The sequence below is a fragment of the Kitasatospora sp. NPDC052868 genome (genome assembly GCF_044547105.1).
In the GTDB taxonomy this organism is placed as follows: Bacteria; Actinomycetota; Actinomycetes; order Streptomycetales; family Streptomycetaceae; genus Kitasatospora.
Genome location: NZ_JBITZW010000001.1, coordinates 638,851 through 829,815, shown reverse-complemented (window position 1 = coordinate 829,815; position 190,965 = coordinate 638,851). Strand labels below are relative to the sequence as shown.

The following is a 190,965-nucleotide window of genomic DNA, read 5'->3' as shown; positions in this document are numbered from 1 at the left end:
GGGGGGGGGGGGGGGGGGGGGGGGGGGGGGGGGGGGGGGGGGGGGGGGGGGGGGGGGGGGGGGGGGGGGGGGGGGGGGGGGGGGGGGGGGGGCGGGGGGGGGGGGGGGGGGGGGGGGGGGGGGGGGGGGGGGGGGGGGGGGGGGGGGGGGGGGGGGGGGGGGGGCGCCCCCCCCCCCCCCCCCCCCCCCCCGCCGCGCGCGTTCTCACACCGGCCTCAGCGGGTGCGTCTCAGGCGGTACGTCCCAAGCGGTACGCCTCAGGGCGTGCGCGCCGCGAGGCCGTCGAGGAGTAGCCGCAGGGCGAGCTCGAAGCCCCGCTCGTCCAGGCCGGACGCCCCCGCACCGGGTGCGCCGCCGCGTTCGGCGGAGGCCTCCAGCGCCCCGGCCAGGGCCGGGTAGCGGGGGCGGTAGTCGGCCGAGCCGCGGGTGAACCCGGCGGTGAAGGTCTCCAGCGCCGAGCCGAGCACCAGGTAGTCGAGCGCGGCGGCCGCCTCGGCGGCGTCGGCAGGCCCGAGACCGGCCCGGCCGAGGGCCCCGAGCAGGGTGTCGTAGCCCAGCAGTTGACGCTCCGCCTCGACCCGGCGGCGGGCGAGCAGCGCGATGGTGTTCGGGTGGCGCAGGAAGACCGCGCGGTACCCGCGGGCGTAGGCGGCGACGCCGTCCCTCCAGTCGGCGTCTCCGGTCCGGGTGAGCGGTTCGAGGTCGATCTCGGCGTTGACGAGTTCGGCGAGCGCGTCGATCAGCTCGTCCTTGCCGCTCGTATGGTTGTAGAGCGAGGCCGCCTTGACGCCCAGCCGGTCGGCGAGGGTGCGCATGGTGAGGCCGTCCGGGCCCTGTTCGTCGACCACGTCGAGGGCGGCCCTGGCGATGATCTCCCTGCTCAGCAGCGCCCTGCTCGGTCGTCCCACGGTGCTCCGCCCCTCGCCGCCCACTGTCAGGCCCTTTCCGGACAGGACCTTAAGCCCCTGCGTCGCCCCACGTTATTACAGCCTGGTGTCGGCTCTTCCCCTGCCCGGGGGGCACGGGCTACGGTCCCGAACTAACAAAGTTAGTTTTCCGTGGCGGGCCTCCCCCCGCACGGCGGGAAGGCGGACCGCAGCATGACCGAGAACCCCCCGAGATCCGGGACCAGCACGGGCCCCGGCCCCACGACCACCCCGAACGGGACCGCACCCGGGCCTGCGGGCGGGGCTCCGGGCGCGGTCGGCGACGCCGACCGGCTCGCCGCCCTCGGCTACCGCCAGGAGCTGCGCCGCAGTCTGGGCGTCCTCGGCAACATCTCGATGGGATTCGCCGTCGTCTCCCCCGTCGTCGGCCTGTACGCCGTCAGCCAGGTCGGCCTGAGCGTGGCCGGCGGCGCCTGGGTGTGGGCGCTGCCGGTGTGCCTGCTCGGCCAGATGCTGGTGGTGGCGGTCTACTCCGAACTCGCCTCCCAGTGGCCGCTGGCCGGCGGCGCGTACCAGTGGAGCAGGCGGCTGGCGGGCCCGACCTTCGCCTGGCTCACCGGGTGGATGTGGCAGTTCGCCGTGATGTTCGCCAACACCACCGTCGCCTACCTGGCCTCGCCCTGGTTCTTCGCCCTGTTCGGGCTGACCCCGACACCCGCCCGGCTGGTGCTGGTCTCGGTGCTGTTCATGCTGTTCTGCACCCTGGTCAACGCCTACGGCATCAACCTGCTGCGCTGGTTCGTCTCGCTCGGCATCGCCGCCGAGCTGATCGCCTCGGTGCTGGTCGGCTTCGCCCTGCTGCTGTTCTTCCGGGTGCACGGCTTCGGCCTGCTGACCGACCTCCTGGACGCCCCCGCCACCGCCGGGGTCTCCACCGGGGCCGCCTTCCTGGCCGTGGTCGCCGTCGGCGGCTGGGCGTTCATCGGCTTCGACGCCTGTGTCTCCACCGCGGAGGAGACCAGGGACGCCGGCCGCCAGGTGCCGCGCGCGATGTGGTGGGCGCTGCTGAGCGTCGGCGTGGTCGTCATCCTGAACGCCGTCTCGGTCGCGCTCGCCCACCCCGACCCGGCCGCGGTGGTCGCCGGCCAGGACCTCGACCCGGTCACCACCGCCGTCACCACCGCCTTCGGCGACTGGTCGGCCAAGCCCTTCGTGGTGGTCGTGCTGATCTCCTTCACCGCCTGTCTGATGGCCTCCCAGGGCGGCGCCGCACGCGGCCTCTACTCGCTGGCCCGCGACGGCGTCTTCCCGTTCTCCGCCCAGGTCCGCCGGGTCAACCGGCACAAGGCGCCGATCGGCGGACTGGTCGCGGCCACCGTGGTCAGCGCGGCCGCGCTGCCGCTCGGGCTGGAGGCCACCGCGATGGGCAGCCTGATCACCTTCGGCACGGCCGCCACCTTCCTGCCGTTCTTCCTGCTCAGCGTCGCCGCCCTGGCCGCCCGGCTGCGCGGCACCTGGCGACCGTCCGGCGAGGTCTCCTACGGCCGGGCCGGGACGGTGGTCAACGCCCTCGCGGTGCTCTGGACGGGGCTGGAGGTGGTCAACATCTGCTGGCCGCGGGCCATCCTCGCCCCGCCCGGCGCGCCCTGGTACCAGGTGTGGGCGGCCCTGCTCGGTGTCGGCCTGGTCGGCCTGGCCGGCCTCGGCTACCTGCTGGTCCGGCGGCCGCAGCGGCTGATGCGGGACGGCGCCTTCAGCGAGCGGCCCGGCGACGAGCTCGCCCCGGCGGTGCACTGACCCGCCCGGATCCGGGCCCGGGCAGGTCGGAAGGCCTGATCCGGGCCCCGGGCGCGTCGGCCGGCCGGATCACACGCCGGCTCCGGGCCCCGCGGGTCGGACGGCCCGCATCAGCCGATCGGCGGATGCCCGCTCAAGCGCGATGGGCGATGCGGGGCCGGGGCCCGGCCCGTGATCATCGGGCCATGCCCATCATCGAAGTCACCGGACTGCGCAAGTCCTACGGGGGCCGGCCCGTGGTCGACGGGGTGTCCTTCGCCGTCGAGGAAGGCGAGATCTTCGGCGTGCTCGGCCCGAACGGCGCAGGCAAGACGACCACGGTCGAGTGCGTCGCGGGGCTGCGGACCCCCGACTCCGGGCGGGTACGGGTGGCCGGCCTCGACCCGCTCACCGAGCGTCAGGACGTCACCCGGATCCTCGGCGTGCAGCTCCAGCAGAGCGCGCTGCAGGAGAACCTGACCGTCCGCGAGGCGCTGCAGCTCTACAGCGCCTTCTACCCGGCCCCGGCCGACTGGCGGCCGCTGGCCGAACGGCTCGGCCTGGCCGACCGGCTCGGCGCCCGCTTCGGCGCGCTCTCCGGCGGCCGGCGCCAGCGCCTGTCCATCGCGCTCGCCCTCATCGGCGCCCCCCGGGTCGTGGTGCTCGACGAGCTGACCACGGGCCTCGACCCGCGCGCCCGGCGCGACACCTGGAAGCTGATCGAGGACGTGCGGGAGTCCGGCGTGACCGTCCTGCTGGTCACCCACTTCATGGAGGAGGCCCAGCACCTCTGCGACCGGATCGCCGTCCTCGACGCGGGCGGGGTCGTCGCGCTCGACACACCCGCCGGGCTGATCCGCCGCACCGACGGCGCCACGGTCGTCACCTTCACCCCCTCCCGCCCGGTCGACGGCCTCGACCTGGCCGCGCTCCCCGCCGCGGTGTCCGTGCGGCACGCCGAGGACGGCCGGGTGAGCGTGTGCGGCACGGACGAGACGGTCGCGGCGCTGATCGCCCTGCTCGCCGGGCACGGGATCACGGCGCACCGGCTCCGGATCGCGAACCCCACGCTGGACGACGCCTTCCTCCGGCTCACCGAACGGGGGGTCTGAGATGTCCGCGTCCACCGCCGTGCTGCGGGCCGAGGCCCGCCTCATCGGCCGCCACCGTGCGGGGGTGTTCTGGGTCGTGGCCTTCCCGACCCTGCTGCTGACCGTCCTCGGCCTGCTGCCGGCCTTCCGCACGCCCGACCCGGCGCTCGGCGGGCTGCGCATGGTGGACGCCTACGTCCCCGTGCTGGTGCTGCTCGCCGTGATCATGTCCGGCACCCAGGTCATGCCGGGGTTCCTGGTCGGCTACCGGGAGCAGGGGATCCTGCGCCGGATGTCCACCACGCCGGTACGGCCGCTCACCCTGCTGACGGCACAGATCGTCCTCCACACCGTCGTCGCGCTCGGCTCCGCCGTCCTGGTGGTCGCCGTCGGCCGGCTCGTCCACGGCGTGGCGCTCCCGCGGCACCTGCCCGGCTACACCGTGGCCCTCGCGCTGGCCGCCCTGGTGGCGCTCGCGCTGGGGACGGTCCTCGCCGCGTTCGCCCCGAACACCAGGCTCGCCACCACGGCCGCCACGGTCGCCTTCTTCCCGCTGGCCGTCTCCGCGGGGCTGTGGGGACCGGTCCAGGTGCTGCCGGAGACCGCCCGGCGCGTCCTCGGGTTCACCCCGTTCGGGGCAGGCGCCCGGGCGCTCGACCAGGCGATGCGCGGCGACTGGCCCGACTGGTCCCTGCTGGGGGTGACGGTGCTGTGGACGCTCCTCCTGGTCGCCACCGCCGCCCGTTGGTTCCGCTGGGAGTGACCGACTCGGAGAATGGCCCCATGACGCACGACGCGGTGGCCGTGGACGTCCGCTGGGAGCAGTTCTACCGGTGGTCCCCGTACCTCCTGCTGGGCATCGCCTCCGCGGGGGCGGCGGCCAACGCCGACCTCGGAGGGCCCGGCGGGCCGTACGGGGCGGTGGCGCTGGTGGGCGCCGCGCTAGCGCTGCACCTGTGGTGGCACCGGACGGCCCCCGGGGCGGCGGGTCCAGGGGCAGCAGGTGCAGGGGCGGCGGGTCAGGCGTACTACGCCATCCGGTACGTGCTCTCCTTCGCGCTCTGCTGGCTGACCCCGGCCTTCCTCGTCTACGCGGTGATCGGGTACTACGACGCCGTCCGCTGGCTGCCCGCCCGCCTGGCCCGCGTCGGCCTGCTCGCCACGGCCGTGCCGATGTCCGCCGTCAGCGTCGGCGGCCCCCCGCTGAACGGCCCCGCCCAGTGGGCCGGTTTCGCGGCGGTCTACGCGGTCAGCGGTTCGATCGCCCTGCTGCTCCACCACTTCTCGGTCAGGGAGGGCGAGAGCGCCCGGGCCAAGACCGACACCATCGCGGAACTGCAGTACGCCAACGCCCGGTTGGCGGAGGCGCTGCGGGAGAACGCGGGCCTGCACGCCCAACTCGTCGTCCAGGCCAGGGAGGCGGGCGTCCACGACGAGCGCCGCCGGCTCGCCGCCGAGATCCACGACACCATCGCCCAGGGGCTGGCCGGCATCGTCACCCAACTCCAGGCGGCGGCCGACAGTTCGACGCCCGCCACCGCCCGGGACCACGTCGGACGGGCGGCCGCGCTGGCCCGGCAGAGCCTCGGCGAGGCGCGCCGCTCGGTCCAGGACCTCGGCCCGGCCCCGCTGCAGCACGAGGCGCTGCCCGAGGCGCTGCGGACCATCGTGGCGGCCTGGTCCGAATCGACCGGCGTACGGGCCGACTTCACCGTCACCGGCCCCGTGGAGCCGCTGCACCACGAGATCGAGGCCGCCCTGCTCCGCATCGCCCAGGAGGCACTGGCCAACGCCGGCCGGCACGCGCACGCCACCAGGGTCGGCGTCACCCTGTCCTACTTCGACGAGGAGGTGAACCTGGACGTCCGCGACGACGGCCGCGGCTTCGACCCGCTGCACCCGCCCGCGCGCGGTGCGCACGGCGGTTTCGGGCTCGACGGCATGCGCGCCCGGGCCGAGCGCGTGGCGGGCGCCGTCGAGGTCGAGTCGGAGCCGGGCACCGGCACCGCCGTCTCGGCCCGCGTACCGCTGGTGCGCCATGACCGTACTGTTGGTGCGCCATGACCGAACCGCCCATCACCCTGCTGATCGTCGACGACCACCCCGTCGTGCGGCACGGACTGCTCGGCATCTTCGCCGCCTCCGGTGCCGGCTTCGAGGTCCTCGGCGAGGCCGCCGACGGCGTCACGGCGGTCGCCCTGGCCGAACGGCTGGACCCGGACGTGGTCCTGATGGACCTCCGGATGCCCGGCGGCGGCGGAGTCGAGGCGATCAGGGAGCTGGCGCGCCGCTGCCCGCGCTGCCGGGTGCTGGTGCTCACCACCTACGACACCGACCACGACACCATCCCCGCGATCGAGGCCGGGGCCACCGGCTACCTGCTCAAGGACGTCCCCCGCGACGAGCTGTTCACCGCCGTGCGCGCCGCCGCCGAAGGCCGCACGGTGCTGTCCCCCGCCATCGCCGCCCGCCTGGTGTCCCGCGTACGGTCGCCCCGCAGCGCCGCCCTGAGCGCCCGCGAGGGCGAGATCCTGCGCCTGGTCGCCAAGGGCACCTCCAACCGCGAGATGGCCGCCGTCCTGTTCATCAGCGAGGCCACGGTGAAGAGCCACCTCACGCACATCTACGGCAAGCTCGGCGTCAAGGACCGCGCCGCGGCGGTGGCCACCGCCTACGACCGCGGCATCCTCGGCTGACGTCCGGGGTGATCCGCCATACCGTCATACCGTCAGCCCGGCCGCCTCACCGGTCGTCCGGGTCGCTCCACCCCGTGAGGCGGGCGGCGAGCGCCCGGACCTCCTCGCGCAGGGCGTCCGGCCGGCGGATGGCGAACGGCCAGCCGAGGCCGGCCAGCATCATCGCCATGCCGTCGAGGCGCTGCGCCCGGGCCCGCAGCAGGACCAATCCGTCGTCCGTCCCGGTGAGCGTCCCGGCGGTGGGCGGGATGCGCTGCCGGGCCTCGGCGAGGGTGGTCGTCAGCACCACCTCCACCTCGTGCGTCCACGGCACCGCGGCCAGCGACTCCACCACCCGCTGGACCGGGTCGAAGTCCTCCGGCGGCTCGAATGCGGTCGCGCGGGGCTCGGCGGCCTCGATCCGGTCCAGCCGGAAGGTGCGCAGCTCGCCGCTGCGGTGGTCCAGCCCGGTGGTGTACCAGCGGCCGGAGTGGAAGACCAGCCCGTACGGGTCGAACTCGCGCTCGCTGGGCTCGCCCGTACGGTCCCGGTAGGCGAGCCGGACCCGGCGCCGGCGGCGGGCCGCCTCGGCGAGGGCGAACAGCGCGGCCGCGGCCGGACTGGGCCCGGCCGCGGGCGCGGCGGTCAGTCCTAGGGTCTGCTCGACCGCCGCGACGCGCTCGCGCAGCTGCGGGGGCAGCACCCGCTGGATCTTGGCGAGCGCCGACTCCGCGGCCTGCTCCCCCACCGACAGCCCCGAGCTGCGCCCGGCCAGCAGCCCGAGGACCACCGAGGCGGCCTCGTCCCCGGTGAGCATCAGCGGCGGCAGCCGGTACCCGGGGAGCAGGCGGTAGCCGCCGTAGCGGCCGCGGTCGGCCTGCACCGGGATGCCGAGGTCCACCAGGCGGGCGGTGTAGCGGCGGACGGTGCGCTCGTCCACCGACAGCCGCTCGGCGAGTTCGGCGCCGGTGAGTCCCGGCCGGGCCTGGAGCAGTTCGAGCAGGGCGAGGACCCGGCTGACCGGGTGGTCCACGGCGCCTCCTTCCACCTGCTTTTGCCACGCCGGTTATCCGGGCGGGATCTGTCCGGATTCGATCCTAGAGTCGTTCGTGACGGTTCCGCCTACCAAGGAGCGCCCCCCATGAGCACGTTCGTACTCGTCCCCGGTTACTGGCTCGGCGCCTGGGCGTGGGACGCGGTGGCCGAGCCGCTGCGCGCCGCCGGACACACCGTGCACCCGGTCACCCTCACCGGTGTCGCCGAGCGCTCCGGCGAGGGCGGGCCCGCGGTCGACCTGGACACCCACATCGCCGACCTCACCGACCTGCTGACCCGCGAGGACCTCTGGGACGTCGTGCTGGTCGGCCACAGCGGCGGCGGCGCCCCCGTCACCGGCGCCGCCGACCGGATGCCCGAGCGGATCCGCCGGGTCGTCTACCTCGACAGCGGCCCGCTGACCGACGGCGCCGCGCTGCGCGACCTGTGGGAGCCGGAGTACCGCGCCCGCGCCGAGGCCTCCGTGGTCGACGGCTGGCGCTACCCGATGCCGTCCTGGGCGGAGCTGGCCGCGTCCGGGGCGCCCCTCGACGGCCTGGACGAGGCCACCCTCGCCCGGATCCGCGAGCACGCCACCGACCAGCCCGCCGGCGGGTTCGCCCAACCGCTGCGGCTGACCGGCCGGGGGGACGGGCTGGCGAAGGCCCTGATCTCCTGCTCCTTCCCGTTGGAGCAGGTCCGGGGCATGATCGCGAGCGGCCACCCGTACTTCGCGCCGCTCGCCGGGCCGGAGTGGGAGCTGCGCGAACTCCGGACCGGCCACTGGCCGATGTTCTCCCGCCCGGAGGACACCGCCGCGCTGCTGGCGGAGCTCGCCGCGCAGTGACGGCCCCGCAGTGACGGCCCCGCAGTGACGGCCGGGGGGCGGCGGCCGTAGGGCGGCCCGGGCATCACGCCGGGCCGCCCTGTCGGGCGCCTTGCCGTCCACGTGCGTGTTCGACCGCGTGTTCGGCTGCGCCCGGTAGCCCGGACGGCGCAGGATGGGCACGGCGCCGCGGATCCGGCGCCGCGCGACACCACGAACGAGAGCGAGGCGTGCCCGCCATGAGCCAGACCCCGACCGGCGCAACGACCACCGAGAGGGCCGCGGGCGCAGCGGAGTTCCGACGCGTCACCACCGCCCTGGTGACCGGCAGCGCCACCACCGTGCCCTTCCACGTGGAGATCAAGGCGGGCACCCACCAGCTGACCGCCGACGAGCCGGAGCGCCGGGGCGGAGCGGACAGCGGCCCGGAGCCGTTCGCCCTGCTGCTCTCCTCGCTCGGCTCGTGCACCGCCATCACCCTGCGGATGTACGCGGCGCGCAAGGAGTGGCCGTTGGAGGCCGTCCGGGTCAGGCTCGGATACGAGACGAACGGGAGCACCGGCCGGATCTCCCGCCGGGTCGCCCTCACCGGCGCGCTCGACGCGGACCAGCGCGCCCGGCTGCTCGACATCTGCGAGCGCACACCCGTCACCCTCGCCCTGCGGGCCGGGGTCGCGATCGAGACCACGGAGGACCACGCGTGACGACCACACCGGAGGAGTACGACGTCATTGTGGTGGGTGCGGGCCCGACCGGCGAGAACGTCGCCGACCGGACCGCCGCCGCCGGGCTGCGCACGGTGATCGTCGAGGCCGAACTGGTCGGCGGCGAGTGTTCGTACTGGGCCTGCATGCCGAGCAAGGCGCTGCTGCGCCCGGTGGCCGCGCTGGCCGACGCCCGGGCGGTGGCCGGTTCGCGGGAGGCGGTCGGCGGCGGGCTGGACGCCGCGGCCGTGCTGGCCCGGCGCGACTCCTTCGCCTCGCACTGGCAGGACGACGGCCAGGTGAAGTGGCTGCGCGACACCGGGATCGACCTGGTCCGCGGGCACGGCCGGCTGGCCGGCGAGCGGACGGTCACGGTCGAGGCGGAGGACGGCAGCGAGCGGGTGCTCACCGCCCGGCACGCCGTCGCCGTCTGCACCGGCAGCCGGCCGGTGCTGCCGGAGGGCGTCCCCGGTCTGGCCGAGGCCCGGCCGTGGACCAACCGCGAGGCGACCGGGGCCCCCGCGGTGCCCGGCCGGCTCGCGGTGGTCGGCGGCGGCGTGGTCGGCGTGGAGATGGCGACCGCCTGGCGGGCGCTCGGCGCGGAGGTCGTCGTGCTGGTGCGCGGCGACGCTCTGCTGCCCCGGATGGAGCCCTTCGCGGGCGAGCTGGTCGCGGACGGGCTGCGCGCGGCCGGGGTGGAGCTGCGGTTCGGGGCCTCGGTGGCCTCGCTGGAGCGGGTGGACGGCGCCGGGGTGGTGCTGGTCCTGGAGGACGGCGAGCGGCTGACCGCCGACGAGGTGCTGTACGCGACCGGGCGGGCGCCGCGCACCGCCGACGTCGGGCTGGAGCAGGTCGGTCTGAAGCCCGGCGGCTGGCTGGACGTCGACGACAGCTGCACGGTGCTCGGGGTCGACGGCGACTGGCTGTACGCGGCCGGGGACGTCAACCACCGTGCGCTGCTCACCCACCAGGGCAAGTACCAGGCCCGGATCGCGGGCGCGGCGATCGTCGCCCGGGCCGAGGGGCGGACGCTGGACACCGCGCGGTGGGGCGCGCACGCCGCCTCGGCCGACAGCGCCGGCGCCCCGCAGGTCGTCTTCACCGAACCGGAGGTCGCGGCGGTCGGGCTGACCCTGGCCGCCGCCGAGCGGGCGGGCGTGCGGGTCAGGACGGTGGACCACGACCTCGGCGCGGTCGCCGGGGCCTCGCTCTACGGCGACGACTACCGGGGCCGGGCCCGGGTGGTCTTCGACCTGGACCGCCAGCTGCTGATCGGCGCGACCTTCGTCGGGCCGGGCGTCGCGGAGCTGCTGCACTCGGCGACCATCGCGGTGGTCGGCGAGGTGCCGATCGACCGGCTCTGGCACGCGGTGCCGGCGTACCCGACGATCAGCGAGGTGTGGCTCCGCCTGCTGGAGGGGTGCCGGGGCTGACGCCTGCCGGGCGCCGGGTGCCGGGCCTCCTGGGTCGGCCGCCCCGCCGGGCCGGGTGACCGGCGCGGCGGGGCGACCGGCGCGGCGGGGGGTTGGCACGGGGCCGTTGGAGGGAGACTGGCCGACGGAGGGGTTGTCCCGGCGGGGGCCGTTTTACCGACCAGGTGGTGTGTGGCATGACCGAGGTGCTGTTGGCCGTCGGAACCGAGAAGGGGCTCTTTCTCGGCCGTAGCCGCGACCGGCTGAACTGGGAGTTCAGCGGGCCGCACTTCCCGATGAACGCGATCTACTCCGTCTCCATCGACCGCCGGGCCGGCCGGGTCCGGTTGCTGGTCGGCGCCGACAGCAGCCACTGGGGGCCCGCGGTCTGGCGCTCCGACGATCTCGGCGCGAGCTGGTACGAGCCGCCGAAACCCGCCATCCGCTTCCCCGAGCACACCGGCGCCTCGCTCACCCGGGTCTGGCAGCTCCAGCCGGCCGGGGACGAGGCGCCCGGTGTGGTCTACGCGGGCACCGAACCCGCGGCGCTGTTCCGCTCGGAGGACGGCGGCGAGAGCTTCGCGCTGGTCGAGTCGCTCTGGGAGCACCCTCAGCGGACCGAGTGGGGTGCCGGCTACGGCGGCCAGGGGCTGCACACCATCCTCACCGACGCGCGCGACGCCGAGCGGCTGGTGGTCGCGATCTCCAGTGGCGGCGTCTACCGGAGCAAGGACGGCGGCGGCACCTGGGAGCCGTCCAACACCGGGCTGCGGGCGGAGTTCCTGCCGGAGGAGAGCCAGTACCCGGAGTTCGGCCAGTGCGTGCACAAGATCGCCCCGGACGCCGTCAACCCGGACCGCCTCTACCTGCAGAACCACGGTGGCGTCTACCGCAGCGACGATGCGGGCCTGAGCTGGCAGTTCGTCACCGACGGGCTGCCCGCCGACTTCGGCTTCGCCGTCGCCGCCCACCCGCGCCGGGCCGACACCGCCTACCTCTTCCCGCTCGGCGGCTCCGGGGACCGCATGCCGCCGGACCACCGCTGCCGCATCTACCGCACCGAGAACGCGGGCGCCAGTTGGCACCCGCTCGCCAAGGGCCTGCCCGGCGAGGACCACTACGGCGTCGTCCTGCGCGACGCCCTGCGCACCGACGACGCCGACCCGGCCGGCATCTACTTCGGCAACCGGACGGGCGACGTCTACGCCAGCCCCGACGAGGGCGAGAGCTGGTCGCTGCTGATCTCCCACCTGCCGGACGTCCTGTGCGTGCGGGCGGCCGTGGTGGGGTGAGGCACCCCCCGGAGCGGGCGCGGGCGTTGGTGCCGGCGGCCGCTCCGGGGGTGTCATTGCGGGGGTGTCATTGCGGGGGTGTCACTGTGGGGCCTCACTGCGGGTGCCGCTGTGGTGCCGCTGTGGGCTGACGGCCGGGCAGGTGGCGGGGCAGGTGGCCGGGGGAAAACGGCTCGCCAGGGGCGCGCGTCGGCTGGCAGGGTGCGCTGCATGTCAGCCCAGCCAGCCCTGTACCAGGTCCGTGCCGACCACGACGCCCGGTCGATCGTGGTCTACCAGGCGTACCCGCCCGCCGTGGCCGATCCGGCGGTCCGGGCGCAGCGGTTCGTCCCGCCGTTCTCCTTCAACCGGATGACCTGGATCAAGCCCTCGTTCCGCTGGCTGATGCACCGCAGCAACTGGGCCCGGAAGGCCGGACAGGAGCGCGTCCTCGCCGTCCGGATCACCCGGGAGGGGTGGGAGGAGGCGCTCTCCCAGGCCGTGCTGACCAGCTCCGATCCGGCGTCGGTCGCGCGGGCCGCCGTGCACGTCCAGTGGGATCCCGAGCGCTCGCTGCGGGGGGCCGCGCTCAACCACTACAGCATCCAGGTCGGCGTCGGCCGGGGGCTGATCCGGACCTTCGCCGAGGAGTGGGTCGTCGGGATCACCGATGTCACTCCGCAGGTGCGGCGGGTGGCCGAGCTGGTCCAGGGCGGGCAGGCCGCGAAGGCGCAGCGCCTGCTTCCGCCGGAGCGGGTCTACCCGTTGCCGGAGCCGACCGGCCGACGGCTCCTCCCCGGCGCGGGGTAGGTTTCCGAACCCGGGGCGGGGGCGTTGCCGGGGCTGCCGGGGGCTTCCGCCTGCCAGGACGTCCCGAGCCCCCGACGGCGGCGGCGGGCTCGGTTGTGACGCACGTCACGGGAACTCGCTCCCGGGTGCCGGACAGCCCATTGGAGTGATCACAGATATGCGAACCCGGGTACGGGCCGGGGACCCGAGCGTCTTCGCGGAGCTGTTCGAGCGCTACGCCCGAACCGTCTACAACCACGCCTTCCGCCTCACCGCGGACTGGGCGGCCGCCGAGGACGTCATGTCGGCGACGTTCATGGAGGCCTGGCGGCTGCGCGACAAGGTGGCCGCCGAAGGAGGGTCGCTACGGCCCTGGCTCCTGGGCGTCGCGACGAACCTCGCCCGCAACCAGTGCCGCGGCAACCGGCGCTACCGCGCCGCGGCCGCCGCACTCGCCGCGACGGGCCCTTCGGCGGTGGAGACACCCGACCACGCCGAGGACGTGGCCGGCCAGGTCGACGACCGGCGCCGGATCGCCGTCACGATCGCCGCCATGGGCTCGTTGCGCCGGCCCGAGCGCGAAGTCCTGGTCCTGTGTCTGTGGGAGGGGCTGGAGTACGCCGAGGCCGCCGAGGCCCTGGGCATTCCCCTCGGGACCGTCCGCTCCCGTCTGTCCCGCGCCCGTACCAGGCTGCGCAAGCTCGCCCATGCGGAACTGACCGCGGAGAAACGGGAACCCGCCCGCCGTACCCGACAGACAAACGGCGACCGCGCGACAGCGGTCCGGCCCGTACCGGAAGGACACCGATGAACGCCAGCCCCTCCCAGCCGCACCCGGCTGAGTGGCCGGAGGCCGATGGGCTCCTGCCGACCGTGGAGCGGGATCTGCCGACGGGCCGCCACGAGTTCCACAAGGAGCGCCTGATGGCCCGGATCCACGAAGACCTCGACAACGCCGCCGCCGACCCCGTTCGGACCAGTGCCCCCAAGCCGCGCAACCCGTTCCTGCGCCGCGCGGTCCTCCTGCCCGTCGCGGCCTGCGCCCTGACCGGCGCCGTCCTGGCCGGAGTCGGCCTGAGCGACGGCGGCGACCCGGAGCAGGCCACCGCCCTCGGCACCGGCCCCGCCCTGACCACCACCGTCGGCGCCTCCGACGCGCGCGGAGTCGTCCAGCTGCTCGACCGGATCTCCCTGGCCGCCCAGGAGACCCCCGCCCCGAAGGCGGGTGCGGGCCAGTTCATCTACATCGAGTCGAAGGTCGCCGGCACCTATGTGCGGACGGTCGGCGACAAGAGCTCGCTGGTCAGCGACGGACTGGACACCCGCCGGAGCTGGAAGTCGCCGGACGGCCACCGGGGTTGGCTGATCGATCAGCGGCACAAGGACGGCACCTCCCTGGACACCACGGTCGACCCGTACCTCAACGCGCCGTCCTACGACTACCTGGCCGCCCTCCCCACCGACCCTGACGCCCTGCTGAAGAAGATCTACACGGAGACGGCGGGCCACGGCCCCGGCCCGGACGCCGAGGCGTTCACCACCATCGGCGACCTGCTCGTCGAGAGCCACCCCTCCTCCCAGCTCTCGGCCGCGCTCTACAAGGCCGCCTCCAAGATCCCCGGCGTGGTCCAGGTGGAGGACGCGGTCGACGCCGCCGGCCGGCACGGGGTCGCGGTGGCCCGGTTCGAGGCGAAGACCGGCCAGCGCACCGAGTGGATCTTCGACAAGTCCTCGCTCTCCTTCCTCGGGGAGCGCACCGTCCAGGTCGAGGGCAGTTCCGGAGACCACGACCTGATCAAGCCCGGCACGGTCGTCTTCACCCAGGCCATCACGGCGCGCGCGATCGTGGACGGCATGAAGCAGACGCCTTCCCAGTCCGCCTGACGCCGGGCCCGTCCGGCCGGGCCTGCAGCGACCTGGGCCGGGCGGCGGCCCGGAGCTGCGGCCCGGACGTGGCTGCTCAGGGGTGGGCGAGCTCCAGGACGGCGATGCCGGCCAGGACGGCCGCACTGGCGGTCATCCGCAGCCGGCCGAGCCGCTCACGGAAGACCACCGTGGCGATCAGCGCGGCTATCACGATGCTGGTCTCGCGCAGCGCAGCGACCGTCGCCAGGCTGCCCCGGGACTGCGCCCAGACCACCAGTCCGTAGGCCGTCAGCGACAGCACCCCGCCGACGATGCCCACCCCCGCCACCGGCCGCAGCCCGGTGGCGAGTCCGCGGCCCCGCCGGACCCAGGCGATCAGCGCCAGCACCGGCCCCTGGAGCAGGAACAGCCAGGCGACGTAGCCGCCGACGGTACCCGCGTGCCGGACTCCACTGCCGTCCAGGACGGTGTACCCGGCGATCATCACGCCGGTGCCGGCGGCCGCTCCGAGCGCGGGCAGCTGCGCCCGCCCGGGTATGCCCTTGGCGAGGGCGAGACCGATCAGGCCGCAGGAGATCACCGCGACGCCGAGCAGTTCCCCGGCGGCGAGGGACTGGCCGAGCACCGCCACCGAGAGCAGGGCCACCAGCAGCGGCGCGGAGCCGCGCGCGATCGGGTACATCTGCCCGAAGTCCCCCAGCTGGTAGGCCCGCAGGAGGAGTATCTGGGACGTCACCTGCATCACCACCGAGGCGATCAGGTAGGGCCAGGCGGCGGCCGCCGGCAACGGGTTCAGCGCGACCAGGACGACCGCGCAGGCGGTGTAGGTGAGGTTGATCAGGGCGAAACCGACCAGCTTGTCCTGGATCCGGTGCGCCAGACCGTTCCAGACGGCGTGCAGGACCGCGGCGACGAGGACGACCGCGGGCACCGCCACCGTGCCGCCCGGCGACGGGACTGCGAGTGCGGACATGGCGAAGCTCCCCCCAACGGGTCTGGAATCGAATTCCAAGTTACCCTAGATCCATGGAAGAGCGTTCCGAATTTTCGGTACTGGAGTCCCAGCTGGCCGCCCACATCCGCGCCCGGGTCGGCGACCTGCGCGGTAGCGAGGCCCGGGTGGCCCAGGTCGTCCTGGACAAGGGCGTCGACCTGGTGCGCCTGAGCGTCAGCGACGTCGCCGCCCTGGCCGGCACCGCCCCCTCCTCCGTGGTGCGGGCCTGTCAGCGGCTGGGCTTCCGGGGCTACCAGGAGCTCAAGATCGCGGCGGCCAGGCAGGCCCCGCACCCGGCCCCCTCGGCGGCCGAGGAGCAGGATCCGGCGGCCCGGGCACTCGCCGACACCGTCCGCGCCGCCCGGGAGGCCCTCGACGGCATCGCCACCACGCTCACCGCCGACGACCTGCGGGCGGCGGCCGCCGTGCTGCACGGCGCGAGCCACGTGGTGGTGGTCGGCGCGGGCCTCTCCGGCGCGGTGGCCCTGGACGTCGCCTACCGGCTGCGGGCCCTCGGCATCCTCGTCGACTCCCCCGCCGACCCGATCACCGCCCAGCTCGCCGCGGCCCAACTCCCCGCCACGGCCGCCTGCGTGGCCGTCAGCCACACCGGCGCCACCTCGACCACCGTCGACGCCGCCCGCCGGGCGCGAGCCGCGGGCGCCGCCGTCATCGCCCTCACCGGCTACGCCCGCTCCCCGCTGAGCGAGGCCGCCACCCACACCCTCGTCGCGGGCGGCCAGGACTTGGTGTTCGGCCTGGAGACCACCGCCAGCCGCCTGGCCCACCTCACCGTGGTCGACGCCCTCACCCTGACCCTGCAGTCGCTGCGCGGCCCGGCGGGCGAGCAGGCCCTCAACCTCTCGGCGGACGTGACGGCGGATCACACCTACTGAGGGCCGGGCCCTGGACCACGGTCGCACCGGCTTGAGCCCTGCCGGGGCGACGGTGCAGGCTGGGCGCATGACATGGACGGCACCGAGGGTCGAGCGCACCACCCGGCTGGGCGACTTGGGCGAGCTGCCCGAACGCCGGATGCTGGAGGGCTGGCTGACCTGGCACCGGCAGACGCTGCTGGCCAAGGCCGCCGGGCTGGAGCCGGGCCAACCGGCCCGGGCGACGGTGGAGCCGTCGGACCTCACCCTGCTCGGACTGGTCCGCCACATGGCGGAGGTGGAGCGGTGGTGGTTCCGCCGGAGCTTCGCGGGCGAGGCCGTCGGCGAGGTCTTCACCGGGCCGTCGGACGGCAACGAGGGGCTCGACGGCGTCCACCCGGCCGATGCGGAGCGGGACTTCGGCCTGTTCCGGGCCGAGGTCGAGGCGTGCGACGCGGCGGTGGCGGGGCGCGGGCTCGACGAGACGTTCACGTCCCCGCGCGGGGTGCCGCTCAGCCTGCGCTGGGTCTACCTGATGATGATCCAGGAGTACGCCCGCCACAACGGCCACGCCGACCTCCTGAGGGAGCGGACCGACGGGGTGACGGGCGACTGAGGCCGCAGGCGGCCGGGTGCCCCGGTCAGGCCTGGTTCCGGCTCGCCTCGCGGCGCTGACGCTTGCCGAGCGGGGCCTGGGAGAGGTCCTCGGCCTGGGAGCGCAGGTTCTTGTAGCCGTAGCCGCGCCCGGTCAGCCAGGCCTCGGCCGCGGCCTCGGCGCGCTCGGTCGCGAGGAGGATGTCCTCCTCCGCCTCGCCCTCGTCCAGGAAGCGGAAGGTGAAGGCGGACCGGGCGGCGATCTCGTAGCTGAGGTGCCCCTCGGGGGTGAAGGCCGCGTGGAGCACGTCGTGGTCCGCGGCGCGGGCCTGCAGCTCGGCCCGCTGGTCGGCGTCGAGCCCGTCGAAGACGCCGCGGACGGTGATCCGGAAGGTGCGAGTGCTCATCCCCGGACCATAGACGGCGGGGGCGGCCCGGTTCCACCGGGTTTCGTGCCGGACCCGGGTGGTCGGCGCGGTCAGCCGCCGCGGACGAGTTCGGCGGCGAGCAGGTCCATCAACAGGGCGTCGTGCCACGTGCCGTCGAGACCGCGTTCGTACTGGCGCATCGTGCCCACCGGCCGGAACCCGACCTTCTCGTAGCAGCGGATCGCCGCCGCGTTGTCGGCGGCCGGGTCGATGATCAGCCGGTGGTAGTGGTGCCGGTCGATCAGGTGGCGGGCCAGCACCCGGACGGCGTCGGTGCCCACACCGCGGCCGTGGCAGGCCGGATCGAGGTAGATGTCCAGGCCCGCGTGGCGGTACTCGTCGTCGTTCTCGGCGTACCACTGGATGGCGCCGACCACCCGGCCGCCCAGCTCGATCGCGAAGATCTCGGTGTCCGGGTCGTCGAGGTCGGAGGCGACCTCGTCGGCCAGATCGTCGCCGCCGCGCCAGCGGGCATAGACCTCGGGCGTGCCGCGGATCGCCGACAGGGCCGGGGTGTCGTCGGCGGTCGCCGGGCGCAGTGTCACCAGAGTGCCGTGCAGTGTCGTCCCCACATAGGCATGTTTGCACGGAAAAGGGTGTTCGGCGAGCCGTTTCCTCATTGCGCTCACCTCCTCCCACCAGCGATGATTCGCCCCCGTGACCGTGACATACGCGCTGGCCGCCCTGGTGGCCCTTCTCGTCATCCTCATCGTGAAGAAGTCCCGCCGCTCCAAGGGCGCGGAATGGGCCAGGACCAGCTTCGATCCGGCCGCCTACGGCCTGGTCCCGCGCGAGCGGCTCACCGCGGCCCGGGGCGGGCCACCGATATCCGTCGAGCGCCGCAGGGAATCCCAGGCCATCGCCGACGCCGCCTGGGGCGGTAACTGGCGGCCGGCCGCCGCACACGTGGAGGCGGCCGGGCAGGACTGGGACGAGCGGTGGTCGCGGCTGGAGCTGCTGGCGAGCATCGCGCAGGAGAACGACGGCTGGCTGGCATCCTGGCGGACGGCCGACCCCGACAGCTGCGACGCGGCCGTCCTGGAGGCCAAGCACATGGTGCACAACGCCTGGGAGATCCGGGGGTACGGGTACGCGCCCGACGTCCCGGCCGCGAACATGGCGAGGTTCCGGGAGCTGCTGCCCGCCGGGATCGAGGCGGCCCAGCGGGCGGCGCTGCTGGCACCGCAGGACCCGGCCCCCTGGGTGGTCATGGTGACGGCGGCACGCGGTGCGCAGTACAAGCCCGCACAGTTCAGGCCGCTCTGGGCCGAGCTGACCGCACGCGCCCCGCACCACTTCGAGGGGCACTGGCAGGCCATGCAGTACTGGTGCGCCAAGTGGTTCGGCTCCGACAAGAAGATGCTCTCCTTCGCCAAGCGCGCCATGGACCGCGCGCCCGCCGGCAGTGCGCTGCCGGGCATCTACCTGTTCGCGCTCAGCGAGCTGGAGAAGCGGAACACCCTCGGCACCGTCCTGGACGGGGAGTTGGGGAGGCAGCGGCTGAGGAAGGTCTCGGCGGCCCTGGCGGGCCTCCCGGCGGACGACGAGCGGCTGCCGACGATGCGGCACCTGCTCGCGCACTACTGCGGCCGGGCCGGGCTGTACACGAAGGCGCTGGAGCAGTTCCGCCTGATCGGCCGCTGGTGCGGCGCGGCGCCGTGGACGGACCACCCCGACCCGGTGGCGGCGTTCGACCTCGCCCGCGGCATGGCGGTGAAGCTGTCGAACGCCCGGCCACTGCCCCCGGAGATGCGGCCCGCCAAGGCCGACGCCCATCACTACAAGGTGTAGTCACTTCATTCCGGGGCGTGCCTGACGGGGCGTCATCGGGGCGTAGCCTCCTGGCTACCGAGGGGGTCGGGGGGCCCTTGACGTACCGTAGCCGGGGCGCGCAGCCTGGAGTTGCCAGGGATTCCCTGCCGGGATCCGGCGCGTACGTACACATCGACGCGACCGGAGAATTCCACATCGAGGCGATTACCGTGGGCAGCTATACGCGACCCGTCATCTTCGTCACCGGCGACCCGACGATCGACTGGGCTGTCGAGATTCCCGAGACCGGATTACCGGAGATCGGCCAAAGGCTCAAGGTCCCGACCATACCGTGCTGGCACTACGGGGGAGCGATCCTGCTCCACAGGATCGTGAAGCGGTCCGTCGACCGCCTGGACTCAAGCGAAATGCGAGAACCCCCCAAGGTCGCCCGGTCACCGTTCAAGGGCATGAACGAGGTAGGCGACGCCGATAAACTCCACCACACCTACAACACCGTCCGAGAGGTCTCCCGGACGGCGGACGCCCATGGAGTCCTTTGGCGGAGATTTCGAATAAACCAGTTCTTCGGGGTGACCCACGCCGAGGAACTCGGTGGATACAGCAACAAACCTGCCAAGCCGAAGGCGAGGCAACGCCTGGCCGTCGTGGTCGTCGACGACGCGGGCCTGGGTTTCGGCAACAGTGCGGCCGCAGAGGAGATCCTCACGCTCGGAGACGCCGATCCTCCCTGGATTCTCTACAAGCTCGGCTGTGCCACCATCGGCAGCGCAGCGAAGAACTCCCTCTGGGGCCGGATCGGCCGTGAGCTCAAGCGACCGGGAAGCGAACTGGCGTCCAGGCTGATCGTCGTGGTCAAAGCCACCGGCCTGCGCGAGGCGGGAGCGGGGGTGAGCACCGACCTGTCCTGGGAGAGATCGGCACAGGACGTCCTGGCCGAGATCCGACGAAATCCGGCGCTGAAGACCCTCAAGAGGTGCAAGCGGCTCATCGTGTCCTTCGGACCGGTGGGCGCCCTGCTGATCGACGACTTCCCGCCCGACGCGAAGAGCCTCTACTTCGACACCCTGTTGATGGAGGGGCCGTGGCAGTGGAAGCGCAAGGGCAAGGGCCACATGTTCGGTTACGGGGCCACACTGGTCGCCGATCTCGCCGCGGAGCTGTCGATCTGTCCGCCACCGGCCCGGCTCCCGAAGCCAGGCCCAACGGCGAGGTCGAGGTCGCTGCACCGTCACCTCGAAAGAGGAATCAGGTCGGCTCTGGAGGACATGGCCGCCATCGACGACGGCTTCGCGACGAACGGCGGTTCGGAGCTCGTCTTCCCCCTGATCTCGGACGCCCCTCCGCCCGGCACCGGGAAGGCCCCCAGTCCGCCTGTGATCGGGGTGGCCCGGCGGATACCCGATCCGGTCCTCACCTACCCGCCGCCGTCCACCCCGTGGTCGATCCTCGACAGAAGGCTCCGGAAGGGTGACCCGTACGATCTCGCCGGACGTATCGTCCGTGACGGGCCGGAGGCCCTGGACAATGCCCCGATCGCGAGGTTCGGGGGGCTGATCACCGCAGATCGCAGCGAGATAGAAGGCCTCAGATCCCTGCGCAAGCTCATCACCGAGTACTGGGACGACGACACGAAGACCAGGCCCAGGTCGGTCGCGGTTTTCGGTGCTCCCGGCGACGGCAAGAGCTTCGCCGTCAGCGAGGTCGTCAGATCACTGCAGAGTGAACGGGACGGGAGCGCGACGCCGCTGGATCCGCTGGAATTCAACCTCTCCCAGTTCACCAAGCCGGACGATCTGATCGACGCACTCCACCAAGTCCGCGACCGGTTCCTCCACGGCGAGATCCCACTCGTTTTCTGGGACGAGTTCGACACCTCATTCCAGGGTGAACGGCTGTCCTGGCTCCGGTACTTCCTCGCCCCGATGAACGACGGGCGCTTCCAGCAGGGGCAGATACTGCACCCCGTCGGTCGCGCCATCTTCGTGTTCGCCGGAGGGACCTTCCACAGCTTCGACGACTTCAGGTCGGCGGCCCGTCTGCCCGGCTACCGCGAGTCCAAGGCGACCGACTTCATCAGCCGGCTGTCCGGGTACCTCGACATCGCCGGACTGAACGCGAGGGACGGCAAGCTCATCGACGAGCCCAGTCGCATCATCCATCGCGCACTGCTGGTCCGCGCGCACCTGGAGCGCCTCATGAAGGCCGGGCTGATCGCCGACGTGAAACGGGACGTCGACTACGGGGTCGTCCGCGCGTTTCTGGAGATCCCGCGGTACCGCTACGGCGCGCGGTCCATGCGCGCCATCATCGACATGAGCGACCTGCACCGGGGGGAGGTGTTCTCGCGCTCCTCCCTTCCGCCTCCCTCCCAGCTGCGGCTGCACGTCAACGCGAAGAAGTTCGCCTGGATCGCCGGACACCCCGGGAAGTGGCCGGACAACCCCTAACCGGCTCCCGGGGCACCCTCAGGCGTGCGCCGGCGCGGCACACGCGGGGCGGGCGGCGGGCTCCAGTTGGAGGGTGGTGTGGGCGATGCCGAAGTGGTCGGCGGCGCAGGCGCGCAGGCGGGTGAGGAGGTCGGCGGGGGCCTCGGCGGCGACCACGTGGGCGGTGAGGACGGGCATGCCGGAGGTGATCGTCCAGGCGTGCAGGTCGTGGACCTCCTCGACGCCGTCCTCGGCCAGCAGGTGTGTCCGCAGGGCGGCCAGGTCGACGTCCTTGGGGGTGGCCTCCAGGAGGACGTGGAGGGCGTCGCGGAGCAGGAGGTAGGCCCGCGGGAGGATCATCACGCCGATCAGGAGGGAGGCGATCGGGTCGGCGTACTGCCAGCCGGTGAGCTGGATGACGACGGCGGCGGCGATCGCCGCGACCGAGCCGAGGGCGTCGCCCAGGACTTCGAGGTAGGCACCGCGCAGGTTGAGGCTGTGGTCCTTGCCGCCGCGCAGCAGGGCCACGCCGACCAGGTTGGCGGCCAGGCCGACGAGCGCGACCACCAGCATCAGGCCGCCCTGGACCTCCACCGGCTGGCCGAGGCGCCGGACGGCGCCGTAGGCGACCCAGGCGAAGACGCCGATCAGCAGGAGGGAGTTGGCCAGCGCGGCCAGGATCTCCAGGCGGTAGTGGCCGAAGGTCCGCTGGAGGGTCGGCGAACGCTGGGCGATCTGGACGGCGATCAGGGCCAGCGTGACGCCGGAGAGATCGGTGAGCATGTGCCCGGAGTCGGCGAGCAGGGCGAGGCTGCCGGAGAGCAGGCCGCCGACCACCTGGAAGACCAGGACGGTGGCGGTGACGGAGATGGTCAGCAGCATCCGGCGGCGGTAGGCACCGCTGACGGTGGCCGGCGCGGTGGCGGGGGCGTGGTTGGCACCCATGTCAGTGCTCCTCCCGGGCGGGGTCGAGCGGCAGGACGGCTTCGAGCAGGTCCCGCAGGGCGTGCGCCAGCCGTTCGTCGGCCAGGTGGTAGCGGGTGCGGCGGCCTTCGGGGACGGTCCGCACCAGGCCGCAGTCCCGCAGGCAGGCGAGGTGGTTGGAGACGTTCGCCCTGGTCAGGCCCAGCTCCTCGGCGAGGTCGGCCGGGTAGTGGGGGTCGGCGAGCAGGGCGAGCAGGATGCGGCGCCGGCTGGTGTCGGCAAGGGCCTTGCCGACCCGTTCCATGGCCGCCTCCTGCGCCTCGGAGGGGAGGTGCGGGATGCGGGTGGGGCTGGTCGGTTCCATGCCTCAATAGTACAGTCACCACTGAATTCAGCAAGTACTGAACCGTTGGCAACCCGCAGCTGCAAGGGCGGCGCGCGACTTGCCCCGGCAGCTGCGAATGGCCACCAGAACCGCCCTGACCTGGGCTTTCATTGCCCCTAGGGTGGGAAGCGGCACGATCGGGACCCCCTTCATTCCATGATCGAAAGAACGAGGAACCACCATGAGCCTGAGCATCCGCAACCAGATTCCCGGCACGGTCACCGCCATCGCGACCGGTGAGGTCATGGCCACCGTGAAGGTGCGCCTCGCCTCCGGACGGCAGCTCACCGCCGCCGTCACCCTGGACGCCGTCAAGGACCTCGGCCTCGCCGAGGGCAGCGAGGTGCGGGCCCTGGTCAAGTCCACCGAGGTCTCGTTGGCCACCGGCCCGGTCACCGGCCTGTCGATCCGCAACCAGATCCCGGGCACGGTGTCGGAGATCGCCACCGGCGGGGCGATGGCCGGGGTGAAGGTCACCGTCGAGGGCGGCGAGCTCACCGCCGCGATCACCGCGGACGCCGTGGCCGACCTGGGCCTGAAGGCCGGCTCGCCGGTCGTCGCCCTGATCAAGTCGACCGAGGTCTCGCTCGCGACCGTCTGAGGACCCGCCCGGAGACCGACCCGGACGGCCGCCCGGGCGCCGGAGCGGCCGCCCCGGCTCAGGCCGCCGGTTCGCCGAGCGGGCCGCGCCGGTGCGGCCCGGGAGAGGCGCTACCCGGCGGAGACGTTCAGCACTCGCAGATGCGGCGATGAAAGCGGCAACGGTACGGACGACTGGTTCCGGGCACTATCCGCAGGGGCCTTCACTGGATGATCAAACAAGGAAGATTGCCACGCTCCGGCTTGCATTTACGATGCCAGTGCGCACCTGAAGCTCGCACCTGCGAGTCATGGTCCCGCGCGGAGGCACAAGGAGCGAGAGATGATCGTCGGAGACCTGCTGCACCTGGACGACCTGGACATCCGGCTGGCCTGGGGCACGCCGGACCTCCTCGCCCGACAGGTCGCCGGCGTCAGCTCCACCGACCTCCAGGACCCGGCCCGCTACCTCCAGCCCGGCGAGGTCGTCCTCACCGGGCTGGTCTGGTGGCAGCCCGCCGACGCCTCCGGGGCGCTGCGCTTCGCCACCGCGCTGCGCAGCGCGGGCGTCGCGGCGCTGCTGGCGGGCGAGGGCACCCACGGCAGCGTGCCGGAGAGCCTGGTGGAGGCCTGCCGCACCCACGGCATTCCGCTGCTCGCGGTGCCCGCCGGGACGAGCTTCCGGGCCGTCACCGACTGCGTGTACCTGCGGCTCTGGGGCGATCTGCGGGCCGGCGCGCAGGACGCGGCGGCGATCCCGGACACCGTGCGGCGCGAACTCGCCGAGCTGACCCACACGGGCGCCGGGGCCGGGGAGGTGCTGACGCACGCGGTGGGGCGGCTCGGGGTGCCGGACTGCTCGGTCCTGACGGCCGGCGGGCGGCTGGTGGCCGCCACCGCGGCGCCCACCCCGCCGGCCGAACGCGGGGACGGCGGGCTGGCGGTCGGACCCCAGGACGGCTCGCCGTTCGACGGTTGGCGGCTGCGGCCGCACGTCCGGGACGCCGAGGCCGAGCCGCTGTGGCAGGGGCTGGCCGAGCTGCTCGCCCCGCTCGCCACCCGGGCGCACGCGGAGGCGGCGGTGCACCGGCTGGCGGCCGGGCGGCTGCTCGACGTGCTCGGCGGGGACGGCTCGGGCGACCTCCCCGAGGCACTGGCCGCCTGCGGCCTGCCGGGGCCCGCGCCGCTGGTCGCGGTGACCGCGCGGATCGACGGCGGGCGGGCCGGCGAAGTCCCGGCCGGGTGGGCCGCGCAGGCGCTCGCCGAGGCGCTGGAGCCGCTGGGCGAGCCGTACGCCGCCGGGGCCGACCGGACCGGGCGGGCGGCCGCGCTGGTGGCCGCCCCCGCCGAGCGGGTCGCCGAGCGGCTGCGCCGGGCCCGGCCCGCGCTGCAGGCCCGGCTGACCGGGCGGCGCGCCCTGCGGGTCGGGGTCGGCCCGGCGGCGCCGCCCGCCACCGCACCGCTGCGGGCCGCGCTGGTGCAGGCCCGGTACGTGCTGGAGGGCGCGGCGGGCCCGGTCGGCAGCGCCGCCGAGCTGGACTCGCTGGCCGGGCTGCTGCGCGGCATCCCGCCGGAGGTCACGGCGGCGTTCCACGCCCGGCTGCTGGCGCCGCTGGCCGCGCACGACCGGGAGAACGGCGTCTCGCTGCTCGGCACCCTGGCGGTCTTCCTGGACCACGACGGGTCGTGGGCGCGGACGGCCGAGTCGCTGCACATCCACGTGAACACGGTGCACTACCGGATCCGGCGGATCGAGGAGCTCACCGGCCGCAACCTGGCCCGGCTCCAGGACCGCCTCGACCTCCGGGCGGCGCTGCTCTGCGCACCGGAGCGGCAGCCCGCGCCGGTGGCGGCCCCGGCGCGCTGAGCGGGCTCGGGCGGCGCGGCCCAGCCGACCGCCGCCGCTCCGGTGGCCCGGTCGAAAACTTCTCGGAAGAATTCCGGACGGCCTGTCGATCCGGCCGCCTCCCGTTCGTCGCAGGGGTGGGAGACGGGGACGGACCCCGCCGCTCGTACCGAACCGAACCGCACCGCACCGCACCGAGGAGTCACCATGCCGCGCTTTATGACGCTGATCCGCATCAACGAGCAGGACGCCCCCGCCATGACGCCCGACGCCGACCTCGAGAAGCGGATGGGCGCACTGTTCGAGGAGATCACCAAGGCCGGGGTGATGCTGGAGACCGCCGGCCTCAAGCCGACCACCGAGGCCACCCGGATCACCTGGTCGGACGGGTCGCTGAGCTACACCGACGGGCCGTTCACCGAGACCAAGGAGGTCGTCGGCGGCTACGCGATCCTCCAGTGCAAGGACCGGGCCGAGGCCCTGGAGTGGACCAGGCGCTTCCTCCAGGTCCACCCGAAGGAGTGGACCGTCGGCGCCGAGGTCCGGCAGATCGACGAGGCCTGAGCATCTGGTGAACCACCGCGCCGCGGTTGCCGCGTCCCCGTCCGGCTGCTCTGATGGGGGGCCGTGACGGAGACGGACGCGGCGGCCGCGGTGGAGACGGTGTTCAGGATCGAGTCCGCGCGGATCATCGCCGGTGTCACCCGCATCGTGCGGGACGTGGGCATCGCCGAGGAGATCGCGCAGGACGCCCTGGTCGCCGCGCTGGAGCAGTGGCCGCGGTCGGGTGTCCCGGACCGCCCGGGCGCCTGGCTGACGGCCACCGCCAAGCACCGCGCGATCGACCTGGTCCGCCGCCGGGAGACGTACGCCCGCAAGCTCGCCGAGGTCGGGCGGACGCTGGAGGACACGCCGCCGCCCGAGCCGGCCGAGGCCGACGACATCGACGACGGCCTGCTGCGGCTGATCTTCACCGCCTGCCATCCGGTGCTCTCGGAGCAGGCCAGGATCGCGCTGACGCTGCGGCTGCTGGGCGGGCTGACCACCCCGGAGATCGCCCGCGCGTTCCTGGCCGCCGAGTCGACCGTCGCCCAGCGGATCGTCCGCGCCAAGCGGAGCCTCGCCGCGGCGCGGGTCCCCTTCGAGGTGCCGTACGGCGCCGACCGGGCGGCCCGGCTCTCCTCCGTCCTGGAGGTCGTCTACCTGATCTTCAACGAGGGGTACTCGGCCACGGCCGGCGACGACCTGCTGCGGCCGGCGCTCTGCGAGGACGCCCTGCGGCTGTCCCGGGTGCTGGCCGGGCTGATGCCCGAGGAGCCGGAGGTGCACGGCCTGGCCGCGCTGCTGGAGTTCCAGGCCTCCCGCACGGCGGCCCGGACCGGCCCGGACGGCCGACCGGTGCTGCTCGCCGACCAGAACCGCGCCCGCTGGGACGGGCTGCTGCTCCGCCGCGGCTTCGAGTCCCTGGCGCGGGTGGGCGGCGGTCCGTACGGCCCGTACGCGGTGCAGGCCGCCATCGCCGCCTGCCACGCCCGGGCCGGCCGCTACCAGGACACCGACTGGCCGACCATCGCCGCGCTCTACGGGCGGCTGGTGGCGCTCACCCCGTCCCCCGTGGTGGAGCTGAACCGGGCGGTGGCCGTCTCGATGGCCGAGGGCCCGGCGGCCGGGCTGGAGCTGTTGGACGCACTGACGGACGTCCTCGCCGGGTACCACCTGCTGCCGAGCGTGCGGGGGGACCTGCTGGAGCGGCTGGGGCGGGGCGAGGAGGCCCGGGCCCAGTTCGAGCGGGCCGCGGCGCTGACCCGCAACGCCCGGGAGCGGGAGCTGCTGCTGGAGCGGGCGGCGCGGTGCTCCGCCGTCACGCCCCGTCGTCGAGCCGCAGACGGGCGCTGACCTCGCCGAGGCCCTCGGCGAGGACGGCGAGCTGCTCGCGGCTGAGCACGTCGATCAGCAGCTCGCGGACCAGCGCGACGTGGCCGGGGGCCGCCTGGCGCAGGGCCTCGCGGCCCTGCTCGGTGAGTTCGGCGAAGACCCCGCGCACGTCGCTCGGGCAGGAGCGGCGGCCGACCAGGCCCATCCGCTCCAACTGGGTGACCTGGTAGGTCAGACCGCTCTTGGAGGTGACCAGCTTCTCCGCCAGCTCGGTCATCCGCAGCGAGCCGGCCGGGGCGGCCGAGAGGTGCACCAGGACCTCGTACTGGGTGTGCGAGAGGCCCGAGTCCTCCTTGAGCTGGCGCTCCAGGCGGCGGTTGAGCAGGTTGCTCGCGGTGACGAAACCCCGCCAGGCGGCCATTTCGTCCTGGTCCAGCCAGCGGGGGTCGTTCAGGGAGGGCATGGGGGAATCGTACTCCTGTTGTTCAAATTCGAACCAAGGTGTACCTTCGAGGTGTCGAGGTTCAAAATTGAACTATCTGCGACCCGCCCGGGTCCACCGGGAAGCATTCGGGAAACCGGAACCTCGCGGAGCCCCGAGGAAGCCGAGGAGAGACGCCATGAGCACCGCAGCCCCCGAGCGTATGCCCGCCCTCTACCTCTCGCACGGCGCACCGCCGCTCGCCGACGACCCGGTCTGGCCCGGCGAGCTGGCCGCCTGGTCGGCCGGCCTGCCCCGACCGAAGGCCGTCCTGATGGTCTCCGCGCACTGGGAGGAGGCGCCGCTCGCACTCGGCGCCGTCACCACCGTGCCGCTGGTCTACGACTTCTGGGGCTTCCCCGAGCACTACTACCGGGTGCAGTACGCCGCTCCCGGGGCGCCGGAGCTCGCCGAGCGCGTGCGCAAGCTGCTGCGCGCCCCCGGCACCCCCGTCCAGGACATCCCGGACCGGGGCCTGGACCACGGCGCGTACGTACCGCTGGTCGAGATGTTCCCGGAGGCGGACATCCCCGTCCTCCAGGTGTCCATGCCCACCCTGGACCCGCAGCGGCTGCTGGAGATCGGCCGCCGGCTCGCCCCGCTGCGCGACGAGGGCGTGCTGATCGTCGGCAGCGGCTTCTTCACCCACAACCTGCGGGCGCTCAGCTCGGACGGCCGGGTGACGTCCGTGATGGCCGAGTTCGACGACTGGGGGCGGCGCGCCCTGGAGGCGCAGGACCTCGACGCGCTGCTCGACTTCGAGCAGAAGGCCCCGGCCGGGCGGCTCGCCCACCCGCGCACCGAGCACTTCGCCCCGCTGTTCGTCACCCTGGGCGCCGGGGAGGCCGACCTCGGCAGCCAGCGCAGCGTCATCGACGGGTTCTGGATGGGGCTGGCGAAGCGCTCGATCCAGCTGGGCTGAGGCTCCGCGGAGCCGCGCCGTTGCACACGGCGCGACCCCGCCCCCGTTCGTAACGGTGCGAGCGACCGGCGGGTGTCAGCCGCCGGTCACGGCCCGCTCGGCGGCGCTGCGCTCGACGCAGAACTCGTTGCCCGCAGGGTCGGCAAGGGTCGCCCAACCGCGGCCGTCCGGCGTGCGGTGGTCCTCGACCAGGGTCGCGCCCAGCGCCAGCAGGCGCTCCACCTCCTCGTCGCGGGTGCGGTCCTGGGGCTGGAGGTCCAGGTGGATGCGGTTCTTCACCGACTTGCCCTCGGGCACGACGATGAACAGCAGCCCGACCCCGGCTGACTCCACCAGGACCTCCGGGTCACCCGGCTCGTCGCCCTCGCCCAGCTTGCCGTCCAGGGCCTTCACCCAGAACCCGGCGAGCTGGTAGGCGTCGGCGCAATCGATCGTCACATGTCGCACAAGAGAAGCCATGGGGCTACTCTGACCTGCCTTTCCTCCCCGGTCCAGCCGTTATCCGGCGGGTGCCGCGGCACGGCTGTGCAGATGGCCGTCCAGCGGGAACGGCGGCCGGGCCGGAAGCACCGCCTCGAAGCGGTAGCCGGTCTTCTCCGCCACCCGGCAGGAGGCCTGGTTGTCCACCTGGTGCAGCAGGTCGAGCCGGACGAGGCCCTCGGCGGCGAAGACCTCGAACGCCCAGCGGGTGAGCGCCTCCAGGGCGCGCGGCGCCACGCCCCGGCCGCGGGCGGGGGCCGCCGTCCAGTACCCCACCTCGGCGCGGGTGCGGTCGGCGGCGCCGCGCTTGAGCACCACGTTGGCGACCAGCGCGCCGCCCTCCTCCTCCAGCACCGCGAAGCCGTAGCGGTCGCCGTCCGCCCAGCCCCGGCGCTGGACGTCCAGCCAGCGGGCGGCCGCGTCCGCGTCCGTCACCGGGTCCCGGGTGAAGTGCCGCAGCACCGGATCGCGGTAGACCTCGACCAGGGCCGGGGCGTCCTCGTCGCGGAACGGCCGCAGGACCAGGCCGGCGGCCGTCGGCGCGGGCAGGCCCCCGACCAGCGGGGCGGGGCGGGTGAGCGGGAGCGTCACTTCGCCAGCCCCTCCCAGCCCCAGCGCGGCGTCGGGCCCGGGTCGCCGAGGTCCGCGCCGACCGGGGTGGCCGAGACGTCCTTGGCGATCCTGGTGCCCCAGTCGAAGTACTCCAGCACCCGGCGGCGCAGCAGTTCGTCCTCCGGCAGCTCCTTGCCGACCGCGACGGCCATCAGCTCCATCCAGCGGTCGCGCTGCTCCTCGGTGATCGACAGGCCGAGGTGCGTGCGGAGCAGCGCCTGGTGGCCGCCGAGCTCGTCGGTGAAGCGGGCCGGGCCGCCGAAGATCTCGGCCAGCCAGACGGCGACGTGCTCGATGTGGGTGGTGGTGAAGTCGGCGAAGACGGGCGCCAGCAGAGGGTCCGCCAGCACTCCGTCGTAGAAGGTGTTGCTCAGCCGGCGCAGTGCCTCGATGCCGCCGACGGCCTCGTACAGACTCCCGGTGTGTTCGTCCCGTTCGTCGCTCATGCGTGTCTCCCCGTGGGATCGGTGCGCCCGGTGCGTGACGGCCGGGCGGGTGGGCCCGGCGCCGTGCGCGGGTGTGTGCGCGGGTGTGTGCGCGGGTGTGTGCGCGACCTTCCTAACAGTCGGCGGGCCCGGATGCCTCCCGCTCCCCCGCCCTGTTCGCCGCCGGCTCAGCAAGCGGACGTACGACTTCCCGTTGCCGGGGCCTTGACCTTGACACTGGCGGCAGTGTTGCACTCTTTGAAACATGAACTTCTCAGCACAGCGCTCCACCACCCCGAGAGTCGTCCTGGTCACCGGTGCCGGGACCGGGATCGGGCGGGCCACCGCCCACGCCTTCGCCGAACAGGGGCCCGAGGTGCAGGTGGTGGTGGTGGGCCGGCGGGCCGAGCCGCTGGCGGACACCGCCCGGAGCCACCCCGGGCGGATCCACCCGCTGGTCGCGGACATCACCGACGACGAGGCCCCGGAGGCGGTGGTCCGCGAGGTGATGGAGCGGCACGGGCGGCTGGACGTCCTGGTCAACAACGCCGGGATCGTCCTCAGCGGCGGGCTCGGCAGCCTCACGGCGGACGGCATCGAGGCCCAGCTGGCGACCAACCTGATCGCCGCCGTGCTGCTCAGCCAGGCCGCGCTGCCGCTGCTGGAGGAGAGTCGCGGCGTGATCGTCAACGTCAGCACCTCGGTGGGCCAGCGGGGTTGGCCCGGCAACTCGGTGTACGCGGCGAGCAAGGCCGCGCTGGAGTCGCTCTCCCGCAGCTGGGCGGTGGAGCTGGCGCCGCGCGGGGTGCGGGTGGTGGCGGTGGCACCCGGGGCGATCGAGACCCCGATCGGCCGGCACTCCGGGCTGAGCAGGGAGCAGCAGGACGCCGTCCGGCAGTGGCAGATCGCGCACACACCGCTCGGGCGGATCGGCCGGCCCGCGGAGGTCGCCTGGGCCATCACGCAACTCGCCTCCCCGCAGGCCTCGTTCGTCACCGGAGTAGTCTTGCCCGTGGACGGAGGCGCCGTCGTGGGGTGACGGGCCGCGCAAGGATGGGGCGAGGACAGGTGCGGATCGGAGAGCTGGCCCGGGCGACGGGCACCACGGCACGGGCGCTGCGCCACTACGAGCAGGCCCGGCTGATCAGCTCGGCCCGCGCGGCCAACGGCTACCGGGTGTACGACGCCTCGCAGGCGGTGCGGGTCCGCAACATCCGCTCCCTGCTGGACTCCGGGTTCACCCTGGAGGACATCCAGTTGCTGATGCCCTGCCTGGACGGCGACGTGCTGGCCAAGCCGCCGAGCACCGAGCTGCTGCGGGTCGCCCGGGAGCGGCTGGCCGTCCTGGAGCGCCGGATCGCCGCCCAGACCGCGGCCCGGGACCGGCTGGCCGCCGCCCTGGCGCGGGTCGGCGACGGCACCTGAGGGCGCCGTCCCCCGCCGGACCGTCCGGCGGCCGCCCGTACGGCGGCTGCCCGTACGGGTGACACCCCCGATCGGGGGTGTGCAGCGGGCGGCGTGCGGAGGACAGTGGGCGCATGCAGATTCCACTCTCCGTGATGGACTTCCTCGACCGGGCCGAGCTGGTCTACGGCGACCGGGTCGGCATCGTCGACGAGCCGGACCAACCGGCCCGGTCCTGGGGCGAGCTGAGCTACCGTCGGATCGCCGAACTGGCCCGGGCACAGGCCGCCGGACTCGACCGGCTGGGCGTCGGACCAGGCGAACGGGTCGCGATCGTCTCGCACAACTCGGCCCGGCTGATGACCTCGATGTACGGCGTGAGCGGGCACGGCCGGGTGCTGGTACCGGTCAACTTCCGCCTGAAGGCGGAGGAGGTCGCGTACATCGTCGAGCAGAGCGGCGCCTCCGTGCTGCTGCTCGACCCCGAGGTGGCCGACGCGTTGTCGGGGGTCACGGCCAAGCACACCTTCGTGATCGGCGCCGAGAGCGACGCCCTGCTGTACGACTTCGACCATGCACCGCGGCGGTACGAGATCGCCGAGAACGACACCGCCACCCTCAACTACACCAGTGGAACCACCGCCCGCCCCAAGGGCGTTCAGCTCACCCACCGGAACATCTGGCTGAACTCCGTACTGATGGGCCTGCACTTCGGGGCCGGCGACCGGGACGTCTACCTGCACACCCTGCCGATGTTCCACGCGAACGGCTGGGGCCTGCCGTTCGCGCTCACCGGACTGGGCGCCCGGCACATCGTGCTGCGCAAGGTGGACGGCGCCGAGATCCTGCGCCGGGTCGACGAGCACGGGGTGACCTTCCTGTGCGGGGCGCCCGCGGTGGTCTCGATGGTGCTGGACGCCGCCGCCGACTGGGACGGGCCGATCCCCGGCCGGGACCGGGTGCGGATGATCGTGGCCGGCGCGCCGCCGCCGACCTCGGTGGTGCAGCGCATCGAGTCCGAACTCGGCTGGGAGTTCCTGCAGATCTACGGCCTGACCGAGACCTCGCCGGTGGTGACGGTCAACCGCACCCGCGCGGAGTGGGACGAACTGCCCTCCGCCGAGCGGGCGGAGAGGCTGGTCCAGGCGGGCGCGCCGGCCCTCGGCAACCAGCTGCGGGTGGACGGCCAGGGCGAGGTGCTGGTGCGCTCCAACGTCGTGATGGACGGCTACTGGCGCCAGCCGCAGGAGACTTCGGAGGCGATCCGGGACGGCTGGTTCCACACCGGCGACGGCGGGACGCTCACCGACGGCTATCTGACCATCTCGGACCGGAAGAAGGACGTCATCATCAGCGGCGGGGAGAACGTCTCCTCGATCGAGGTGGAGGACTGCCTCTACGACCACCCGGCGGTGGCCGAGGTCGCGGTGATCGGCGTGCCGGACGAGAAGTGGGGCGAGACGGTCAAGGCGCTGGTGGTGCTCAAGCCCGGGCAGGACGCCGGGGAGGCGGAGCTGATCGCGCACTGCAAGCAGCGGCTGGCGGGCTACAAGTCGCCCACCTCGGTGGAGTTCCGGGACACCCTGCCGCGCACCACGACCGGCAAGCTGCAGAAGTTCCGGCTGCGCGAGCCCTACTGGGCCGAGCGGGGGCGCCAGGTCAACTGAGGCGCGCGCGGCGGCTCTGCGGGCCGGCCGTCCTGCCGGGTCAGCCGATCAGGCCCGACTCCCGGGCGAGGAGGGCGAGTTCGGTCCGGTTGCGGGCGCCGAGCTTGTGCATGGCGCTCTTCAGGTAGCCGGTCACGGTGTTGCAGGTGAGACCCAGCTGGGCGGCGATCTCCGGGTTGGTCCGGCCGGTCGCCGCCCAGCGCAGCACCTCGTGCTCGCGCCGGGTCAGCGCGGCCCGCGGCGGCGCGGCCGCCGCCGGGCCGGTCCAGGCCGCGGCGCCGGCAAGCGCCCGGGTGGCGGCCGCGGCGAGCCTGCTGACGGCGGCGATCCGGACGTCCCCGAACGGGACGACGGCGCGCAGCGAGGCGTACACCACGCCGTGCACCGCGCCGCCGTGCAGCAGCGGCACGGTGAGCATCGCGTAGAGGTCCTCGGCGGTGACCGCCGCATCGTAGTGGTGCGAGATGGTGGTGGCGGCACGGTAGTCGGGCACCCAGCTGGGGGCGCGCTCGGCCAGCGCCCGGCCGCCGAGGCCGGTGCCGGCGGGCACGGCGAGGTCGTGCAGCAGATCGGCCCGGGTGCCGGACCAGTGGCGCAGCACCATGCCCTCGGGGCCGCCGGTGCCGACGGCCGCCCGGCCGGGGGCGGGCACGCCGACCAGGCCGACGTCGGCGCCGCAGTCGGCGACCACGCGGCGGGCGAGGTCGCCGAGCACCGCGTCCCGGACCAGCTCGGCGGCCCGGGCGGCGAGATCGTCGGCGGGGCCCGCGACCGGGCTCGCGAGGGCGCCGGGATAGGAGGGGTAGGCGGGGTAGGCGGTACGGGAGGCGCGCGTGGCAACGCCGTCGGCCGCCCGGAAGGGGGTGTCCGCAGCCCTGGTCATCGCGCGATTCTCACACGCGGTGCGGCCGGTGGCGAGGGTCGTGACGTGCGTGTTCGATGGAGTCCCCGATGGAGCCGCCCGGCGGCCCGTAGGGTGCGGCCTTGGGTTACCGATGGGTCAGCACTGACCGATGAGAATGGGGATGCCGATGACGAGCCCGAACCCGAAGGCTCCGAACGTCCTGGACGGCCTGTTGGCCGACCTGCGGGCCGAGAGCGAGGTGCTGGACGGCCTGGTGGCCGGGCTGGCGCCGGAGCAGTGGGCCCTGCCGACACCGGCCGAGGGCTGGACGATCGCCCACCAGATCGCCCACCTGGCGTGGACGGACGACTGGGCCGCCCTGTCGGCGCGTGACGCGGAGGCCTTCGGCGAGGCGATCGGCGGGCTCTTCGGGGAGCTGCTCGCGGCGGGCGCGGACCCGGTGGAGGAGGGTGCGGCCCGTGGTGCGGCCGATGAGCCCCGGGCGCTGCTGGCGCGTTGGCGGGCCGGGCGGGAGCAGGTGCTTGCGGTGCTGGACGCGGCTCCGGCCGACATCCGGCTGCCGTGGTTCGGGCCCCCGATGAAGCCGGCCTCGATGGCCACCGCCCGGCTGATGGAGACCTGGGCGCACGGGCAGGACGTCGCGGACGCGCTCGGCGCGGTGCGCGAGCCGTCGGCGCGGCTGCGGCACATCGCGCACCTGGGGGTGCGGACGATGGGCTTCGCCTTCACGCTGCACGGGCTGCCGGCGCCCGAGGCCCCGGTCCGGGTGGAGCTGACCGGGCCGGGCGGGGAGTCCTGGGCCTGGGGCCCCGAGGACGCGGTGGACCGGGTGACCGGGCCCGCCCTGGACTTCTGCCTGCTGGTGACCCAGCGCCGGCACCCGGACGACCTGGGGCTGACCGCCTCCGGCGAGCTGGCGACGGCCTGGCTGCCGATCGCGCAGGCCTTCGCCGGCGCACCCGGAAAGGGGCGCGATGCGGATGGCCGGACAAACTGAATCATCGTCAAATCCCATGAGGGAGAAGCTAAACCACTCCTTCTGGCGATAGGCGGAGTTCGTTCGCGAATGATGGAATTCCCCCATGATTCGCCTTACCACCATGCGCACTGTTCTGGCCGGTGCCGCCGCCCTCCTCGCGGTCGGCGGCCTGGCCTCCGCCCCGGTCCAGGCCTTCGCCCTGCCGACCGACCTGCCCGGCTCGTCCCGGGCGGTGGAGGTCCGGGCCGGCACCGCGGCCGCCCACCGGGTGGTCACCTTCGTCCAGGAGTACAGCCGGGCGGTGCTCGGCCAGAGCGGCGAGAGCCCCCGCGCGGTCCGCGAGCGCTTCCTCTCCCCGCACCTGAACTTCCGCCTCGACGCCTGGGCCGCCGAGCACGACGCCGATCCGGTGTTCCGCTCCCAGAACGTGCCGACCGAGTGGTCCGTCCAGCAGGTGGCCGAGGAGTACGGCTTCGCCTCGGTGCGCTTTACCGAGTACTGGGGAGGCGGCGACAACCAGGAGGTCTGGTTCACCGTCCGCCTCGGGGATCTCCGGATCGTCGAGCTGAACGACCAACCCGCCTTCTGACCCCTCCCGCCACCCCTTCTTCCCCCCCCTCGACCCGGCGCGGCGCAGGCAACCCCCACGACTGCGCCGCGCCGTACCAAACCAACGGATACCCCCGGCCGCCGACACAGGCCCGGCGGTCACAGACCTGGCGGTCACAGGCCGATCCGCAGCGGGCTGAGGCGGGTGGCGACCAGGTTGGTGGCGCCCCGGTCGCGTTCGATGTGGCCGTGGACCAGCAGGCCGGCCCGGTCCAGGGCGGTACGGCGCTGGGACTCCCAGACCGGGCGGCTGCAGATCACGTTGATCAGACCGGTCTCGTCCTCCAGGCTGAGGAACAGCACCCCGCCCGCCGTCGGCGGCCGCTGCCGGTGGGTCACCAGGCCGCCGACCACGACGGCCGTGCCCGGCGCGACGTCCGGCAGTTCGGCGGCCGGGAGCGCGCCGCCGCGTTCCAGGTGCGCGCGCAGATGCTGGACGGGGTGGCTGGTGGCGGAGGCACCGGTGGCCCAGAGGTCGGCGATGGTCTCCTCCACCGGGGTCATCCCCGGCAACGGGGGCGCCTCGGTGCCGGGCGTGGTGCCGGGGAGCAGCGCCGCCGAGACCCCGGCGAAGGCGCCCGCCGACCAGAGCGCCTGCCGCCGGTTCAGTCCGAAGCAGCCGAACGCGCCCGCCGTGGCGAGGGCCTCCAGGGCCGGTGCGGGCAGGCCCGTCCGGCGGGCGAAGTCCTCCAGGTCCGTGTACGGGCGCCCGGCCGCGATCGCCTCGGCCTGCGGGGCGCCGATGCCCCGGACGGTGTCCAGGCCCAGCCGGATCGCGGGCTGCGGCCGCCCGGCGGTGAGCGGCGGGCTGGGGGTCGGCCCCTGGTACGGCTCCAGGGTCGGCCGGGCCGCGCTGGCGTTGACGTCCACCCCGCGGACCCGGACGCCGTGCCGCCGGGCGTCCGAGATCAGGCTGAGCGGCGCGTAGAAGCCCATCGGCTGGTTGGCCAGCAGCGCGCAGGTGAAGGCCGCCGGGTAGTGGTACTTGAGCCAGGCGCTCGCGTACACCAGGTAGGCGAAGCTGATCGCGTGGCTCTCCGGGAAGCCGTAGTTGGAGAAGGCCTCGATCTTGGTGTAGACGTCCTCGGCGACCTCCGGCGGGATGCCGCGCGCGGTCATGCCCTCCAGCAGTCGGTCGCGCAGCCGGGCGACGCGTTCGTGGGAGCGCTTGGAGCCCATCGCCTGGCGGAGCCGGTCGGCCTCGGAGGGGGTGAACCCGGCGCAGTCGATGGCCAGTTGCATCATCTGCTCCTGGAACAGCGGTACTCCCAGGGTCTTTCCGAGCGCGTTCTCCATCAACGGGTGCGGGCAGCCCGCCGGTTCGACCCCGGCGCGGCGCCGCAGGTACGGGTGGACGGAGCCGCCCTGGATCGGGCCCGGGCGGATCAGCGCGACCTCCACCACCAGGTCGTAGAAGTGGTCCGGCTTCAGGCGCGGCAGGGTGGCCATCTGGGCGCGCGACTCGACCTGGAAGACGCCGACGGTGTCGGCCCGCCGGAGCATCGTGTAGACGCCCGGGTCGCCGTCCGGGATGGTCGCCAGGTCGTAGCGCTGCCCGTGGTGCTCGGCGATCAGGTCGCAGGCGTCGTGCAGCGCGGAGAGCATGCCGAGGCCGAGCAGGTCGATCTTGACCAGCCCGGCGCCGGCCGTGGAGTCCTTGTCCCACTGCAGCACCGAGCGGCCCGGCATCCGGGCCCACTCGGTCGGGCAGATCTCGCCGATCGGCTCCCTGGTGAGCACCATGCCGCCCGAGTGGATGCCCAGATGGCGCGGCAGGCCGTGGAGTTGGGAGGCGAGTGCGAGCACGTCGGAGGGGATGACGGCGTCGGCGCCGGGCGGGGAGCGGAAGTCGCTCTGCCGGCTGAACGCGTCGACCTGCCCCTGCGGGTAGCCGAGCACCCGGGCGGCGTCGCGCAGCGCCAGCCGGGGCCGGTAGGTGATCACATTGGCGACCTGGGCGGCGTGCTCGCGCCCGTAGCGGCGGTAGACGTACTGGATGACCTCCTCGCGGCGGCGGTTCTCGATGTCCAGGTCGATGTCGGGCGGCCCGTCGCGGGCGGTGCTCAGAAAGCGTTCGAAGAGCAGCTTGTAGTGGACCGGGTCGACGGCGGTGATCCCGAGGGCGTAGCAGACCGCCGAGTTGGCCGCCGAACCGCGGCCCTGGCACCAGATGGACTCCCGGCGGCAGAAGTCCACGATGTCGTGGACGATCAGGAAGTACCCGGCCAGGTCGAGCTGCTCGATGACGTCCAGTTCCTTGGCGAGCTGCCGGCGGGCCGGTCCGTTGCCGGGGCCGAAGCGGGCCGGGCCGCCCTCGGCGACCAGTGCGCGCAGATGGCTGATCTCGGTGTGCCCGGGCGGGACGGGGAAGCCGGGGAGCTCCGGGTCGAGCCTGGCGAAGTCGAAGGCGCAGGCGCGGGCGAGGTCGACGGTGGCCTGCCGCACCCCGGGGAAGCGGGCCAGCCGGGCGGCCATCTCGCGGCCCGACCGCAGGTGGGCGGTGCCGGCCGCCCTCGTCCAGCCCGCCGCGTCCTGCAGGGTGCGGCGCTCGTGCAGCGCGGCGAGGCTCTGCGCCAGCCGCCCCTGGGCCGGCCCGGCGTGGTGGGCGTTGGTGGAGGCGACCACGGGCAGGCCGAGCCCGGCGGCGAGGGCGGCCAGGGCGTCGTTGCGCAGGTCGTCGCCGGGCTGCCACTGGTCGATCAGCTCGACGTAGACGTTGTCGCGGCCGAACGCCTCGGTGAGGGTCCGCAGTTGGTAGGCGGCGGCGCTCCCGGCCAGGGCGCCGGACAGCGCTGCGGGCACCCGGCCGAGGCGGCAGCCGGTGAGTACCGCCCAGTGGCCCCCGTGCGCGTCGGCGAGCGCCGCGAAGTCGTACGCCGGCCGCCCCTTGGCCCCGCCCGCGAGTTGGGCCGCGCTGATCGCCGCGGAGAGCCGGCGGTAGCCGGCCGGGTCGCGGGCCAGGACCAGCAGGTGTTCGCCGTTCTGACGCAACGTCAGCTCCGCCCCGAACACCGTGGCGATGCCCGCCTCGCGGGCCGCCTCGGCGAAGCGGACCGCGCCGTAGAGGCCGTCGCGGTCGGTGAGGGCGAGCGCCTCGATCCCGAGTCGGGCGGCCTCCGCGACCAGCGCCTCCGGGTCGCTGGCGCCGTCCAGGAAGCTGAAGGCGGAGTGGACGTGGAGTTCGGCCCAGGGGAGGGAGGACCCACCCGGGGGTTCGCCGGGGCCTTCGGCGGGCCCGGTGGCGCCGGACCGGTCACGGCCGCGGCCCCGGAGCGGGACGACCTCGCCATCCGCCGGGCCCGGCCGGCCGCCGGCGAGGCGTCGGTGCAGTTCGCTCCAGGGGAGCGTGGGGTGGCTGGTGAATCCCATCGGGGGCTGTTACTCCGGTCCTGCCGTGTCGGTCTGTCGCCCCCCCTCTTTCGCTTCGTTTGCCTCCCCTTCGATTCGTGGCACCTCGTGCCGGTCAGTCGTAGCCGGCCTCCACGAACCAGGCGCCGCCCTCCACCGTGAGCAGCAGTGCCCGGCCGCCCTCCACCGCGACCTGGAAGCGCGCCCGGCGGCGGGCGAGCGACTGGTCCCACCAGTACTCGACCGCCGGCCAGGGCCCCGTCCAGCCGTCCACCAGCAGCTCCCGCCCCCGCACCGCGACCCGGGCCGGCCGGGCCGACACCCCGGCCCGGCCGTCCACCGTCACCGGATGCCCGTCCGCGTCCAGCACCACGGCCGGCAGCGGGGTGCGGTGCACCACGGCGGGCCAGACGTCCCGCAGCCGCCCCGGCCAGGGCGCGTCGGCGGGGGCCGCCGGCTCGTGCGCCTCGCCCCACGGCACCCGGACCGCCTGCTCGTCCGGCCCCCGCCCGCCGGCCGGCTCGATCCGGCGCAGCCCGGCGTGCCCGAGCACCGCCTGGACGCGGGCCACCGCCCGCTCCACCCGGTCGTCCGCGACGGCCTGTCCCCAGAGCGCCAGCTGCCGCCCCTGGTCGGGGGCCAGCCCGTCGGGGGCGAGGCGCAGGACGGTGAAGCCCGCGTCGACCCCGGCGCCGGACGCGGCGAACGTGCCCGCGCCCTGCCAGGCCTGGAGCTGCCAGCGGACCCGTTCGGCCAACGCCCCCGCCGACAGACCCTCGTGCCGCCAGAGCCGCGAGGCCGTCCGCCCGTCGGCGCACGCCACCTCGACGGCGACCCGCCGACAGGTCAGCCCCGCCCCGGCGAGGCGCTGGTGCAGCCGCTCGGCCAGGGCCCTGGCGACGAACACCAGTGGCTCGGCCAGTGGCTCGGGCGGGTCGAAGCGCTGTTCGACGGAGAGGTCCGGCTCCTCCGCCCGCGGTACCAGCGGGCGCGACCGCAGCCCCCGGGCCGTCCGGTGGGCGGCGGTGCCGGCCGGGCCGAAGCGGTCCGCGACCGCCTCGGCGGGCAGGGCGGCGAACGCCCCGACGGTGGGCAGGCCCAGCCGGTCCAGCAGTTCGGCCAGCCCCTCGTCGCCGAGCGCCGCCACCGGGTAGGGGGCGAGGAACTCCGGCGTCCGCCCGGCCGGCACCAGTACCCCCGCCCGCGCGGCCAGCACGGCGGCGAACAGGCCGTCGGCCACGCCGACCAGGGCCTCCGGTGCTTCGGCCGCCACCGGCTCGGGGGCTGCCCCTGCCCCTGCCCCTGCCCCTGCTCCTGCTTCGAACGCGTCCGCCGGGCCGTCCTCCGGGCCGTGCCCTTGCGGCAGGTCCACCCCGGGGTGGGCACGCCCGGCCGGGGCGGCCTCGGCATCGGCCGGGTGCACCGGCACCACCGGGTCCGCCAGCGCGTCCGCCACCGCCGTCCGGACCTTCGCCGCCAGCGCCTCCTCGCCACCGAAGTACCGGCTCGGGCCCTTCACCGGGATCGCGCACAGGCCCGGGCGCAGCACCTCCACCCGGGGCGTGAAGGCCTCCACCGCCGCGACCACCGGTTCGAACCGCCTGGTCTCCGCCTCCGGGTCGCGCTCCCGCAGCTCCAGCGCGGGGCAGAGCCGCTGGGCGAGCTTGAGCCGCTGGCCCTGCCGCACCCCGGCCGCCCGGGCCGCCCGCGAGCAGGCCAGCACCCGCCCGCCGGCGGTCACCGCCACCGGGCGGTCGCCGCCGAGGCCCTCGACCGCCGCGACCGGCCAGTCCGGGCACCAGACCACCAGCACGCGTGGACTGTCCGCCATCTCACACCACCGCCAGACGTTCGAGGCCCGCTCCGGCCCCCGACACCGCGTCCTCCCCCGTCGCCCCCACCGTCCGCACCGGATCCGCCACCGGGTCGGCCACCGCCCGCACCTCGCCGTGCTCGTCCGGCAGCCAGAGCCGCGCCGTCCGACCGCGCACCGCCGCGCCGCGCCCCTCGGCCACCACCTCCACCTGCCGTCCGGTGAGCTGCCCGTGCCCGTCGCCCAGCCCGAACCACCGCCCGGACCGCACCCCCAGCCGCAGTCCGGCCCCCGGCCACGGCCCCGCCACCAGCAGCACGCAGCCGCTGCGCCGCAGCACGGCCGCCAGCCGGGCGGCCAGCCCGGGCGCCACCGGCCCGTCCGGACGCAGCATGATCAGCTCGACCGCCCCGGCCAGCACCGAGACCACCTCGGCCCAGTGCGGCCCGGGCTCGTCCGCCACCAGCAGCCGCCGCAGGTCCAGCCCGTACCCGGCCGCCGCGGCCAGCCCGAGGTCCGGCAGCCCGACCGCCGCGGCCCAGCCGCCCCCGCTCGCCGCGTCCTCCCCCACCGCCCCGGCCGCCAGCGCCAGCAGCAGCCCGGCGTCCCCGCCCCCGACGGACACCGCCGTGCCCCGCCGCAGCCCCCCGTCCGGCAGCAGCGCCCCCAGCGCGGCCGGCACCGGCAGCACCCCGCCCACCCGGCCGCCGACACCCGGGGCAGCCGCCGACACCACCGGCCGGAGCGTCGGTCGCTCGGCGGTGGAATCGAAAACAGATTCGAAAACGGGCACACCCCCAGGATCGAACATCTGTTCGTAAAGATTCAAGTCCGAATACCCCACCCGGACGATCACGCTGAGTGCGGTCGATCGCGACGGCTGCCACTCGGGCGAGGGATCCCCCACTGCGCAGGCGGCCTGTCCGGCTCAGGCGCCTCGCCAGGTTGGCGTTGATCATCGAGGGCTGTTTGCAGCCAGGGCTTGTGGGCCGAGAAGGCCCGCGCCGGGGAGTCGGGCCGCCCGAGTCGGGTGGCGCGTAGGATCACCTGCCCATGGACGCGAGCGCATTGGGCGGGATGGTCGCCGTTCCGCCGGGGGTGGTCACGCTGTCGGACCGGCGGACGCAGCGGAGTTGGCCGGTGGAGGTCGCGGCCTTCCGGCTCGCGGCGCTCCCGGTCACCCAGGGGCTGTACGCGGAGGTCACCGGGCGGTGGCCGGGTGCCGGGCGGGGAGAGCGGTTGCCGGTCGAGGGGGTCTCCTGGTGGGACGCCGTCCGGTTCTGCAACGCCCTGTCCCGGCGGGACGGGTTCACGCCCGCCTACCGCCTCGGCCCCGACGGCGGGGACGAGGTCGTCGCCTGGGACGCGGCGGCCGACGGGTACCGGCTGCCGACCGAGGCCGAGTGGGAGCACGCCTGCCGCGCCGGTACGGCCGGGCCCCACTACGGACCGCTCGACGAGATCGCCTGGTACCGCGGCAACTCGGAGGAGCGGATCCACGAGGTGGGCGGCAAGCGGCCCAACCCGTGGGGCCTCCACGACATGCTCGGCAACGTCTGGAACTGGTGCTGGGACGTCTACGACGCCGAGGTCTACGGCGACTACCGGGTGCTGCGCGGCGGCGGCTGGTTCGACGAGCACTGGAGCTGCCGGGCCTCCGCGCGCCGCCGCAGCCACCCGAGCCTGCGGATCGACGACGTGGGCTTCCGGGTCGCCCGGTCCACCCCGCGCTGACCCGGAAGCGGAGGCCGGGGCGAAGCGAACCGGTCAGCGCGGCGCGGGCGGACCGGACGCGGCCGAACCGGGCGGGGTGGTCGGGATCCGGTGGGTGAAGAACATCGCGAGGAGCGCCGCGAAGGCGAGGACGGCCAGTGCGGCGCGCAGTCCGTCGACCCGCGCCTCGGTGTTCGCGTCGATCGCGGCCGAGGCCGTCGCCGGGTCGACGCCCGCCTGGTCGAGGGCCTCCGTCAGCTGGGCGTCCGACAGGAAGGGCGCGCCGCTTTCGAGTTGCACGGTGGCCTGGCTCTTGACCGCGGCCGGGACCGCCGGGTCCTGCTCGACGGTGGTCAGGAACGAGGAGGTCAGGGTCGCGATCAGGATCGACCCGGCGAGCGCCGTGCCGATCGAGGAGCCGAGGTTGGTGACGGCGTTCTGGATGCCGCCGACCTCGGCGCTCTGCTCGTCCGGTACCGCGGACACGGTGACCGCGCCCAGCTGGGACGCCAGCGCGCCCATGCCGAGCCCGATCAGCAGCAGGGGGACGGTGACGACCTCCGCGCCCGCGTCCGCGTCGAGCGCCGCCAGCAGGACCACCGCCCCGGCGAACAGCAGCAGGATCCCGATCCGCACCACCCGCCGCGGCGAGATGCCGGGCAGCAGACGGGGGATCAGCACCGCGGCGGCGAGCAGGGTCAGCGAGAGCGGCAGCAGCCGGGCGCCGGTCTTCAGCGCGGACAGGCCCAGCGCGACCGACAGGTAGAGCGGGACGACGAAGAACACGCCCATCTGGACGAGGTACTGGAAGAAGAACATCACCAGGCCCCCGGTGAGCTGCCGGTTCCGCAGCAGGGCCGGGTCCACCAGCGGCTCCCGGTCCCGCTCCACCAGGCGGGCCTCCCAGCGGAGGAAGAGGTGGATCAGGAGCAGGCCGGCGAGCACCAGCCACACCACCAGGGAGATCCCCAGCCAGGAGGGCGCGTCGGGCTTCGGCAGGAACCAGCCCCACTCGCCCGAGCGCAGGATGCCGTAGACGAACACCCCGAGGCCGAGGGCGGAGAGCACCGCCCCGAGGAGGTCGATGCGGGGGTGCCCCTCGGTGGGCGCGTCGGTGAGGCGGCGGGTCAGGAACAGGATGCCGAGCACGATCACGACCTCGCCGGCGAAGACCCAGCGCCAGGAGAAGTAGGTCGTCGCGATGCCGCCGATGAGCGGTCCGACGGCGATCGCCACGGCCCCCGCGGCGGCGACCAGCCCGTAAGCGGCGGGCCGGCGTTCGGCGGCGAAGTTGCCGGCGACCAGCGCCACGATCGCGGGCAGGATGAGCGCCGCCCCGAGCCCTTCGAGCAGCGACCAGCCGACCAGCAGCACGGGCAGGTTCGGGGCGAGGGCCGTCGTCAGGGAGCCGCAGCCGTAGACGGCGCAGCCGATCATGAACGCCCGCTTGCGGCCGATGAGCGCGCCGACCTTGCCACCGGGGATCATGAACATCGCCATCACCAGCGTGTACGCCGTGATCGCGCCCTGGATCCCGGTCACGGTCGTGCCCACGTCGTCGGCCACGGTCGCGATCGAGACGTTCATGACGGAGCTGTCGAGCGCCATCAGGAACTGACCGGCCGCGAGAGTGGGCAGGACGAAGCCCGCCGTTGCCGACCCCTTGGAAGTACCTGTCCCGGCTGCCATGGGCGCATCGTGCCAGCCTCCCCCGCGAACGGGCCTCCGACCCGCCCCGGGTGTCAGCCGGTTGGCGCCCCGCGGGCGGGGCCGCGACCGGGCCGCGGGCAGGGCCCCGGGACCGGCGCGCGTCACCGCCGTCCGCGGCGCCCGTTAGGGTCGGGGCCGCAGGAATCACCGACACAGGGGGGCGGCACCCATGGACACCACCACCATGGACACCAACGACGCGGAGGCGGCCGGTCAGCGGCCGTACCGGTTCGATCCACAGGAGCTGCCCGCGGGGCTGTCCCACGGCCCCAGCCGGAGCTTCCTCGTCCGGGACGGGCTGCCCGGGCGGGGCGCCTTCCTGGACTTCGGCGACCTGGCGGCGGACGGGCCTGCCCTCTACGAGCCCGGCGGCGAGGGCGCGGGGCCGCTGTACCTCCTCGGTGAGACCGACTACTTCCCCCACATCGCCTTCAGCGGCAGCAGCGTGGTGCTCGACGGCGCGACCGGGGAGGTGCACCTCGCCGAGCGGGTCGACGGCGGGCTGCGGCGCGACCTGCTCGCCACCGACCTGCCCGCCCTCGCCGCCCTGATCCACGAGACCGAGGCGGTGGCGCCGGCCGCCCGGCAGCCCGACGCGTACGACGGCCTGCGCGGCCCGGCGGTGGTCGCCCAGGTGATCGCGGCCGCCGGGCGGCGGATGCGCGCCATCGACCCGCGGCTGTACGACGGCGCCGCCCCGCCCGCGCACTGGGACACCGCGCTGCGCGTGCGCGCCCTGTGCTGGGGCGCCGGGCCCGGCGGACCGGGCGGGCTCCGGTACGAGCTGGACCCCGGGCTGGTGGCGGAGATCGCCGCGCTCACCGACGAGGGGGCCGTCCGCCGCTACGTGGAGGCCGAGCTGCCCGCCGGGCTCACCCACACCCCGACCCGGCGGCTGCTCACCGAGGTCGGGCTGCCGCTCGGCGGCTGGATGTTCGCCGTCCACGAGGGCCCGCTGCTGACCATGGCGGAGGAGTACCCCGAGTACTTCGGCGAGGCGGACGGGCCGCAGGACGAGGCCGAGGAGCGGGACTACCAGCGCGACTACTTCGCGCTCGCCTCCTGGCCGACCGACCTGGAGGTCGCCCTCGACGGCGCCACCGGCCGTCTGGAGCTCCCGGACTGGTACGACGACGGCGAGCCCGCCGCCTACCTCAACCGCGACCTCTCCGCGCTGCTCTACGCCCTGTGGACGTACGAGCGGCTGCGCGAGGAGTGGGACCGCTGGGAGGACGGCGGCCCGTGGGCGGTGTTCGACCCGCGGGCCCTGCTGCACAGCGCGGTGGACGCGGCGGTGGCGGCCGTCGACCCGGAGGCCTTCGCCACCCCCGGCCACTCCTGGCAGCTCCTCGCCGACGACGCGCACGCCGGCGGCCTCCTGTCCTAGGGTCCGCCCGCGGTCAGCGCCCGGGCGGGCCGGCCAGGCGGGCGGCGCGCAGGGTGAGGTGGTGGCGCTCGGGGAGGCTGGCCGTGCGGCGGGCGGCGGCACGGTAGTCGGCGGCCGCCGCCTCGCGGTCGCCGGCCAGTTCGTGCAGGTAGGCGCGGACCGCGGCCAGCCGGTAGTGGCCGGCCAGGGCCGGCGGGGCGTCCGCGAGGAGGGCGAGGCCGGCCGGCGGCCCGTCGACCATGGCCGTCGCGACCGCCCGGTTGAGGATGATCAGCGGATTGTCGGAGATCCGCTCCAGCACCCCGTAGAGGGCGAGGATCTGCGGCCAGTCCGTCTCCGCCGCCGTCCGGGCCTCGTCGTGTACGGCGGCGACGGCCGCCTGGACCTGGTAGGGGCCGACCGGGCCGCGCGGCAGGACGGCGGTGATCAGGGCGGTGCCCTCGGCGATCGCGGCGGCGTCCCAGCGGGTGCGGTCCTGTTCGGCGAGCGGGACGAGTTCGCCGTCCGGACGGGTACGGGCCGGGCCGCGCGCCTCGGTGAGCAGCATCAGCGCCAGCAGGCCGGCCACCTCGGCGTCGTCCGGGAGCAGCGCGTGCACGGCCCGGGCGAGGCGGATCGCCTCCCGGGCGAGCTCGACGCGCCGCAGCTCGGGGCCGGCGCTGCTGGCGTAGCCCTCGTTGAAGACCAGGTAGAGCACGTGCAGCACCGCGTCCAGCCGGGCGGGCCACTCGGCGGCGTCGGGCATCCGGAACGGCACGCCGGAGGCCTTGATCCGCTGCTTGGCCCGGGTGATCCGCTGGCCCATGGTCGCCTCGGGGACGAGGAAGGCGCGGGCGATCTCCCCGGTGGTGAGGCCGCCGACCGAGCGCAGCGTGAGCGCGATCGCCGAGGCGGGCGGGAGGGCGGGGTGGCAGCAGAGGAAGAGCAGGGTCAGGGTGTCGTCCTGGGCGCCCTCGTCCGCGGCGTCGGCGGGCGGCGCCGTCTGCCGGTCGGCCGGCGTCTGCCCGGCCACCAGGTCCTCCCGGCGCCGGCGGGCCTGCTCGCTGCGGACCAGTTCGGTCATCCGGCGGCTCGCGACCTGGATCAGCCAGCCGCGCGGGTTGTTCGGCAGGCCCTCCCGCGGCCACTGGACGGCCGCGTCCAGCAGGACCTCCTGGACGGCGTCCTCGGCTGTGGCGAAGTCGCCGAAGCGGCGGGTGAGCACGCCGACGACCTGCGGCGCGAGGGTGCGCAGCAGGTCGTCGGCGACCGGGTCGGGTGTGCTCACAGCTCGGTGGGCGGCACCGACATGACCTGGCGCACCTCGATCGGCATGTTCAGCGGCGCCCCGCCGGGGCCGGGCGCGGCCGAGACGGCGGCGGCGATCTCCACGGCGCGGGCGTCGGTCTCGCAGTCCACGATCCACCAGCCGGCCACCCACTCCTTGATCTCCGGGAACGGCCCCTCGGTGACCACCGGCGCGCCGCCGGCGTGCGAGCGGACGATCCTGGCGGTCTCCGGCATCGCCAGGCCCTGGGCGTCGACCAGTTCCCCGGCCTCGGCGAGCCTGCGGTTGGTGTCCTTCATGAACCCGATGTGCGCCTGGATCTCCTCGGGCTTCCACTCGTCGATCCTGGGGAAGTCGGCCGTCGCCTCGCTGAACTGCATCAGCAGCATGTACTTCATGGTCCTGCTCCGTCTCTCCTTGCGGCGCCCCTGTGCGGGCCGCTCTCACGGGTAGGTAGAAGCACGCCCCGCGATTTCGACACCCCTGGCGGGGATCTCGAAAAAAAAGTTAGCGGGCGCCGACCGGGCGGGGGTGCAGCGACGCCCGCGGACCGCTCCGGGCCGCGTTGACCCGTACCTGACCGGACCCTATGGTCGGAGGGTGCAGCGATACGACTGGCTGAAGAAGATTCAGCGGATGGACCCGGAGACCGAGTTCACCGAGATCTACCGGATCAGCAGCTGGTACGAGTTCCCCTGGGACACCGTCCAGTCGCTCGGCTTCGCGCTCTACCGCACCTACGCCGTCCCCGGCATCGGGCGGCTGCTCGCGGAGACCGGAGAGTTCACCGACCGTGCGCAGAAGCGGTACGACGACACCACGCTGATCCTGGAGGCCGTGGTCGAGCACGGCTTCGGCTCGGCGCAGGGCCGCGAGGCGATCCGGCGGATGAACCAGATGCACCGCCGGTACGACATCTCCAACGACGAGTACCTGTACGTGCTCGCCACCTTCGTGGTGGTCCCCAAGCGCTGGCTCGACGACTACGGCTGGCGCCGGTACTCGCGGCACGAGATCCGTGCCACCACCAACTACTACCGCGAGCTCGGCCGCCACATGGGCCTGAGCGGCATCCCGGAGACCTTCGAGGAGTTCGAGCGGCTGCTCGACGACTACGAGCGCGAGCACTTCGGCTTCGACCCGGGCGGCCGGGAGGTCTCCGACGCGACGCTCGGGCTGATGGCCTCCTGGTTCCCGGTGCCGCTGCGCCCCTCGATGCGGCTCTCCTCGGTCTGCCTGCTCGACGACCCGCTGCGCGAGGCCTTCGGCTACCCGGCCCCGCCGGCCCTGCTCCAGCGCGCCGTCCGCACCGGCATGTGGCTGCGCGGGCGCGTCGTCCGGCTGCTGCCGCCCCGGCGGCGGCCCAGCCTGGCCCGCGACAACCGCCAGGTCCGGGGCTACCGGGGCGGCTACCGGATCGGCGAGCTGGGCACCTTCGCGGACGCCCCGGCGGCCGGCGGCTGCCCGTTCCCGCACGCGAAGGCCCCGGCGGACGAGGTCCGAGCGGACGAGGCCTGAACGGCCCTGCTCAGGCCCGGTCCTGGCGCGGTACGGCGGCCGCTCCGGAGCCCGCTCCGGCGCCCGGTCCGGCCGGCGGGCCGGTGACCGTCCAGACGGTGTCCGGCTCCTGCGCCGCGGCCACCAGCCCGGACAGCAGCCGCAGCCCCGCCTCGGACGCCGAACCGGGCGCGGCCGTGTAGACGGCCACCCGCTGCTCCTCGTCCTTGGGCAGCGACAGGTACTCGGTGGTCAGCTCCAGCGGGCCCACCACCGGGTGCTGGTAGCCCCGGGTGTCGCTGCCCGGGCAGAAGACCGCGTGCGAGGCCCACAGCCGGGCGAACTCCTCGCTCGCCAGGGACAGTTCGCCGACCAGGGCGGCCAGCTCCGGCGCGTCCGGGTGCCGCCCGGCGATCAGCCGCAGGTCGGCGACGACGCCCCGCACCTGGCGCGGCCAGTCCGCGAACAGCTCGCGCACGTGCGGGTCGAGGAAGAGCATCCGGGCCAGGTTGGGGCGGTCGGCGGGCCGCTGCGGGGCAGTGAGGTCGAGGTGGCCGGCCAGCAGGGCGTGCGCCATCGGGTTCCAGGCGAGGATGTCCAGGAAGCGGCCGAACACCAGCGCCGGGACGTCCCGGAGCGACTCGACCATCATCTGCACCGTCGGCCGCGCCCGCTCCGGCCGCGCCGCCCGCCTGCGCGGCCGCTCCACCGGGCGGGCGAGCGCGTAGAGATGGGCCCGCTCGTCGATGTCCAGGCGCAGCACCCGGGCGACGGCGTCCAGTACGGCGTCCGAGGCGTTGGGGCTCTGCCCCTGTTCGAGGCGGGTGTAGTAGCCGGCGCTCACGCCGGCCAGCTGCGCCAACTCCTCCCGGCGCAGCCCGGGGACACGCCGCTGGCCGCCGTACGTGGGCAGTCCGACATCCTCCGGCAGCAGCCGGGCGCGCCGGGCACGCAGGAATTCTCCGAGATCCTGGCGCGCAGTGGTGGGTACCTGTGGACTCATGGGCCCCAGTCTCACTTCTCCGGCGCGGCCGTGCCTGCACCTGTCGGGTATACCCACGGCGGCGGGCACCGCGCCCGGACCGGCAGGCCGCGGAACAGCGCACCCCGGGGTGCTACGCCTCGGTGAGGTGGCGCAGCAGCGGGCCGGGGTCGGCGGTGCCGCAGGCCGCGCGGACGGCGGCGTCGTGGGCGGCGGCGAGGGCGTCGAGGCGGGTGAGCCTGGTCCGGCCGCGGCGGGAGAGGTGGGCGGTGACCCGACGGCGGTCCTGCTCGTCCTGGCGGCGGTAGGCCCAGCCGGCCTCGGTGAGGGCGTCGACCACCCGGCTGAGGCTGGCCTGCGGGATGGCCAGGGCCTGGGCCAGCTCCCCCATCGCACAGCCGCCCTCGTGGGCGGCGAGGGCCCGCATGACGCGCCACTGGTCGAGGGTGCAGCCCTCGGCCTCCAGCTGGGCGGCCAGGCCCCGGGCCAGCCGGCGCTGGGCGACGGTGAGGAGTTCGATCAGGAGCGGCTGGTCGACGACGGCGGGGGCGGTGCCGGGTGGTGTCATCGCCGTTCCTCTTTCGCCGTTGCGGTGCCTGCCGCTTGCCGGATCCGCCGGCCTGACGATACTCGCAGGCAATGAGCGCCGACGTGAAGCTGCTGGAACCGCTCGACGCGCTGCACCTCCCCCGGGAGGGGCCGGCGCTTCGGGTCGCCCTGGTCGTACCGCAGTCCGGGCCGTTGGGGCTGACCGGGCCCTCGGCGCTGGACGGGGCTCTGCTGGCCGCGCACGAGGTGAACGCGGGCGGCGGGGTGCGCGGGCTGCCGCTGGAGCTGGTGCTGGTGGACGGCGGCGGGCCGCCGGGGGCGGTGGCCGGGGAGGTGGCGCTGCTGCTGGACGCCGGGGCGGTGGACGCGGTGGCCGGCTGCCACTCCAGTGACGTGCACCGGGCCGTGGAGGCGGTGGCCTCGGGGCGCGCCGCGTACGTGTTCACGCCGCCGCACGAGGGCGGGACCCGCCGGCCCGGGGTGGTCTGCACGGGGGCGGACCCGGTCCGGCAGCTGGACGGGGTGATCGAGCGGCTCACCGCCCGCCACCGGCTGCGCCGTTGGGCGCTGATCGGCAACGACTACATCTGGCCTCGCGCGGTGCACCGGGCCGCCGGGGCGGCGGTGGCGCGGGCCGGGGCGGGGGTGGTGCTGGAGCGGCACCTGCCGTTCGGCACGGCGGAGCGGGCGCTGGAGCCGCTGCTGGACGCGCTCCGGGCGGCGCGTGCGGACGCCCTGCTGCTGAGCCTGATCGGCGCGGACCTGGTGCGGTTCAACCGGGCGCTGCGCCGGAGCGGCCTGCACCGGCGGCTGGTGCGGCTGTCCGGCGCGCTGGAGGAGAACAGCCTGGTCGCGTACGGCGGGGACGACACCGGCACGCTGTACGCGGTGATGCCGTCGTTCGTCTCGCTCGCCGAGGAGCGGCGGCTGCGGCTGGCCGAGCGGCACCGGGCGGTGTTCGGACCGTACGCGCCGGTGCTGGACGCGTACGCGGTGGGGTTGTACGACGGGCTGCACCTGCTGGCGGCGCTCGGGTCGCGCGGCGAGCTGGTGGCGACCGGCGGTCTGGCGCGGGCGGCGGCGCGGCTGCTGCACGGGGAGGGCGCGGCCGTCCGGCGGGCCTGGGCGCGGGCGCCGCTGGGGCCGGCCCGGGAGCGGGTACACCTGGCGCGGGCGGAGGGGCTCGGGTTCACCGTGCTGTCCTGAGGCCACAAGTCGCGGACCCCCCGAGAACTCTTCCATTTGGAAATAACTGGCCCTACTGTCTCCCCCACCACCCGGGTCGTCACGTCACGGAGGAGAGCCCCCATGTCCGAAGCACCCGCGCCCCAGAGCATCGAGGGCTACGGCTACAGACAGGAGCTGCGCCGCTCCCTGCGCTTCACCGATCTGCTGGTCTACGGACTGGTGTTCATGGTGCCGATCGCGCCGTTCGGCATCTTCGGCAGCGTCTTCCAGGGCTCCGGCGGCATGGTCGCCCTGGCGTACGGGCTCGGGATGGTGGCGATGATGTTCACCGCCCTGTCGTACGCGCAGATGTCGCGGGCCTTCCCGATGGCCGGTTCGGTGTACACCTACGCGGGGCGCGGCATCGCGGCGCCCGTCGGGTTCCTGTCCGGCTGGATGATCCTGCTGGACTACGTGCTGGTACCCGGCCTGCTGTACCTGATCGCCGGGGTGGCGATGAACTCGCTGGTGCCCGCGGTGCCGGTCTGGCTCTGGCTGGTCGGCTTCGTGCTGCTGAACACCGCCGTCAACCACTTCGGCATCGAGATGACGTCGAAGGTCAACAAGGCCATGCTGATCGGCGAGTTGGTCGTGCTGGTGGTGTTCATCGGCTTCGGGCTGGCGGCGCTGGCGGCCGGCGAGGGCCGGGGCTTCGATTTCACTCCGGTCTACAACCCGCAGACCTTCTCGTGGAGTCTGGTGTTCGGCGCGGTGTCGGTGGCGGTGCTGAGCTTCCTCGGCTTCGACGGGATCTCCACCCTCTCCGAGGAGAACCGCGACTCCGCCCGGGCGATCGGCCGCTCGATGGTCGCCGCGCTGCTGCTGGCCGGTTCGCTGTTCATCGCGCAGACCTGGATCGCCTCCCTCCTGGTACCGGATCCGCAGGCGCTGATCGCCCGGGGCGATCCGGACGGCACCGCCTTCTACGACGCGGCCCGGGCCGCCGCCGGCGGCTGGCTCGCCACGGTGACGGCCGCCGCCACCGCCGTGGCCTGGGGGTTCGCCAACTCGCTGGTCGCCCAGGCGGCCACCTCGCGGCTGCTGTACGCGATGGCGCGCGACCGGCAGTTGCCCGCGTTCCTCGCCAAGGTCCACCCGCGCCACCGCGTCCCGGTGAACGCCACCCTGCTGACCGCCGGGGTCTCCCTGGTCCTCGGGCTCTACACGGCCTCGCGCGAGGACGGCATCACGCTGCTCTCCAGCCTGGTCAACTTCGGCGCGCTGACCACCTTCCTCGTCCTGCACGTGTCGGTGGTGGTGCACTACCTGGTCCGGTGCCGCAGCCGGGACTGGTGGCGCCACCTGGTCGCACCGGCCGCCGGGTTCGCGATCCTGGCCTATGTGGTCGTCAACGCGGACATCGCCGCCCAGCGGCTCGGCTTCGCCTGGCTGGCGGTCGGCGCCCTGATACTGACCGGGCTGGTGCTCACCGGCCGCCGGCCGCGTCTGGCGGTGGCCGAGGACACCGCCGGCAGCGCGCCCTCCCCCGACCCGACCGACTCCCCCGCCGTCAAGGAGACCCCGTGAACCCGCCCGACGCCGTCTCGCTCTCCCCCGCCCCGGACGAGTACGCCTACACCTTCGGCGGACGCGCCCCGCTGGTGACCGTACGGCCCGGCACGGTGGTCGAGTTGACCACCGAGGACTGCTTCGGCGGGCGGGTCCGCGGCATCGGCGACCTGCCGAGCGCGGTCTGCCAGTTCCCCTACCTCAACCCGGTGACCGGCCCGATCGCGGTGGCCGGCGCCGAACCGGGCGACACCCTCGCCGTGCACTTCGTGGAGATCACTCCGGCCCGGGACTGGGGGGTCTCCAGCACCTTCCCGCACTTCGGCGCGCTCACCGCGACCCACACCACGGCGATGCTGCACGCGCCGCTGGAGGAGCGGGTCTGGGTGTACGAGCTGGACCGGGCGGCCGGGGTCTGCCGGTTCCGGGCCCGGAACGGCGACTTCACCGCCGACCTGCCGCTGGACCCGATGCACGGCACGGTCGGCGTCGCCCCGGCCGGCGGCGAGACCCTGATGTCGATCACCCCCGGCGCGCACGGCGGCAACCTCGACACCCCCGAGATGCGGGCCGGCACCACCGCCTACTTCGGCGTCAACGTGCCCGGCGGGCTGCTGGCCATCGGCGACGGGCACGCCCGCCAGGGCGAGGGCGAGGTGTGCGGGACGGCCGTGGAGACGGCGATGCGCACCACGGTGGTGGTCGACCTGGTCAAGGGCGGCGGACCGGCCTGGCCGCGGCTGGAGAGCGACCGGTACCTGATCTCCACCGGCTCGGCCCGGCCGCTGGAGGACGCCTTCCGGATCAGCCAGCACGACCTGGTCCGCTGGACCGGGGAGCTGGTCGGACTGGACGAGCTGGACGCCTACCAGCTGGTCAGCCAGGCCGGGTTGGCACCGGCGGCGAACGTCTGCGACACCAACTACACGATGGTCGCCAAGCTGCCCAAGGCCCTGCTCGGCGGCGCCCGCGCGTACGACGGCCTGCACGACCGGCTCCGGGAGACGGCGGCCGCCTACCTGCGCCACCGCTGAGCGCGCCGGGCCGACCCCTGGGCCGCCCCCTGGGCCGCCTCCGGACCACCCCCGGCCGACCCGGCGCACGGGTCGGCCGGGGGCGGCCGGGGGCTTTCCGGCAGGTTCACGACAAGAGGGTGACCCGGGGTCTCCCCGCCGCTCCGACCGTCATCTAGGCTGGTGACGTGCTCATACTCGTTCGCCGCCGCCACGTGGACCTGCTCCGCGTCACGAGCATGTCCTGTCGACGCTCCAGCTGAACCTCGCGCCTCCCACCCTCAAACGCGGCCACAGCAGGCCGCGTCCCCCCTCCCGGCTCCCGGAGCACCCGCCGCACCAGGCGCGGCCCCGGAGCCCCCGGTCGATCACCGGGACGGGCCGGGACGAGACCCAGCGGATGTCACCCATGACGCAGCAGCACCCCACCACCCCCTCCACCGAGACCGCGACCGCGACCACGGCCGAGACCTCGACCGAGACCACGGCCCGGACGGCGCCCTCCGGACTCGACAACCTCCCGGTGATCGACCTCTCGCTCGCCGACGGCAGCCCGGAGGACCGCACCCGGCTGCACGACGAGCTCCGCGCCGCGGCCACCGACGTCGGGTTCTTCCAACTCGTCGGCCACGGCGTCACCCCGGCGGAGACGGCCGCCCTGACCGCCGCCATGCGGGCCTTCTTCGCCCTCCCGGAGGCCGACCGCCTCGCCGTCGCCAACCTCAACTCCCCGCACTACCGCGGATACACCCGCACCGGCGACGAGCGCACCGGAGGCAGCCGGGACTGGCGCGACCAGCTCGACATCGGCGCCGAGCTGCCCCCGCACGTCCCCTCCCCGAGCGAGCCCGCCTACTGGTGGCTGGAGGGTCCCAACCAGTGGCCCGAGGGGCTCCCGGAGCTGCGGACCGCCGCCCTCGGCTGGATCGACCGGCTCGGCGCCGTCGCCCGCCGGCTGCTGCACGAGCTGCTCACCGCGATCGGCGCCCGCCCCGACTTCTACGACGACGTCTTCGCCGGCCACCCGCACCTGCGGCTCAAGCTGGTCCGCTACCCCGGCACCGCCCCGGACGGCGGCGGCCAGGGCGTGGGCGCGCACAAGGACTACGGCTTCATCACCCTGCTGCTCCAGGACACCGTCGGCGGGCTGCAGGTGGAGCGCGCGGACGGCTCCTTCCTGGAGGTCCCGCCGCTGGAGGGCGCCTTCGTGGTCAACCTCGGCGAGCTGCTGGAGGTCGCCACCGACGGCTACCTGAAGGCCACCAGCCACCGGGTGGTCAGCCCGGCCGGCGCCCGCGAGCGGTTCTCCGTCCCGTTCTTCTACAACCCGCGCCTCGACGCCCACATCGCCCCGCTCGACTTCCCGCTCGCCCACCACGCCCCCGGCGCGACCGAGGATCCGGCCAACCCGCTCTTCGCGGAGTTCGGACTCAACGAGTGGAAGGGCTACACCAGGGCGCACCCCGAGGTCACCCGCCGCCACCACCCCGAGCTGGCCGACGCCGCCCCGCGCTGACCGCGCCCTGCCGGCCCCGCTCTTCGCGGGGTTCGGACCCAACGGGTGGAGGGGCTACACCAGGGCGCACCCGGAGCCGGCCGCCGCCGCCCCGCGACGGTGGACCGGCCGGGCGCGCAGTGTCACACTCTTGCTGTTACAGCAGTGGTGGTACACGGAGGCGGAGGCGGGGCGGATGGGGGCCGAGGCGGCGGAGGTGCGGCTGACGGTGGACGAGCTGGCGGCGCGGGCGGGGGTGACCGTGCGCACGGTGCGGTTCTACGGGACGAAGGGCCTGCTGCCGCCGCCGGAGCTGGGACCGCGCCGGGTGGGCCTCTACGGCCCCGACCACCTGGACCGCCTCGGGCTGATCGAGGAGCTCCAGCGCCAGGGCCTCACCCTGGCCGCGATCGAGCGCTACCTGGCCCGGCTCCCGCAGGACAGCACGCCGCTGGACCTGGCGATCCACCGGGCGCTGGTCGCGTCGTGGACGCCGGAGGCGGCCGAGGAGCTGAGCCGCGCGCAGCTGGAGCGCCGCGCCGGGCAGGGGCTGTCCGAGCAGCAGCTGGAGCGGCTGGCCGCGATGGGGGCGCTGGAGCGGACGGCGGACCCGCAGGTGTTCCGGGTCGATCCGGGGCTGCTGCCGCTGGGCGTGCGGATCCTGGACGTGCCGATCCCGCTGGAGACCCTGCTGGCGGCCCGCGCGGTGGTGCTGGAGCACAGCCGGGCGACGGCGCACGAGCTGCAGCGGCTGTTCCGCGAGACGGTGTGGGGGCCCTACCGGGAGAGCGGGCCGGAGCCGGCGGAGCTGGAGCGGATGAAGGGGCTGACGGACCACATCCAGCCGATGGTGGCGCAGGCGCTGGTCACGGCGTTCCAGCGCTCGCTGCGCGAGGAGCTGGGCGGGTCGGCGCCCTCCGCGGAGGACACCGACCCGCCCGGCCGGGCACCCGTCAGTCGGTGAAGGTCCGGCCCTCGGCGGCGATCCGCTCCAGCAGGGCCGGAGGCGCGAACCGCTCGCCGTAGGCGGCGGCGAGCTCGCGGGCCCGGGCCGCGAAGCCGGCCGGGCCGCCCTCGTACCCGTTGATGTACTGGAACACCCCGCCCGTCCAGGCCGGGAAGCCGATGCCGAGGATGGAGCCCACGTTGGCGTCGGCGACGGAGGTCAGCACGCCCTCCTCCAGGCAGCGCACCGAGTCCAGCGCCTCGCTGAAGAGCATCCGCTCCTTGAGGTCCTCGAAGGGCACGGCGGAGTCGGCCGAGGTGAAGTGCTCGCGCAGACCGGGCCAGAGCCTTCCCCGCCGGCCGTCCTCGCCGTACTCGTAGAAGCCCGCGCCGCCGCTGCGCCCCGGGCGGCCGAACTCGTCGACCATCCGGTCCACCACCGCGTCCGCCGGGTGGGCCGTCCAGCTGCCGCCGGCCGCCTCGGTGGCCCGCCGGTACTCGTCGCGGATCCGGCGCGGCAGGGTGAGGGTCAGCTCGTCGAGCAGCGAGAGCACCTTGGCCGGGTAGCCGGCCTGGGCGGCGGCCTGCTCGACGGAGGCCGGGTCGACGCCCTCGCCGACCATCGCCACGCCCTCGTTGATGAACTGGCCGATCACCCGGGAGGTGAAGAAGCCGCGCGAGTCGTTCACCACGATCGGCGTCCGGTTGATCTGGCGGACCAGGTCGAACGCCCGGGCCAGCGCCTCGTCGCCCGTCCCGGGGCCGCGGATGATCTCCACCAGCCGCATCTTGTCGACCGGCGAGAAGAAGTGCAGGCCGATGAAGTCGGCGGTGCGGACGACCCCCTCGGCGAGCAGGCCGATCGGCAGCGTGGAGGTGTTGGAGCAGAGCAGCGCGTCCGGTGCGACGACGCCCTCGATCTCCTGGAACACCTTGTGCTTGAGCTCGGGGTTCTCGAAGACCGCCTCGATCACGGCGTCGCAGCCGGCCAGGTCGGCGGCCTCGGCGGTCGGGGTGATCCGGGCGAGCAGCTCCTCGCGCTGCGCCTCGGTGGACCGGCCACGGGCCACCGCCTTCTCCAACAGGCCTGCGGAGTAGGCCTTTCCGCGCTCGGCCGCCTCGATGGTGACGTCCTTGAGCACGACCTCGATGCCGGCCGCGGCGCAGGTGTAGGCGATGCCCGCGCCCATCATGCCGGCGCCGAGCACCGCGACCCTGCGCACCTCGCGCCGGTCGATCCCCTTCGGGCGCCCGGCACCGGAGTTGACGGCCTGGAGGTCGAAGAAGAGCGCCTGGATCATGTTCTTGCTGGTCTGCCCGCAGGCCAGCTCGGTGAAGTAGCGGGCCTCGATCACCATCGCGGTGTCCACGTCCACCTGGGCGCTCTCCACCGCCACCGCCAGCACGTTGCGCGGCGCCGGGTAGGGCGCGCCGGCCAGCTGCTTGCGCAGGTTGGACGGGAAGGCCGGCAGGTTGGCGGCGAGGGCCGGGGTGGCGGGGGTGCCGCCGGGGATCCGGTAGCCCTTGACGTCCCAGGGCTGGACGGCGGTCGGGTTGGCCGCGATGAAGGCGTGCGCCTGGGCGGTCAACTCCTCAGGGGTGGCGACGAGTTCGTGGACGAGTCCGTGTTGGAGCGCCTGCGCGGGCCGGTACTGGCGGCCCTCCAGCAGGAACTTCAGCAGCGCGTCGGTGATGCCGAACAGCCGGACGGTGCGGACGACTCCGCCGCCGCCGGGCAGCAGGCCGAGGGTGACCTCGGGCAGGCCGATCCGGCTGGCCGGGGTGTCCAGGGCGATCCGGTGGTGGCAGGCGAGGGCGATCTCCAGGCCGCCGCCGAGCGCGCTCCCGTTGACCGCGGCGACCACCGGCTTGCCGAGGGTCTCCAGCCGGCGCAGGGTGCGCTTGATCCGCAGGGACTTCTCGAAGACGGCGGCGGCGTCCTCGGGGCGGGCGGCGGAGAGCATCCGCAGGTCGCCGCCGGCGAAGAAGGTCTTCTTGCCGGAGGTGATGACGACGCCGCGCAGCCCGTCGCCGAGGCCGGCCAGGCGCTCGACGGCGGCCTCGAAGTCGGCCGTGAAGGCGTCGTTCATGGTGTTGACGGACTGGGTGGGGTCGTCGAGGACGAGGGTGACCACGCCGTCCTGGTCCTGCTCCCAGCGGATGGTGGTGTCGGACATGGGTTTTCGTCTCCAGGGAAGGCCGGGAAGAGAAGGGGGTGCCGCGCGACGCGCCGCTGGAAGGTGGCGGCGGGCGGCGGGAGGCTCAGACGCGGACGGGAGGCTCAGACGCGCTCGACGATGGTGGCGATGCCCATCCCGCCGCCGACGCAGAGGGTGATCAGGCCGTAGCGCAGCTCCCGCCGCTCCAGCTCGTCGATCACGGTGCCGAGGAGCATCGCGCCGGTGGCGCCGAGCGGGTGACCGAGGGCGATCGCGCCGCCGTTGACGTTCACCTGGTCGGGCCGGAAGCCGAGTTCGCGGATGAAGCGGAGCGCGACGGCGGCGAACGCCTCGTTGATCTCGACCAGGTCGATGTCGGCGGCGGTCAGCCCGGCCTTGGCCAGCGCCTTGCGGGTGGCGGGGGCCGGTCCGGTGAGCATGATGGTGGGCTCGGAGCCGGAGACGGCGGCGGAGACGATCCGGGCCCGCGGGCGCAGGCCGTAACGCTCGCCGATCTCGCGGTTGCCGATCGCGACCAGGGCCGCGCCGTCCACGATGCCGGAGGAGTTGCCCGCGTGGTGGACGTGGTCGATGGCCTCCACCCAGTGGTACTTCTGCAGGGCGACGGCGTCGAAGCCGCCGGCCTCGCCCATGCCGGCGAAGGAGGGCTTGAGGCCGGCCAGGCTCTCCACCGTGGTGCCCGGGCGGATGAACTCGTCGCGCTCCAGCACGACCAGGCCGTTGCGGTCGCGGACCGGGACGACCGAGCCGTCGAAGAGGCCGTCCGCCTGGGCCTTGGCGGCGCGGGCCTGGGACTCGGCGGCGAAGGCGTCGACGTCCGTACGGGAGAGGCCCTCGATGGTGGCGATCAGGTCGGCGCCGACACCCTGTGGGACGAAGTGGTTCTCGTAGTTGGTCATCGGGTCCATCGCCCAGGAGCCGCCGTCGGAGCCCATCTTCACCCGGGACATCGACTCCACGCCGCCGGCCAGGACGAGGTCCTCCCAGCCCGAACGGACCTTGGCGGCAGCCAGGTTGACGGCCTCCAGGCCGGAGGCGCAGAAGCGGTTCTCCTGGACGCCGGCCACCGTGTCGGGCAGGCCGGCCGCGATGGCGGCGATCCGGGCGATGTCGGAGCCCTGGTCGCCGATCGGGCTGACCACGCCGAGCACGATGTCGTCCACCGCCGCCGGGTCCAACCCGGGGAAGCGGCGGCGCAGTTCGTGGATCAGGCCGACGACGAGGTCGATCGGCTTGGTGCCGTGCAGCGAGCCGGTGGCCTTGCCCCGGCCGCGCGGGGTGCGGATCGCGTCGTAGACGTACGCTTCGGTGGTCACGGTGGAGAGCCTTTCGGGGGGTCTGACCCGGGCGGGGGAGGGTGGCCGGGCGAGGGGGCCGGGGCGGGGCGAGGGGCGGGGGCACCTAGCCGAGCAGGGAGCGGCCGACGATCTCCTTCATGATCTCGGTCGTCCCGCCGTAGATGGTCTGGATGCGGCCGTCGGTGAACGCGCGGGCGACCGGGTACTCGGACATGTAGCCGTAGCCGCCGTGGAGTTGGAGGCAGCGGTCGGCGGTGCGCTTCTGCAGTTCGGTGGCCCACCACTTGGCCATCGAGGCGTCCGCCGGGGTGAGCGCCCAGCGGTTGTGCTCGGTGATGCAGCGGTCGACGAAGGCCCGGGTGACGGCGCACTCGGTGGCGAGTTCGGCGATCTCGAAGCGGACGTGCTGGAGCTTGGCCAGCGGGCGGCCGAAGGCCTCGCGCTGCTTGACGTACTCGGTGGTGATCTCGACCAGGTACTCGGCGCCGGCGATGGCGGCGGCCGCGATGGTCAGCCGCTCCTGGGCGAGGTTCTGCATCAGGTACACGAAGCCCTGGTTCTCCTCGCCGAGCAGGTTCTCCTTGGGCACCCGGACGTCCTCGAAGAACAACTCGGCGGTGTCCTGGGCCTTCTGGCCGATCTTGTCGAGGTTGCGGCCGCGCTCGAAGCCGGGCATGCCGCGCTCGACCACCAGCAGGCTGAGGCCGCGCGAGCCGCCCTCGGGGGTGGTCCGGGCCACCACGACCACCAGGTCGGCGAGGATGCCGTTGGAGATGAAGGTCTTGGCGCCGTTGAGGAGGTAGTGGTCGCCCTGGTCGACGGCGTGGGTGCGGATACCCTGGAGGTCGGAGCCGGTGCCGGGCTCGGTCATCGCGATCGCGGTGATCAGCTCGCCGGTGCAGAAGCCGGGCAGCCAGCGGTGCTTCTGCTCCTCGGTGGCGAGCGAGGTGAGGTACGGGCCGATGATGTCGTTGTGCAGGCCGATCGCCAGGCCCGAGGCGCCGGCCCGGGCGAACTCCTCGGCCAGCACGGCGCTGTAGCGGAAGTCGGCGCTGCCGCCGCCGCCGTGCTCCTCGGGGGCGGCGAGCCCGAGCAGTCCCTGCCGCCCGGCGGCGAGCCAGGCGGAGCGGTCCACGATGCCCTCCCGCTCCCAGCGGTCGTAGTGCGGCAGCACCTCCTTGGCGAGGAACGACCGGACGGTCCGGCGGAAGTCCTCGTGCTCCTCGGTGTAGATGTCGCGTTGCACGGCAAGCTCCTTATCGGGCCTCGGAGTCCAGGGCGGGCACGCCCCAGTCGCGGGCGACCTCGGCGGTGTGCTCCCCCGGGCGGGCCGGCGGGCGGCGCAGCGCGCCGGGGGTGGCGGAGAAGCGCGGGGCGGGGGCCGGCTGGGTGATGCCGTCCGCCTCGACGTAGGTGCCGCGGGACGCCAGGTGCTCGTGGGCGGCGGCCTGACCCATCGTCAGGACCGGTTCCACGCAGGCGTCGGAGCCGGCGAAGACGGCCTCCCACTCGGCGCGGGTGCGGGTGGCGAAGCGTTCGGCGATCCGGGCCCGCAGTTCGGGCCAGCGGGCGGTGTCGTACTGGGCGGGCGCGTCCGGGCCGAGCTCCAGCAGGCGGGCGAACTCGGCGTAGAACTGCGGCTCCAGCGCCCCGACGGCGAGGTGGCCGCCGTCCGCCGCGCGGTACACCCCGTAACAGGGGGCTCCGCCGTCGAGCAGGTTGACGCCCCGGCGGTCCTGCCAGTGGCCGGCCGCGAGCAGGCCCCAGAGCATCGAGGTGAGGTGGGCGGCGCCGTCCACGATCGCGGCGTCGACCACCTGGCCGGCGCCGGTGGTGCGGGCGTGGTGGAGGGCGGCGAGCAGTCCGACCACCAGGTAGAGCGAGCCGCCGGCGTAGTCGCCGAGCAGGTTGGCCGGGATCGCGGGCGGGGCGTCGGGGGCGCCGATCATGCCGAGCACCCCGGCCACGGCCGCGTACCCGATGTCGTGGCCGGCCCGGTCGGCGAGCGGGCCGTGCTGGCCCCAGCCGGTCATCCGGCCGTAGACCAGCGCGGGGTTGCGGGCCAGGCAGGCCTCCGGGCCGACGCCGAGGCGCTCGGCCACCCCGGGCCGGTAGCCCTCGATCAGCAGCTGGGCGCGCTCGACGAGGTCCAGCACCCGGCCCGACCCCTCGGGGGACTTGAGGTCGATCAGCACCGAGCGCTTGTTGCGGTTGGTGAGGTCGTACGCGGGCTCGACGCCCAGCGGGGACGGGCTGGGCCGGTCGACCCGGACCACGTCGGCGCCGAGGTCGGCGAGCAGCATGGCGGCGAAGGGCCCGGGGCCGATTCCCGCGAGTTCGACCACCCGCACCCCGGCCAGCGGGCCGGGGCTGGTTGCGCCAGGCACGGGCCACCGCCCCCTTCGGAGGTTTGACAGTAAAGCTGTAACACTCGCGATGATAGGGAAGCGACCCGCCGGTAACAAGACCCTCGGACCAAGCGCGCCGGGGTGCCGTCCCCGCCCCCGGGATCTTGACGAACCCCTGATGCGCTCCGCGCAACCACTGCCACGGACGGTGCGTCGGTATACCAACGCACGGGCTGCTCCGGCCGTCCTGCCGTCGGAGGGGTCCGGCCTCGTGCCGGAGACAGAGAGAAGAGGACACTCATGGGCAATCCAGGGTTCACCACCGGGCCGGTCGCACCGGCCTCGCCGCCGGGCGCCCCGCGCAGTCCGGCGCCGGACACCGTCATCCCGATCAGCGCCCCGGGCACCTCGCCGTTCACGGCCGGACCGACCCCGAACCCGTCCCCCGGCCCGCCCCCCGTCGCACCCACCACCCGGCTCGACCACCCCTACGAGCTCGGCGCCTCGGCCGGGATCGCCCGGCAGATCGCCACCGACCTCGACAACGCCAACGGCAAGGGCGGCAACAACCTCGCCGAGCACGCGAGCACCGCCTCGACGAGGATCCGCGGCTTCGCCTTCGGCGGCGCCCTCACCGGCTCCACCGAGCACTGGCTGCAGCAGTGCAGGACGCTGCACGACAGGCTGACCGGCACCGCCGACAACCTCGACAGCACCCAGCGCAGCTACCAGGCCAACGAGCACGCCACCGCCGGCCAGTTCGGCCACTGAGGCCACCGAGGCCACCCAGAGCACGCAGAACACACAGAGAGGAGCTCAGAGGCATGGTGTCCTTCAAGGAACTGCGCGAGGCCGACTTCTCCGGCGTCACCGAGACGGCCGAGGCCTGGACCAACATGGCCAAGGCACTTGAGTCGCTCGACACCCGGGTCGGTACCGAGCTCACCAACACCCCGCAGCGGGCCGGCTGGCAGGGCGCGGCCGCCGACGACGCGGGCCGCACCCTCAAGACCATCGACACCGACTTCACCCAGGCCGCCGGAGTCGCCAAGTCCCTCGCGGCGATCATCCGCGACGCGGCGGCGGACTTCACGGCGGCCCGCAAGGACGTCGACAACGCGGTCCACGACGCGGAGGCACAGAAGCTCAACGTCTCCGCCGACGGCTCCGTCAACTGGCCGCCGATGCCGGGCACCCGCAACGAGCCTGACGGCGCGGAGCTCTCCAAGCAGTACAACCTGGACATGAAGGCCAAGGCCGAGGCCGTCTCCGACCGCCTGACCAAGGCCGTCGAGAAGGCCACCGCGGCCGACCAGCGCGCCTCGTCCGCGCTGCAGGTCGACGTCGGCACCAGCACCACGTCCTTCAACGCCCGCCCGTACGGCGGCGGCGACACCGCCGACGCCAACCGCGCCAAGGACCTGATGTCCAAGGGCGGCAGCCTCTCCGACGCCGAACTCAGGCAGCTGCAGGCCCTGATGGCCGGCAACGCGGAGTCGAAGGAGTTCTCCACCACCCTGCTGAACGGCCTCAACGCGGGCGGCAGGAGCGGCCCCGAGGCGCTGCTGGAGTACACCAGGATCTACGGCGACCTCGGGCGTGGCGACCACAACGCGAAGGGCTACCAGGACGTCTACGGCAGCCTCTCGCAGGTCCTCGCCACCGCCACCAGGGACCACGGCATGGGCCAGGTCTGGGAGGACGATCTGGTCAAGGCCGCCCGCAAGCCCGGCGGTTCGGCGGCCGGGTTCAACGACAACTACCCGGCGCTGACCGAACTGATGGGAGCCCGGGGGAACTTCGACAAGGGCTTCCTGGAGAAGGTCGGCAACGACCTGGTCGACTTCGAACGCCACAGCAGGCTCAAGGGCGAGGAGCTCTGGGGTCCCGGCTACACCGCGATCACCGGCAAGCAGGGCGACCCGATGGGCGGCCTGCTGCGGGCCATGAGTCGCAACCCGGAGGCGGCCAAGGGGTTCCTCGACCCCGAGAACGGCAAGAACCTCGACTACCTGCTCAAGGACCGGAAGTGGCCCAACCAGGGCTACGAGCAGAACCAGCTCGACTCCCTCGCCCGGGGGAGCTCCCGCGGCGCGTTCGGCGACGCGCTGCAGGCCGCCACCACCGGCCGCGACCCCCACGGAAACCAGCCGCCGGCCCGCCCGCACGACGCGGCGATGTCACGGATCATGAACGAGACCATAGCGACCCTCGGCGGCGACAAGGCCGGTGCCGAGAACAACCTCCCCGCCGCCCTGCGGGTGCCGCTGGCGGGCATGATCGCCGACTACGCTCCGGACGTGCACGACATCCTCGGCAGGGAGATCAGCGGCCGCACCCAGCCCGACGGGTTGACGTTCAGCCGGGAGCAGCTGCTCCGCACCATCCGCGGTGTCACCGAGGATCCCGAGGCGTTCTCCACCATCCACCTGGCGGAGACGGCGGAAATCGCGCGCCGCATGGACACCTTCGGCCCCGAGGCCTTCACTCCCGATCAGACCGGCCGGCCCCAGGCCAAGTTCGCCAGCTTCATGGACGAGTCGGGGCAGGCCCTGGGCGCTCTGGACGGGGTCCGAGCCGACGCCGTCATGGACCACCGCGACGACCAGAAGTTCAAGAACAACTGGCAATCCAAGATCGACTACCACCTCATCGGCACTCCCGCCAACATGCTGCGGGTCCCCGGGCTGAGCCTGCTCCCCGTCGGTGACATCGCCCAGCGGATGGTCGACGTCGGCACCGCGGACTGGGCGAACAAGGCCAACGCCGAGCTCGACACCAAGGCCCAAGGCGACCTGAGCAAGGGCTTCAGCGCCGGACAGCTGCAGCTGAAGTCCATGCTCGAAGTCAAGGCCTACGCCGACACGCCCATGTCCCAGCAGGACTTCAACGCCTCCGGCAGCGTTGCCCAGCAACTCATGGAGGGCGCCTCGCAGAACTACTCGACCTCGATCAACCGGACCTACCTAGAGGCACTCGGAAGGGGCTGACGACCATGCCATCGACACCTCCCGACCACCCTCTCGGGCAGACCGACGGGCCGCTGAAACGAGCCGACGAGGCCCTCGCCCGACGGGGCTTCACCACCGGGCGGCTGCGCCTGCGGGCGGCGGCCGTACTCGTGGCGATCACGGCCGGCGTCTCGGGGGCGCTGCTGTACGGCCTGACGAACGTACTGGGGCCGGACACGGTCTGCGGCGGTGCGGTGAGCGCCGACGCCCTGCACGACGCCCTCGGACCGGGGCGGATCAGCGAGGAGGACAACGGCGGGTCGACACCGTTCCAGGGCAACGCGTCGTCCTGCACCGCGACGGTGGGTTCCGGGTTCCTCGGTCAGAGCCACCGGTCGGTTCAGGTGGGGCTCCGCTCCGACCTGGACACCGCCGTCTCCGAGGCCGACCCCGCCGCGCGCCTGTTCGGCGCCGCGGCCAACGGCGGCTCGTCCGGTGGCAGCACCGGCGCCCGGGCGTGGGCGATCCTGCCGGAGGCCTGCGGCGGCGGACTGCACACCCGGGTCTCCATGACCAGGGACGACTCCGTCGGCGACGCCGGCCTCGCACGGCTCGCGGTGGCGGCGGCCAACGGGATCGCGGCGCAGCGCGACTGCGCTCAGTCCAGGCTGCCCCCGCCCAAGGTCCTGTCGGCCGCCGGGACGAGGCAGGACCTGGCGGCGGGCGAGGTCTGCGGCCTGCCCGGTCTGACGGTCCCCGGCGGTCCGTCCGCTGCCCGGGGATACAAGCAGCAGGCCAGCACGGCGTTCGACCCGCTCTGGGCCTGTGAGGTCGGGCTCGGTGAGAACAGCACCGCCGCCGTTCTCACCATCGGAACCGAGCCCCGGCTCCGGGCGCCGAACCTCGACAAGGACACCCCGGTCGCGTTCGGCAGGGCCCACTGGACGATGGGCCATTCGTTTCCGAACAACGACGAGGTGGTCGTGACCTGCCAGGGCAGGCCCGCGTACTTCAAGCTCAGGCTGCTCGGCGACCGGACGCTCTTCCCCGACACCGCCGAGCTGTGGAAGCAGTTCCTCACCGCCGGCGGCAAGGCGGTCGGCTGCGAGCCGATCCTCCCCTGAGCCGTACCGGCACCACCCGGTGGGCCCCGCCAGGGCGGGCCCGCCGGGTGGAGGACCGGACCGCCGGATCCCCCCACAGGGGGAGGCGGATCGTGTGGTGGGGGGACGTGGCCGCGGCCCGCCCGCGGGAGCGTGGGGGCATGACCTCAACGACCTCCGTCGGCAGGGTGCGAGGTGCGGCGGCCGGAGTGGCCGTCGCCGCGACCCTTCCGTATCTGTCGCTCAAACTGCTCTGGCTGACCGGCCACTCCGTCGGGGCCGGTGACTCGGACCAGCTGGACGACCTCTGGCTGGTGAACCTGCTGAGCTTCGGCATGGACGCGATCGCGGTGCTGCTGGCCCTCGCCTTCGTCCGGCCGTGGGGGCGGCGGGCGCCGGCCGGGCTGCTGGCGTTCCCGATGTGGGTGGCGACCGGGCTGCTCGGCACCATCCTGGTGGCGCTGCCGCTGTTCCTGCTCAGCCCGCTGGTGCTCGGGCCCGAGGACACCTCCGGCGCCGAGGACGGCGCGGGCGGCGGGCCGGCCGGCTGGGTGTTCCCGGTGGTGTACGGCGGGTTCGCCGTCCAGGGCGTCGCGCTGATCACCGCCTTCCTGCTGTACGCGCGGCAGCGCTGGGCGGGCCTGCTGCGCGACCGGATCGGCGGGCTGCCCGACTCCCCCACGCTCACCGTCCAGCGTGCCTTCGCCTGTGTGGCCGCACTGCTCGGTCTCGGGGTCGCCGTGGCCCGGGTGTACTGGGCGGCGGGCGGGACGGCCGGGCTGCCGGCCGAGTGGGCGGACGAGCGCGGCCGGGGCGTGGCGGTCATGGACTGCGTGACGGCGATGATGGCGGTGGCCGCCGCGGCGGCGCTGCCGCTCCTGGTCTTCCGGGCCCGGCCACGATGGCGCCTGCGGGTACCGCTGGCCGTGGCGTGGACGGCGGGCGGCTCCCTGTTCGCCTGGGGTTCCTGGCAGTTGGTGGCCTACGGGACGTTCACGACGGTGACCGACCTGCGCCGGGCGGTGCCCGGACTGCTCACCCTGGTGGAGTCCGTCCAGGTGGTGACCGGGCTGCTGGTGCTGGCGGTGGGTGCGGTCGCCCTGGTCGAGCGGGCGGCGGCAGGCTCCGTGGGGGCCGGGGCCGCTGACGTAGAGTCGACCGGGTGAGCACGGGGGCGGGCACGGGCATGGTGGGCGGGGCACGGCGGGCGGGCAGCGCCCTGCTCGGGCGGCGGGCGCGGCTGCGCTGGGTGCACCTGGTGCTCGGCGGCGCGCTGCTGATGCCGTACTGGATGCTCTCCGTCGTCCTGCTCGGGGCGCTCGACCCGAGCCACGGGCAGCCCGTCCAGATCCTGCTCTACTTCGCCTCGCTCGCGCTGTCGCTGCCGATGGCCGCCGTCACCGCGCTGGTGCCGACGGTCCGGTCGCTGGAGGGGGCGGCCGCCCGGGCGCTCTGCGCGCCGGAGCGGTCCGAGGAGGTGTCCACCGGCCCGGCCAGGTCCTGGGCGGCCCGGCGCCGGACCGCCGCCTTCTACGTCCTGCACGTGCTGTTCGGCGGGGTGGTCAGCGGGATGACCCTGGCCGGGACGCCGTTCGCGGTGGTGCTGCTGATCGCTCCGCTGGGCGGGCCCGCGGTGAACGACGCGGTGGCGTTCTGGCAGGACCGCGGCCTCCCCGGCCGGCTGCCGGCCCCGCTGCTCGGCCTCGCCCTGCTGCTGCTGATCGTCGGCACCAGCGCCGCCCTCGGCGCGCTGCTGGCCCGCTGGGCGCCGGTCCTGCTCGGCCCGACCCCGGAGGAGCGGCTGGCCGCCGCCGAGCGCCGGGCCACCGTGCTCGCCGAGCGCAACCGGCTCGCCCGCGAACTGCACGACTCGGTCGGCCACGCGCTCAGCGCGGTCGGCATCCAGGCCTCGGCCGCCGCCCGGGTGCTGCGGACCGACCCGGACTTCGCGGCCGAGGCGCTGGAGGCGATCGGCGAGACCGCGCGGGCGGCCGTCGCCGACCTGGACACCGTGCTCGGCCTGCTGCGCGAGGAGGACCGGGCGGATCCACCGGACCGCGGGCCGACCCTGGCCGGGCTGGGCGACCTGCTGCGCCAGCTCGGCCGCACCGGGGTGGTGGTCGACGCCGACCTCGCCCCCGGGCTGAACCGGCTGCCGGCCGGCGTCTCCCGCGAGGCGTACCGGATCGTGCAGGAGGGCCTGACCAACGTGCTGCGGCACGCCGGGTCCGCACCGGCCCGGCTGCGGGTGGGGCTGGCGGCGGGCCGGCTGCAGATCGAACTGACCAGTCCGATGGGCCCGACCCGCCCCAGCCGGCCGGGCGGCGGCCGGGGGCTGCGCGGGATCGGCGAGCGGGCGGCGGTGCTGCGCGGCGGCTGCGAGGCCGGGCCGACGGAGGACGGGACGACATGGCGGCTGGCCGTCTGGCTGCCGGTGGGAGGAGCACAGTGAACGGTGGGAGGAGCACGGTGGCCGGCACGAACGAGACGATCCGGGTGGTGATCGCGGACGACGAGCGCCTGGTGCGGACGGGCCTGCGGGTGGTGATCGACGCCGAGCCGGACCTCACCGTGGTCGGCGAGGCCGCCGACGGCGCCGAGGTCGTCCCGCTGGTGCGCGAGCTGCGGCCGGACGTGGTGCTGATGGACGTCCGGATGCCCGGCATCGACGGCATCCGGGCCACCGAGCAGCTGGTCGCCGGGATGGCCGAGCCCCCGCGGATCCTGGTGGTCACCACCTTCGAGCACGACGACCACGTGTACGACGCGCTGCGGGCGGGCGCCTGCGGGTTCCTGCTGAAGCGGGCCCGGGCGGAGGAGATGGTGCAGGCGGTGCGGCTGGTCGCGCGCGGGGACTCGCTGCTCTTCCCGGCCGCCGTGCGCGAGCTCGCGCTGCGCCGGGAGCCGGCCCGGCGGGCCGAGGCAGGCCGGGGCGGGCGCGGCCCGATCGACCGGCTCACCGACCGGGAGGGCCAGGTGCTGCGGCTGATGGCGGCCGGGCTGAACAACGGCGAGATCGCGGGGCGCCTGGTGGTCAGCCAGGAGACGGTCAAGACGCACGTCGGCAGCGTGCTCGGCAAGCTCGGGGCCCGGGACCGCACCCAGGCGGTGATCACCGCGTACGAGTCGGGGTTCGTGCTGCCCGGGTGACGGGGGGCGGCACGGGCAGCTGCAGTGACGTTTCTTCCGCCTTTTGGCTACCAGCGAGTAGAGTTCGGCGGTCAAGCCGTCCGATACCTCCCGTATCGCCTGAAACGAACTGGTGGCCGCATGTCAGTCCGGACCCGCCCTGCGCTCTGGTGGCGCCTGGGCATCGTGCTCTCGGCAGGCCTCGGCCTGACCCTGCAGACCGCGCCGCTGGTGTACTTCACGATCCAGAGCAATGTGATCGTGCTCGGCTACTTCCTCGGCGCGGTGTACTGGATGGTCAAGCGCGACACCGTCGACGCGCCCGCTCCCCGGCTGCGCGGGGCCGCCACGCTGTACATCCTGATCACCGGCCTGGTCTCGCACGTCCTGCTGGAGCACGGCGCCAACCCGCTGCCCGGGCTGTTCGACGGGCCGGACAAGCTGGCCCACTGGTCCTCCTTCTTCCTGCACTACGTCACGCCGGTGATGGTGATCATCGACTGGCTGACGCTGAAGCCGCGCAACGCCTCCGCCTGGCGGGACATCCCGCTCTGGCTGGCCTTCCCGCTCGGCTACGCGGCGATCGTGCTGGCCCGCAACGCGCTGTTCTCCAACTACCCGATGCCCTACCCCTACTTCTTCTTCGACCCGACCACCAAGGGCTACGGCTATGTGTGGGGTCAGATCGCGCTGCTCACGGTGGAGTTCGTGGTGCTCGCGGCGACCGTGGTCGGGCTGGACCGGCTCGGCACGCTCGTAAGGGCCCGACTGCGGCCGGCCGAGGCCTGAGCCGGATCGAGCCCGACCACCGCGCGCCCCCGGGGAAATCCGCCCCCGGGAAGGAGAGGCACTACATCGGGTCCACCGCCCGCAGCTCGCCGTCCAGCTCCAGCCAGCGGGTGAGACCGAGCCCCCGCAGGAACGGCAGGTCGTGGCTGGCGACGATCAGCGCGCCCTGGTAGGCGGCGAGCGCCTGGGTCAGCTGGCGGACGCTGGCCAGGTCCAGGTTGTTGGTCGGCTCGTCGAGCAGCAGCAGCTGCGGCGGCGGGTCGGCCAGCAGCAGGGCGGCCAGCGTGGCCCGGAAGCGCTCCCCGCCGGAGAGCGTGGCGGCGGGCTGGTCGGCCCGGCCGCCGCGGAACAGGAACCGGGCGAGCCGGGCCCGGACGGCGTTGTCCCCCGCCCCCGGGGCGAAGAGCTTGACGTTCCCGACGACGGTCAGGCCGTCGTCCAGCAGGTCGAGCCGCTGCGGCAGGTGGCGCAGCGGCACCGGGGCGGTCACCTCCCCGGCCAGCGGGGCGAGTTCGCCCGCGATGGCGCGCAGCAGGGTGGACTTGCCCGCGCCGTTGCGGCCGACCAGGGCGACCCGCTCGGGGCCGCGCAGGTCGAGGTCGGCGGTGATGCCGTAGGGCAGCCGGACCTTGTCGAGGGTGAGCACGGTGCGGCCGGCCGGGACGTTCGTCCGGGGCAGGTCGATCCGGATCTCGGCGTCGTCCCGGACGGCCTCCTCGGCGGCGGTGAGGCGCTGCCTGGCGTCCTCCAGCCGCTCGTTGTGCATGCCCTGGAGGCGGCCGGCCGTCTCCTGGCCCTGGCGCTTCAGCTTGCCGGCGAAGATGTGCGGGTCGTTGCGGGTGACCGAGCGCTGCCTGCCGTAGCTGGCGCTGCGCTCCAGCTTCGTCCGGGCGTCGACCAAGTCCCGCTTCTGGCGCCGGACATCGGCCTCGGCGGTGCGCAGCAGCCGCTCGGCGGTCTCCTGCTGGGCGGCGAGGGTGTGCTCGTACGCGGCGAAGTTGCCGCCGTACCAGGTGACGGCGCCGGCCCTGAGGTCGGCGATCTGGTCGACGTGCTGGAGCAGTTCGCGGTCGTGGCTGACGATCAGCATCACCCCGCTCCAGCCGGCCACCGTCTCGTAGAGCCGCTCACGGGCGGCCCGGTCGAGGTTGTTGGTGGGCTCGTCGAGCAGCAGGACGTCGGGGCGGCGCAGCAGCAGCGCGGCCAGGCGCAGCAGGACGGCCTCCCCGCCGGAGAGTTCACCGGTGGTGCGGTCGAGGCCGAGCCGCTGCAGCCCGAGCCGGTCGAGGGTGGCGCGGGCGCGCTCCTCGACGTCCCAGTCGTCACCGAGCGCGTCGTAGTGGCGCTGGTCGGTGTCGCCGGACTCGATGGCGTGCAGGGCCTCGCGGGCGGTCCGGATGCCGAGCGCCTCGTCGACCCGCAGTCCGGTGTCGAGGGTGAGGCCCTGCGGCAGGTAGCCGATCTCGCCGGCGACCCGGACGGTGCCGCCGGTGGGGGCGAGCTCACCCGCGACGAGCCGCAGCAGGGTGGACTTGCCCGCGCCGTTCAGCCCGATCAGGCCGGTGCGGCCGGGGCCGACGGCGAGGTTGAAGCCGTCCAGGACGGGCTTGCCGTCGGGCCACTCGAAGGAGAGGTCGGAGCAGAGGACGGAGATGGTGGGTTGTGCCATGGATGGCCTCCCGGTGGTTGCCGAATCTGGTCGAGGGAGCAACACGGGAGACACCGCGGGTACGGCGCAGGTGCGGCGGAGACGTGGGAGCACCCGCGACCGGAGGAACACCGGGCCGGCTCACCACTGAGGTCGCACACTCGCGCGGCGCACGCACATGCCGGTACGGCTGTGGCGCGGCGGGGCGGTGTCTCGGGACCTCAGTAGAGCAACGGCCTTCTCCTGTTCTGGCGGGTGGCACTGATCACGCTACGAAAGGCCCCGCGGCCCTGCAACCGGTTTTCGGGCGGGGGCCCGGAACCGGTGGTCCGTGGGCGGAGGATCGTGCCCGGTGCCTACACCGTGCCGATCCGGTGCCGATCCGGTGACAGGAGCGTCCCGGACCGGGCCGTACGTGAAGAGCCCCTGGTCCGCATGGCAGACTCCTCACCTGCCACGCCTGCGGCTCGTAGCGCAGGGGCACCGTTCACAGGGGGAATTGATCCGATGTCACCGATATCCCGTACGAAGCGTGCTGCGCTGGGCGCGTCCGCCGTCACCCTGACGATGGTCCTCGCGACCGCCTGCGGCCCGGACAACAGCGACCCGGCCGGCGCGCAGACGGCGGCACCGACCGCGGCCGGGACCACGACGGCGCCCCCCGGCAAGACCGGCGCCGCGCCGATCAAGCTGCCGACGGTCGAGGAACTGAAGAGCTGGAAGTTCGAGGACTGGGACAAGTGGGCCCAGCAGAACGTCATCACCCCGGCGGTCAAGGGCTACTGGACCCTCCAGAAGCTGCTGGACGCAAAGCCGAAGCCGATGCCGAGCCCCCAGCCCGACCCGACGCAGCCGCCCGCGCAGCCGACCGCGCAGCCCACGGCCCAGCCGACCGCGCCGGCCCCGGTCACCCCGCCCCCCGGCGGCGGCGACCCGATGCCGCAGGTGATCGAGGCCAAGCCGGCCGCGCACCCGTTCGCGAAGAACCTGCACGTCAACGGGAAGATCTTCTTCAAGGACGGCAACGAGGACTACGTGTGCTCCGGCACCGTCGTCTCCGACCCGCTCAACCCCGGCAAGAGCAACCTGGTGTGGACCGCCAGCCACTGCCTGCACGGCGGCAAGGGCGGCAAGTACTACACCAACATCAGCTTCGCCCCGGCGTACAACAGCAACGGTGCGCTGAGCGGCGGCAAGAAGGGCGACGAGGCCGCCGCCGAGCCGTACGGCGAGTGGGGCGCGGTCGGCGGCATGGTCTCCCCACAGTGGGCGGGCGAGGCCGACCCGGAGCACGGCGGCCCGTGGAGCCAGTACGACTTCGGCATCATCAAGGTCGCCAACCCGTCCGGCGGGAAGTCGCTGGAGGAGACCGTCGGCGGCTCCGTCCCGATCTGGTTCAACGCCCCGCGCGAGCAGCTGACCGCGGTGAACAGCTACGGCTACCCGGCCGGCAAGCCCTTCGACGGCACCGAGCTGGACCACTGCGACAGCGGCAAGGCGCCGGTCCGCAAGCCCGGCGGCGACCCGAGCCGCCCGGCGATGCTGGTGATCGGCTGCAACATGACCGGCGGCAGCAGCGGCGGCGGCTGGTTCGCCACCAAGGACGGCAAGCAGGTCCTGGTCAGCGACACCTCCGTCGGCAACGCCGCCAACACCTACGAGGCGGGCCCCTACCTGGAGGACGTGGCCGCGCACATGCTGGACTACTTCGCCAAGAAGTCCAAGTGACCTCGGGCACATCCTGACCCCGCAGGGGCCGCGGCGACCGGTGCCGCGGCCCCTGCGCCGTCCCGTGCCACCCCGGGCAGCCCGCCGAATCTCCTAGAATCGGGGGCATCATGAGCGCCACACTCGTAGTCAAGGACCTCAGCGCCGGACACGGCGACCGCACCCTCTTCTCCGGCCTGGACCTGGTCGTCGCCCCCGGCGACGTGATCGGGCTGGTCGGCGTGAACGGCGCCGGCAAGTCGACGCTGCTGCGGCTGCTGGCCGGACTGGACACCCCCGAGGGCGGCTCGCTGCGGCTCAGCCCGGCGAGCGCCAACATCGGCCACCTGCCGCAGGAGCCGGAGCGGAACGAGGGCGAGTCCGTCCGCGCGTTCCTGGCCCGCCGCACCGGCGTCGCGGCCGCGCAGGCCGCACTGGACGAGGCCACCGAGGGCCTGGTCGACGGCCGCCCCGGCGCCGACGACGCGTACGCGGAGAGCCTGGACCGCTGGCTGGAGCTCGGCGGCGCCGACCTGGAGGAGCGGGCCGAGGAGGTCGCCGACTCGCTCGGCCTGAAGGTCTCGCTCGACCTGCCGATGACCGCGCTCTCCGGCGGCCAGGCCGCCCGCGCAGGCCTGGCCTCGCTGCTGCTCTCCCGCTACGACGTCTTCCTGCTCGACGAGCCGACCAACGACCTCGACCTGGACGGCCTGGAGCGTCTGGAGTCCTTCGTCAAGGGCCTGCGCGCGGGCACCGTGCTGATCAGCCACGACCGCGAGTTCCTGGCCCGGACGGTGACCAGGGTGGTGGAGCTGGACCTCGCCCAGCAGCAGGTCAACGTGTACGGGGGCGGCTACGAGGCGTACCTGGAGGAGCGCGCGGTGGCCCGCCGGCACGCCCGCGAGGACTACGAGGAGTACGCCGACACCAAGGCCGGCCTGGAGGCCCGGGCCCGGATGCAGCGCGGCTGGATGGAGCACGGGGTGCGCAACGCGCGCCGCAAGTCCAGCGACAACGACAAGATCGGCCGCGCGATGCGCACCGAGTCCACCGAGAAGCAGGCCTCCAAGGCCCGGCAGACCCAGCGGATGATCGAGCGCCTGGACGTGGTCGAGGAGCCGCGCAAGGAGTGGGAGCTCCGGATGGAGATCGCCGCCGCGCCGCGCTCCGGCTCGGTGGTGGCCACCCTGCGCGGGGCGACCGTGCGGCGCGGTGACTTCGCCTTCGGCCCGGTGGACCTGCAGATCGACTGGGCCGACCGGGTCGCGATCACCGGTGCCAACGGCGCGGGCAAGTCCACGCTGCTCGCCGCGCTGCTCGGCCGGCTCGAACTCGACGGCGGCAGCGCCGTGCTGGGCTCGGGCGTGGTGGTCGGCGAGGTGGACCAGGCGCGCGGCCTGTTCCTCGGCGGGGAGCCGCTCTCGGACGCCTTCGCGGCCGCCGTGCCGGAGCTCTCGCCGGAGGAGGTGCGCACCCTGCTCGCCAAGTTCGGGCTGAAGGCGGCGCACGTGCTGCGCCCGGCCGGCACCCTCTCCCCCGGCGAGCGCACCCGGGCGGCGCTGGCGCTGCTCCAGGCGCGCGGGGTCAACCTGCTGGTGCTGGACGAGCCCACCAACCACCTGGACCTGCCCGCCATCGAGCAGTTGGAGTCGGCGCTGGCCTCGTACACCGGCACGCTGCTGCTGGTCACGCACGACCGGCGGATGCTGGACACCGTGTCGGTGAACCGGCGGATCGAGGTCGGGGGCGGGCGCGTCCGCGAGAGCTGAGCCGCCCGGCCGAGGCCTTGTCCGGGACCGGCGGTCGGGGAGTGGTCTGGACCGGCCTCTTCCCCGGCCGCCCGTCATGTGCTGTGCTGTCGGCCATGGTTGACAGTGCAGTGGCAGGGACGCCCCACCCGACCGTCCCGCTGAGCCCGATGACGGTGCCCGCCCACGAGGCCGAGGCGCGCAGCAGGTCCTTCCACGACGTGATGGCCCGGCGCCGGACCGTCCGCGACTACGCGACCCACCCGATCCCGGACGGCGTGGTCGAGTGGGCGATCCGCACCGCGAACACCGCGCCCAGCGGCGCGCACGTCCAGCCCTGGCGGTTCGTGGTGATCACCGACCCGGAGCGCAAGCGGCGGCTGCGGGAGGCCGCCGAGGCCGAGGAGCGCGAGTTCTACGCGCACCGGGCCTCCGAGGAGTGGCTGACCGCGCTGGCCCCGATCGGCACCGACTGGCGCAAGCCGTTCCTGGAGGACGCGCCCGCCGTGATCGTCGTCTTCGAGGTGCACAAGGGCCCGCACTCGCCGCGCCCGTACTACACCAAGGAGTCGGTGGGCATCGCGGTCGGACTGCTGCTCGCCTCGCTGCACCAGGCCGGGCTGGCCACGCTGACCCACACCCCGAGCCCGATGAAGTTCCTCAACGAGGTGTGCGAGCGCCCCGCCGAGGAGCGGGCCGCGTACGTGATCCCGGTCGGGTACCCGGCGCAGGGGGCGCGCGTGCCCGATCTTCGGCGCAAGGAGCTCGACGACGTCCTGGTGCGCCTCTGACGCGCCCGCGGCGGCGTCCGGTAATCGGTGGTGACCCGCCCTGGCGGCCGACATAATCGCTGGCATGAGTCACGTCATGCCGCTCTCCGGCGCAGAGGCCGGACAGTCCGGGCAGGCCCCCGGGCCCGGCGCCACCGAACCGCGCGGGGCCGCCGCCCGACCGCGCGCGGCCGCCGCCGAACCGCGCGAGGTCAGCGCCGGCCGGCCGCCCGAGCTGCTGGCGCTGGCCGGCGGGGTGTCGCTGCACCGCCGGGCCGGCCGGCACGCGGCCGCGCTCAACGCGGCCGTGCTGGCCGACCTCGACCATCTGCGGCCGTGGATGGAGTGGGCGGCCGAGGCGCCGAGCCCGGAGGTCACCGCCGAGCTGGTCGAGGCCGGCGCCGACGCGTGGGAGGCGGGCACCGACTTCATGTACCTGGCCGGCCTGGACGCCGTCCCGGGCAGCGTGGTCGGCGCGTTCGGGCTGCACGGCCGGATCGGCCCCGGCGCGCTGGAGCTCGGCTACTGGGTGGGCTTCGCGCACACCGGGCGGGGCATCGCCACCGCCGCCGCCCGGGCGCTCACCGCCGCGGCGCTCGAACTGCCCGGCGTCGAGCGGGTGGAGATCCACTGCGACGAGGCGAACGGCGCCAGCGCCGCCGTCCCCCGCAAGCTCGGCTACCGGCTCGACCGGGTGGTGGACGCGGCGGTCCGGGCGCCGGGCGAGACCGGCCGGAAGATGATCTGGGTCATGGAGCGCTGAGCCGGGCGCCGCGGAGGTGGGCCGCCACCCCCTCGGCGCCCGGTGGCTCAGTACCGCCCGCCGGTCGGCGCGGGCAGCGCGTCCAGCTCGGCGAGGTCGGCCGCGCCGAGGACCACCCCGGCCGCACCAGCGTTGTCCGCCAGGTAGCGCGGCGTCTTGGTGCCCGGAATCGGGAAGACGTACCGGCCCTGGGCCAGCACCCAGGCCAGCGCCACCTGCGCGGGCGTCGCGCCGACCCGGGCGGCGACCTCCTTCACCTTCTCCACCAGCGCCAGGTTGGCCGTCAGCGCCTCCTGCTGGAAGCGCGGCAGCGAGCGGCGGAAGTCGTCGGCGGGCAGCTCGTCCGCGGAGGAGATGCTGCCGGTGAGGAAGCCCCGCCCGAGCGGCGAGAACGGCAGGAAGGCGATGCCCTCCGCCTCGGTGTAGGGCAGCACCTCGGCCAGGGCGTCCCTGGTCCACAGCGACAGCTCCGACTGCACGGAGGCCACCGGGTGCACCGCCTGCGCCCGCCTGATCTCCTCGACGCCCACCTCGGAGAGGCCGATCCGGCGCGCCTTGCCCGCCGCGACCACCTCGGCGAGCGCGCCCCAGGTCTCCTCGATCGGCACCTCCGGGTCCACCCGGTGCAGCTGGTACAGGTCGACGTGGTCGGTGCCGAGGCGGCGCAGGCTCTCGTCGATCGAGCGCCGCACGTGCTCCGGCCGGCCGTTGTTCCCGACCCGCCGGCCGTCGGTGCCCGGCACCAGACCCACCTTGGTGGCGAGCACCGCGCGCTCCCGGTACGGGCCGGCCAGGGCCGCGCCGACCACCTCCTCGTTGCTGTACGGACCGTAGATGTCGGCGGTGTCGATCAGCGTGACGCCGAGGTCCAGCGCCTCCCTGATCACCTTCACCGAGGTCTCGTCGTCGCGGTTGTGCAGGTCGTAGGCCCAGGTCATCCCCATGCAGCCGAGGCCGACCACACCGGTCTCCGGACCCTGGCTGCCAAGCGTGCTGGTACGCATCTTCCGGTGCTCCTTCGTAGCGCGGATCAACAGGCATCAGCCTCCACCTTGGAGTGCACTCAAGGTCAAGCGCCGTCCTCCCGGAGCTCCCCGCCGGCCGCCCAGCGCCGCCAGCCGGCCCGCAGCACCAGCGCGGCGAGCCGCCCGTAGCCGCCCTCCCCGGGGTGCGCGCCGTCACCCGCCAGGGCCTCGGACACCCAGTCCCGGTCCGCGGCGAGCTCCCCGGTCACCCGGACGAAGGGCACCCCGCGCTCGGCGCAGAGCGCCGCGAGCGCGTCGGCGAGCCCCAGCAGCCGGCCCAGGTGCTCCTCGCCCCAGCAGACCACCGGCGGCGGCCCCACCACCAGCACCCCGAGGCCGCGCTCCCGCGCCCCGTCCAGCAGCGCGGCGAGGTTCTCCACGCACCGGTCCGGCGCCACCCGCGACCGGCCGTCCTCCAGCGAGGTGTCGTTGCTGCCGAACGAGACGACGAGCCGGTTGTCCGCATCGGGGAGGGTCCGCGCGTCGATCTCCCCCCAGCAGCGGCGCAGCACGTCCGCGGAGGTGTTCCGCCGGATGCCCAGGTTGAAGGCGGTGATGTCCCCGCCGACGGCCTGGAGGACCCGGCCGACCCAGCCGCGAAACTCCGGATCCCCGATGCCCTGGACGAAGGAGTCGCCGATGAAGCAGATGCGCAGGTCTCTGGTCATCGCGACACCGTAGGGCCATGTCGGGGCGGCGCGGGAACCTTAACCACTGTGTAAGACGGGCTGCGCCGCGCCTTTTGATGTCCCGTTAATGCTTGACGTGCACAGCTGGTCTAGTCCAGTTTGATGCTCAGCACCGCGCACCTCCCTTGCACCGGACATCACGCCCCCAGCCCCGCCGCCGCGCACCCCCACTCCCGCAGGCGGCGGGGCACCGTCCCGAGAGGCACCCCCATGCCACGCGCGCACCACCCCGCCACCACGCACCGCCGCCCCGCCGTCCGCACCAAGCTGCTCACCCTTGCCGCCGCCACCGCCCTGGCGGCCGGCGGGCTCGCCACCCTCGCCGGGAACGCCGGCGCGGCCGACGGCAACCTGCTCGCCAACCCCGGCCTGGAGAGCGGCTCGCTCGGCCCCTGGAGCTGTTCCGCCGGCACCGGCAGCGTGGTCAACGCCGGTGCGCACAGCGGCTCGTACGCGCTCAAGGGAGCCGTGAGCAGCGGCGACACCGCGCAGTGCGGCCAGAGCGTCGCCGTGCAGCCCAACACCAAGTACACCCTGAGCGCCTGGGTGCAGGGCCCGTACGTCTACCTCGGTGCGACCGGCAGCGGGGTCACCGACCCGGCCGTCTGGACGCCAGGCGGCACCGGCTGGCAGCAGCTGTCCACCACCTTCACCACCGGCCCGGCCACCACCAGCGTCACCGTGTACCTGCACGGCTGGTACGGGCAGGGCGGCTACCTCGCCGACGACGTCGCGCTCACCGGCCCGGGAGGCAACCCCAGTACCCCGCCGCCCACTTCGACCACGCCCACCGCCTCCCCCACCGCCACGCCGACCACCACGCCGACCACCACGCCGCCCGGCGTCGCCGTCCCGGTCGCCCCCTACATCGACATGGGCGCCTGGCCGACCCCGTCGATGCCCGCGATGGCCGCGGCCGGCAACCTGAAGTCCTTCACCATGGGCTTCGTGACCGGCGTCGGCTGCAAGGCCAGCTGGTTCAACGCCTATGACCCGCGCACCGGTTGGGCCAAGGACCAGGTGGACGCGCTGCGCGCGGCCGGCGGCGACGTGAAGGTGTCCTTCGGCGGCGCCAGCGGTACCGAACTCGCCGCCGCCTGCAGCACGGTGGACTCGCTCTTCGCCGAGTACGACGCCGTGGTCAAGGCCTACAACCTGCGCTTCGTCGACTTCGACATCGAGGGCGCCGCGATCGCCGACACCGCCGCCAACGACCGCCGGTCCGCCGCGCTCGCCAAGCTGCAGAAGGCCAACCCCGGGCTGAAGGTCTCCTTCACCCTGCCGGTGCTGCCCGAGGGCCTGACCTCCGAGGGCGTCGCCATCGTCCGCTCGGCCCGGGACGCCGGCGTGGACGTCAACCTGGTGAACATCATGGCGATGGACTACTACCGGATCGGCTCCGACTACGGCGACGCCGCCGTCCAGGCGGCCCAGGCGCTGTACGGGCAGCTCAAGGCGCTCTACCCGGCGAAGACCGACGCCCAGCTCTGGGCCATGGTCGGCGTCACCCCGATGATCGGGGAGAACGACGACCACCAGATCTACAACCAGGCGGACGCCCAGCAGTTGGTCGCCTTCGCCAAGCAGCACCACCTCGGCGAGCTGGCCTTCTGGGACGCCACCCGGGACGCCAACGCCTGCACCGGCGCGCTGTTCAAGTGCACCAACATCGCGCAGCAGCCGTACGAGTTCGCGAAGATCTTCGCCCAGTACGGCGGCTGACCGCCCCCGTTCCGTCGGCACCCGCCGTTCCGCGGGTGCCGACGGGCCGGCTGACCGGCGGACCGGAGGCCCGGCGGGGCTCAGCCCGAGCCGACCGGGTCGGCCGGGCGGTCGCGGCGCACCCGCGGGCGACGCAGCATCAGCAGGACGGCCCCCGGCAGCAGCACGGCGTCGACGCACAGCAGCAGCAGGTTCCAGACGCCGTCCATCGTGTGCTCGTGCGCCGACAGGCCGTCGTCCACCGGGGCGGCGGCGGGCCGGCCGACCGCCCCGGGCCCGACCGCGAAGGCGGTCGTGCCCGAGACGTCGCTGTCGCCGAACGTGAGCCGGTAGGTGACCAGGTACTCGCCGGGGGTCCTGATCCGGACCGGCGACACCACGCGGCGGCCGTCCACCCGCGCGGCGCCGTCGGTGACCGGCGACCCGTCCGGTCCGTTGACCTGGAGGTAGACCGACTGGGGGGCGAAGTCGTCCCCCGAGAAGGTCAGCGCCACCTCCTTGGGGGCATCGGCGACCGCACCGCCGTCGGCCGGGGTGGCGCCCGACAGCCGGACCGGCTCCCGGGCGCTGATCCAGGCCAGCGCGACGAGCAGCAGCACGGCGACGCCGACGCCGACGGCAACGGTGCGACGGAAGGACCGCAGCGATCCGGTGGCACTCACGCGGTGGCCGCGACCTCGTGCCGGTGGACGACGTGACGGCAGCTGCACGTCATCTCGGACAGCTCCTGGCGGCTCGGGCGCAGGTGGTAGTACATGCCGATCACCATCGGGATGAAGACGATGGTGTTGTAGAAGAGGTGCAGTTCGACTCGGGCGAAGACCAGCTGCAGCACCGAGGTGGGGGCGGCCTTCCCGAACAGGAAGTGGTGGGTCTGCGCCTGCAGCAACAGCAGCAGGTGCTCGATGTGGTGCCAGAACTGGATCACCAGCGCCACCGTCCACCAGGTGCGGCCGCGCCCCACGAAGCCCGGGCGCAGCAGGAACAGCCCGATGATCATGACGAGGGCGTAGCCGTAGTGCATCCACTCCGAGGTCACCAGCCAGGGGTACTGGTAGCCGAGAAGTCCCTTGGACTTCGGCACCGTCCAGCCGAGGCCCCATATCTGGTAGGCCTGGGTGAGGTGTTCGGCCCAGTGGCCGAGCACGATCACCATGAAGATGTTCAGTGCGGCGCGGTGCGAACCGTGGTTGAGCCGGTTCAGCGGACCGTGGGGGACGGTTCTCGACGACGCGCTCTGGGTGGTCATGATCTGGTTCTCCTACAACGGGAGGAGGGCAGGGGAGCAGGTGCGACACGCGGGGCGGCAGCGTGCAGCGACATCACCCGCGCGCGCCCAGCCTGATGCGTGGGGACCAGGATGGGCTTCTCCCAGACTGCTGTGATGACTTCCGCTGAAAACGGCTGGATCCCTCCCCCTGTTCGGCGGGCACGTTTCCGGTGAACTCCACGGCCCCGCCCGCTTGGTGACGAGTGCGGGGCCGATCGGTCACGGGCCGGACGCGGTTCGGGGAGCCGCGGTTCCGCCGCGCGGCGGCCGGGTACCGGGGGTGTGAACCGGCCCCCGTGGGAGGCGGGTTCGGGCTTATGGGGGGACCATGAGACTGTTCTGCCGCCTGTGCGGCACCCGTACGGACGGCGCCGAGCGGCTCGGGGTCCACTGTCCGGGCCCGCACTGCGGGACGGACCTGCGGGCGGGGCTGAACGCCGCCGTCCAGGCCTGGTGCGAGCCGGCCCGGCTGCTCGGTGAGGCCGGGTTCCCGGTGGTGGTGCGGCTGACCGTCCGCAACGCCGGGCAGGTGTCCACCGGCTACCTGCTGGAGCCGGTGGCGGAGGTCGAGGGGCGGCTGGAGTTCGACCGTGCGGAGCTGGCGGCGCCGCTGGCGCCCGACCACGTGCGGACGGTGGAGCTGCGCTACACCCCGCCCTTCGACCGGCTCGGCGCCGGGCTGGACATCGCCTCGCTGTTCGGGGTGCCGGGCGCCGACCTGGCCGGGCAGGTGCAGGGCGCCCGGAGCGACCGGTTCGGGGTGGCGCTGCGGGTGTCGGCGGTGTCCGCGGGACAGGGGGCGGCGTGCGCGGCGTTCGCTGTGGACGTCCCGGGCCGGATCGAACCCGACTGGGACGACCGTGATCAGGACGACCGCTCCCCGGACGACCAGGAGCGGCACGACCAGGGCCGGGACCAGGACCGCCGGGAGGACCGCCCCGGCCGCCGGCCCTCCCGCAACGGCCAGGGCGCCGCGCGCCGGCCCGGCGCCCCCGCCCCCGGCCACCACCCCGTCCAGGGCCCGCAGTACCGGCTGCCCCCGCGGCGCCGCGGCTGCGGCCCGGCGGCGGTGGTCGCCGGGGTGCTCGCCGTGCTGGTCGCCGTCGTCCTGGTGTTCGCGCTCGGCCGGGGGCTCGGCGGCACGGCCGCGCAGGGCTCGCCGACCACCCCGGCACCCACCGCCTCACCGGCGCCGTCCCCGTCCCCGTCGCAGTCGGGGTCCCCGTCCGCGACCGTCCCCCCGCGCTCCCCCTCTCCACCGCGCCCCTCGCCCTCGCGGTCCGCCTCGCCCTCGCGCTCGGCGTCCCCCTCCGCGAAGCAGGTGGCGGTGCCCGATCTGGTCGGCCTGGACCAGGTCGCCGCCGAACAGCGGCTCCTGGACCTCGGTTTCGCCGTCGACGGCGCCTACGTCGACAGTGGCGGCGTCCCGGAGCTGCGGATCATCGGCACCGACCCGAAGGCGGGCACCAGGGTCGCCCCCGGCAGCAAGGTGTTCCTGCGGATCTCGGACGGCCGGGCCACGGTCCCGGCGGTCGCCGGCCTCAGCCGGGCCGCCGCCGAGCAGGCCCTGAAGGCCGCCCACCTCACCAACGTCACGGTCTACAGCGAGGGCGTCGTCGGCACCCCCGAGGGCCAGGCCCTGCGCACCGACCCCGCCCAGGGCAGATCCGTACCACTCGGCACACCGGTCACCCTCTGGTACGCCGTCAAGCCCGCCAAACCCCGCTGAACCGAACCGTGGTGACGTGCTACCCGCCGGGCCCTGGCGGTCTGGGTGGGGCCCCGGGGTCCGGGGCCCCACCCGCGCGCTACGGGGTCAGCGGTGGGAGGTGAACTGGACCACCTGCTGGTAGGTCGGGCGGTTCTGCCAGGTGGTCTTGGGGTCGGTCACCCCGCCCAGCGGCCGCTGGATGACGGTGTCCGCGCACCACTGGTCACCGGCGGTGCAGTCCGCGTCGCCGGGGTACACCTGGGCCGGGGTCTGCGCGGCCGCCCGCTTCAGGGTGTCCAGCAGCACCGACCGGCAGGCCGCGAGGTCTCCCCCGCCGCAGAACGGCCTGGCCAGCGGGCTCGCCACCGGCTGGCCGAGGACGGACCGCAGGTCCTTGTCCAGGTAGCTCCACCAGCCGTACTGGAAGGCGGAACCCTTGTGCGGGATCGACTCGTTGGCGCTGGTCGACCCGCCGCCGGGGCCGGCCTGCCCGCCCGACGGGGACTCGTTGATCTGGAGCGCACCGGTCAGCGCGGCGAACAGCGTGTCCCCGAGGCCGGGCCGCATCACGCCCTCGGCCGCCAGCGGCCACCAGGCGTCCATGGTCCGGATCGCGACCGCGTCCGCGTAGGCGTGGCTGCCGGCCGAGGTCTCCCGGCGCTGGGCGCCGTGCGCCAGCCAGGTCTCCAGCTGCTGCACGGCCGTGGCGGTGGCCGGGTCGGTCACCGGGGCGCTGCGGATCACCTTCAGCAGCTCGGGCAGCACGTCCTCGGCCCGCAGGTCGGCCAGGGCGGCACTCTCCATCGCCTGGGTGAGGGTGACCCGGCTCGCCTTGCCGCCGTTCGCCAGCAGCGCCCTGACCCGGTCGTCCAACAGGTTGGCCCGGTGCACCGAGCCGTTGCCGAACCCGGCCGCGGTGTAGGCGTCGGCCTGCTTGTTGTTCCAGGAGACGTAGTAGTCCTGGTTGACCGACTGCGGGTGCCGGGCCGGCGGGGTGTACCGGGCGGTGTTCGCCGCCGGGTTGAAGTCGGCCCACTCGTAGGCCGGTTCGGCCCGCAACGGCAGCCCCGGGTCGACCCCGGCCGGGCGGACGGGGTTGCTGCCCGAGTTGTAGTACGCGGTGTCCCTGGAGTCCGCGTAGAACCAGTTGAACGTGTAGTTGATGTCCTGGGCGGCTCGCTGGAAGCTCGCCGCGTCGTGCACCGCGCCGGGGTCGTTGAGCTCCTGGAAACCGATGATGGAGTCGGCCTCGTGCCGGTAGGTGGAGCGCAGCGAGGCGAAGGCCACCGGGGCGCCGCCGACCGTTCCGCGCGCGGTGACCAGCCCGTAGTTGGACCGGTACATCACCAGGCTGTAGGAGCCGGCCGCGGTGGAGTCGGCCGTGGTCGGGGCCCAGGCGTTCTTCCGCTCCAGCCGGTCGAACGGCAGGCACTGCCCGTGCCACAGGTAGGAGTTGGCGGCGGTGGTGACCGGCGAGCCGTCGGTGGTGCAGAGCGGCACGGCGTAGGTGTCGGTGATGTCCTGGCCCGCGGAGGTGGCGCTCCAGGCGTAGTCCTGGCCGCGGCCGAGCTGCACGTAGAAGCTGAGGCCGGCGAACGCGGCGCCGCGGGCGCTGATGCCCGGGCCCTGGATCTCCTCCAGCATCAGCAGCTGCGGGGCGAAGTACCCGGTCTGCGGGCCGAAGACGGCGACGGGGTGGCCGTCGTCGGTGTGGCTCCCGGAGACCACCAGCGCGTTGGACATGCCGTGCCGGTCGCTGAGCAGCGCCCCGGGCAGGACGCCGGGAGCGGGCGTGCTGAGCTGGTTGGCGGAGCCGGTGGCGTCGTAGACCATCCGCTCGGGCACCACCGAGCCCTGGTCCGGGATCGCGGCGCCCTGCGGGCTGTCCGGCACCTGGGCGTAGGGGAAGGCCTGCCCGTCGTGCAGGGTCTGCACGGCCTCCGCGTCCTCGGCCTCGCGCAGCGACTTCCAGACGGCGTCGCCGGCCTCCTTGCCGTAGCGGGCCTCGGCGGCCGTCTTGACCTGGGCGGAGGAGAGTTCACCGCCGCCGCCGGAGCCGAACAGCGCGCCGACCACGGAGGCGAGGGCCACCAGGTCGGTGAGCTTGAAGGGTTCGATCGACCCCTCGTTGGTGATCGGGTTTATGTGTCCGGTCAGGTCGTACTCGCCGGGGAAGTAGCGGCCGTCGTAGGACTCCTTGACGTACTGGTTGATCCCCTCCAGGTAGGCCTTGGCGTCGTCGAGCGCCTGCCGGGCCCGGTCGCCCTGGGTGGCGATGGCGTCGATCTGCTGCTGGAGCTCCGCCTCGGTGTAGGGCGCGGCCTGCCAGAAGCTCTGCTCCAGCTGCCGGTTGGCCGCGGCGCCGCCCGCGAACCCGGACAGCTGGCCGCGCCCGACGTGCCGGAAGAGGTCCATCAGCCAGAGCCGGTCCTGGGCGGCGGCGTACCCCGCGCCGAACTCGGTGCCGTACCGGGTGGTGCCGGTGATGTGCGGGACTCCGGTGGCCTTGTCGCGGACGATGGCGACGTCGGAGCGCGGCCGGACGGTGCTCGCCACCTGGTCGGCGGGGACGCCGAAGGAGGCGTCGTTGAAGAAGCTGCGCAGTTGGGCCTCGGTGAGGCCCGGGTAGTTGGCCGCGAGGGCCGCGTACGGGCCGAGTTGGTCGTCGGTGTGGGCGGGGCGGGTGCCGAAGACCTTGTTCACCAGGATGTCGGCGAGGGTGGCGTTGCCGTTCTCGCCGGGAGGCAGGATGTCGAGGCAGCGGCCGCCGCAGTAGTCGGCGGCGGCCACCTGGCTGGGGGCCGGTGCGGCGGCGGGGGCCGGGGCGGCGGCGAGAGTGGCGGTGATGAGAAGGGCCGCCGAGAGTCCGGCGACCGGGAGCCTGAGCGCGTGGGGGCGTCGTTGCATGCCAGCTCCTCCGTGGAGGCTACGGGAAGTCGACCGTAGGACTGTTACTGGCCGGTTGACTAGGGGCGTGCATGTCATTTCCCGAGCGGAGTGCGGTATTTGACGGACCGCTGGGTCGCTTCCGAGCGGATGCCTGGTCCGCGCACCGGCCTGCGCCGGGCGCGGACCGCGCCGGCGCAGTCGGCACGCCCGGACCGGGCGGCGCGCTCACACCTGGGCGAGGCTTCGCAGCGCCAGGCCCACCCCCACCACCAGTACCACCGCGGCCGTGACCAGGCTGCCGTAGGGGGCGTACCGCCGCAGCGCGGGGAGGCGGCCCGCCGTACGGGCGGCGAGGCGGGTGCTGGTGCCGGAGAGCAGCAGGCCGGCGGCGGTCAGGGCGAGGGCCATGCCGAGGCCGTAGCCGAGGACCAGCAGGACGCCGAAGGCCGTCCGTCCCAGGGCCAACGCGCCGAGCAGGATCACCAGTGCGGACGGGCTGGGGACGAGGCCGCCGGCCAGGCCGACGCCGAGCAGCGGGAGCCTGCCGCCATGCCGGTGGTGGTGACCACCGTGACCGTGACCACCGTGATCGTGGCCGTGGCCGTGGCCGTGATCGTGGCCGTGACCGTGGCCGTGATCGTGACCGTGGCCGCGGCTGTGCCCGGTGAGCGTACGGGCCGCCGTGACGACCAGGCCGACGCCGATCGCCGCGATCAACGCACCGCCCGCCGCGCCGAGCCAGCCGAGCAGCCGCTCGCCGGCCAGGGTCATCGAGGCCGTCAGCGCCAACCCGGTGACCAGCACACCCGCCGTGTGGGTCACCGTCACGGTGGCCCCGACCGCGAGGGCGGCGCGCACCCCGCCCCTGCGCCGGGCCAGGCAGGCCGCGACGGCGAGCTTGGCGTGGCCGGGCAGGGCCGCATGGCCCGCGCCGAGCAGCAGGGCGAGGGCCAGGGCCAACAGGCCGACCGGGACGGTCAGGTCGGCCGTCGTCGCAAGCGAGGCCAACCGCCGTTCCAGCGCGGGGAAGAGGACCGGCTCCCCGGCCGGCGCCCCCGCCGACTCCCCCGGCACTGCCGCCGTCCGCCCGATGGGCTCCGGCACGGGGGCGGCCGCCTCCCCCGAGGGCTCGGTGCGCAGCGCCGCCGACACGACGGCCGGCGGGGCTCCGGTCAACTCTGCGGGGTAGTCGCGCAGTTCGTTGCTGACGCTGGCCGCCGGGACGTCCGAGGCGGCGAGCCGGACACGGTCGCCGCTCGCGCTGACCTCCTTCCAGCCCAGCCGTTCGCGGTCCGCCCCGGAGTCGAAGGCGACGGCGGCCGCGCGGCCGAGGTCGGCGCGGGCCCGCAGCGTGCAGCCGAGCCGTGCGGTGGGCAGGCCGGCGGCGCCCGGCCGGTACTCCAACCCGGATCCGGCGACGTCCCAGTCCACCGTCCGCCCGTCGACCGACCCCCGGGCCGCGCGGGCGAGTTCGGCGCAGCGGGCAGCAGCGCGGGCGGCGGCCTCGGCCGGGCCGATCCGGCCGTCGTGGTCGGTGTCGGTGGCGGCCTGCTCCTGCGCGGTGGGGATCTCGGCGGTGTCGACGACGACGGTGTCCTCGATCCGGTCGGGCAGCAGCCGCAGGCCGTCGTAGCGGTTGACGGTGAAGTTGCCCAGCGGGTGGGCCCGGGCGGCCGGCGCGGTGGCGGCGAGGGCGGCCAGCAGGGCGGCCGCGCAGGCGGCGGCCATGAGCGGTCGGCGGGTCATTCGCTTCCTTCGTCGAGCAGTGCGGCTGCCCGGGGCGCGTGGTACGGGGAGAACCGGGGGTTGCGGGTGAGGGCCTGGCGCAGGTGGCCGGCCGCCTCGGGGAGGCCGAGGGCGTGCTCGACGGCGCCGAGGTGGTAGTCGAAGGCGGTGCTGTGCCAGCCGGTCCGGGCGGCTTCGCGCAGGTGGCCGATGGCCTCCTCGTCGCGGCCGGCCCGGTGCAGGGCCCAGCCGAGGGCGTCGGCGACCAGCACGCTGTGTCGGGCGGCCCGTTCGCCGCGCAGCAGGGCGACGGCGGCCGCGGGGTCGCCGTGGTCGGCGAGGTAGAGACCAAGCTGCGGGTCGACCGGCCCGCCGGAGGCCGCGAGCAGCCGGGCCTCCGCCGCGAGGGCGGTCAGCGGCTGCTGCGCCGGCTGCCCGTCGGCGAGCAGCAACTCTGCGTACTCCAGCAGGAACTGGGGGGTCGGCGCGCGCTCGGTCAGCGAGCGGTAGCGCTGTGCCGCCTGTGCCGTCCGCCCCTGGGCGGCGAGCACCCGGGCGAGGCCGGCCTCGGCGCTCTGGTCGCCGGGGGCCGCGGCGAGGGCCCGGCGGTAGTGTTGCTCGGCGTCGTCGGTCCGGCCGGACTCCCAGGCGAGGTCGCCCAGCCGGTGCGCGCAGAAGGCCCGGTCGGCGGGGGTACTCGCGCTCTCCAGGGCGCGTTCGAGGGCGAGTCGGGCCTCCTCGGCGCGGCCGTGCGTCTCCAGGTCGTAGGCGGCCCTGGTGTAGCCGGCCACGGTGGGGGCGAGGTCGAGCAGGCGCTGGGCGGCGGCGGTGGCGGCGGGGTAGTCGCCGAGCTGGATCTCGGCGTCGGCGAGGACCGCGTAGCCGGCCGGCCGGTCCGGCGCCATCGCCGTCGCCTGTCGGCCGTAGTCCCCCGCCGCGCCGAACTCGTGTCGGGCGTTGGCGAGTTGCCCGAGGCCGGCGACCGCGTCGTAGTTGCGCTCGGGGCGGAGGCCGAGCGAGCGGTGCAGCGCCTGCTCGGCGGCGGCGAGGTCGGCCGCGTCCAGGGTGAGGCGGGAGCGGTCGAGCCTGGCCAGCGCCAACCGCGCCCAGGCGGAAGGGTCCTGGGGTTGCCGTTCGACGGCGGTGCGGGCCTCCTCCACCCGGTCGGCGGCACCGCTCACCGGGGGCGCCGCGCGGACCGGGCCGCCCGGTGCGGCCGCCCGCGGTCCGAGCGCGAGCAGCCCGCCCGCGCAGGCGAGCACCAGGCCGCCGGCCGCCAGGGCCCGCCCCACCCGGGCCCGCCGCGCCCAACGCGCCCTGCCCGCCGGTGTCTCCACCCTCGTCCCCACTCCTGCCCCACCCGTCTCGTCGGCTTCGGTCCCTACCGCCCGGCCCCTCGGCGCGGCCGCGCGTCCCCCGTCACGGCCCGGCGTGCGGGAGGTTGAGGTAGGGGAAGGCGTCCGCGGCCGGCTTGGGCTGCCAGTCGAAGGCGGGCGGCGGCAGCAGTCCGGCGGCGGAGCGCCCGCTCCAGGGCTCGCCCTCCAGCATGCGCAGCAGCGGCGGGTCGATGATGTCGTTGGGCCGCCGACCGTTGGGGTAGCCCTGGAGGTCTCCGCCGAGGACGCCGTCCGGGTGGGGCGAGGCGCTCACCGGGGTGGTGAGGTTGAGCCGCAGCTCGTCGGCCCAGACGACGGCGCGCGGGTCGGCGTCGGCGTTCATGGACGGGGCGGTGAGGTCGAGGCCGAAGCGCGCACCGTTGTCGCGTCCGATGCCGCCGAGGAACAGTGCCCGGATGTCCTCGCGCGGTCCGGACGGGGCGGCGAAGCCCTGGGCGTCCTGGATCCGGTGCGGGGGCGCCGGGTCGAGCGCGGCGTCGAGGAACGCCTGGTCGAGGTGGTCGTCGGCGGCGGCACGGGAGTTGAAGCGGTCCTCGGGGCCGCCGGGGGCGGAGTTGGCGGCGGAGGAGCCCCACAGGGCGAAGCAGATGTGCGGGTTGCCGAGCCGGGCGACCTGCCGGTACGTCGCCTGCTGGGTGCGCAGGTCGCGGGAGAGGTCGGCGCCCTCGCGCGAGACGGTGGACCAGACGCCGATCACCGGGTTGCGCTGCGGGTCGCCGTTGAGGGCGAGTTCACGCTTGGGCACCTGGAGGATCAGGCTGCTGACGTTGACCGCGGAGAGCGGGTTGGTGCCGGGCAGCGCGCCCGGGACGGGGCCGGCGGTGCCGAGCACGAAGAGCCCGAACACCCGGATGTCGGCGATGAACGACTCGGCGCTCTGGGTGGCGACGGTGCGCCCGCCGCCGGGCAGGGCGCGGGTGGCCTCCGTGCGCAGGGCGCCGTAGTCGGGCATCAGCGTGAGGCCGGTGTGGGTGGGCACGGCGACGCCGTCGGCGATGAGCGTCTCGGCAGCCCGGCCGGGGCGGATCCGCTCCAGGGTGTAGCGCTGGCGGAACAGCAGGCCCGGGTCGCGCAGCGAGCGGACCGGGGTGGCGGCGATCGGGCCGGCGCCGAAGGGGCGGCGGTCCTCGTTGCGGAAGGTCCAGCGGTAGGTGAGGTCCGGCACGCCGTTTCCGGTGGCGTCGACGTGGATCTCGTACCGGGCGCGGGTGGCGAAGGGGTAGTTGAGCGGTGCGGCGCCGGGCAGTTGGGCGGACTGGACGTCGACGATCAGGGTGACGGTGTCGGGGGCGTCCGGGCTGGTGAAGGCGTAGACGTCGGTGAGGTTGGCCGGCTGGTCCAGCGCGACGGACGGGGCGTCGAAGTGGCCGCCGGCCCGGCCGGTGCCGAGCAGCGGGCCGCCGAGCGCGGCGGCGGTCAGCAGGGTGGTCGCGGCGGTCAGGAAGCCGCGTCGCGAGGGCAGGGGGTTCCGCACAGGGCTCTCCAAGAGTCCGGGGGAAGGGGCAGGGGGCGGATCGATGAGCCGCGGGCCAACCTAGGGGGCCAAGCGATCTTGGTTCGCCCCCGCAGGGCCCTCCTCACCCGGATGTGTCCCGCTTTTCCCCCGCGCGGGGGAACTTGGCGAAAGCGGGCACATCCGTGCACTTACGATCCCTGTTGATCACAGCTCCCCCATCACCGGACCCGACCGTCCAGAAAGCTGACGATAAATCAGATCGCCTGCACGCCAAGGAGATTTGACCCCACGAGAGACACGTGCGGTCCACAGCCCGCCGCTTCACCGGCCCGTTCCTGCGGGCTCCACCGCCTCCCGGCCCGATCCGCCCCCCGCTTCCAGGCCCCTTGGGCCCTGGAATCCCACCCCCCGCTCCGAGGAGTCCACCATGCACCGCACCCTTCGCCGGCTCGCCGTCCTGGCCGCCGCCGGCACCCTGCTCGCCCCGGCCGCTTTCGCCACCAGCGCCTCCGCCTCCCCCGGGCGCACGGAGTCGGCCGCCACCACCCGCGCGGGCGGCGTCTACATCTCGCCCTGGGGCAGCGCCCACCTCGCCCTGAGCGAGGAGACCAGCAAGTGGATCGCCGAGGAGAACGTCACCGTCACCGCGATCGAGCCCTTCCGGATGGACGAGGACGGCAAGGGCGTCGAGATGCCGATCGGCTCGACCGCCGGCGACCACCTGGACGCGCAGGGCCGGATCTTCTACCCCGGCGGCCTCAAGCTCGCCCACCCGGGCTCCGGCCACACCTTCACCCTCATCCCGACGTACATCCGCGTGATGCCGACCCCGCTCTGGTCCTCGGGCCTCCAGGTGGACGGCACGGAGGTCTCGCCGGAGTTCCCGGTGGGCGACACCAGCTACGGCGAGGTCATCGCCAGCGGGCGGCCGACCTTCACCGGCTTCAAGCTGGACAAGCTGCCGTTCCACGTCACCCAGGACGCCTCCGACCTGATCTCCCAGTACACGAACCGCCCCGGCCCGAAGGCCGGCAGCGTCCTCGGCACCCTGACCCCGCGCTTCGACTACGTTCCCGCCGGCTGAGCCGCCGCCGGGCCCGCCCGCAGGATCCGGCGGGCGGGCCCGGACCCCAACTCCCGCCCGCCGCATGACGGATCAGCGAACAGACCACACGACATATCGCCTGACAATCAGGTATCTCCCTCGATCGAGCGAACTATCTGATCTGCCCGGATTTCCGCCCCCCGATGGGGGAACATCAGCACGTCCGCGCCCGAACGACCATCTGCTTCGGGCGGTACCGACTCCGGCCATTGGATAGCCCGTGACTACCTCCGCCCCCGTGTGGGACTGTCCCTTCAACCACACCGACGGCCTGGAGTTCGACCCCCTCCTGAAGCGACTGCTCACCGAGGACCCGATCGCCAGGATCCGGCTGCCGCACGGCGAGGGCGAGGCCTGGCTGGCCACCCGCTACGAGGACGTCCGTGTGGTCACCACCGACCGCCGCTTCAGCCGCGCCGCCGGCATCGGGCGCGACCTCCCCCGGATGACCCCGGCCCCGATCGCCCAGGTCGAGGCGATCAACCTGATGGACCCGCCCGCCCACAACCGGCTGCGCCGCCTGGTCGCCCAGGGCTTCACCAACCGCCAGGTCGAGCGGATGCGGCCGAAGACCCAGTCCATCGTCGACGGCTACCTCGACGAGATGACCGAGCACGGCTCCCCCGCCGACCTGGTCCGCCACCTCTCCAGCCGGCTCCCGATGACCACCATCTGCGAGCTGCTCGAAATCCCCGAGCCGGACCGCGCCGAACTCCGCGGCCACGCCGTCGCGATGATGTCCATGGGCCCGGGCAGCGGCGCGGGCCAGGTGGACGCCAAGGCCGCGCTGCGCGCCTACTTCTCGGAGCTGACGGCCGCCCGCCGCCGCGACCCGGGCGAGGACCTGATCAGCGCGCTCGCCACCGCCCGGGACGGCGCGGAGCTGCTGGACGACCAGGAGCTCGCCGTGATGGCCATGGTCCTGCTGGTCACCGGCCACGACACCAGCACCTACCAGCTCAGCAACATCACCTACACCCTACTGACCCACCCCGAGCAGCTGGCCAAGCTCCGCGCCGAGCCCGAGCAGCTGCCGCGCGCCCTGGAGGAGCTGCTCCGCTTCATCCCGTTCCGCCAGGGCGTCGGCATCGCCCGGGTCGCCACCGAGGACGTCGAGCTCGGCGGGGTCCTGATCCGGGCCGGCGAGGCCGTGCACGTCTCCTACCTGGCCGCCAACCGCGACGGGCGGATGTTCGAACGGCCCGACGAGCTGGACCTCGACCGCGGCACCGCCAACCACATGACCTTCGGCTACGGCACCCACCACTGCCCCGGCGCCCACCTCGCCCGGATGGAGCTCCAGGTCGCCATCGGCACCCTGCTGCGGCGCTTCCCCGGGCTGCGGCTCGCCGTCCCCGCCGAGGAGCTGGACTGGCAGACCGGCTCGATCTGGCGCTACCCCCGCACCCTGCCGGTCGCCTGGTGACAGCAGCGCAGCACCCGCCCGTCACCAGTCCGCCGCACCCGTAGGCCACGAGGGGTAGACCCGCACCCATGGCAACACTCTGCCGACCCGCCATCGCCGTACCCGAGCACGTCATCACCCTGGACGAGACCCTCGACCTGGCCCGCGGCCTGCATGCCGGCCACCCGCAACTCGCCCTGGCACTACGGCTTATCGAGAACACCGGGGTGCAGACCAGGCACCTGGTCCAGCCCATCGAGGAGACCTTGCGGCACCCGGGCTTCACCACCCGCAACGCCGTCTACGAGCGGGAGGCCAAGCAGCGCGTCCCCGAGGTGGTCGAACGCGCCCTCGGCTACGCCGAGTTGTCCACCCGGGACATCGACCTGATCGTTTACGTGTCCTGCACCGGCTTCATGATGCCCTCGCTGACCGCCTGGCTGATCAACACCATGGGCTTCCGCTCCGACACCCGCCAGGTGCCGATCGCCCAACTCGGCTGCGCCGCAGGGGGCGCGGCCGTCAACCGGGCCCACGACTTCTGCCGCGCCTACCCCGGCTCCAACGTCCTCATCGTGGCCTGCGAGTTCTGCTCGCTCTGCTACCAGCCGACCGACCTCGGCGTCGGCTCGCTGCTCTCCAACGGCCTGTTCGGGGACGCCGTCGCCGCCGCCGTCGTCCGCGGCCGGGGCGGCAGCGGCGTACACGTCGAGCGCAACGGCTCGCACCTCGTCCCCGGCACCGAGGACTGGATCTCGTACGGGGTCAAGGACACCGGGTTCCACTTCCAGCTCGACAAGCGCGTCCCCGGCACGATGGAGATGCTCGCCCCCGCCCTGCGCGAACTCGCCACCGCCCACAGCTGGGACATCTCGAGCCTGGGCTTCTACATCGTGCACGCCGGCGGCCCGCGCATCCTGGACGACCTCTGCCACTACCTCGACCTGGAGCCCGCGGCCTTCCGGTTCAGCCGCGCGACCCTCACCGAGCGCGGCAACATCGCCAGCGCCGTGGTGTTCGACGCGCTGGCCCGACTGTTCGAGGAGGGCGCCGTCACCGAGGGGGCGCAGGGGCTGATCGCCGGCTTCGGACCAGGCATCACCGCCGAGATCTCGCTGGGCACTTGGGCCGGTGCACCACTGGAGGCGGCCATCCCCCGGCGCCCGCGGGCGATCGAGACGGCCGAACTCACCCTGGCTCATCCGGCCGTCCCCCTGCTGCGCCCCACCGGCACTACGATCACCGAATGACCGATACCACGGACCGAACGGACACCACCGACAGAGCCGCCGAACTGGCCGCCCGCTTCCCCGCGTTGCACGCACCGCAGTACTGGGCGTGGGGCCGCTTCGACGCGCAGTTCTCCACCGCGCTGCCGCCGGACGAGCTGGTCACCAACATCCACCTGGTGGGCTTCACCGACGGACTGGTGGTGCTCTGCCGGGACGCCCGCGACCACTGGTTCCTGCCGGGCGGCACCCGGGAGAGCGGCGAGAGCGTCGACTCCTGCCTGGCCCGCGAGCTCCGCGAGGAGGCCGGCGCGCGACTGCTCGGCACGCCGGCCTGGCTCGGTGCACACCGGTGCGTGACGGACAACCCCGAGCCGTACCGGCCGTGGCAGCCGCACCCGGAGAAGGCCTGGCTCTGGGGCTGGGCCGATGTGGCGGTGGACTCCGCGCCGACCAACCCGGAGGACGGCGAGCAGGTCGTCGAGGTACGGGCGGTGGAGCCGGCCGAGGCGCAGCGGCTGCTGGTGGGCGGGCACGAGGCCTGGTGGGGCGAGCTGGTCGGGCTGGCGGTGGAGCTGCGCCGACGGGCCACCGGCTGAGCCGCTCCGACGCCGCTCCGACGCCACTGCGACGCCGGGCCCGCCCGCCGCCGCCCGCCCCTGCCGAAGCCCCGAAGCCCCCCGGTGTCGAGGGCGCGTCCACCGCGCTCTTCCCGGCAGGCCGCTCCGCACGCCTCTCGGCGGTGAAGATCACCAGAATGGCCGAGCACTGCACAGCAGTGTCCCATATGCGGTGATATGACTCGTCTGAAGCGCGTCAGCACCGACGGGAGCGTCATGGACAACTACCCGCTGCTCAACATTTTCTGGACGATGCTGGAGCTGTTCCTCTGGATCCTCTGGTTCTTCCTGCTTTTCAAGATCATCACGGACATCTTCCGCAGCCAGGACCTCAGCGGCTGGGGCCGGGCCGGCTGGCTGATCCTGGTGATCCTGGTGCCGCTGATCGGCGTCCTCGTCTACGTCATCGTGCGCGGCCAGTCGATGAGCGAGCGGGACGTCCAGCAGGCGCGGAAGAGCGAGGCCGCGTTCAAGGCCTACGTCCGGGAGGCGGCCACCGACGCACCGCCGGGCGGCGCCGGGGCGGCCGGACGCAGCCATGCGGACCAGCTGGCGAAGCTGGCCGAGCTGAAGGCGAGCGGCGCCATCACCGAGGCGGAGTACCAGCGGGCCAAGGAGAAGGTCCTGGCCTGAGGCGGCGACCGCGAAGCGGCGGGCCGGTGGACACGAAGTCCACCGGCCCGCCGTGCGTCCGCCGCCGTGCGTCTACCGCCAGGCGTCCACCGTCTGCCGCCCGGCTCAGCGCCGCCCGGAGCGGCGGTTGTCCGAGCCGCCCTGGCCGCCGCCCGAGAGCCCGGCCCGGCGCAACGCGTCCGCCATGGCGCTGTTGGCCGGCGCGGCCTGACCGCCCGAGCCGGCACCCGCACCGGACCCGCCCGAACCCCGCCGGTCCTGGCGCGGCGGACGGGCCTGCCGGGCGCCCTTGTCGCCGCCCCGGTCGCGGCCGCCGCCGCGCTCGCCGCCGCCCCGCTCGCCACCGCCCGGGCGGCCGACCTCGTCGTCCAGCCGCAGGGTCAGCCCGATCCGCTTGCGCGGCACGTCCACCGCGGTCACCCGGACGGTCACGATGTCGCCCGGCTTGACCACCTCGCGCGGGTCCTTGACGAAGTTCTTCGACAGCGCCGAGACGTGCACCAGGCCGTCCTGGTGGACGCCCACGTCCACGAAGGCCCCGAAGGCCGCGACGTTGGTGACCACGCCCTCCAGCACCATGCCGACCTCCAGGTCGCCGATCTTGTCGACGCCCTCCTTGAAGGTGGCGGTGCGGAACGCCGGGCGCGGGTCCCGGCCCGGCTTGTCCAGCTCGCCGAGGATGTCGGTGACGGTCGGGATGCCGAAGGTGTCGTCGGCGAAGTCCCCGGGCCGCAGCGCCCGCAGCGCACCGCTGTTGCCGATCAGCCCGCGCAGCTCGCCGCCGGTGGCGGCGAGGATCCGGCGCACCACCGGGTAGGCCTCGGGGTGCACGCTGGAGGCGTCCAGCGGGTCGTCGCCGTCCGGGATCCGCAGGAAGCCCGCGCACTGCTCGAAGGCCTTCGGGCCGAGCCGCGCGACGTCCTTGAGCGCCTTGCGGGTGCGGAACGGGCCGTTGGCGTCCCGGTGCGAAACGATGTTGTCGGCCAGCGTCCCGGTGATGCCGGAGACCCGGGTGAGCAGCGGCGCCGAGGCGGTGTTGACGTCCACGCCGACGGCGTTCACACAGTCCTCGACCACGGCGTCCAGCGAGCGGGAGAGCTTCAGCTCGCTGAGGTCGTGCTGGTACTGGCCGACGCCGATCGACTTGGGGTCGATCTTGACCAGTTCGGCCAGCGGGTCCTGCAGGCGGCGGGCGATGGAGACCGCGCCGCGGATCGAGACGTCCAGCTCCGGCAGCTCCTGCGAGGCGAACGCGGAGGCGGAGTACACCGAGGCGCCCGCCTCGCTGACCATCGCCTTGGTCAGCTTCAGCTCGGGGTGGCGCTTGATGAGGTCCTCGGCCAGCTTGTCGGTCTCCCGCGAGGCGGTGCCGTTGCCGATCGCGACCAGGTCCACCCCGTGCCGGGCCGCGAGCACGGCCAGGGTGTTGACCGAGGCGTCCCACTTGTTGGCGGGCTGGTGCGGGTAGATGGTCTCGTGGGCGACCACCTTGCCGGTGGCGTCCACCACGGCGACCTTCACGCCGGTGCGGAAGCCCGGGTCCAGGCCCATCGTGGCGCGGGTGCCGGCCGGGGCGGCGAGCAGCAGGTCGCGCAGGTTGGCCGCGAAGACCCGGACCGCCTCGTCCTCGGCCTCCTGGCGCAGCCGGGACCGCAGGTCGATGCCGAGCCGGACCAGGATCCGGGTGCGCCACGCCCAGCGGACGGTGTCACCGAGCCACCGGTCGGCCGGGCGGCCGTGGTCGGCGATGCCGAAGCGGGCGGCGATCCGCTGCTCGTAGTCGTTCGCGCCCGGGAGGTCGCCGCCGTCCTCGCCGTCGTACGGCGACAGGTCGAGGTCCAGCACCTCCTCCTTCTCGCCGCGCAGCAGCGCGAGGATCCGGTGCGAGGGGAGCCTGGTGTACGGCTCGGCGAAGTCGAAGTAGTCGGCGAACTTGGCGCCGTCCTGCTCCTTGCCGGAGCGGACCGTCGCGACGATCCGGCCGCGGCCCCACATCCGCTCGCGCAGCGAGCCGACCAGGTCGGCGTCCTCGCCGAAGCGCTCGACCAGGATCGAGCGGGCGCCCTCCAGTGCGGCGGCCTGGTCGGCGACGGACTCGTTCAGGTAGCCGGCGGCGAGGGTGGCCGGGTCCTGCGCCGGGTCGGCGAGCAGGGTGTCGGCGAGCGGCTCCAGGCCGGCCTCGCGGGCGATCTGCGCCTTGGTGCGCCGCTTGGGCTTGTACGGGAGGTAGATGTCCTCCAGCCGGGCCTTGGAGTCGGCGGCCAGCACCTGGGCGCGCAGCGCGTCGTCCAGCTTGCCCTGGGCCTCGATCGACTCCAGGACGGCGGTGCGGCGCTCCTCCAGCTCGCGCAGGTAGCGCAGCCGCTCCTCCAGGGTGCGCAGCTGGGTGTCGTCGAGCGAGCCGGTGACCTCCTTGCGGTAGCGGGCCACGAACGGCACGGTGGCGCCGCCGTCGAGCAGGTCGACGGCCGCCTTCACCTGCCCCTCGCGGACGCCCAGCTCCTCGGCGATCTTCCGTCCGATCGCCTGCTGGGCCTGCTGTTCGACTGGCGTGCTCACGAAGCCGGTCACCTTCTCCAGAGTTGCGTTCCCCGTACCCCCGCATTCTGGCACTGCCCGGCGACACCGCCGGGACGCCCCCGCGCAACCCGGGCGTGGCGCGCCGGGCATGCGGGCGGGGTGCGGGGGCTCGCTCCGGCGAGACTCCAGCGCCGCACTGTTCCGGCATCCGGTGGTCGTTCCTAGACTGCCGGGCATGGACGCCACGCAGTTGGAGCGGCTCGCCGCCGCCAAGTACCTGCTCGTCACCACCTACCGCAAGGACGGCACCGGCGTGCCCACCCCGGTCTGGGTGGTGCGCGACGGGGACGCGCTGGGCTTCACCACCGTCGCCGACTCCTGGAAGGTCAAGCGGATCCGCAACCGCCGGGACGTCCTGGTCGGCCCCTGCGACATCCGCGGCAACCTGCACGGCGAACAGGTCCCGGCCACCGCCGAACTCCTCGGCCCCGAGCGGACCGCCGCCTACCTGCCGCCGCTGCGCCGCAAGTACGGGCTGGTCGGCTCGATCACCCTGCTGGGCAACCGGCTGCGGCGCGGGGCGGCGGGCACGATCGGGGTACGGGTCACGCTGGGTTAGCCGGGGCCTCGGCCGGGCTCGCCGGGGCGGCCCTGTCCCCCGCCGGGGTGCCCTTGTCCCCCGCGACGGAGCGCCAGCGGATCCGGGTGGCGCAGACGGAGACCAGGGCCGCCGAGGCGGCCACCGCCGCCATGCCCCAGACCAGGCCGCTGCCGTCGGCGATGAAGCCGATCATCGCCGGACCGGCCAGCAGGCCCACCGTGCCGGTGGCGGCGACCAGCGCCAGGGCGTCCGAACCCTGGTGCGCCGCGGCCACGTAGATGCACGGGGTGGCGGCGGCCATCCCCAGCCCCACGCAGGCGAACCCGATCAGCGTCGGCACCACGCCGCCGACCAGCAGGGCGAGTGCCAGCCCGGCCCCGGCCACCGCGCCGCCGACCCGGACGATCCGGCCGTCGCCCCAGCGGCTGCGCCAGCCGTCGGCGAAGACCCGGGCCAGCACCATCATGACCGAGACGACGGCGATGCCCAGCGGGGCCAGACCCGACGAGGCGTGCACGACGTCCTGCAGGTAGAGCGTGGACCAGTCGTTCATGGCGCCCTCGGTCACGGTGCCGAAGACCATCGCGCCGCCCATCCACACCGTCACCCGGGAGGGCATGGTCAGCCTGCGGCGGCCCTTGGGCTCCTCCTGCCCGGCCTCGCCCGCCTCCTCGGTCTTTTGACCGTCCGTCAGGAGTCCGGGCCGGGCGAAGCCGATCAGTAGCAGCAGAAGGCCCGCGGCCACCCCGAAGTGCACCCCCAGCGCCGGGGTGAGGGTGTTGACGCCGGAGGCCAGCAGTGCGGCCAGCAGCGCCCCGCCGCTGAACGTCGCATGGAACCTGGACATCGCGGTCCGCTCGTACCGGACCTCCAACGCGGCCCCCTGCGCGTTCATCGCGACGTTCAGGCACCCGACGGCGACGCCGTCGAAGCACACCACCGCCAGCGCGACCGGGTAGTTCGGCGCCAGCGCCAGCGCGGGCAGCACCAGGCCCAGACAGAGCGCCGAGACGAACGACAGGCCCCGCGAGCCGAGCCGCCTCATCAGCGTCGCCACCAGCGGGAAGGAGGCGGCCGCGCCCGCGCCGCAGACCATCAGCAGCAGGCCCAGCTCCGCCTCGCTCAGGTCGAGCCGGGCCTTCAGTGCGGGAAGCCGCGAGACCCACGTCCCGTACTGGAACCCGAGGAAGCAGAACAGCGCCGCGATCGCCACCTGGGCTCTGCGGAAGTCGTCGCGAACGCGGAACATGTGCATCAGCCCAATTCGTCTGTCGGTGCCGCCGGTTGCAGCGGGTCGCCGGTGTGGTTCGACTTCTCGTCCGGGGCCGCCACGGCCATCGACATGTAGACCGCCCGGCTGCCGTAGCTCGCCGGGATCCCCACGCCGGGGTGGGCGCGGTACCCCAGCGGGGCCCAGAGCACCTCGGTGCCCCGGACGGCCACCAGGGAGATCCGCTCGAACCGCTGCTCCCGCGCCGTCTCCAGGAGGTGGTCCAGCAGCCGGACGCCCAGCCCCCTGCCGCGCAACTCCTCGGCGATCACCAGGTCGTGCGCGTGCAGGTTGCCCGCGGCCGGGCCGCCACCGGTGGCGGCGCGGGCCGGACCGGGCCCCTCGGGCAGGCTGAGGTCCGGGATCCGCATCGGCGGGTAGGGCAGGGCCAGCAGATAGCCGCCGACCCTCCCCCGGTGCTCCGCCACGAAGCAGGTGCCGGGCGAGGAGCGGCCCCGGGACTCCAGCGCCTCCCGGCCCTCGGACAGGCCGTCCGCCGCGTAGGCGCCGGCCTCCAGCGCCACGACGGCGTCCCAGTCGCCCTCGGCCAGCGGCCGGATCCGAATGTCGTCGTCCATCTACGCGGACCCCTCCGTGGTGGCGCCCCCGCCGCGGACGCAGCTGTAGGGCAGCGGGTCGAAGCCGTTGAACCCCCGGGTCATGTAGCCCACGGCGTAGGCCCCGCAGGAGAGGATCCAGACCGGATCCCCCGAGGCCGCCGCGGCGGGCACCCGGACGAGTGCGCCGTCGTGCGCGTAGGCGTCGTCGCTGTCGCAGGTCGGGCCCGCGACCACGGCCGGCAGGTGCTCCCCGCCGGGGTGCCCGGGGAACTCCAGCCGGTACTGCAACTCGTCCATCTCGTACAGGCCGTTGAACTTCCCGCAGCTCAGGTACAGCCAGTGCTCCCGCCCGCCGTCGAGCTGGCGGCGGGAGGAGAGCCGCGCCACGTGGGCCCGGATGGCGCCGTGGTCGGCCACCAGGTGGCGCCCCGGCTCCAGGAGGAAGTCCAGCGGTGAGGCCGACACGTCCCGCAGCCGCTGTACGCCCTCCCGGATCACCGCGAACATCTTGTCCAGCGGCGGCTCCAGCGGCCGGCCCCGCTTGTCGAGGACGCCGAGGGCGGGCAGGCCGCCGCCGAGGTTGACGTGGTCCAGCCGGATCCCCCGCCGCTCCAGCGCCACCAGGGCCTCGGCCAGCGAGTCCACCGCGCTCTGCCAGGCGTCGGCGGTCATCTGCTGCGAACCGACGTGGACGGAGAGGCCCGACGGGGTCAGGCCCGCATCCCGCGCCGCCTCCAGCACCCGGACGGCGTCCTCGGTCGAGCAGCCGAACTTGCGGCTGAGGCCCCAGAGCGCGCCCTCCCCGCTGGTGGCCAGTCGGCAGAACACCCGGGCGCCCGGGGCGTGCACGGCGATCGCCGCCACGTCCTCCAGGCTGTCGGTCGCGAAGTCCCTGACGCCGAGCCGGTACGCGTCGGCGATGTTGCGGTCGGACTTGATGGTGTTGCCGTAGTGGATCCGCTCGACGGGTACGCCGGTGCGCAGCGCCTGCGCGATCTCGTGCGGACTGGCCGCGTCGAAGCCTGCGCCCTGCCGCGCCAGGGCGGCGAGCACCTCGTCCACCGGGCACGCCTTCATCGCGAACCGCACCGACACACCGGGGAGTTCGCGCAGCAGCGCGGCGTACTGGCCCTCGATCCCGTCCAGGTCGAAGATGATCCGGTCGTCGGCGGCGGCCGCCAGGGCGGCGCGGACGGCTGTGTTCTCAGGCATCGGCGAGGCTCCGGATCCGGCTGTCGGGACTGGTCGGGGCCTCGTGCCGGGCGGCCTGGACCAGCGGGCCCCAGGCGTCGGTCAGCAGCGCGAAGTCCTCCATGTCGGCCTGGGCCTCGTCCAGCAGGCTCGCCCGCAGGGGCACCAGGTGGTCGGCGAACTCGGCGTATCTGCCGCCCAGTCGCCGGTAGCAGCGGTCGAGGACCGCCAGCCGTCGGTGGTTCTCCGCCCGGTCCGTCCCGATGCTGCGCCGGATCGGGTCGAGGACGGCGTCCACCCGCACCCGGTGCTGCGGGTCGAGCAGCGCCGCGCCGGCCTCCTCCATCGCCGCGTAGACGGGGTGGAGGTAGAGCATCGACAGCAGGAACTTGGTGAACCGCAGCTGGTACGCGGTGAATCCGGCCGCCGTCCGGCGCTCGGGGGTGTAGCGGTTCACGATGTGCCGGTTGTGCACGACCCCGGGCAGGGTCGCGTCGCGGACCAGGTGCAGCAGGAAGTAGTCGCTGCCGATGGTGGCGACCGCCGGCGGCAGCGGGACGCGCTCGTACACCGCGGAGTCGAAGCCCACGTTGCACATGTCCACCCGCCAGATGTCGGGTGCGCCGAGGACCGACCCGTCGGCGGTGAACGGCTCGGTGCCGCCTCCGGTGAACGAGTCGTCCACCAGCTCCCGCCGCTGCTCGACCGAGGCCCCGGTCGCGGCCCACAGGCCGACCACCTCGTAGTAGGCCTGCGGGTCCAGCTCCCTGATCTCGCCGATGTCCACGGAGAGTTCGCCGATGAAGGAGGCGCCGACCAGTGAGACCGGCTTCCCGGCGTGCTCCGGCTCCAGCTCGCTCCTGGTGACGCCGGCCACCGCGTCGCCCGCCCGCCGGCCCAGCGACAGCAGCTCGTGGTGGACCGGGAACACCGGGGCGCCGTCCAGCACCTGGTAGTCGCTGTCGGAGTCCCGCCGGTGCACCGACTCGCACCCCAGCGCCGCGGCGATCAGGAACGCCCGGTTGGTGCAGGCGCCGTAGGACACCGCGTCCGGGAGCATCAGCTCCAGCACCGCCTCCGGCTCCGCCACCCCCGAGCGGTCGACCACCCGCCGCAGGAAGTCCCGCTGCCGGTCCTCGCCGAGGTGGTGCACGACCACGTGCTCCACCGGCTCCAGCGCGCGCACCGCCCGGGCGTGCTCCGCGAACTCCGGATCCGCCGAGGAGTCCAGCACCAGCAGGTGCACCTCGACCTCGAAGTGCCCGGCCGCGTAGGCCGCCTCCGCTCCGACGGCCGCGATCGCGGCGGCGCAGGCCCGGTTGGTCGGAAGGGTCAGACAGATTCTGCGCATGCCCGCTCCCCGCCCGCCGGTCCGCGGCCCTCGCCCCGCCATGAGGTCAGCCCGAGCAGCCTGGCGCCCAGGTCGTCCAGCTCCGCGGCGGGGTACCGCAGCGCCTCGGGCCTGGTCGCGTCGCCGAGCAGCGTCCCGTTCCAGGTCGGCGTGGCGAGGCTGCGCCACGACTCGATCCGGGACTCGCGCATCTCCCGGTGCTCCTCCAGCGCGGGCATCATCGACAGGTACTGGACCGAACGGACGCCGTTCTGCGAGCTGTTGGCGGCCACCCCGTGCGCCAGCAGGCCGTTCCAGATCAACAGGTCGCCGGCCGCCAGCTCGGGCCGGACCACCGGGTACTCCTCGCGGTCGACGTCGGGCCTGATCGGGTCCCGGTCGGCCGGCTGGGCGAGCCGCCACGGCTCGAACCGCCGGAACAGCTCGGGGTTGCACTGGAAGCCGCCGGTGTCCGGCTGCGTGTCGTTCAGCGCGATGATGCCCTGGACCCGCTGCGGCAGCACGGCGAGCGTGGTGTCGACGTCCCAGTGCAGCTCGATGTCGAACCCCCGGTCGGTGGCCTCGATCAGCGCGCGGTCGCGGTTGCCGACGTTCGGCGGGTTCAGGTTGAGCCGGTCCAGCGTCACCCACAGCTCCTCGCAGTCCCAGACGTCGACGAAGGCGTCGTAGACCCGCTGCGCCTGGCGGCTGTCCCAGATGAGCTGGTGCTGGTACGCCTCGACGAAGCCGTAGATGTGCAGGTGCTGGTCCAGCTCCGTCCGGTACGGCCGCTCCTCGTACCAGGTCTCCGGGCGGTCCGGGTCGAGCCCCTGGAAGTCCCAGGCGAAGTCCAGCAGCCGCCGCGCCGCCTCCGCGGGAATCGCCTGCTTGACGACGACATAGCCGTACGTCTGCCAGAAGGCGAAGTCCTCCTCGGACAGCACGCGAAGCTTCTGCGACTTCCGGATGTCACGCAGGGGCGTCTGAGCGAGATATGACTCACCGTCAGCGGAGAAATACGGAATGTCGGAGGCGGCTCGGTACAGATAGCGGTCGGGTGTCGGCATGCAATCACTCCCGGGCTTTCATGTGTGATGACGGAACAAATTCACTCGGCCTCCGCAAAGTGTCGACCCGGTGCGCGGCCGCCGACCGTCGACAGATTGCCCGCCATCGATGGAACGACCGCCGCCCAAGCCGTGGCGAACTGTCATCCGAGAGTGGATCCGGGCAGGACCGATCCGCCGTACGGGAGTTGACCCGTACCGCGGATGAGGCCGGAACTCAGGAAACGCCGCAGGTCACGGCAGGAGGAGAGGTCAGTGGACACATGCCGGACAGGGCCGGCGAAGGGCGCGTCGTCGCGCCGGCCGACCGCCCCGCGCAGGCGGTGGTCCTCCCCCAGGGCGGGACTGGAATTCCTACCTCCTACGCGCTCGGCACCCGATACGGGACGTGGACATCCGCAGTGGACTCACGCCGTCGGCAGGCCAGTTGGTCCATCCGGCAAAGGGGCTCTGCAAGGCCCCCGCCGCACCGATCCGTTGTCCCACTAAAATGGACTAGACCAACTTCCGGTGTCAACCCCCGTATTGGTATCGGCTCGGATGGCGAACGGCCGATCCCCGCGGAGAAGCCGATAGGCCTTTTTGCCTAGACGTTCGAGCGACCTTCCGCGGTTCACCGATTTCCCGACGAACCACGGCCGACGCGACATCAGCCCCGCTGGATAAGCGTCCGCTCGGGGCGGCCGCCCTCCGCGATCCCGATCAGGTGCGTCTGGTCGTCCACCACCACCCGGTCCCCAACCCGGCCACCCCGCCGAGCGAGCCCCACAGGACCCGCCGCTCCCACCGCTTCAGCTGTCGCTACACACGCTTGTTCGACATCCGGACACCCTAGTAACGGGAATCCTGCCGAGTCCCACGAGGTCGCGCTGTACGCTGCCGCCCATGTGCGCCGCCGAGAGATTGCACACCGACGAACCGGACATCGACGCAGCCCTCGTCCGGCGGCTGCTCGCCGCCCAGTTCCCGCAGTGGACCGGGCTGTCGGTCCAGCCGGTCGCCTCCGCCGGGACGGACAACGCGATGTTCCGGCTCGGGTCCGAACTGGCCGTGCGGCTGCCCCGGGTCGGGTGGGCCGCCGAGGGGGTCGGGCGCGAGCGCCACTGGCTGCCCCTGCTCGCGCCGCGGCTGCCGGTCCCCATCCCCGTCCCCCTCGCCCTGGGACGGCCGTCCACGGCCTACCCGTGGGAGTGGTCGGTGGTCAGGTGGCTGGACGGCGGCAACCCCGCCGTCGGCGCCGTCCCCGCGCCCGTCCGACTCGCCCAGGACCTGGCCCGGTTCATCACCGCGCTGCGCGCGGTCGACCCCGCCGACGGCCCGCCGGCCGCCCGCGGCGTCCCACTCGGCGACCGGGACAGCGCCACCCGGGCCGCACTCACCCGGCTGCCCGGCGTGATCGACACCGCCGCCGCCACCGCCGTCTGGGACGAGGCGCTGCGCCTGCCCGTGCACCCCGGTCCGGCCGCCTGGGTGCACGGCGACCTCTCCCCCGGCAACCTCCTGGTCGACGGCGAACGGCTGGCCGCCGTCATCGACTTCGGCCTGCTGGGCGTCGGCGACCCGACCGTCGACCTGATCGTCGCCTGGAACCTGCTCCCCGCGTCCGCCCGCCCCGCCTTCCGCACCGCGGTCGGCGCCGACGACGCCGAGTGGCTCCGCGGCCGCGCCTGGGCGTTGTCGATCGCACTGATCCAGCTCCCCTACTACCGCCACAGCAACCCGTCGCTCGCCGCCAACGCACGCCACGTGATCCGCGAGGTCCTCGCCGACCGCAACACCCGCCCCCGCCCCGGCCCCCCGACCCCGAGACCCAGGGCCTAGCGGGGCGGTGGATCCACCCGCACCCAGAAGCGGTTGGTGACGAGCTCGCCCTCGGTGCGTTCGTGACCGCAGGAGGAGGCGAGCTCGCGGACCAGCCGGAGCCCGGGGGATCTGCCGACGGCGGGTGCGGGCCGACCGCGGTCGGGAAGTCCGGTGTCGAGCACCTCGATCCGCAGCCCGGAGGGCGCGGAGTGCTCGAACAGCACGTCGATGAGCAGGTGTTCGGGCGTTCGGGGGGGGGGCAGAACCGCGGTGGCGACCAGCTCGGTGACGATCAACTCGCCTGCCTCGGCGTAGCGTTCACCGTCCTTGGGGTCGGAGAGGACCCCGAGGGCCCCGTCCTCGCCTTCCCCGCCGCCGCGTGGCAGTCCTTCATCGACGCCGTCCGCGCCGACGGCTTCCCCACCCCCGGCCACTGAGCTCCCTCAGGCCGGTCGCTGCCCCGCGGCGACCGGCCTGACGGTGTCACAGGTTCCCGCGCGCCTCGTCCACCGAGCGCAGGACGGCCTTGGCGTCGGCCGCCCCCGCGAGGGCGGCCGCCTCCTCCAGCAGGCCGCGGGCGTCCTCCCGTCGGTCCTCCGCCGCGGCGATGTAGGCCAGCCCCACGAGGTTGGCCGCCACCCCCGCCGGGAAGTCCAGCTCCCGCCGAAGCCGCGCCGATTCCTCCAGCCGCTCGCGGGCCGCGCCCAGCCGACCGGCCATGTGCGCGGCGATGCCCAGGTGGCGCAGGACGTACGACACCGTCAGCCGGTCACCGGCCTGCGCCGCCAACGCGTGGGCACGCTCCAGGACGGGCACCGCGGTGTCGTTGTCGCCCCCGACTACCTGGTGGTAGATGCCGGTCCAGAGCAGGGCCTCGCCCTCGCCCCGCCCGTCGCCCAGCTCCCGGTACAACCGGGCGGCCCGCTCGAAGAGCTCCAACTCCCGTGCGTCGCCGACCCGCTGCTCCAGGAATCGGGCGTGGATCAGCCGCCCCCGCGCCAGCGCGAGGTCCGCCTCGACGGCGTCCAACTGCCCCTCGGCCGCCTCCAGTACACCGTCCTCGCCGCCGAAGACCGCCCGCTCGCAGAGCAGCCCGGCCTGCTCGATCCGCTCGTCCATGCCCACACCCCCGCTTTGCCGATCAGCGCACTCAGTAGGGTGCGATCATGACACGACACATCGCGTTCGAGGGCCTGCACAACTTCCGTGATCTGGGCGGCTATCGGGGCGTCGACGGACGGACCGTGCAGTGGGGGCTGCTCTACCGCTCCGACTCGCTCGCCAAGTTGGCCGGCTCGGACGGCGAACGCCTCCGGGCACTCGGCGTCCGGACGGTGATCGATCTGCGCTACCCGTGGGAGATCGCCGCCAAGGGCCGGATCCCGGAGCTCGGGCTGGAGTACCACAACCTCTCCATCGAGCACCGCCCTTACGACCAGGCCGAGATCGACCCCGACGTGGACCCGTGGCGCTACCTCGCCGACCGCTTCGCCGAGGTGGCCGAGGACGGGGTCGAGGAGATCCGCCGGGTACTCGACCTGATCGCCGGCGCCGAGGAGCCGCTGGTCTTCCACTGCGCCTCCGGCAAGGACCGCACCGGGCTGATCGCCGCGCTCGTGCTCTCCCTCCTCGGCGTCCACGAGGACGAGATCGCCGCCGACTTCGCCCTCACCGAGCTCGCCACGCCCCGCCTCATCGCCGACTGGCACGCCGCCAACCCCGGCCGCACGCTGCGCTGGCCCGGCTTCGGCCGCGCCCCGGAGGCGGTCATCCGGCTCACCCTCGCCGACCTCGCCGCCGCCCACGGGTCCGTCCGCGGCTACGCCGCCGACCGGCTCGGCGTGGACGACGCCCTGGTGGACGCGCTGCGCGAACGGCTGCTCACCCCGGCGGTCTGAGCTCCCCCGGACTCGGCCGGACCGGACCCGGCCCGCCGGGCCATCGTGAACCGGCCATCCGCCCGTCCGGTCATATGCCACCAGCACTGGCCGCCGCCCCTCGCCGCCCGCCCGGCGAGGGGCGGCGGCCTTCCCCGGAACGGACGGAAACCCCCACCACCACCGCCAAAACAGGACAGCATCAACCCACTCCGAACCATTCAGAAAATCGACCGGACAATACCTGTCACTATCGGTCGGACAGCCCCGGATTCAACAATCCTGGGGCATCCTCCCGCCGATTGTCCTAAAAGGGCACCCCCGCTACGTTCGTATACGCTAACGTGTATTTCCGGTGGCGATGACCGGCCGGATCGCCCGCTCGTTTCTTTTTGCCTGCATGACACTCCCCGGGGTGTCACCGAAAAGATCGGACGGATATGCACGCAAAGAACCTCAGGGCCGCCCGCGGCATTCTGGTGGCGGCCGCCCTCCTCGCGTTCGCCGGGGTGACGCCGGCCCTGGCCGAGGGCTCGTGGAGCTCCCACATCAGCAACTGGGCGCCCGGGTCGGAGTCCCGGCGCTGGCAGGACGCCGACCGCGACGACGTGGCGACGGCGGTCTCCTTCCAGGGCTGCACCACCGGGAACAACGACTTCAAGAACGCCGATGTGGCGCTCTACAAGGACGTCTTCGGCCCGGACAAGTCCTACGGCTCCCGGCTGAACCGGTGCGACACCTCCACCTGGGGCGACCAGAGCCCCGGTGCGTACTACTTCACGCTGGAGGGCGTGCGCTCCGGCGGCACGCTCTGGGTCGACACGGTGAGCGCCCGGTACTGACCGGCCGCCCCGGCGACCTGACCGACCCCGCCGCCCCGACCGGCGTTCCGGCGGGCGCCTCCGCCCGCCGGAACGCCGCACCGCGCCCTCCCGCGCCTCCCGCACATTCCCGCACCCTCCTGCACATACCCACGCCATTCCCGCGCCCCCGATCTCCCCCCGCACCGCACCAGCCGAGCGAAATGCGCCGATCCCGACATGACCCTTGAATTCCACCGCATCGACTTCCGGTACACCCGGAACGCAAATCTTTTCACCGCCTTCGAATTGCGGATCGACAGCCCGGCCACCGTCCTGCTCGGCCCCAACGGCGCCGGGAAGTCCACCCTGATGGCCCTGGCCGCCTCCCAGCTCGCGCCTCGCCGGGGCGCGGTCTCCTGGCGGGGCCGCGGCTGTGCCGGGCGGGGTGACCGGACCGCCTACCGACGCGCGGTCGCCTGGCTGCCGCAGCAGGTCACCCCGGTCCCCGGGCTCAGCGTCCGCGAGCAGGTCGCGTACTGCGGCTGGCTGAAGGGCATGTCCCGCACAGCTGCCTGGCAGGCCTCCGCCACCGCGCTGGCCCGGGTCCGGCTCACCGAACTCGCCGACCGCAGAAGCCATCAGCTCTCCGGCGGCCAGCTGCGCCGGATGGGCATCGCGGGCTGTCTGACCCACCACAGCGAACTGATCCTGATGGACGAGCCGACCGCCGGGCTCGACCCGGCGCAGCGCGGCGTGTTCCGCACCCTGATCGAGGAGCTGGCCGGGGAGGTCAGCCTGATCGTCTCCACCCACCAGACCGAGGACCTCGCCGAGATCTACCGGCAGGTGGTGGTGCTCGACCGCGGCGCGGTCCGGTTCCAGGGCGGCGCCGCGGAGTTCCACGCCCTCGGTACCGCCGGTGCCCCCGGTACCGCCGGTGCCCCCGGTACCGCCGAGGCCGCGTACGCGCGCCTGGTCGAGCGGGAGGTCTGACCGATGCCGCTGCGCACCCTGCTGCGAACCTCTGCCGCGACCCGCGCGCTGCCGTTCCTGCTCGGCTTCGTCCTGGTCGCGCTCGCGGACGACCTCACCGCCTGGGTCACCCCGTCGTACGGGCTCTCGGCCGCCGGGCAGGCCACCTTCGCGCTGCCCTTCGTCTGCGCGGCCTGCGCCGCGGCGGGCGCCTGGGAGGGGGCCCGGCTGCACCGGGGGCGGGTCTTCGACGGCTCGCCGGTCCGCTCCCCGCTGACCGTCACCGCCCCCGTCCTCCTGCCGGTGGCGGTGATGGGCGGACTCGGCATGGCGGCCGCGCTCGGCACCGCCGCGCTGGCCGCCGGCAGCGCGGCCGGGGCACCGCAACCGGGTGTCCTCGCCGTCTGGGCCGGGTTGCTGCTCGCCAACACACTCGTCGGGTCGGTGGTCGGGCGGGTGCTGGTGCCGGTGGTCGCCGTGCCGCTGGCGCTGGTCGCCGGCTTCGTCCTGAACGCCTACCCGGCCTCGTTCGACGCGTTCTGGCTGCGGCACCTGGTCGGCGGCGGGCTCTCCGACTGCTGCGGGGTGGACCAGGTGCTGGACGTCCGCGCGGTGTGGAGCGCGCTGGCGTTCAGCGGCACGGTCTGCGCGGCGGCCGTGCTGCTGATCCGCTACCGGGGCGCGGCGGCGGCCACGGCCCTCGCGCTGGCGGTGACGGCGGGCGGGATCGGGCTGGCCGGTTCGCTGGCGCAGGGCCTCGGCCCGGCGCCCGTCCTCGCCCGGCCCGCCGGGGAGCTGGTCTGCGACGACGGCCGCCCGCGGATCTGCCTCTGGCCCGAGCTCGGCGACACCCGCGCCGGCCTGGTCCGCGAGGAGGCCCGGCGAGTCGTCGGCCGACTGGCCGAGCACGGCGTCCCGGTGCCCGCCGCGCTCACCATGGCGGCCGAACCAGGCCCGGGAGAAGCCAAGTTGGGCGTCCCGACCACCGCCCGACCGCAGGATGTGGCACCGGGCGTCGTCAGCGGACTGCTCCCCGCCGCACCCGAGTGCGCCCGCCGTGGCGAGCCCTACCCGGCGGGCGCGGCGACCGGACCGGTGACGGCCTGGCTCACGGCGCAGGCGGCTCCGGCCGGGTCGGCGGGCGAACCGGCGGCCCCGCCCGCCGCCGGGCGGTTCGGGGAGCAGGACCTGGCCCTCGCCGCACAGGTCCTGCGGCTCCCCCGGGAGGCCCAACTCGACTGGTACCGGCGGACCACGGAGGCGCTGCGGCACTGCGCCACGGCTCCCGCCGACCCGCAGGGCGCGGGCGGTGCCACGTGATCTGGTGGTGCAAGGCCCGCGCCGTCCCGGCCGTCGCCGCCGCGCTGGCCGGGACGTTCGCCCTCGGCCTGCTGGTCGGCGACGGCGAACTGCCGGTACCGGCGCTGCGCGGCCAGGCCGGGCACTTCCTGGTCGCGCACGTGGTCACCCTGCTCCCGGCGGTGGTCCTGCTGCACGGGCTCGGCCGCGGCGACCTGCGCACGGAGCTGGTCGCCGGGCGCTTCCTGCGCGGCCTGGACGTGGCGCTCGCGCTGGCCGTCGCGGCGGCGGGCGCGGTACTGGGCGCCCTCGCCTTCGCGGCCGGGCAGGGCGAGCTGTCCCTCGTCCTCGGCCGCAACACCGCCGGCTACCTGGGCCTTGCCCTGCTGCTGCACCCGCTGCTCGGCCACCGCCCGGCGGCCGCCGCGATCGCCGTCACGCCCCTGCTCTGCTCGGCCGCCGGCTGGCACCCCGACGGCCGCCCCCAACCCTGGGCCTGGCCCCTCCACCCGGCGGACTCCCGCTACGCCCTGGCCGCCGTAGCCCTCACCACCCTCGCCGGCACCGCCTGCGCCCTCCTCCGCCGCCACCCGGCCACAGAGCTGCGCATCCTGGCCTGACCCCCGGCAGACCAACACCCACCCCGCACGACAAGTCGGCCCCACCGACTTCCCAGGCAGCCCCCACGCGCAGCCCGGCTGCTGCCGATCTGCCCGGCTTGCCATCTCGGCGGTTGTGCAGCCCCCGCCTTGGGCTCAGCGTCGGGGCTTGCCCGAGCGCCCGCCCTGGGGCCTGCCCTGCTGGCCGCGCGGCTTGCGGCGCTGCCCCTGACCCTGGCCCTGACCCGGGCCCTTCGCCGGGCGGTCGCCCGGGGTGGCCGCGGTGGCCGTCTGGGGCCAGTGGCCCGGGCGGGTGAGGGTGGCCGGGAGGCGGGTCGAGGCGTCGCCGCGGGCGGCGTTGAGCTGGGCCTGGGTGAGGAAGAGCGCCTCGGTGAGGTCGGCCCCGGCCAGGTTGGCGTCCCGCAGGTCGGCGCCGATCAGGTCGGCCAGCCGGAGGTCCGCCCCACCGAGGTCGGCCGCGACCAGCAGCGCGCCGCGCAGGTTGGCGCCCCGCAGGTCCGCGCCGCGCAGCCGGGCGCCGAACAGGTCGCCGCCCCGGTGCTCCCGGCGGCGCGGAACGACCGCGCGGACCAGCTCGCTGACCCGCAGCAGCAGCTCGGCCACCCGCTGCCGGTGGGCCGGCACGTCCAGGGCGAGGATCTCGGCCGGGCCGCCCCGGGCGAGCCGCTCGGTCTCGTCCAGCGCCCGGCGCAGCTCGGCGTGGACCGGGCGGGCGGGGGCGAAGGTCAGGGCCTCGGTGAGGTACCAGAGCAGCTCGTGCAGCTGCCGCACCACCGGGAACACCTCGAACATCTGCGACGCGCTCTCGGGCGCCTCGCGCCAGCTCCGGCCGCCGAAGGTCACCTGGGAGACCCGCTGCCCGGCCCCGAAGCAGTCGTACACCGTGCAGCCCTGGAAGCCGCTGTCCCGCAGCCGCGCATGGATGCCGCAGCCGAAGTCGGCCTGCAGGTTGCGGCAGGGCGTCCCGGCGGCCTTGTCGATCGCGAAGTCGGCGCCGGCCGCGAACGGCAGCGCGGCGCAGCACAGCCCGAAGCAGCTGCCGCAGTCGGCCCGCAGGGCGGCCCCGTCACCCGGGGTGCTCCCGGTGTCGTCCTGCTGCGTCTGGGTCTCGGCCACGATGTGCGGTCCTCCAAGGGTGGGCGCCGCTCGGCGACGCGTCGAACCGGCCAAGTCTACGTCGACCGCGCTCCGGCCCCGCCCTCCCGAGCCACGGCCCGAGTACGCCCACGAACAGGATGTATGCAATCGATCCCCGCGTGAAGCGGTCCATGCATGCCGGCGGCAACGGCCCGTGGCACAGTCCCGGAACGAACTACTCCGCCACGACTGACCAGGAACCATACCGAACCACAAGCCCCTTGCGACACAAGCGATCTGACGTTGACTCATTTTCCGTGCACGGAGCACTCCCGGCCGGGATAGGTTCCTTCAGGAGCCGGAGGCCGTGCGGGGCCTGCCTGCTTCTTCCACGAATCACTCGACCCAGCAGGAGTCTTCTCGTGAAGAACCTCACCAAGCGGATCGCCGCAGTCGGGGCGGCCACCATCGTCGCCGCCGGCCTGACCTTCGCGGTCAGCCCGTCCGCCTCCGCCGCGGACCAGAGCAAGGCGCTGGTCCTCAGCACCCCGGACTGGTACCCGAACGACTACGTGAGCATGTCGTCGAACTGGGTGCACCTGAAGTTCCAGTCCGACGGCAACCTGGTCCTCTACCGCAACTGGGACGGCGCGGTCCTGTGGGCCAGTGGCACCTCGGGCTGGGGGCTCACCCGCCTGAGCTGGTCCGCGACCGGCTACATCAAGCTGTACAAGGGCAACGCCCTCGCCTGCACCATCGGGGACGTCGCCGCACCGGGCGGCCGGGTCGCGGTCCAGGACGACGGCAACCTCGTCATCTACAAGTCCAACGGTGCCGCCGTCTGGGACACCGGCACGTGGAACAACCAGGTGTCCGTCTTCAACAACTGGTGCGTCTGACGGCCCGGGTGAACGGCCGACCCGGGTGAACCGGTGAGCGGGCCGCCGGGCGTGCACCCTCGCGCCCGGCGGCCCGCTCCGCTGTCGACGGGGGAGCTCAGCCCTCGTACGGGAGGAGCTCCGCGCGCTTCGGGGCCCGGCCGTCGCCGGAGGAGCGGCCGGTGAGGCGGCGGCCGATCCAGGGGCCGAGGTGGGTGCGCAGCCAGCGGGCGTCGGCGGCCAGCCGGGCACCGCGGCCGGCCGGGGCCGCGGCGGGCAGTGGGGCGCGCCAGTCGAAGGACGCGGGGTGGCCGAGGGCCTCCAGGACGGCCTCGGCGACCCTGCGGTGGCCCTCGGGCGACAGGTGCAGGCGGTCCTCGGCCCAGAGCCGCCGGTCGTCGAAGCAGGGCGCGGAGAACAGGTCCACCACGGCGATGCCCGGGTCGTCGCGGCCCAGCTCGTGGACGAAGGCCTTCATCCGCAGGATGGCCGGGAGCAGCCGGGCGCTGCCCGCCATCCGGCGGGTCGGGTCGGTGCTGGTGAACAGCACGACGGTGGCGCCGGTGGCGCGCAGCGCGGTGGCGGACCGGCCGAGCAGGTCCTCGACCAGCTCGATGTCGCAGCGCGGGCGCAGCACGTCGTTGAGGCCGCCGGCCAGGGTGACCAGCGCGGGGCGCATCGCGGTGGCGACGGGCAGCTGCTCGTCGTGGATCTGTCCGATGAGCTTGCCCCGGACGGCGAGGTTCGCGTACCGGAAGGTCCCGGCCGGCTGCTCGGCCGCGAGCCGGGCGGCGACCCGGTCGGCCCAGCCCCGGAAGTGCCCGTCGGGGAGCAGGTCGTCGCACATGCCCTCGGTGAAGGAGTCCCCGACGGCGACGTAACTGGCGTACACGGCGGGCCCGGTGGGTGCGGCGGGCCCGGTGCGCGAGGTGTGAGCGGTGTTCTCCATGGCCCGACGATCGTACGCGCCCCGACCTCCGGCCTCCGGCGGGGGCCCACCGGAAACAGCGGCCGGGCCCGGCAGGCCCGCGGCCGGATCAACGGCACCACTCATCGAACGCCGATCCGCCGTTTAGCGCGACCCGGCACCGTGGACGACACGTCTCGCCGGGCCGGTGGCCGCCCGCGGCGGCCGACCGCGGGGGTGCCGGTCGCCGCAGACCCGACGGTCGGCCACCGACCCGGCGTCACGCACCCGGCCACCCCGCGCCGCGCACCCACCGGCCCGACACCGCAAACCCGCGCGTCCGGCGGACCGCCGCAACCAGGCCCTAGCCGGGAACGGCCGCCGCGTCCCGGGTAGCCGACTCGGTGAACCAGTGCTCCCGGACGGCGTCCGTCGGCCGCTGCTCGCCGAGCGCGTCGAGCCCCCACGCACCCAGCGCGCCGATGACCGCGCGGAGCGCCAGCCCCCGCTCGGTGAGCTCGTACACGGTGGCGTTGGCGGGCCGCTCCAGCCGGCGGCGGACCACCAGGCCCTCGCCCTCCAGCTGCTTGAGGCGCGTGGCGAGGATGTCGGTGGAGACGCCCGGCAGGTCGGCGTGCAGGTCCGTGTAGCGGCGGGGGCCGGCCAGGAGTTCACGGACGATCAGGAGACTCCAGCGCTCCCCCACCGCGTCCAGGGCGCGGGCGACGGCGCAGTACTGGTCGTAGCTTCGGCGTGACATGTGGATCAGCATAGCCAAAAGGTTGGACTTTCCAAGTGCTTACTTGGTAGAACAAAGCAACCAGGATGGCGCGGCCCGCGCGTACGGCAATGGCGGGTGACGGTTGATGGTCGGGAGGCCGCAGTGGAGTTTCGGCAGTCCAGCAAGCTGACGGGCGTGTGCTACGAGATCCGCGGCCCGGTGGTCGACCGGGCGAACGCACTGGAGGAGGCCGGGCACAGCGTGCTGCGGCTGAACACCGGCAACCCGGCGACCTTCGGCTTCGAGGCGCCGGAGGAGATCATCCAGGACATCATCCGCAACCTGCCGAACGCGCACGGCTACAGCGACTCGCGGGGCATCCTGCCGGCCCGCCGCGCCGTCGTGCAGTACTACCAGCAGCGCGGCGTCAGCGGGGTCGGCGTCAACGACGTCTACCTGGGCAACGGCGTCTCCGAGCTGATCCAGATGTCCGTCACCGCCCTGGTGGACGACGGCGACGAGGTGCTCGTCCCGATGCCGGACTACCCGCTCTGGACGGCCGTGGTCCGGCTGGCCGGCGGCAAGGCCGTGCACTACGCCTGCGACGAGGAGGCGGAGTGGTACCCCGACCTCGACGACATCGCCGCCAAGATCACCGCCCGCACCAAGGCCATCGTGGTGATCAACCCCAACAACCCGACCGGCGCGGTCTACCCCAAGGAGCTGCTGGAGGGCATCCTCGACCTGGCCCGCCGGCACCAGCTGATGGTCCTGGCCGACGAGATCTACGACAAGATCCTCTACGACGGCACCGAGCACCACTGCCTGGCCGCGCTCGCCGACGACGTGCTCACCCTCACCTTCAACGGCCTGTCCAAGTCCTACCGGGTGGCCGGCTTCCGCAGCGGCTGGCTGGTCGTCTCCGGGCCCAAGCAGCACGCCGCCGACTACCTGGAGGGCCTGACCATGCTCTCCGGCATGCGGCTGTGCCCCAACGTCCCCGCGCAGTACGCCGTCCAGGCCGCGCTCGGCGGACACCAGTCGATCAACGACCTCGTCCTGCCCAGCGGGCGGCTCGCCGAACAGCGGGACGTCGCCTACAAGGCGCTCAACGAGATCCCCGGCGTCAGCTGCGTCAAGCCCAAGGGCGCCCTGTACGCCTTCGCCAAGCTCGACCCCGCGGTGCACAGGATCGTCGACGACGAGCAGTTCGTGCTGGACCTGCTGCTCCGCGAGAAGATCCACGTCGTCCAGGGCACCGGCTTCAACTGGCCGCGCCCGGACCACTTCCGCTTCGTCACCCTCCCCCGGGCCGACGACCTGGAGACGGCGATCAACCGGATCGGGCGCTTCCTCGCCACCTACCGACAGGTCTGACGCCCGACGGGCCCCGGGGAGCACCCCGGGGCCCGGACACCTGCGGTCCCCCCGGACCGCAGGGGACAGGGCCTACTTGACGCCGGCCGCCGCACAGGCGTCCGCGTACTGCGGCGTGCAGATCTCCGCCGCCTTGTACAGGCCGCCGCCGACCACCGTGACCTGGACCTTCGCCTTGGTCACCACGATCGGGGTGAGCAGCAGCGAGGGGATCCGCAGCCCGCCGCTGTCGACCGCCGCGCCGGCCGCCGCGCTGATGTCCATCCCCTTGAGCAGCTGGACGGCGATGCTCCCCGCGGCGTCCGCCTCGGGCTTGTACGGCTTGTAGATGGTGAAGGCCTGCTCGCCCGTGAGCACCCGGCGCACCGCGTCCATCGAGGCGTCCTGCCCGCCGACCGGGACGTTCTTGATCCCGGCCGCCTTCAGCGCCTCGATGACGGAGGAGGCCATGCCGTCGTTGGCCGCGTACACGGCCTGGAAGCCGTCCTTGCCGAGGTTGTGGATGGCCTCGTTCATCTTCACCATGGCCACCTCCGGCTTCCACTCGCCGGACTGCTCGTAGGCGATCGCCTTGACCCGCCCGTCGAGCGCCCGGTGCGCGCCGGCCTTGAACATCGCCGCGTTGGGGTCGGACTCGGCGCCGTTGATCATCACGACCTGTGCGGCGGCGGCCTTCGGGCCGAGCGCCTCCAGCAGGGCCTGGCCCTGGATCTCACCGGTGCGCTGGTTGTCGAAGGAGATGTACGCGGCGACGTTGCCCTCGGCCAGCCGGTCGTAGGCGATGACCTTCGCCCCCTTGGCGGTGGCGGCCTCGACCCAGGACGAGGTGATCTTGGCGTTCACCGGGTCGAGCATGATCACCTTGACGCCCTTGGCCAGCAGGTCGTCGAACTGCCGCTTCTGGGTGCCCTCGTTGCCGTCCGCGTTGGCGTAGTCGACGACGCACGTGGTGCAGAGCGAGGCCACCGTGGACTCGATCAGCGGCTTGTCGAAGGCCTCGTACCGGGTGGAGGAGGTCTTCTCGGGCAGCAGCAGACCGATCGTCGTGCTCCCCACGCCGCTCGGCCGGGCCCCTCCGTCGCTCTGGCCGCAGGCTGCGAGGGCGAGTGCCAGCGCCACGGCGGCCGTGCCCGCTGCCGCACGACGGGTCGTTCTGTTCATGGTGGGTGGTGCCTCCTGACTGCGCCGCATCGTCACGGCAGAGGACGGAGTCAATCCGCGCCCGGCGATTCCGTCAATAACTGAAGGCGAAACTCACCACCGGCTGCTCGATTCGTTATGAAGTGAAAAATCTTCGCGCGTAACCCCACGACAGCCGTGACGCACCTCCGCAACAGCGTCAACTCTTCAACGGGAAACGGGTTTACGCGCCGAACGCCCCACCCCGGACACCCCTCCGACCCCCGCCGCACGGCCCAATCCGGTCCAATCCGGCCTGATCCTGCGCGATACGGAGCGATAGGGTGCGATACGGTCAGACCCGGTCAGACCCGGGCCCCGGGGTGCGTCGTAGGCTGATCCGCCATGACCGCTCTGCGCTCCGCCGCCCTGTTCGCCCTCGCCGCACTCGCCGAGATCGGCGGCTGCTGGCTGATCTGGCAGAGCGTGCGCGAGTCGCGGCCCTGGTGGCTGGCCGGGGTGGGTGTCCTCGTGCTCGGCGGCTACGGCTTCGTCGCCGCCCTCCAGCCGGACAGCCACTTCGGCCGGGTGCTGGCCGCGTACGGCGGCGTGTTCGTGGCCGGCTCACTGCTCTGGGGCATGGCGGTGGACGGCTTCCGGCCCACCCGGTACGACGTGCTCGGCGCGCTGATCTGCCTGGCCGGCGTGGCCGTGATCATGGCCGGACCGCGCCGCTAGGGCATGTCCGGCCGACCGGTCCGCGATCTCGCTACGGTCCGTCAGGGTGGGCAGGCTGACCGGGGACGTAAGGTGGCGGCGACCGCGCCGCCGCACGCGAAGGACCGAACCACGATGGCGAAATCCCCCGAAGTGGGCGCCCCCGCGCCCGAGTTCACCCTGCCCGGCCTGCTGCTGGACGAGCAGGCCGGCACCGCCGAACGCCGCGAGTACCGGCTCGCCGAGGCCAAGGGCAGCCCGCTCGTCCTGGTCTTCTACCCCGGTGACGACACCCCCGTCTGCACCAAGCAGCTCTGCTCGTACAGCTCCGACCTGGACCGCTTCCGCGGCCTCGGCGCCACCGTCTGGGGCATCAGCCCGCAGGGGCTGGACAGCCACGAGCAGTTCGCCCGCAAGCACCGGCTGAACTTCCCGCTGCTCGCCGACCCGACCCGGACCGTCGTCCGCTCCTACGGGATCGCCGTCCCCGGGCTCGGGCTGCGCCGCTCGGTGTTCGTCCTGGACGGCGACGGCACGGTCCGCTGGAAGCACGTCGCCCTCGCCGGGCTGACGTTCCAGCACAGCGACACCCTCGCGGAGCAGCTGGCCGCGCTCTGAACCGCCGACGGGCGGGCCGCCCGGGTCTCCCCGGCCGGCCCGCCCGTACGGGTCCGCGGCTGCTGCCGGCTGCTACCAGCCCCAGCCGCCGCCCTCGCCGTCGTCGTCGGTGGCGCTGTCCCAGCCCTCGCCGACCTTGCGCAGGATGGTGTAGTTGTCGACCTGCGTGCCGTTCTCGGCCAGCGCGGTCACCTTCATGGACGACTTCCGGCCCAGGTGGGCCGGGGTGACGTCGACCTTGATGAAGGAGTAGCCGGTGTAGCGCACCCGGGACCACTCGACCTTCTCGGTCACCTTCACCCCGCCCTTGGCGAAGTGGTACGTGTCCACCGAGTCCACGCGGTTCTCGTGGCCCTCGTAGGTGTCCGGGGCGTCGAAGCTGTACAGGCTGCGGCCGGCCGCGCCCGCCGTCACGTACACCACGCCGTCGGTGGCCGGCTCGATGGTGGCGCCGCTCGGCACCGCCTTGGAGACCTTGTTGCCGAGGATCGCGTCGGTGCGCTCGTAGACGTGGTTGTGACCGTTGATCACCAGGTCCACCCGGAACTTCTCGAACAGCGGCACCCAGGCCTCGCGGACCCCGCCCTCGGAGGCGTGCTGGTGGGTGGTGGAGAAGGCGCAGTGGTGGAAGAAGACCACGATGAAGTCGATGGTCTCGTCGTCGCGCAGGTCCTTCAGGGTCCGCTGCAGCCACTTGGTCTGCTTGCCCGCCGAGATGCCGAGGTTCGCCGGGATCTCGTAGGAGACGTCGTTGGCGTCCAGCGAGATGACGCCGACGTTCTTGTAGCGGAAGGTGTAGACGCCGGGGACGGTCCGCGGGTCCGGGCCGTTGTCCGGCAGGAAGAAGCGGTTGTTCTCGCCGCCGTACCCGTTGTGCGAGTACCAGGCCTCCATGTCGTGGTTGCCGTAGGAGACCATCCACGGCACCTTCGAGGCCACCGTCTCGGTCTGCGCCAGGAAGGCGTCCCAGGTGGTGGCGTTGTACGAGGTCCGGTCCGAGTCCTGGCCGGAGCCCGCCGGGTCGGCGTAGCAGATGTCGCCGGCGTGCAGGTGGAAGGCCGGGTTCTGGGCCAGGATGATGTGGTCGTTGCCGGCCGCGTGCGCGCTGACGCCCTGGTCGCCGAAGGCGGTGAAGGTGAACGGCTCGTACACCTTGCCCCAGCGGTGGTCGCGCGAAGGCGCGGTGCGGAAGGTGCTCAGGGTCGAGATCGCCTGCTGCGAGGCCGGGTCGAAGCCCTGGTGGCCGACACCGTAGTAGTACGTGGTGTCGGGCTGCAGGTCCTCCAGCGCGACGTGCAGGTAGTACTGGTCGACCGGCTGGCCGGTCGGGGTCAGCGCGGGGGTGTGCAGCGTCCGCACCTCGGCCTGGACCTTGTGGCTGAGGTCCCACGGGCTCCGGCCGTAGCGCAGGAACGGCTTCCTCACCGGGGCCGGGACCTGCCAGGAGACCCGGAACTGGGTGTCCGGCTCGGGGCCGAAGGCGAGGTGGCGGCCGATCGGGGCGACCAGCGCGCCGTCGATGCCGTCGGTCGTACCGCCCGTCAGCAGCTGCGGGCCGGCCGGGGCGGCGGACGCGGTGCCGCTGCCCAGCGCACCGCCCACCGCCAGCGCGCCGACGGTGACGGCGCCCGCGCGCAGCATCCGGCGGCGGGAGTGACGGGCACGCAGGTACTCGTGCTGCTCGGCCATGCTCATGCGGTCGGCCAGCTGCGCGGGCACGCCCATGTTGGGGATATCCATGGGCGGGACTCTTCCAGCGGCGCGTTGACCGCATGCGGACACGCGGTGAACGAGCCCCGGCGTGCCGGTCAGTCGAACGCCAATGTTCGACCATGCTTCGGCAAAGCCGCCGTCCCCGGGCGGACCTGGCCGGATCGTCCGGCCCGGCCCGGATGCTGATCCGCCGTCGCAGTCCGCACGCGCTGGGGGCTGACGGCCCCTACGGCTGCTCGTCCCAGGTGCTGGGCGCGCGGTTGCCGGTGCCGTCGCAGGTGCGGCAGACCTCGTCGCGGTAGGCGTGCTTGGCGCCGCCCGCGTCGACCCGGTAGCGGACGTAGACGCCGGTGCCGTCGCAGAGGAAGCAGTTGCCGCCCCCGCCGCCGACCTCGGTGGTACCGGTGCCCTGGCAGGTACGGCAGCTGAGGCCGGCGGTGCGGCCGGTGCCCGCGCAGATGCGGCAGACCGTGGTCACGTCGTTTCCTCCCAAGCCGGGGCGCCCCTGGAAATGGTAGTGCCCGGCGGGGCCGCCGGGACGGGCGTCTGCGGCGGCCGCTCGCGGACCCGGGGGGATCCGTGGGACGGCCTCAGTTCGGCAGGCCCTCACGGATCCGGCGGGAGACCGCGATCTGCTGGAGGTCCAGCATGCCCGGCGGGTCGGCGAGGCCGGGACCGCCGGCGTGCACCCACTCGGCTATCTCCTCGATCATGTCGTCCGCCAGCACCCAGCCCAGCCAGACCGGGCGCCCGCCGGCCTCGCGGCCCTCGCCGGACGGGCCGACCACCACGACGTTGGAGTGGGCGCAGGCGTCCAGGCACTTGACCGCCCGCACCCGGCCCGCCGTGCCGACGGCCTCGCGCAGCCGCTCGTACTGCCCGGCGTGGTCCACGCCCGGGTGCTTCTCCTCGGAGCCGCAGCAGCAGGCGCGGCAGACGGTGACGGTCACCGGGGACGCGGCCGGCTTGCGCTCGCGGTCTCGACGGCTCATCGGTTCGGTTCTCCTCGTGCTCCGGGGCCGCTGCCAGGGCCTTTCCCGCGGCGGCCGCGGGCCGTTGCGGCCGACGGTCCACGGCGGGGCCCTCGTGCCCGGCGGCACCGGGCGGCAACGGCAGCGTACCTGTCAGCCCCGGGCCGTCGGCACGGTGCCGGGCGTCCCGGCGGTCACCCGGTCCGGCACGGGCGGCCGGCGAGGCCGCCCCGCAGCCCCACAGCGCCGCCCGACCGCAGAAGGCCGCTGCCCGCCCGCACCGCTCGCACGAGCAAGCGGCACAGACGGGCAGACGGGCAGACGGGCGGACGGGCAGCGGCCTCCGGCAGGCCGGACGGTCAGGGGATGCGCCACTCCTGGTACTTGTTGCCCGGCGTGCAGGTACCCATGGTGACCTGGTTGCCCGCGCCGTTGTCGGTCAGGCAGTTCTTCGACGCGTAGTCCTGGAGGTAGTAGGCACCCGCAGTGCTCGCCCGGGCCACCGTCCACTTCGTCATGAAGCTGAACCCGGGCGACAGCATCACCTTGTTGCTCGACCAGGAGACGTCCTGGACGAGTGCCGGGTTCGTCAGGCTGCACGGGAAGATCTGGTACCAGCCACCCGGGTCCGGATCCGAGCGCACCCAGCCGTAGGCGGTCGTACCGCCCATGACGATCCCGGCTCCCGCGGTGGGGGAGTCGGTCGCCAGGCCGAGCTTCAGACCGTCTGCCACGTTGACGATGGCACCCCACCTGGTGCCACCGCACCCCGCGGGCACGGCCGGTGGCGGCGGGCTCGATGCGGGCGCCGACGGGACGGGCTGGTTCGGAACGGGCGGGTTCGCGGGCGCCGGCGGGGCGGGCGGGTTCGGGGCGGGCTGGTTGGGCACGGGCACCTGCGGAGCCGGCTGGTTGGGCGCGGGGGCCGCGACACCGCCACTGCCACCACCGCTTGCTGTCCCGCCTCCCGCGCTGCCGCCCCCGCCGGCCGCGCCTCCCCCGCCCGTCTTCGGCGGGGTGCCGCCCGAACCACCGCCCGAACCGCCCGCCGCGCCACCGGCGGAGGCGCCCGTGGAGCCGGCGCCGCCCGCGGCTGCACCGCCCCCGGGCTGCGGTACCGCGGCCGGCGGCTGGCCCGCCGCGGGCGGGGTCTCGGTCGGGGCCGCGCTCGCCGGCGGTTCGGTGCTCGCCGGCGGCGTGGTCGGGGGCTGCTCACCCGGCGACGCGCTGCCCGTCGACGGGCCGCTGGTCACGGATGCCGACACCGTGGCGACGGGCTGCCCGCCGGGGGGCTGCGCCTGCGAGCTGAACGGCCCCCGCTCGACCAGCAGCACGGTGGCGGCGCTCGTGGTGACGATCACCGGGACGACGATGGGCACCAGGAACCGCTGCCACGTCCGGCGCCGGGCGGGCTCGGGGTTGGTCCGCGGCTCCACCCTGGCGACCTCGACGCCCGCGGCCCCCGCCCCTGCCGCCGCCGCGGAAAGAGCCGGGGGCACGGCACGCACGACCGCGGCGACCGGTGCCGACCGGTCGCCGACCGCGGCCCGTGCCGCGGCCGCCATGGCGGCCGCGTCGGCGAACCGGTCGCCGGGCTGCTTCGCCAGCGCCCGCGCCACGAACTCCCGCACCTCCTGCGGGAACTCCTCCGGGAGCTCCGGCGCGGGCTGCTGGACGTGCTTCAGCGCGACCTCGACCACGCTCTCGCCGGTGAACGGCGGCGTTCCGGTGAGCAGTTCGTAGCAGACCACGCCGAGCGAGTAGAGGTCCGAGACGGGTGTGACGCCCCCGCCCCCGGCCTGCTCGGGCGCCATGTACAGCGCGGTGCCGATCACCACGTTGGTCGCCGTCAGCGTGGTGCTCACGAGCGCCCGCGCGATGCCGAAGTCCGTCACCGTCACCCGGCCGTCCGCGCCCAGCATCAGGTTGGACGGCTTGACGTCGCGGTGCACGATCTCCTGCTGGTGCGCGGCGTGCAGGGCGTCGAGCGCCGTCGCGAGCATGCCCAGGGCCCGCTCCGGCGACATCGGACCGCTCTCCGCGAGGACCTTGTCCAGCGGCCGCCCCTCGACGAGCTCCATCACGATGTACGCGATCCGCTCGCCCTCGGTGCCGCCGTCCTCGGCACCGCCGCACTCCCCGTAGTCGTGGACGTCCACGATGCCCGGGTGGCTGATCGCCGCGAGCAGCTGGGCCTCGCGCCGGAACCGCCGGGCGAACGTCCCCTCCTCCAGCAGCCCCGCGTGCAGGACCTTCACCGCGACCTGCCGCCCCAGCACCCGGTCGTCGGCACGCCAGACCGCGCCCATGCCCCCGCCGCCGATCCACTCGGTCAGCGTGTAGCGGCCTCCGAGTACGGCCCCCCGACCAGTCATGCCCCGCCCTCTCGCGATTCCCAGCACCAACAGATTGTCACTACCATGTCACGCCCCACCGTCAGCCCTCCCCACCGGTCGGCCCGCCACCCCGCCGCCGGCGGTCGCACCGGTCGACCCGGGCGGCCCCGCCCGCAGCGAGCGCCAGATCCCCTCCGACAGGATCCGGGCGATCTCACCCCGGTCCCCCTCCCAGCCGCCGGACAGCCGGCGGCGGGCCACCTCCGCGAGCGGTCCCATCATCAGGACCTCGACCAGCAGATCGGGCAGGGGCAGGATCTCGCCCCGCTCCATCCTGGCCCGCATCCAGGCGCCGATCACCGCCAGCCCGGCCGCCCGGGCGGCCTTGATCTGCTCCGCCCGGGCGGCCAGGTAGCCGGAGTAGGCGGACGAGTGCAGGAAGAGGGCGGCGTCCCGCTGCTCCTCGGTGAACCGCAGGTAGGCGTGGACCAGCGCCCGCACCCCGGCGCGCGCGGTGCGGCCGCTCTCCAGCGCGGCGGTCATCTCGTCGAACTGCCGCTCCAGGCATCGGATGTAGAGCGCGGCGGCCAGGCCGTCGAAGCTCCCGAAGTGGTGGTAGAGGCTGCCCGGGCTGACCCTGCTCGCCGCGGTGACGGCACTGACGGTGAACCCCTGCTGGCCCGCCTCCGCGTACACGCGCAGCGCACTGCCGAGGAGCAACTCGACTGTGGCCTCACCCCGTTGCTGCTTGGGGGGAATCTCCGCGCCTCCGCTCGACCGTCCGCCACGGCCTCGGCCGCCAACTCGGCCAGCATAGAACAGAACTGAAGAAGTTCTCTAGAACAATGCTCTACTTCTGACGCCGGATCCGGCCGCGGCCGCGGGCCCGGCCCCCTCCTGGACCAGGTCCGCACCTACCGACCCGCCCGCCCCTCCTGCGCCGTCGCCTCGGCCGCTCCCACACCCCCTCCTACGCCGTCGCCTCGGCCGCCGCCCGCCCCGCCGTGCGGCCGGAGAAGAGGCAGCCGCCGAGGAAGGTCCCCTCCAGCGAGCGGTAGCCGTGCACGCCCCCGCCGCCGAATCCGGCCGCCTCGCCCGCCGCGTAGACGCCCTCCAGCACCTCCCCGTCGGGGCGCAGCACCCGGGCGGCGAGGTCCGTCTCCAGGCCGCCGAGCGACTTGCGGGTCAGGATGTTCAACCGGACGGCGATCAGCGGCGCGGCCGCCGGGTCCAGGATGCGGTGCGGCGCGGCGGTGCGGATCAGCTTGTCGCCGAGGTAGCGGCGGGCGCCGTGGACGGCGGTGACCTGGAGGTCCTTGGCGAACGGGTTGGCGAGCTGCCGGTCGCGGGCCTCGACCACGCGGCGCAGCTCGTCCGGGTCGATCAGCGCCTCGCGGGTCTTCGCGTTCATGCCGCGCGCCAGGTCGGACAGGTTGCCCGCCACCACGAAGTCGGCGCCGTGCCGCTTGAACGCCTCGACCGGCCCGGGTGCGCCGGGCAGCGCCCGGCCGAGCACCCCGCGCAGCGAGCGCCCGGTGAGGTCGGGGTTCTGCTCGGAGCCGGAGAGTGCGAACTCCTTCTCGATGATCTTCTGGGTGAGCACGAACCAGGTGTGGTCGTACCCGGTGGACATGATGTGGTCGAGCGTGCCGAGGGTGTCGAATCCGGGGAAGAGCGGGACGGGCAGCCGGCGGCCGCGCGCGTCCAGCCAGAGCGAGGACGGGCCGGGCAGGATCCGGATGCCGTGCCGGGCCCAGATCGGGTCCCAGTTCTCGATGCCCTCGGTGTAGTGCCACATCCGGTCGCCGTTGATCAGGTTGCCGCCGGCCGCGCCGGCGATCCCCAGCATCAGCCCGTCGACGTGCGCGGGGACGCCGGACAGCAGCCGGGCGGGCGGGGTGCCGAGCCGGGCGGGCCAGGCCTTGCGGACGAGCTCGTGGTTGCCGCCGATGCCGCCGGAGGTGACGATCACCGCCTGTGCCCGCAGTTCGAAGGAGCCGGCGACCTCGCGCGAGCTGGCCTCGCCGCGCGCCGCGCCGCTGGGCACCAGCACCTCGCCGCTGACGGTGTCGGTCACCCCGGCCTGCGCGGTCAGCCCGGTGACCCGGTGGCGCGGCCGGTAGTCGACGAGCCCGCGTCCGACGGCCGCGCGGACCCGGCGGACGAAGGGTTCGAGCAGCCCGGGCCCGGTGCCCCAGGTGATGTGGAAGCGGGGGACGGAGTTGCCGGGCCCGTCGGCGAGCAGCCCGCCGCGCTCGGCCCAGCCGACGACCGGGAAGAACCGCACACCCTGGGCCCGCAGCCAGGCCCGCTTCTCACCGGCCGCGAAGTCGACGTACGCCTCGGCCCACTGGCGCGGCCAGGCGTCCTGGGGGCGGTCGAAGCCCGCCGTGCCCAGCCAGTCCTGCCAGGCCAGCTCGTGCGAGTCGCGGATCCGCATCCGGCGCTGCTCGGGCGAGTCGACCAGGAAGAGCCCGCCGAAGGACCAGTGCGCCTGGCCGCCCAGCGAGGCCGCGGGCTCCTGGTCGAGCAGGATCACCTTCCGTCCGGCGTCGGCGAGTTCGGCGGTCGCGGCGAGTCCCGCGAGTCCGGCTCCGATGACGATGACGTCGGCGTCCAGGGCCATGCGGGTCCTCCACGGTGCTCCGGCAGTGTCGCGTGCGCCCGATACTGCGGCCTGCGCCGGGGCCCGTCAACCGGTGGGTAACAAGCTGCGGCGGGAATTCCGCTCCGAGGCGTTTCGGAAATACCTTCGATACGCGGTGGAGCGTAATTCGAAATAGATCTGACGGAATTTCGGCGAATTCGGCGGAGTCCATGGACGTGAACGAAACCTGCAAGTAACTTACCTGGGAGTAGCAGTAGCTGTGGCCCGGCTCGCACGACCCCCACCCACCGTCGTTTCTCTCCCCCAGGAGGAACCGTGCTCCGCCCTGCCCGGAAACTCCGTACCACCCGGAAGCCCCGTTCCGCCGGGAGGTCCGCCCTGCTCGGCGCCGTCGCGCTGGGCGCCTCGCTCGCCCTGACCTCCACCAGCGCCCAGGCGGCCACTCCCGCCCCGCGGCACTACGTGGCGCTCGGCGACTCCTACGCCGCCGGCGCCGGCGTGCCCGGCCAGTCGGCCGGACTCTGCCTGCGCTCCGACCGCAACTACGGCCACCTGGTGGCCGCCGCCCTCAAGGCCGGCGCCTACACCGACGTCACCTGCGCCGCCGCCAAGGTGAAGGCGATGACGCAGCCCCAGTACGACGCCTTCATCCGGGTCAACGACCCGCAGTTGGACGCCGTCACCCCCGACACCGACCTGGTGACCCTCGGGATCGGCGGCAACGACCTCGGCGCCACCGACCTCGGGCTCGGCGAGCTGGTCGGCGTCTGTATCGCCGGCGCGGTGGTCAACCCGCTCGGCACACCCTGCAAGGACGTCTTCCACCACGGCTACTGGGACTGGTCCAGCTGGTCCTGGCAGTACGGCAACGACGACCTCGCCGACCGGATCGCCGCCGCCCGGCCGCAGATCGCCGACACGCTGAAGCGCATCCACGCCAAGGCTCCGAACGCCCGGGTGCTGCTGGTGGGCTACCCGTCCGTGCTGCCCGCCAGGGGCTCGGACTGCTTCCTGCGCCAGCCGGTCACCGCGGGCGACGTGGAGTACATGCACGGCGTGCTCGACCAGCTGAACGCGATGCTGAAGTCCACCGCCGCCGCGGGCGGCGCCACCTACGTGGACACCGCCACCCCGACCGCCGGCCACGACGTCTGCTCGAACGACCGCTGGATCGAGGGCGCGCTGCCCGGCTCCCCGGCCGTCCCGTTCCACCCGAACGCCACCGGCGAGAAGGTGATGGCGGACGCGGTGCTCGCCGCCCTGCGGTAGCCGGGAGCCGCGCCGGCCGAACAGCCGACACCGCGGACGCCCGAAGGGGCGGTGACCGGGATCCGGTCACCGCCCCTTCGGCCTGCCTGGCACTACGGCTTGATGCGGACCACCTGCGGGTCGTGGTCACTCGCCTGCTTGGCGAACTCGCTGTTGATGTGCACCACGTCGTACTTGGCGTACCCGACCTCGGGGCTGACCAGGATGTGGTCCAGCACCTGCGAGTTGCCCTGGTAGACGTACGAGTACTGCTCCTTCTCCGGCAGCTCGTTCACCAGGTCGCGCAGCACGCCGTCCTTGGTGAGCGCGGTCAGCGCGGGCGAGAACTGGTAGTCGTTGAAGTCGCCGAGCGAGACGACCTTCGCCTCCTTGTCGGCGGCCAGCAGCTTGGCCACGAAGGCCTGCTCGGCCTGGGCCTGCTTGGTCCGCTGCACCTCGGAGCTGCGGGTCGGGTCCTGGAACCGGCTGTCGATGCCCTGGTCGCCACCCTTGCTGTTGAAGTGGTTGGCGATCACGAAGACCTTCTTGCCCCGGAAGGAGAACTGGCCCACCAGCGGCTTGCGGCTGTTGGCCCAGGCCTCGTTGGTCGGGTCGATCCGGCCGGGCGAGGCGGTCAGCGCGGCGGCCGCGCCGGTGCCGGCCACGTCCACCGCGGAGGTGGCGGCGCCGCCCGGGATGTCGGTGAAGGACACCCGCTGCGGGTTGAACAGGAACACCTGGCGGATGTTGCCGCCGGGCTCGCCGCCGTCCGTGCCGTTCTGCGGGTCGATCGAGCGCCAGTCGTACGCCGGACCGCCGGCCGCCTTGATCGCGGCGATGAACTTGGTGACGGTCACCGTGGCGTCCACCGTGCCGTCGTTGACGGCGCCGTTGTTGTCCTGGATCTCCTCCAGGGTGACGACGTCGGGCGAGCGCAGGTTGGTGACCACGGCCTGGGCCAGCTCGGCGAACTTGGAGTCCGGGTTGCCGGGCGCCAGGTTCTCCACGTTGTAGGTGGCGATGGTGAGCTCGCGGTCGGCCGGCTGCGCGGTGACCTCGCGCTGGAGGTGGTTGTCCTGCAGCGCGCCGAGCGGGCCGGCCACCAGGGTGTAGCCGCCGAAGGAGTTGTAGTCCAGCGGGCCGGAGGTGGTGCCGGTCAGCACGTCGCCGACGTTGGCCACCGGGAACGGCTGCTGCGCGACGGGGGCCTGCTGCTGCACCATCAGCCGGCCGACGTTCGGCTCGGCGTAGGACTCGTACAGCACGCCGCCGCGCTGGCTCTTCTGGTCCTGCCGGTCGGCCGCGACCCAGAGCTCGTTGTACTTGTCGGTCGCCTGGATCACCCGGACGTCCCGGACCTCGACGAGCATGCCCTCCAGGGACTCGTAGAAGTCCAGGGTGTACTTCTCCGGGTTCAGCGCCAGGCCCTCGATGGTGCCGCCGGCCGGGGCCTGCGGGGTGTAGGTGCCGGGGATGTTGCGGGTGTCGACCACGACCGCGGCCGGCAGCGGGTTGCCGGAGGAGAGCACGGTGACGGCCGGGTTGGTGAGCTGGGTGAGCGACTGCGAGCCGCCGTTGTAGTTCGGGTAGTACTCCGTCACCTTGCCGGTGACCAGCACCGAGTCGCCGACCTTGACGGTCGGGGTGGCGCTGCCGGTGTAGACGAAGACGCCCTCGCTGGTGGCCGGGTCGGCGTCCGGGTTCGGGTCCTGGATCCAGAAACCCTTGGAGCCGTAGCCGCGCACGCCGGTGACGATGCCGGGCACGCCCGCGATGGTCTTGCCGGTCCGGGCCGAGAGGCGGGTGGCGCCCTGGATGTCGTGGATCCGGACGCTGCCCGGCTCGGTCGGGCCGGTCGGGGTGGAGCCCTCGGCGACCTCGCCCTTGCTGTTGGTCGGGCTCGGGGCGCCGGCCACCAGGTCGGCGGCGTTGTCGTCGCTGTCGGCCAGGGTCGCGCGACGGGCCACCGAGGCGGTGTTGGAGGCGCCGGGGACGGCGGCGGAGCCCTCGTGGACCACGGCGGTGCCGAAGCCCACCAGGTCGCGCACCCGGGCGTCGGCCGCGCAGTCCGCGGCGGTCTTGCAGGTCAGCGGGTCGGTGCCCTGGACCAGCGCGACGGTGCCGGCCGTGCCGGACAGCGCCAGCGACCCGGCGGCGTCCGCGGTCGGCAGGTCGACGGTGCCGCCCGCGCCGGCGCCCTCGGCCACCAGGAAGCGCCCGCCCGGGGCGATCGAACCGGTCAGCGGGGTGACACCCCACTGGGAGTTCGGGCCGGGGGCGGCGGATATGTACTGGACGCTCCAGCCGGTCAGGCCGAACGCCGCGCCGCCCTTGTTGGCCAGCTCGATGAAGTCGTTCTTCAGCGTGGCACCGGAGTTTCCGCCACCGCCGTACACCTCGGCGATCACCGCGTCGGCCGAGGGCGCGGCCACGGCGGCCGGCAGCGGGACGAGCACCAGCGAGGCGGCCAGACCGGCCGGGAGGAGGGTCGCGCGCAGCAGCGCGCGGCGCGAGCGGGGAGCAGAGGGCGTGGTCACCGGGGCGGGACTCCTTGGTCTGCCGTGGCACGCGGCGGCACGGCAACGGGGGTGGCACGATCGCCCGGCAGCGTGGGGCCGCCGGACCGTGAGGGTGGGTCAGGCAGGCGCACACCGCGCACTACCCGCGTAGAAGGCAGGCGCGGGAGTCGGGAAACGCCCCCCGCAGCGGACAAGATACGCGCGTAGAAAATGACGCGACAAGCCCCCGGCGGTTAACAATTGGTACCGCCGGGCAGGTGGGGGCCCGAAGCTGTGACGCGCGCTACAACCAGCCGCGCTGAGCCGCCTTCAGGCCCGCCTCGAAACGGCTCGCCGCCGCCAGACGCTCCATCAGCACGGCCATCTGCCGCCGGACCGTCCGCACCGAGACGCCCAGCCGTTTGGCCGCCGCGTCGTCGGTCAGCCCGGTGGAGAGCAGCCGCAGCAGCTCCCGCTCGCCCGCGCTCAGACCCGTCCCGGTGTCCTCGGTCCGGTCGGCGCCGAGCGGCGCGGCCGTCTCCCAGGTCTGCTCGAACAGCGCGACCAGCGAGGCGACGATGCCCGGCTCCTCGGTGCACAGGGCGCCGAGCCGGGTGTTCTCCGGGTCGATCGGGACGACGGCGGTGCGCCGGTCGAAGACCAGCATCCGGGGCGGCAGCACCGGCGCGGTGCGCACCTTGCCGCCCAGGCCGGTCATCCACCGGGCGTAGCCGAGGCTCTCCGGGTCGTTGCGGATGCTGTCCTGGTAGATCGTCCGCAGGGCGACCCCGCGCAGCAGGGCGTCCTCGTCGAGCGGGCGGGAGGCCGCCAGACTGGCGGCGGACTGCGCGCCGCCGGGCATCACCGCCAGGCACTCGCCGGTCAGCCGGGCGGTGAGCACCTCCAGCTTGGACTGGATCGCGTCCAGGCCCACCAGTCGCTCGCCGCCGTCCACCGGGGTGCTGGAGCGCAGCGCCGCGTACTCCGCGACGGCACACGCCACGGCGGCCTTGGAGACCACCAACTCCTGCTGGCGGCGGGCGAGTTCCTCCTCCTGGCGGCGCAGCAGCAGCTCCAGGCCGCGCTCCGGGCTGACCGGCCACAGGGCGCCGGGGCGCTCGCGCGAGGCGCGCAGCAGGGTGAGGTCGGCCAACCGGTCCAGAGCCTCGCGGACGGCGCTCTCGGGCAGCCGCAGCCGCGCACACAGCTCGATGACCCCGCCCTCGGGGTCGGTCAGCATCTCCCGGTAGACGGCCTCGGCGGTGGTGTCCAGGCCCAGCAACTCCAGCACTTCAACAACCCCCGATCATCATGGAATTGATTTCAGCCAGTCCGCCCCCGTCCGGCGATCTTGTCAGCGGCGCCGAGGCGGCGGCAAGGTGCGATCCGGTCACGCGCTCGACTCGCGCGGGCGCCGGGCCGGTGCCGGCGCCGTTGCAGCAAGCTGCCTGTCCGGATGCTGCCCTGGACCGCGCCTGCCCGGCCCGGCCCGGCGCCGGGAGAATGCACCGTGCCCGGGCCGTCCGCAGCGGCTCGACCAGCCCGACCTCACCACCCCGATCGCACCACCTTGACCGCACCGCCCTGACCGCACCGCCCTGACCGCACCGCCCCGGCTCGATCGCCCTGACTCGACCGCCCGAACAGAACAGGACCCGCCGTGCCCAAGACCGTCCGGCTGCTCGCCGCCGCCGCTGTCGCGCTCACCCTCGCCGCGACCGCCGGGCCCGCCTTCGCCGCACAGCCGACCTCCGCCGGCTCCGCCGCCGTCAGCACGGTCGCCACCGCCGGCGGGGACGCCTCGGCGGACGGCAGCGGCATCGGCTGGGACATCTCGCCCGCCGGCACCCCTGGCATCGGCTGGGACTGACCACCCGGTGTTCCCCGTTCAGCTGACCCTCCTGGACGTCTCCGAGCGGCCGCCGGGCGAGGCGAACGCCGCCGCCGTCCAGGACGCCCTGCGGGGGTGCGCGAGCCCGGGCGACGGCCTGGAGCACGTGCGCGCCCGCGCGATGCCCGAGGGGGTGGGCCTGGTGCTGTACGTCCGGGCCCCCGACCGGGCCGCGGCGGAACGGCGGGCGCACGCCCTGCTCGACCGGGCGCTGGCGGCCGGCCCGGCCGGGCGCTTCGCACCGGCCCTGCCGCTGCCGCCCCGCCGTCCCGGTCCGGACGGCGCACTCGGCACCGCACGGGCTTTCTGCTGATCGGTCCGATTTTCCACCGATCCCCATCAACCGCTGATTTGGCCGATTCATGTCGGCCGCCGCCGTACGGGCCGATTCAAACCGGCCGATCCAGACCGGCCGCTTCCGGACCGGCCGGTTCAGATCGACCGGTTCAGATCGGCTGCTCCACCCGCCCCCGATCGACACCGCCCCGGCTGGTCCGCCCAGGACCGCGGAGCCGTCGAGGGGCTCTCCCGCGCGCTGCGGGCTCCCGACCCCCCGGACCGGGGGCCCGCAGCGAAACGGCCGGCCGGCCCGAGGACTCCCCCGGACCGGCCGGCCGCTGCCGTGCCGGCGCTACACCCCGACCTACTCGCCCTTGTCGGCCGCGGTCGCCGTGGCCAGGCCCGCCGACCACTTCTCCTCGACCCTGCCGAGCTTCCAGTACGCGATCGCCGCCGCCCAGGTGAGCACGAACAGGCCGACGATGGCGTAGCCGACGAGGTTGAGGTCCAGCTCGCCGACCCAGGCGACCGGCCCGCTGGTGATGTCCAGCTTCTCCCCGAGCAGCCCGACCAGTTCGATCGAGCCGATGACCAGCGCCACCAGGACGGACAGGCCGGTCACCGTCAGGTTGTAGTAGATCTTGCGGACGGGCTTGGAGAACGCCCACTCGTAGGCGAAGTTCATGAACGAGCCGTCGATGGTGTCCAGCAGGCTCATCCCGGCCGCGAACAGGATCGGCAGCACCAGCAGCGCGTACCAGGGCAGCTGGAAGGCCGCCGCGCCGCCGGCCAGGACGAGCAGGGACACCTCGGTGGCGGTGTCGAAGCCCAGGCCGAACAGCAGGCCGACCGGGTACATGTGCCAGGGCTTGGTGACGGCCCGGGTGACCCGGCCCAGGATCCGGTTCATGAAGCCGCGCTTGTCCAGCTGCGCCTCCAGCTCGGCCTCGTCGAACTCGCCCTCGCGCATCTTGCGGAACACCTTGAGGATGCCGTTGAAGGCGCCCAGGTTGATCACGCCGATGAGCAGCAGGAACGTCCCGGAGACGGAGACGCCGATCAGGCCGGTGGCCTCGTGCAGGGAGGAGTCGTCGGACTCGACCTGCCCGGCGAGGGACTGGATGCCGAAGGCCAGCAGCGCGCAGAGGCCGAAGACGATCGAGGAGTGGCCCAGCGAGAACCAGAAGCCGACCGACAGCGGCCGCTTGCCCTGGCCCATCAGCTTGCGGGTGGTGTTGTCGATGGCCGCGATGTGGTCCGCGTCGAAGGCGTGCCGCATGCCCAGGGTGTAGGCGGTGAGGCCCATGCCGGCGCCGAACGCCTGACCGCCGACGTCGTAGTGCTCGGGCGCGATAACCGCGAGCAGGGTGAACCAGCCGATCACGTGCAGCGCGAGGATGAAGCCGCCCATGCCTGCCAGGCGGATCCACTCGTCGCGGGTGAGCCGGTCGCGCCATCTGACGGCGGTGGCACCTGCGGCGGGGCTGGACATCGTGTCGTCCTTTCGGGGAGCGGGCTGAGCTGGGCCATCTTTCCCCCGGCAGTGAAGTAGTTGCAAGTCATGCGCAATTACGGATTGGCAGCGGTCGGATACCCGGGGCGCACGAAGGGGCGCGTTCCCCGGCGCCCGGAAGTCGTCATGCACCGTACAAATCCCCGTAACCTCCGGAGCCTTTCGATCCCGCCTCTACGCGCGGATACTCACGTTCTACGCGCGAATAATCGGGCGCCGATACCTCAACTCCCCACGGAGGAACGGCATATGATCCGCATTCGAACGGCCGCCGCCCTGGCCGCCTCGGCCCTCCTCGCGGCCGGGCTCACCGGTCTCGCCCCCACCGCCTCCGCCGCCGTCTCCGCCACCCCGGCAGCCGTCTCCGCCACCCCGCACCGGGTGCTGTTCGACAACAGCAAGGCCGAGACCGCCGGCAACGCCGACTGGATCATCGGCACCGCCCAGCCCGACCCGCTGGTCCAGAACGCCAACCCCAGCACCGAGAAGAGCTGGACCGGCGCCCTCTCCGCCTGGGGCGTCGCCCTCCAGCGGACCGGCCAGTACAGCCTCAAGACGCTCCCGGCCGGCTCCGCCATCAGCTACGGCACCGGCGCCGCGCTCGACCTCGCCAACTTCGACACCTTCGTCGTCCCCGAGCCGAACACCAGGTTCAGCGCCACCGAGAAGACCGCCCTCATGCGCTTCGTGCAGAACGGCGGAGGGCTCTTCCTGATCTCCGACCACACCCAGAGCGACCGCAACAACGACGGCTGGGACTCCCCGGCGATCATCAACGACCTGCTGACCTCCAACGGGGTCGACAACACCGACCCCTTCGGGTTCTCCGTCGACCTGAAGAACATCACCACCGACAACCCGCGCGCGGTCAACGACGCCGCCGACCCCGTCCTGCACGGCGCCTTCGGCACCGTCACCGGCTCGATCCTGCGCAACGGCACGACGTTCACCCTCAAGCCCGCCGACAACCCCTCCGTCAAGGGCCTGCTCTACCGCACGGGCTCCAGCGGCACCACCGGCGCCTTCTTCGTCACCAGCACCTTCGGCTCGGGCCGGGTCGCGATCTGGGGCGACAGCTCCCCGGCCGACGACGGCACCGGGCAGTCGGGCAACAACCTGTTCAACGGCTGGAACGACCCGGCCGGCACCAACGCCGCCCTGGCGCTGAACGCCACGGCCTGGCTCAGCAAGGCGTGAGCCCCGCCGCCCGGGCCGGCGCGACCCCTGCTACGGGCCCGGCCGCGGGCCTTGCTGCGGGCCGTGCTGCGGGCCCGGCCGCGGCTCGCCAGGAAAAGGTCGGCCGCCTCCCCTAGGGTCGAAATGCCGACGCCCGCGGTGCGGGGGCGCTCATGCCGCCCCCGCACCGCGGGCCCGCCGACCCGCCGACCGGGACCGCTGGGAGCCGCCATGTCGCACCCGACCCCGTCGTACCCGTACCGCACCACCCGCGAGGACCTGCGCATCCCACTGTCCGACGGCACCCTGCTGTTCGCCCGGATCTGGCGCCCGGTGACCGACGAACCCGTCTCCGCGGTGCTGGAGTACTCGGCCGGCCGGCTCACCGACTGGACGGCCGCCGACGACGCCCGCCGCCACCCCTGGTACGCGGGCCACGGACACGCCGGCGTCCGGGTCGACCTGCGCGGCCACGGCAACTCCGACGGCCTGCCCGGGGACGTCCTCGCCGACGGGGCCGAGGTGATCGCCTGGCTCGCCGCCCGCCCCTGGTGCACCGGCCGCATCGGCCTGCTCGGCCACGGCCCCGGCGCCACCACCGCCCTGGCCCTGGCCGCCCGCGCCCCCGACACCGTCCGGGCCGTCGTCGCCTCCCATCCCGAGGGCGGCCACCACCACGGCGGCGCCCTCCTCGCCGACGGCCTGCACACCCGCGCCGCCGCCCGGCTCGCCGACGGCGCCCGCCCACCGGACCCGAGGTACACCGGCGACGACTGGCGGCGGATGTGGCTGGAGCGCCTCCACGCCCTCGAACCGCCCGCCCACTCCTGGCTCGCCGAACCCCCCGGCCCCGCGCCCGCGCCCGTCCCCGCGCCCGTCCTCGCGGTCAGCAGCTGGACCGACCCCTCGTGCACCGCCGTACTGCGGCTGGTCGAGGACTCCCCCGCCCCGACCCGCGTCCTGATCGGGGCCTGGCCGCCCGGACTGCCCGACGACGTCCTCCCGGAGACCCTCCGCTGGTGGGACCAGTGGCTGAGCGACATCGACACCGGCATCCTCGGCGAGCCCGCCCTGCGCAGCCGGCTCGGCCGCCGCTGGACCGGCGACGACCCCTGGCCCTCCCCCGCCGTCCGCACCGTCCACTACGGCCTCGACGGCCCGCTGCGCACCGCGGGCACCGCCTCCGACAACCGGTTCGTCCACGTCCGCTCGCCGCAGCACACCGGCCTCAACGCCGGAGCCCACCGACCGCTCGGCCGCGCCGCCGACCTGCCGCCCGACCAGCGGGAGGAGGACGGGCGCTCGGTCTGCTTCGACTCCGTGCCGCTGCCGGAGCCGCTCGAACTGCTCGGCGCCCCCTCACTGCGGCTCCGGCTGCGCCCCGCCGCCGCCGGCGGCCACCTCACCGCCCGCCTCTGCGACGTCGCGCCGGACGGCACCTCCACCCTGATCACCCGGGGCGTCCTCGCCACCGCCCCGGCCCCCGCCCCCAGTACCGAGAGCAGCACGGAGAGGACCGTCGAGGCCACCCTCGACCTCGCCGCCGCCGGCCACGCCCTCCCGCCGGGCCACCGACTGCGCCTGGCGCTCTCCTCCGCCTACTGGCCGTGGATCTGGCCCGGCCCCGACACCGGCGGCTTCAACCTCGACCCCTCCCACAGCACCCTCGCCCTCCCCGTCCGTCACCCGGCCACCGACGCGGGCAGCGCCCCCGTCACCTTCAGGCCCCCGCAGCTGCCCGAGCCCCCGCCCGTCCACCTCACCGAGCCGCTCACCGCCCGCCCCGAGCGCCTCACCATCCACGACATCGCCCGCCACGAGTGGCGCACCGAACTCACCCCCGCCGCCGACGGCACCCGCACCCACCCCGACGGCCTGGTCCGCGACGAGCACACCGTCACCGCCTACCGCATCCTCGCCGACGACCCGCTCAGCGCCGAGGCCCGCACCGACCACACCCTCCGGATGGAACGCCCCGACATCGGCTGGGACATCACCCTCCAGACCCGCACCGAACTCCGCTGCGACGCCACCCACTTCATCGCCCGCACGCACCTCACGGCCCTGGAGGCGGGCACCACCGTCTTCACCCGCACCTGGCAGCAGCGCTTCCCCCGCCGACCCGGCACGGCCGCCCGGACCGGGTGAGCCCGGCACGTTCAGCCGACGGCGGCCGGCAGCGCGGCGAGCGCCTCCCGGAGGTTGTACTCGGCGATCGCCGCCATCGCCTCGCGGTGCGGGAAGTCGCCGTCGAGGAGGCGCAGCGGCCCGGCGACGAGCGAGAGCCGCATCGCCAGGGCGTAGAGGGCCAGCCGTCGCTCGTCCAGGCCCGCCGAGGGGAGGCGGTGGTAGTGGTCGCCGAAGCGGATCCGCAGGAAGGCGTGCTCCCATTCGACGTCGAAGTACATCAACCCCTCGATGTCGATCAGCACCGGCTCCCCGGCCTGGTCCACCAGTACGTGGTCGGGCCCGAGTTCGCCGTGCACCAGCCCGTACCGGGCGCGCGGGCCGACCGCCCCGGCCCGGAGGTGGAGCTGTTCCTCCAGCCGGTCGCGGACGGTCGCCACTCTTGCGTCGCGGGCGGCGGCCTCGGCGAGGTCGGTCAGCGCGCGGTCCAGGACGAGCCGCTCGCACGAACCGCCGCGGGACACGCCCCCGCGGTCGACATGGGCGAGCTTGCCGAAGCCCGGACCGGTCTGCCCCCGCAGCACGTCGAGCACCTCGGCGAGCCGCGCCAGGGTGGCCTCGGCGGCGGGCGGATCGCGTTCGAGCAGCGCCTCCAGGTGCTCCCCGGGGACGTCCTCGACCACCGCGACGTCCGCCGGGTAGTGGCTCCCGCTGCGGTCCACCAGGTGGACCCGCGGGGTACGGACCCCGACGGCGGCCAGCCTCCGGTGGGCTGCCTCGAACAGCTCGACCCCGCAGGCGTGTGCCAGCGGGTCGGCGAGGCTCCCGGCACCGTCGGCCGACGCGCCGGGCCAGTAGTTCTCGGCGTCGTCCCAGAGGTACGCGATCGCGCTGGAGCCGTCGTCGAAGGCGAGCCGGTACACGCCCTTCTTGCTGCCACCCCGAAGCCTCGACACCCCGGCAAGCCCCCGCCCGGCACCGAACGCCGCCCTCGCGACCCCCGTCAACTGCTCGCGCCCAACCGCCTCGCGCACTGCCGCCCCTTCCCCCGTACCCGACTCAAACCGTCGATCCTAGGTGCTGTCCGGTCGGTCGGGCGGCGCTCAGCCTCCGACCGGGGCGGTGCCCGGCGGGACCATCCTCGCCGTGGCATCCAGGTTCCGCAGCGGGCGGCCGGCCTCGTACGACACCTCGACGCCACCCGCCAACGCCGAGACGGCCGCGGCGAGTTCCTTCGACCCGACGCCCTCCCCCGACGTCGCCACCTTGATCCCCGAGGCGTCCGGCAGCAGCCCTGCGGTGTACACCGGCAGCGGCAGCGCCCCGGCGGTCGCCGCCGCCATGATCCGGTCGATCGCCGGGTCGGCCACCGCCCGTGCGTAACGCGCCTGCCGGATGGCGGTGCGGCCGGTCTCGATCCCGGGGTGCGCCCTGACCGCCGCGTCCACCAGCTCCCGGGCCCGCGCGTCGTCCGTCGCGTACAGCAGGACCCGGCCCCCGTCGGTGTCCAGCGCCAACGTGCCGAAGGTGTCCCGGAAGTCGGTCCGGCCCTGCTCCCCGAGCGCCGACTCCAGATCCTGCAGAGCCGTCGGACCGGGCGCCGCACCGCTGCCGCAGCCGCCGCAGAGCAGTGCCACCCCCAGGAGGACGGCCGCCGACAGGCCGGGCAGCGCCCGGGTTCGCGCCATGGAGGGATCCGATCTGGTCATGCGCCGACCGGATTCCGCGGCGCCTCGGGCATTGCCGTCGAACTCACCGCATACGGGCGGGAGTTCGACGGCCGACAGCAGCCTCACGGCTCGGCCGTGCCGCCCACCCTAGAGTGTCCGGACCCGGAGGGGGTGAAAAGGCTCTCCGGAGGTCAGCCGGCCGGGTGCGGGGTGTAGCGGGCGAGCAGGAGGTCCACGCCGGAGGTGACCAGGTCGGTCAGCCGGTCCTCGGCGAGGTCGGTGCCGGGGGCGAAGGTGCTCATCAGCTGCGGGAGGCCGAGGGTGACGGCCACCAGCTGCTGGACGGCGAGCTCGGGGTCGGGGGTGGCGAGCCTGCCGAGGCCGTTCAGTTCGGCGAAGGCCTCGGTCAGCGGGCCGTTGATCATGTCGTAGCTGACCCGGTACCAGAGCTGGCCCAGCTGCGGGAAGCGCTCGGTCTCGCCGATGACCAGCCGGCGCAGCGACATGATGTCGGGGCGCAGCAGGATGCGGGCCCAGGCGGCGGTGAGGTCGATCAGCGCCTCCCGCAGGTCGGGGGCCTGGACGAGGGTGGCGGTACAGGATTCGAGGCCGGCGTACGTCCTGGGCAGGATGCCCCCGATGACGGCCAGGAACAGCCGCTCCTTGCTGCCGAAGTGCTTGTAGATGGTCGCCTTGGAGACGCCGGAGCCGCTGGTGATGGCGTCCATGGACGCGGCGGAGTAGCCCTCGGCCAGGAACTCGGCGAGCGCCGAGTCGATGATCGCCTGGCGCTTGCGCTGGGCGGCGTCGGTGGGGTCCGGGATGATCGGGATGCCGTACTCGTCTGTTGCGTCCGCTGCGCCGACTCCCATGACGGTGTCCTCTTGGTTCGGTCCGAGGGTGGGGGGATTTCTCAGTATATGAACTGAACGGTTCGGTACGCAAAACCGCCAAACCTGGACGTACCAGCGGAGAAGAGCGCCCTCACAGCGGCAGTCGACCCATCAGCCCGAGGCTGAAGTCCCGCTGGGCCTGGTGCAGTTCGGCGACGGTGTTCATCACGAAGGGACCACTGCGGGCAACCGGCTCGCCGATCGGCTCGCCGGCCAGCACCAGGACCTCGGCCGGTCCGGCCGGGGCCTCGACGGTGAACCGCTCGCCGTCCTGGGCGAGCACCGCGAGGTGGCCGTCCGGGATCCTGCCGTCGGGGGTGGCGGCCTCGCCGGACAGGGCGTAGAGCATCGCGTTGTGCCCGGCGGGGGCGGTGAACTCGGCGCGCGCGCCGGCGGCGAGGCGGGCGTGCACGACGAGGATCGGCGTGTGGGTCGCGAACGGGCCGGTGACGCCGTGGGTGGAGCCGGCGATGACGGTGAGCTCGGCGCCGTCGCCGGCGGCCGCCACGGGAAGGTCGCCGGGCTCGGCGTTCTGGCTGCGCGGCGCGGTGCCCTTGAGCCGGGCCGGCAGGTTGACCCAGATCTGCAGCATGTGCTGGAGGCCGCCCTCGGCGAGGAACTCCTCGGTGGGCAGGGCCTCGTGGACGATGCCGGAGCCGGCGGTGAGCCACTGCACGCCGCCGCCCCGGACGACGGCGCGGTGGCCCCGGGAGTCGGCGTTCGCGATGTCCCCGGCGATGACGTACTGGATGGTCTCGAAGCCGCGGTGCGGGTGCGGCGGGGCCCCCTTGGCCTCGCCCGGGGCGAGCTCCACCGGCCCGACCTGGTCGAGCATCAGGAAGGGGTCCAGGAAGGGGAGTTCCTCGGTCGGGAAGGGCCGGCGGACCGGGAAGCCCGCGCCCTCGTAGGTGTGGAAGGGGCGGACGACCCGGACGGTGGACCGCGTGGCGGCGGTGGTGGTGGTCATGGGTCGAATGAACTACACCGATCAGTTCACTGTCAAGACTGAACCGTTTGGTTGACACATTGAACTGAGCGGTTTAGTTTTTTCGGTGTCGAAGCCCGCCCGGCCCGCCGGACGGGCGGCACCAGGCTTTCGTACGACCCGCACAGCCCGCACCCGTACACCGCGCTCCCGCTCAGCCCTTACCAAGGAGTCCCACCATGGCCACCGCCACCATCCTCGCCATCTCCGGCTCGCTGCGCGCCGACTCGCACAACACCCAGCTGCTGCGCGCCGCCCGGAAGTTCAACCCCGGCGGCCAGGAGATCGAGATCTACGAGGGCCTGCGCGACATCCCGCCGTACGACCAGGACCTCGACACCCCCGAGAAGCGGCCGGCCGTCGTCAACGACCTGCGCCGCCGCGTCCTGGCCGCCGACGGACTGCTGATCGCCACCCCGGAGTTCAACTACTCCATCCCCGGCGTCCTCAAGAACGCCCTCGACTGGCTGAGCACCGACTGGACCAAGACCGAGGGCCTGCCGCTGCACCGCAAGCCGACCGCGATCCTCGGCGCCGCCCCGACCAACTTCGGCACCGTCCGCGCCCAACTGGCGCTGCGCCAGGTCTTCGTGTGGACCGAGAGCGACATCGTGGTCAAGCCCGAGGTCATCGTCTTCCGCTCGCACGAGCGCTTCGACGCGGAGGGCAACCTCACCGACGAGACCACCATCGGGCTGCTCCAGGACCTGCTGAAGGCGCTGCAGGCCAAGATCGACGCCAACGCCGGTCGCTGACCGCCCGTCACCGGCCCTGCGGGACCGGCCGCCCCCCGTGGTGGCGGCCGGTCCCGCCGTCCGTCCGCTACTGCGCCTGCAGCTGCTGCACCAGGCCGAGCCGGTCGATGACGGCGTGCCGCTCGCTGATCCGGTCGCCGACGAAGCGGAACAGCGCGAACGCCTCCATGCTCACCCGCCGCCCGGTGGCCGGGATGCCCATCAGCGGGCCCGAGTGCGTGGCCGTCATCCTCCAGCGGACGACGACGTCCTCGCCCTCCCCCAGCAGGTCGAGGATCTCGAACGACGGGTCGGCGTGGGTGGCGTGCACCTCGCGGATGGCGTCCTTGAAGCCCTGCGGGCCGCGGACGTTCTGGTGCCGGCCCTCGCTGGTGAGGAAGTCGGCGGTGAACAGCTCGTCGGCGATGTCGAGGTCGCCCTTCTCGAGCGCCTGGTAGAGACGGCGGACCGCATCCTTGCGGAACTCGACGGTGGTCATCTGGTTTCCCTCCCGAGACTGATTACTGAGTCATCCGTCAGTAAGTTAACCTCTTCCTGAGCGATTACTCAAGAAGAATCCGAGCGGACCCGGGGGAGCCTTCGGGACGGCGCGGGAACGGAGGCAGGACGTGACCCAGGCGCGACGCGGTCGACCCTCGACCGGGGTACGGGAGGCGGTGCTCAAGGCCACCGAGGAGGTCCTCGGGGAGGCCGGACTGGCCCTGTCCACCAAGGAGGTGGCGCGCCGGGCGGGCGTCGCGGAGTCGAGCATCTTCTACCACTTCGGGGACCGGCTCGGGCTGCTCCAGGCCGTCGTCGGCCTGCACCTGCCGGTGTTCTCCGACGCCGCGGCCCTGCTGGGCCGGGAGCCCGCCGACGGCGAACCCGCCGCCGACCTGGCCGCCATGCTCACCGGCCTGGAGCGCTTCTACTTCGGGATCATGCCGATCCTCGGCGCCGTCCAGTCCGACCACCAGCTGCGCGGGCTCCTCGCCGAGCGCGGCGGCGAGATCGGACCCCACCTCGCCTTCGGGCCGGTCGGCGACGCCCTGCGCGCCCGACAGGCCGCCGGCAGGCTCCCCGCCGACCTCGACCCCGCCGCAGGCGCCCTGCTGCTCGTCGGCGCCGCATACCAGCGGGCGCTGCACCGCTACCTCCTGGGCGACGGCGAGGCCGCCGCCCGCGTCCTGCCCCCGGTGGAGGCGGTCGCCCGCACCCTGCTCCCGGCCTTTCGGTAGCACCGCCCGTCCGGCTGAGCCCTGCCGCCTGCAAGGCACCCCCGAACGCACCGGCGCCCCGGTCGAACCGACCGGGGCGCCGCCTCACACCGACCGCACCGGTCTACGGCGCGGGGAAGCTGTTCTCGTCGACGTCGCTGGTCTTGGCATTCCCGCCGACCGCCGGCTGAAGGGTGATGGACCAGGAGACGTAGGTGCGACCGGTCTCGTACGCCATCGTGTCGTCGAACTTGCTGAAGTCGCAGTTCTGGGTGAAGGCCTTGATCGTCGGGTCCCAGTCGACGCCCCCGGAGAAGTAGACCTCGTAGGTGCCGTCCTCGATGCCCTCGATCGAGGCCTTCTTGCCCTTGCCGACGTACACCGAGTGGACCGACTTGCCGTCCTTGGCCAGCGAGACGACGGCGTCGGCGCTGCCGCCGTTGTCCACGTTGAGCTTGCCCTCACCCCTGAGCCGGCCCTCGCGGACCATCGTGCCGTTCTCCAGCGAGCGGCTCTGCAGGGGACCGGCCTGCGGGGCGGCGAAGGTCGTGGCGTACCCCGCGGCGGTCATCTGGGCGAGCGCGGCGGGGATCGCCTTCAGGCCCTCGGACTGGCCGACCTCGGCCAGCGCGGCGCTGGTGGCGCAGACGCCCTTCTTCTTGATGTCGCTACGGACCTTGGACAGGTCGGTGGAGAGCTGGTTGAGGGCCACCACCAGCTGGCGCCGGGCGGTGCCGACGGCCGCCGGCTCGTGGGCGGCGGTCAGGCCGGAGCCGGCCGAGTTCGCCGCGGTGACGACCTCCTGGAGGGCGGTGGAGAAGGCGTCCAGGCTCGCGGAGGCGCTGAGCTTGCCGAGGGCGGTGTTGACCGGGTCGATGTAGCCGGTCAGGGTCGGTCCGTACGGCGGCACGGTCGGCGTCGGGCTCGGCGTGGGAGTCGGGCTCGGGCTCGGCGAGGAGGTGGTGGCGGACGGCCGGTCGGGCAGCGCGTCCGCACCGCCGGATCCGCCCGACCCGCTGGAGCAGGCCGCCAGCAGTAGCGCGCCGCCGGCCGCCAGGCCCGCCTTGGTGAAGGACTTCATTACCGCCCCCGGTGATCTCTCATGTACACAGCGTGCAGTTCCCCGCCGACATGATCCCGAGCGGAACGGACGCGGTCAACAGGGCGCACAAGAGGCGTATTGGAGCGCTCAAGGGGGCGCAAGGAGCGCGAAGCCGCGTCAACTACGATCGGCTGGTGCTCAGCCTCACGGGACTTCCCCTCCAGATCATCGCCTCCGTCGTCGCGATCGCCGTGTTCGCCGCCACGATGTGGCTCTGGCCGAGATTCGGCGGGCGGAGCTGGCAGTCCTGGCTCGGCCGGATCGGCGCGTTCCTGGCCACCCAGCTCGCGGTCCTGGTGGCGATGGGCCTGATCGCCAACGGCTACTTCGGCTTCTACAGCTCCTGGAGCGACCTGCTCGGCACCAACGGCAAGCCGGGCACGGTGGTCGACCACCAGCCCAGCGCCGCCGGCGCCCTCTCCGTGACCGGCGAGAAGAACATGTACTCGGCGCAGGGCTCGGCCCGGGAGCGCTCCGGGCTGATCCAGGAGATCGCCGTCAAAGGGGCCACGAGCGGACTGAGCAGCGACGCGTACGTCTACCTGCCCCCGCAGTACTTCCAGCCGGAGTACGCGCAGAAGCGGTTCCCGATGGCGCTGGTACTGGCCGGCTACCCGGGCTCGGCGGAGAAGCTCATCTCCCTGATGCAGTACCCGGCCTCCGCGCTCACCGCGATCGAGCAGCAGAAGCTGCCGCCGACCGTCCTGGTCCTGATGCGCCCGACGCTCTCCGGCAACCGCGACACCGAGTGCATGGACATCCCCGGCGGCCCGCAGGTGGAGACCTTCTTCACCAGCGACCTGCCCAAGGCCCTCGCCACCACCTACCGGCTCGGCTCCGACCCGGCCTCCCGGGCCGTGATCGGCAACTCCACCGGCGGCTACTGCGCGCTGAAGTTCGCGCTGCGCAAGCCGGACGCGTACCGCTCGGCGATCTCGCTCTCCGGCTACTACACCGCCCCGATCGACGAGACCACCGGCGACCTGTTCGGCGGCAACGGCCGGCTGAAGCAGGAGAACGACCTGGTGTGGCGGCTGAAGAACACCCCGGCCCCGCCCGTCGCGCTGCTGCTCGCCACCAGCTACGACGAGAACAACTACGAGGGCACCCAGGCCATGGTGGGCGCGTTCAAGTCGCCGACCAGGCTCTCCACCATCACCCTGGACACCGGCGGGCACAACTTCCACACCTGGACCAGGGAGATCCCGCCCGCACTGGAGTGGTTGGGCAGGCAGTTGACGGTGCCCCAGTCCGCCTGAGGGGCTCTCCGGGCGGGGCCCGGCGAGATCACAGACGGCTCATAGCCCGGTCTCACGGTCCTCTCAGCCGCACGGCCGAGCGTATCGCCCATGACCACGACCAGCTTCTCCCCTCCGGCCGGCGAACCGTGGCCCGAGGCCGCGAACCACCCGCCGCCGGAGGTGCCGCAGCCGGCGCCGGCACCTCCCGCCGACGAGCTCTTCCCGCCCCTGCCGACCCCGCCCGCAGGCCCCAGGGGCCCGGCGTCCTGGGCCGGGCGGCTGCGGACGCTACCGGCCCGCACCTGGCGCGGGCGCCAGGACGACCCGGCCTGGGTGCGGCCCTCGCTGCTGGCCCTGCTGGCCGCGACCGCCGTCCTCTACCTGTGGGGCCTGAGCGCCTCCGGCTGGGCCAACTCCTTCTACTCGGCGGCCGTCCAGGCCGGCAGCCAGAGCTGGAAGGCCTTCTTCTACGGCTCCTCCGACGCCGGGAACTTCATCACCGTCGACAAGCCGCCGCTCGCCCTGTGGCCGATGGCGCTCTGCGCCCGGGTCTTCGGGCTCTCCTCGTGGTCGGTCCTGGCCCCGGAGGCGCTGATGGGGGTGGCCACCGTGGCCACCGTGTACGCGGCGGTGCGCCGCCGCTTCTCCCCGCTCGGCGGCCTGGTGGCGGGCGCGGTGCTGGCACTCACGCCGGTGGCCGCCCTGATGTTCCGCTTCAACAACCCGGACGCGCTGCTGGTGCTGCTGCTCGCGCTCGCCGCGTACGGCCTGCTGCGGGCCACCGAGACCGCGAGCACCCGCTGGTTGGTGTTCACCGGGGCGATGTTCGGGCTGGCCTTCCTCACCAAGACCCTCCAGGCCTTCCTCGTGCTGCCCGCGTTCGCCCTGGTCCACCTGGTGGCCGCGCCCGCGGGCCTCGGGCGGCGGGTGCGTCAACTGCTGCTCGCCGGGCTGGCGATGGTGCTCTCCGGCGGCTGGTGGGTGGCGGTCGTCGAGCTGGTGCCGGCCTCCGCCCGCCCGTACATCGGCGGCTCGCAGGACAACAGCTTCCTCTCCCTGACCTTCGGCTACAACGGCTTCGGGCGGCTCAACGGCAACGAGACCGGCAGCGTGGGCGGCGGCCGGATGCCGGCCGGCGCCGAGGCCCCGCCCGGCGGCGGCCGTGCCATGGGCGGCGGCTGGGGCGAGACCGGGATCACCCGGCTCTTCGACGGCGACATCGGCGGGCAGATCGCCTGGCTGCTGCCCGCCGCACTGATCCTGCTGGTGTTCGGCCTCTGGGCGACCCGCCGCTACGCCCGGACGGACAGCGCCCGCACGGCCTTCCTGGTCTGGGGCGGCTGGCTCCTGTGCACCGGGCTGACCTTCAGCTTCATGTCCGGCATCTTCCACCAGTACTACACGGTGGCGCTCGCCCCGGCGGTCGCGGCGCTGGTCGGCATGGGCGTGGACGGCCTGTGGCGGGTGCGGCACCGGCTGCCGTACGCGGCGGTGCTGGCCGGGACTTTGGCGGTGACGGCGCTCTGGGCGTACGTGCTGCTCGGGCGCAGCTCGCAGTTCCTGCCGTGGCTGCGCTGGGCGGTGCTGGTCGGCGGTCTCGCGGCGGCGCTCGCGCTGCTGCTGGCCGGCCGGCTGGCGGCCCGCGCGGCGGCGGTGGTCGGGCTGCTGGGCCTGGCGGCGGCGCTGGGCGGACCGGCGGCGTACGCGGTGGACACCGTGGACACCCCGCACACCGGCTCGATCGTGACGGCCGGTCCGGCGGTCGCGGGCAAGGGCTTCGGCCCGGGCGGCATGCGCGGCGGGGGGCCGTTCGTCTTCAACGGGCAGGGCGGCCCGGGCGGTCAGGGCGGCCAGGGCCTGCCCGGCGGGCAGGGATTCCCCAACGGGCAGGGCTTCCCCGGCGGCCAGGGCTTCCCCAACGGGCAGAACGGCGGCCGGGACGGCAGCGGCCAGAACGGTGGCCAGAACGGCCAAGGCCGCCAGCCCGGCAACGGCGGCAGCGGCGGCAACGGCACCGACAGCCGCCAGGGCCGCGGCACCACGGGCGGCCCCGGCGGTATGGGCGGCATGGGCGGTATGGGCGGCCTGCTCAACGGCGCCACGGTGGACAGTGCGGCGGCCGCCGCACTGCGGCAGGACGCCGACCACTACACCTGGGCCGCCGCGACCAGCGGCTCGCAGAACGCCGCCAGCTACCAACTGGCCTCCGGCGTCCCGGTGATGGCCCTCGGCGGGTTCAACAGCACCGACCCCTCGCTCAGCCTGGAGGCGTTCCAGAAGCTGGTGAAGGAGGGCAAGGTGCACTGGTTCATCGGCGGCAACGCGCGCCGGGTGACCGGAGGTGCCATCGAGAACGGCGCCACCGTCGGCTTCGCCCCGGTCGGCGGCGGGGCCCAGGAGTCGCAGACCGCGCAGATCGAGAGCTGGGTGGAGAGCCACTACACCGCGAAGACGGTGGGCTCCGCCACCCTCTACGACCTGACGGCGAGCCCCACCTCCTAGGGTCCTGTCCGGTCGATCTTGGCGGATCAGCGCGCGGCTCCCCCAGCCTTCGGCCGGGAGGTACCCCCAATCCGCGCCCGGCTGGGCGTGCGCCCGGATCGTCCTCGTACTGGATGTACTTGGGCGATTCGGGCGTGCGGTCAGGTGGGGGCACCTCCCGGCCGGAGGCTGGGGGAGGATGCCCGGCGTCGTGCGCCCGGCAAGATCGGCCGGACAGGGCCTAGAGCCGGCTCGGGCCTTCACACCGAAGGGGGCGCACCGCGCGGCAGCGGTGCGCCCCCTTCGGCCGTCCGACCGTCAGTCGCTCTGGCAGCGCGTCCCGGCGGCCGGGACCGTGCCGTCCACCAGGAAGCCGTCGACCGCGGCGCGGATGCACGAGCTGTGGCCGTACGCGGTGTGGCCCTCGCCCTCGCGGGTCAGCAGCACCGCGTGGCCGAGCTCGGCGGTGAGCTTCTCGGACCAGGCGTACGGCGTCGCCGGGTCACCGGTCGAGCCGACGACCACGATGGTGGCGCTGCTCTCGGACTTGATCGGGTGCGGCTTCTCCGCGGAGGGGGCCGCCCAGATCCGGCAGTCCGGGTCGAACAGCGCCATCGTCGGCTCGTGCTTGCTGACCAGCGGCGCCTTGGCGGCGAGTTCGGTGAGCGCGGCCTGCAGCTGCTCCCCGGTGGGGGCGTTGGTGGCGCCGTCGGCGCAGTGGATGGCGGTGTAGGCGTCGGCGGAGACGCCGTAGCGGCCCTTCTCGTCCCGGCCGTTGTAGCCGTCGGCGAGGCCGAGCAGGTAGTCGCCCTTGTCCCTGAGCATGGCGAAGCTGAGGATGTTGCGCAGGTTGGTCCACGCCTGATCGCCGCCGTACAGGGTGCTGAGCACGCCGGTCCAGGCCGCGTTGGCGGTGACCTTGCGCCCGTCGGCGGTGGTGAGCGGGTGCTCCTTGAGCCCGTCGAGGAAGTCGGCGAGCTTCTGCGCGGCCTTCTCCGGGTCCTTGCCGAGCGGGCACGGGTTCTTGCCGACGCAGTCGGCGGCGAAGGCCTTGAGGGCCCGCTCGAAGCCGGCCTGCTGCTCGATGTTGTGCTGGATCAGCGAGGTGGCCGGGTCGGTGGCGCCGTCCAGGACGAGCCGGCCGACGCGGTCCGGGAACTCCTCGGCGTAGAGGCTGCCGAGGTAGGTGCCGTACGACAGGCCGAGGTAGTCGAGCTTCGGGTCGCCGAGGGCGGCGCGCAGGACGTCCATGTCGCGGGCGGTGTTGCGGGTGCCGACGAACGGCAGGATCTTGGCGTACTTGGCCTGGCACGCGTCGGCGAGCACCTTGCCGTGCTCCGCGCCCGGGGCGTCGGTGGTGACCCACTCGTCCCGGGCCTGGTCCTCCAGGCACTTCACCGGGGAGGTGAGGCCGACCCCGCGCGGGTCGAAGCCGACCACGTCGAAGCGGTCGTGCAGCGGGCCGGCGAAGCCGCCCTTGGGGTCGCCCTTGACCATCCGGACGCCGGAGCCGCCCGGGCCGCCGGGGTTGACGAGCAGGGAGCCGACCCGCTGGTCCTGCTTGACGGCGGGGTTGCGGACGATCGCGACCTCGATGGTGTCGCCCGCCGGGGCGGCGTAGTCGAGCGGGACCTTCAGGGCGGCGCACTGGACGACCGACTCGTCGACCTTGGCGGTGGCCGGGTCGTCCGCGCAGGGCGCCCAGGCGATCTGCTGGCCGTAGAACGGCTTGAGCGCCGGATCGGCCTCGCCGGTGGGCTTGGGGGTCGGCGTCGGCGGCTGCGTGGGCGTGGGCGTCGGGGTCGGGGTGGGCGACGCGGCGGCCGCGGCCGGCGCGGAGGCGGTGCCGGGGGCGGCGTCCGCGGATCCGGCCGAACTGCTGCAGCCGGCCAGGACCACGGAGATGGCGGCGGCGGTCAGCGCGCGCCGGGAGGACCGGGTGATCATCGAATACACCGCACACGAATACCATCCGGTGATCACATCGGTCACATCGTTATCAACAGCCGGGCACCGTATACGGACAAAGCCCGGCGAATCGTTTCCTCAGCCGCCGCACTGCTGGAGCATCGCCTTCTTGTCGGCCTCGGTGACCGGCAGTTGGTACTTCAGCGAGACCTGCGCGAAGCGGACGGCGTACGAGCAGCGGACCGCGGTGTTCGCGGGGAGCCAGGCGGCGGGGCCGGAGTCCCCCTTGGAGGCGTTCTGCGAACCGTCCGCCGGGATGAGGTTGAGCGGGTCGTTGGCGATCTGGACCCGCTTCGCCTTGTCCCACTTGGAGGCCCCCATCTGCCAGTCGTAGGAGAGCGGCATGACGTGGTCGATCTGGATCTTCGAGGCCTGCTGCTTGGTCCACTGGACGGTCTTGCCGGTGTACGGGTCGTAGATGCTCATCGCGGTGACCACGCAGTTCGAACCGTCCTTGTGCTCCAGCAGTCTGCCGTCGCGGGCGAGCAGGTCGTTGCGGGTGTCGCAGTTGTTGCGGCCGCCCGGGACGCCGTCCACGCTGTCCGTCCAGGCCGGGCCGAACTCGTTGCGGTCGTAGCCGTCCTTCGGGCCGCCCGCGGCGGTGGCGACCCTGCTTATCAGGTCGCGCCCGGCCTTCAGGTCCTCCGGCGAGGTCAGCGGCGCCAGGCCGGGCCGGGTGCCGTCGGGGTTCTGCAGCGGGCTGGCACCCACGTCCCCGGCGGCCGCGCCGCCGCCCGCGGACGGCTTCGGGGCCCCGCCGGAGCAGCCGGCCAGCGCCAGGGCGGATATCAGGAGGACGGCGGCGGACACGGTGGCGCGGCGGGCGGGCACGGAGGACTCCCGGACTGGGGGGCGGCTGACGGCGACCCAGCAGACCAGCCGCCCCACACCCCGTCAAGGCGGCGCAGCGGGGAGTGTTCCGGCATGTCGAAGCTCACACCGGCGGTCGGTGCCCCGCACCGGCCCGGGCACCGGCGCCCAGAACCTAACCGCCGATGGCGGACATCGGGCGCTCGGGCTGGACGAACCCCGCCGAGTTGATGTCGTGTCCGGGGCCCTTGCGGGCGATGGTGCTGCGCCAGGCCTCCTCGATCCGGTCGTCCCCGGCCCCGCCGCGCAGCAGCGCGCGCAGGTCGGACTCCTCGGCGGCGAACAGGCAGTTGCGCAGCTGCCCGTCGGCGGTGAGGCGGACCCGGTCGCAGCCGCCGCAGAACGGGCGGGTGACGGAGGCGATCACGCCGACCACGGTGTCGGTGCCGCCGATCCGCCACTCCTCGGCGGGCGCGTTGCCGTGCCGGCCGACGGGGACGAGCTCCCAGCGGGCGCCGAGGACCGTCAGGATCTCGTCCGCGGTGACCATCGTGCTGCGGTCCCAGGCGCCCTGCGCGTCCAGCGGCATGGACTCGATGAACCGCATCCGGTAACCGTGCCCGGCGGCGAACTCGACCAGGTCGAGGATCTCGTCGTCGTTGACCCCGCGCACCGGCACCGCGTTGACCTTGACCGGCGCCAGCCCGGCGGCCTGGGCGGCGGCCAGTCCGGCGAGGACGTCGGCGAGCCGGTCGCGCCGGGTGATCTCGGCGTACCGCTCGGGCCGCAGGGTGTCCAGGCTGACGTTCACCCGGTGCAGTCCGGCCCCGTGCAGGGCGGTGGCGGTGCGGGCCAGGCCGATGCCGTTGGTGGTGAGCGACACCTCCGGGCCGAGCGCGGTGATCCGCCCGACCAGCTCCGGCAGCCCGCGCCGCAGCAGCGGTTCGCCGCCGGTGAGCCGCACCGAGGCGATGCCGAGGCGTTCCACCGCGATCCGCACCAGCCGGACCACCTCGTCGTCGCTCAGCACCTCGGCCTTGGGGAGCCAGTTGAGGCCCTCGGCCGGCATGCAGTACGTGCAGCGCAGGTTGCAGCGGTCGGTGAGTGAGACCCGCAGGTCGGTGTGGACCCTGCCGAAGCGGTCCAGCAGCGGGCGCGGTGCGGTGTTCATCGACCCAGTACAGGGGCTGCCGCCCGGAAGATCCAGCGGCCGAACCACCGGGGAGCCGCCGCGACCTGCGGCTTCGCCTTGTGGATTCGTACAACTGTGGCTTCCTACGGCTGCGCGGTGGCGCCCCGGCCGGGCAGGCTGGGCCCATGGAGATCCAGGACGGACCGGTCACGGCGCTGGTGCTGGCGGCCGGGGGCGGGCGGCGGCTCGGCGGGCGCCCGAAGGCCCTGCTGCCCTACCGGGGCCGGCCGCTGGTGGAGCACGCGGTGGCGGTGGTCCGGGCGGGCGGCTGTGCGGCGGTGACGGTGGTACTGGGCGCGGCCCGTGAGCAGGTGCGGACCGCGGCCGAGCTGCCGGACTGCCGGCTGGTGGACAACCCGGACTGGGCGGGCGGCATGGGCTCCTCGCTGCGGGCCGGGCTGGCCGCGCTGCCGCCGCGGGCCTCGGCGGTGCTGGTGATGCTGGTGGACACGCCCGGGGTGACGGCGGCGGCGGTGGCCCGGCTGCTGGCCGCCCACCGGGCGGGCGCGGAGCTGGCGGCGGCGGCGTACGGGGGGCGGCGCGGGCACCCGGTGCTGATCGGTGCCCGGTACTTCGCCGAGGCGGCCGCGGGGGCCACCGGCGACGCCGGCGCGCGCGCCCTTCTGGCGGCGCACGCCGCCGAGATCGCGCTGGTGGAGTGCGCCGACGTCGCCGTGCCGGACGACCTGGACACCCCGGCCGACCTGGCCCGCTGGGCCGTCACCTGACAGTCCCCGGTCATCGCGCTGATCGGCCCCGGCCGGGTGGAGCGCGCCTTCTCCTCCTCGACGGGGAGGGATCGGCCGCATACCCCTGATCTGTCCCTGAGGATTGCTCCATTCCGCGCCGCGGCCCCCGCGTTTCGGGGAGCATGGGACCCGACCCCACGCCTCGACCCGAACGGACGGTGCTCGCGATGTCCGGACTGCCCGACGACTTCACCGGACGCGACCCCGCGCACAGCGCCCCGGGGGCGGGCGGTGGCGCCCGGGCGATCCGCTGCCCGGCCTGCCGCCGGGAGCACCTGTACGAGCCGCCCTCGCTGCCCTGCCCCTGCGGTGCCTCGCTCAAGGTGCCGCTGCTGCGCGGCGGGGTGCCGGTCCAGGTGCGGTTCCGCTCCTGGGAGGACTCCTGGCTGAACATGCGCTGCCCGCACTGCGGCCGCTCCGACCAGTGGCCGCAGCCCGAGTTCACCTGCAACTGCGGTGCCACCGTCCGGCTCCCGGTGGACCGCACCACCCGCCTCGGCGGCAGCGCGACCGCCGGCCCGCTCGGGGTCAGCGGCCCGCAGGGCTCCCGCCCGAGCTCCGCCCACCCGCTGGGCGCGCCCGTCCCGGCCCCGCCCGGCGGCGCCGGCACGACCGCCACGCCCTGGCGGCGGCGCGCGCCGTTCCGCCCGCACCCCGTCCGCACCTCGCAGGACGCGGTGTTCACCGCCGCCCGCTACCTGGAGTGGCTGGGCTTCGAGGACCTGGAGCTGACGGAGGCCCAGGAGCGCGACGGCGTCACCCTGCTGGGCAGCCGGATGGTCGCCCAGGTGGACACCTGGACCGAGCCGGCCGACGTGAAGTCGGTGGAGTGCCTCTGGCTGCAGACCCTGCACGCCGAGGAGATGGCCGCCGCGATGTTCACCCTGGCCGGCTACTCCCACCAGGCCACCGTGCGCGGCGAGCAACTGCTGGTCGCCCTGTTCAGCCTGGATCTGGCGGGTGTCCCGCAGCCCGCCAACGGCGCCGCCGAGGCCCTGATGGAGACCGGCTGGACCTCCTGAGCCCGGGGCCGCCGGCCGGGAACCGCCTGGACCAAAAAGCCTCCGGACGGCAACAACCTGCGCTCGTGATCTGGTGCACAAGCTCACCCCCGTGTTGAATTGCCGCCACAGTACGGGCCTTGGGGCAAGTCCCGTGGTCCTGCTGGATGGCGCACACAAGGAGGTGGCGTTGTCAGAGCACGGATTGGGCCCGGACGGCGGGGACGGGCTGGGGCGGGCCGTGCCACGGGAACCGGGTGACACCGTCTGGCGGCTGCGGTCGCGGGCGTGCTGGCAGGAGGCCGCGGAGCTGTTACGCCCGGCCGCCGAGCGCGACCCGGCGGCGGCTCTCGGACGGGCCGAACTCCTCATCGAGCAGTGCCTGTTCACCGCCGCCCACTGGACCCAGGCGGAGCAGGCGCTCCGGCTGGCCGAGGCCGTGGTGACCAGCACCGAACAGCGCGCGGCGGCGGCCTGCGCGCGCGGCTTCCTGGCGTACGTGGCCAGCGTGCTGGGCCCGCGCGACCGGTTGGACGAGGCCCAGGCGGCGCTCGGTCGCACCTCGGCACTGCTGCCGCCGGACGCCCCCGGCCGGCCGCTGCTGGACTTCCGCCGGGGGCTGGTCGCGGAGAACCTGCTGCGCGACCCGACCGCCGCCTGGATCGCGTACCGCCGGGCGCACGAGGCGGCCGGCGAACACGGGGACGAGCTGCTGCGCTCCTCCACCTGGCGGCACCTGGCCGCGCTGGCGCTGGCCTCCGGGGACCACGAGCGGGCCCGGGAGGGGTTCGACGCCTCACTGCGGCTGCGCGAGCAGCTCGGCTTCACGGTCGGGGTCGCGCCCGCGCTGGCGGCGCTGGCCGAGGTGTCCGAGCCCGCCGAGGCGGTCCGGTTGCGCGCCGAGGCGGCCCGGCTCGTCCAGGCGCTCGGCGGCGTACCGGTGTGGCTCGCGCGCCAGCTGAGCGCGCTGCGCACGCCGGGCGCTCCCCCGGACGGACGCATCGAACGGGAGGCTCGGGGAACAATCAGCTAAGGTGAGCCTAACCTGGCCGGGGCGAGCAGTGCCCCGGCCGGGTTCGCCTTGCCGTTCCCGGGCTCCGCCAGGCCCGCTCCGGCCGGGCCCGCCCTGGGCGCAGTCCGCTCCGGCCGGGGCCGGACGGGCCGGTCCGCGCGGGCTCCGGTCGACCCGATGGGGCCCGCACCATGACCGTGAGCAGCACCCGCCCCGGCCCCGTGCCGCGCGCCGCCGCCCCTGCCGCCACCGTCCCGACGCCCTGCACCGCGAGCTACCGCCGGATCGGCGAGCTGTTCCCCGCCCTGCGGGTGAGGTGCGCCGCACCGCGCAGCGGTGACGGCTGGATCCCCGGCGCCGCGCTGCTGACCGATCCGGACGCCCTGCGCGAGCTGATCGCCCACGACGCCCGGCAGGGCCTGGTCCAGTACGGGCGGCCGCTGCGGCCGGACGTCGCGGCCGGGTTCGGCCTGCACCGCTACTGCTGGTCCACCGCCCTGCTGGTCACGCTGCCCTGGTTCCTGGAGCGCCGGGTGCCGCTGCTGACCCCCGAGGCGGTGTCGGTGCGCCGCCGCACCGGCGAGCTGACCGTGCTGCCGGACGCCTTCGCCTGCCTGCCCGACGACCCGGCCGCCGGTCTGCCCGGCGCCCGGACGGTGCCCGGCGAGGCAGAGCTGGCGGCGCGGCTGCGGACGGCGCTGACCGGGTACCTGGCGCCGGTGCTGGCCGCCTTCCGCCCCGAGGTCCGGCGCGGCGCGCACACCCTCTGGGCGATGGCCACGGACGCCGCGGTCGAGGGCCTCTGGCACGTCGCCGGGCTGCTCGGCGAGGAGGTGCGGGCGCGCGCCGAGCTGTCCGCCCTGTTCGCGCCGGGCTGTGCGCCGCTCACTCCGGGCGCGGGCTTCACGCTCGACACGCCTGATGCCTCGGGCACCGAGCGCGCGCGGGCCAGCTGCTGCCTCGTGTACACCGTCCGGCCCGAGACCATGTGCGGCGGCTGCCCACGCGTCACGCGGGGTTGACCGGAACCGGTGGGGAACGGGGCGCGGAAAGCCCGGAATTCCAGGAAAAGCCGCCCCTATCTAATACGACAATGCGATTGCTCCCTCGTCAGAAATCCTCCTACTCAGCGCATTGACGGCGAATCAGCCATTCACCGGCCGAGCATCCGCCATGATGGTCCCCGCCATCACGACGCAGGAAAGCGAGGCTGGTCCAGGCGATGAAATTGTCCGATATACCGCTCGGTTGGGCCGTCACCGGCGTGGCGGCGCTGCTGGTCAGCGCCCTTCTGGTGGCCCTGGCCCGGACGCGGGGATCCTCGCCCTCCGGCGGCGCGGATTCCTGGGAGCGCTCCGAGGAGCGCCGCCGCCGCAAGGAATCCCTCTACGGCGGGGCCTCGTACACGCTGCTGTTCTGCTGCGCCGCCGTCGCGGCCGCACTCTCCTTCCACGGCCTGGTCGGCTTCGGGGTGCAGAACCTCAACCTCTCCGGGGGGTGGGAGTACCTGGTGCCGTTCGGCCTGGACGGCGCGGCGATGTTCTGCTCGGTGCTCGCCGTCCGCGAGGCCAGCCACGGCGACGCCGCGCTCGGTTCGCGCCTGCTGGTCTGGCTGTTCGCCGGCGCCTCCGCCTGGTTCAACTGGGTGCACGCCCCGCGCGGCTTCGGCCACGCCGGCGCCCCCCAGTTCTTCGCGGGGATGTCCCTCTCGGCGGCCGTGCTGTTCGACCGGGCGCTCAAGCAGACCCGCCGGGCCGCCCTGCGCGAGCAGGGCCTCGTCCCGCGGCCGCTGCCGCAGATCCGCATCGTCCGCTGGATGCGCGCCCCCCGCGAGACCTACGCGGCCTGGTCGCTGATGCTCCTGGAGGGCGTCCGCAGCCTGGACGAGGCGGTCGACGAGGTCCGCGACGACAAGCGGGAGAAGCTCGCCGACCGCGAGCGGCGCAAGCTCGCCGGCCGCCGCGAGCGGGCCGAGATCCGGGCCATCAACCGGACCAACAGCGTCTGGCGGCAGCGCGGCGGCGCCCGGCAGCTGGAGTCCGGCTCGGAGTCCGCGATAGCCGGGTCCACGGCGGACCGGCCCGCCGTGGAGCCCGCCCCCGCCGAGGGCGCGGTCGTGCAGCCCGGTCTGCCGGCCCGTCCGGAGCGGCGCACCATCGACCTCACGCTGGAGGAGGACACCGTGGCGCTGCCCCGGCTGGACTCGCTGGAGCGCAAGCTGAAGGACCTGGAGCAGCAGTTCGGCTGAGCGCGGGCCGCCCGGGTGCCCGGGCGGCCCGGCGCCGTCCGGGCGCTCAGGCCGCCGGGGTGGCGGTGAGCTCGAACCACATCCGCTTGCCCGAGCCCCGCGGCTCCACGCCCCAGGCGTCCGCCAGCGCCTCGACCAGCATCAGCCCTCGCCCGGAGGAGGCCTGCTCCCCCGGGGTCCGGCGGGTCGGCCAGAGGTCCGACTCGTCCTCCACCTCGACCCGCAGCCGGGCCCGGCCGCCGTCGGTCGCCGCCTCCCGGTAGAGCCGGGCGGTGAACATGGCGTCCCGGTCGGTGTGCCGGACGGCGTTGGTGACCAGCTCGGAGGCGAGCAGCTCGGCGGTGTCCACCAGCTCGGCGACACCCCAGCGGCGCAACGCGTCCCGCAGCTCGGCCCGCACCTCGGAGATCCGGGCGAGGTCGGCCTGGCCGATCCGGCGGCGCAGCTGCTGGGCGGCCAGGCCGCCCGCCGGGCCGTCCCAGCGCAGCAGCAGCAGCGCTATGTCGTCCTCGCGCTCGCTGGAGTCCGCGGCCTGCGAGGCGATCCGGTCGGCGAGCTCCTCCAGCGGGTCCCGGCCGCCCTCGTGGCGGGTCTCGGCCGGTCCGGCCAGGACCCGGGTGAGCCGGGCGATGCCGTCGTCGAGGTCCATGCCGCGCGCCTCGACCAGGCCGTCGGTGCAGAGCACCACCGTCTCGCCCGGGTCCAGGCTGAACCGGGTGACCCGGTACTCCTCGTCGGGGGCGATGCCCAGCGGCAGCCCGCCGGCCACCGGCACCACGGCGGCGGTGCCGTCCGCCCGCCGGACCATCGGGTCGAGGTGGCCGGCCCGGACGGCGTAGACCACGCCGTAGTCGACGTTGACCTCGGCGTAGGTGCAGGTGGCGAAGTGGTCGGTGTCCAGGTCGGCGAGGAAGCGGGAGGCGCGGGCCATCACGGCGGCCGGCGGGTGGCCCTCCGCCGCGTAGGCGCGCAGCGCGATCCGCAGCTGGCCCATGATCCCGGCGGCGTGCACGTCATGGCCCTGGACGTCGCCGATCACCAGCCCGACGTGCCCGCCGGGCAGCGGGACGACGTCGTACCAGTCGCCGCCGATCTGCAGGCCCGAGCCGGCCGCCAGGTAGCGGACGGCGGTGGTGACCCCGGGGACGGACGGCACGGTGCGCGGCAGCATCACCCGCTGCAGGCCGGCCGCCAGCTCGTGCTCGGCGTCGTGCAGCCGGGCCCGGGCCAGCGACTGCGCGACCAGGCCGCCCAGGGTGGAGAGCAGGGTGCGCTCGTCGGCGTCCAGCTGGCGGTCGTCGTCGAAGCTGACCAGGCAGACGCCGATCGCCCGGCCGCTGGCCACCAGCGGCAGGAAGGCCCAGGAGCTGCGGCCGGTGCGGCTGGTCGGCTCCCACACCTCCGGGTGGCGCTCGCGGAACTCCTCGCGGCTGGGGATGAAGACCGGCGCGCGGCTCTTCAGCGCCTCGGCCGCCGGGTGGGTGGCGGGCAGGACCGAGCGGTCCCAGAACGCGAGCTCCTCCGGCCGGTAGCCGGAGGCGCCGAGGATCTGCACCCGGCCGGCCTCGAAGGCGGCCAGGACCAGGCCGTCCGGCGGCAGGCCTGGCAGCGGCAGCTCGGTGAAGACCCGGGCGACGTCCCGGACGGTGACGGCCTCGGAGAGCGCGCGGGCGGCCTCCTTGATGAACCGGGAGCGCTCCTCGCGCAGCAGGGCCATCCGGTCGGCGCGGTCGCGCTTGTGCAGCTCGACGGTGGCGTCCCAGACGAAGCCGACCATCCGGGAGGCCCGGCCGAAGGCGTCCGCCAGCACCCGGCCGCGGAAGCGCACGGCCTTCATCGTCCCGCCCGGGCCGACCGTCCGGTAGTAGGCGCCGCACTGGCCCAGCTCGGTCACCGCGCGCTCGACCCGGCGGCGCACCACCGGGGCGTCCTCGGGGTGCAGCAGGGCCAGGAAGGAGGCGGAGGTGCGGTCGAAGCGGCCCTGGTCCAGCCGGTCCAGGCCGACGATGGTGCAGGCCCGCTGGTCGCCCTCCAGCACGTCGCGCCGGATGTCCCAGTCGAAGGAGCCGATGCCGTTGGCGGCCATCGCGGGCTCCAGCCAGTCCGGGGTGGAGTCTCCGGAGGAGACCGGCAGTCCGCCGGAGAGCATCGGCGCCAGCCGGCCGGCGGCCAGCCCGGGCGCCGTCCGCAGCGCGTGCCTGCGCACCGCCTGGGCGGGTGGTCTCCCCCGCCCCGACCCGGCCGTGGACTGGCCGGGAGGAAGCGCCGGCCCCGGTGACTCGGGCTCAGTGGGCATGCTGCTCCTGCCGCTGCCGTGGCGGGCCGCGCCGACCGTCCGGACGGGCCGCAAGGCGGTGTGTGGGTGGTGCTGGATCGGATGGTGCCGACGGGCGGTGGTCAGTCGAGGTGAGGTCTCCCCGCTGCTTCCCGCACGTGGACACACATTCCCACCATCCTGGCCAATGTTCGGCCGAGCGGCAATGGCACCGGCCCGTGAATCTTCCCCCCGGCCTTCCTTTCAGCGTGTCGTTCGGTGGCGAACGACCAATTCCCCCCGGGGCGGACCGGGGGCCTCACCCGGGCTTGAGCCGGGATTCGGACTCGCGCGCCGGCCCGGGCTCAGGAGGGGGCGAGCTCGAACCAGGTGACCTTGCCGTCCCCGCGCAGCTGCACCCCCCAGTCGTCCGCCAGCGCCTCGACCAGCTGCAGCCCGCGCCCGGAGGTGGCGTACTCGGCGTCCGGATCGCGGCGGCGGCCCGGCAGCCGGCTGGCGCCGTCCTGGACCTCGATCCGCAGCCGCAGGTCGGCGCCGAGCACCGCGTCGAACACCGCGCCCTGGTCGGTGTGCAGCAGGGCGTTGGTGACCAGCTCGGAGGAGAGCAGCTCGGCCGTGTCGGACAGCTCGGGCACCCCCCAGTGGCTCAGCGCCGAGCGGAGCCGCCGCCGCACGGCGCCGACCGCGACCAGGTCGGCCGGGTCCAGCGCCAGGTGCAGTCTGCGGTGCAGGGCGCAGCCCGGCGCCGGTGCACCCGGCAGCGGCCCGCCGGGGGCGTTCGCCGCGCCGGTGACACCGGCCGCGCCCGGCGCACCGCCCTGGGCCCTGGGCCGGAACGCCTCCCCCGAACCCGTCCGCTGCCGCGGGAATCGCGCCTGACCGTCCATCAACACATGCCCCCGCCCTCGATCCGGGCACCCGCCACGGATCCCCCGCCGGCCGGGCAGCCCTGTCCTTCTGACCACTCATCCTCATGCCCAGCTGACGGCGTTTGCAACAGTGTGCGTGCGATCACCCGGGGTGAAAGGGGCACGGGGCGGCCTGCGTGATCCAACTGCCCGCGCCGGACAGGTTTGCGATGCGTACGGGCCCTTTCGACCCTCCCTCGCTCCCCCGCCCCTCCACCACCCTCCCCCACGAGCCCCCGGCGGACCCCGGCGACCCCCTGCGGCCCCCGCCGACCCGCCCCCTGGGGGGCCGGGGCGACCCGGGCGGACCCGGGCGGGGCGGTCCGGCGCGCGGAACGCCACCATGCGGGCAACGCTGGACAGGGCGGCCCGGTCCGGGTTCAATGGCCCGAAGTGTTTGAACGCCGTTCTAACTCCATCCCCGTCTCCCTCCCCCTCACCCCGGCGACCGCGAGCGAGGAACCGTGCGACTCACCCCCACCGAGCGGGACCGGCTGCTGATCTTCACAGCGGCCGAGCTGGCCCGCGCCCGCCGCGCCCGGGGCGTACGCCTCAACATCCCCGAGGCGCACGCCCTGATCGCGGACACCGTGTGCGAGGCCGCCCGCGACGGCCGGCGCCTCGCCGAGGCCATCGAGGCCGGCCGCAGCGTGCTGACCGCCGACGACGTCCTGCCCGGCGTGCCGGACGTGGTCACCGTCGTCCAGGTCGAGGCGGTCTTCGAGGACGGCACCCGGCTGGCCGTGGTCAACGACCCCTTCAAGGGCGCCGGCTCGCTCGGCGACGAAGCCCCCGGCGGCGCGCTGATCGGCGAGGGCACGGGCTACGACCCGATCGAGGAGACGGTCGTCCTGCTCGTCCACAACACCTCCGGGGTGCCGATCTCGGTCACCTCGCACTTCCACTTCTTCGAGTCCAACCCCCGGCTGGCCTTCGACCGGGCCGCCGCCTACGGCACCCACCTGGCGGTCCCGGCCGGCTCCTCGGTGCGCTTCGACCCGGGCGCCACCGTCGAGGTCGGCCTCGTCCCGATCGGCGGCGGGCGCGTCGCGATCGGCTTCGCCGGCCTGGTGGACGGCCCGCTGGACGCACCCGGAGCCAAGGAGGCCGCCCTGGCCAAGGCCCGCGCGACCGGCTACCTGACCGATTTCGACGACGCCGAGGTGGAGTCATGAGCGAGCAGGGCGAGCAGTTGAACAGGGCCGCCACCCGGACCGCGTCCGGCGAGCGAAGCGAGGCCCGGGCATGACCGCCATCACCCCCCACGACTACATCTCCGTGCACGGCCCCCGCGCGGGGGACCGGATCCGGCTCGGCGACTCCGGCCTGATCGTCCGGGTCGAGTCCGACTCGCAGGCGCCGGGCGAGGAGTTCCTGGCCGGCTTCGGCAAGACCGCCCGGGACGGCCTGCACCTCAAGGCCGCCGCCGTCCGCGACACCTGCGACGTGGTGATCAGCAACGTGCTGGTGATCGACGCCGTCCAGGGCATCCGGAAGACCTCGATCGGCCTGATCGACGGCCGGATCGCCTCGATCGGCCGGGCCGGCAACCCGGACACCCTGGACGGCGTGGACGTGGTGGTCGGCACCGGCACCACGATCGTCTCCGGCGAGGGCATGATCGCCACCGCCGGCGCCATCGACACCCACGTCCACCTGCTCTCGCCGCGGATCATGGAGGCCTCGCTGGCCTCCGGCGTCACCACGGTCATCGGGCAGGAGTTCGGCCCGGTCTGGGGGGTGGGGGTCAACTCGCCGTGGGCGCTGCGGCACGCCTTCAACGCCTTCGACGCCTGGCCGGTCAACATCGGCTTCCTCGGCCGGGGCTCCTCCTCCGACCCGGCCCCGCTGGTCGAGGCCCTCGCCGAGGGCGGCGCCTGCGGCTTCAAGGTGCACGAGGACATGGGCGCGCACACCCGTGCGCTGGACACCGCGCTGCGCGTCGCCGAGGAGTACGACGTCCAGGTCGCCCTGCACACCGACGGCCTCAACGAGTGCCTCTCCGTCGAGGACACCCTCAAGGTCCTGGACGGCCGCACCATCCACGCCTTCCACATCGAGGGCTGCGGCGGCGGACACGTCCCCAACGTGCTGAAGATGGCCGGCGTCGAGAACGTCATCGGCTCCTCCACCAACCCCACCCTGCCCTTCGGCCGGGACGCCCTGGGCGAGCACTTCGGCATGATCGTCTCCGCCCACGACCTCAAGGTCGACCTGCCCGGCGACGCCGCGATGGCCCGCGACCGCATCCGCGCCGGCACCATGGGCGCCGAGGACGTCCTGCACGACCTCGGCGTCATCGGCATCACCTCCTCCGACGCCCAGGGCATGGGCCGCGCCGGCGAGACCGTGCGCCGCACCTTCGCCATGGCCGGCAAGATGAAGGCCGAACTCGGCCCCCTGGACGGCTCCGGCTCCTACGGCACCACCGAGGCCGGCGACGACAACGAGCGCGTCCTGCGCTACATCGCCAAACTCACCATCAACCCCGCCATCGCCCACGGCCTGGCCCACGAGGTCGGCTCGATCGAGACCGGCAAGCTCGCCGACATCGTGCTCTGGCGCCCCGACCACTTCGGCGCCAAGCCCCAACTCGTCCTCAAGGCCGGGTTCCCCGCGTACGGCGTGGTCGGCGACCCCAACGCCTCCACCGACCGCTGCGAACCCCTCGTCCTCGGCCCCCAGTTCGGCGCCCACGGCGCCACCGCCGCGGACCTCTCGGTCGCCTTCGTCGCCCGGGCCGCCGTGGAGAACGGGGACACGATGCCGACCCGCCGCCGCCGGGTCGCCGTCCGCGGCACCCGCGGCATCGGCCCGCGCGACATGGTGCGCAACGCCCGGATCGGCGACGTCCAGGTCACCGAGACCGGACTGGTCTCGCTGGACGGCACACCGCTGCGCTCCGAGCCCGCCGACAGCGTCTCGCTCAGCCGCCTGTACTTCCTCTGACCCCGACTCCGACCCCGACCGCCCCCACTCCCTGCTAGGACTCGAAGATGACCCCCACCCCCGCCTCCCTCGGCTTCCGGATGCCGGCCGAGTGGCACCCGCACGACCGCACCTGGATGGCCTTCCCCACCACCAACCCGACCTTCGACAGCCCGGAGCACCTGCACGCCGGCCGCGAGGCCTGGGCCAGGGTGGCGAACACCATCGTCCGGTACGAGCCGGTCACGCTGGTCGTCAACACCGGGGAGACCGAGGAGGCCCGCAAGTACGTCTCCCCCGAGGTCGAGATCGTCGAGCGCCCGCTGGACGACGCCTGGATGCGCGACATCGGCCCGTCCTTCCTGATCGACGGCAAGGGCAGGCTCGCCGCCGCCGACTGGATCTTCAACGGCTGGGGCGCGCAGTCCTGGGCCCGCTGGGACCACGACCAGCACATCGCCGAGCACATCAGCGAGCTGACGGGCGTTCAGCGCTTCGCCTCGAAGCTGATCAACGAGGGCGGCGGCATCCACGTCGACGGCGAGGGCACCGTGCTCGTCACCGACACCGTCCAGCTCGGCGAGGGCCGCAACTCCGACTGGACCAGGGAGCAGGTCGAGGCCGAGCTGCACGCCTTCCTCGGCACCACCAAGGCCGTCTGGCTGCCGCGCGGACTCACCCGCGACTACGACGAGTTCGGCACCCGCGGCCACATCGACATCGTGGCCTCCTTCGTCCGCCCGGGCGTCGTGGTCGCCCACGTCCAGCCGGACCCGGCCCACCCGGACCACGAGGTCTGCCAGGAGCTGGTGGCGATCCTGCGCGCGTCCACCGACGCCAAGGGCCGCCCGTTGGAGGTCGTCGAACTGCCCGCCCCCACCGTCCTGTCGGACGAGGACGGCGAGCCGGTCGACTACTCCTACATCAACCACTACGTGGCCAACGGCGCCGTGATCCTCTGCGCCTTCGACGACCCGCGCGACCAGGAGGCCGCCGCCATCCTCGGCGCGGCGTACCCCGGCCGGACCGTCGAACTGGTCGACGCCCGCGAGATCTTCGCCAACGGCGGCGGCATCCACTGCATCACCCAGCAGCAGCCGACGGCGCGCTGACCCGAAGGAGAGGCCCTGAGAGTGGGAGGCCGGACCATCCGGCCTCCCACTCCGTGCTGTTCCGGGCACCGTCAGTATCGTGAGGGCCCGGATCCCCCGGGGCGCGGAGCCCCCCGACCCGGCCTCCCAGAGGTACAGAGGAGAAGAGCAGATGGCGGACGCCCGCCCGCGCCGGCCGGCGCGCCCCCGCGAGGAGGTCTTCGCCACCGCGCGGGCCGCGATCGCCGAACACGGGCTCGCCGGACTCACCATGGCCGGCCTCGGCAAGCAGCTCCAGATGAGCGCCGGGCACCTCCTCTACTACTTCGGCAGCAAGGACCAGCTGCTGCTGGAGACCCTGCGCTGGAGCGAGGACCAGCTCGGCGCCCGCCGCCGCACCGCGCTGACCGACACCGGGCGGGACGTCCGCGAGCGGCTCGGCGAGTACACCGGGCTCTACCTCCCCGAAGGTCCGGGCGACCCGCGCTGGATCCTCTGGGTCGAGGTGTGGGGGCGCTCCCCCGCCAGCGCCGAACTCCGGCAGGGACAGCTGGACATCGAGGCCCCCTGGCAGGCCGACCTGGTCGCCCTGATCGAGGAGGGCACCTCCTGCGGCCGCTTCGGGCCGGGCTCCGCCACCGAGCGCGCCTCCCAGATCCGCGCGCTGCTGGACGGCCTGGCCGTCCCGCTGGCCCTCGGCCTGGCCGGGGCCCAGCGCGACAGGGCCCTGCAGCTGGCGGACTCGGCCTGCCGCGCCCTGCTCGGCGCGACCGGCTGACCCACCACCCCGCCCCGGCGGTTCAAGCCGCCCGGACCGCTCAATCCGTCCGGACCGCTCAATCCGTCCAGACCGCGGCCGCCGAGCGGTCGTCGGCGTAGCCCTTGGCACGGACCTGGACCTGGCGGAGGAAGTCGACGGTGCCCGGCGGGTGCGGGTGGGCCCAGTGCGCGGCGAGGAAGTGCGCGACGGCCGGCTCGTCGGCGATCGGGCGTGCCAGGCCGGGTGTGCAGAGCAGCAGGATGTCGCCCGGGGTGGCCGGCACCATCCGGAAGCGGAACGGACGCGGGTCCGGCAGCGGGGCCTCGGCCGCCGGCGGCTGGCCGTCCGGGTGGTGCAGCAGCCGGGCCGCGTAGGCGTCGATCCAGTGCCCGGACCGCAGCAGGTACAGTCCGCCCGGGCCGACCCCGAAGGCCACCCGGTAGGAGGCGGCCGGGTCGAGCGAGAGCAGCAGGCAGTGCAGCGAACCGGGGGACGGCGCCTCGGCCTCCGAGAGCGCGGCGAGGGCGCGCAGCGGGGCGGCGGCGCTGGTGGCCAGCCGCTGGAGGCCGTAGCGCAGGCGGTCCCGGGCACCGTCGCGCAGGTCGGCGGCGAGCCCGCTCCGGCTGCGGCCGACGGCGGCGGCGAGCTGGCGGCAGGCCTCGACGGTGGCGGTGGAGACGGCCTCCGCGGGGGTGTCGTCGGCGCCGGAGCGGTCGAAACCGCCGAGCGCGGCGAGCAGCAGGCCGTCGGGCCCCTCGCCGAACCTGGTCACCAGCAGGGTGTCCCGGCGCGGCTCGCCGCGGTAGCGGGCGGAGTCCCCGCGGACCGAGACGGCGCGGAGGGTGGTGGAGGCGTACTGGGCGCCCTCCAGGACGGTGTCGGGCACGACGGCGCCGAGGGTGCCCGGGTCCGCCTCGGGTACGGCCGTCGGCTCGGGCCCGTAGGTGGGCGGGCGCTCGCCGACGTGCGGGACGGCGGGCCCGGCCTCGGCGAGCGGGGAGCGGGGGGTGTGGCGGAGGGCGGGGTCGGGGTCGGGCTCGAGGGCCTCAACGGGCTCCGGCTCCGGCTCCGGTGCCTCGACGGCCTCGGGCTCCGGTTCGGGCACAGGATCAGGCTCAGGGGTCGGCTCCGGGCCCGGCTCCTCGACCGGTTCGGGCCCGGTCTCGGTCTCGGTCTCGGTCTCGGTCTCGGTCTCGGGTACCGGCTTCAGGAGGTCGGGCACGGGGTCGCGCTCAGCCTCGGCCTCCGTCTCGGGCTCCGGCTCGGGCTCCGGCTCGGGCTCCGGCTCCGCGGCCCGACCGCCCGCGTCCGCCGCCCACGAGGGGGCCTCGAACTTGCGGGTCTCCGCCGCCCGCTGGTCGCCGAACACACCGACCGCCGTGTCGAACCAGTCGTCGATGCTGTCCCGCTCCAGCACCGCGTCCCCGGCCGCCGGAGCCTGGACCGCAGCAGGAGCAGGAGCCGCGGTCGGGTCCGGAACCGGGCCCGCCTCCTCAGCCGCCGCTCCCGACTCCTCCCCGCCGGTGCGCTGGCGGCCGATCAGCCCGGCGGCCGTCTCGAACCAGTCGTCGACGCTGCCCTCCCCGTCGACCGCGCCGGGGGTGTCCGGGAGGGTGCCCGCCGGTCCTTCGTAGACCGTCTCCCACCAGCCGTCCTCCGGCCGGTGCTGCTGCGCGGGTACACCCTGCTTGCTCACGTGGCGGCTCCTGGTCGGTCCGTGATCGCGCCGCCCCCGGCGGGGCCGGACTCGACGTCATTGTCCCCAAGTGCAACGACGCTGTCCGGCATTCGGCGACAACCGGTCACCGATCGGATGATCCCGATGACCTGATTCGCACCGGATTCCCAGGGGGTTCCGTTTCCGTTCCGTCCGTGCTTGCCGGATGTGCCCCGAGCAGGGTGTTTCCGGAGTGTTCCGCCCCCGAAGCGGCTGGAAATCGGGGCCGAGGAGGGGCATCGCTTCACCCGTTCGGCTGATTAAATGTGCGCATGACCGCGTGGGCGCCCAGATCACCCTGGCCGGGGAGGACCGCACTGGCGGGCCGCCCGGTGGGCACGCTGTGGATCCTCCTGCTGATCGGGCTGCTGACCGCACTCCCGTGCGCGGGCCAGGCCCAGGCCGTGACCCGTGGCGGGTCCGCGGCCCCGGTCCCCGCCAGTACCGTCCTCGGCCCGGCCGTCCCCTCGGTCGGACAGGCCGGAGCGTCCGCCCTGCAGCACGCCCGGTCCGCCGGCCCCGCTCAGCACTCCGGCGCCGCGCTGGGCGCCGAGGAGCACCGGCGCTGGACGTGGTGCTCGGCCGACGGCCAGCCGCCGCACCGCGACAACGGCTGTTCCAGCCACCCGTTCTGCCCCCAGGACGCCCAGCTCCCCAATCCGCCGCCGCAGCCGCAACCCGCCGTGGCGCCCCGTCCGGACGCGGCCGAGGCCCTGCCCCGGTTCGTCCCCGCCGGGCTGCTGGTCGGCCCGCACCCGGCCCCCGATCTACACGAACTGCAAGTACACCGCTCGTAAGCGGAACCCACCGCACCTCCTCGCCGACCCGCCGCCACCGAACGGACGACGGACGGCCAGCGGGGCCGCGGATCCGCCCCCTCCCTCCTCTCTTCAGACCGCCGCGCCACTCAGCGCGCGGCGGGGACAAGGACACCACATGGGTTCCGCCTCCAAGCAGGGCAACAAGCCGAGCGGCAAGCAGGCCGGTCTCGACCGCCGCGCCCGCATCGCCGAGCTCCGCGCCGTCGAGCAGCGCCGGGAGCGGCGCAACAAGATCATCGCCTCGGTTGTCGGCGGCGCGCTGGTGGTCGGCGCGATAGCCACCGGCACCTGGATCGTGGTCGACGCCAACAAGGACAAGAAGGCCAAGGAGATCGCCGCCGCCGCACCGATCGACGGGGTGCAGACCTTCGGCGACCTCAGCCGCAACCACGTCAAGGAGAAGGTCACCTACCCGCAGACCCCTCCGGTCGGCGGTGACCACAACGCGATCTGGCTGGACTGCATGGGCCACGTCTACGACCAGCCGGTCGAGAACGAGCGGGCCGTGCACTCGCTGGAGCACGGCGCGGTCTGGGTGACGTACAACGGCAAGGCCACCCCGGACGACGTCAAGGCGCTCTCCGACAAGGTGAAGGCCACCCCGTACTCGCTGATGAGCCCGTACCCGGACGAGAAGGGCACCATCACGCTCAGCGCGTGGAGCACCCAGCTGGTCGTGGACAGCGCGAGCGACCCCCGGGTGAACGAGTTCTTCACCAAGTACGTGCAGGGCAAGCAGACCCAGGAGCCGGGCGCGTCCTGCACCATGGGGGCGATGTGACCGTCGACGCGGCGGCGCCCGAGGAGGACGGCGAGGCCCCCCGGGCCGGCCGTCGGCGGCTCTGGTGGCCGGCCGCCCTGGCGGCCGCGCTCGCCCTCGCGCTCGGGGTGCCCGCCCTGGTCGCGAGCAGCACCTCGGCCTCCGGCTCCTCGGCCGCGGTGCCGGCCGGCGACTCCCCCGAGGCCGGGTTCGCCCGGGACATGGCGACCCACCACCAGCAGGCCGTCGACCTGTCGTTCGTCATCCGCGACCGGACGGGCGACGAGGCCGTGCGGACCCTGGCCTTCGACATCATCAACACCCAGGCCAACCAGCGCGGGATGATGATGGGCTGGCTCGACCAGTGGGGGCTGCCGCAGCACTCGCCGGCCAAGCCGATGGCGTGGATGAGGATGAACCACGCCTACGAGGCGCACGACGGTTCGCTGATGCCCGGCATGGCCACCAACGCCCAGCTGGCCAAGCTGCGCACGCTCAGCGGGCGGGACGCCGAGGTGTCCTACCTGCAGCTGATGCTGGAGCACCACAAGGGCGGGGTGGAGATGGCCCAGGGCTATGTCGACCTGGCGCACAACGAGTCCGAGAAGCGGCTCGCCCAGTCGATGGTGATCGGCCAGACCTCCGAGATCCAGCTGATCACCGACATGCTCAAGGAGCGCGGCGCCGCCCCCGGCGTGCCGGCCCCCTGAGCGGTACCCGAGGCACCCGACCGGGGTGCGGCGGACGGCCTCCCGTCCCGCCGCACCCCGGTCCGCCCTTCACAGCCGGTCCGCCGTTCACAGCCGGTCCGCCGTCCGCGTCCGGTCCGCCGCCGTCCCGGTTCAGGCCCGAAGCGGCCTGCGGACCGGGCGGGTCAGCGCCACCGCCAGGCCCGCGACGGCGGCGAGCACCAGCAGGACCGCCCGACCGCCGGCCCCCGCACCCGCCAGGTGCACTCCGAGCACCGGCAGCGCGGTGCCCAGCGCGGTGCCGAGGCTGCGGGCCATGTTGACCATGCCGCCGCCCACCGCCGAGCACTCCGCCGGGATCGCCCGCATCACCAGCGCGTTGTTGGCGGGCAGCAGCAGGCCCAGCCCGTACCCGGCGAGCAGCAGCGGCGCGGCGACCGCCGCTCCCGTGACCGGGAGCACCGCGAACAGCAGCAGCCCGGCCCCGGCCAGGGCGGCGCCCACCCGGCAGCGCGCGACGTCCGACCAGCCCCGGGGCAGCAGTGCGCCGCCGACGGTCGCGGCCACCGCGAAGGCGGCCGGGAGCAGCGTGACCACCAGACCCGCCAGGGCCACCGGCACCCCCGCCCCGGTCAGCATCACCGGGCCGAGCACCAGCGGGCAGAACAGCAGCAGGTACCCGATCAGCGCGACCGCCAGCCCCGACCGCACCCCCGGCGTGTTCACCAGCCCGGGCGCGAGGATCGGCCGGGCGGCCCGCCGCTCCTGGCGGACCAGGGCCAGCGCGAGCAGCACGGAGGCGGCCAGCAGCACCGCGACCGCCCAGCCGGGCAGCGGCAGGCCGGAGGCCGCGGAGAGGGCGAGCAGCAGCGCGGTGGACGCGCCGGTGAGCAGCAGGAGGCCGAGCAGGTCGAAGCGCCCGCCCTCCGGTCGGGGTGCGCCGTCGGGCCGGCTGCGGGGCAGCAGGTACCAGCCGGCCAGGATGCCGACCAGGCCGATCGGGACGTTCATCCAGAACACCCAGCGCCAGGAGGCGTGCTGCACCAGCAGCCCGCCGAGGCTGGGGCCCAGGGCGAGGCCGAGCCCCTGGGCGGCGGCCTGGATGCCGAGCGCCCGGCGCATCGCGTGCCCGGGGACGCCGCGGGCGACCAGGGCGACGCTGTTGGCCTGCATCATCGCGCCGCCGACCGCCTGGACGGCCCGGCAGGCCACCAGCACGCCGAGGCTGCCGGCGAACCCGGCGCCGAGCGAGGACAGGGCGAAGACCGCGAAGCCGCCGAGGTACATGGTCTTGCGGCCGGCCAGGTCGGAGAGCCGGCCGATCGGGGCCAGCAGTGCCACCAGCACCAGCAGGTAGGCCAGCGCGACCCATTCGACGGCGGCGAAGCCGACCCCGAAGTGCCGCCCGAGCTCGGGCAGCACGAGGGCGGTGACGCTGGCGGTCAGCTGCCCGAGGAACGCCCCGAGGCAGACGGTGCCGACGGCGAGCCAGTGGGCGTACCGCCAGGCGGCGACGCCGCGCGGCCGGGGGCGCTCGGTGAGCAGCCGGGTGGCGAGGGCGGTGGCGTTCATGGGGAGAAACATATCGGATACAGACATGTTCTCTCAACGAGCTGATCGGTGTGCGAAGGGAACGCCGGGGCGGTCGCCACCAGGCGATACGCTGTCCGCCATGTCGCCGTCACCGCCCGTTCCCGACCCTGTCGCAGGACCCGCCGATCCCCAGGCCGAGCTCGGGGCTCCGGCGATCGAGCGCGCCCGGCAGCTCACGGACGTGGTGACCCGGCTGCGGCGGGCGCTGCGCAGCAGCATCCGGACCGACTACCCGTGGGAGTCCCTGCCGATGGCGCAGGTCGAGCTCCTCCAGACGCTCGCCGCCGCCCCGCTGCGGGTCGGCGAGCTGGCCGCCCGCCAGCGGCTCGCCCCGAACACCGTCAGCGGGCTGGTCGGCAAGCTGCTCGAAGCCGGGTTCGTCGACCGCCAGGCCGACCCCGGCGACCGCCGCACCGCCCGGATCGCCCTCACCCCGGCCGGCCAGCAGCAGCTGGACGACTGGCAGCGCGCCCACGAGCGCCGGATCGCGACCGCGCTGGGCACCCTCGCCCCCACCGACCGCGAGGCCGTCATGCAGGCGCTGCCCGCCCTGGACCAGCTGGCCCAGGCACTGGCCGTACCCGGCGAGCCCGCTGTGCCCGCCGGTCGCGAATAACCCGGTGCCGACCGGCCCGGTCGCCGCTAACGTCCACAGGGTGGACGACGCACTGGTACGGATCGAGCCCTGGACGGACACCGACCTCGCGCTGCTGCGCCGGGTCAACACCCCGGAGATGAAGAGGCACGTCGGCGGCCCGGAGACCGAGGAGCAGGTGCTGCACCGCCACCGGCGCTACCTGGGCTTCGTCCCGGCGGGTGTGGGGTGCATGTTCCGCATCGTGCTGTCGGAGACGGGCGAGTCGGTCGGCACCGTCGGCTACGCCGCACGCACCTGGCAGGGCGAGCCGGTCTACGAGATGGGCTGGAACGTCCTCCCGCCCCACCAGGGCCGCGGCATCGCCGTCGCCGCCACCCGGGCCGCGGTGGCCGCCGCCCGCACCGCCACCCTGGCCGCCGCCGGGCACCGCTACCTGCACGCCTTCCCCTCGGTGGACAACCCCGCCTCCAACGCCGTCTGCCGCAGGGCCGGCTTCTCGCTGGTCGGCGAGACCGACTTCGAGTTCCCGGCCGGACGCCTCATGCGCAGCAACGACTGGCGGGTCGACCTCCCGGCCGCCTAGGCCGTGTCCGGGAGGCCTCTAGAAGAGGGCCCCGCTCTCCAGTCGGAGCAGTCGGCGCTTGTTCTCCACCCCGGCGGCGAAGCCGGTGAGGCTGCCGTTGGCGCCGATGACCCGGTGGCAGGGGCGGACGATCAGCAGCGGGTTGGCACCCACCGCGCCGCCGACCGCGCGGACGGCGCTCGGGGAGGCGCCGGCGGCCGCGGCGAGCTGGCCGTAGGTGATCGTCTCGCCATACGGAATGTCGTCCAGGGCGGCCCAGATCCGCTGGCGGAACTCGGTGCCGACCGGGGCGAGCGGGAGGTCGAAGTCGGTCCGCGTCCCGGCGAAGTAGGCGGTCAGCTGGTCCACCGCCTCGGCGAGGGCGTCCGGGTCGTGGACCCAGTCGTCGGCGGGCTCGGTGCGGGCGCCCTTCTGGCCGGGGGCGGTGACGGCGGCCAGTGCGGCCGGCCCGCCGCCGTCCGGCAGGGTGCCGCTCAGCAGCAGCGGCCCGAACGGGCTGTCCATGATGGTGAAGACGGTGGTGCTCATGCGCGGTCGTGCTCCGTTTCGGTGCTGTGGTCGGTGGGGGCGCCCGCCCAGAGCCGGTGGACGGCGTAGGAGCGCCAGGGTGCCCAGGCGCCGGCGGCGCGCGCGGCCGACTTCGGGTCGCCGGGCTCGCCGAGCCGGGCGAGGCCGTGGCGGATGCCGACGTCGCTCGGCAGGAAGACGTCGGGGTCGGCGAGGGCCCGCATCCGCAGGTAGCCGACGGTCCAGGGGCCGATGCCGGGCAGGGCGAGCAGCCGCTCGGCGGTCTCCTCCCGGTCCACGCCGCCGTCCAGCCGGACGACGCCCTCGGCGAGGGCCGCGCAGAGGCCGGTGAGGGCCCGGCGGCGGGCCGCGGGCATCGCGAAGTCCTCGGGGTCGGCCACCGCCAGGGCGCCGGCGCTCGGGAACAGCAGCCGCAGTCCGCCACTGGGCTCGGGCAGCGCGCTGCCGTACTTCTCGGCGAGCCGGCCGGCCAGGGTGCGCGCGGCGACGACGGTGACCTGCTGGCCGAGTACCGCGCGGGCGGCCAGCTCGTGCGGGTCCACGTGGCCGGGCGAGCGCAGGCCCGGGCGGGCCCGGACGAGGGCGCCGAGCAGCGGGTCGGCGCCCAGCTGCTCGTCCACCGTGTCCGGGTCGGCGTCCAGGTCGAACAGGATCCGCAGCCGCTGGACGGCGGTCGGCAGGTCGCGCAGGTCGGCGAGCAGGAGCCGGCAGTCCAGCCAGCCGCGGGTCCGCGGATCCCCGGGCGCGAGGCCGTCGACCTCGGCGATGCCGTGGCCGTACGGGAGGGCGAGGGTGCGCCGGTAGGTCCGCACACCGGGCCGGCCGCCGGGCACCACCTCCTCCACGCCGGGGACGGCCCGCAGCGCCAGGAAGTCGATCAGGTGGTCGCTGTCGAGCGCGCCGCGGTAGGCCAGGCGCAGGGTCAGCCCACCGGCCGGTGTCGCGGTGCGCCGACCGGCGGTGACCTCGCCCCGCAGGGCGCTGGGAGTGCGGTCGTAGACCTCGCGGACGGTGTCGTTGAACTGGCGCACGGAGGCGAACCCGGCCGCGAAGGCGATCTCGGTGACCGGCAGCTCGGTGGTCTGGAGCAGCAGCCGGGCGGTCTGGGCGCGGCGGGCCCGGGCCAGCGCGATCGGCCCGGCGCCGAGTTCGGCGGTGAGCTGGCGCTGGAGCTGGCGGGCGCTGTAGCCGAGGTGCTGGGCGAGACCGGCGACGCCCTCGCGGTCGACGACGCCGTCGCCGATCAGCCGCATCGCCCGGCCGACGAGGTCCGCGCGGTGGTTCCACTCCGGGGAGCCGGGGACGGAGTCGGGGCGGCAGCGGCGGCAGGCGCGGAAGCCGGCGCCCTGGGCGGCGGCCGCGCTGGGGTAGAAGGTGCAGTTGGCGCGTTTGGGGGTCACCGCGGGACAGCTCGGTCGGCAGTAGATGCCGGTCGAGGTGACGGCCGTGAAGAAGACCCCGTCGAAGCGGGAGTCGCGGCTGTCCACCGCCCGGTACCGGATGTCGTCGTCGATCACGCCATCCAGTGTGCGGCACCCGCAGGACCGTCACTGGCGGAAATCGGACGTCGGCGTCGGGGGTCGGGCGGCCGGTCGGCCAGGGGCTGCGGCAGGGCGGGCACGAGCCGGGCGCCAGGCCGAACCGGGGCTCGGTACAAGCCGGGTGCGAGCCGGGCGCGGGCGTGCGGGCCCGGTGGAAAACCAGGGGCCCGCGGGGATCTCCGGCGGCTACGCTGGCCGCTCCCGGACACGGTCCGACCCGGTCCGACCCGCCCCGAACCGACAGGAGCCCCGATGAGCGCGCAACCGTACGCCGGGCCGGACGACCCCCGGGTCGCCGCCCTGCCGGTGGAGGAGTTCGCCTTCCCCGGGCCGCTGCGCGACCGGTTGGTGGCGGCGATCCTGATCGGCGCGAAGACCAGTACCACCGGGCTGCTCGCCGAGTACCGGTACGAGGGTGTGCCCCTTCCTCAGGTGGGCACCCGGGCGGCGGTGGTCGACTCGGCCGGTCGCCCGGTGGCCGTCACCGAGCTGACGGCCGTCCGGGTCGTCCCGCTGGCGGACGTGGACCTCGCGCACGCCGTCGACGAGGGCGAGGGCTACACCGCGGTGGCCGACTGGCGCGCCGGGCACGAGCGGTTCTGGCACAGCCCCGAGCTGCGCGCCGCCCTCGGCGACCCGGGTTTCACCGTGGACGACGGCACGCCCGTCATCCTGGAGCGCTTCCGCCTGGTCGCCGACCTGCGCTGACCGGCCTGCAACCGGCCGGCCCTGGACCGACCGCCCGGCCCGGTGCGGAGCGGATCCGCACCGGGTCGGCCGTCCGGCACAGGTCTCAGCGCTTCACCGGACGCCCCGACGCGCGTACCGACTTGGTGATGCTCTTCCACTTCTTCAGCCGGGCCGCGGCCAGCCGGGCGTCCGAACGGGAGGCGATCCACTCGCTCTCGCGCTGGAGCTTGAGGTAGCTCTCCATCCGGCGCTGCGGCAGGGTGCCGTCCGCCAGCGCGGCCTGGACCGCGCAGCCGGGCTCGGTGTGGTGCCCGCAGTCCTGGAAGCGGCAGGCCTCGGACAGCCCCTCGATGTCGGCGAAGGCCATCGCGACGCCCTCGCCCCCGTAGAGGCCGACCTCACGCAGACCGGGCGTGTCGATCAGCACCCCGCCGCCGGGCAGCGCGATCAGCTCGCGGGTGGTCGTGGTGTGGCGGCCCTTCTCGTCCACCGAGCGGGTCGCCTGGACGGCCATCCGCTCGGCGCCGGCCAGCGCGTTGGTCAGGGTGGACTTTCCGACGCCGGACTGGCCGACCAGCGCGGTGCTGCCCGGGGTGCAGGCCCGCAGCACGTCGATGCCCTCGCCGGTCTCGGCGCTGACCACCAGCACGGTGACGCCGGGGGCGATGGCCTCGACGTCGGCCCGGATGAAGTCGGCGTCGTCGACCAGGTCGGCCTTGGTCAGGACGACCAGCGGCTCGGCGCCGGACTCCCAGGCCAGGGCGAGGAAGCGCTCGATCCGGCCGAGGTCCGGGTCGGCGGCGAGCGAGGAGGCGATCAGCACGGTGTCGACGTTGGCGGCCAGCACCTGGCCGTCGGAGCGCTTGCCCGCGACCTTGCGGATGATCGCGGTCGAGCGCGGGAGCAGCGCGGCGACGGAGGGCATCGGCTCGGCCGCCAGGTCGACGGCCGCCCAGTCACCGGTGCACGGGCAGTTGATCATGTCGGCGTCGCCGACCGCCCGGGTGTCGGCCCGGACGGTGCGCAGCCCGCCGCTCTCCGGGTCGGCCAGGACGACATCGCACTGGCCGCGGTCGACGCGGACGATCCGGCCCGGGACGAGGCCGGCCTCGGCGAGCGGGGAGAAGAGGTCCTCGAACTCGGCCGTCCAGCCGTGGCCGGCCAGCGGGGAGTCGGAGGTGGTGGAGAAGTCGGGGAAAGACGGAACGGAGGCAGCGTTGAACAACGCAGTGGGCCCTTCGGGAGGAAAGTGATCCCGCCGGGCTGCGGCTGCGCGAGACGAACCTTGAGCGTCTCGGGTGGGTCAGCCGGCGGCCGGGTGGGAGAGGTGGTGTACGCGAGCGCTGCCCAGGGCAGCCGTGACGGCAGTGACAGCCACGAGGCTCACCTCCTGCTTCTCTCCTGGGCCGCGAAGGCGGCCCCCGAACCGAACTGTTCACACCGTAGCGGGCACCCCTGGGGCTGCCAACCGGTTTTTCACCTGCCGCTGCGCCACCGCACCCGGTCGCCCCGGCCCGCCCCGACCACCCCGTGCCCGAGCCGCCCCGTGCCGCGCCCGACCGCCCCGCGGCGGACTGCTACCGCTGGTCCCACGGCGGCCGCGGCGGGTGGCCCGGCACGGGGTAGTCCGGCATGTGGTAGTCGGGCGGCGGCACGGTCGGGCGGTCGCTGTCCGGCGGCGGCGGGGTCGGCCGGTGGTGCGGGCCGCCCCGGGCGGTGAGGCGGCCGCGGACGTTGTCGGCGGCCAGCACGTCGGCCCAGCGCTCGGGGTACTCCGAGGGGACGTCGGCGTCATCGCCCTCCTCCTCGTAGTACTCCTCCTCCGCGCCCTCGGCCAGGCCGAGCTCGCGCGCCCGCCGGGCCCGCTCGACGGCGCGCCGGGCGGCGACCTCGCGGACCACCGCCGCGGCCGCCTCCTCCTGCGCCCGCTCGTTCTCGGCGCGGGCGTCGGCGGTCTCCAGGGTGGGCCAGCGGCGGTCTATGGCGGCGTTCATGGCGGCGCCGATCAGTACCGCGATCGCGACCACGAAGATCCACAGCAGCACCGCGACCGGCGCGGCCAGCGAGCCGTACACCGAGTGGCCCTCGACCGAGCTGACCAGGTAGAGCCGCAGTGCCACACTGCAGAAGACCAGGACCACCAGGGCGACCAGCGCGCCGGGGATGTCCTCCCGCCAGGGCGTGGAGACGGGCACCGCGAGGTGGTAGAGCGTGGTCAGCGAGACGATCAGCAGCAGGATGGCGAACGGCCAGTAGACCGCGTTCACCAGCGTCGCGACCCCGGGCAGTGCGTTCAGCACCAGCCCCGGCCCGGCCAGCAGCAGCGGCAGCACCAGCGAGCCGATCACCAGCGCGCCGAGATAGAGGCCGAGCGACATCAGCCGGGTCTTGACGATGCCGCGCTTGCCGTCCAGCCCGTACATCACGGTGATGGTGTCGATGAAGATGTAGAGCGCGCGCGAGCCGGACCAGAGCGAGAGCAGGAAGCCGATCGAGATCAGGTCCGGCCGGGTGTGGTCGAAGACGTCGTTGAGCAGCGGCACCACGACGTCCTGGATGGACGACTCCGAGAGCACCGTCCCGGCTGCCGAGACGATGTCCGACTTGAGCTGGTCGATCGTCCCGGCCCCGAGGAACTCGTCCAGGTACCCGAGGGTGGCGGCGAGGCAGAGCAGCAGCGGCGGGATCGAGAGCAGGGTGAAGAACGCCGCCTCGGCGGCGAGGCCGGTGACCCGGTACTCGACGCAGGTGTTGGTGGTGTCCTTGACCAGCGCCCAGGCCGTACTGCGCCAGGTGACCTGCTTGACCGCGCGCCGGGAACCCCTGCCCCGACGCCGGGAGGACCGCTCGGGGCTGGGACTCGTCGTTTCGCCTGCTGGTTGCACAGGGCTAACGGTATCGGGCCGGGACCGGTCCGTTGATCTCCCGTGTCGCGGCCTGCCGCGGGGGGTCCGATCCGGCGAGCGGCGGGAACGCTCTGACATCTCGCCATGCGAAACCTTTACGTCCAGAATACGGACGTTAGTGGACCGCGAGTCGTGCGCCGTGCGAATCTCTTGCCATGCCTAGCGCCGGAACCACCCTGGTCGGTCGACTCCACGTCGATCTGCTTCGCGTGTCCAGCGCCATGTGTCCGGTGATCTGAGCCCCACCCCGCTGCCACCCACCGCACCCGGCGCCACCACCCCGCCCATCCCCGCTGACGCGGATGCGCAGGCGCCCGCCCGGCCCCGGTCTGCTCTCCCGGCCCCTGACAAACCAGCAGGTCACAGCAGCACCGTACCCGTCGAGCACGCCCAGCGACCAACCCGGCGCCAGAGCCACCTGCCACGAAGGACTTCACCATGGCCACCTCCCCCGAGACCGCCGAGCCCACGGCCGACCGCGCCGCCGCGCCGCGCCCGGCACCGGTCCGCAAGGCGACCCGGCACCGCGGCGAGGGCCAGTGGGGCGTGGGCCACTTCACTCCTCTGAACGCCAACGAGCAGTTCAAGAAGGACGATGACGGTCTCAATGTGCGGACACGCATTGAGACGATCTACGCGCACCGCGGCTTCGACTCGATCGACCCGGCCGACCTGCGCGGCCGGATGCGCTGGTGGGGTCTGTACACCCAGCGCAAGGAGGGCATCGACGGCGGCAAGACCGCGATCCTCGACCCGCACGAGCTGGACGCCGAGTACTTCATGCTCCGCGTCCGCATCGACGGCGGCCGGCTGACGGTCGCCCAGCTCAAGGCGATCGCCGAGGTCTCCGAGCTGTACGGCCGCAACACCGCCGACCTGACCGACCGGCAGAACGTCCAGTACCACTGGATCCGGATCGAGGACGTCCCGGCGATCTGGCAGAAGCTGGAGGCCGTCGGCCTGTCCACCACCGAGGCCTGCGGCGACACTCCGCGCGTCATCCTCGGCTCCCCGGTGGCCGGTGTCGCCGAGGACGAGATCATCGACGGCACCCCGGCCATCGAGGAGATCCAGCGCCGCTTCATCGGCAACAAGGACTTCTCCAACCTGCCGCGCAAGTTCAAGTCCGCCGTCTCCGGCTCCCCGCTGCTGGACGTCGCCCACGAGATCAACGACGTCGCCTTCGTCGGCGTCGTCCACCCCGAGCACGGCCCCGGCTTCGACCTCTGGGTCGGCGGCGGCCTCTCCACCAACCCCAAGCTCGGCGTGCGCCTGGGCGCCTGGGTCCCGCTGGACGAGGTCGCGGACGTCTACGGCGGCGTCATCGGGATCTTCCGCGACTACGGCTACCGCCGGCTGCGCAACCGCGCCCGGCTGAAGTTCCTGGTCGCCGACTGGGGCGTGGAGAAGTTCCGCCAGGTGCTGGAGGACGAGTACCTCAAGTACCAGCTGGTCGACGGCCCCGCGCCCGAGGAGCCCAGCGGCCGCTGGCGCGACCACGTCGGCGTGCACCGGCAGAAGGACGGCCGCTTCTACGTCGGCTTCGCGCCGCGCGTCGGCCGGGTCGACGGCAGGCTGCTCGGCGAGATCGCCGATCTCGCCGCCGCCCACGGCAGCGACCGGCTGCGCACCACCGCCGAGCAGAAGATGATCGTCCTCGACATCGCCGAGGACCGGGTCGAGTCGCTGGTGGCCGGCCTGGAGGCGCTGGACCTGCGGGTCACCCCGTCGCCGTTCCGGCGCGGCACCATGGCCTGCACCGGCATCGAGTACTGCAAGCTCGCCATCGTCGAGACCAAGGAGCGCGGCCGCACGCTCATCGACGAGCTGGAGAAGCGCCTCCCCGACTTCGAGGAGCCGCTGACCATCAACATCAACGGCTGCCCGAACGCCTGCGCCCGCATCCAGGTCGCCGACATCGGCCTCAAGGGCCAGCTGGTCACGGACGACAACGGCAACCAGGTCGAGGGCTACCAGGTACACCTGGGCGGCGCCCTGGGCCTGGAGGCCGGCTTCGGCCGCAAGGTCCGCGGGCTCAAGGTCACCAAGGACGGCCTGCCGGACTACGTCGAGCGCGTCCTGACCCGCTACCAGGCCGGCCGCACCGAGGGCGAGCGCTTCGCCCAGTGGGCGGCCCGGGTCGGCGAGGAGCAGCTGTCATGAGCGCACGAAGCGGACGCCGAGCGAACCGAGGTGGGCGATGAGCGAGCGCGCCGCACCGTTCTTCTGCCCGTACTGCGGGGACGAGGACCTGCGCCCCTCCGAGGCCGGACACGGCGCCTGGGAATGCCACGGGTGCCGCCGGGCCTTCCAGTTGAAGTTCCTCGGCCTGCTGTCGCCGACCAACGGGGGTAAGGCGCATGACCAGCACGACGACTGACCACCAGGCGCTCGCCGAGCGGGCCGCCCGCGAGCTGGAGGAGGCCACCGCCCAGGAGATCCTGGCGTGGGCGGCCGACACGTTCGGCAAGCGGTTCTGCGTCACCTCCTCCATGGAGGACGCGGTCGTGGCCCACCTGGCCTCCTCGGCCCTGCCCGGGGTGGACGTGGTGTTCCTCGACACCGGCTACCACTTCCCCGAGACCATCGGCACCCGGGACGCGGTGGCGGCGGTGATGCCGGTCAACGTCATCACCCTCAAGCCGCTGCAGACCGTGGCCGAGCAGGACGCCCAGTACGGGCCGAACCTGCACGACCGGGACCCGGACCTGTGCTGCTCGCTGCGCAAGGTCGAGCCGCTGAACCGCGGACTCGGCGGCTACGACGCCTGGGCCACCGGACTGCGCCGCGACGAGTCCCCCACCCGGGCCGGCACCCCGGTGGTCGCCTGGGACGCCAAGCGCCGCAAGGTCAAGATCGCCCCGATCGCCCGGTGGACCCAGGAGGACGTGGACGCCTACGTCAACGCCAACGGGGTCCTGCTCAACCCGCTGCTGTGGGAGGGCTACACCTCGGTCGGCTGCTCCCCGCTGTCCTGCACCCGCAAGCCCGCCGAGGGCGAGGACGCCCGGGCCGGCCGCTGGTCCGGCTCCGGCAAGACCGAGTGCGGCATCCACCTCTGACCCCCCGCCACCACCCGTTGATCCACCGTCAACACCCGTCTGGAGAACCCACCGTGAGCACAGCCACCACCCTGGCCGCCGACGGAGCCGCAGAGGCGGCCCCGCAGGCCGCCCCCTGCGAGCGCGGCGCCACCGTGTGGCTGACCGGGCTGCCGAGCGCCGGCAAGACCACGCTCGCCTTCGCCCTGGCCGAGCGGCTGCGCGCCGAGGGCCACCGGGTCGAGGTCCTGGACGGCGACGAGATCCGCGAGTTCCTCTCCAAGGGCCTCGGCTTCACCCGCGAGGACCGGCACACCAACGTGACCCGGATCGGCTTCGTCGCCGAGAAGCTCGCCGCCAACGGCGTCAAGGTGCTCGCCCCGGTGATCGCCCCCTACGCGGACTCCCGCACCGCCGTCCGCGAGCGGCACGCCGCCCACGGCACCGAGTTCCTGGAGATCCACGTCGCCACCCCGGTCGAGCTCTGCGCCGAGCGCGACGTCAAGGGCCTGTACGCCAAGCAGGCGGCCGGCGAGATCTCCGGCCTGACCGGTGTCGACGACCCGTACGAGGCCCCCGCCGACCCGGAGCTGCGCCTGCAGACCCAGGGCCGCGAGGTGACCGAGAGCGCCGCCGAACTCCACGCCTTCCTGACCGAGAGGGGCCTCGCGTGACCACCGCGACCGACAGCCTGGTCCACACCGACGACCCCGGCCACGGTTCACAGCGTCCCTTCGCACTGTCCCACCTGGACGTGCTGGAGGCCGAGTCGGTGCACATCTTCCGCGAGGTCGCGGGGGAGTTCGAACGCCCGGTGATCCTGTTCTCCGGCGGCAAGGACTCCATCGTCATGCTGCACCTGGCGCTCAAGGCCTTCCGGCCGGCCGCCATCCCGTTCTCGCTGCTGCACGTCGACACCGGCCACAACTTCCCCGAGGTGATCGCCTACCGCGACCGCGTCGCGGCCGAGCACAACCTGCGCCTGCACGTCGCCCACGTCCAGGACTTCATCGACGACGGCCGGCTGCGCGAGCGCCCCGACGGCACCCGCAACCCGCTGCAGACCGTGCCGCTGCTGGACGCCATCGAGAAGGGCCGCTTCGACGCCGTCTTCGGCGGCGGCCGCCGCGACGAGGAGAAGGCCCGCGCCAAGGAGCGCGTCTTCTCCCTGCGCGACGAGTTCGGCGCCTGGGACCCGCGCCGCCAGCGCCCCGAGCTGTGGTCGCTCTACAACGGCCGGCACGCCGTCGGCGAGCACGTACGGGTCTTCCCGCTCTCCAACTGGACCGAGCTGGACGTCTGGCAGTACATCGAGCGCGAGGGCATCGAGCTCCCGGAGATCTACTACGCCCACGAGCGCGACGTCTTCGCCCGCAGCGGCATGTGGCTGACCGCCGGCGAGTGGGGCGGCCCCAAGGCGAACGAGCCGGTCGAGCGGCGCCTGATCCGCTACCGCACGGTCGGCGACATGTCCTGCACCGGGGCCGTCGACTCCGACGCGGTGACCATCGCCGACGTCATCGCCGAGATCGCCGCCAGCCGCCTCACCGAGCGCGGCGCCACCCGGGCGGACGACAAGCTCTCCGAGGCCGCGATGGAAGACCGCAAGCGCGAGGGATACTTCTAAATGAGCACCACCACCGAGACCAGCGCCACCTCCCTGCTGCGCTTCGCCACCGCCGGCTCCGTCGACGACGGCAAGTCCACCCTGGTCGGCCGTCTGCTGCACGACTCCAAGTCGGTGCTGGTCGACCAGCTGGAGGCCGTCGAGCGCGTCTCCCTGAGCCGCGGCCAGGACGCGCCCGACCTCGCACTGCTCACCGACGGCCTGCGCGCCGAGCGCGAGCAGGGCATCACCATCGACGTGGCGTACCGCTACTTCGCCACCGCGCGGCGGCGGTTCATCCTCGCCGACACCCCCGGGCACGTGCAGTACACCCGGAACATGGTGACCGGCGCCTCCACCGCCGAACTCGCCGTGGTCCTGGTCGACGCCCGCAACGGCGTGGTCGAGCAGACCCGCCGACACGCCGCCGTCGCCGCGCTGCTGCGCGTGCCGCACGTCGTGCTGGCCGTCAACAAGATGGACCTCACCGAGTACGCGGAGCCCGTCTTCGCCGCCATCGCCGAGGAGTTCACCGCCTACGCCGCCTCGCTCGGCGTCAAGGACGTGGTCGCGATCCCGATCTCCGCACTCGCCGGGGACAACGTGGTCGAGCCCTCCGCCCACATGGACTGGTACGGCGGCCCGACGCTGCTGGAGCACCTGGAGACGGTGGCCGTCGACGGCGACCCGAGCGAGGAGCCGGCCCGCTTCCCGGTCCAGTACGTGATCCGCCCGCAGACCGAGGAGCACCCCGACTACCGCGGCTACGCCGGGCAGTTGGCCTCCGGCGTGCTGCGCGTCGGGGACAGGGTGACGGTGCTGCCCTCCGGCCACACCACCACCGTCGCCGGCATCGACGCGCTCGGCCGGGAGACCGACGTCGCCTGGGCCCCCCAGTCGGTCACCGTCCGCCTCGCCGAGGACATCGACATCTCCCGCGGCGACCTGATCGCGGCCGGCCCCGCCCCGACGCCCGTCAAGGACGTCACCGCGACCGTCTGCCACCTGCACGAGCGCCCGCTGCGCGCCGGTGACAAGGTGCTGCTCAAGCACACCACCCGCACGGTCCGGGCGCTGGTCAAGGAGATCTCCTACCGGATCGACATCACTGCGCCCATCGAGGAGGGGGGCCTCGAACAGCGCCCCGCCCCCGAGGGGTTGAGCGTCAACGACATCGGCCACGTGGTGCTGCGCACCGCCGAGCCGCTCTCGCTCGACGACTACTCCGCCAACCGCCGGACCGGCTCGTTCCTGCTGATCGACCCGGCCGACGGCACCACCCTCACCGCCGGCATGGCGGGCGAGGCATTCGCGTCGGTACCCGGTACCGACGCACCCGACGCACCCCACGAGGAGGACTGGGTCTGATGCCCAGCGAGGCGTTCTCGGGCATGGACAAGGAAGGCGGCCGCATCGGCAGCGGCGTCCTCGGCAGCGGCCAGGGCGGCCTGACGCGATGTGTGGGCCGACAGGGCTGAGAACGCCCTGTCACCGGGCCGGCCGCTGTCCCACCCCACAGCTGGTACAGCACGCCGACCCGGCTTGCCCGGCATCCCCCGATGCCGCAAGCACAACCCGACCGACTTCCGCCCCGAGGCCGCCTCCTGACGGTCCGTCCGCGAACAGGACTCCACCATGGCATCGACCCAGGCACTCCCGCACGACCCCGCACCGCATAGCCCCGCACGCCCGGCCTCCGGTCGGATCAGACGCTCCGCCGCGGCCGCCGTCGCCGGTCTCACCGCCGTGGCCCTGCTCTCGGCCTGCGGCTACGGCTCGAAGAGCGACGACAAGAAGTCCAACACCGCGGCCCCGGCCGGTGATTCCGCCTCCGGCGCGAAGCTCTCCGCCGACACCGTCAGGATCGGCTACTTCGCCAACCTGACCCACGGCACCCCGCTGGTCGGGCTCCAGGAGGGCCTCATCCAGAAGGAGCTGGGCGCCACCCAGGTCAAGACCCAGATCTTCAACGCGGGCCCGGCGGAGATCGAGGCGCTGAACGCCGACTCGATCGACATCGGCTGGATCGGCCCCTCCCCCGCGATCAACGGCTTCACCAAGTCCGAGGGCAAGTCGCTGAAGATCATCAGCGGTTCGGCCTCCGGCGGCGTCAAGCTCGTGGTCAACCCGGACAAGATCGGGTCGCTGGACGACCTCAAGGGCAAGAAGATCGCCACCCCGCAGCTGGGCAACACCCAGGACGTGGCGCTGCTCAACTACCTGGCCGGCAAGGGCTACAAGGTGGACGCGCAGTCCGGCGCCGGCGACGTCTCGGTGGTCCGCACCGACAACAAGGTCACCCCGGACGCCTACAAGCAGGGCTCGATCGACGGCGCCTGGGTGCCCGAGCCCACCGCCTCCAAGCTGGTCACCCTCGGTGCGAAGGTCCTGCTCAACGAGAAGGACGTCTGGCCGGACAAGAAGTTCGTGATCACCAACATCATCGTCTCGCAGAAGTTCCTCAGCGCGCACCCCGACGTGGTGGAGGCCGTCCTGCGGGGCTCGGTGAACACCAACGCGTTCATCAAGGCCAACCCGGACAAGGCCAAGAGCGACGCCAACGAGGCCATCAAGAAGGAGGCCGGCAACGCCCTGGAGCCCGCCGTCCTCGACCCGGCCTGGCAGGACATCGACTTCCTCGACGACCCGCTGGCCGACACCCTTCAGGCGGAGGCGGACCACGCGGTGACCGCGGGCCTGCTCAAGAAGCCGAACCTGAACGGGATCTACGACCTGACCCTGCTCAACAAGGTGCTCAAGGCCAAGGGTCAGAGCGCTGTGGCGGACGCCGGACTCGGCACCAAGTAGCGCCCCGCACCACCGCGTAGCCGCGCCCCAAGCTCCGCGGTCCGGCTCCCCGCCCGCCCTGTCGATGCCCAGTCGATGCCCCGAGCACGGGGCGGGCGGGGCCGGACCCCGGCCCCACGTCGCCACCCCTCCCCGCCCCCGACGGGCCGGAGGACCCATGACCGCCCCCGGCCCCGGTCGGGAGGTGCTCCCAGATGCAGGAGGTGCCCGGATGACCCCGGCACTGACCACCTCGGAAGACGCCGTCGGCGTCGACGCCCGCGGCGGCTCGCCCGCCGTCCGGATCTCGCACGTGCACAAGTCCTTCGGCCGCCCCGGCTCGGCGACCCCCGTCCTGGACGACATCACCCTCGATGTCGCACCGGGCGAGTTCGTCACCCTGCTCGGCGCCTCGGGCTGCGGCAAGTCCACCCTGCTCAACCTGGTCGCCGGACTCGACCAGCCCACCGCGGGCTCGATCGAGGTGACCGGGGGTCGCCCCGCGCTGATGTTCCAGGAGCACGCGCTGTTCCCCTGGCTCACGGCCGGCAAGAACATCGAACTCGCCCTGCGGCTGGCCGGCGTGGCCCGCCCCGAGCGGAAGGCCGAGGCCGAGCGGCTGCTCGAACTCGTCCGCCTCCAGGGCTCCTACGGCAAGCGCGTGCACGAGCTGTCCGGCGGTATGCGCCAGCGCGTCGCGATGGCCCGCGCGCTCGCCCAGGGCGGCTCGGTGCTGCTGATGGACGAGCCGTTCGCCGCACTCGACGCCATCACCCGGGACGTCCTGCACGACGAGATCACCCGGATCTGGGCCGAGCGCAAGCTCACCGTCCTGTTCGTCACCCACAACGTGCGCGAGGCCGTCCGGCTCGCCCAGCGCGTCGTCCTGCTCTCCTCGCGCCCCGGCCGGGTCGCCCGCGAGTGGCGGATCGACCTGCCGCAGCCGCGCCGCATCGAGTCCACCGGCGTCGCCGACCTGTCCATCGAGATCACCGAAGAACTGCGTGGGGAGATCCGCCGCCATGGCCAGCACTGACACCACCCCGGTGATGGACAAGCGCCCCTCCACCGGCACCGACTCGGCCGACGTCGGAGCGGGCCTGGACGCGCTGGAGTCCGTCACGGCGCAGCACAGCTCCTTCGCCGAGGTGTTCCGCCAGAAGGCCCTGCCGCCGCTGCTCGGCGTGCTGCTGGTGCTCGCCGTCTGGCAGGGCGCGTACAGCCTGCACGTCACCACCGCCTACAAGCTGCCCAGCCCGGCCGACGTCTGGAGCGCCGCCGGGGACCTCTGGAGCGCCGGCACGCTGTTCTCGATCATCTGGACCAGCGTCTGGCGCGGCCTGTCCGGCTTCCTGATAGCCGTCCTCATCGGCACCCCGATCGGCCTGGTGGTCTCCCGGGTCAAGCCGGTGCGGGCCGCGCTCGGACCGGTGCTGTCCGGTCTGCAGTCGCTGCCCTCGGTCGCCTGGGTGCCGGCCGCCGTCATCTGGCTCGGCATCAACGACCAGATGATGTACGCGGTGATCCTGCTCGGCGCCGTCCCCTCCATCGCCAACGGCCTGGTGGCCGGCATCGACCAGGTGCCGCCGCTGTTCCTGCGCGCCGGGCGGACCATCGGTGCCACCGGCCTGTCCGGCGCCCGGCACATCCTGCTGCCGGCCGCGCTGCCCGGCTACCTGGCCGGCCTCAAGCAGGGCTGGGCGTTCTCCTGGCGCTCGCTGATGGCCGCCGAACTCGTCGCCTCCTCCCCCGACCTGGGCCTGGGCCTGGGCCGGTACCTGGAGAACCAGCGCGAGTTCTCCGACATGGCCGGCGTGCTGCTCGGCATCATCCTCATCCTGTTCGTCGGGATCGCCATCGAACTGCTGGTGTTCACCCCGATCGAGCGCCGGGTGCTGCGCAACCGCGGCCTGCTGGCCGCCGTCAGGTAGGACTCCCCTCATGTACGACCGCCGGCCGTCCACCGCTCCCGCCACCCCGGTGGCGGCGGGCGGCCCCGCCCTGCTGCTGATCGCCCACGGCAGCCGGGACCCTCGGCACGCCGCGACGGTGGCCGCGCTGGTCCACGAGGTCCGGGCGCTGCGGCCCGGGCTCGACATCGCCACCGCGTACCTGGACCACTGCGCCCCGCGGATCCCGCAGGTCGTCTCCCGGCTCTCCGACGCCGTGGCGGTGCCGCTGCTCCTCAACCGGGCGTTCCACGCCAAGCACGACATCCCCGCCGCGCTGCGCGCGACCGGCGCCGGCCTGCCGGTCGCGGACGTGCTCGGGCCCTCCCCGCTGCTGCTCGCCGCGCTGGACCGCCGCCTCGCCGAGGCCGGGCTGGAGGTCTCCTCCCCCGCCGTCCGGGCCCGCACCGGTGTGGTGCTGGCCGCGGCCGGCTCCTCCGACCCGGCCGCCGACGCCGCCACCCGGGCGCTCGCCGCCGAGTGGCGCCGCACCCGCGGCTGGGCCGCGGCCGAGGTCGCCTACGCCTCCGCCGCCGGACCGCGGGTGCCCGAGGCCGTCGCCGCGCTGCGCCGCGACCCGGCGGTCGACCGGGTCGCCGTCGCCCCCTACCTGCTGGCCCCCGGGCTGCTGCCCGACCGGATCGCCGACGGGGCCCGCGACGCCGACCTCCTCGCCGCCGTCCTCGGCGCCGCCCCCGAGCTCGCCCGCCTCCTGCTGACCCGCTACGACCAGGCGCGTCTGGTCTCCGCCACCACCGCGGCCCCGGCCCTGACCGCCTGAGCCGGGCCCGCCCCCGTCCCGGCGTGGGAGCGGGGGCGGGCCCGGTCGGGTCAGATCCTGCGCAGGGTGAAGGTGTCCGCCGGGGTGCCGGCGATGAGCAGGTCGAGGCGGCCGGAGAGCTGGTAGGTGCTGCCGCCGGGCCCCGGGGTGAGGGCGGTGGGCACCCGGTCGGCGGAGGGACGGACGGCGGTGAGGCGGGCGGTCCGCCAGTGGTCGTCGGAGCGGAGCTCGACCTCGGCGTCGCGGCCCGTGCCGCCGAAGTCGTTGGTCACCCCCGCGATGCCGCCGTCCGGGCGGCCGAGCAGGCCGTCGAGGTGGACCAGTGCCCCCGCATCACCGCCGAGCACCTCGATCCGGCGCAGGCCCTCGGGCCGGTGGACCGGGAGCTGCCACAGCGTCCCGTCCTCCCAGGTGCCGAGGACCAGCCGGCCGTCCCGGTAGACGATGCCGTTGAGGCCGTAGCCGCCGGGCTTCGGCGCCAGCCGGTCGTCACGGACCAGCACGGAGGCGGCGCCGTCCACCCCGACCCGGTACACGATCGGCGCGAAGGAGTCGGTGACGTACGCCGTCCCGTCCGGGCCGAAGGCGAGGTCGTTGGCCGCGTGCGGGCCGCCGTCGCCCGCGACCGCCGCGAGGTCGGTGTAGAAGATCCGGCGCCCGGTCTCCAGGTCGTACGCGCCGACCCCGGCGGTCCGGCCGGTCGTGGCGGGGGTGCTGCGGGCGCCGGCCCCGTTGTCGAGGTTGGCCAGCAGGACGCGCCCGCGGGCCGCGTCCACGTGCAGGCCGGCGACCTGCACCAGGCGGCCCGGGTCGTCGACCAGCGTGCGGACCGAGCCGTCCGGGCGGACCACCGAGACGGTGCCGCGCTCCATCGAGCCGACCAGGAACCGCCGGCGGTCCTGGTCCCAGCTCGCCCCCTCCGGGGTCAGCCGCGGTGCGCGGCCCTCGATCACGGCCGGGGCCCGGCCAGACCCGGCCCCCGGCCCGGCCGCGGCGGCGGGCAGCGAGCCGGCGGTGCCGAGCAGGACGGCCGCCGCCGCGGCGGCGAGCAGCGCCCGGCGGCCCGGGATGCCCGTGAGGCCCGCGCGACCCGGGAGGTGCCGACGGCTCTGGTGGTTCTGACGGTTCATTGGAGAATCCCCCTGTGAGGTGGAGCGACCAGCTGAGGGCTCCAGCCTCGCGGGGCGGGGCGGCACGCGGCAGTGCGTGCGGATACTGGCAGTCCGACTACCAGGAAGGGGCCGGGGAATGACCGACACGGAGGTCCGCCGGAAGGCGCTTTCGGGCTTTCTGCGCAGCCGGCGGGCCCGGCTGACGCCGGAGGACGTCGGGATGGCACCGGGGGTGCGGCGGCGGACCCCGGGGCTGCGGCGGGAGGAGCTGGCCGTGCTCGCCGGGGTCGGGGTGACCTGGTACACCTGGCTGGAACAGGGCCGGGCCATCAACCCGTCCCCGGAGGTGCTCAGCAGTCTGGCCCGCACCCTGCGGCTGGACCGGGCCGAGACGGCCTACCTGTTCCGGCTGGCCGGGAGCGAGCCCCGGGAGGGCGCCGCTCAGGTGCCGGCCGAGGTGCCGGCGCCCCTGCTGCGCCTGATGCACGCACAGTGGCCCGCACCGGCCCTCGTGACGGACGCGGACTGGGACGTCCGGGCGTGGAACCCGAGCGCCGAGGCGCTGTTCGAACTGGCAGGCCTCGCGCCGGAGGACCGCAACCTGGTCCGGGTGGTGTTCGGCAACCGTCTCCACCGGACCAGGACCGTCGACTGGGAGCTGCACGCCCGCCGGTTCCTCGGGGAGCTGCGGTCGGCGTACGCGGAGCGCGGCGGCGAGGGAGACGCGGCGGGGCTGCGGCTGGCACGGCTGATCGCCTGGGTGCGGGCGGAGTTCCCGGAGACGGAGCGCTGGCTGGACGAGCACCGGGTGCAGGAGCGGGCGGGGGCGCAGAAGGACCTGCTGCACGAGGAGGTGGGACTGCTGCGGACCGATCAGCTGGTGCTGCGGGCCCCGGACGGGCTGCAGCTGCTGGTCCTGTCACCACGGGACGCGGAGACCGGGGAGCGCCTGCGCAGGCTCGCCCCGGCCGCCGCGACCGTGTGACCTCGTCGCCTTGCGGCCACGCGTCAGGCGGGCAGGTGCCAGACCTGGTTGGCGTAGCCGTTGCAGTCCCAGATGCCCAGCTGGTTGCCGTTGGTGGTGGAGAAGCCGAGGTCGTCCAGGCAGCGGCCGGACTGCGGGTTGAGGATCGACCCGTCAGCGCGGACCTGCCACTGCTGCGCGCCGGTGCCGTTGCAGTCGTAGGTCTGCACCACGGTGGCATTGCCGGTGCCGCCGCCCTTGACGTCCAGGCACTTGCCGAGGGCGCGCAGGGTGCCGTCGGCGCCGATCTTCCACGCCTGGCTGGTGTTGCCGAGGCAGTCCCAGATCTGGACGGGGGTGCCGTTGGCGTTGCTGCCACCGCGTACGTCCACGCACTTGTTCGCGTAGCCGCTGATCTGGCCGACCGGGCCGGCCGGCACCGCGGAGCCCAGCACGACCTGCCCGTAGGAGGCCATGGACAGGCTGAAGCACGGCGCGAACGTGGTCCCGTTGCCGGTGACCCAGCCGCTCGTGGTTCCCAACCAGGTCTGGCTGGTGCCGTCCCAGCCCTGACACCAGGCCGCGACCCGCCAGGTCTGCATGGGGTCCATGCCGGAACAGGTGCCGATGGCCCGGTCTCCCGCCAGGGTGACGGTACAGCCGCCGGTGACGGCCTGGGTGCCGGCGGCCTGCGCCTCGGCCTGCGTGACGGCTGCCGGGGCGGCGGCCTGCGTGGCGGCCTGCGGTACAGGTTGGGCGTTGGCGGCCGGCGCCGCGAGTGCGGCGGCTCCGGCGAGCAGGACGGTGGCGAACACGGCTGCGATGCGGCGCATCGGGGAGATCCTCTCTAGGGGGTGGTCCGGTCGGTTCGGTTGCCGTGCCGTCAGGCCGGGACGCTCCAGACCTGGTTGGCGGCGCCGTTGCAGTCCCAGATGCCGAGCTGGTTGCCGTTGGCGGTGGAGAAGCCGAGGTCGTCCAGGCAGCGGCCGGACTGCGGGTTGAGGATCGACCCGTCGGCGCGGACCTGCCACTGCTGGGCGCCGGTGCCGTTGCAGCTGTAGAGCTGGACCTTGGTGCCGTTGGTGGTGTTGCCGCCGCTGACGTCCATGCACTTGCCGAGGGCCCGGATGGTCCCGTCGGTGGCGATCTTCCACTGCTGGGCGGTGGTGCCGTTGCAGTCGTAGATCTGGACGGGGGTGCGGTCGCCGTTGCTCGCGCCCTTCACGTCCACGCACTTGCTCGCGTAGCCGCTGATCTGGCCGACCGGGCCGGCGGGCTCCGGCGGGAGCTTGGCGCCGTAGACGATGTTCGGGAACCACACGGTCTCGTTGATGCCGCACGTGGCGACGGCCGTGCCGGAGCCGAGCACGGTGCCACTGAAGGTCGGACGGGAGAACCGCACCGTGTGGTCGGCGTTCCAGTACTCGCAGCTGGCCGAGACCCACCAGGTCTGCAGCGGGTCGATGCCGGAACAGGTGCCGATGGCGTTCCAGGCGGAGGCGTACGCGGTGCAGCCTCCGGCCGCCTGGGCGGTGGTGGCGGGCGTGACCAGCGCGGCGGCGCTTGCGATCAGTGAGGTGGCCAGTACTGCGGCGGTACGACGCATCGGGAAGGTCCTTCCGAAGACGGGAGCCGTAGGGGGCCCGCACGCTGTCACCGTGTTGTGACGGTGTGACAGATGTGCGGGACGCGTGAAAGCTTCTGGGGAAGGTGTGATGGTCGTCAACCAGTTGACGGATATCCGCCAACGCTCCGTTCACGGATCAGGATCGGCCACAGCCGGGGACGGACCGGCCCCGAGCAGCGCACCGACCGCCGGCGCCGGGCCCGACCAGGCGCGGCGATCCCCGCCCGATGCGACCGGAAAGAGTACGACGCCCGCCGGATTACGGACGTCCGGCGGAGGCCGGGTGGCCGAAATGGCGCGTACATGCAAAGTCAGCCGGTGGGGCCCGGTACGCCCGGAGCCGGCGGACGAAGAGGTGCCGACGGACGAAAAACGGCGGCGGGGGGCCGCCCGGGGGGGGGCGGGCCCCCCCCCCGGGGGGGCGGGCCGGGGTGTGAGTGGGTGGTGGGGGGCGGGCGACCGGGGGGGGTGGGTGGG

171 protein-coding genes and 2 pseudogenes are annotated in these 190,965 nt (G+C 73.9%); 99 read left to right on the top strand and 74 right to left on the bottom strand.

Annotated elements, in window-relative coordinates; translation table 11 throughout:
• Positions 1–257: 257 nt before the first annotated feature.
• Complete coding sequence (locus ACIGZJ_RS03660; protein ID WP_392928209.1) at positions 258–908, bottom strand: TetR/AcrR family transcriptional regulator; 651 nt, start codon at positions 906–908, stop codon at positions 258–260.
• A 192-nt stretch (positions 909–1,100) separates the two neighbouring features.
• Here ACIGZJ_RS03660 and ACIGZJ_RS03655 point away from each other — a divergent pair, with 192 nt between their 5' ends.
• The 5 genes from ACIGZJ_RS03655 (at position 1,101) to ACIGZJ_RS03635 (ending at position 6,450) form a co-directional block, all read left to right on the top strand.
• Positions 1,101–2,684 (top strand): APC family permease, encoded by a 1,584-nt coding sequence (locus ACIGZJ_RS03655; protein WP_396455730.1) that lies wholly within the window; start codon positions 1,101–1,103, stop codon positions 2,682–2,684.
• Between the two features lie 185 nt (positions 2,685–2,869).
• Positions 2,870–3,775, top strand: coding sequence for an ABC transporter ATP-binding protein (locus tag ACIGZJ_RS03650; protein ID WP_396455729.1), 906 nt, complete (start codon positions 2,870–2,872; stop codon positions 3,773–3,775).
• Between the two features lies 1 nt (position 3,776).
• Positions 3,777–4,517, top strand: a complete 741-nt coding sequence (locus ACIGZJ_RS03645) for an ABC transporter permease (protein WP_396455728.1) — start codon at positions 3,777–3,779, stop codon at positions 4,515–4,517.
• Between the two features lie 20 nt (positions 4,518–4,537).
• Positions 4,538–5,818, top strand: coding sequence for a sensor histidine kinase (locus ACIGZJ_RS03640; protein WP_396455727.1), 1,281 nt, complete (start codon positions 4,538–4,540; stop codon positions 5,816–5,818).
• Complete coding sequence (locus ACIGZJ_RS03635) at positions 5,815–6,450, top strand: response regulator (protein WP_396455726.1); 636 nt, start codon at positions 5,815–5,817, stop codon at positions 6,448–6,450. The genes ACIGZJ_RS03640 and ACIGZJ_RS03635 overlap by 4 nt, the downstream gene beginning before the upstream one ends.
• A gap of 46 nt (positions 6,451–6,496) precedes the next feature.
• Here the strand turns inward: ACIGZJ_RS03635 and ACIGZJ_RS03630 are convergent, their stop codons facing one another.
• Positions 6,497–7,462 (bottom strand): helix-turn-helix transcriptional regulator, encoded by a 966-nt coding sequence (locus tag ACIGZJ_RS03630; RefSeq protein ID WP_396455725.1) that lies wholly within the window; start codon positions 7,460–7,462, stop codon positions 6,497–6,499.
• Between the two features lie 108 nt (positions 7,463–7,570).
• Between ACIGZJ_RS03630 and ACIGZJ_RS03625 the strand changes: the two genes are divergently transcribed.
• From ACIGZJ_RS03625 to ACIGZJ_RS03595, 7 genes are all read left to right on the top strand, one after another.
• Entirely contained in the window at positions 7,571–8,311 is a 741-nt protein-coding gene (locus tag ACIGZJ_RS03625) for an alpha/beta fold hydrolase (RefSeq protein WP_396455724.1), read from the top strand.
• A gap of 218 nt (positions 8,312–8,529) precedes the next feature.
• A complete protein-coding gene (locus ACIGZJ_RS03620) occupies positions 8,530–8,994 on the top strand; it encodes an OsmC family protein (RefSeq protein ID WP_396455723.1) in 465 nt (154 codons plus the stop codon).
• Positions 8,991–10,427 (top strand): dihydrolipoyl dehydrogenase family protein, encoded by a 1,437-nt coding sequence (locus ACIGZJ_RS03615; protein ID WP_396455722.1) that lies wholly within the window; start codon positions 8,991–8,993, stop codon positions 10,425–10,427. The genes ACIGZJ_RS03620 and ACIGZJ_RS03615 overlap by 4 nt, the downstream gene beginning before the upstream one ends.
• A 176-nt stretch (positions 10,428–10,603) precedes the next feature.
• Entirely contained in the window at positions 10,604–11,698 is a 1,095-nt protein-coding gene (locus ACIGZJ_RS03610; protein ID WP_396455721.1) for a WD40/YVTN/BNR-like repeat-containing protein, read from the top strand.
• Between the two features lie 210 nt (positions 11,699–11,908).
• Positions 11,909–12,487 carry a DUF4291 domain-containing protein gene (locus tag ACIGZJ_RS03605; protein ID WP_396455720.1) on the top strand — a complete coding sequence of 193 codons (579 nt, stop codon included), beginning with the start codon at positions 11,909–11,911 and terminating at the stop codon, positions 12,485–12,487.
• Between the two features lie 157 nt (positions 12,488–12,644).
• Positions 12,645–13,277 carry an RNA polymerase sigma factor gene (locus ACIGZJ_RS03600; protein WP_396455719.1) on the top strand — a complete coding sequence of 211 codons (633 nt, stop codon included), beginning with the start codon at positions 12,645–12,647 and terminating at the stop codon, positions 13,275–13,277.
• Entirely contained in the window at positions 13,274–14,350 is a 1,077-nt protein-coding gene (locus ACIGZJ_RS03595; RefSeq protein WP_396455718.1) for a CU044_5270 family protein, read from the top strand. The genes ACIGZJ_RS03600 and ACIGZJ_RS03595 overlap by 4 nt, the downstream gene beginning before the upstream one ends.
• A 76-nt stretch (positions 14,351–14,426) precedes the next feature.
• Here the strand turns inward: ACIGZJ_RS03595 and ACIGZJ_RS03590 are convergent, their stop codons facing one another.
• The gene (locus ACIGZJ_RS03590; protein ID WP_396455717.1) at positions 14,427–15,305 is read right to left on the bottom strand and encodes an EamA family transporter; all 879 of its coding nucleotides are present in this window, start codon (positions 15,303–15,305) and stop codon (positions 14,427–14,429) included.
• A gap of 53 nt (positions 15,306–15,358) precedes the next feature.
• Between ACIGZJ_RS03590 and ACIGZJ_RS03585 the strand changes: the two genes are divergently transcribed.
• Positions 15,359–16,222, top strand: coding sequence for a MurR/RpiR family transcriptional regulator (locus ACIGZJ_RS03585; protein ID WP_396455716.1), 864 nt, complete (start codon positions 15,359–15,361; stop codon positions 16,220–16,222).
• Positions 16,223–16,289: 67 nt separating this feature from the next.
• Positions 16,290–16,817, top strand: coding sequence for a DinB family protein (locus ACIGZJ_RS03580; protein ID WP_396455715.1), 528 nt, complete (start codon positions 16,290–16,292; stop codon positions 16,815–16,817).
• Between the two features lie 25 nt (positions 16,818–16,842).
• On the opposite strand, the gene ACIGZJ_RS03575 is transcribed toward ACIGZJ_RS03580, so the two are convergent.
• Together ACIGZJ_RS03575 and ACIGZJ_RS03570 are read right to left on the bottom strand one after the other, a co-directional pair.
• Positions 16,843–17,202, bottom strand: a complete 360-nt coding sequence (locus ACIGZJ_RS03575; RefSeq protein ID WP_396455714.1) for a DUF6204 family protein — start codon at positions 17,200–17,202, stop codon at positions 16,843–16,845.
• Positions 17,203–17,273: 71 nt separating this feature from the next.
• A complete protein-coding gene (locus tag ACIGZJ_RS03570; protein ID WP_396455713.1) occupies positions 17,274–17,843 on the bottom strand; it encodes a GNAT family N-acetyltransferase in 570 nt (189 codons plus the stop codon).
• Positions 17,844–17,880: 37 nt separating this feature from the next.
• Between ACIGZJ_RS03570 and ACIGZJ_RS03565 the strand changes: the two genes are divergently transcribed.
• On the top strand, positions 17,881–19,014 hold the full coding sequence (locus ACIGZJ_RS03565) for a hypothetical protein (protein ID WP_396455712.1): 1,134 nt from the start codon (positions 17,881–17,883) through the stop codon (positions 19,012–19,014).
• Positions 19,015–19,091: 77 nt separating this feature from the next.
• Positions 19,092–21,446, top strand: coding sequence for a hypothetical protein (locus ACIGZJ_RS03560; protein WP_396455711.1), 2,355 nt, complete (start codon positions 19,092–19,094; stop codon positions 21,444–21,446).
• 18 nt (positions 21,447–21,464) lie between these two features.
• Here the strand turns inward: ACIGZJ_RS03560 and ACIGZJ_RS03555 are convergent, their stop codons facing one another.
• Positions 21,465–22,370, bottom strand: a complete 906-nt coding sequence (locus ACIGZJ_RS03555) for a cation diffusion facilitator family transporter (RefSeq protein ID WP_396455710.1) — start codon at positions 22,368–22,370, stop codon at positions 21,465–21,467.
• Between the two features lies 1 nt (position 22,371).
• Entirely contained in the window at positions 22,372–22,713 is a 342-nt protein-coding gene (locus tag ACIGZJ_RS03550; protein ID WP_396455709.1) for an ArsR/SmtB family transcription factor, read from the bottom strand.
• A gap of 202 nt (positions 22,714–22,915) precedes the next feature.
• On the opposite strand from ACIGZJ_RS03550, the gene ACIGZJ_RS03545 reads away from it, so the two are divergent.
• From ACIGZJ_RS03545 to ACIGZJ_RS03530, 4 genes are all read left to right on the top strand, one after another.
• Positions 22,916–23,335, top strand: coding sequence for a molybdopterin-binding protein (locus tag ACIGZJ_RS03545; RefSeq protein WP_396455708.1), 420 nt, complete (start codon positions 22,916–22,918; stop codon positions 23,333–23,335).
• A 321-nt stretch (positions 23,336–23,656) separates the two neighbouring features.
• Positions 23,657–25,180, top strand: coding sequence for a PucR family transcriptional regulator (locus ACIGZJ_RS03540; RefSeq protein ID WP_396455707.1), 1,524 nt, complete (start codon positions 23,657–23,659; stop codon positions 25,178–25,180).
• Positions 25,181–25,366: 186 nt separating this feature from the next.
• Complete coding sequence (locus ACIGZJ_RS03535; protein WP_396455706.1) at positions 25,367–25,723, top strand: YciI family protein; 357 nt, start codon at positions 25,367–25,369, stop codon at positions 25,721–25,723.
• A 63-nt stretch (positions 25,724–25,786) separates the two neighbouring features.
• The gene (locus ACIGZJ_RS03530) at positions 25,787–27,055 is read left to right on the top strand and encodes an RNA polymerase sigma factor (RefSeq protein ID WP_396455705.1); all 1,269 of its coding nucleotides are present in this window, start codon (positions 25,787–25,789) and stop codon (positions 27,053–27,055) included.
• Here the strand turns inward: ACIGZJ_RS03530 and ACIGZJ_RS03525 are convergent.
• Positions 27,021–27,488 (bottom strand): MarR family winged helix-turn-helix transcriptional regulator, encoded by a 468-nt coding sequence (locus tag ACIGZJ_RS03525; RefSeq protein ID WP_392928342.1) that lies wholly within the window; start codon positions 27,486–27,488, stop codon positions 27,021–27,023. The two genes, ACIGZJ_RS03530 and ACIGZJ_RS03525, sit on opposite strands and share 35 nt — an antisense overlap.
• Before the next feature lie 166 nt (positions 27,489–27,654).
• On the opposite strand from ACIGZJ_RS03525, the gene ACIGZJ_RS03520 reads away from it, so the two are divergent.
• Positions 27,655–28,437 (top strand): dioxygenase, encoded by a 783-nt coding sequence (locus tag ACIGZJ_RS03520; protein ID WP_396455704.1) that lies wholly within the window; start codon positions 27,655–27,657, stop codon positions 28,435–28,437.
• A 75-nt stretch (positions 28,438–28,512) separates the two neighbouring features.
• Here ACIGZJ_RS03520 and ACIGZJ_RS03515 read toward each other — a convergent pair whose 3' ends face one another.
• The 3 genes from ACIGZJ_RS03515 to ACIGZJ_RS03505 are packed head-to-tail and all read right to left on the bottom strand — an operon-like array spanning position 28,513 to position 29,975.
• Positions 28,513–28,896, bottom strand: coding sequence for a VOC family protein (locus tag ACIGZJ_RS03515; RefSeq protein WP_392928164.1), 384 nt, complete (start codon positions 28,894–28,896; stop codon positions 28,513–28,515).
• 39 nt (positions 28,897–28,935) lie between these two features.
• Positions 28,936–29,508, bottom strand: a complete 573-nt coding sequence (locus tag ACIGZJ_RS03510) for a GNAT family N-acetyltransferase (protein ID WP_396455703.1) — start codon at positions 29,506–29,508, stop codon at positions 28,936–28,938.
• Positions 29,505–29,975 carry a group II truncated hemoglobin gene (locus tag ACIGZJ_RS03505; RefSeq protein WP_396455702.1) on the bottom strand — a complete coding sequence of 157 codons (471 nt, stop codon included), beginning with the start codon at positions 29,973–29,975 and terminating at the stop codon, positions 29,505–29,507. Before ACIGZJ_RS03505 ends, ACIGZJ_RS03510 begins: the two co-directional genes overlap by 4 nt.
• Before the next feature lie 244 nt (positions 29,976–30,219).
• Here ACIGZJ_RS03505 and ACIGZJ_RS03500 point away from each other — a divergent pair, with 244 nt between their 5' ends.
• The 3 genes from ACIGZJ_RS03500 (at position 30,220) to ACIGZJ_RS03490 (ending at position 33,025) form a co-directional block, all read left to right on the top strand.
• The gene (locus ACIGZJ_RS03500) at positions 30,220–30,993 is read left to right on the top strand and encodes an SDR family NAD(P)-dependent oxidoreductase (RefSeq protein WP_396455701.1); all 774 of its coding nucleotides are present in this window, start codon (positions 30,220–30,222) and stop codon (positions 30,991–30,993) included.
• 29 nt (positions 30,994–31,022) lie between these two features.
• Positions 31,023–31,379 (top strand): MerR family transcriptional regulator, encoded by a 357-nt coding sequence (locus ACIGZJ_RS03495; protein ID WP_396455700.1) that lies wholly within the window; start codon positions 31,023–31,025, stop codon positions 31,377–31,379.
• Between the two features lie 113 nt (positions 31,380–31,492).
• Positions 31,493–33,025 carry an AMP-binding protein gene (locus tag ACIGZJ_RS03490; protein ID WP_396455699.1) on the top strand — a complete coding sequence of 511 codons (1,533 nt, stop codon included), beginning with the start codon at positions 31,493–31,495 and terminating at the stop codon, positions 33,023–33,025.
• Between the two features lie 40 nt (positions 33,026–33,065).
• On the opposite strand, the gene ACIGZJ_RS03485 is transcribed toward ACIGZJ_RS03490, so the two are convergent.
• Positions 33,066–33,908 (bottom strand): LuxR C-terminal-related transcriptional regulator, encoded by an 843-nt coding sequence (locus ACIGZJ_RS03485; protein ID WP_396455698.1) that lies wholly within the window; start codon positions 33,906–33,908, stop codon positions 33,066–33,068.
• A 148-nt stretch (positions 33,909–34,056) separates the two neighbouring features.
• On the opposite strand from ACIGZJ_RS03485, the gene ACIGZJ_RS03480 reads away from it, so the two are divergent.
• Both ACIGZJ_RS03480 and ACIGZJ_RS03475 read left to right on the top strand, forming a co-directional pair.
• The gene (locus ACIGZJ_RS03480) at positions 34,057–34,887 is read left to right on the top strand and encodes a TIGR03084 family metal-binding protein (RefSeq protein WP_396455697.1); all 831 of its coding nucleotides are present in this window, start codon (positions 34,057–34,059) and stop codon (positions 34,885–34,887) included.
• Positions 34,888–34,990: 103 nt separating this feature from the next.
• Positions 34,991–35,458 carry a hypothetical protein gene (locus tag ACIGZJ_RS03475; RefSeq protein ID WP_396455696.1) on the top strand — a complete coding sequence of 156 codons (468 nt, stop codon included), beginning with the start codon at positions 34,991–34,993 and terminating at the stop codon, positions 35,456–35,458.
• 134 nt (positions 35,459–35,592) lie between these two features.
• On the opposite strand, the gene ACIGZJ_RS03470 is transcribed toward ACIGZJ_RS03475, so the two are convergent.
• From ACIGZJ_RS03470 to ACIGZJ_RS03460, 3 genes are all read right to left on the bottom strand, one after another.
• Positions 35,593–38,847: an error-prone DNA polymerase gene (locus ACIGZJ_RS03470; RefSeq protein WP_396455695.1), complete on the bottom strand. Its 3,255-nt coding sequence runs from the start codon at positions 38,845–38,847 to the stop codon at positions 35,593–35,595.
• Between the two features lie 94 nt (positions 38,848–38,941).
• Positions 38,942–40,657 carry a DNA polymerase Y family protein gene (locus tag ACIGZJ_RS03465; RefSeq protein WP_396455694.1) on the bottom strand — a complete coding sequence of 572 codons (1,716 nt, stop codon included), beginning with the start codon at positions 40,655–40,657 and terminating at the stop codon, positions 38,942–38,944.
• A 1-nt stretch (position 40,658) separates the two neighbouring features.
• Positions 40,659–41,375 carry a hypothetical protein gene (locus ACIGZJ_RS03460; protein WP_396455693.1) on the bottom strand — a complete coding sequence of 239 codons (717 nt, stop codon included), beginning with the start codon at positions 41,373–41,375 and terminating at the stop codon, positions 40,659–40,661.
• A 317-nt stretch (positions 41,376–41,692) separates the two neighbouring features.
• Between ACIGZJ_RS03460 and ACIGZJ_RS03455 the strand changes: the two genes are divergently transcribed.
• Positions 41,693–42,373, top strand: coding sequence for a formylglycine-generating enzyme family protein (locus ACIGZJ_RS03455; protein WP_396455692.1), 681 nt, complete (start codon positions 41,693–41,695; stop codon positions 42,371–42,373).
• A gap of 33 nt (positions 42,374–42,406) precedes the next feature.
• Here the strand turns inward: ACIGZJ_RS03455 and ACIGZJ_RS03450 are convergent, their stop codons facing one another.
• Complete coding sequence (locus tag ACIGZJ_RS03450) at positions 42,407–44,041, bottom strand: MFS transporter (protein ID WP_396455691.1); 1,635 nt, start codon at positions 44,039–44,041, stop codon at positions 42,407–42,409.
• 190 nt (positions 44,042–44,231) lie between these two features.
• On the opposite strand from ACIGZJ_RS03450, the gene ACIGZJ_RS03445 reads away from it, so the two are divergent.
• Entirely contained in the window at positions 44,232–45,449 is a 1,218-nt protein-coding gene (locus ACIGZJ_RS03445; RefSeq protein WP_396455690.1) for an SUKH-4 family immunity protein, read from the top strand.
• A 13-nt stretch (positions 45,450–45,462) separates the two neighbouring features.
• Here ACIGZJ_RS03445 and ACIGZJ_RS03440 read toward each other — a convergent pair whose 3' ends face one another.
• Together ACIGZJ_RS03440 and ACIGZJ_RS03435 are read right to left on the bottom strand one after the other, a co-directional pair.
• Complete coding sequence (locus ACIGZJ_RS03440) at positions 45,463–46,716, bottom strand: RNA polymerase sigma factor (protein WP_396455689.1); 1,254 nt, start codon at positions 46,714–46,716, stop codon at positions 45,463–45,465.
• Positions 46,713–47,114, bottom strand: coding sequence for a YciI family protein (locus ACIGZJ_RS03435; protein ID WP_396455688.1), 402 nt, complete (start codon positions 47,112–47,114; stop codon positions 46,713–46,715). The genes ACIGZJ_RS03440 and ACIGZJ_RS03435 overlap by 4 nt, the downstream gene beginning before the upstream one ends.
• 202 nt (positions 47,115–47,316) lie before the next feature.
• Between ACIGZJ_RS03435 and ACIGZJ_RS03430 the strand changes: the two genes are divergently transcribed.
• Positions 47,317–48,234: an oxygenase MpaB family protein gene (locus ACIGZJ_RS03430; RefSeq protein ID WP_396455687.1), complete on the top strand. Its 918-nt coding sequence runs from the start codon at positions 47,317–47,319 to the stop codon at positions 48,232–48,234.
• Between the two features lie 10 nt (positions 48,235–48,244).
• Here the strand turns inward: ACIGZJ_RS03430 and ACIGZJ_RS03425 are convergent, their stop codons facing one another.
• Both ACIGZJ_RS03425 and ACIGZJ_RS03420 read right to left on the bottom strand, forming a co-directional pair.
• Positions 48,245–49,216, bottom strand: a complete 972-nt coding sequence (locus tag ACIGZJ_RS03425) for a helix-turn-helix domain-containing protein (RefSeq protein WP_396455686.1) — start codon at positions 49,214–49,216, stop codon at positions 48,245–48,247.
• A gap of 112 nt (positions 49,217–49,328) precedes the next feature.
• A complete protein-coding gene (locus ACIGZJ_RS03420; RefSeq protein WP_396455685.1) occupies positions 49,329–49,763 on the bottom strand; it encodes a MarR family winged helix-turn-helix transcriptional regulator in 435 nt (144 codons plus the stop codon).
• Positions 49,764–49,834: 71 nt separating this feature from the next.
• Here ACIGZJ_RS03420 and ACIGZJ_RS03415 point away from each other — a divergent pair, with 71 nt between their 5' ends.
• The 5 genes from ACIGZJ_RS03415 to ACIGZJ_RS03395 all read left to right on the top strand — a co-directional run bounded on the left by ACIGZJ_RS03415 (position 49,835) and on the right by ACIGZJ_RS03395 (position 55,952).
• Positions 49,835–50,950, top strand: coding sequence for an ABC transporter substrate-binding protein (locus ACIGZJ_RS03415; protein ID WP_396455684.1), 1,116 nt, complete (start codon positions 49,835–49,837; stop codon positions 50,948–50,950).
• Between the two features lie 102 nt (positions 50,951–51,052).
• The gene (locus ACIGZJ_RS03410) at positions 51,053–52,498 is read left to right on the top strand and encodes an APC family permease (protein ID WP_396455683.1); all 1,446 of its coding nucleotides are present in this window, start codon (positions 51,053–51,055) and stop codon (positions 52,496–52,498) included.
• Positions 52,495–53,514, top strand: coding sequence for an acetamidase/formamidase family protein (locus tag ACIGZJ_RS03405; RefSeq protein WP_396455682.1), 1,020 nt, complete (start codon positions 52,495–52,497; stop codon positions 53,512–53,514). The genes ACIGZJ_RS03410 and ACIGZJ_RS03405 overlap by 4 nt, the downstream gene beginning before the upstream one ends.
• A 388-nt stretch (positions 53,515–53,902) precedes the next feature.
• A complete protein-coding gene (locus ACIGZJ_RS03400; protein ID WP_396455681.1) occupies positions 53,903–55,009 on the top strand; it encodes an isopenicillin N synthase family dioxygenase in 1,107 nt (368 codons plus the stop codon).
• A 175-nt stretch (positions 55,010–55,184) separates the two neighbouring features.
• Positions 55,185–55,952 (top strand): MerR family transcriptional regulator, encoded by a 768-nt coding sequence (locus tag ACIGZJ_RS03395; RefSeq protein ID WP_396455753.1) that lies wholly within the window; start codon positions 55,185–55,187, stop codon positions 55,950–55,952.
• Here ACIGZJ_RS03395 and ACIGZJ_RS03390 read toward each other — a convergent pair.
• From ACIGZJ_RS03390 to ACIGZJ_RS03375, 4 genes are all read right to left on the bottom strand, one after another.
• Entirely contained in the window at positions 55,942–58,110 is a 2,169-nt protein-coding gene (locus tag ACIGZJ_RS03390) for a 3-hydroxyacyl-CoA dehydrogenase NAD-binding domain-containing protein (protein WP_396455680.1), read from the bottom strand. The genes ACIGZJ_RS03395 and ACIGZJ_RS03390 overlap by 11 nt on opposite strands.
• Before the next feature lie 104 nt (positions 58,111–58,214).
• On the bottom strand, positions 58,215–59,429 hold the full coding sequence (locus tag ACIGZJ_RS03385) for an acetyl-CoA C-acetyltransferase (protein ID WP_387948097.1): 1,215 nt from the start codon (positions 59,427–59,429) through the stop codon (positions 58,215–58,217).
• A gap of 85 nt (positions 59,430–59,514) precedes the next feature.
• Entirely contained in the window at positions 59,515–60,657 is a 1,143-nt protein-coding gene (locus tag ACIGZJ_RS03380) for an acyl-CoA dehydrogenase family protein (RefSeq protein WP_396455679.1), read from the bottom strand.
• A 10-nt stretch (positions 60,658–60,667) separates the two neighbouring features.
• Positions 60,668–61,798, bottom strand: a complete 1,131-nt coding sequence (locus ACIGZJ_RS03375) for a CaiB/BaiF CoA transferase family protein (RefSeq protein WP_396455678.1) — start codon at positions 61,796–61,798, stop codon at positions 60,668–60,670.
• A gap of 261 nt (positions 61,799–62,059) precedes the next feature.
• Between ACIGZJ_RS03375 and ACIGZJ_RS03370 the strand changes: the two genes are divergently transcribed.
• The 7 genes from ACIGZJ_RS03370 (at position 62,060) to ACIGZJ_RS03340 (ending at position 69,731) form a co-directional block, all read left to right on the top strand.
• A complete protein-coding gene (locus tag ACIGZJ_RS03370; protein ID WP_396455677.1) occupies positions 62,060–62,530 on the top strand; it encodes a hypothetical protein in 471 nt (156 codons plus the stop codon).
• 53 nt (positions 62,531–62,583) lie between these two features.
• A complete protein-coding gene (locus ACIGZJ_RS03365) occupies positions 62,584–64,749 on the top strand; it encodes a DUF6571 family protein (protein WP_396455676.1) in 2,166 nt (721 codons plus the stop codon).
• Between the two features lie 5 nt (positions 64,750–64,754).
• A complete protein-coding gene (locus ACIGZJ_RS03360) occupies positions 64,755–65,834 on the top strand; it encodes a hypothetical protein (RefSeq protein ID WP_396455675.1) in 1,080 nt (359 codons plus the stop codon).
• A gap of 140 nt (positions 65,835–65,974) precedes the next feature.
• On the top strand, positions 65,975–66,979 hold the full coding sequence (locus ACIGZJ_RS03355) for a hypothetical protein (RefSeq protein ID WP_396455674.1): 1,005 nt from the start codon (positions 65,975–65,977) through the stop codon (positions 66,977–66,979).
• Complete coding sequence (locus tag ACIGZJ_RS03350; protein ID WP_396455673.1) at positions 66,976–68,265, top strand: sensor histidine kinase; 1,290 nt, start codon at positions 66,976–66,978, stop codon at positions 68,263–68,265. The genes ACIGZJ_RS03355 and ACIGZJ_RS03350 overlap by 4 nt, the downstream gene beginning before the upstream one ends.
• Before the next feature lie 17 nt (positions 68,266–68,282).
• Complete coding sequence (locus ACIGZJ_RS03345) at positions 68,283–68,963, top strand: response regulator (RefSeq protein WP_396455672.1); 681 nt, start codon at positions 68,283–68,285, stop codon at positions 68,961–68,963.
• Between the two features lie 120 nt (positions 68,964–69,083).
• Positions 69,084–69,731: a Pr6Pr family membrane protein gene (locus tag ACIGZJ_RS03340; protein ID WP_396455671.1), complete on the top strand. Its 648-nt coding sequence runs from the start codon at positions 69,084–69,086 to the stop codon at positions 69,729–69,731.
• A gap of 61 nt (positions 69,732–69,792) precedes the next feature.
• Here the strand turns inward: ACIGZJ_RS03340 and ACIGZJ_RS03335 are convergent, their stop codons facing one another.
• Complete coding sequence (locus tag ACIGZJ_RS03335) at positions 69,793–71,400, bottom strand: ABC-F family ATP-binding cassette domain-containing protein (RefSeq protein WP_396455670.1); 1,608 nt, start codon at positions 71,398–71,400, stop codon at positions 69,793–69,795.
• 486 nt (positions 71,401–71,886) lie between these two features.
• Here ACIGZJ_RS03335 and ACIGZJ_RS03330 point away from each other — a divergent pair, with 486 nt between their 5' ends.
• From ACIGZJ_RS03330 to ACIGZJ_RS03315, 4 genes are all read left to right on the top strand, one after another.
• Positions 71,887–73,107, top strand: a complete 1,221-nt coding sequence (locus ACIGZJ_RS03330; protein WP_396455669.1) for a trypsin-like serine peptidase — start codon at positions 71,887–71,889, stop codon at positions 73,105–73,107.
• A gap of 110 nt (positions 73,108–73,217) precedes the next feature.
• Positions 73,218–74,855, top strand: coding sequence for an ABC-F family ATP-binding cassette domain-containing protein (locus ACIGZJ_RS03325; protein WP_396455668.1), 1,638 nt, complete (start codon positions 73,218–73,220; stop codon positions 74,853–74,855).
• A 95-nt stretch (positions 74,856–74,950) separates the two neighbouring features.
• Positions 74,951–75,625 carry a nitroreductase family protein gene (locus ACIGZJ_RS03320; protein ID WP_396455667.1) on the top strand — a complete coding sequence of 225 codons (675 nt, stop codon included), beginning with the start codon at positions 74,951–74,953 and terminating at the stop codon, positions 75,623–75,625.
• A gap of 64 nt (positions 75,626–75,689) precedes the next feature.
• The gene (locus tag ACIGZJ_RS03315; RefSeq protein ID WP_396455666.1) at positions 75,690–76,367 is read left to right on the top strand and encodes a GNAT family N-acetyltransferase; all 678 of its coding nucleotides are present in this window, start codon (positions 75,690–75,692) and stop codon (positions 76,365–76,367) included.
• A gap of 47 nt (positions 76,368–76,414) precedes the next feature.
• Here ACIGZJ_RS03315 and ACIGZJ_RS03310 read toward each other — a convergent pair whose 3' ends face one another.
• Both ACIGZJ_RS03310 and ACIGZJ_RS03305 read right to left on the bottom strand, forming a co-directional pair.
• Positions 76,415–77,371 (bottom strand): aldo/keto reductase, encoded by a 957-nt coding sequence (locus ACIGZJ_RS03310; protein WP_396455665.1) that lies wholly within the window; start codon positions 77,369–77,371, stop codon positions 76,415–76,417.
• 65 nt (positions 77,372–77,436) lie between these two features.
• Positions 77,437–78,060, bottom strand: coding sequence for a GDSL-type esterase/lipase family protein (locus tag ACIGZJ_RS03305; protein WP_396455664.1), 624 nt, complete (start codon positions 78,058–78,060; stop codon positions 77,437–77,439).
• Between the two features lie 231 nt (positions 78,061–78,291).
• On the opposite strand from ACIGZJ_RS03305, the gene ACIGZJ_RS03300 reads away from it, so the two are divergent.
• On the top strand, positions 78,292–79,803 hold the full coding sequence (locus tag ACIGZJ_RS03300) for a carbohydrate binding domain-containing protein (RefSeq protein WP_396455663.1): 1,512 nt from the start codon (positions 78,292–78,294) through the stop codon (positions 79,801–79,803).
• An 80-nt stretch (positions 79,804–79,883) separates the two neighbouring features.
• Here the strand turns inward: ACIGZJ_RS03300 and ACIGZJ_RS03295 are convergent, their stop codons facing one another.
• A complete protein-coding gene (locus ACIGZJ_RS03295) occupies positions 79,884–80,465 on the bottom strand; it encodes a copper resistance CopC family protein (protein WP_396455662.1) in 582 nt (193 codons plus the stop codon).
• Positions 80,462–81,052 (bottom strand): hypothetical protein, encoded by a 591-nt coding sequence (locus ACIGZJ_RS03290; protein ID WP_392928083.1) that lies wholly within the window; start codon positions 81,050–81,052, stop codon positions 80,462–80,464. Before ACIGZJ_RS03290 ends, ACIGZJ_RS03295 begins: the two co-directional genes overlap by 4 nt.
• 349 nt (positions 81,053–81,401) lie before the next feature.
• Between ACIGZJ_RS03290 and ACIGZJ_RS03285 the strand changes: the two genes are divergently transcribed.
• The gene (locus ACIGZJ_RS03285; RefSeq protein WP_396455661.1) at positions 81,402–82,802 is read left to right on the top strand and encodes a PASTA domain-containing protein; all 1,401 of its coding nucleotides are present in this window, start codon (positions 81,402–81,404) and stop codon (positions 82,800–82,802) included.
• An 87-nt stretch (positions 82,803–82,889) separates the two neighbouring features.
• Here ACIGZJ_RS03285 and ACIGZJ_RS03280 read toward each other — a convergent pair whose 3' ends face one another.
• The 4 genes from ACIGZJ_RS03280 to ACIGZJ_RS03265 all read right to left on the bottom strand — a co-directional run bounded on the left by ACIGZJ_RS03280 (position 82,890) and on the right by ACIGZJ_RS03265 (position 90,269).
• Entirely contained in the window at positions 82,890–85,691 is a 2,802-nt protein-coding gene (locus tag ACIGZJ_RS03280) for a penicillin acylase family protein (protein WP_396455660.1), read from the bottom strand.
• 207 nt (positions 85,692–85,898) lie between these two features.
• Positions 85,899–87,419, bottom strand: a complete 1,521-nt coding sequence (locus tag ACIGZJ_RS03275) for a nickel transporter (RefSeq protein WP_396455659.1) — start codon at positions 87,417–87,419, stop codon at positions 85,899–85,901.
• On the bottom strand, positions 87,416–88,735 hold the full coding sequence (locus ACIGZJ_RS03270) for a tetratricopeptide repeat protein (protein WP_396455658.1): 1,320 nt from the start codon (positions 88,733–88,735) through the stop codon (positions 87,416–87,418). Before ACIGZJ_RS03270 ends, ACIGZJ_RS03275 begins: the two co-directional genes overlap by 4 nt.
• Before the next feature lie 82 nt (positions 88,736–88,817).
• The gene (locus ACIGZJ_RS03265; protein WP_396455657.1) at positions 88,818–90,269 is read right to left on the bottom strand and encodes a DUF4331 domain-containing protein; all 1,452 of its coding nucleotides are present in this window, start codon (positions 90,267–90,269) and stop codon (positions 88,818–88,820) included.
• Positions 90,270–90,678: 409 nt separating this feature from the next.
• Between ACIGZJ_RS03265 and ACIGZJ_RS03260 the strand changes: the two genes are divergently transcribed.
• From ACIGZJ_RS03260 to ACIGZJ_RS03240, 5 genes are all read left to right on the top strand, one after another.
• Entirely contained in the window at positions 90,679–91,335 is a 657-nt protein-coding gene (locus ACIGZJ_RS03260; RefSeq protein ID WP_396455656.1) for a hypothetical protein, read from the top strand.
• A gap of 241 nt (positions 91,336–91,576) precedes the next feature.
• Positions 91,577–92,782, top strand: coding sequence for a cytochrome P450 (locus ACIGZJ_RS03255; RefSeq protein ID WP_396455655.1), 1,206 nt, complete (start codon positions 91,577–91,579; stop codon positions 92,780–92,782).
• A 68-nt stretch (positions 92,783–92,850) separates the two neighbouring features.
• Positions 92,851–94,011, top strand: a complete 1,161-nt coding sequence (locus ACIGZJ_RS03250; RefSeq protein WP_396455654.1) for a type III polyketide synthase — start codon at positions 92,851–92,853, stop codon at positions 94,009–94,011.
• The gene (locus ACIGZJ_RS03245; protein WP_396455653.1) at positions 94,008–94,589 is read left to right on the top strand and encodes an NUDIX hydrolase; all 582 of its coding nucleotides are present in this window, start codon (positions 94,008–94,010) and stop codon (positions 94,587–94,589) included. Before ACIGZJ_RS03250 ends, ACIGZJ_RS03245 begins: the two co-directional genes overlap by 4 nt.
• 237 nt (positions 94,590–94,826) lie before the next feature.
• Positions 94,827–95,243 (top strand): SHOCT domain-containing protein, encoded by a 417-nt coding sequence (locus ACIGZJ_RS03240; protein ID WP_396455752.1) that lies wholly within the window; start codon positions 94,827–94,829, stop codon positions 95,241–95,243.
• Between the two features lie 105 nt (positions 95,244–95,348).
• Here ACIGZJ_RS03240 and ACIGZJ_RS03235 read toward each other — a convergent pair whose 3' ends face one another.
• Complete coding sequence (locus ACIGZJ_RS03235; protein ID WP_396455652.1) at positions 95,349–97,802, bottom strand: Tex family protein; 2,454 nt, start codon at positions 97,800–97,802, stop codon at positions 95,349–95,351.
• Between the two features lie 196 nt (positions 97,803–97,998).
• Here ACIGZJ_RS03235 and ACIGZJ_RS03230 point away from each other — a divergent pair, with 196 nt between their 5' ends.
• Complete coding sequence (locus ACIGZJ_RS03230) at positions 97,999–98,382, top strand: PPOX class F420-dependent oxidoreductase (protein WP_396455651.1); 384 nt, start codon at positions 97,999–98,001, stop codon at positions 98,380–98,382.
• Here ACIGZJ_RS03230 and ACIGZJ_RS03225 read toward each other — a convergent pair.
• The 5 genes from ACIGZJ_RS03225 to ACIGZJ_RS03205 are packed head-to-tail and all read right to left on the bottom strand — an operon-like array spanning position 98,369 to position 103,782.
• Positions 98,369–99,613, bottom strand: coding sequence for an MFS transporter (locus tag ACIGZJ_RS03225; protein ID WP_396455650.1), 1,245 nt, complete (start codon positions 99,611–99,613; stop codon positions 98,369–98,371). The two genes, ACIGZJ_RS03230 and ACIGZJ_RS03225, sit on opposite strands and share 14 nt — an antisense overlap.
• Positions 99,614–99,618: 5 nt before the next feature.
• Positions 99,619–100,212, bottom strand: coding sequence for a GNAT family N-acetyltransferase (locus tag ACIGZJ_RS03220; RefSeq protein ID WP_396455649.1), 594 nt, complete (start codon positions 100,210–100,212; stop codon positions 99,619–99,621).
• Positions 100,213–101,406, bottom strand: coding sequence for a type III PLP-dependent enzyme (locus ACIGZJ_RS03215; RefSeq protein WP_396455648.1), 1,194 nt, complete (start codon positions 101,404–101,406; stop codon positions 100,213–100,215).
• Positions 101,399–102,736, bottom strand: coding sequence for a DUF6271 family protein (locus ACIGZJ_RS03210; protein WP_396455647.1), 1,338 nt, complete (start codon positions 102,734–102,736; stop codon positions 101,399–101,401). Before ACIGZJ_RS03210 ends, ACIGZJ_RS03215 begins: the two co-directional genes overlap by 8 nt.
• Positions 102,718–103,782, bottom strand: a complete 1,065-nt coding sequence (locus ACIGZJ_RS03205) for a phytanoyl-CoA dioxygenase family protein (protein ID WP_396455646.1) — start codon at positions 103,780–103,782, stop codon at positions 102,718–102,720. Before ACIGZJ_RS03205 ends, ACIGZJ_RS03210 begins: the two co-directional genes overlap by 19 nt.
• Positions 103,783–104,667: 885 nt before the next feature.
• Here ACIGZJ_RS03205 and ACIGZJ_RS03200 point away from each other — a divergent pair.
• Positions 104,668–105,603, top strand: coding sequence for an aminoglycoside phosphotransferase family protein (locus tag ACIGZJ_RS03200; RefSeq protein WP_396455645.1), 936 nt, complete (start codon positions 104,668–104,670; stop codon positions 105,601–105,603).
• Here ACIGZJ_RS03200 and ACIGZJ_RS03195 read toward each other — a convergent pair.
• Positions 105,600–106,019: a hypothetical protein gene (locus tag ACIGZJ_RS03195; RefSeq protein WP_396455644.1), complete on the bottom strand. Its 420-nt coding sequence runs from the start codon at positions 106,017–106,019 to the stop codon at positions 105,600–105,602. The genes ACIGZJ_RS03200 and ACIGZJ_RS03195 overlap by 4 nt on opposite strands.
• A gap of 49 nt (positions 106,020–106,068) precedes the next feature.
• Complete coding sequence (locus tag ACIGZJ_RS03190; protein WP_396455643.1) at positions 106,069–106,704, bottom strand: tetratricopeptide repeat protein; 636 nt, start codon at positions 106,702–106,704, stop codon at positions 106,069–106,071.
• A gap of 47 nt (positions 106,705–106,751) precedes the next feature.
• On the opposite strand from ACIGZJ_RS03190, the gene ACIGZJ_RS03185 reads away from it, so the two are divergent.
• The 5 genes from ACIGZJ_RS03185 (at position 106,752) to ACIGZJ_RS03165 (ending at position 111,156) form a co-directional block, all read left to right on the top strand.
• Positions 106,752–107,483, top strand: a complete 732-nt coding sequence (locus ACIGZJ_RS03185; RefSeq protein WP_396455642.1) for a tyrosine-protein phosphatase — start codon at positions 106,752–106,754, stop codon at positions 107,481–107,483.
• Between the two features lie 419 nt (positions 107,484–107,902).
• Positions 107,903–108,304: a hypothetical protein gene (locus ACIGZJ_RS03180; RefSeq protein ID WP_396455641.1), complete on the top strand. Its 402-nt coding sequence runs from the start codon at positions 107,903–107,905 to the stop codon at positions 108,302–108,304.
• Positions 108,305–108,502: 198 nt separating this feature from the next.
• On the top strand, positions 108,503–109,258 hold the full coding sequence (locus ACIGZJ_RS03175; RefSeq protein WP_396455640.1) for an ATP-binding cassette domain-containing protein: 756 nt from the start codon (positions 108,503–108,505) through the stop codon (positions 109,256–109,258).
• 3 nt (positions 109,259–109,261) lie between these two features.
• Positions 109,262–110,557 carry a hypothetical protein gene (locus tag ACIGZJ_RS03170; RefSeq protein WP_396455639.1) on the top strand — a complete coding sequence of 432 codons (1,296 nt, stop codon included), beginning with the start codon at positions 109,262–109,264 and terminating at the stop codon, positions 110,555–110,557.
• Positions 110,554–111,156: a hypothetical protein gene (locus ACIGZJ_RS03165; protein WP_396455638.1), complete on the top strand. Its 603-nt coding sequence runs from the start codon at positions 110,554–110,556 to the stop codon at positions 111,154–111,156. Before ACIGZJ_RS03170 ends, ACIGZJ_RS03165 begins: the two co-directional genes overlap by 4 nt.
• A 276-nt stretch (positions 111,157–111,432) precedes the next feature.
• Here ACIGZJ_RS03165 and ACIGZJ_RS03160 read toward each other — a convergent pair.
• Positions 111,433–112,272 (bottom strand): annotated as a pseudogene (locus ACIGZJ_RS03160) (pentapeptide repeat-containing protein); the annotation flags it as partial.
• Positions 112,273–112,655: 383 nt separating this feature from the next.
• Between ACIGZJ_RS03160 and ACIGZJ_RS03155 the strand changes: the two are divergent.
• On the top strand, positions 112,656–113,132 hold the full coding sequence (locus ACIGZJ_RS03155; RefSeq protein WP_396455637.1) for a hypothetical protein: 477 nt from the start codon (positions 112,656–112,658) through the stop codon (positions 113,130–113,132).
• Positions 113,133–113,229: 97 nt separating this feature from the next.
• Here ACIGZJ_RS03155 and ACIGZJ_RS03150 read toward each other — a convergent pair whose 3' ends face one another.
• Positions 113,230–114,060 (bottom strand): SGNH/GDSL hydrolase family protein, encoded by an 831-nt coding sequence (locus ACIGZJ_RS03150; protein ID WP_396455636.1) that lies wholly within the window; start codon positions 114,058–114,060, stop codon positions 113,230–113,232.
• A 322-nt stretch (positions 114,061–114,382) separates the two neighbouring features.
• Positions 114,383–114,778, bottom strand: coding sequence for a winged helix-turn-helix transcriptional regulator (locus ACIGZJ_RS03145; RefSeq protein WP_396455635.1), 396 nt, complete (start codon positions 114,776–114,778; stop codon positions 114,383–114,385).
• A 123-nt stretch (positions 114,779–114,901) separates the two neighbouring features.
• Between ACIGZJ_RS03145 and ACIGZJ_RS03140 the strand changes: the two genes are divergently transcribed.
• A complete protein-coding gene (locus tag ACIGZJ_RS03140) occupies positions 114,902–116,116 on the top strand; it encodes a pyridoxal phosphate-dependent aminotransferase (protein WP_396455634.1) in 1,215 nt (404 codons plus the stop codon).
• Between the two features lie 72 nt (positions 116,117–116,188).
• On the opposite strand, the gene ACIGZJ_RS03135 is transcribed toward ACIGZJ_RS03140, so the two are convergent.
• Positions 116,189–117,277, bottom strand: coding sequence for a sugar ABC transporter substrate-binding protein (locus ACIGZJ_RS03135; RefSeq protein WP_396455633.1), 1,089 nt, complete (start codon positions 117,275–117,277; stop codon positions 116,189–116,191).
• A gap of 363 nt (positions 117,278–117,640) precedes the next feature.
• Between ACIGZJ_RS03135 and ACIGZJ_RS03130 the strand changes: the two genes are divergently transcribed.
• Positions 117,641–117,973 carry a YnfA family protein gene (locus tag ACIGZJ_RS03130; protein WP_396455632.1) on the top strand — a complete coding sequence of 111 codons (333 nt, stop codon included), beginning with the start codon at positions 117,641–117,643 and terminating at the stop codon, positions 117,971–117,973.
• A gap of 114 nt (positions 117,974–118,087) precedes the next feature.
• Entirely contained in the window at positions 118,088–118,570 is a 483-nt protein-coding gene (locus tag ACIGZJ_RS03125) for a peroxiredoxin (protein WP_396455631.1), read from the top strand.
• Between the two features lie 72 nt (positions 118,571–118,642).
• Here the strand turns inward: ACIGZJ_RS03125 and ACIGZJ_RS03120 are convergent, their stop codons facing one another.
• The 6 genes from ACIGZJ_RS03120 to ACIGZJ_RS03095 form a co-directional block, all read right to left on the bottom strand.
• Positions 118,643–120,310 (bottom strand): purple acid phosphatase family protein, encoded by a 1,668-nt coding sequence (locus ACIGZJ_RS03120; RefSeq protein WP_396455630.1) that lies wholly within the window; start codon positions 120,308–120,310, stop codon positions 118,643–118,645.
• 199 nt (positions 120,311–120,509) lie between these two features.
• On the bottom strand, positions 120,510–120,761 hold the full coding sequence (locus ACIGZJ_RS03115) for a hypothetical protein (RefSeq protein ID WP_387948192.1): 252 nt from the start codon (positions 120,759–120,761) through the stop codon (positions 120,510–120,512).
• Between the two features lie 112 nt (positions 120,762–120,873).
• Positions 120,874–121,275, bottom strand: a complete 402-nt coding sequence (locus tag ACIGZJ_RS03110) for a (2Fe-2S) ferredoxin domain-containing protein (RefSeq protein WP_396455629.1) — start codon at positions 121,273–121,275, stop codon at positions 120,874–120,876.
• A gap of 338 nt (positions 121,276–121,613) precedes the next feature.
• Positions 121,614–123,629: a protein kinase gene (locus ACIGZJ_RS03105; protein ID WP_396455628.1), complete on the bottom strand. Its 2,016-nt coding sequence runs from the start codon at positions 123,627–123,629 to the stop codon at positions 121,614–121,616.
• 48 nt (positions 123,630–123,677) lie between these two features.
• Positions 123,678–124,310, bottom strand: coding sequence for a TetR/AcrR family transcriptional regulator (locus tag ACIGZJ_RS03100; protein WP_396455627.1), 633 nt, complete (start codon positions 124,308–124,310; stop codon positions 123,678–123,680).
• A 250-nt stretch (positions 124,311–124,560) separates the two neighbouring features.
• A complete protein-coding gene (locus ACIGZJ_RS03095) occupies positions 124,561–126,216 on the bottom strand; it encodes an FAD-binding dehydrogenase (RefSeq protein ID WP_396455626.1) in 1,656 nt (551 codons plus the stop codon).
• A 297-nt stretch (positions 126,217–126,513) separates the two neighbouring features.
• Here ACIGZJ_RS03095 and ACIGZJ_RS03090 point away from each other — a divergent pair, with 297 nt between their 5' ends.
• Positions 126,514–127,467 (top strand): SGNH/GDSL hydrolase family protein, encoded by a 954-nt coding sequence (locus ACIGZJ_RS03090; protein WP_396455625.1) that lies wholly within the window; start codon positions 126,514–126,516, stop codon positions 127,465–127,467.
• 92 nt (positions 127,468–127,559) lie between these two features.
• On the opposite strand, the gene ACIGZJ_RS03085 is transcribed toward ACIGZJ_RS03090, so the two are convergent.
• Together ACIGZJ_RS03085 and ACIGZJ_RS03080 are read right to left on the bottom strand one after the other, a co-directional pair.
• The gene (locus tag ACIGZJ_RS03085) at positions 127,560–129,983 is read right to left on the bottom strand and encodes a lamin tail domain-containing protein (RefSeq protein ID WP_396455624.1); all 2,424 of its coding nucleotides are present in this window, start codon (positions 129,981–129,983) and stop codon (positions 127,560–127,562) included.
• Positions 129,984–130,248: 265 nt separating this feature from the next.
• A complete protein-coding gene (locus ACIGZJ_RS03080) occupies positions 130,249–131,235 on the bottom strand; it encodes a LuxR C-terminal-related transcriptional regulator (protein ID WP_396455623.1) in 987 nt (328 codons plus the stop codon).
• 369 nt (positions 131,236–131,604) lie between these two features.
• Between ACIGZJ_RS03080 and ACIGZJ_RS03075 the strand changes: the two genes are divergently transcribed.
• Together ACIGZJ_RS03075 and ACIGZJ_RS03070 are read left to right on the top strand one after the other, a co-directional pair.
• The gene (locus ACIGZJ_RS03075) at positions 131,605–131,814 is read left to right on the top strand and encodes a hypothetical protein (RefSeq protein WP_396455622.1); all 210 of its coding nucleotides are present in this window, start codon (positions 131,605–131,607) and stop codon (positions 131,812–131,814) included.
• Between the two features lie 7 nt (positions 131,815–131,821).
• On the top strand, positions 131,822–132,148 hold the full coding sequence (locus tag ACIGZJ_RS03070; RefSeq protein ID WP_396455621.1) for a hypothetical protein: 327 nt from the start codon (positions 131,822–131,824) through the stop codon (positions 132,146–132,148).
• A 330-nt stretch (positions 132,149–132,478) separates the two neighbouring features.
• Here ACIGZJ_RS03070 and ACIGZJ_RS03065 read toward each other — a convergent pair whose 3' ends face one another.
• Positions 132,479–133,606, bottom strand: a complete 1,128-nt coding sequence (locus tag ACIGZJ_RS03065; RefSeq protein WP_396455620.1) for a HoxN/HupN/NixA family nickel/cobalt transporter — start codon at positions 133,604–133,606, stop codon at positions 132,479–132,481.
• Positions 133,607–133,876: 270 nt separating this feature from the next.
• Between ACIGZJ_RS03065 and ACIGZJ_RS03060 the strand changes: the two are divergent.
• Positions 133,877–134,821 (top strand): annotated as a pseudogene (locus ACIGZJ_RS03060) (hydrolase); the annotation flags it as partial.
• 213 nt (positions 134,822–135,034) lie between these two features.
• Positions 135,035–136,951 (top strand): CocE/NonD family hydrolase, encoded by a 1,917-nt coding sequence (locus tag ACIGZJ_RS03055; RefSeq protein WP_396455619.1) that lies wholly within the window; start codon positions 135,035–135,037, stop codon positions 136,949–136,951.
• 11 nt (positions 136,952–136,962) lie between these two features.
• On the opposite strand, the gene ACIGZJ_RS03050 is transcribed toward ACIGZJ_RS03055, so the two are convergent.
• The 4 genes from ACIGZJ_RS03050 to ACIGZJ_RS03035 all read right to left on the bottom strand — a co-directional run bounded on the left by ACIGZJ_RS03050 (position 136,963) and on the right by ACIGZJ_RS03035 (position 140,460).
• Positions 136,963–137,964, bottom strand: a complete 1,002-nt coding sequence (locus ACIGZJ_RS03050; RefSeq protein WP_396455618.1) for a phosphotransferase family protein — start codon at positions 137,962–137,964, stop codon at positions 136,963–136,965.
• 69 nt (positions 137,965–138,033) lie between these two features.
• Entirely contained in the window at positions 138,034–138,618 is a 585-nt protein-coding gene (locus ACIGZJ_RS03045; protein ID WP_396455617.1) for a hypothetical protein, read from the bottom strand.
• Positions 138,619–138,791: 173 nt separating this feature from the next.
• Complete coding sequence (locus ACIGZJ_RS03040; protein WP_396455616.1) at positions 138,792–139,472, bottom strand: TetR/AcrR family transcriptional regulator; 681 nt, start codon at positions 139,470–139,472, stop codon at positions 138,792–138,794.
• 112 nt (positions 139,473–139,584) lie between these two features.
• Positions 139,585–140,460, bottom strand: coding sequence for a pirin family protein (locus tag ACIGZJ_RS03035; RefSeq protein ID WP_396455615.1), 876 nt, complete (start codon positions 140,458–140,460; stop codon positions 139,585–139,587).
• Between the two features lie 197 nt (positions 140,461–140,657).
• On the opposite strand from ACIGZJ_RS03035, the gene ACIGZJ_RS03030 reads away from it, so the two are divergent.
• The gene (locus ACIGZJ_RS03030; protein ID WP_396455614.1) at positions 140,658–141,233 is read left to right on the top strand and encodes an NADPH-dependent FMN reductase; all 576 of its coding nucleotides are present in this window, start codon (positions 140,658–140,660) and stop codon (positions 141,231–141,233) included.
• Positions 141,234–141,300: 67 nt separating this feature from the next.
• Here the strand turns inward: ACIGZJ_RS03030 and ACIGZJ_RS03025 are convergent, their stop codons facing one another.
• Positions 141,301–141,711, bottom strand: coding sequence for an ester cyclase (locus ACIGZJ_RS03025; RefSeq protein WP_396455613.1), 411 nt, complete (start codon positions 141,709–141,711; stop codon positions 141,301–141,303).
• Between the two features lie 130 nt (positions 141,712–141,841).
• On the opposite strand from ACIGZJ_RS03025, the gene ACIGZJ_RS03020 reads away from it, so the two are divergent.
• Positions 141,842–142,450: a TetR/AcrR family transcriptional regulator gene (locus tag ACIGZJ_RS03020; protein ID WP_396455612.1), complete on the top strand. Its 609-nt coding sequence runs from the start codon at positions 141,842–141,844 to the stop codon at positions 142,448–142,450.
• Between the two features lie 103 nt (positions 142,451–142,553).
• Here the strand turns inward: ACIGZJ_RS03020 and ACIGZJ_RS03015 are convergent, their stop codons facing one another.
• Entirely contained in the window at positions 142,554–143,510 is a 957-nt protein-coding gene (locus ACIGZJ_RS03015; protein ID WP_396455611.1) for a hypothetical protein, read from the bottom strand.
• A gap of 155 nt (positions 143,511–143,665) precedes the next feature.
• On the opposite strand from ACIGZJ_RS03015, the gene ACIGZJ_RS03010 reads away from it, so the two are divergent.
• Positions 143,666–144,790: an alpha/beta hydrolase gene (locus tag ACIGZJ_RS03010; protein ID WP_396455610.1), complete on the top strand. Its 1,125-nt coding sequence runs from the start codon at positions 143,666–143,668 to the stop codon at positions 144,788–144,790.
• Between the two features lie 90 nt (positions 144,791–144,880).
• Positions 144,881–147,274 carry an ArnT family glycosyltransferase gene (locus tag ACIGZJ_RS03005; protein ID WP_396455609.1) on the top strand — a complete coding sequence of 798 codons (2,394 nt, stop codon included), beginning with the start codon at positions 144,881–144,883 and terminating at the stop codon, positions 147,272–147,274.
• A 297-nt stretch (positions 147,275–147,571) separates the two neighbouring features.
• Here the strand turns inward: ACIGZJ_RS03005 and ACIGZJ_RS03000 are convergent, their stop codons facing one another.
• The 3 genes from ACIGZJ_RS03000 to moaA all read right to left on the bottom strand — a co-directional run bounded on the left by ACIGZJ_RS03000 (position 147,572) and on the right by moaA (position 151,202).
• On the bottom strand, positions 147,572–149,200 hold the full coding sequence (locus ACIGZJ_RS03000) for an alpha/beta hydrolase (protein ID WP_396455608.1): 1,629 nt from the start codon (positions 149,198–149,200) through the stop codon (positions 147,572–147,574).
• Positions 149,201–149,299: 99 nt separating this feature from the next.
• Positions 149,300–150,052, bottom strand: coding sequence for an HNH endonuclease family protein (locus tag ACIGZJ_RS02995; protein WP_396455607.1), 753 nt, complete (start codon positions 150,050–150,052; stop codon positions 149,300–149,302).
• A gap of 154 nt (positions 150,053–150,206) precedes the next feature.
• On the bottom strand, positions 150,207–151,202 hold the full coding sequence (gene moaA / locus ACIGZJ_RS02990; protein WP_396455606.1) for a GTP 3',8-cyclase MoaA: 996 nt from the start codon (positions 151,200–151,202) through the stop codon (positions 150,207–150,209).
• Between the two features lie 146 nt (positions 151,203–151,348).
• On the opposite strand from moaA, the gene ACIGZJ_RS02985 reads away from it, so the two are divergent.
• From ACIGZJ_RS02985 to ACIGZJ_RS02965, 5 genes are all read left to right on the top strand, one after another.
• Complete coding sequence (locus ACIGZJ_RS02985; RefSeq protein WP_396455605.1) at positions 151,349–151,951, top strand: NTP transferase domain-containing protein; 603 nt, start codon at positions 151,349–151,351, stop codon at positions 151,949–151,951.
• Positions 151,952–152,139: 188 nt separating this feature from the next.
• Positions 152,140–152,994, top strand: a complete 855-nt coding sequence (locus ACIGZJ_RS02980) for a hypothetical protein (RefSeq protein WP_396455604.1) — start codon at positions 152,140–152,142, stop codon at positions 152,992–152,994.
• Between the two features lie 169 nt (positions 152,995–153,163).
• The gene (locus tag ACIGZJ_RS02975; protein WP_392927962.1) at positions 153,164–154,006 is read left to right on the top strand and encodes a hypothetical protein; all 843 of its coding nucleotides are present in this window, start codon (positions 153,164–153,166) and stop codon (positions 154,004–154,006) included.
• A 170-nt stretch (positions 154,007–154,176) separates the two neighbouring features.
• A complete protein-coding gene (locus ACIGZJ_RS02970; RefSeq protein WP_396455603.1) occupies positions 154,177–155,007 on the top strand; it encodes a (2Fe-2S)-binding protein in 831 nt (276 codons plus the stop codon).
• Positions 155,008–155,207: 200 nt separating this feature from the next.
• The gene (locus tag ACIGZJ_RS02965; RefSeq protein ID WP_396455602.1) at positions 155,208–156,233 is read left to right on the top strand and encodes a DUF2637 domain-containing protein; all 1,026 of its coding nucleotides are present in this window, start codon (positions 155,208–155,210) and stop codon (positions 156,231–156,233) included.
• A 46-nt stretch (positions 156,234–156,279) separates the two neighbouring features.
• Here the strand turns inward: ACIGZJ_RS02965 and ACIGZJ_RS02960 are convergent, their stop codons facing one another.
• Both ACIGZJ_RS02960 and ACIGZJ_RS02955 read right to left on the bottom strand, forming a co-directional pair.
• Positions 156,280–158,439, bottom strand: coding sequence for a SpoIIE family protein phosphatase (locus ACIGZJ_RS02960; protein ID WP_396455601.1), 2,160 nt, complete (start codon positions 158,437–158,439; stop codon positions 156,280–156,282).
• A 413-nt stretch (positions 158,440–158,852) separates the two neighbouring features.
• Positions 158,853–159,395, bottom strand: a complete 543-nt coding sequence (locus ACIGZJ_RS02955; RefSeq protein WP_396455600.1) for an ATP-binding protein — start codon at positions 159,393–159,395, stop codon at positions 158,853–158,855.
• Positions 159,396–159,880: 485 nt separating this feature from the next.
• On the opposite strand from ACIGZJ_RS02955, the gene ACIGZJ_RS02950 reads away from it, so the two are divergent.
• From ACIGZJ_RS02950 to ACIGZJ_RS02935, 4 genes are all read left to right on the top strand, one after another.
• Positions 159,881–160,591: an urease subunit gamma gene (locus ACIGZJ_RS02950; protein ID WP_396455599.1), complete on the top strand. Its 711-nt coding sequence runs from the start codon at positions 159,881–159,883 to the stop codon at positions 160,589–160,591.
• Positions 160,592–160,661: 70 nt separating this feature from the next.
• The gene (locus ACIGZJ_RS02945; RefSeq protein ID WP_396455598.1) at positions 160,662–162,365 is read left to right on the top strand and encodes an urease subunit alpha; all 1,704 of its coding nucleotides are present in this window, start codon (positions 160,662–160,664) and stop codon (positions 162,363–162,365) included.
• 47 nt (positions 162,366–162,412) lie between these two features.
• Positions 162,413–163,456 carry an agmatine/peptidylarginine deiminase gene (locus tag ACIGZJ_RS02940; RefSeq protein WP_396455597.1) on the top strand — a complete coding sequence of 348 codons (1,044 nt, stop codon included), beginning with the start codon at positions 162,413–162,415 and terminating at the stop codon, positions 163,454–163,456.
• Between the two features lie 151 nt (positions 163,457–163,607).
• Entirely contained in the window at positions 163,608–164,213 is a 606-nt protein-coding gene (locus ACIGZJ_RS02935) for a TetR/AcrR family transcriptional regulator (protein WP_396455596.1), read from the top strand.
• A gap of 58 nt (positions 164,214–164,271) precedes the next feature.
• On the opposite strand, the gene ACIGZJ_RS02930 is transcribed toward ACIGZJ_RS02935, so the two are convergent.
• Complete coding sequence (locus ACIGZJ_RS02930) at positions 164,272–165,891, bottom strand: hypothetical protein (protein ID WP_396455595.1); 1,620 nt, start codon at positions 165,889–165,891, stop codon at positions 164,272–164,274.
• Between the two features lie 293 nt (positions 165,892–166,184).
• Between ACIGZJ_RS02930 and ACIGZJ_RS02925 the strand changes: the two genes are divergently transcribed.
• The 3 genes from ACIGZJ_RS02925 to ACIGZJ_RS02915 all read left to right on the top strand — a co-directional run bounded on the left by ACIGZJ_RS02925 (position 166,185) and on the right by ACIGZJ_RS02915 (position 168,203).
• Positions 166,185–166,709, top strand: coding sequence for a hypothetical protein (locus ACIGZJ_RS02925; protein WP_396455594.1), 525 nt, complete (start codon positions 166,185–166,187; stop codon positions 166,707–166,709).
• 139 nt (positions 166,710–166,848) lie between these two features.
• Positions 166,849–167,514, top strand: coding sequence for a DUF3105 domain-containing protein (locus tag ACIGZJ_RS02920; protein WP_396455593.1), 666 nt, complete (start codon positions 166,849–166,851; stop codon positions 167,512–167,514).
• Complete coding sequence (locus ACIGZJ_RS02915) at positions 167,511–168,203, top strand: DUF305 domain-containing protein (RefSeq protein WP_396455592.1); 693 nt, start codon at positions 167,511–167,513, stop codon at positions 168,201–168,203. Before ACIGZJ_RS02920 ends, ACIGZJ_RS02915 begins: the two co-directional genes overlap by 4 nt.
• A 132-nt stretch (positions 168,204–168,335) precedes the next feature.
• On the opposite strand, the gene ACIGZJ_RS02910 is transcribed toward ACIGZJ_RS02915, so the two are convergent.
• Complete coding sequence (locus ACIGZJ_RS02910; RefSeq protein ID WP_396455591.1) at positions 168,336–169,754, bottom strand: MFS transporter; 1,419 nt, start codon at positions 169,752–169,754, stop codon at positions 168,336–168,338.
• 100 nt (positions 169,755–169,854) lie between these two features.
• Here ACIGZJ_RS02910 and ACIGZJ_RS02905 point away from each other — a divergent pair, with 100 nt between their 5' ends.
• Both ACIGZJ_RS02905 and ACIGZJ_RS02900 read left to right on the top strand, forming a co-directional pair.
• Positions 169,855–170,391, top strand: a complete 537-nt coding sequence (locus tag ACIGZJ_RS02905) for a MarR family winged helix-turn-helix transcriptional regulator (RefSeq protein WP_396455590.1) — start codon at positions 169,855–169,857, stop codon at positions 170,389–170,391.
• A gap of 40 nt (positions 170,392–170,431) precedes the next feature.
• A complete protein-coding gene (locus tag ACIGZJ_RS02900; RefSeq protein ID WP_396455589.1) occupies positions 170,432–170,956 on the top strand; it encodes a GNAT family N-acetyltransferase in 525 nt (174 codons plus the stop codon).
• 18 nt (positions 170,957–170,974) lie between these two features.
• Here ACIGZJ_RS02900 and ACIGZJ_RS02895 read toward each other — a convergent pair whose 3' ends face one another.
• Both ACIGZJ_RS02895 and ACIGZJ_RS02890 read right to left on the bottom strand, forming a co-directional pair.
• Positions 170,975–171,484: a methylated-DNA--[protein]-cysteine S-methyltransferase gene (locus ACIGZJ_RS02895; protein WP_396455588.1), complete on the bottom strand. Its 510-nt coding sequence runs from the start codon at positions 171,482–171,484 to the stop codon at positions 170,975–170,977.
• Positions 171,481–173,001: a DNA-3-methyladenine glycosylase 2 family protein gene (locus ACIGZJ_RS02890; protein WP_396455587.1), complete on the bottom strand. Its 1,521-nt coding sequence runs from the start codon at positions 172,999–173,001 to the stop codon at positions 171,481–171,483. The genes ACIGZJ_RS02895 and ACIGZJ_RS02890 overlap by 4 nt, the downstream gene beginning before the upstream one ends.
• 276 nt (positions 173,002–173,277) lie before the next feature.
• On the opposite strand from ACIGZJ_RS02890, the gene ACIGZJ_RS02885 reads away from it, so the two are divergent.
• The gene (locus ACIGZJ_RS02885) at positions 173,278–173,733 is read left to right on the top strand and encodes an ASCH domain-containing protein (RefSeq protein WP_396455586.1); all 456 of its coding nucleotides are present in this window, start codon (positions 173,278–173,280) and stop codon (positions 173,731–173,733) included.
• Positions 173,734–173,818: 85 nt separating this feature from the next.
• Here the strand turns inward: ACIGZJ_RS02885 and rsgA are convergent, their stop codons facing one another.
• Both rsgA and ACIGZJ_RS02875 read right to left on the bottom strand, forming a co-directional pair.
• Positions 173,819–174,940, bottom strand: a complete 1,122-nt coding sequence (gene rsgA, locus ACIGZJ_RS02880) for a ribosome small subunit-dependent GTPase A (protein WP_396455585.1) — start codon at positions 174,938–174,940, stop codon at positions 173,819–173,821.
• Between the two features lie 352 nt (positions 174,941–175,292).
• Positions 175,293–176,600 carry a YihY/virulence factor BrkB family protein gene (locus ACIGZJ_RS02875; RefSeq protein ID WP_396455584.1) on the bottom strand — a complete coding sequence of 436 codons (1,308 nt, stop codon included), beginning with the start codon at positions 176,598–176,600 and terminating at the stop codon, positions 175,293–175,295.
• Positions 176,601–176,776: 176 nt separating this feature from the next.
• Between ACIGZJ_RS02875 and ACIGZJ_RS02870 the strand changes: the two genes are divergently transcribed.
• From ACIGZJ_RS02870 to ACIGZJ_RS02820, 11 genes are all read left to right on the top strand, one after another.
• Positions 176,777–176,860, top strand: a complete 84-nt coding sequence (locus tag ACIGZJ_RS02870) for a putative leader peptide (protein ID WP_353963037.1) — start codon at positions 176,777–176,779, stop codon at positions 176,858–176,860.
• Between the two features lie 199 nt (positions 176,861–177,059).
• Complete coding sequence (locus ACIGZJ_RS02865; protein WP_396455583.1) at positions 177,060–178,784, top strand: nitrite/sulfite reductase; 1,725 nt, start codon at positions 177,060–177,062, stop codon at positions 178,782–178,784.
• 37 nt (positions 178,785–178,821) lie between these two features.
• Complete coding sequence (locus ACIGZJ_RS02860; RefSeq protein WP_392927922.1) at positions 178,822–179,001, top strand: hypothetical protein; 180 nt, start codon at positions 178,822–178,824, stop codon at positions 178,999–179,001.
• Entirely contained in the window at positions 178,982–179,683 is a 702-nt protein-coding gene (locus ACIGZJ_RS02855) for a phosphoadenylyl-sulfate reductase (RefSeq protein ID WP_392927921.1), read from the top strand. The genes ACIGZJ_RS02860 and ACIGZJ_RS02855 overlap by 20 nt, the downstream gene beginning before the upstream one ends.
• 71 nt (positions 179,684–179,754) lie before the next feature.
• The gene (cysC, locus tag ACIGZJ_RS02850; RefSeq protein WP_396455751.1) at positions 179,755–180,336 is read left to right on the top strand and encodes an adenylyl-sulfate kinase; all 582 of its coding nucleotides are present in this window, start codon (positions 179,755–179,757) and stop codon (positions 180,334–180,336) included.
• 17 nt (positions 180,337–180,353) lie between these two features.
• Positions 180,354–181,289, top strand: coding sequence for a sulfate adenylyltransferase subunit CysD (gene cysD / locus ACIGZJ_RS02845; protein WP_396455750.1), 936 nt, complete (start codon positions 180,354–180,356; stop codon positions 181,287–181,289).
• On the top strand, positions 181,290–182,636 hold the full coding sequence (locus ACIGZJ_RS02840; RefSeq protein WP_396455582.1) for a sulfate adenylyltransferase subunit 1: 1,347 nt from the start codon (positions 181,290–181,292) through the stop codon (positions 182,634–182,636). It abuts the gene before it with no gap.
• A gap of 267 nt (positions 182,637–182,903) precedes the next feature.
• On the top strand, positions 182,904–184,076 hold the full coding sequence (locus ACIGZJ_RS02835) for an aliphatic sulfonate ABC transporter substrate-binding protein (RefSeq protein ID WP_396455581.1): 1,173 nt from the start codon (positions 182,904–182,906) through the stop codon (positions 184,074–184,076).
• Between the two features lie 211 nt (positions 184,077–184,287).
• Positions 184,288–185,091, top strand: a complete 804-nt coding sequence (locus ACIGZJ_RS02830) for an ABC transporter ATP-binding protein (protein WP_396455580.1) — start codon at positions 184,288–184,290, stop codon at positions 185,089–185,091.
• On the top strand, positions 185,078–185,986 hold the full coding sequence (locus ACIGZJ_RS02825; RefSeq protein WP_396455579.1) for an ABC transporter permease: 909 nt from the start codon (positions 185,078–185,080) through the stop codon (positions 185,984–185,986). Before ACIGZJ_RS02830 ends, ACIGZJ_RS02825 begins: the two co-directional genes overlap by 14 nt.
• Positions 185,987–185,996: 10 nt before the next feature.
• Positions 185,997–186,785: a sirohydrochlorin chelatase gene (locus ACIGZJ_RS02820; protein WP_396455578.1), complete on the top strand. Its 789-nt coding sequence runs from the start codon at positions 185,997–185,999 to the stop codon at positions 186,783–186,785.
• Positions 186,786–186,835: 50 nt separating this feature from the next.
• Here ACIGZJ_RS02820 and ACIGZJ_RS02815 read toward each other — a convergent pair whose 3' ends face one another.
• The gene (locus ACIGZJ_RS02815) at positions 186,836–187,915 is read right to left on the bottom strand and encodes a hypothetical protein (RefSeq protein WP_396455577.1); all 1,080 of its coding nucleotides are present in this window, start codon (positions 187,913–187,915) and stop codon (positions 186,836–186,838) included.
• A gap of 118 nt (positions 187,916–188,033) precedes the next feature.
• Here ACIGZJ_RS02815 and ACIGZJ_RS02810 point away from each other — a divergent pair, with 118 nt between their 5' ends.
• Entirely contained in the window at positions 188,034–188,882 is an 849-nt protein-coding gene (locus ACIGZJ_RS02810) for a helix-turn-helix transcriptional regulator (RefSeq protein WP_396455576.1), read from the top strand.
• Positions 188,883–188,905: 23 nt separating this feature from the next.
• Here the strand turns inward: ACIGZJ_RS02810 and ACIGZJ_RS02805 are convergent, their stop codons facing one another.
• Together ACIGZJ_RS02805 and ACIGZJ_RS02800 are read right to left on the bottom strand one after the other, a co-directional pair.
• Entirely contained in the window at positions 188,906–189,694 is a 789-nt protein-coding gene (locus tag ACIGZJ_RS02805) for a ricin-type beta-trefoil lectin domain protein (RefSeq protein WP_396455575.1), read from the bottom strand.
• A 50-nt stretch (positions 189,695–189,744) separates the two neighbouring features.
• Positions 189,745–190,467 carry a ricin-type beta-trefoil lectin domain protein gene (locus ACIGZJ_RS02800; RefSeq protein ID WP_396455574.1) on the bottom strand — a complete coding sequence of 241 codons (723 nt, stop codon included), beginning with the start codon at positions 190,465–190,467 and terminating at the stop codon, positions 189,745–189,747.
• Positions 190,468–190,965 lie beyond the last annotated feature (498 nt).

What these genes read in the sequence shown, in the direction of transcription:
- ACIGZJ_RS03655 (WP_396455730.1), top strand. Translation starts at nt 1,101, where the DNA reads ATGACCGAGAACCCCCCGAGATCCGGGACCAGCACGGGCCCCGGCCCC.
- ACIGZJ_RS03650 (WP_396455729.1), top strand. Translation starts at nt 2,870, where the DNA reads ATGCCCATCATCGAAGTCACCGGACTGCGCAAGTCCTACGGGGGCCGG.
- ACIGZJ_RS03645 (WP_396455728.1), top strand. Translation starts at nt 3,777, where the DNA reads ATGTCCGCGTCCACCGCCGTGCTGCGGGCCGAGGCCCGCCTCATCGGC.
- ACIGZJ_RS03640 (WP_396455727.1), top strand. Translation starts at nt 4,538, where the DNA reads ATGACGCACGACGCGGTGGCCGTGGACGTCCGCTGGGAGCAGTTCTAC.
- ACIGZJ_RS03635 (WP_396455726.1), top strand. Translation starts at nt 5,815, where the DNA reads ATGACCGAACCGCCCATCACCCTGCTGATCGTCGACGACCACCCCGTC.
- ACIGZJ_RS03625 (WP_396455724.1), top strand. Translation starts at nt 7,571, where the DNA reads ATGAGCACGTTCGTACTCGTCCCCGGTTACTGGCTCGGCGCCTGGGCG.
- ACIGZJ_RS03620 (WP_396455723.1), top strand. Translation starts at nt 8,530, where the DNA reads ATGAGCCAGACCCCGACCGGCGCAACGACCACCGAGAGGGCCGCGGGC.
- ACIGZJ_RS03610 (WP_396455721.1), top strand. Translation starts at nt 10,604, where the DNA reads ATGACCGAGGTGCTGTTGGCCGTCGGAACCGAGAAGGGGCTCTTTCTC.
- ACIGZJ_RS03605 (WP_396455720.1), top strand. Translation starts at nt 11,909, where the DNA reads ATGTCAGCCCAGCCAGCCCTGTACCAGGTCCGTGCCGACCACGACGCC.
- ACIGZJ_RS03600 (WP_396455719.1), top strand. Translation starts at nt 12,645, where the DNA reads ATGCGAACCCGGGTACGGGCCGGGGACCCGAGCGTCTTCGCGGAGCTG.
- ACIGZJ_RS03595 (WP_396455718.1), top strand. Translation starts at nt 13,274, where the DNA reads ATGAACGCCAGCCCCTCCCAGCCGCACCCGGCTGAGTGGCCGGAGGCC.
- ACIGZJ_RS03590 (WP_396455717.1), bottom strand. Translation starts at nt 15,305, where the DNA reads ATGTCCGCACTCGCAGTCCCGTCGCCGGGCGGCACGGTGGCGGTGCCC.
- ACIGZJ_RS03585 (WP_396455716.1), top strand. Translation starts at nt 15,359, where the DNA reads ATGGAAGAGCGTTCCGAATTTTCGGTACTGGAGTCCCAGCTGGCCGCC.
- ACIGZJ_RS03580 (WP_396455715.1), top strand. Translation starts at nt 16,290, where the DNA reads ATGACATGGACGGCACCGAGGGTCGAGCGCACCACCCGGCTGGGCGAC.
- ACIGZJ_RS03575 (WP_396455714.1), bottom strand. Translation starts at nt 17,202, where the DNA reads ATGAGCACTCGCACCTTCCGGATCACCGTCCGCGGCGTCTTCGACGGG.
- ACIGZJ_RS03570 (WP_396455713.1), bottom strand. Translation starts at nt 17,843, where the DNA reads ATGAGGAAACGGCTCGCCGAACACCCTTTTCCGTGCAAACATGCCTAT.
- ACIGZJ_RS03555 (WP_396455710.1), bottom strand. Translation starts at nt 22,370, where the DNA reads ATGGGTGCCAACCACGCCCCCGCCACCGCGCCGGCCACCGTCAGCGGT.
- ACIGZJ_RS03550 (WP_396455709.1), bottom strand. Translation starts at nt 22,713, where the DNA reads ATGGAACCGACCAGCCCCACCCGCATCCCGCACCTCCCCTCCGAGGCG.
- ACIGZJ_RS03545 (WP_396455708.1), top strand. Translation starts at nt 22,916, where the DNA reads ATGAGCCTGAGCATCCGCAACCAGATTCCCGGCACGGTCACCGCCATC.
- ACIGZJ_RS03540 (WP_396455707.1), top strand. Translation starts at nt 23,657, where the DNA reads ATGATCGTCGGAGACCTGCTGCACCTGGACGACCTGGACATCCGGCTG.
- ACIGZJ_RS03535 (WP_396455706.1), top strand. Translation starts at nt 25,367, where the DNA reads ATGCCGCGCTTTATGACGCTGATCCGCATCAACGAGCAGGACGCCCCC.
- ACIGZJ_RS03520 (WP_396455704.1), top strand. Translation starts at nt 27,655, where the DNA reads ATGAGCACCGCAGCCCCCGAGCGTATGCCCGCCCTCTACCTCTCGCAC.
- ACIGZJ_RS03515 (WP_392928164.1), bottom strand. Translation starts at nt 28,896, where the DNA reads ATGGCTTCTCTTGTGCGACATGTGACGATCGATTGCGCCGACGCCTAC.
- ACIGZJ_RS03505 (WP_396455702.1), bottom strand. Translation starts at nt 29,975, where the DNA reads ATGAGCGACGAACGGGACGAACACACCGGGAGTCTGTACGAGGCCGTC.
- ACIGZJ_RS03500 (WP_396455701.1), top strand. Translation starts at nt 30,220, where the DNA reads ATGAACTTCTCAGCACAGCGCTCCACCACCCCGAGAGTCGTCCTGGTC.
- ACIGZJ_RS03490 (WP_396455699.1), top strand. Translation starts at nt 31,493, where the DNA reads ATGCAGATTCCACTCTCCGTGATGGACTTCCTCGACCGGGCCGAGCTG.
- ACIGZJ_RS03485 (WP_396455698.1), bottom strand. Translation starts at nt 33,908, where the DNA reads ATGACCAGGGCTGCGGACACCCCCTTCCGGGCGGCCGACGGCGTTGCC.
- ACIGZJ_RS03480 (WP_396455697.1), top strand. Translation starts at nt 34,057, where the DNA reads ATGACGAGCCCGAACCCGAAGGCTCCGAACGTCCTGGACGGCCTGTTG.
- ACIGZJ_RS03475 (WP_396455696.1), top strand. Translation starts at nt 34,991, where the DNA reads ATGCGCACTGTTCTGGCCGGTGCCGCCGCCCTCCTCGCGGTCGGCGGC.
- ACIGZJ_RS03470 (WP_396455695.1), bottom strand. Translation starts at nt 38,847, where the DNA reads ATGGGATTCACCAGCCACCCCACGCTCCCCTGGAGCGAACTGCACCGA.
- ACIGZJ_RS03465 (WP_396455694.1), bottom strand. Translation starts at nt 40,657, where the DNA reads ATGGCGGACAGTCCACGCGTGCTGGTGGTCTGGTGCCCGGACTGGCCG.
- ACIGZJ_RS03455 (WP_396455692.1), top strand. Translation starts at nt 41,693, where the DNA reads ATGGACGCGAGCGCATTGGGCGGGATGGTCGCCGTTCCGCCGGGGGTG.
- ACIGZJ_RS03450 (WP_396455691.1), bottom strand. Translation starts at nt 44,041, where the DNA reads ATGGCAGCCGGGACAGGTACTTCCAAGGGGTCGGCAACGGCGGGCTTC.
- ACIGZJ_RS03445 (WP_396455690.1), top strand. Translation starts at nt 44,232, where the DNA reads ATGGACACCACCACCATGGACACCAACGACGCGGAGGCGGCCGGTCAG.
- ACIGZJ_RS03435 (WP_396455688.1), bottom strand. Translation starts at nt 47,114, where the DNA reads ATGAAGTACATGCTGCTGATGCAGTTCAGCGAGGCGACGGCCGACTTC.
- ACIGZJ_RS03425 (WP_396455686.1), bottom strand. Translation starts at nt 49,216, where the DNA reads ATGAGTCCACAGGTACCCACCACTGCGCGCCAGGATCTCGGAGAATTC.
- ACIGZJ_RS03420 (WP_396455685.1), bottom strand. Translation starts at nt 49,763, where the DNA reads ATGACACCACCCGGCACCGCCCCCGCCGTCGTCGACCAGCCGCTCCTG.
- ACIGZJ_RS03415 (WP_396455684.1), top strand. Translation starts at nt 49,835, where the DNA reads ATGAGCGCCGACGTGAAGCTGCTGGAACCGCTCGACGCGCTGCACCTC.
- ACIGZJ_RS03410 (WP_396455683.1), top strand. Translation starts at nt 51,053, where the DNA reads ATGTCCGAAGCACCCGCGCCCCAGAGCATCGAGGGCTACGGCTACAGA.
- ACIGZJ_RS03400 (WP_396455681.1), top strand. Translation starts at nt 53,903, where the DNA reads ATGACGCAGCAGCACCCCACCACCCCCTCCACCGAGACCGCGACCGCG.
- ACIGZJ_RS03395 (WP_396455753.1), top strand. Translation starts at nt 55,185, where the DNA reads ATGGGGGCCGAGGCGGCGGAGGTGCGGCTGACGGTGGACGAGCTGGCG.
- ACIGZJ_RS03390 (WP_396455680.1), bottom strand. Translation starts at nt 58,110, where the DNA reads ATGTCCGACACCACCATCCGCTGGGAGCAGGACCAGGACGGCGTGGTC.
- ACIGZJ_RS03370 (WP_396455677.1), top strand. Translation starts at nt 62,060, where the DNA reads ATGGGCAATCCAGGGTTCACCACCGGGCCGGTCGCACCGGCCTCGCCG.
- ACIGZJ_RS03365 (WP_396455676.1), top strand. Translation starts at nt 62,584, where the DNA reads ATGGTGTCCTTCAAGGAACTGCGCGAGGCCGACTTCTCCGGCGTCACC.
- ACIGZJ_RS03360 (WP_396455675.1), top strand. Translation starts at nt 64,755, where the DNA reads ATGCCATCGACACCTCCCGACCACCCTCTCGGGCAGACCGACGGGCCG.
- ACIGZJ_RS03355 (WP_396455674.1), top strand. Translation starts at nt 65,975, where the DNA reads ATGACCTCAACGACCTCCGTCGGCAGGGTGCGAGGTGCGGCGGCCGGA.
- ACIGZJ_RS03340 (WP_396455671.1), top strand. Translation starts at nt 69,084, where the DNA reads ATGTCAGTCCGGACCCGCCCTGCGCTCTGGTGGCGCCTGGGCATCGTG.
- ACIGZJ_RS03335 (WP_396455670.1), bottom strand. Translation starts at nt 71,400, where the DNA reads ATGGCACAACCCACCATCTCCGTCCTCTGCTCCGACCTCTCCTTCGAG.
- ACIGZJ_RS03330 (WP_396455669.1), top strand. Translation starts at nt 71,887, where the DNA reads ATGTCACCGATATCCCGTACGAAGCGTGCTGCGCTGGGCGCGTCCGCC.
- ACIGZJ_RS03325 (WP_396455668.1), top strand. Translation starts at nt 73,218, where the DNA reads ATGAGCGCCACACTCGTAGTCAAGGACCTCAGCGCCGGACACGGCGAC.
- ACIGZJ_RS03320 (WP_396455667.1), top strand. Translation starts at nt 74,951, where the DNA reads ATGGTTGACAGTGCAGTGGCAGGGACGCCCCACCCGACCGTCCCGCTG.
- ACIGZJ_RS03315 (WP_396455666.1), top strand. Translation starts at nt 75,690, where the DNA reads ATGAGTCACGTCATGCCGCTCTCCGGCGCAGAGGCCGGACAGTCCGGG.
- ACIGZJ_RS03310 (WP_396455665.1), bottom strand. Translation starts at nt 77,371, where the DNA reads ATGCGTACCAGCACGCTTGGCAGCCAGGGTCCGGAGACCGGTGTGGTC.
- ACIGZJ_RS03305 (WP_396455664.1), bottom strand. Translation starts at nt 78,060, where the DNA reads ATGACCAGAGACCTGCGCATCTGCTTCATCGGCGACTCCTTCGTCCAG.
- ACIGZJ_RS03300 (WP_396455663.1), top strand. Translation starts at nt 78,292, where the DNA reads ATGCCACGCGCGCACCACCCCGCCACCACGCACCGCCGCCCCGCCGTC.
- ACIGZJ_RS03290 (WP_392928083.1), bottom strand. Translation starts at nt 81,052, where the DNA reads ATGACCACCCAGAGCGCGTCGTCGAGAACCGTCCCCCACGGTCCGCTG.
- ACIGZJ_RS03285 (WP_396455661.1), top strand. Translation starts at nt 81,402, where the DNA reads ATGAGACTGTTCTGCCGCCTGTGCGGCACCCGTACGGACGGCGCCGAG.
- ACIGZJ_RS03280 (WP_396455660.1), bottom strand. Translation starts at nt 85,691, where the DNA reads ATGCAACGACGCCCCCACGCGCTCAGGCTCCCGGTCGCCGGACTCTCG.
- ACIGZJ_RS03275 (WP_396455659.1), bottom strand. Translation starts at nt 87,419, where the DNA reads ATGACCCGCCGACCGCTCATGGCCGCCGCCTGCGCGGCCGCCCTGCTG.
- ACIGZJ_RS03260 (WP_396455656.1), top strand. Translation starts at nt 90,679, where the DNA reads ATGCACCGCACCCTTCGCCGGCTCGCCGTCCTGGCCGCCGCCGGCACC.
- ACIGZJ_RS03250 (WP_396455654.1), top strand. Translation starts at nt 92,851, where the DNA reads ATGGCAACACTCTGCCGACCCGCCATCGCCGTACCCGAGCACGTCATC.
- ACIGZJ_RS03245 (WP_396455653.1), top strand. Translation starts at nt 94,008, where the DNA reads ATGACCGATACCACGGACCGAACGGACACCACCGACAGAGCCGCCGAA.
- ACIGZJ_RS03240 (WP_396455752.1), top strand. Translation starts at nt 94,827, where the DNA reads ATGGACAACTACCCGCTGCTCAACATTTTCTGGACGATGCTGGAGCTG.
- ACIGZJ_RS03230 (WP_396455651.1), top strand. Translation starts at nt 97,999, where the DNA reads ATGGACGCCACGCAGTTGGAGCGGCTCGCCGCCGCCAAGTACCTGCTC.
- ACIGZJ_RS03225 (WP_396455650.1), bottom strand. Translation starts at nt 99,613, where the DNA reads ATGTTCCGCGTTCGCGACGACTTCCGCAGAGCCCAGGTGGCGATCGCG.
- ACIGZJ_RS03220 (WP_396455649.1), bottom strand. Translation starts at nt 100,212, where the DNA reads ATGGACGACGACATTCGGATCCGGCCGCTGGCCGAGGGCGACTGGGAC.
- ACIGZJ_RS03215 (WP_396455648.1), bottom strand. Translation starts at nt 101,406, where the DNA reads ATGCCTGAGAACACAGCCGTCCGCGCCGCCCTGGCGGCCGCCGCCGAC.
- ACIGZJ_RS03210 (WP_396455647.1), bottom strand. Translation starts at nt 102,736, where the DNA reads ATGCGCAGAATCTGTCTGACCCTTCCGACCAACCGGGCCTGCGCCGCC.
- ACIGZJ_RS03205 (WP_396455646.1), bottom strand. Translation starts at nt 103,782, where the DNA reads ATGCCGACACCCGACCGCTATCTGTACCGAGCCGCCTCCGACATTCCG.
- ACIGZJ_RS03200 (WP_396455645.1), top strand. Translation starts at nt 104,668, where the DNA reads ATGTGCGCCGCCGAGAGATTGCACACCGACGAACCGGACATCGACGCA.
- ACIGZJ_RS03190 (WP_396455643.1), bottom strand. Translation starts at nt 106,704, where the DNA reads ATGGACGAGCGGATCGAGCAGGCCGGGCTGCTCTGCGAGCGGGCGGTC.
- ACIGZJ_RS03185 (WP_396455642.1), top strand. Translation starts at nt 106,752, where the DNA reads ATGACACGACACATCGCGTTCGAGGGCCTGCACAACTTCCGTGATCTG.
- ACIGZJ_RS03180 (WP_396455641.1), top strand. Translation starts at nt 107,903, where the DNA reads ATGCACGCAAAGAACCTCAGGGCCGCCCGCGGCATTCTGGTGGCGGCC.
- ACIGZJ_RS03175 (WP_396455640.1), top strand. Translation starts at nt 108,503, where the DNA reads ATGACCCTTGAATTCCACCGCATCGACTTCCGGTACACCCGGAACGCA.
- ACIGZJ_RS03170 (WP_396455639.1), top strand. Translation starts at nt 109,262, where the DNA reads ATGCCGCTGCGCACCCTGCTGCGAACCTCTGCCGCGACCCGCGCGCTG.
- ACIGZJ_RS03150 (WP_396455636.1), bottom strand. Translation starts at nt 114,060, where the DNA reads ATGGAGAACACCGCTCACACCTCGCGCACCGGGCCCGCCGCACCCACC.
- ACIGZJ_RS03145 (WP_396455635.1), bottom strand. Translation starts at nt 114,778, where the DNA reads ATGTCACGCCGAAGCTACGACCAGTACTGCGCCGTCGCCCGCGCCCTG.
- ACIGZJ_RS03135 (WP_396455633.1), bottom strand. Translation starts at nt 117,277, where the DNA reads ATGAACAGAACGACCCGTCGTGCGGCAGCGGGCACGGCCGCCGTGGCG.
- ACIGZJ_RS03130 (WP_396455632.1), top strand. Translation starts at nt 117,641, where the DNA reads ATGACCGCTCTGCGCTCCGCCGCCCTGTTCGCCCTCGCCGCACTCGCC.
- ACIGZJ_RS03125 (WP_396455631.1), top strand. Translation starts at nt 118,088, where the DNA reads ATGGCGAAATCCCCCGAAGTGGGCGCCCCCGCGCCCGAGTTCACCCTG.
- ACIGZJ_RS03120 (WP_396455630.1), bottom strand. Translation starts at nt 120,310, where the DNA reads ATGGATATCCCCAACATGGGCGTGCCCGCGCAGCTGGCCGACCGCATG.
- ACIGZJ_RS03110 (WP_396455629.1), bottom strand. Translation starts at nt 121,275, where the DNA reads ATGAGCCGTCGAGACCGCGAGCGCAAGCCGGCCGCGTCCCCGGTGACC.
- ACIGZJ_RS03105 (WP_396455628.1), bottom strand. Translation starts at nt 123,629, where the DNA reads ATGACTGGTCGGGGGGCCGTACTCGGAGGCCGCTACACGCTGACCGAG.
- ACIGZJ_RS03095 (WP_396455626.1), bottom strand. Translation starts at nt 126,216, where the DNA reads ATGGCCCTGGACGCCGACGTCATCGTCATCGGAGCCGGACTCGCGGGA.
- ACIGZJ_RS03065 (WP_396455620.1), bottom strand. Translation starts at nt 133,606, where the DNA reads ATGTCCAGCCCCGCCGCAGGTGCCACCGCCGTCAGATGGCGCGACCGG.
- ACIGZJ_RS03055 (WP_396455619.1), top strand. Translation starts at nt 135,035, where the DNA reads ATGTCGCACCCGACCCCGTCGTACCCGTACCGCACCACCCGCGAGGAC.
- ACIGZJ_RS03045 (WP_396455617.1), bottom strand. Translation starts at nt 138,618, where the DNA reads ATGGCGCGAACCCGGGCGCTGCCCGGCCTGTCGGCGGCCGTCCTCCTG.
- ACIGZJ_RS03040 (WP_396455616.1), bottom strand. Translation starts at nt 139,472, where the DNA reads ATGGGAGTCGGCGCAGCGGACGCAACAGACGAGTACGGCATCCCGATC.
- ACIGZJ_RS03035 (WP_396455615.1), bottom strand. Translation starts at nt 140,460, where the DNA reads ATGACCACCACCACCGCCGCCACGCGGTCCACCGTCCGGGTCGTCCGC.
- ACIGZJ_RS03030 (WP_396455614.1), top strand. Translation starts at nt 140,658, where the DNA reads ATGGCCACCGCCACCATCCTCGCCATCTCCGGCTCGCTGCGCGCCGAC.
- ACIGZJ_RS03025 (WP_396455613.1), bottom strand. Translation starts at nt 141,711, where the DNA reads ATGACCACCGTCGAGTTCCGCAAGGATGCGGTCCGCCGTCTCTACCAG.
- ACIGZJ_RS03015 (WP_396455611.1), bottom strand. Translation starts at nt 143,510, where the DNA reads ATGAAGTCCTTCACCAAGGCGGGCCTGGCGGCCGGCGGCGCGCTACTG.
- ACIGZJ_RS03005 (WP_396455609.1), top strand. Translation starts at nt 144,881, where the DNA reads ATGACCACGACCAGCTTCTCCCCTCCGGCCGGCGAACCGTGGCCCGAG.
- ACIGZJ_RS03000 (WP_396455608.1), bottom strand. Translation starts at nt 149,200, where the DNA reads ATGATCACCCGGTCCTCCCGGCGCGCGCTGACCGCCGCCGCCATCTCC.
- moaA (WP_396455606.1), bottom strand. Translation starts at nt 151,202, where the DNA reads ATGAACACCGCACCGCGCCCGCTGCTGGACCGCTTCGGCAGGGTCCAC.
- ACIGZJ_RS02985 (WP_396455605.1), top strand. Translation starts at nt 151,349, where the DNA reads ATGGAGATCCAGGACGGACCGGTCACGGCGCTGGTGCTGGCGGCCGGG.
- ACIGZJ_RS02980 (WP_396455604.1), top strand. Translation starts at nt 152,140, where the DNA reads ATGTCCGGACTGCCCGACGACTTCACCGGACGCGACCCCGCGCACAGC.
- ACIGZJ_RS02970 (WP_396455603.1), top strand. Translation starts at nt 154,177, where the DNA reads ATGACCGTGAGCAGCACCCGCCCCGGCCCCGTGCCGCGCGCCGCCGCC.
- ACIGZJ_RS02965 (WP_396455602.1), top strand. Translation starts at nt 155,208, where the DNA reads ATGAAATTGTCCGATATACCGCTCGGTTGGGCCGTCACCGGCGTGGCG.
- ACIGZJ_RS02955 (WP_396455600.1), bottom strand. Translation starts at nt 159,395, where the DNA reads ATGGACGGTCAGGCGCGATTCCCGCGGCAGCGGACGGGTTCGGGGGAG.
- ACIGZJ_RS02945 (WP_396455598.1), top strand. Translation starts at nt 160,662, where the DNA reads ATGACCGCCATCACCCCCCACGACTACATCTCCGTGCACGGCCCCCGC.
- ACIGZJ_RS02940 (WP_396455597.1), top strand. Translation starts at nt 162,413, where the DNA reads ATGACCCCCACCCCCGCCTCCCTCGGCTTCCGGATGCCGGCCGAGTGG.
- ACIGZJ_RS02935 (WP_396455596.1), top strand. Translation starts at nt 163,608, where the DNA reads ATGGCGGACGCCCGCCCGCGCCGGCCGGCGCGCCCCCGCGAGGAGGTC.
- ACIGZJ_RS02925 (WP_396455594.1), top strand. Translation starts at nt 166,185, where the DNA reads ATGACCGCGTGGGCGCCCAGATCACCCTGGCCGGGGAGGACCGCACTG.
- ACIGZJ_RS02920 (WP_396455593.1), top strand. Translation starts at nt 166,849, where the DNA reads ATGGGTTCCGCCTCCAAGCAGGGCAACAAGCCGAGCGGCAAGCAGGCC.
- ACIGZJ_RS02910 (WP_396455591.1), bottom strand. Translation starts at nt 169,754, where the DNA reads ATGAACGCCACCGCCCTCGCCACCCGGCTGCTCACCGAGCGCCCCCGG.
- ACIGZJ_RS02905 (WP_396455590.1), top strand. Translation starts at nt 169,855, where the DNA reads ATGTCGCCGTCACCGCCCGTTCCCGACCCTGTCGCAGGACCCGCCGAT.
- ACIGZJ_RS02895 (WP_396455588.1), bottom strand. Translation starts at nt 171,484, where the DNA reads ATGAGCACCACCGTCTTCACCATCATGGACAGCCCGTTCGGGCCGCTG.
- ACIGZJ_RS02885 (WP_396455586.1), top strand. Translation starts at nt 173,278, where the DNA reads ATGAGCGCGCAACCGTACGCCGGGCCGGACGACCCCCGGGTCGCCGCC.
- ACIGZJ_RS02870 (WP_353963037.1), top strand. Translation starts at nt 176,777, where the DNA reads ATGCCTAGCGCCGGAACCACCCTGGTCGGTCGACTCCACGTCGATCTG.
- ACIGZJ_RS02865 (WP_396455583.1), top strand. Translation starts at nt 177,060, where the DNA reads ATGGCCACCTCCCCCGAGACCGCCGAGCCCACGGCCGACCGCGCCGCC.
- ACIGZJ_RS02860 (WP_392927922.1), top strand. Translation starts at nt 178,822, where the DNA reads ATGAGCGAGCGCGCCGCACCGTTCTTCTGCCCGTACTGCGGGGACGAG.
- ACIGZJ_RS02855 (WP_392927921.1), top strand. Translation starts at nt 178,982, where the DNA reads ATGACCAGCACGACGACTGACCACCAGGCGCTCGCCGAGCGGGCCGCC.
- ACIGZJ_RS02840 (WP_396455582.1), top strand. Translation starts at nt 181,290, where the DNA reads ATGAGCACCACCACCGAGACCAGCGCCACCTCCCTGCTGCGCTTCGCC.
- ACIGZJ_RS02835 (WP_396455581.1), top strand. Translation starts at nt 182,904, where the DNA reads ATGGCATCGACCCAGGCACTCCCGCACGACCCCGCACCGCATAGCCCC.
- ACIGZJ_RS02830 (WP_396455580.1), top strand. Translation starts at nt 184,288, where the DNA reads ATGACCCCGGCACTGACCACCTCGGAAGACGCCGTCGGCGTCGACGCC.
- ACIGZJ_RS02825 (WP_396455579.1), top strand. Translation starts at nt 185,078, where the DNA reads ATGGCCAGCACTGACACCACCCCGGTGATGGACAAGCGCCCCTCCACC.
- ACIGZJ_RS02820 (WP_396455578.1), top strand. Translation starts at nt 185,997, where the DNA reads ATGTACGACCGCCGGCCGTCCACCGCTCCCGCCACCCCGGTGGCGGCG.
- ACIGZJ_RS02815 (WP_396455577.1), bottom strand. Translation starts at nt 187,915, where the DNA reads ATGAACCGTCAGAACCACCAGAGCCGTCGGCACCTCCCGGGTCGCGCG.
- ACIGZJ_RS02810 (WP_396455576.1), top strand. Translation starts at nt 188,034, where the DNA reads ATGACCGACACGGAGGTCCGCCGGAAGGCGCTTTCGGGCTTTCTGCGC.
- ACIGZJ_RS02805 (WP_396455575.1), bottom strand. Translation starts at nt 189,694, where the DNA reads ATGCGCCGCATCGCAGCCGTGTTCGCCACCGTCCTGCTCGCCGGAGCC.
- ACIGZJ_RS02800 (WP_396455574.1), bottom strand. Translation starts at nt 190,467, where the DNA reads ATGCGTCGTACCGCCGCAGTACTGGCCACCTCACTGATCGCAAGCGCC.